This window comes from Kribbella sp. NPDC051586 (assembly GCF_044453965.1).
Classification (GTDB): Bacteria; Actinomycetota; Actinomycetes; order Propionibacteriales; family Kribbellaceae; genus Kribbella.
The window spans coordinates 1,418,941-1,647,834 of the sequence record NZ_JBITDF010000002.1; the positions used below are offsets into that span (position 1 = coordinate 1,418,941).

The window sequence follows — 228,894 nt, forward strand, 5'->3', positions numbered from 1 at the left end:
GAGTCGAACGAGCGCGTTGCGAGCGCAGTACCGGTCTGCCACGCGACCGCGAAGTCGCCGTTGAAGTTGGCCGCCACAGCTGCCTGTGTCTGCTGCCCGGTGGTCGTGGCGTTCGCGACGCGGCGAGAGAGGGTGGCTGCGCCGTTGGTCCGGCCCAGCCGGATCAGTCCGACGTTGTAGTCGCCGTTGGCGTCACCGTCCTCGTCCCAGACCACGACTGCATCACCGGACGCCGACACGGCCACGTCCGGGTTGTGGTGCTGGCCAGTGGTCTGCGAGGCCGTGACCTCCCACGCGCGCGTGGTCGGCCCGGTATAGCCGGCTGCCTTCACAGTGGCCGGCGTACCGGTCTGGATGTCCTCCCAGACCACAGTGAACGCAACCGCTGCAGTGGAGGGTGCGCCATCCGGGTCCACGGCAACCCGCGGATTGATCTGCTGACCGGTGGCACTGGTGTTGGCGTTGCCGGACGCCGCCACGGTGCCCGCGGTGTTCACCACCCGGTACGGGATGTTGTAGTACCCATTCCCGTCCGGGTCGTCCTGCCACACCACGACCGCGTTGCCCTTGTCATCGAGGCCGACGTCCGGGTGCAGGTGCCGCCAGGTGGTGACTCCGCTGTCGCCACCGGCAGACAGCTTCTTCTCGTACACCGAGGTGCCGTTGTGGAACAGCCGCAGGAAGATGTCACTGTGAACGTTGTCGGTCGCGTTGTCGGTGTCGCGGTCGTCCTCCCAGACGACGGCCACGTAACCGTTGCGGTTGATGGCGACGGACGCGTTGTCCTGGTCGCCGGTTGACACACTGTTCGCCGTGACCCACGTCGGCGCGGCAACGTGCGCGTCGGCGGGAGCGGCCGCGAAGGTCAGAGCAGTAACCGCAAGCGCGGTAACAAGTAGCGTCTTCATGAGTCACACCGCCTGCAGTCCGGGCTGGCCCTCTTCGACGACGAACGACTTCACTGTCGCGGCAGCGGCGCCGTGCTCGGACACCTTTGCCACGTTGCGGAAGTCGGCTCGCATCTCGGTCGGGCTGACCGTGGCGCGGACGTAGCCGCGCCGGTTGTTGTAGAACTTCAGCCACGGGTTCGTGCCGACGTCGGGCACGGTCGTGGACCCGTCGCCGTCACCGCTCGAGGTCACCGAACTGGTGACGAGCTCGGTGCCGATGGTGGCCGAGTTCGCGTTGTTGTAGTCGGCCTTGATGTCGTTCGCCCACGCCCGGTGCACATCCCCGGTGAGTACGACGGGGTTGCGGACCGACCGGTCGACCCAGCCCTGCTGGATCCGCGCCCGCGAAGCGCGGTACCCGTCCCAGGAGTCCATGCTGGCGCCGGTCGAGTTGAACCGGCGGGCGAAGAACACCTGCTGGCCGATGATGTCCCACGTACCGAGGTGCTGCCCCAGACCGTCCAGCAGCCAGGTCTCCTGCGGGTTGCCCGGCAGACTGCGGCTGGCCAGATCGGCGTCCGAGCACAGCTTCCAGCCGTCGCCACAGGCCTGGTCGTTGCGGTACTGCCGGGTGTCGAGCATGTGGAAGGTCGCCAGACTCCCCCAGCGCAGGCGCCGGTAGAGCTGGATGCTGTTGCCGCTGTTCACCTGAGCAGGCCGCAGCGGCATGTTCTCGTAGTACGCCTGGTACGCCGCCGATCGCCGCGCGGTCCACTGCGCCGCGGTCAGCGCCGGGGTGTTGTTCTCGCGCACCGTACCGGCGTAGTTGTTCTCCACCTCGTGGTCGTCCGGTACGACGATCCACGGCGCGACCGCGTGCGCGGCCTGCAGGTCCGGGTCCGTCTTGTACTGCGCGTAGCGGCGGCGGTAGTCCGCGAGCGACACGATCTCGCTGCCGAGGTGAAGCCGCGGGCGGCCCGCGGTCGCACCGTACTCGTAGATGTAGTCACCGAGGTGCAGGATGACGCCCGGGTTCTCCTCGGCCATCCGGCGGTAGACAGTGAAGTAGCCCTCCTCGTAGTGCGAGCAGGAGGTGAAGGCCATCACCAGGTCCCGTCCGGTGGCACCGACGGCCGGAGTGGTGCGGGTCCGGCCGACGGGCGAGACGTGGCCCTGGGCACGGAATCGGTAGAAGTAGTCGGAGTCCGGATTCAGGCCGCCGGCGATGGCGTGCACCGAGTGCGCAGCGGCGTATTGGGCGGTGACCGTGCCGAAGGCGACCAGCGTGCTGAAGGTGTCGGTGGTCGACACCTGCCAGTCCACGGGGACGTCGACGTTCGCCATCCCGCCCTGGCCGTCGGCGTTGGTCGGCGACGGGGCCAGGCGGGTCCACAGCACGACGCTGTTCGCATCCGGCTCCCCGGAGGCGATGCCGAGCTGGAACGGGTACGGGACGGCGGCTGTAGCGGTGATCACGGACGACTGGGCGGCTGACGGGATGACCGGCAGGGCGCCGGCACCGGCCGCGGCGAGTCCGCCGAGAACAAGGGTCCTACGACTGATTGGGCTCATGAGCCTCACCTTCACGGGTACTCAGGGCGGCAGGCCCCCGGAACGGTCGAACGACGGGTGACCATTCGGGAACCTTGAGTGTGTGCGGTGTTTCATGCCCATGATTGCGCAGCTCTCGTAACTTTCCTACAGCATGAGGATGAGCAAAACCGCGGCAGGAATGCCTTCCATGAGCGCGTTCAGCCACAGCCGCCGCTCCGACACGACCAGCACGACGGCCATCAGCGTGTGCTGCGCCGCGGTGAAGGTCACCAGCGCCCCGCCCGCCGACTCGTGACCGTTCGCCGCGAGGATCACGCCGATCACCAGGGCGGCCGCGGTCGACAGGTTGTACCAACCCATGTTCACCGTCCACATCCGGACCGCGTCGAGGTCCTCGCGCTTGATCAGGAACAGCCGGTAGAGCTTGGGATTGCGGTACAGCAACGCCTCCATCACGAACACCCAGACGAGCACGACGGCGATGAAGATCGCCAGCACCTGCGCGGCCGTGCTCATGAGAAGACCCGGACGGTGAGGAACTTCGCGGCCGGCGTCAGCACCGTGAAGGTGTTGAGGGTGCCGAGCGGGATGCTGATCGACGAGCCCGGGCCGAGGTCGTATCCCTGGTCGCCTGCCTGGACGAGGATCCGGCCGTGCAGGACGTAGAACGCCTTGCTGCACGGCTCGGTCCGGGGCGGGGCCGGCTCGCCGCGCGGTGCGTCGACCTCGAACAGCTCGTACCGGCCGTCGGTGTGTTCCGTGCCGATCTTCACCGTCACGAGGGCGTCGGAATCGGCGTACTCGACGCCGGTTCCGGGACTGCTCAGATGGATTGATTCACTCATAGCGGCGACGGTAAGAACTGCCTGCCGGTCCCGACATCCCGTCGGAAAGGGCTCCGCGACGCAGCGGAACCCCCACATTTCCGGGATAGGCGGGCCCGGTCCGGCGGCGCATACTGGCCGCATGTGGGAGGGCCGGGCGCGGGCCGCGCGCCGGGACATCGCGGCACTGGCGACGTCAGGGATGGGCGTCGCCGAACTGCACGCGGCCGCGATCGAGGTGGTCGAGGGGGTCGTCGGCAGCGAGCTGACCTGCTGGGCCGGCCTGGATCCGGGCACGCTCGTGATCAGTTCGATGACGAGTGGGCAGGCGCGCATCCCCTCGGAGTACGAGCCGCGGCTGGCCGAGACGGAGTACGCCGGAAGCGTGCCGAACTCGTTCGCCGAGCTGGCCCGCAGCGACCGCCGGGTCGCGCGGATCTCGGACCTGCCGTACCGCGACGTCGTCGGGCACCGCCGGCTGAACGAGGTGTGGCGGCCGCTCGGGATCGAGCACGAGGTGCGGACGACGTTCACCGTCGACGGGGACTGCTGGGGCGCGGCCGGGTTCGTCCGGAGCGGGCCGGACTTCAGCGATCGGGAGCTGGAGTTCCTCGGGTCGGTGGCGCCGGTGATCGGTGCGGCGACCCGGGTCGCCGTACGGACCGATGCGCACGGGTACCGCGGAGGGGTCGGCCCGTCGATCGTCGTCACCGGACCGAACGGCGAACCGCGGGCCATCACCGCGGCCGCCCGGACCTGGCAGGACGAGCTGAACGAGATCGCGCCCGGGCGGTTCGACGTACTGCTGCGGGCGGTCGTCACCGGTGCCCGGGCGGCGTCCGGCGGGACGTTCCAGGCCCGGGTGCAGACGGCGTCCGGTGGATGGGTCGTGTTGCAAGGCAGCCGACTGCTCGGGGACAGCGACGACGAGGTCGTGGTCACGATCGAGCCGGCGTCCGGTCACCACCTCGTCGGCATGCTGCTGGCGGCGTACGGCCTGACCACGCGGGAACGGGAGATCTGCCTGGAGGTCATCTCCGGGCACACCACCACCGACATCGCCGATCGGCTGTCGATCTCGCCGCACACGATCCAGGACCACCTGAAGTCTGCGTTCGCCAAGGTCGGCGTCCGCAGTCGAGGTGAACTCGTTGCGACGCTACGGCCGGAGGATCTGACCGTCAGGCCGGTGTGAGCTGCTTGCGGTACGTCCCCGGCGGTACGCCGAAGTCGCGCTTGAACGCCTTCGCGAACGCGAACTCCGACGTGTAGCCGATCTCCTTCGCCACCGTCGCGAGCGGACGATCGTGATCGCGCAACAGCCGCGCCGCCGTCGTCATCCGCCAACGCGACACGCCGCCGAGCTGGCGAAGCAGCCGGGCGGGGACGTTGCCTACAACAACGTCCCCGCCGGGACGCGCTGCGGATCCTGCTCGGGGCCGGGTTGCCGATCCTTTAGGCCTTCAAAAGGCTGTGCTGTTCGCCGAGGCCGTCGGCCCAGACCCGGAGTTTGTCGCCCGCGCGCAGGAATCTCGGCGGCTTCTGGCCTGCGCCGACGCCGGCGGGCGTGCCGGTGCTGATCACGTCACCGGGGTACAGCGTCATGAACTGCGAGATGTAGTGGACCAGGTGCGCGACGCCGAAGATCATGTTCGCCGTCGAACCGTCCTGCAGGGTCTCGCCGTTCACGTCCAGCCCGAGTCTGATCGCCTGCGGATCTCCCACCTCGTCCGCGGTCAGGATCCACGGGCCGAGCGGGCAGAACGTCGCCGAGTTCTTCCCCTTGTCCCACTGCCCGCCGCGCTCGAGCTGGAAATGCCGCTCGGACACGTCATTGGCGAGCACGTACCCGGCGACGTGATCGAGTGCTTCCGCTTCAGAGCTCAGGTATGCCGCGGTCCGGCCGATCACGACGCCGAGCTCGACCTCCCAGTCGGTCTTCTCGCTGCCACGCGGAATGATGATCGCGTCGCGCGCACCGACCACGGTGTCCGGCGCCTTCATGAACAGGATCGGCTCGGCCGGAGCCTCCTGCCCGCCCTCAGCGGCGTGGTCGGCGTAGTTCAGTCCGACGCACACGATCTTCCCGGGATTCAGCGGCGCCGCGAGGTTCACGGCCTCGAAGTCGATGGCCGACTCCGCCGAGTCCGCCGAGTCCGCGCGTTCACGCCACCGGTCCAGGTCGAACGGCTCAGCGGCGCCCGGCAACGGTCTCACCCGGCCATCGTCGTCGAGTACGGCGTCGCGCAGACCGTCGTCGGTACGGATCCGGAGCAATCTCACTTGTTCCTCCAACCAGAGTTCTTCGCCCAGTTCAGGTATGCGATACCCAATGCGTGCGAGCCTTGCACCGGGACGAGCTGGACGGCGTCGTACACGCGCAGGGACTGCTGATAGACCAGCAGATCCTGCTCGGCGTACGAACCCCATCGTGCGCACTGCACCGCGTTGGCGGGTACGGCGTCGCCCGTCCCGTCGATCCGGTACCACACCTCGGTCGCGGACCGGATGAGCTTCTGCGTGAACGTGTGGGTGAACCGGAGGATGTCCGTGGCCGGTCCACCGTCGATCCCCGCGTCGTACGCCGCATGCACGAACTCGGTGCTGATCGCCGCGTGGCTGAGGTCCTCGATCTGCTTCGCCGCCGGGTACGACGGGGTGTACTCCGAGATCCCTGCGGTCTTCGCGTACCCGGCGTACAGCTCGCTGTACGGCGGCCAGTAGGTCCACACGTACGCCTCGCCGACGAGCCGGAGCGCGGGCTCGTAGGCCTTCAACATCTGCAGCACCCGGGTCCGGTAACGCGGCTGCTTCGTCACCCGGAAAAGCTCGACGAGGACGTGACCGATGCCCTGGCTCTGGTTGTACGGCTGGATCGTCCCGTCGAACGGGATCGGCGCACCCTTCGGCCACACGTAGTCGCCGGTCCCGTCCGGTCGCGAGACCCATTCCGAGTCGTGGAACGCAACGGCAGCGGTGGCCGCGTCGAGAACCTCCCGCGCGAACTTGTGGTGCCGCCCGAGCTTCGCCGAGCCGAGCACCATCCGGGCGTAGCGCGCCAGCGGGAACGCGATCATCCCGGTGTGCACCGCGAAGACGTAGTACTGCGGCTGGAAGGTGATCGTGGCCGCTGCCGGTGCGGGCGCCGCTGTGGGAGTGGCGCGGAGATCGACCGCGGTCCACCGGAGCGCGGCGGTGTAGGCGTTGTTGACCGCTGTCACGACGTACGTCGGCGCGGCGGGATCGAGGCTGACGCCGGGCAGCGTGACGACCGCGGTCGTGGCCGGGTTGCGGAGGATCAGGTCGAAGTTGCTACCGGCAACGTTCGCTACCTCGGCGGTCGACTCGGCCGATCGGGTCCCGGCCCAGCGGACCTGGATCGCCGGCTTGCCGTCCCCGTCAGGGACAACGCCGTGCCCGGCGGTGTAGTTGCCCGCCGTACGCCACACCTTGCCGGACCGGCCGGCGTAGTCCTTCACCTGGCGGGCGTGGTCGGTGGTCTTCATCAGGTGCCGGGCGCGGTCCTCGAACGTACGCAGGTAGCGCTCGTCCTGGTAGGCCTCGTACATCCGCAGGAGGCCGAGCAGGAAGTAGGACTCGCCCCAGGCGTACAGACCGGCCTCGTTGTCCTGGGCGTTGGAGGCGAGGTAGCCGGCCTGCGCGACGTCGAAGGCGGCGGCCGAGTCGTAGACGAGTGGATCAGCGGACGCCGAGAGAGCCGGCAGGCCGGCCCAGGCGGCGATCCCGCCGGCGGTGGCGCCGAGGATGAGTGTGCGGCGATTGAGGGCAGGGTTCAGGGCAGGGTTCACGGGTGGCCTCACAGGTGGACGGAGTGGGCGGCTCAGCCTTTGACTGCACCGCCCATGCTGTTGAGAATGCGTTTCTGCAGCAGGAGGAAGACGATGATCACCGGGACCAGGGAGATCACGGTGCCGGCGGCGAGGCCACGTACGTCGGTGCCGGCGACGCCGCTCAGATAGGCGATCCCGAGTGCGATCGGGAATTTCGACTGGCTGGTCAGTACGACCAGCGGCCAGATGAAGCTGTTCCAGACCGAGACGAAGCCGAGGATCGCCAGTACGGCGAGCGTCGGCGCGACGATCGGCACGCAGATCCGCCAGAAGATCGCGAACTCGTTCGCGCCGTCGACCCGGGCCGCCTCGATGATCTCGTCCGGGATCTGCGAGAACGCCTGACGGAGCAGGAAGATCCCGAGCGAGGACAGGATGGCGGGCAGGATCACCGCCGCGAACGTGTCGGTCAGGCCGAGCTGACTCATCACCAGGAAGCGCGGGATCAGCATCAGCTCGCCGGGCAGGAACATGATCGACAGGAACAGCATGAAGAACACCCCGCGACCGCGGAACGCGATCCTGGCCAGCGGGTACGCCGTCAGCGCGGAGATCACGAGGTAGATCGGGACGGTGATGCCGACGTAGATCACCGAGTTCACCAGGAACCGCGCGTACGGGATCGTCGTCCACGCCTCGCGGAACCAGTCGGCGACCGGCGGCCGCGGGATCAGGTCCGGCGGGAAGCCGAACACGTCCTGGCTGGCCGGCTTGGTCGCCGAACTGAGCAGGATCAGGAACGGCCCGATGAACAACGCCGCCACCGCGATCAGCAGGACGTAGAGACCAACGCGGCGCGCGCTGACCCGGGGCTTGTTCCGGTACAAACGCCGCGCCATCAGACGTCCCTCCGTCGAGTCACCAGGAGGTTGAAGCCGGCCAGCACGAGCATGATCGCCCAGAGCAGCAGGCCGACCGCGCTGGCGTACCCCATGTCGTAGTCCTGGAAGGCTTTCGACCAGATGTAGTAGCCCAGGGTGAGGGTCGAATCGAGCGGCCCGCCGCGGGTCAGCACGTAGACCGACTCGAACGCGCGCATCGCCTCGAGCATGCTGAGCACGAGCGTCACAGCGAACGTCGGCCGCAGCGACGGTACGACGACATGCCGCAGCCGCTGCCACGCGTTCGCGCCGTCGATCGTCGCGGCCTCGACCTGGTCGGACGGCACGGCCTGCAGACCGGCCAGGTAGATCATCATGAACAGGCCGGCGTTCTTCCACGCCTCCAGCAGGACGACGGTCGGCAGCGCCCAGTGCCGGTCGAGGAGGAAGTCGATCGGCCCGGCGCCGAACAGGCCGAGAAGCCAGTTCACGACGCCTTCCCGGTTGAAGACGTACCGCCAGGCGACCGCCACCGCGACCATCGAGGTGACGACCGGCAGGTAGTAGAGCATCCGGAACGCCTGGATCGCGCGGAGCTTCAGGTTCACCAGCATCGCCAGGAACAGTGGCGCGATCACGGTCAGCGGCAGGAACATCAGCACGAAGAGCAGCGAGTTCCGCAGCGCGATCCAGACCCGCGGGTCGTGGCCCAGGGCGACGAAGTTGTCGAGCCCGGTGAAGCGCACCGGATGGACGATGTCGTAGTCGGAGAACGCGAGCTGGATCGCGATCACGGCCGGCCAGGCGAACATCGCGGCGTAGAACAGCAGCCCGGGCAGCATGAACACGTACGGCGTGTACCAGTGCTGACCGACCACGCGACCACGCAGACCCGGCATACCACTCCTCGTGTCTGAAACCCGTCTTTCAGAATCCCGGTTGTCCGGAACCGTAACGCACTCGCGCAGTCGTCGGAAGCGCTAACTCACAGAAATTTCTGGACTCTTCCGTTGACGCGAGCCTATCGATGCCGAACACTGTGGTGTCTGTAAGCCAGGTTTAGGACATTCCGTTCTGAGGAGCCACCGATGGCCCGATCCCTGCTCAGGCACCTTGCGGTGGTTGCCGCACTCGCTCTCGCGCTGACCGGCTGCGTGTCCGGCAGTCCGGCCGGCGGTGACGAACCGAAACAGCAGTCCAGCGACGCGTACTCCGGCGACGTCGAGTGGTGGACGATCAACCTGCAGAAGAACTACGGGCCGGACATCCAGAAGTGGATCGACGCGTACCAGAAGGACCATCCGAAGGTCCACATCAACTGGGTGGACGTGCCCGGGGCGGACATCACCACCAAGCTGCTGGCCGCGATCGCCAGCGGCAAGGTGCCGGACGTCGTCAACTTCACCTCGGCGACCACCGGGCTGTTCGCCGGGTCGATGGCCGATCTGAGCTCGCTGTTCAGCCAGGACGACGTCGCCGCCTACCTGCCCAACCTGGCCGACCCCTTGGTTGTCGACGGCAAGCGCATCGCGATCCCCTGGTACAACGGCGGGACGTCGCTGTCGTTCTACAACAAGGATCTGCTGGCCAAGGCCGGCTTCGACCCGGCCAAGCCGCCGAAGACGTACGACGACGCGCTCACGCTGGCGAAGACGTACCACGACGCGACCGGCAAGTCCGCGACCAACTTCATGGCGTACTCGAGCGTGGTGCAGGCCGACGGCATCAAGCTGCTGTCGGACGACGGGAAGACGGCCGCCTTCAACACGCCGGAGACGCTCGCGCTGCTGGAGAAGTTCAAGCCGCTGTTCGCCTCCGGCGCGATCGCGCCCGGAAGCCTCAGTGAGAACCCGCGGGACCTGCCGCAGTCGCTGGAGAACAAGCTGATCGCGTTCAACCCGGCAGCCGTGTCCAGCTCGCTGCTGAACGTCGAGAAGAACGCGCCGGCGGTCTACTCGTCCATCGTGGTGGGTCCGCCGGTGACTGGAACCGACGGCAAGTACTACATGTCCGGCCAGCAGGTGATGGGGATCCCGGCGAAGTCGGACAACCAGGCCGCGGCCGCGGCGTGGCTCAAGTACGTCGCCGCGCCGGAACAGCAGCTCGCGCTGTGCAAGCTCGTGCCGATCTACCCGTCGTCGGTGAAGGCGCTGGCCGACCCGTTCTTCACCCAGATCTCCGGGAACACCCCGGCCGACCAGGCCCGCAAGATCCTGGTCGACACGTTCAAGACCAGCGTGGACGCGTCGATGGGCTCCGGGAACGACGAGCAGCTGCGACAGCTGTTCGACGACCAGATCCGCGCGTACATGTCGGGTACCAAGTCGGCGAAGCAGGCACTGGACGACGCCGAGAAGGCGTGGAACGACACCTTGGCGAAGGGTAAGTGAGAGTGCGAACGGGAGACAGCGTGCTACGGATCGGGATCGTCGGGGCCGGGATCATGGGGCGGGGCAACGCGTTGTCGTTGTCCGGCCGGGCCGACGCCGAGATCACAGCGGTGACGAGCCGCTCGGCGGACTCGGCCGGTCGACTGGCCGACGAGATCGCCGAGCGGGGTGCGCCCCGCCCGACGATCCACCCCGACCTCGGGGCGCTGCTCGCCGACGAGGCGGTGGATGCCGTCGTACTCACCACTCCGGACCACGTGCACGGCGAGATGATGGTGCGTGCCGCGGAGGCCGGGAAGCACATCCTGGTCGAGAAGCCGATGACCACCTCGGTCGCGGAGGCCGACGCCGCGGTGAAGGCGATCCGCGAGAACGACGTGATCGCGATGTGCCTGTTCAACCACCGCTGGGTCCCGCCGTACGCCCAGGCGTACGAGCTGCTCGCGGATCTCGGCGAGGCCGCGGTCGCGTACGCGCGCAAGGACGACACGATCTTCGTGCCGACCGAGATGCTGTCCTGGGCCGACCGCACGACGTGCGCGTGGTTCCTGTCCAGCCACGACATCGATCTGGTCTCGTGGCTGCTCCGCGATCGGGTGCGCCGGGTCTACGCGACTGCCCGCTGGGGCAAGCTGCGTTCGCTCGGCATCGACACCCCGGACGCGATCCAGATCCAGGCGGAGTACTCGCGCGGCGCGGTCGCGACGTTCGAGTCGGCCTGGATCTATCCGAACACGTTCCCGACCACTGTCGACTCGTATGTCGCGGTGATCACCGACAACGGCGTCGTACAGCTGGACCGGCAGAAGGAGAGCGTCGTACTGGCGCGCCCGGAGGGGTACAGCTACCCGCGGAACATGCTGCAGCGCGTCATGCACGGCATCCCGGCCGGCGCGTACGCCGATGCGATCGCGCACTGGGTCGACTGCTGCCGGACCGGCCGGCAGCCGTTGATCACGATCGAGAGCAGTCGCGACGTCACCGCCGTGCTGGAGGCCGCGCACCTGTCGATCGAGACCCGCCAGCCGGTCGACGTCTCGCCCGGGGTCGCATGAGTACGGGGCCCGAGAAGCCGCGGCACATCGACGGGCGGATCAACCAGATCGGTACGGACGACCTGCTGAAGGCGTTCGGATCTCCGGCGGAGGATCTCGCCGGGCTCCGCGCTTTCGTCGGCTCTCGGCTCCAGCCTCCGGCCTGGCCGTTGCCGGACTCCGACACTCCATCTGATGCCGTGCTCGAGGCCGCAGCGCCGTTGCTCGACGGCGTGGACGTCACCGGACAGGGACTCGGCCGGTCACAGCGGTACGGCTTCCACTACCTCGGCTGGTTGAAGCCTGGCGTCGATGCCTGGTTGCTGACCGGTGATGACCGCTATCTGCAGGCGTTCGAGCGGCATCTGGACGAGTGGGTGTCGCTGCGCGACTCGGTGACCGGTGAGTGGCCGGGGCTCGACGTCATCTGGTACTCCCTGGGGACATGGGCACGCTGCCGGAACCTGCTGCCGACCCTGGAGGTGCTGACCCCGTCACCATTGTCCGACCGGGTCTGGGGCCGCTTGGTCGCCACGCTGGTCGGTGGAGCGCGCTGGGCGTACGACGAGCATGACGTCTTCCGGCACGGGAACTGGCAGCTGGTGTGCGCGACCGAGCTGCTGCATATCAGCGCCGTACTGCCGTCACTCGTGGAGTCGGCGGCGTGGGCATCGCGGGGACGCGATCGGATCCAGGAGCACCTGATGCTCGACGTCTATCCGGACGGCGGACACTACGAGCGGTCGCCCGGGTACCACGGCATGGTGCTCAGCGCGCTGCAGACGGCCGCGCGGGTCGACCCGGCGGTCGCGGGGCATCCACGGTTCGCCGCCATGCACACCTGGTTCCGTGAGCTGGTGTCATCCGGTGGATGGGTGCCGCATCTGCAGGACAGTGGGATCGTCTGGCCTGCTGCGATGCTGCGACGTGGGAGCACCCTGCTTGATCAGGCGGACGACGTGCAGTTGCCCTCAGCAACCGTATTGCCCGAGTCCGGGTACACGATCCTGCGGAGCGACGAGCTCCGGGCGGTGATCAACCACGGGCCGCACATCGAACACGAGCTGGAGTCGCATTCGCATCGCGCCGTCCTGGATCTGGTGCTGGACGGGTGGGGGCAACCGCTGTTGTGGGAGGCGGGTGGTCCGCCGAGCTACGACGATCCGGGGTACCTGACGTGGTACCAGTCGGGTCGCGGGCACAACACGGTCCTCGTGGATGATCTGGAGCTGTCGACGGATCGCGGGGTGTCGGTCGATCCGCTGGTCGACACCGGTCCGGTAGCGGTCTTCTCCGGTCGTCATCACGGCAACGGGCTGGAGCAGGCGCGCACGATCGCGATGGTGCGCGAGGAGCCGGCGTACGTCGTCGTGACGGACACCGCGGACGGACCGCACACCTTTCGCGCGCTGTGGCACGCACTCCACCCCTGGCAGCAAGTCGGGCCGCTCACCTACGACGCCGCCGATGCGGACCGCGGCCTCCTGCTACTCGAGACCGGTGACCCGAGCGTCACCACCGTGCAAACCACCGAGGGCGTCGCTCGCCACCCAGTCCTCGACCAGCAGACGGCTGAGTACGGCCCGCTGCATTCGCTCTCGCTGAGGCGTTCGAGCGGCGACTTCACCACCGTCCTGCTGCCACACACCGGCCCGGCGCCCACAGTCGCCGTCACCAGGACAGACGGCGAATTGGTGATCACCTGCGCATCCACGACCGACCGGATCGGCACCTCCACCTGGACCCGGTCCGTCGACGGACAGTTGTCCTGGGCAACCGGTTGGCGGGTGCGCGCGTTGGCTTCGCTTCTCCGCTCGACCGACAACGTCGACGCCCTGGTCAGGGTCGACGACGACCACCTGCACGTCGAGATCACCTGCTCAGGCCGTTGCGGCCTGTGGGTGCGTACGGCGGGCGAGCTCCGCCTGAACGGGATCATGATCGAGGCAACCGTCCAGGACGAGTGGGCTTACCTGACGCTGCCGTACGCCGGACCTTGGATCGTTGAGGAGGTGCGCGGTGAGTGACGAGGTGACGAGTGGGTGGTTCGACGCTCGGGTGATGACCGGAGCGCATCCGGCCAGTCTGCAGCCCCCGACGGACCGCGACGCGATTGCCGCGCATCTCGACCGGTTCGCGCTGGCCGGTGCGCTGGTCAGTGCGATGGCGTCCTGGCTGCACGATCCGATCGGCGGCAACGCGGAGGCCTCTGCGGTAGCACACAGCCTGGCCGATCGCGGCGTACTCGCCTGCTGGAGTGCGGTCCCGTCGACACCGGGCGAACTCGACTCACTGACAGCATTGGTGGACCGAGCTGTAGACGAAGGCGTCGCGGCCTTCCGCATCTACCCGATGTCGCACGGCTTCTCCCCCGGCCTGCTCGACGAGCTGTACGCCGGCCTGCAGACCAATCAGCTGCCTTTGTGCATCGACGCCGCCGAGATCAGCTGGCCGGACCTCACCACGATCGCGACCCGCTACCCGGAGCTCCCGATCATCCTGTCGAATCTCGGCTACCGGAAGCTCCGCGAGCTGTGGGCGGCACTTGATGGTCACACCAACATCTACGCCGACCTGGTCGACTTCGCCGCGCACCAAGGCGTCGAGTGGCTGGCCGCCAACGACCTCGCCGATCGGCTCCTGTTCGCGACCGCTTTCGGGCTGCGCGATCCGGGTGAGAGCGTCGTGCGGCTGGCGTGGTCCGGCCTCGACGACGCAATGGTCCGCCTGGTCGGTTCGGGTACCGCGAGCCGCCTGTTCCGCAGTACCGCGGGAGTCCGCTCATGATCGGGCGCCGGCCGACGCATCGGATCATCGACGTCCACGCGCATCTCGGCCCGTACTCGCTGTTCTTCATCCCCGAACCCGACGTCGCGACGATGGTCGCGGTGATGGACCGGACCGGCGCCGAGGTCACTGTCCTCTCGTCCAACCGCGCGATCCAGCAGGACGCCCACCTGGGCAACTCGCAATCGCTCGCCGCTGTCGACGCCTATCCGGATCGGATCGCGGCGTACGCGGTGATCAACCCTTGGCAGGATCCGGAGCGCGAGCTCGAGCGGCTCGCGGCCGACGAGCGGTTCGTCGGGATCAAGGTCCACCCGACGCTGCATCGCTACCCGGTCACCGGATCGCGGTACGCCGCGGTCTGGGAGTTCGCGGAGTCGACCGGCTGTCCCGTGCTCAGTCACTCCGAGCACCAGTCGCCGTACGACTCCCCGGCGATGTTCCAGACCGTCGCGGAGCGGTACCCGGGCGGACAGGTGATCCTCGGGCACGCCGGTATCACCCCGGCCGGCGTCGACGAGGCGATCGAGACCGCGAGCCGGTACGAGTCGCTCTGGCTCGAGGTGTGCGGCTCGCAGATGACCGGGCCGATGATCGGCTCGATGGTCGAGCAGGTGGGCAGCGGCCGGGTGCTGTTCGGCTCGGATTTCCCCTTCATCGACCAGCGCATGTCGCTGGGCCGGGTGGTGTGTGCGCCTTTGACCGAGAGTCAACGTCAAGATGTTCTCAGCGGGAACGCCCGCAAGCTGTTCCGGTGGCGACCGCTACCAGGAGAACGAGGGGTTGACGACGCGGATGAGTGACGAGACGCAGCCGGCCGAACCGCAGTCCGGCGAGCGGGTGCCCGCGGTGACTGTCGGGCTGTTCGGGCCACGTCGACTGGTGAAGACGATGGCCGAGGTCGCGCAGGAGGTCACGGAGCGGTCCGCGCACGGCGTACGGTTCCTCACCGGCGGGTACGACGACCAGTCCGACGCCGAGGAGCGGTACCTCCGGCTGCGCGACCGGATCGACTCCGCCGTGTTCCCCGGCCCGTGGGCGTTCGACCTGGCGACAACCGGCCACTGGCTCACCGTCCCGTCGACGCATCTCCCGCTGACCGGTGCCGCGCTGTACGCCGCGCTGCTGCGCGCCTCGCTCACGATCGAAGGCGTCGACCTGAGCCGGGTGAGCATCGACTCGCTCTCACTCGCCGACGTCACCGAGGCCTACGGCGAGATCGGCCTGGACACCGCACAGGTGTACGACGTCCCGTACGAGGGACCCGAGTCGGTCGAAGGCTTCGCTGCGTTCCACCGGAACAAGTGGGAGCGGCAGCACACCACGGTGGCGCTGACGACGATCCTGTCCGTGGAGCGAGAGCTGCGCGCGGACGGCGTACCGGTGATGCGGATCGCGCCGACGCGATCGAGTGTGCGGGATGCGTTGGAGACCGCCGTACTGCTCGGACAGGGCACGCGGATGGGAGCGCATCAGCTCGCCATGATCGCCGTGCAGGTCATCCCGTCAGGTGCGGAGTCCGGTGACTACTGGCAGCAGGAGCTGGCGCTGTCGACCCACCAGAAGCTGCTGTCCGAGGCACGCCAGGTCGGTGCGTCGGTGACGCGCCGGTCCGACACTCTGTTCCTCGTCACCACCACACACGGCGCTCTGGTCCGGCTGACCGAGCAGTTCACCGTTGCACCGTTCCTGAGTGCGCTGACGGCACAGCTCGGCGTACCGGTCGCCGTAGGTGCCGGCACTGGCCAGACCGCCCGTGCCGCTGAGGCAAACGCACTGATGGCTGTCGAGGATTCGGTCGCGGCCGGCGGCAAGGTCGCGGTGTACCTGGACGGTGGCAGCGACCGCCTGGACCTGGAGCCTGGGCCCGCAACAGCCGATGCCGCACCCGTCGAGAGCGCGCCGCTCGACCAGCGGGCGCTGGAGATCGTCACGTCGATCGCCTCCGCCATGAGTGCCACGCCTGGCCGGCAAGTGGTTGTCGACGTCGAGAGCGTCGCCGCCATCATGCAGGTCACCCAGCGCACCGGACGCCGCATGCTCAAAGAGCTGGTCGAGGCCGGCCTCGCGTGGCCGCTGCCGCCGGCCAGGTCGACCGGTGGCGGCCGTCCCCGCCAGCAGTTCCGCTTGCTGACCGAGAAGCTCGACTGAAGCCCTGGAGGCACCTGTGCAAAGGACCCACGACCAAGCCGACCGCCTGTACCAGCGTGCCCAGAAGGTGATCGCCGGCGGAGTTTCGAGCGACGCCCGACGTGCCGACCGGCCGCTGTTCGTGGACCACGCCAGCGGCGCGGAGCTCTGGGATGTCGACGGCAACCGCTACGTGGACTACGTGCTCGGCCAGGGCCCCAACCTGCTCGGCCACGCCGCACCGCTGGTCGCCGACGCAGTCTCCGCCCAGGTACGCCGTGGCGTCGCGTACGCGGCACAGCACGAGCTGGAGGCAGACGTCGCGGAACGCCTGTGTGCCATGGTCCCAGCAGCGGAGCTGGTGCGCTTCAACAGCGTCGGCTCGGAGGCGGTTCACGGCGCGATCCGTCTCGCCCGTGGGCACACCGGGCGGCCGAAGATCGTGAAGTTCGAGGGCAACTACCACGGCTGGCTCGACCCGGTGCTGTACAGCGTGCACCCCGATCTCGCGCTCGCCGGCGACGCCCGGCATCCCACCGCGGTCGGCGGTACGGCGGGCCAGCCGCGCCACGACGCCGACGACCTGATCGTGCTTCCGTACAACGACCTCGCCGCCGTCTCGGAGGTCTTCCTGCACAGCGGTGACGACATCGCCGCCGTCATCCTCGAACCCCTGCTGTGCAACACCGGCTGCATCACGCCTCAACCCGGTTATCTCGAAGCGCTGCGGGAGCTGACCCGGCAGCACGGGTCGTTGCTGATCTTCGACGAGATCATCACCGGCTTCCGCGTCGCTCCCGGCGGTGCGGGTGAGCTGCTGGGCGTCGTACCCGATCTGGCCGCGTTCGGGAAGGCCATGGCCGGCGGGATGCAGGTGTCCGCGCTGGTCGGATCGAACGAGGTGATGGGAACGATTGCCGACGGCAAGGTTGCGCACGCGGGCACGTTCAACTCGCATCCGGTCGGGATGGCGGCCGCCGACGCGGTACTGCGTCATCTCGACGAGCACCGCGCCGACGTCTATCCTCCGCTGATCGCGGCGGGCCAACGGCTGATGGCCGGCCTGCGCGCGGCCGCTTCGAAGCACGGGGTGCCGCTGCTCGTGGACGGTCCGGGTCCGGTCTTCCAGACCTACATCACCGACCAGGCCGAGGTCACCGACTACCGCTCGTTCGCTGCCTGCGACCGGGCCGCGATGGCTCGGTTCCACGCGGGGTTGTTCGCTGCCGGGATCAGCATCGTCCCGCGCGGACTGTGGTTCCTGTCCACCGAGCACACCACGGACCAGGTCGACGAGACTATTGCGGCAGCGGAGTCAGTGCTTTCTTCCCTGTAGGCAACGGGTCGAACGGCTTACGATCCTGGGTACAGGTCGAGCCATCGGCTGGAGCCTTCAACTGGGTCAGGTAGCTGGTGATCATCGCGTCGGCACAGGTGCTCTTGCCGATCGTGGTGTGCCCGTAGCCCTCGACCGTGACCATGCGGGCGTCCGGGTACAGGTCGGCGTACGGACGGGTGGCCTCGTACGGCGTGGCCGGGTCGTGCCGCGTGCCGAAGACGAGGACGGGCTGCTTCACGTTGTTCTTCCACGGGCCGAGGAACGCGTCGTTGTCGCGGATGCCCATGAACTCGCACTGGATCCCGATCCAGGCGCGGTAGCGGCCGAAGTGCGGGGCGCGCTGGTCCGCGGCATCGGCGTACGCCGGGTAGGCCAGCGGCCCGCGGCCGGACTGCTTCGCCTCGACGCACGGCTGCAGAGCACTGCCGATCGAGGTCGTGTAGTCCTCCTTGCGGCGGTTCCACTCGATCAATGCTGTCGGTGCCTTGGCCGCGGCCTTGGTTCGGTTCGTGCTCGACAACTGGGCCCACATCTCGGCGAGCGCGGGGAATCCGGCCGGATCGTACAGGTTCGAGAACGTGATGGCCACCGCGACGGCGTACGTCACCCGCAGCGTGGAGCCGTCCGGCAGCGCGACGTCGACGGGGTGGGTCTTCAGCCGCTCCAGCGTGCCCTCGACAACGGTCTTCGGGTCGCCGAGCTGGTTCAGGGCGCAGTTCGCTGCCGCCTTCTTGCACTCGGACAGGAACTGCTCGTAGGTGTCGTACGCGCCGTCGCCCTGCTTCAGGCGGACACCGACCGGGTCCGGGTCGCCGTTCGAGCCGGAGTACCACTCCGGGCTCAGCGTGCCGTCGAGGACCAGCGCGCGGACGTTGTTCGGGAAGAGCTTGGCGTACGTCGCGCCGAGATACGTGCCGTACGAGTAGCCGACGTACGACAGCTTCTTGTCACCGACCGCCTGGCGCAGCAGGTCCATGTCGCGGGCGACGTTCGCGGTCGAGTAGTGCGCGAGCCGATCCGGTGACGTGGTGCGGCAGCTGATCGCGAGCTTGGCGCTGTCGACGATGAACTGGCGCTCTTCCTTCGCCGTCAGCGGGAACGGCGGGACGCCGGCCAGCGCCTTCGACTCGTCCGCCGCGGTCGGGTAGCAGGTCGCCGGGTCCGAGCGGCTCACGCCCCGCGGGTCGAAGCCGAGGATGTCGAACTTCGCCCGTACCGACGGCGTGTAGATCTGCTGACCGATCTGCTGCACCAGATCGACGCCGGAGCCGCCCGGGCCGCCTGGATTGGTGAACAAGGTGCCGATCTTGTGGGCCGGGTCGGCGGCGGGCAACCGGGTCAACGCGATCGTCGTGGTCGGCCCGTGCGGGCTGTCGTAGTCGGTAGGGACTTCGACCGACGCACACTGGAACGGCTTCAGCTTCGGGTCCGCGCCACAACTCCCCCACGCGATCTTCGGCACGGCGATCTTTGGCACGGTCGCCCTTGGCACGGTGGTTTCTGCTTGGGCTACGGCGGAGGTCATCGGCGTGAGCAGCACCAGAGCCAGACCGGTGACGGACAGTGTTCGAAGGATTCTTCTGGGCGTCATGTCACCGACCGTAGGCGGGTGACGCCTCCGGTCGCGTCCACCACGAGAAGGAGGCCGGAAGTCCGCCGTACAGCGGACCCCGGCCTCCGTTCGCAGTGCTTGTTACGCGCTCTTCTCGCGGCGCTGCTTGCGCTCGATCTGGTCGCGCGGGATCAGCGTCGGGTTCACGTTCTCCAGGACGACCTCGCCGGTGACGACGACCTTGGCGACGTCCTCGCGGCTGGGCACCTCGTACATCACGTTGAGGAGGACTTCCTCCATGATCGCCCGCAGACCACGGGCGCCGGTGCCGCGCAGCAGCGCCTGGTCCGCGATCGCCTCGACCGCGTCGTCGCTGAACTCCAGCTCGACGTTGTCGATCTCGAACAGCCGCCGGTACTGCTTGACCAGCGCGTTCTTCGGCTCGGAGAGGATCTTGATCAGCGCCTCGCGGTCCAGCGGCGACACCGTCGTGATGACCGGGAGCCGGCCGATGAACTCCGGGATCAGACCGAACTTGAGCAGATCCTCCGGCATGACGTCGGCGTACCCGCCGAGCTCCTTCGGCTTCTCCGGCTCGCGGGAGGCGTTGAAGCCGAGGGTCTTCTTGCCGACGCGCTGCTCGACCATGTGGTCCAGGCCGGCGAACGCGCCGCCGACGATGAACAGCACGTTGGTCGTGTCGATCTGGATGAACTCCTGGTGCGGGTGCTTGCGGCCGCCCTGCGGCGGGACACTCGCGGTGGTGCCTTCCAGGATCTTCAGCAGCGCCTGCTGGACGCCCTCGCCGGAGACGTCGCGGGTGATCGACGGGTTCTCGCTCTTGCGGGCGATCTTGTCGACCTCGTCGATGTAGATGATCCCGGTCTCGGCCTTCTTGACGTCGTAGTCGGCCGCCTGGATCAGCTTCAGCAGGATGTTCTCGACGTCCTCACCGACGTACCCGGCCTCGGTCAGCGCCGTCGCGTCCGCGATCGCGAACGGGACGTTCAGCATCCGGGCCAGCGTCTGGGCGAGGTAGGTCTTGCCGCAACCGGTCGGACCGATCAGCAGGATGTTCGACTTGGCCAGCTCGACGGCCTCGTCCTTCGCGTGCCGGCCGGCGCTCGAGGCGCCCTGACCGTCGCGGACCCGTTTGTAGTGGTTGTACACCGCTACGGCGAGCGCCTTCTTCGCCACGTCCTGTCCGACGACGTACGCGTTGAGGAAGTCGTAGATCTCCCGCGGCTTCGGCAGCTCGGTGAGACCGACCTCGGAGCCCTCGTTCAGCTCCTCCTCGATGATCTCGTTGCAGAGATCGATGCATTCGTCGCAGATGTAGACGCCGGGACCGGCGATGAGCTTCTTGACCTGCTTCTGACTCTTGCCGCAGAAAGAGCACTTGAGCAGGTCGCCGCCGTCACCAATGCGTGCCACCGGGACAGATCCCTTCTATGCGCAGTCGGACCGATTTCGACGGTACCCCGTCCACGGCTGAAAAACCGCGCTCGCCACCGGGTTGTGACTACGCCGGTGGCGAACGCGTCTGGCTCTTGACAGCTGGTCAGACCAGCTGCTGCCGTCTCAGACGCCGGCCGGGACCGGCGTCTTGAGGGTCTGCAGGACGTCGTCGATCAGGCCGTACTCGATGGCCTGCTCGGCGGTCAGGAACTTGTCCCGCTCGATGTCGCGCGAAACTTCCTCGCGGGACTTGCCGCTGGAATCGGCCAGCATCGTCTCCAGCAGCGCCCGCAGGCGGAGAATCTCGTTCGCCTGGATCTCGATGTCGGAGGACTGCCCGTAGGTGCCCTCGGTGGCCGGCTGGTGGATGATGATCCGGCTGTTCGGCAGCGCGAGCCGCTTGCCCGGCGTACCGGCCGCGAGCAGCACCGCCGCCGCGGAGGCCGCCTGGCCCAGGCAGACCGTCTGGACGTCCGGCTTGATGTAGCGGACGGTGTCGTAGATCGCGGTCAGCGCCGTGAACGAGCCGCCCGGGGAGTTGATGTAGATGCTGATGTCGCGGTCGGAGTCCATCGACTGCAGGCACAGCAGCTGCGCCATCACCGCGTTCGCGATCTCGTCGGTGATCGGCGTGCCGAGGAAGATGATGCGGTCCTCGAACAGCTTCGTGTAGGGGTCGATCCGGCGCATGCCGTAGGACGTGCGCTCCTCCCACTGCGGGATGAAGTAGTTCATGGTGCGTCCTAACTGGAGTGGGAGATCAGGAGTTCGGGCTGCCCTGGCTCAGCTGGGCGGCGCTGGTCACGACGTGGTCGATGAAGCCGTACTCCTTGGCCGCCTCGGCGGTGAACCAGCGGTCGCGGTCCGCGTCGTTCTCGACCTGCTCGAGCGGCTGGCCGGTGTGCTCGGCGATCAGCTTGAACAGCAGCGCCTTCAGGTGCAGCGACTGCTCGGCCTGGATCTTGATGTCCGAGGCCGTACCACCCATACCGCCGGACGGCTGGTGCATCATGATCCGCGCGTGCGGCAGCGAGTAGCGCTTGCCCTTCGCGCCGGCGCAGAGCAGGAACTGGCCCATCGAGGCCGCCAGACCCATCCCGACGGTGGCGACGTCGTTGGAGATCCACTGCATGGTGTCGTAGATCGCCATGCCGGAGTCCACCGAGCCACCGGGCGAGTTGATGTACAGCCAGATGTCCGCGCTGGGATCCTGAGCGTTCAGCAGCAGCATCTGCGCGATGATCGCGTTCGAGTTGTCGTCGCGAACCTCGGACCCCAGGAAGATGATCCGGTTCTTCCGCAACTCCCGGTAGATGTCGTCGTCTTGTCCGCCGGATCCGTTGCCGCCCGCGGCGGTGGGGCTGGCTGCAAATGTCTCGTTCACGAACCCGACATTACTGGTCGGCGGCGGCAGACCTAAGGCTGGGCCGTAGGTGTTCGCTCACGGCGCATCCTCGTGCCCGCTCTGTCTGCTGTGAGCGAATTCGCCCCGCGTTCACCACCCGCACAGCACAACGGATCCCCGCTCCTCGACCGCTGCCTCGTCAGGTACTTCGCGGAGCTCCGGCTGGTCGGGATCCCGCCGTACCTCCGGCTCCTGCAGCAGCGCGGCCACACCCGTCCCTCTCGCTTGGAAATCGTTTCACCAGCCACGTTAGGCGGTCCAGCCGCCGGTTTCCTCGCAGCCGGTTCGCGAAATGCGAACGGCCCGGAACCCTTGCGGGGCTCCGGGCCGTTACGGGCTCGTCAGGCCTTCGCGGGCTCCGCGACCGGGGCCTCGGCGTCGGCCGCCTCGTCGGCGCCCTCCGCCTCCGGGTCGGCGTACGTGCCGTCAGGCTGCAGGGTCTTCAGCTCGACCGTGTTGCCGGACCCGTCGGTGACCTTCGCGTTCTCGACCAGGTACGCCAGCGCCTTGCCGCGGACGACCTCGGACACCAGGCTCGGGACCAGGTTGTTCTCCACGGCGTGCTGGGCGAACTGGTCCGGGCTGACGCCGGAACGCTGCGCGTGCCGCACGATGTGCTCGGTCAGCTCCTGGTCGTTGACGCTCAGCTCCTGCTGCTCGGCCACCAGATCCAGCACGAACTGCGCCTTGATCGCGTCCTCGGACCGCTTCTTCAGGTCCTCGTCGAACTCTTCCTGGGACTGCTCCTCACCCTCGAGGAACTGCTCCATCGTCATCCCGGAGTACCCGAGCTGCTGCTCCAGGTTCTCCTTGCGGGCGGCGAGCTCGTCGGTCAGCAGACCCTCCGGCACCGGCACGTCGACCAGCGTCAGGATCTTCTCCAGTACGGCGTCCCGCGCCTCGCCGGCCTGCTCGAGCCGCTTGCCGCGCTCCAGCCGGGTCCGGACGTCGGCGGTCAGCTCCTCCGCGGTGTCGAACTCCGAAGCGGTCTGCGCGAACTCGTCGTCGAGCTCCGGCAGCTCCTGCTCCTTGACCGCGGTCACCGTCACCTCGACATCGACGTCGTCGCCCTTCAGGGCGCCGCCGACCAGCTGGGTGACGAACGTCTTCTTCTCGCCCGCGCTCAGGCCGATGACAGCCTCGTCCAGGCCGTCCAGCAGCTGACCGCTGCCCACCTGGTACGACAGGCCGGTCGCCTGCGCCTCCTCGACCTTCTCGCCGTCCTTGCTGGCCGACAGGTCCAGGGTGATGAAGTCCTTGTCCTGCACCGCGCGCTCGACCGGGTTCAGCGAACCGAACCGCTGCCGCAGGCCCTCGATCTGCTCGTCGACCTCGTCGTCGGAGATCGCGAGGTCCTCGACCTCGGCCTCGAGGCCGTCCAGGTCCGGCAGGGTGATCTCCGGGCGGACCTCGACCTCGGCGGAGAACTGCAGGCTCTCCTTGTCGTTGAACTCGGTCACGTCGACCTCGGGCCGGCCGATCGCCTTCACCTGGTTGTCACTCACCGCCTGCGAGTACAGCTTCGGGAGCGCGTCGTTGATCGCCTCCTCGAGCACAGGACCGCGGCCGACGCGCTGGTCGATGACCTGCGGCGGGATCTTGCCCTTGCGGAAGCCCGGCACCTGGATCTGCTGGGCGATGCTCTTGTACGCCGCGTCGAGGCTCGGCTTGAGCTCCTCGAACGGCACCTCGACAATGAGCTTGACCTTCGTCGGGCTCAAGGACTCGACGGTGCTCTTCACGGTGGCGGTTCTCCTTGATTCGATGACATTGCCAGCACGGGCGACAGCCCGGACCGCAGCAGTGCTGCAGGGGGTTTGTCGGGGCGACAGGACTCGAACCTGCGGTCTCCTGCTCCCAAAGCAGGCGCGCTAGCCACTACGCTACGCCCCGCAGTGACCGGAGAAGTCTAGCCGCCCCGAACCACTGCTCGCGCCACCGGGGCTCCGAAACCCATTTTGAGTCCACCCCCCGGTCTGTGGAATCATGTTCCGCAGCACCACGCGGGTGTAGCTCAATGGTAGAGCCCCAGTCTTCCAAACTGACTACGCGAGTTCGATTCTCGTCACCCGCTCGGGCGAAGGGGCGAGGTGTGCCTGCGGATTGCGCAGGCACGCTTCGCCCTCTTCCTTTGTGCGCCGTCGCTTCGCTCGGCGCGGGCGGGGGCTTCGCCACCCGCACCCCCTGCGCCTTCGCTTCGCTCGGCTCCTGGCGCGGGTCTGCGGTCAGCCTTTGCCTTCGCTTCGCTCGGCTCCTGGCGCGGGGTCCGCGGATCGGCGCCTGCCTTCTTCGCTCGGCTGCTGGCGCGGGTTTGCGGTCAGCTCTGCCTTCGCTTCGCTCGGCTGCTGGCGCGGGGTTCGCGGATCGGCGCTTGCCTTCGCTTCGCTCGGCTGCTGGCGCGGGTCTGCGGTCAGCCTCTGCCTTCGCTTCGCTCGGCTGCTGGCACGGGGTCCGCGGATCGGCGCTTGCCTTCGCTTCGCTCGGCTGCTGGCGCGGGTTTGCGGGTCAGCCTCTGCCTTCGCTTCGCTCGGCTCCTGGCGCGGGTGTGTCCGAGGGCGGTGCGCCTTGCGCTGGGGCGGTTGGGGCTGGGGCGGGTGGTGGGACGGGTGGGGCTGGATGGGGTGTGCGGAGGAGGGCGGTGGCGGCTCCTAATAGCCAGAGGGCGAAGGTGGCGGAGGCTATGCCTCCGCTCCAGAAGCCGGACAGGCATAGGACGGCTACTGCGTAGGAGGTCCAGGTTGCCCAGGTTGGTAAGGCAGCTGCCTGGCGGGTGATTCGGGTTGTTACGGCTACTAGGATCCCGCAGCCGATCAGGCCGGTGAGTGCCAGGACCTGGCCGGCCATGCCTAGGGCGCGGACGGTGTTCGGGTCGGCGGTGAATTCGGTCGACCAGGCCGCGAACGCGCTGCCCAGGTCGAGTGAGACACCCGTGATCGTCAGCCCGCCGAACAGCGCGGCGGCCGGCACGATGGCGTGGGCGAGCGGGTCGCCGCCGGACAGCCGGTCAAGCACTCGCCGCAGACCGGTGGCGAACCAGAGCAACGCCGCGACCCCTGCAGCGACCATGGGCGGCGCGATGCCGGCGGCTGCCTGCCGCGCGTCGTTGTTGAGCCTCGCGAGGATGTCTGCGTCCGACATGGTCGGGTCGTCGACGCCGACCAGGTAGCCCAGCGCCACCCCGCCGACCAGCAGCACAACCGCGGCCACGCCCGCCCACGCCGCCATCCGTATTGCTCGCGACTCGTCCATGCCGCCTCCCACGGTCGCGGCGGGCGGGATGCGACTACCAGGATCCGGCCCGCAGCGCGAAGTAGAGCCAGTCCCGAGCATGCACCCACGCCGCACCGCCAACAATGGCCCACCGCTGGATCATGGAGCGCGGAGGAAGGCGATTGCGTCTATCGATGCCGGTGCGGTGCTGGTCGAGATGATCTTCAGGGCGCCGGTTCGGAAGACCGTGGTGGGGAGGTAGGTGACCACTCGGCTGGTGGTGGTTGCGGCCAGGGAGACCGTGCCGATCTTGATGTTGGCGTGGTAGATGTCCACGCGGCCTTGGCCGGGGCCATGGATGGCTACGAGGGCTATACGTTGGCCGGCCTCTGTTGCCTTGGTCAGGTAGGCCCCGTTGGCCTTCAAGATGGATGTGGTGCCCTGGAAGGCCAGCGTGCTCGTGGAGCGAGTGACGGTGCCGGCGGAGGTCAGAGCGCGGTCGTCGTCGGGTGCTACCGAGCAGATCGGCGCGGACCACGCGGACAGGTTCCCCAGGTAGTCACGGGCGCGGACCATGAAGCACTCGTCCCAGCCCAGTCGTGGCGCCCACGTGATCGAGGTGATGCGCGTGTTCTGCCAGACAGCCGGGTAGATCCACTTGCCGAGCGCAACACCGGGTGCGGCGGTCTTGTAGACGACGTCGTACGACGCGATGTCGGTGTCGTCCTTGTACGCCCAGCGAACAGTCGCCGACCCGCTCAGCTGCACGCGGTCGCCGATGCGCCACGTGACGAGCGACGGCGCCGTGCCGTCGACCTCACTGCAGTACGACGCACTCCACGCGCTCAGATTGCCCGCGTAGTCACGCGCTCGGACCTGCCAGCACGTATCCGTGCCGACCGGAGCGGTCAGACTCGCACCGTTCGTCTTCAGGCCCTGCCAAGCCGGCACCTGGTTCCAGGCGCCGTACGGCGCCGTGCGGCTGGGCCGCTGCTGGATGCGAAGGTCGTAGCTGTTGACGCCGGTCGCGGGCGAGTTCGGGTCCTGCGGGTCGTCGTACGCCCACTCGAAGGACAGGCTGGTGTTGTCGCGGACGCGGTCACCGGCGGAGGCACTCTTCAACACCGGCGCCACGGTGTCGGGGTGCTCCTGCGGGTCAGCGGTCAGCCAGCTCAGCGTGATCACGCGGGGTTTGCTGTCCGCGTCGGCGTACACGATCTTCGCCAGACCGGAGCCGTCCGCGCGGAAGCTGGGGCCGGAGGTGCGGATCGGTCCGTAGCGACGCTGCCCCAGAGCCGGATCGTTGAGGTCAGTGACGAGCAGGTCAGTCCCGGACGCCTGTACGGCGAAACCGTTGCCCAACTGGGAGTCCGCTGCCACGGACAGGTTGCGCGGCGGCTGCGGGCCATTGACGTCGACAACCTGGTTGCAGCCGCTCAGAACCGCCCAGCGCCCGTTCACGTCATCCGGCCCGACGGTGCAGGCACTGGCGACCAGCACGGTCTTCACGTCACCGGTGGTCAGGTCCTTGCCGTCCAGATGCCCTGGCGACGTCACCTTCCAGACCGTGTTGCCGGACATGGCGAACGGCGGGGCGAAGTCGGCCAACTTGGTCTTCGTAGCGACGTCGTACACCTCTGCGGTCGGTCCGCTCGGCGCACGGTGCGAGACGAGCTTGCCGCCCTTCCCGAGCACCACCTCGTCCGTAGCGGGGAACGTGAGCCCGCCGACCTTCGCAGTACTGCCGTCGAACGTCAGCAGCGCGGTCCCCTCGACCTGCAGCGGCTTGCCGTCGTTCGAACCGCCGGACGCGGTCCACGTGGTCCCGTTGTTGCTGGTCTCGTAGACGGGGTTCGACACGACCACACGGGCACCGGACATGCCTACGTCGACGGCAGACCGCCCCGGGACCAGCGCCCCCTCCCCCAGGTGCTGCGGCGGATCAGCAGCCATCACCTGCGATGCCGTCAAAGGCAGCAGGACGACAGCACACACAGCTGCCGCCTTGACCCGAAAACTCACCACGAGAGACCCCCCAGTACTCCGAAGACAACGGGCCGCACCCTAGCCAGTAACCACCGGTAACGGAAGCGCCGTGGAAAACAGAGTGACACACCGTGACGCCTAGAGGATGCTGAAGGGCTGACCAAAACACGGAACAGGCACGAAAAGCCGAAAGGAACGAATGCAGGCAGGAATCACGGTATCGGCGGCAGAACTGCCCGAAGTACTGCTGCACGTCGCAGTGGTCCGTCCGGTCTTCCTCTGGGGCGCACCGGGGATCGGGAAGAGCAGCCTGGTCCGTGAATTCGCCGAATCGCTCGGTCTGGAGTGCGTGACGCTCCTGGGCACGCAGCTCGCGCCGGAGGACCTCATCGGCGTACCGCAGATCGTCGACGGCCGCAGCCGGTTCGCACCGCCGGTGGCGATCGCCCGGGACGAGCCGTACTGCCTGTTCCTCGACGAGCTGAACGCATCGTCCGCAGAGGTCCAGAAGGCGTTCTACTCGCTCATCCTGGACCGCCGGATCGGTGAGTACGAGCTGCCTGAGGGCTCCGTGGTCATCGGCGCCGGCAACCGGGCCACCGACAACGCCCTGGCCCGTCCGATGGCCAGCGCGCTGGTCAACCGGCTCGTCCACGTCCACCTGCGTGCGTCCGCGAGCGACTGGCTGCAGTGGGCGGGCACGGCGGGCATCCACCCTTGGGTCCTGGAGTACCTGCGCAACCGCCCCGACCACCTGTGGACCGCCCCGCCGAAGACGGAGGAGCCCTTCTCCACGCCACGCAGCTGGCACATGCTGTCCGACGCCCTGCACTCGTACGGCGACGACGTGTCCGACGAGACGCTCCGGGTGCTTGCCTTCGGCACCTTGTCTGCCGCGCACGCCTCCACGTTCCGCGCGTACGTGAAGACGGTCCGCCACGCCTTCGGACTGGACGCCGTACTCAAGGGCGAGACCGGCTGGCCGGCAGCTCCGGAGGACCGTGACCTGCTGTACTTCCTGGCCGAGACGTTCCGCGCCCGTCTGATCAAGGAGCTGGCCGCCGACAAGACCTCGGCCAACCCTGCGGCCCGTCAGCTCGCGCACCGCGGCAAGGCCCTGCTGGTGGAGCTGGCGGAGATCTCGCTCGAGATCGCGCAACTGGTGATCGCATCCGACGACGACGGCCGTCCGGTGCTGCCGACGTGGTTCCTGGTCGAGGTCAGCCGCGACCTGCCGCGTCTGGTCGCCGCGCGTGCCTAAACGCAAGCAGCGGGACCCGGCCTTGGAGGCGATCCAGGCCGGCTGGACGACGATCGTGCAGCACCCGCTGTTCGCGCCGATGGCCGACTGGGCGCGCAGCCCGGTTCGGGACGACGCCTGTCCGGCCGACGGCTGGGCGACCATCGACTCGAACGGCCAGATCCGTACGCACCGCACCCGCCGGGCCACCCCGGACGAGTGGGCCTGGGTCTTCGCGCACCTGCTGATCCACCTCGGCCTCGGCCACCTGGACCGTCCCGGCCCTGACCAGGCCGCGTGCGCCGCGTACGACGTCGCGGTCAACCGCTTCCTGCAGTCCCTCAAGCTCGGTACGCCGGTCGTCGAGCTGCCGCCGACCTTCCCCGCGATGGAGGAGGACGCGCTGGCACGCCTCTGGCGGCGCGAAGGTGTGCCGGCGGACTATGACGGTCTCGGCGTAGCCGGTCGGACGTCCGACGTCGACCCGGTCCGCTGGAACGGCTGGGGCAAGCCGCCGGAGTGGAGCGAGCTGTTCGCCGCCGGGCTGTCGGCCGCAGCGGCAGCGGCTGTCGAGGTCGCGGGCGGTGCACGCTCGTCGCTGACCGCGGATCGCGGTGGGCGGGACAAATGGGACCTGGCGCTCGGCTGGTTCGTCTCGTCGTACCCACTGCTCGGTGCGATCGCGTCGAGCATGACGATCGTCGCCGAGGCGGAGCTCGCCCGAGGCTGGGACATCCACGTGGCGGCGGTGAACGCGGCAGCCGGCGAGATCTACGTCAATCCGCTCATCAGCATGACGCTGAGCGAGTGGCGGTTCGTGATGGCCCATGAGATGCTCCACGCCGCCCTGCGCCACGGCGAACGCGTCGGCGGCCGCGACCCGTACCTGTGGAACGTGGCCGCCGACCTGGTGATCAACGGCTGGCTCCTGGAGATGGGCGTGGGCAGCATGCCGGACGGAGGGCTGCACGACCCGGTCCTGAAAGGCATGTCCGCTGAAGAGGTCTACGACCGCATCACCACCGACCTGCGTCGCTACCGCAAGCTCGCGACCCTGCGTGGCGTCGGACTGGGTGACGTGCTCGGCCATCCGCTCCCGCACTCTGGAGAGGCCGCACGCGCCGCCGGTCTGGACGACATCTACCGACGGGCCCTGAGCACCGGACTGGCGTACCACGACCCGGCCCGCGGCACGCTGCCCGCCGGACTGGTCGAGGAGATCCGCGCGCTGGACCACCCTCCCCTCGCCTGGGACGCGCAACTGGCCCGATGGTTCGAGGAGCACGTACCGGCTGTCGAGAAGACCCGCACTTACGCCCGCGCGTCCCGGCGCCAGTCCGGTACGCCGGACATCCCGCGTCCGGGCTGGATCCGCCCGGTCGAGCTCGACCGCCTCCCGACGTACGGCGTGGTGCTCGACACCTCGGGCTCCATGGACCGCGAGCTGCTCGGCAAGGCACTTGGCGCGATCGCGTCGTACTCACGCGCTCGCGACGTACCGGCCGCACGGGTCGTGTACTGCGACGCGGCGGCCTACGACGCCGGCTACGTGCCAGTGGACGACATCGCCGGCCGGGTGCAGGTCCGCGGCCGCGGTGGGACGGTGCTGCAGCCCGGTGTCGACCTGCTCGAGCGCGCCGACGACTTCCCCGCGCAGGGACCGATCCTGCTCATCACCGACGGCCAGTGCGATGTCGTCCGGGTACGGCGCGAGCATGCCTGGCTGATCCCCCGCCGCGCCTCACTCCCCTTCATCGCAAGGGGTCCTGTGTTTCGCGTGGAGTGAACAAGCTCTGCTGGCGGCGAACAGCCGTAGTCGCGTGACTCTCCTGAGTGACAGGTTCACAGGTATGGCATGGGTCGTTAACGGCGAGTTCAGGAAGCTGTGGATCGGACAGCTGGTGTCTGCATCCGGCAGTGCGGTCACCACTGTCGCGCTTCCGCTAGTGGCAGTGGTGACCCTGCAGGCATCGGCCGTGCAGATGGGTGCGCTGTCCGCGGTGTCGATCGCGCCCCACCTGCTGTTCGGACTGCTGGCGGGTGTCTGGGTGGACAGGTGGTCGCGACGGCGCGTGCTGATCTGGACCGACATCGGACGCCTCCTACTGCTCGGCTCGGTGCCGGTTGCGGCGGCCCTGCAGTCGCTGCGGATCGAGCAGTTGTACGTCGTCGCCGTACTGACCGGAGTGCTCACGCTGCTGTCCGACACCGCGTCCCAGACGATGATCCCGCTACTGGTTCCACGTAAAGACCTGATCCGCGCGAACAGTGCTGCCCTGCTGAACCTGAACCTTGCCTCGACGGTCGGACCGTCTGTAGCCGGTCTCCTGGTGCAGGTCCTCACAGCCCCGTTCGCGATCGTCCTCGACGCCGCGTCGTACATCGTGTCCGCGGTCGCGGCGTACCTGATCCGCGAGCCGGACCGCCCGCCGCCGCGACCCCGCTCCGAGGTGCAACTGTCGGCAGGTCTGCGAGTGCTGTTCGGTCACCGGATGCTCAGGCCGCTGGTCCTCTCAGCGGGCATTGCGGCCCTGGCCGGATCTCTGCAGGGACCACTGATCGTCCTGTTCCTGATCCGTGAGCTGCACCGCTCGCCCGCGTTCGTAGGACTCACGCTGACCGCCTTCGGTGCCGCTGCGGTAGCGGGGACGCTGGTAGCCGGTCCGTGGTGCCGGCGGGTCGGCATCGGCCGCTCATACCTGTCCGGCTGCATCCTTGCCTCGCTCAACGGCGCCCTGCTCTTCACCGGCCGTACGCCGCTCATCCTCCTCGGCCAGGTGCTCGCGGGCCTCGGGATGTCGCTGTTCGGCGTACCCCAGCGCACGCTGCGCCAGGCGTTGGCCCCCGCCCACCTCCTCGGTCAGGTCACGGCCTCCTGGCGCACCCTGGTCATCGGCGGCCAGGCCGCGGGCGCGGCCGCCTCAGGGGTCCTGGCCACCGCTCTCCACATCCGCCCAACCCTCCTGATTGCCACCGCGGGCATGCTCGCGGGCACACTGGTCGCCGTCTTCTCGCCGCTGCGCGGACTGCGCGATCTGCCCGAAGAGGAAACGGCTGGGCGATCGATGGCCTAGCACTGATTACGAATCGCGATAGGTCCGGACGGGCCTCCCGCGTACGGCCGAGACGGGTTATTGCGTCCGGTGGTTATTCATCGGCGGGGAATGGAATTGGCAGGACAAGCGCTTACCTACTGAGCGATACTGGAAAGTGCGCCGTTTTCAGGTCGCCAAAGCCCCTTGTGAACCGAAGTAGATGGGAAGTGCGCCCGTCCAGATGCCGTCAGAGCACGCTGTCAAAGCGCCGTCGATCGCTGCCCCTACCACCCGTGCCCCCGAACGCAGCCGCAACCTGTGGCGACTGCGTCCTTACTTGAAGCCACACCGCTGGCGCCTCGCGGTGATGTTCTCCACCGCCATGCTGGGCGTCGGAGTCAGCCTTACCGTCCCACTGGTCACCCGAGCCATCATCGACGGTCCGGTGACCCGCCGCGAGCTGAGCGCGCTGGTCCCGCTCGCGCTGCTGGCCCTCGGGCTCAGCATCTCCGAAGTCATCTTGGTGTGGATGCGCCGCTGGGCGCAATCCCGGGCGGTCAGTGACTTGGAGGCAACTCTGAGGCACGACCTGTACGTCCGGCTGCAGTCGCTGCCGATGGAGTTCCACACCCGCTGGCAGAGCGGTCAGCTGCTCTCCCGCGTCACCACCGACCTCTCGACCATCCGCCGGTTCATGGGCTTCGGCCTGCTGTTCCTGGTGATGAACATCCTGCAGCTGATCGTCGTCACCATCCTGCTGCTGCAGCTGTACTGGCCGCTCGGTCTCGTGGTCCTGGTGGCCGCGGTGCCGATCGTCATGGTCTCGCTGAAGTTCGAGAAGAAGTACCTGCGGATCTCCCGCAAGGTGCAGGACCAGCAGGGCGACCTGGCCACCCGGATCGAGGAGTCGGCGCTCGGCTTCCGGGTGATCAAGGCGTTCGGCCGGCGGCCGCACGTCCAGGGCCAGTTCGACGACGAGGCGACCACGCTGTACGACACCGAGGTCGAGAAGGTCCGGCTCGCGTCGCGGTTCTGGAGCTTCCTCGGCGTCATCCCGAACCTGACGCTCGTGATCGTCCTGCTGCTGGGCGCGCTGGCGGTCGGCCGGGAGGCGATCACCCTCGGCACCCTGGTCGCGTTCATCACGCTGATGCTGTCTCTGGTCTGGCCGGTCACCTCGCTCGGCGCGATCCTGGCGATGGCGCAGGAGTCGATGACGGCGGCGGACCGGATCAGCGAGATCCTCGACACCTACTCGGTGATCAAGTCCGGTCCGGAGGAGCTCACCAACTCGCGTGGCCACCTCCGGTTCGAGCATGTCGGATTCCGGTTCTCCGACGACTCCACCGAGGTGCTGCACGACATCAACCTCGACCTGACCCCAGGTACGACGCTCGCACTGGTCGGCGCCACCGGGTCCGGCAAGACCACTCTGACCGCACTGGTCCCCCGGCTGTACGACGTGACCGCCGGACGGATCACCATCGACGGGCACGACATCCGGGACCTGTCCCTGGTGTCACTGCGGACCGCGGTCGCGTCCGCGTTCGACGACCCGACGCTGTTCTCGATGAGCGTCCGGGAGAACCTGACGCTCGGCCGCCCGGACGCCAGCGACGCCGACGTACAGCAGGCTCTGGAGGTTGCCCAGGCGCAGTTCGCCAACGAGCTGCCGTGGGGACTGGAGACCCGTGTCGGTGAGCAGGGCATGTCGCTGTCGGGTGGTCAGCGGCAGCGGCTCGCGCTGGCCCGCGCAGTGCTCGCCAAGCCGGCCGTACTGGTGCTGGACGACACCCTGTCGGCGCTCGACGTACACACCGAGGCCCTGGTCGAGGAGGCGCTGCAGAACGTGCTCTCCGACACCACCGGCATCGTGGTGGCGCATCGCGCGTCGACGGTGATGCTGGCCGACAAGGTCGCGCTGCTGCAGGGCGGCACGATCACCCACGTCGGAACCCACCATGAACTGCTCGCGACGGTCCCGGAGTACCGGCACCTGCTCGCGGCCGAAGAAGAGGAGGTGCACGCATGACGACGACCCAGCAAACACCTCCTCAGGCTTCGGAACCGGCCAAGGACGACCGGCGGCCGGAGGAGGAGCAGAGTTGGCGCGGTCTGTTCGAGGAGGACCCCGACCGGGAGATCTCCCGGGCGACGACCATCCGCCTGAAGGAGGACTCCCGCAAGCTGCTCGGGGAGCTGCTCCGGCCGTACCAGAAGCTGATCTGGCTGCTGGTGGTGATCGTGATCGTCGAGAACGCCGCCCGGCTCGCGGTGCCGTACCTGGTCCACCTGGGCATCGACAACGGCATCCCGCCGATCCTCGCAGGCGAGGGCTCGCGGCAGCTGATCACGATCGTCATCGCGGTGCTGGCGTCGGCGTTGCTGCAGGCGTGGGCGCGCCAGATCTTCCTGATGCGGTCCGGCCGGCTGGGTCAGACGATCCTGCTCGGTCTGCGCAAGCGGGTGTTCGACCACTTCCAGCGCCTCAGCCCGGCGTTCCACGACCGGTTCACCTCTGGGCGGGTCATCTCCCGGCTGACGTCCGACGTACAGGTCATCGACGAGATGCTGGCGAGCGGGTTCGACAGCCTGGTTACCGCGGTGCTGACCCTGGTCGGCACGTCGATCATCCTGCTTACGCTGGACGTGAAGCTCGGTCTGCTCGCACTGCTGTCGTTCCCGGCGCTGCTGGTTCTGACGGCGTGGTTCCGGAAGCGGTCGGCCGTCGTGTACCGGCAGACGCGTGAGGCCGTCGTACTGGTCATCGTGCACTTCGTCGAGTCGATGACCGGCATCCGCGCGGTCCAGGCCTTCCGCCGGGAGCCGCGCAACGAGGAGATCTTCCACGGGGTCAACGACCGCTACCGGAAGGCGAACCTCGAGGCGTTCCGGCTGAACGCGGTCTTCATGCCGGCGATCAAGGGCGTCGGCAACATCACGATCGTCGCGATCCTGGCGTTCGGCGGTTACCAGGCGTACCACGGGCACGTGACGGTCGGAGTGCTGACCGCGTTCCTGCTGTACCTGCGGCAGTTCTTCGAGCCGCTGCAGGACATCACGCAGTTCTACAACACGTTCCTGTCCGCGTCGGCGGCGCTGGAGAAGCTGTCCGGCGTGCTGAACGAGACCCCGGACGTCCCGGAGCCGATCGAGCCGGCCAAGCCGGGCAAGGCGCGCGGCCACCTGGAGCTGCGGAACGTGCGGTTCGAGTACGTCGACGGCGTACCGGTGCTGCCCGGTCTGCAGCTGGACGTGCCGGCCGGTCAGACGCTGGCCCTGGTCGGTACGACGGGCGCAGGCAAGACCACGATCGCCAAACTGGTCGCCCGGTTCTACGACCCGACCGGCGGGCACCTGCTGCTCGACGGCGTGGACCTGCGCGACCTGGCCGAGGACGACCTGCGCGAGCGGGTCGTGATGGTGACCCAGGAGAACTTCCTGTTCACCGGCTCGGTCGCCGACAACATCCGCTTCGGCAAGCCCGGCGCGACGATGCAGGAGGTCGTCGACGCCGCGAAGGTGATCGGCGCGCACGACTTCATCTCGGCATTGCCCCACGGCTACGACACCGCCGTGGAGAAGCGCGGTTCCCGGTTGTCGGCCGGTCAGCGGCAGCTGGTCGCGTTCGCGCGGGCGTTCCTGGCCGACCCGTCCGTACTGATCCTGGACGAGGCGACGTCCAGCCTGGACATCCCGAGCGAACGCCTCATCCAGCGGGCTCTGAAGACGATCCTGGCCGACCGTACGGCGATCGTGATCGCCCACCGGCTGTCCACCGTCGAGACCGCCGACCGGGTGCTCGTGCTCGAGCACGGGCGGATCATCGAGGACGGCGCACCTGATGACCTCGTCACCCGCGACGGCCACTACGCCGGGTTGCACCAGGCCTGGGAAGAGTCCCTGGCCTGACTGTCTGTGATCGCGGGCGCGTGGGTTCATCAACCCACGCGCCCGCTGCGCTCCTCGGATTCACCCCAGCGGGGTGACGTTGCCGTGCCTTCCAGCAGACACCATGTGATGTCCGGCAGTGAAGAACGGCAAGGAGTGCACCATGACCGCCTTTACGGTGTGGAAGTTCGACAGCCCCGACGGAGCCGAGCATGCCGCTGCAGTGCTCAAGGGCTGCGAGCGGGACGGGCTGGTGAAGATCGACGACCACGCGGTCGTCTCGTGGCCCGAAGGCGCCTCGCATCCGACCACCAAGCAGACACACGAAGAGACCTGGCGCGGAACCGGGTGGGGCGCCTTGTGGGGCGTTCTCCTCGGCGCCCTCTTCTTCGTGCCGGTGATCGGCGGCGTGGCCGGCGCCGCGATCGGCGCGATCGCCAAGACGACCGAGGGTGCCGGCATCACCAAGGAGCAACTGCACAAGATCCGCACCGAGGTGACACCAGGAAGCTCGGCACTGTTCGTGGTCACCGAGCAAGGCGATCTCGACCGGGTCGGCGAGCGCTTCCACGGTATGCACGACAAGCTCATCGACACCAACCTCACGCAGGCCGAGCGCGAGGAGCTGTACGAGACCTTCGGCGGCCGGTGACAGCCCGCCGCGGCAACCGCCGATCTTGTTTCTCGAAGGAGTAATACCTATTAGCGTCTAGCGCCTCCGCGAACCGAGCGAGTACGGTCCTGCCACCTTCCGTCGTGAGGAGAGTGGCATGCCGATCAGTCGTCGTACGTTGAATCTCGGGATCGCGGCCGGGGCGGCGGCCGCCGCGTTGCCGGCCGCGGCCCACGCTGCCGGACCGCAAGGTGGTGGTGGACACCGGCAGCCGGCGGCGCCGTTCTTCGCCGAGACGACGTTGTGGGACAACACCGTCGACCCGCTGGCCAGCTACTTCGTCTACGGGCTGATCGCGACGCGCAACGATACCCTCATCGCCTGCTGCGAGGGCCGGCACGAGGTGTGCGACGCCGGACCGCACGATCTACTCGTCCGGCGCAGTACGGACCGCGGACAGACGTGGCTGCCTACGCAGACGGTCGAGGCGTCGGTCAACGGCGAGAGCTGGTCCAACCCGACATTCGTTGCCGACGGCCACACGGGTGAGGTGTTCCTGTTCTACAACCTGTGCGCGCGGCTGCCGGAGAACACCAGTTGCTCCTCCGACACCGGCATCGTGCACTACCGCTCCAGCAGGGACAACGGCGCAACCTGGGGCGAACGGCACAGTTTGGACGGTCTGTTCGACAGCTTCCCGTTCAACTGGCAGATGCACGGTCCTGGACCTGGGCACGGCATCCAGTTGAAGTCCGGCCGCTTGCTGCTCACCGTGTCCCACCGGACGATCATCACCGGCGTACCGACGGCAGACCGTAACTACGGCGCCTCCACTGTCTACAGCGACGACCACGGTCGCACCTGGAAGGCCGGCGGCGAAGTACCGCTCGGGACCGGGCTGCCGACGGTTGGTGAAGCCAGACTGCTTCAGCGCGCGGACGGGTCCATCGTGATGAACAGCCGGCCGGGCTCCGGCAACGACTGGCCGCGTGACTTCCCGATCAGCACCGACGACGGTCTGAGCTGGTCGCGTGCGGCGATGGACTTCAGCGCCGGCCTGTTCAACGGCTGCGACATGGGCTTCCTCAGGTACACGGACGGGCACGACGCGAACCGCGTCCTGCTCAGCCGGCCGGACGCACCGATGCGGTGGAACATGACGGTGTCGGTGAGCTACGACGAGGGCAAGTCGTTCCGCTACGGCCGATCGATCAGCCAGCTCCGCGGGTACTACTCCGACCTCACCCGCCTGTCCGACGGCACGATCGTGCTGCTGTACGGGTGCGACGGCGACATCGACAGCAGTCCGCGCCGCGTGGCGGTCGCACGCTTCAATCTGGAGTGGCTGACCCAGGGACGGGACAGCCTGGCCACCGGGCCGGGGCTCTCCACGACGTCGTACCCGATGAACTACCCGCGGCTCCCAGCGTCCGGTACGGGCGCGTACGTCGACCAAGCGATCCACGTGGACCGCGACGACACGTACGAGCTCTGGCTGCGTTACTACCGCTCGGCTGACGGCGGACTGGTCACGGTGACTGTCGACGGGACCACGCCGCGGGTCAGTGCCCTCGACCTGACGTCGTTCCGCGGCGAGGGGTACGACATGGTACTGCTGGACCGGCGTCGTCTGACCCCTGGTCGGCATTCCATCCGCTTCACGTTGGCAGGGGCCGGCCGAGGCGGCGGTACGGCGGTCGCACTCGAGCAACTCGCGCTGGTCAAGGCGGCCGCGACACCCGACGTCCGCGAGGAGGTCACCGTCGACAACGGCGGGCTGGGCTTCGAGACCGTCGGAACGTGGGCCAGCGGGCGCAGCGTCCTCGGGTACTACGGCTTCAACTACCTGACGCACGCGAAGGGCACCGGCGCCAACCTGGCTCGGTTCCGCCCCGCGATCCCCGGCACGGGTCGCTACGAGGTCCTCACTTCGTACGCCGCCGATCCGAACCGCGCATCCAACGCGCCGTACGTCGTACACCACGCCGACGGGACGACCGCGGTGCCGGTCAACCAGCGTGTTCGCGGCGTACCCGATCCACGCACCGGGGAATGGGTGTCACTCGGCACCTTCACCTTCAACGCCGGCCTGGACGGCTACGTAGAACTGAGCGACAACGCCGACGGCTACGTCATCGCCGACGCCGTCCGCTGGCGCCGCGTGCCGTAGAACTGTCCGGGGACGTCGGTACGTTGGGCGCATGTTGACGACGCTGGCGGTGGAGAACTACCGATCCCTGCGGCGGATCGTCCTGCCGCTCGGCGGGCTGAACGTGGTGACCGGAGCGAACGGGACAGGCAAGTCCAGTCTGTACCGGGCGCTCCGGTTGCTTGCCGACGCCTCGCGCAACGGCGCCATCGCCGCCCTGGCACGCGAAGGCGGACTACAGTCGACGCTGTGGGCCGGGCCGGAGCACGTCCGCAAGAACCGGCCGGTCCAGGGCACTGTCCGGACCGGCCCGGTGACGTTGCGGATGGGGTTCGCGGGCGACGACTACGGCTATCTGATGGACCTCGGGCTGCCGGTGCCCAACGGCTCGCAGTTCGACCTGGATCCGGAGATCAAGCGGGAGGCGTTGTGGGCGGGGCCGTTCCTTCGCCCGGCGGCGCTCCTGGTCGACCGCAGCAATCGCGAGGCCCGGATCCGATCGGCCGGTGGGGAGTGGGAGCGCGCGGGTCATCCGCTCCAGACGTTCGACAGCATGCTGAGCGAGTTCGCGGACCCTGAGCGCGCGCCGGAGCTGATGCTGGTGCGGGACCGACTCCGGGGGTGGCGGTTCTACGATCATTTCCGCACCGACGCCGACGCACCTGCCCGGCGAGTGCAGATCGGGACGCGGACCGCCGTACTCTCCCAGGACGGCTCGGACGTCGCAGCCGCCCTGCAGACCATCCGCGAGCTCGGCCCCAACGGCGCGCTCGACCAGGCCATCGAGCTGGGCTTTCCCGGCAGCTGGGTCGACGTCGTCAACACGGCCGGCCGCTTCGAGATCGCCTTCCGCCAGCACGGGCTGCTCCGGCCGCTCTCCGGCGCCGAGCTATCCGACGGCACGCTCAGATACCTCCTCTGGGTCGCCGCCCTACTCACCCCGAGGCCCCCGGAGCTCCTGGTCCTCAACGAGCCCGAGACCAGCCTCCACCCCGACCTGCTACCCGCCCTGGCAAACCTCGTGGTCACCGCGGCGAAGGACGCGCAGGTCATCGTGGTCACCCACTCGCGCCCGTTCATCTCCGCACTGCAGGCCCTCTCCCCCGAGCTCCAGACCATCGAGCTGGTCAAGGACCACGGCGCGACGACCATCGACGGCCAGGGCCCTCTCGACGAGCCGCCCTGGAAATGGCCGTCGCGCTGAGCTCAGTGCTTGACCGACTCGAAGCGGACCAGGATGACCGATCCGGCCGCGGAGAGGGCGAAGCCGATGATCGCGGCGGGCCACCAGCCGGAGCGAACGGCGTCGTCGAGGACGAAGACGCCTACCGCGGCCGGCGTGATGGTTTGCAGGGCGATCATCGGCGTGGTTGCCAGCGTCACCGAACCGCGCTGCAGGGCGAGCGAGTAGAGGATGAACGCAAGCGCTCCACTGATCGGGAGCGTGTACAGCGTCGGGCTGTGAAACAGCTCGCTGATCGAGCCGTCCTGGAGGAGACGCGCGGACACAGCGACCCCGGCGTACCCGAGACCGGCCAGCATCCCGAGCAGGGCGGTGGAGACGCCGTGCTGCGAGCGGCTGGCGATGGCGCCCAGTACGGCGATCGTGATGAGCCCGACGATGATGCCGATCGTGAGGCCGTGATGCTGGGCGGCCGCGCCGGCGTCTCCGGCCGAGACTGCGAGCAGGCCGAGACCCACGACGACCCCAGCCACCGCCGACCACTCGAGCGCGCTGAGTTGATCCGACATCAGCCGGGTCGCGAGCAGTGCGGTGACGACCAGGCTGACCGCGATGCCGGCCTGCGCAAGGTACAACGGCAGCAGGCGCAGCGCGACGAAGTGCAGGCCGAAGCCGGCCAGGTTGAGCGCCAGCGCGCCGAGGAACGCGGGCTGCCTGAGCAGCGCGACCACGAACCCGCCGAGCCGCCGCGGATCCAGCTCCGACTCCGTCGGCACCTTCCGCGAACCGACCGCCTGCAGGATCGCGCCGACACCGAAAAGCACCGCGGCCCCCAGAGCCGCGCCAAGACCGAGAACCATCTACGCGACAGCCCTACGGCGCCAGGTCAGGTAAAGGCTCAGGACCCCGTAATAGACCAGGTACGACAGCGAGACCCCGACCACGATCGGGTTCGGGTTCGGCATCTGGGCCAGCAGGACGGCGTACGCCGCGAGCCAGACCGCGGTCGTCAGCAGGTTCAGCGAGCGGAACGCCTTGGTCCGCGACGGGTACACGTACTTCACCGGGATGAAGACGAGGATCGAGCACACGACCAGGATGATGCCGGTGGAGACCGGGCTGAGCCCGAGGACCACGACGTAGAAGGCGACCACGTTCCAGTAGCTGGGGAACCCGAGGAAGAAGTGGTCCTCGGTCTTCGCGTCGACTCTGCAGAACTGGTAGCTGGAAGCAAGCAGCGGCAGCGCGCCGAGGATCGCGCCCCAGGTGCCGGACGGCAGGTAGCCGCCGGTCCACAGCAGCACGATCGGGGCGAACGCATACGTGAGGTAGTCGACGATGTTGTCGAGCATCGCGCCGTCGAACCACGGGATCGTTTCCTTCACCCGCAGCCGGCGCGCGAGCATCCCGTCCGTGCCGTCGATCACGAGGGTCGCCAGCCCGAGCCAGAGGGCGCGGACCGCGTCGCCGTCGATGGCGGCGATCACGATCAGCAACGCGAGCACCGTTCCGCTCGCGGTATAGGCATGCAGTGCAAGTCCGGCCAGACGCAACCGCGTCGACCCGACGAACGGTTCCTGCACCGCGTCGTGTGTGGTCAGGACGACTCCCAGAACTCAAGCGACGCAGCGCGCCGGGCCGGATCGAGATGAACCCGGCCTTCGCCAGCGTCTCACAGGCCTGGTCCGGCGACGGTCACCGCCCGTCATCCCACGCCGGATCTTTGCAAGGACTTAGTAGGTCGCCTACTTGACCGGGTCCAGCAGGAAGAGCGGGATCTTCCGGGTGGTCTTGGTCTGGTACTCCGCGTACGGCGGGTAGGCGGCGACGGCGCGCTCCCACCACTGCTCGTACTCGTCGCCCTCGATCTCGCGGGCGACGTACTCGTTGGTCGTCTCGCCGTCCTGCAGCGTGAGCTTCGGCTCGGCCTTCAGGTTGTAGTACCAGACCGGGTGCTTGGGGGCGCCGCCGAGGGATGCGACCGCGGCGTACACGCCGTCGTGCTCGACCCGCATCAGCGGGACCTTCCGGATCTTGCCGGACTTGGCGCCGCGCATGGTCAGCAGCACCACCCGCATCCCCTTGATGTCGACGGCGGCGGTGGTGCCCGCGGCCGTGACCTTCTCTACCTGGTCCCGGACCCAGCCGGTCGGGCTCGGCGCATAGTCGTCATTGCTCGATGTCATGTCACCAATCGTAGGGTGACACGTCACCAACACCAACCGGCGGGTGTCGCGTCAGACCGCGCAGGACTGCAACTGGGTCGCGGTGGCGATGGTGGCTTCGATCCAGCGGCGGCGGAGGAAGTGCGCCTTGGCCAGGCGGTGGACGCCGTCGAGGACGACCAGGCGGCCGCGGTAGGCGACCAGGTTGATCGGGAAGTCGAGGTCCGCGTCCATCACCCGCTGGTAGTGGGCGCGGAAGTTCATCGGGGTCTCCGCGACCTGGTGCGGCGTGACCCGGAACCGCTCGCCGTCCAGCTGCCACAGCGGCAGGTCGAACATCCAGACCAGGTCGGCGATCTCGACCGGCTCGACCTTCAGGTCCAGCTCCCACAGCTTCGCCAGCTGCCAGTGGTACGGCGGGAACACCTCCCGCAACGTCTCCGGCATCATCGCGACCAACTCGTCGAACGACACGTCGGGCGCAACCCGGTCCGCGCCCGAGCCGAAGGTGTCGCCCAGCCCATCGATCGTCACGACGGAGCAGGCTACGCCATCACCGGGCCGAGGGCCTCAGCTGTGTGGCAGACGGTGGATGATGACGATGGCCGAGTCGTCGCCCGGGCCGCCGGCGCTTGCGACCAGGACGGCCGCGCCACCCACGAACCCCTGTGCCACAAGGCGTTCGGCGTGTCCGGTCAGGCGGTCCGTACCGCGGCCGATGTCCCGCCGTGGCGTCTCGACCATGCCGTCGCTGTAGAGGAACAGCGCGTCACCGGGCCGCAGCTGCCCGTGGTTCGCCTTGAACTCCGGCGCCTCCATCAACCCGAGCAACGGCCCGTCGGCGTCCCGCGTCTGCCACCGCCCCGACCACGCGTCGAACTGGATCGCCGGCGGATGCCCGGCCGTACGTACGTCGAAGTCCCCCGTGCGCAGGTCGAGCACGACGTGGACCACGGTCGCGAAGTCGTCGTCCCAGTCCTGCCGGCGGATGTACTGGTTCGCCGACGGCAGGAACTCCTGCTCGGGTACGACGCCGAGCAGTCCGCCGAAGGCACCGGACAGCAGCAGCGCCCGCGTGCCGGCATCGATTCCCTTGCCCGAGACATCGACCAGCGCCACCTCGAGGAAGTCGTCGTGCATCGTCGACACCACGAAGTCGCCGGAGAACGTCGACCCGCCGGCGGACTGGATCGCACTCTCGACCCGCCAGCCGGGCGGCAACGGCGGCATCTCCCCCTGCGCGGTGAGCGTGTCCCGCAGTTCCATCAGCATCGACTCGCTCCGGGTGCCGGCCACGCCGAGCCGGCTGCGCACCTTGGCGCTGGTGATCATGATCCAGCCGACGATCACCAGCACCAGCACGAAGCCGATCCGGGGCAGCGTCATCCCGCGGGACAGCACGACGTACGAGCCGAACGTGGCCGTGATCCCGGTCAGCGCCACCAGCTCGCCGAACCGGAGCAGGACGCCGCCGACCACCAGCGGGACGATCAGCAACGAGGCCGGCACGAAGGTCATCCAGATCAGGCTCGCGATCGAGATCACCAGCTGCATCAGCATCAGGGCGGCGAACGCCAGCCGGTGCGACCGGCGGGCACGACGACCCAGCGCTTCGACCCGGCGGCCGATGCGTCGTGCCAGCGCTGGACCGCCGTTCTTCTTCATGGTGTGAAGAAGATAACGGCACCGATCGGTCCGCGCATCAATTCGAAACACAACTGATGGGTTTCAGCTCTTGCGAGTGAGTCCGGTCCGTTGACATTTGGGGCACCAGAACAAGTTGCGGCCGGCCAGGATCTTGGTCCGGATCACCGACTGGCAGACGAAGCAGTGCTGCCCCTGCCGCCGGTAGACATAGACCTCGCCACCATGATCGTCCTTGCGTGGGTCACGGCCCATCGCCTCCGGTGTGTGGTCGTCGGCAACCGTATCGATCCGGCCGGTTTCGACGCCGTACTTCATCAGCTCGAGCAGGTCGTCCCACATGCCCTGCCACTCTCGCTTCTTGACTGCGTTGCCCGGCGTCATCGGGTTCAGCTTGGCCCGGAACAGCACCTCGGCGCGGTAGACGTTGCCGACCCCACTCAACACGTCCTGGTTCATCAGCAGCTGCCCGATCGGCAGCTTGCTGCGATGGATCCGCTTCCACGCGAGGTCCGGGTCGGCGTCGTCGCGCAGCGGGTCCGGTCCGAGCCGGCCGAGCAGCGTGTCGCGCTCCTCGCCGGTGATGACCTCGCACACGGTCGCGCCGCGCAGATCGGCGTACGACGTCGCGCTCTGGAGCCGGAGCCGCACCTGACCGACCGGCTCGGGTACCGGGGCCGGGCGGATGTCCATCTTGCCGATCAGGCCGAGGTGGATGTGCAGCCAGCCGGCGCCCTCGAAGTCGGCGAGGAAGTGCTTGCCGTGGGCCTCCGTCTGCCGCAGCACGTGGCCGTTGAGCAGTGCGGCGCCGTCGACGAACCGGCCCTGCGGGCTGGACGCCTGGACCAGGCGTCCGCCGAACGCGTCCCAGACGTCGTTCGCCAGGCGGTGCAGGGTGTGACCTTCAGGCATGATTCCTCACATGGGGACGACAGGTGGTTCCAGTGCGGCCAGAGGCGGGCGGACCGCGCCGCCCACTCCGGCCGTGGTCGGCACCGGCCGGTCGATGCGGGCTCGGGACGTGTCCCGGCCGCGTCGAGAAGTAGAACGCCGGCCGGTCCGGCAAAAGTCCGAGGAGGACGGTCAGGGCGGTCAGGACGGTCAGGGCAAGGGCGGGAGCTCACCGGTCGCCTCGTAGTCCGACAGCATGTCGATGCGGCGGGTGTGCCGCTTCTCGCCGGAGTACTCGGTCGCCAGGAACGTGTCGACGAACCCGGCGGCCTCGTCGGCCGAGTGCATCCGCGCGCCGACGCTGACCACGTTGGCGTTGTTGTGCTCGCGGCCCAGGCGTGCGGTGTCGGTGCTCCAGGCCAGCACCGCCCGGACCCCCTTCACCTTGTTCGCGGCGATCTGCTCACCGTTGCCCGAGCCACCGATCACGACGCCCAGACTGCCCGGATCGTCGACCACCGCCACACCGGTCCGCAGGCAGAACGGCGGGTAGTCGTCCACGGCGTCGTACGCCGCCGGACCGTGGTCCACGACGTCGTGCCCGGCAGCAGTCAGGTGCTGCACCAGGTGGTTCTTCAGCTCGAATCCGGCATGGTCGCAGCCGATGTGCACTCGCATGGCCTGCAATCTACTGTCAGCCTGCCTCTGCGCGTACGCCGCCCGGCACTGTCAGCCCTGCGGTCAGCCGGGTCACCGCGGCGTAGGCCTGCTCGTACGGCGTTCCGCTCGGATGCAGCGTGAAGACCGAGACGATGATCCGGTCGTCCACACCGACCGTCCCGGTGGTGTGGAGCGCCTCGCTGACCAGGTCGAGGACGGACTGCGGCTTCGCGCGGTCCGACCGGTAGCCGCTCGACCCCTGGAACCCGGACCAGCCCTGCTTGAGGCTGAAGTCCGGGTCGAACACGGAGGCGATGCCGAAGTACTGGTCGAAGCCGTCGGTGCCGTAGCGGGTCGGCCGGTGCAGCAGGTCCATCACGTACGCCCGGACCGGCTGTGGGGCGCGATCCAGGATGTATCGATAGATCCGGACCGTGTCGGCGGCTGTGATCGCGACGTACCCCCAGAAGCCCGGGTGGGTGGCGGGCGGTCCGGCCGTGTGGGTCAGGCCGAGCCGCTCCACCATCCGCTCCACGATCTGCGCGCCGCCCAGCTCATCCCAGTAGTAGCTGGCCGCGTCGTCGTCGCTGCTGCGCAGCATGACCTCGAGCCGGGCCTGGTCCGCCGGCGGTACGTCGTACTGCGGGCCGCGGTCCCACAGGAAGTCGAGCACGATCAGCAGCTTCACCACGGACGCCGACCGGAACTGGTGATCGGCGTTCGACTGCTGGACGAACTCCCCGGTCTGGCGGTCGAACACCGCGATACCGGCGGTCACATCTGGGGGTACTGCGGTCATCGGGAACCTACTCACCACTTGACGAATTCCTTGGTGAGCAACTTTCACCGCCAGGGGGCCCCGATGACAACCCCTGAATCGTCAGTCGAAGACCGGGCCGCGGTCGCGGGTGCGCTTGATCTCGAAGAAGCCCTCGGTGCCGGCGACGAGGCGCACGCCGTCCCAGAGCTTGCCGGCCGCCTCGCCCTTGGGCGCCGGCGTGACCACCGGGCCGAAGAACGCGGTGCCCTCGACCGCGATGACTGGCGTACCGACATCCATGCCGACCAGGTCCATCCCGGCGTGGTGCGACTTCGTCAGCGCGTCGTCGTACTTGTCGCTGCCGGCCGCCTCCAGCAGCGACGCGGGCAGGCCGACCTCCTCGAGCGCCTCGGCCAGTACCGCGTCGTCCTTGCCGCCACGGCCCTCGTTGTGGATCCGGCGGCCCAGCGCCGTGTAGAGCGGCAGCAGGACCTCGTTGCCGTGCGCCTGCTCGGCGGCGATCAGCACCCGGACGCGTCCGAGCAACCGCAGCCAGTCGGCGTCGTGCTCACGACGGTCCTCGTTCAGGACGGCGAGGCTCATCACGTGCCACGTCGTCTTCACGTCCCGGACCTGCTCGACCTCGAGCATCCAGCGGGACGTCATCCAGGCCCAGGGACAGGCCGGGTCGAACCAGAAATCTGCGGAGGCAGTCATATTCACCATCATACAAAGTTGAAGAACCCGAGGGCCGGGCGTAGGTACCGTCTTGGTATCCAATACCCAATGTCGGGGGGAAACCCTCAGCCACGGCGAGATCCAGGTGCATAGGATGCCGACATGCCTGGAACCAACCTGACGCGCGACGAGGCGCGTTCCCGTGCGGGCGTGGTCAGTGACGTGACCTACGCGATCGAGCTCGACCTGACCGGCGCCCCGAGCGGCGCTCCCACGTTCCCGTCGGTGACCACCGTCACGTTCACCGCCTCGGCCGGCGCGAACACCTTCGCCGACCTGATCGCGGACAAGGTCCGCTCGGTGACGCTGAACGGCGTCGCCCTCGATCCGGACGTGGTGTACGACGGCGCCCGCATCCAGCTCGACGGGCTGGCGGAGCGCAACGAGCTCACCGTGGTCGCCGACTGCCTCTACTCCCGCACCGGCGAAGGGCTGCACCGCTCGGTCGACCCGGCCGACAAGGAGACCTACCTCTACACGCAGTTCGAGGTGCCGGACGCCCGCCGGGTGTTCACCACCTTCGAGCAGCCCGACCTCAAGGCCCCGTTCACCTTCACCGTCTCCGCCCCGGCCCGCTGGGCGGTCATCTCGAACGCACCGACCCCCGAGCCCACGGCGTACCAGGGTGAGAACGGCGAGGAGCTGGCCCGCTGGGAGTTCCCGCCGACGGAGCGGATCTCGACGTACATCACCGCGGTCGTCGCGGGTCCGTACCACGTGGTGACCGACGTCTACGAGGGTCCGAACGGGTCGTATCCGCTGGCGCTGCTGTGCCGTCCGTCGCTGAAGGACGCACTGGACGTCGACGACCTCTTCGAGGTGACCAAGCAGGGCTTCGCGCTGTTCGAGGAGGCGTTCGGGACGCCGTACCCGTTCCACAAGTACGACCAGGCCTTCGTGCCGGAGTACAACATGGGCGCGATGGAGAACGCCGGCTGCGTGACGCTGCGGGACGAGTACCTGTTCCGCAGCCGTACGACACACGCGGAGCTGGAGTCCCGCGCCAACACCGTGCTGCACGAGCTGGCACACATGTGGTTCGGCGACCTGGTCACGATGACCTGGTGGGACGACCTGTGGCTGAACGAGTCGTTCGCCGAGTGGGCCAGCCACTGGGCCCAGGTGGTCGCGACGACGAAGTACTCCGACGCGTGGACGACGTTCTGCAACGCCCGGAAGAACTGGGCGTACCGCCAGGACCAGCTGCCGTCGACGCACCCGATCGCGGCCGACATGATCGACTTCCACGCGGTCGAGGTGAACTTCGACGGCATCACCTACGCCAAGGGCGCCTCGACGCTGCGACAGCTGGTCGCCTTCGTCGGCGAGGAGACGTTCGTCACCGCGCTGAAGGAGTACTTCCACGACCACGCGTTCGGGAACACCGAGCTGACCGACCTGCTCAAGCCGCTGGAGAAGGCGTCCGGGCGCGACCTGGACGACTGGACCGAGCGGTGGCTGCGGACCGCGGGTGTGAACACGCTGCGCGCCGACTTCGCCGTCGACGACCAGGGCGCGTTCACGTCGTTCGCGATCGAGCAGACCGCGACCGAGAAGTTCCCCGTACTGCGCCCGCACCGCCTCGCGGTCGGGCTGTACCGGCGTACCGACGAGGGCCTGGTCCGGACCGAGCGCTTCGAGGTGGACATCGACGGCTCCCGCACCGAACTGCCCGAGCTCACCGGCGCCACGCAGCCGGATCTGGTGCTGCTGAACGACGACGACCTCACGTACGCGAAGATCCGGCTCGACGAGCGCTCCCGCGCCACGCTGGTCGAGTCGATCGACCAGCTGACCGAGTCGTTGCCCAGGGCACTCGCCTGGGGTTCGGCCTGGGACATGACCCGGGACGCCGAGATGCCGGCCAGCCAGTACGTCGGCATCGTCCTGCGCGGGATCCGCGCCGAGACCGACCTCACCGGTGTCCGCTCCCTGCTCGCGCAGGCGAACAGCGCCGTCAACCAGTACGCCGCCCCGCAGAACCGGGCCGCCCTGCGGGCCCAGCTCGAGGAGGCGCTGGCCGGTCTGGTCGCCGACGCGGAGCCGGGCAGCGACCACCAGCTGGCGTTCGTCCGGGCCTACAGCTCGGCGGTGTTCTCGGCGGCCGGCGCGGACCGGATCGCCGGCTGGCTGGACGGCCGCGACCTGCCGGAGCGCCTGGCCGTTGACACCGATCTGCGCTGGACGCTGATCGTGGCACTGTCCCGGCTCGGCCGGATCGGTGCGGACGAGATCGACGACGAGCTCACCCGCGACACCACCATCACCGGTCAGGAGCGGGCTGCGCAGGCCCGCGCCGCCCGGCCGACCGCCGAGGCGAAGGAAGAGGCCTGGCGGATCGCGGTGGAGTCCGAGGACACCCCGAACGAGACACAGTTCCGGACCATCCTCGGCTTCCAGCAGCCCGGCCAGGAGGACCTGCTCCGGCCGTACGTCGACAAGTACCTGAATGCAGCCAAGGACGTGTACACGCGGCTCGGCTCGTCGATGGGCGAGAACGTGCTCGTCTACCTGTCCCCGCGGCACCTGGCGGACCAGGCCGCGCTGGACGCCCTGACCGGCTGGCTTGCCGCGGAGTCGTCTGCTGTGGACGCCCCGACGCTTCGGTACGTCACCGAGGCGCAGGCGGACCTGACCCGCGCGATCGCCGCGCAGGCGAAGGACATCGTCGCCTGATCAGCACTGCGACAGGGCCGGTCTCATCCGAGACCGGCCCTGCTGTCTTTGAACCTCGCTGTGCGGTAAGACTGGTTCGGTGCCCGCCTCCGACCCCGCCTTGGCCGGTGCGGCAGCTGTTGCGCTGACCGGACTCGCAGAGGCGTACCGACCCCGCCCTGTCACTCCCCTGATGCCCTGGCGGTACTCGAACCGTCTGGTGAAGGCGTACATCGTCACCGCGCGCGGACGGCAGTGGGACGACCACATGGTCGACGTTGCTCGCGGCACTGCCACCCGGCAGCTCGAGTTCGACGACGCGATGGGATCTGTCGGCCTCGGCGTCGTCGTACTGCACCTCGGCGACGACGGCATCTACCTGGTGGTGCAGAGCTGGGCCAAGGACTTCCAGTCCCGCTTGAGCATCTTCAGCGGTATGGACGTCGACGACCTCCGCCCGGCCCCCATCGGCGCCGCACCGTGCGTGTGGGAACTGGAAGTCCTCAGCCACGAGCGCGCGTCGTACGTGACCCACATCCTCTCCGCCGATGTGGACGTCGACGCCTGGCTCGAGGACGCCCTCGACACCCGTCCGAAGGCCCGGTACGACGGCATCCCGTCCGGCACCTAGTTCTGGCCGGCTGCGTCCAGGATGTGGCGCTGCTCGGGGGTGAGCTCGAGGTCGGCCGCCGCCAACGTTTCGTCAAGCTGGGCGACCGATGACGCGCCTACCAACGGGATGATCGGGATGTCCGCGTCCATCAGCCACGACAGGACGACCTGGTTTGCTGTGGCCCCGGTCTGCTGGACAACCTCGTCCAGGGCGAGCTTGCGGGCCCTGGTGCCGGCGTGGTCGTAGGACTCGCCCAGGGGCTTGTCGGCTCGGACATAGCCGCCGCTGAGGAGCGGTGAGTACGCCACGAGGGGCAGGTCACGCTCTTCGCGCAGATAGCTCAGCAGTTGCCCGTCGGTGACGCCGATGCTGCCGTCCCGCGAGCGAAGACCGCCCTGGTCGGTCCTCGCCCGGAAGTACGTGTGGTGATGCTGCAACACCTCACACCCCGGTAGACCAGCCGCAGCCGCCAGCGTCCTGGCCCGCTCGATCTGCCAGCTCCAGTGGTTGCTCAGACCGACCAGACCGACCGTCCCGTCGGCAGCCAGCCTCCCGAACGTCTCGACCTGCTCCTCCAGCGGTACGGCGGAATCCGGGACGTGGGCGTAGTACACGTCGACATGGTCGCGGCCGAGGTTGTCCAGGCTGCGGGCCAGCGACTCCTTGACCACCTGCGCCGAGAGACCTTCCAGGTCCTCGCTGAGCGCGTTGGCAGGCCGCGGCGGCCGGCCGCCTACTTTGGTGGCGATGGTGAGCTCGTCCCCCACCCCGCGGCTGCGCAGCCAGCGGCCGAGCAACTGCTCGCTCTCGCCGCCCTGGCTGCCGGTGAGCCAGAAGGCGTAGTTGTTGGCCGTGTCGACGAACGTCCCACCCGCTTCGACGTACCGGTCCAGGATCGCGAACGACGTGGCCTCGTCGGTCGCCGTACCCATGAGCATCGCCCCGAGGGCGATCTGGCTGACCCGGCGCTGCCGCGCGGGGTCACTTCCGATGGTCAGATAACGCATAGCAGGAGCGAATCAGCTTGAGTGCGGTCTAGGTCAAGACATTGCACTGCCGGACCGTCCGACCCCGTTCGGTAAGGGTCAAACGATTGTTCGTCGGCGGATCGTGAGGAGTCGTGCGCGGTCCGCGATTCCCTTGCAGAGAAAGAGATTCTCCCCACCTGAGAGAGGCTCACTTATTCGTTCGTTCGGTTTAAGCTGCACCGGACTGCCCCATCCACGGGGCGATCCCGGGTTTTCTTTGGGGAGGGGCCCTTGCCGTGACACGCGTCGATCACCGGAAGCCGCCCGCTCGGGTTGCGCGCAAACAGCAGAGGACAGCAGCCAGGCGGACCGCGCCGGCCGCGCGGAGTACTCCGGTGGCGCGGCCGCGGAAGGCACAGCGTTCGCACAGCGCCATCGGCGCGGCGGTCGTGGCAGCGGCGGCGATGGTCGCGGTGTTCGCGTTCATCCTCACCCGCGGGACGTCCGATGCCCCACCGGCCGACGGGCTGCGGCTGGGATCCGGCACCGATGCCGGCGCCGCCGCGCCGGCTGTTCCGACCTCGAGTGCGAGCGGGAGCGCCACCAAGGCGGATCGCAACCCGCCTGCGTCGTCAGCGGCGCCCAAGACCGGGGCACCGAAGACCAAGGCCCAGACGACCACGCCCCAGGTCAACACCGGGCCGGTCTCGCCGAAGTTCAAGCGCGGTCAGTGGATCGTCATGATCGACAAGTACCCGACCGACGTCGGCATGCCCGCCGACCAGAGTGCCAAGAACACCGCGGCCACCCTCACCCGGGCCGGGATCCCGGCGAAGGCGATGCTGGTCAACGGACAGTACCCAGGCATCACCAACAGCAGCTCGATGACGCCGGTCATCAACACCTGGATCGTCTACCTCGGCCCGGGCTCCTCGTCGCAGCAGGTCCTCAATCTGTGCCTGGATCCGCGCACCCAGGCGGCCTACCCGAGTCCGGCCTGCCCGACCTACGAGCCGGCGGCATCAGCTGGCTGAGGGGACCACGTCAGTGGCCAGCCGGGCATGCAGGTGCGAGTCGTGCCGCTTGCCGGTCGGCTCGACGTAGTAGTCACGCATCACACCCTCGAGCTGGAAACCGGCCCGCAGTGCAACGTGGCACGACCCCTCGTTGATCAGCGAGTGGTCGAGCGAGATGCGGTGCAGACCGAGCCCGTCGGCTGTGAAGCCCCAGCGCGCAGCCGCATCAAGTGCGCGCGCACCGAGCCTGCGTCCGCGGGCCACCGGGCTGACCCAGTACGCCGCGACAGCCTGATCCGGGACGCGGTGGACGTCGCGGAGCGACACGTTGCCGAGCACCTGGTCCGAGTCGGCGTCCGTGATCGCGAAGATGGCGCTGCCGCGGGTCCAGCCGTCGATACGCGGCTGCAGCCACCTGCGGGCGCGCTGGTCGGCTGGTGCGCGAATGACCGCCGTACCAGCGGTCCAGCGAAGGATGCCCGGATCCCGCAGCGCCTCGGCCACTGCAGCCTCGTCGGATGCGACGAACGGACGCAGTACGACGTCGCCCAGGTCGATGCGATGGGGCTGCAGGGCCGTGGTCACTTGCTACAGCTTGTGCGGCTCGTTGTTGGCGTGCAGCAGCGGCGGCTGGTGAGCGTGCGCCCCCAGCTGCTGTACGCCGGTGACCAGACCACCGGTCAGGTCACCGGTGGCGAACGAAGTCTGCATGGTCAGCGCGGCCAGACCGGCGGCGGTGTCCGACAGCTGCCGCTTGGCCAGCGGGCCGGTGACGATCTCGAGACGACGACCGGCCGGGTCGACGTACACCAGGATGGTGCTGTCCGGGTCGTCCAGCTCGTTCAGCAGCTCGAGGGCGAAGGGGCGGGTCTCGGAGTCCGCGCCGCCGACGTACACGGAGAAGTGCAGGCCGGAGACCTCCTCGGCGTGCCGGACCGCCCTCTCGATGTCGTAGAGCTGGTCAGGGGTGAATGCGTCACCAGCTGGCACTTGCGCCTCCGGTCGTGCGGGCGACGCCGGTGCCGGCCGTCGCGGTGGCACCCGGCGCGCTGGTCAGCTCAGGCAGCTCGGGCAGGTTGGCCGGGTCCGGTTTGGTCGCCGTCGGTCCGTTGATCCAGACCGGCGGGGCCCACCAGGACAGCCCCGGGCGGTACCGCGGCCCGTTCGCGATCGAGGACGCGAACACCAGCAGCGCCAGCACCGCGACAACCAGGACAGGGATCCCGACGAACACCAGCAGGGAGTGCCCGGACAGTTGAGGTATCACGCCCCGAAGCCTAGTACCCGCCGGCCGACGGCCGCCCCAGGGCCTCACCCCGGGGCGGCCGAAGGCCTAGCAGCAGTTCAGCAGCCGCCGCAGTTGTAGTACGTCACGTCCCAGTGGCTGCCCTCGTTCGCGTAGATGTTGCCGGCGCCGGAGCGCCACTGGGGGTAGCCGTCGCCGCGGTCGGCGATGCGGGTGAAGTTGTTGTGGACGTAGTTGGTCACACAGGTCGTGATGGCGATGTCGACCTTGTACCCGTTCCAGTGGCTGTAGGTGCCGCTGGCGTGGCCGGTCTCGGTCCCACCGGTGATCCGGATCGCGCACCCGCTGGCCTGCTTGAGCGTGCGGACGCCGTACACGGTGCTGTCGTTGATCTGGTCGAACGACGTGCAGGTGGAGTTGTTGCGGTTGGAGCAGTTGCCGCTGGACGACCACGTGATCCCGGCGGCCGAGAAGATCGCGGTCGCCTGCGCGTGCGTCATCTTGGTCAGGGCCGACGCCTGCTCGACCGCGACCACGCCGGGCAGCAGGCCGACGAGGACGGCGACGATCGGGACGACGACGCGACGGAGCAATGACTTCATGGGGCACTCCTTGAATATGGGGCGGTTATTCAAGGAGTGCACTTCCCAGGAAAGATATTGGCGAAACGTCAGATTGAATTAGAAATTAACATCCGAGCACTGGTAGAAGGCGTTGCCGGTGTCGGCGATCGTCCAGACCGCGAGGATCAGGTGCCGTCCGGTCCGGCCGGTCGGGATCGTGCCCGGATGGGACACGTCGGTCGCCGGACGCCCGCCGTTCATCGTGACGGTGAGGAACGGATCGAGGTCCAGCGCGGACCTGGTCAGCGGCCGGCTCGGATCCCAGCCCTGCTTGGTCATGTAGTACTTGAAGTCGGTGGTCGAGTGCGCCGCGGTCAGATGCCACGTGAACGTGAACGCCTGACCACCCTGCAACTGGGTGGCCGGCCACGCTCCACCGCGCTGATCGTCGAGCTCGGCGAACTGCGGGAGTCCTGCCGAGCAGAGCGTCCCGTCCGCGGGACCCTCCGGGGAAAGCCCTTCGGACCCTCGAATCTCCTTAACACCATCCGCGCTCCCCACCCCCGCTCCCCCCGCGACACTCCCCCCGCCCGCCATGTAAGGGGTTAACCCCTTACATGGCCCCTTCACCCCCGGCATACAGGCGGCGAACGGGCAATCTCAGGGGTTAACCACGCAAACGGCGGCCAGGGCGACTGCCTGAACTGCCAGGCGGGCTGCGGGCTGCGGGGGGTGGGGGTGGGGGGTGGGGGGTGGGTTCAGATGTTCAAGGCACCGATGAGGCGGCGCAGGCGATGGTTGTTGGGCAGGTCCTCGACCAGGACGGGCTCGCCCTCGGGGCCGCCCAGCGGGATGCGCCAGTTCGGGTACTCGTCGGTGGTGCCTGGCTGGTTCTGGGTACGGCGTTCGCCGACCGCATCCGTCAGCGCGACACCAACCAGCTTCGCCGGCGTGTGCGCGACGTACTGGTGCAGCGCCTCCACGATCCGCTCGACATCGCCATCTGTGTCGCTGAGCAGATGACGATCGCGCAGTGCACCGAGCCACGCGTCGCGGTCCGCCTCGTCGACAGCGAGCTCCTCCGCGACCGGACGAGTCAGCAGACCGAGGCGGTGACGCAGCTCCACATGGTCGCCCGCCAGGTACCCAGCCGTCGGCGGCAGGTCGTGGGTGGTCACAGTGGCCAGGCACAGCTCCCGCCACCGCTCCGGCGCGAGCGGCTTGCCGTCGGCGTCCCGCTCGAACCACAGCACCGACGTACCCAGGATGCCGCGCTCGGTCAGGTAGTCACGCACCCACGGCTCGACCGTCCCGAGGTCCTCGCCGATGACGGTCGCGCCGGCGCGCTGGGCCTCCAGCACGAGGATCCCGACCAGCGCCTCGTGGTCGTACCGCACGTAGGTCCCCTCGGTCGGCCGCTCCGGCGACGTCACCCACCACAGCCGGAACATGCCGAGGATGTGGTCGATCCGCAGTCCGCCGCCGTGCCGCATCACCGCACGCACCAGGTCCCGCCAGGCGGCGTACCCGGTCTCGGCCAGCGCATTGGGCCGCCACGGCGGCTGCGACCAGTCCTGTCCCTGCTGGTTGAACGCGTCCGGCGGCGCACCGACGTGGATGTTCGGCGCCAGCACGCTCTGCAGCGCCCACGCGTCCGCACCGTCCGGGTGCACGCCGACCGCGAGGTCGTGTACGACGCCCAGCGACATCCCTGCCGACTTGGCCCGGGCCTGCGTCCGGGCAAGCTGCTCGTCCAGCTGCCACTGCAGCCAGCAGTGGAACTCGACCGCGTCCGGGTTCTCGTTGCGGAAGGCAACAACAGCCGGTGACGCCGGCTCCTGCAACTCCTCCGGCCACTTGCTCCACTCCGGCCCGTGCACGTCCGCGATCGCGGCCCAGGTAGCGAAGTCGATCAGTCCCTGGCTCTCCCGGTCGCAGTACGCGCCGTACTCCGCGATCCGTCCGACCGACGGCTGGACCCGGAACAGCAGCTGCAGCGCCTCGCGCTTGGCTGCCCACACCGTGTCCCGGTCCAGCGCGGTCACGTCCTCGCTGAGCGCCCGCGCCTGCAGCGCCAGCGTCCGGACCCGGTCCCGCTCGGCCGGCGCGAGGTCGCCGTACTCGTCGATGTCCTCGATCCGCAGGTAGATCGGATTGCTGAACCGCCGCGACGCCGGCAGGTACGGCGAGGGCTCCATGCGTCCGGCCAGCTCTGCCGCGTGCAACGGATTCACCAGCACGAACCCGGCGCCCAGATCGTGCGCGGACCACGCCGCCAGGTCACCCAGGTCGTGCAGGTCACCGACTCCCCAGGACCGCCGCGAGCGAACGGAGTACAGCTGCAGCACCCAGCCCCAGGTACGGCGGAGCTTCTCCGGCTGGAGCTTCCGCGGCGTGACGATCAGCGTGCTGACCGAGATCTCCGGATTGGTCCCGATCCGCGCGCACAGCCGGTGGTACCCGAGCGGCAGGTCCCCTGGCAGCTGGAACGTCGCCTCGCCGACCTGTACGCCGTCGACCCACTCCGGCTCGACCCAGTGGTCCTGCTGCGGGATGTCGCGTCGCTGCCCGCCGTCCTCGAGGTCGACCCATACCTCCGCGGCCGACCCGTGTGGCAGGTGTACCGCGAACCACGGCGTCCACCCCTCCCGCATCACCACAGTGGCCGGCAGAGTACGACGCCAGCGCGCCTCCTGGTGCTCAGCCAGCGCAAGCGCCGCCTTGTCCGGCGTGGATGCGTCCACACCGAGCGCAGCGAGCACGTCGGCCACGACCTCGCTCGAGACGACCACATGCTCGCCCTGCCAGTTCCAGTACTCCGTTGCCACGCCATGGGCAACCGCTAGCTCGACAAGGGCCGCAGTGGGAGCTGTCACCCCAGGGAGTCTGCCGCATCCACCGCACCAACGCGTAACGGCGCGCGCCGCGTTACTCGTTCGAGCGCCGTCTGCTCAGCATCAGCACCGCCAGCAGGAGCACGCCGCTGGCCACGACCAGTCCGATCGCCACACCGGCCATGTTGTCGGTCAGCTGATACAGCGACGTGGGCCAGATGACCAGGAGGATCGCGCAGCCCACCACGGCGTACGCCGAACGCCGGGTGCGACCGTACGCGACCAGCAACGCCGCCGGCCCCGCCGTACCGACCGCCAGCGCCATGATCTCGCCGCGCTCCTGCACCAGCCAGCAGATCGACGAGCTGAACATCGCGGCTCCGGCCAGTGACCAGGACGTCACCTGGTCACGCACCAGGCCGAGCATCGCGAACACGAAGGCGACGACGATGAACCCGGTCCCGGCGATGCCTGCGCTGTTCGCCGCCGAGCCGGTGTCCGGAGTGAGGACATCTGCCGTGATCACCAACACACCGACCGCCAGGATCCCGAACGTTGCCACCAGCAACGACGAGCCGTCCAGCCACCACAACCCGACCACCGCCAGCGCCAGCGCGACCGCCACCCCGACGACCCGGCCGGCCTCGCCTTCGACGGCCACGTACGTCGCGAATCCGGCCACGCAACACCCGAGCGACGCGAGCGCCGAGCTCAGCTGCTCATGGCGGCGCAGCAGCGCGAGCACGACGGCCGCGCCGAGCAGCACGATCGCCGCCGTCGTACCGGTGCTCACCCGGGCCGCGCGACCCATTTCGCCCCAGTTCGCCAAGGTCAGGAGCGCGACCGCGCCGAGCAGCAGCGCACCGCCGATGTAGCCGAGCACTTCGACCAGGGCGTTGGGGTGCGGCTCGACGGGCGGCGCCTTCGGCTTGGCCGGCTCGGGCGCCTTGGCCCCCGATTGCGGAAGGGGGCGGCCGGGGTCGGCCAGCGCCGCGTCGATCTCGGCGTCGGCGGCGTCGCGGATCGAGTCGGCCTGGTACTGGCGCAGCACACCAGCGCTCACGAGCCTGGACAGCTCGTCATCCAGCCGGCTCGACATGCTTTTCCGTCTCCTTGTCAGCCTTACTAAGATCAGGCGGCGAGATGCCTATTCTGACCAGCTACCTTCTGTCCCCGTTCAGTCACCCCCTGTTTTCGCGCTTGTTGTCGCCCCCGGACGCGTTTCCGACGTTCTTCCGCACCGGCAACGACGGCAAACTCGAGGTGACCGACCAGATCGTGGTCGTCCCTGCCCGGATCGCGGGACTGATCATCGGTTTCCTCGTGCTCCGCTGGGTGCTGCACAAGGTCATCCGGCGGTTCGCCCGCCGGACCGGCAACGGCGCGGTGGCGGGCGTGCTGGCCAAGTCCAAGCGCGGCCAGGAGTTCGTCGAGAACACCCTCGCCAACGAACGCCGGGCCCAGCGCGCGGAGACCATCGCGTCGCTGCTGACCAGCACGGTCACGATCGTGCTGACCGCCGTACTCGTGGTGATGGTGCTGGCCGAGCTCGGCTTCAACATCCTGCCGGTGATCGCGTCCGCGAGCATCATCGGCGTGGCGCTCGGCTTCGGCGCGCAGACGCTCGTGAAGGACTTCCTGGCCGGCGTGTTCATGATCTTCGAGGACCAGTACGGCGTCGGCGACCTGATCGACATGGAGAAGGCGACCGGGACCGTGGTCGCGGTCGGCCTGCGGATCACCACCCTGCGCGGCGACGACGGCACCACCTGGTACGTCCGCAACGGCGAGGTGGTCCGGATCGGCAACCTCACCAACCGCGACCCGAACAGCGAAGCCTCCTCCGGCGTCGGCTCCGGCACCGAGAAGGAAGAGGAAGCCACTAAGGCCGACGAAAATGTGGCGAGCGGAACGCAGGACGAAACCCAAGCTTGAGATAGAGCCGCTCCGCGGCCGACCCCTCGACCACCTGCAGCGTGACCCGCCCGCCGGCGGCGTCCCGCCGAGCCTGCGCCAGCAGCGTCGTCGCCAGCCCACGCCCGCGGTACTGCGGTTTGGTCGCGACTGCGTAGACGCCGACGACCGATGCGGCCCGCAACACCAGCGTGCTCGACGCGGGCTCACCATCCACGCGGAGCAGGTAGAGCGACTGGTCGGGCGCGCGGTAGTTCTGCAGGGCTCGCTCGACGAACATCTTCTGCCACCAGTCGTAGTCCGGCTCCCCGACCTGGAGGAAGGCCGCGCTCTGCACCTCGGCGAACCCGGCCGCGTCCGCCTCCGAGTCGATCGCCGCGATCGGATCCCCTTCCACCGACCCGGCCGACGCCTCCATGTGCACCAGGACCTCGGCCGCCTCGAACCCGGCCGCGACCAGCCGCTCCTGCCACCCCGTCCCGCTCCACGGGACCAGCCGGACCGTGGAGGTGTCGACAGGGAGCTCAGCAGTCGACGACAGCGGGATCCACGCGGAGAACTCGTCCGATTCGCCGACTACCTGGATCGACTCGGCGGAGCGGCGTACCTCTCCTCGGTGGGCCGCGAGGAAGGCGAGGTGGTTGTCGAGCAAGGCGAGATCGTCGGGCATGCGAGCAGTCTGCAAGCGACCACCGACAGATTTCGGCTGTTGACGCATCGCGACCGGGGCGTAATGATCGAGCGAACCGTTAGGAAACCTTCCTAACCAAAACAAGCCCAACTCTGACCGCCCCCAGGTTTGGAGCTCGAGATGCGTGCACGATCCGTCCTGCGCCGCTGTCTGGCGGCACTCCTCCCCCTCGTCCTGCTGGGCACCCTCTTCAGTGCCCAGCCGGCCCAGGCCGAGCTGCAGCACCCACGGCAGCAGTTCCTCCGCGAGTCGACCGGCGGCCTGTTCCTCCACTGGGGGATGCGATCCTCCCCCGGCTACACCAGTTGCAGCGCGTGGGAGAACGCCGTCAAGGCCGGCGGCTGGGACCCGGCGTACTGGGTCCGTGAGGCGCAGAAGCTGCACACGCAGTACCTGGTCCTAGCCACCTTCCACAGCCGGCTCGGGTACGCGCGGCCGTGGCCGTCCAAGATCCCGGGCAGCTGCCACACCAACCGCGATCTCCTCCGCGAGACGATCGACGCCGCGAAGGCCCAGGGACTCAAGGTCGTCCTCTACATGACCGACGATCCGCAATGGCACAACGACGGCCTGCCGTCCGGCAAGGACTGGCTCGACTCGGCGGCGTACTCGAAGTACAAGGGCCACAACGTCGATCTGAGCACGCGCGACGGGTTCGGCGAGTTCAGCTACGACAACTTCGTCGAGGTGATGCAGCGGTACCCCGACCTCGGTGGCTTCTGGATCGACAACGACAACGCCTACTGGGAGAGCCACGGGCTGTACGACAAGATCCGCCACGACCGGCCGGACTACACGCTCAGCAACAACAACGAGGACACGCCGATCATGGACATGATCAGCAACGAGCAGAAGACCGGCATGTCCCCGGACTACGACTACCCGCAGGCGGTCTACACCGCGGCGCCGCGGCTGATCGAGGCCGATTTCAAGCTGCCGTCGAAGGGCGCCTGGTGGTACGACGGCTCGAACCCGACCGTGGACACCCGGCTCACCATCGGCCGGTACGTCGCGAACGCCGGATCGTCGATCAAGTCGCTGATGGCCGAGACGGCGATGGTCGACGGCCGGTTCCCGTCCCACCAGGAGGATTTCAACAACCTTTTTGACAAATACCTGCAGCCGATCTGGCCATCGCTCCACGGCACCGAGGGCGGCGGCTACCTGTACGGCGGCCTGAAGCCTGGCGCCTGGAACGACGGCGCGTACGGCGTCACGACCGTCAGCCGGACCGATCCGGACGAGCAGTACATCCACGTGCTCGCGAAGCCGACCACGAGCACTCTGCGGATCCGCGACAACGGCTATCGCATTGGTGCGGTGACCGACCTGCGGACCGGCAAGGCGATCGCCCGCTCGCAGGCCAACGGCATCCTCACCCTCACCGGCCTGACCAGCTGGGACCCGTACGACACAGTCTTCAAGGTCGAGACCGCCGGGCGCGAGGGGATCCTGCCCGCGTCGTCGTACACGATGAGCGCCACTACCGGCACCAACCCGGCTTCGGCGGCTGACGGCAACTACCTGACCTACTGGGACAGCAACAAGACCACGCCGGTCTCGCTGGACTTCGACCTCGGCTCGTCGAAGCCGGTGCGGTTCATCGGCCTGAACCAACGTGAGGACTCGGTCGCGTACGCGCGATCCGCCAGTGAGCAGTCGGCCCGCATCAAGAGCTATCGCGTCTACGTCAGCGCCGATGGGAAGAACTGGGGCTCGCCGATCAAGACCGGCACCCTCCCCAGCCGCCGCGCCGTCGTCTACCTCGACCTGCCCGCGACCACCACCCGCCACGTCCGCCTCGAGGTCGTCAACACCTACGCGGCCTCGAGCGACCCGACGCGCTACAAGCGGCTACGGATCGACGAGGCCTGGATCGGTACGTCGTACGCCCGGCCGGCAACCACCCTGGCTGAGGCTCTCGACGTCAACGTGAAGGACTACGGCGCGAAGGGCGACGGCAAAGCCAACGACAGCTCGGCCATCAACAAGGCGATCGCAGCGGCAGCGCCCGGGAGCACTGTGCGGTTCCCGGCGGGCACGTACAAGAGCGCCAACTCGATCCATCTGAAGGGCCACCTCACGTACCAGCTCGACTCCGGCGCGACGATCCTCGGGGCGAGCAACAACACCTACGACAAGGCCGAACCGAATCCGAACGACAAGTACCAGGACTACGGCCACAGTCACTTCCACGACGCGATGTTGTGGGGCGACCAGCTCACCGGCATCGCGTTCACGGGCTCGGGCACCATCGACGGCGGCGGTCACCTCATCACCGGCAACCCGAAGTCGGGTCAGGCCGACAAGATCATCTCGCTGACGCGCTGCGACGGTCTGCGCGTCGACGGCATCCGGCTGCGCCGCGGCGGCCACTTCGCGATGCTGACCAACGGCTGCGACAACATCAGCTCGGACGGCCTGCGGATCGAGACCGCCGACAACCGCGACGGCTGGAACGTCATCAACGCCAGGAACGTCACGGTCACCCACGCGAACATCGCGGCGAACGACGACGCACTGGTCTTCAAGAGCGACTGGGCGTTGGGCCGGACGATCGACAACGGGCACGTACGGGTCTCCGACAGCCAGCTCTCAGCAGGTTGCTGCAACGCGCTGATGTTCGGCTCGGAGACCTGTGGCGACTTCACCGACTACGCGTTCGAGCGGATCAAGATCACCGGCGCCGGCAAGTCCGGCCTCGGCATCGTCTCGATGGACGGCAGCAACATCTCAGACGTGCACTACCGCGACATCACCATGTCGGGCACCCGCAGTCCGATCATGCAGAAGGTCGGCACCCGCAAACGCTGCGGCGACAGTCCAGGGGTCGGCTCGATCCACGACATCACCTACCAGAACGTCACCGGCACGTACGACGGTGCGAGGGGTACGGCGTACAGCCCGACGCTCTGGGGTGAGGACAAGATCAGCAACATCGGCTTCGACAACGTGCAGCTCACTGTGCCGGGTGGCAGCGCGACGATGGGGACCGGCGTACCGAGCAACGACCCGAAGGACTACAACCCGAACAGCATCGGCACCCGGCCGTCGTACGGCTGGTATCTGCACCAGGTGGATGGCGTTCACTTCACCGACAGCTCGGTCCGCTTCGCCAAGGACGACGGGCGGCCGGCTGTCATCGCCAACGACGCAGCAACCGTCGGACTGAGCGGCTTCACCGCGCAGCGCGGCAGCTCGAGTCCGTACGACCTGGGCTTGCAGTCCGTCAACGGGTACTGCGTGAGCGGTGGTTCGCTGCGGATCAAGGCGACCGACTCGACCAGCAACTGCCGGCTGGACCTCGAGAACGGGCAGGCGCGGACGCCGCCGATGGGCTTCAACAACTGGAACTCGACCAAGTGCACCTCGGCGTTCAACGAGGCGATGATCAAGAGCATCGCGGACCTGTTCGTCAGCCGCGGTCTCAAGGACGCCGGGTACCAGTACGTCAACATCGACGACTGCTGGGCGCTCCCGCAGCGCAACGCACAGGGCAATCTCGTGCCCGACCCGGACCGGTTCCCGCACGGCATCAAGAGCCTCGCGGACTACGTGCACGGCAAGGGGCTGAAGTTCGGGCTCTACACCAGCGCGGGGACCAAGACGTGCGACAAGAACGGCTTTCCCGGTGGACTCGGCCACGAGAAGCAGGACGCCGGCCTGTTCGCGTCGCGGGGTGTCGACTACCTGAAGTACGACAACTGCAACAACCAGGGTGTCGACGCGCAGCAGCGGTACACGGCGATGCGCGACGCACTGCTCGCCGCTGGACGACCGATCACGTACTCCATCTGCGAGTGGGGCCGCACTGGACCGCCGAAGGTCTGGCAATGGGCTGCGGACGTCGGCAACCTGTGGCGCACCACCGGCGACATCAGCGACAACTGGGGCAGCATGATCGGCAAGGCGCAGGCCGACCGCGTGCTGAGCCAGTACGCCGGTCCGGGGCATTGGAACGACCCGGACATGCTGGAGGTCGGCAACGGCGGGATGACGGCAACTGAGTACCGTACGCACTTCAGCCTGTGGGCGATGATGTCGGCGCCATTGCTGATCGGCACCGACCTGCGCAAGGCGTCGGCCGAGACGTTCGACATCCTGACCAACCCGGACGTCATCGCGGTCGACCAGGACCGCCTCGGCCGCCAGGCCACCGTGGTGAGCTCGTCGAACGGTCTGGTCGTCTACGCAAAGACTCTGGCGAACGGGGACCGAGCCGTAGCCCTCTCCAACGAGACTGGGTCGACGGCAACGATCAGCACGACCGCGGAAGCACTCGGCCTCGGTGGATCGGCCTCCTATTCGCTCAAAGACCTGTGGAGCAAGGCAACTCGAGCAACTAGTGGTCAGATCAGCGCTTCGGTGCCGGCGCACGGGACGGTCCTCTATCGAGTGGCGAGAGCAGGTACGACGACGCGCTACGAAGCCGAGGCCGCAACGCTCTCGCCGGGCAGCACAATCGACAAGGACCACTCCGGGTACTCGGGAGCCGGCTTCGTCAACACGCCCAACCAGACCGGCAGCTTCGTCGAGTGGACGGTCGACCGCAACGCCGCTGGACCCGCCACGCTCGTCTTCGACCACGCCAACGGAACGACCGCCAACCGAGCGATCGACGTCGCTGTCAACGGCACAGTGGTCGCGAAGAACGTCGCCATCCCGTCAACCGGCGCATGGACCCTGTGGCGAACAATCCACACCACTGCAAACCTGCGCGCAGGCACCAACACCATCCGCGTCACCGCGACCACAGCCAACGGCGCACCCAACCTGGACTACCTGGACGTCGCCGTGGACCCGGAACCGCTGGCGGCGACGGACTGGTCGGTGCGGATGGCCGACTCGACCATGGCCCGCTACAAGCCCAGCACCATCGGCGGCTGGTCCTACCCGGTCGGGCTGTACCTCTACGGCCAGTATCTGGTCTACCAACGCACCCACGACCCCAAGTACCTGAGCTACCTCAAGTCCTGGGTCGACCGCTTCGTCGACAAGTCCGGGAACATCGACAACAGCTTCAGCAGTCTCGACAGCATACTCGCCGGCCGGCTGCTCGTCGTGCTGCACCACGAGACCGGCGACCACCGCTACGAGGTCGCAGCGACCAAGATCCGCAAACGGCTCAACACCTACCCCCGTACTGCCGACCAGGGCTTCTGGCACGCGACCAGTCGTCAGCATCAGCTCTGGGGTGACGGCGTGTTCATGGTGGACCCCTTCCTCGCGGAGTACGGTCATGAGTTCGGCGACGCGGCGTACACGGACAAGGAGACCGTCAACCAGCTGCTCGTCTACGCCAGCCACCTCCAGCAGCCGAACGGCCTGCTCCGGCACGCGTACGACGAGTCCCGCGCGCAGTCCTGGGCCGATCCCAAGACCGGGCAGTCACCCGAGGTGTGGTGCCGCGCGGAGGGCTGGTTCGGAATGGCGACCATCGACGTGCTGGACGTCGTACCGGCGAATCAGCCGCAGCGGGCCGAGCTGATCGACGTACTGCGGAAGCTGGTGGCGGCGTACGCGCAGTACCAGGACCCGGCCACCGGGAGGTGGTTCCAGGTGGTCGACAAAGGCAGCCGGTCCGACAACTGGACCGAAACCTCCTGCTCGTCGATGTACACGTTCGTCATCTCCCGCGCCGTCGAACGCGGGTACGTCGACAGCTCGTACCAAGCGGTCGCCGCCAAGGGCTACCAAGGCGTCCTGTCCAAGCTCAGCCTCGGCTCTGACGGCCGCACGAACCTGACCGGCATTTCGATCGGGACCAACGTCGGCGACTACAAGTACTACGTCGGCCGTGAGCGGGCCACGAACGACTTCCACGGCCTCGGCGCCTTCCTGATCATGAACGAGCAGCTCAGAAAAACATCGGCCGCGGATATTGACCCTGCCCGCTAATCGATAGGAAACTTTCCTAACTCTTCACCTCCCGCCCCAGGATCGGAGTTTCGAGATGCGTTCACGGATGTTCAAGGCCGCGGCCGCGACGGTCGCCGCCGGCACGTTGGTGCTCGGCGCGGCCCTCGCCGCGCAGGCGAGCACCCAGCAGGTCCAGGCGGACCCGGCCAGCATCGGCGCCGCGCCGTACGAGTACCTCGGCTGGGGTAACCCGCAGAAGCCGGCCGACGTGATGAAGGCCGCCGGCAACAAGTGGTTCACGCTCGCATTCATCCTGTCCGACGGCGGCTGCAACCCGAAGTGGGACGGCGACCGCGCCCTGACCGGCGGCTCGGACCAGACCGCGATCAACAACATCCGGGCCGCGGGCGGCGACATCATCCCGTCGTTCGGCGGCTGGTCGGGCAACAAGCTCGGCGAGAAGTGCACCTCCGCCTCGGCGCTGGCCGGCGCCTACCAGAAGGTGATCGACGCCTACAAGCTCAAGGCGATCGACATCGACATCGAGGACACCGAGTTCCACAGCTCCGCCGCCCGGCAGCGGGTCGTCGACGCGCTCAAGACCGTCAAGTCCAAGAACTCCGGGATCAAGACCTACATCACGATGGGCACCGACCAGACCGGCCCGGACTCCTCAGGTGTCGACCTGATCAACCGGGCCGCGAAGGCGGGGCTGGCCAACGACGGCTGGGTGCTGATGCCGTTCGACTTCGGCGGCGGCTCGACCAACATGGCGACGCTGACCCAGAAGGCCGAGGAGGGCCTCAAGGGCAAGCTGAAGACGGCGTACGGGTACTCCGACGACACGGCGTACCGGCACATGGGTATCTCGTCGATGAACGGCAAGACCGACGACGGCGAGACGGTCCGCCTGCAGGACTTCAAGACGATGCTCGCCTACGCGCAGCAGCACCACCTGGCCCGCTTCACGTTCTGGTCGGTGAACCGGGACCGGAAGTGTGGAGGCAGCAACAACGACGGTGACTCGTGCAGCGGGATCTCGCAGAACGCCTACGACTTCACCAAGGTCGTCGCCCAGTTCCACGGCTGATCGGTTCCACGGCTGAAACGACGGAACGCCCGGCGAGCAACTGGCTCGCCGGGCGTTCCGGTACGTCATGCGGTGAAGGTGACGTCCAGCGTGATCGGGACGGCGGACAGCGCCTGGGAGACCGGGCAGTTCTTCTTCGCGCCCTCGGCGTACTCGGCGAACTCGTCGGCGGTCAGGCCGGGGACGTTGCCGTTGACCGACAGCTTGATGCCGGTGATGCCCTCACCCGGCTGGAAGGTCACGTCGGCCTGGGTGTCGATCGACGCCGGCGGGTGACCCGCACCGGCCAGTGCGTGCGACAGGGCCATCGAGAAGCAGGTGGAGTGCGCGGCGGCGATCAGCTCTTCCGGGCTGGTCCTGCCGTTGGCGTCGTTCGCGCGGGAGGCCCAGGTGACGTCGTAGGTGCCGACACCGGAGGACTCGAGAGCGACCTGGCCGGCCCCCTCCATCAGCGAGCCTTCCCAGTGGGCCTTGGCCGTACGAGTGGTAGCCATGCTCGTGTTGTCTCCTTCTAGAGAGGTTCAGCGGCCGGACACGTCGATCGCGCCCGGGTACTGCGGTTCGTCGGTGTTCACCATGCTGTGCGCGGCCATCACCATGTAGCGCCAGATCTCGTCGTCCCGCTCCTGGGACAGGCCGAGCTCGTCCAGCGCGGCCCGCATGTGGCCGAGCCACCGGTCCCGCGCGCTCGGGGTGACGGCGAACGGAGCGTGGCGCATCCGCAGCCGGGGGTGCCCGCGCTGCTCGGAGTACGTCTTGGGGCCGCCCCAGTACTGCTCCAGGAACATCCGGAAGCGCACCTCGGCCGGGCCGAGGTCCTCCTCCGGGTACATCGCCCGCAGTTCCGGGTCGGCGGCAACACCGCGGTAGAACGCTGCCACCAACCGGTGGAAGGTGTCCGCCCCACCGACGGCGTCATAGAAGCTCTGCTGCTCACTCATATCGGATCTAGTCTCTCAAGTGGTCACAACGTGCTCGAGGAGGGCTGCCCGTTCGGCCTCTCCCAGCCGCCGTTTCGCGTGCGTCTCGCCGTCCACGACGACCAGTACGGACTCCGCCCTGGCGTACACGTCCTCGGACTCGCCGCTGCGGTCCACGATCCGCGACCCGAGCGTGTACGACGACGTACCGACGGAGGCGACCCACACGTCCACGTCGTACGGCGGGTGCCGCAGGTGGATCGGCCGCAGGTAGTCAACCGTCTGGCTGACCAGCACGACCGGGTACTGCGCGAAGTAGTCCCCCGTGGTGCCCATGAGCTGCGCGAGGAACGCGATCCGGGCCTCTTGCAGGTAGTCGAAGTACCGCACGTTGTTCACATGGTCGTACGAGTCGATGTCGGACCAGCGGACCAGAATCTGGTACGTGAACGTCATGCGCCCACCAACTTGGACAGCGCCTCGCGCTCGACCGGAGTGATCCGGCGCAACCGGTTGGCGTTGAAGTCGAACGGGACCAGCCGGGTGCGGGCCTCCACATAGGTACGGCGCTCGGGCTCCGCGTCGAGGATCTCGTAGTCCACCGTGAACGACGCGGCCTTGATCTCGCTGATCCACAGCTCGATCCGGACCGGTTCAGGGCGGAACAACAGCGGCGCCCGGTACTGGACCTCGTGCCGCGCCACCAGCAGCCCGGTCTCGAGGGCGTCCGCTCCGAGCTCCTTGGCCGTGCGGAACAGGAAATCCACCCGGGCGTCCTGGAGGTAGTCGACGTACCGGCCGTTGTTCACGTGGCCGAGCGCGTCCATGTCCCCCCAGCGCAGCGGGCAATGGTAGATGTGGCGGTTTCTCATACTTTCCCCACCCCACCGCCCGGTCTGTGATGATCCACACGGCGATCATCGCATCCGGGGTACTACCGACGTGACACAGCGTGGGTAATGTCATCCCCGGCAGACCAGTGACCGATTGGAGCGGTGAATGAGCGAGCGGGTGGCGATCGTGACCGGGGCGGCCCGGGGAATCGGCGCGGCCGTCGCGCAGCGGCTCGCGAAGGACGGGAACGCCGTCGCCGTCATCGACCTCGACGAGGCCGCCTGCGACGCGACCGTGAAGGCGATCACCGAGGCCGGCGGGAAGGCGATCGGCGTCGGCGCCGACGTCAGCAAGGCCGACCAGGTCGCCGCCGCGGTCGAGCGGGTGGTGGCCGAGCTGGGCGCGCCGACGATTCTGGTCAACAACGCCGGCGTACTGCGGGACAACCTGCTGTTCAAGATGTCCGAGGACGACTGGGACACCGTCATGTCGGTCCACCTCAAGGGCAGCTTCCTGATGTCCAAGGCGGTCCAGTCACACATGGTCGACGCCGCGTACGGGCGGATCGTGTTCCTCTCCTCCACCTCCGCGCTGGGCAACCGCGGCCAGGCCAACTACGCCTCCGCGAAGGCCGGCCTGCAGGGTCTGGCCAAGACGCTGGCGATCGAGCTCGGCAAGTTCGGCGTCACCGCGAACGCGATCGCCCCGGGCTTCATCGAGACCGACATGACCGCGGCCACCGCGGCCCGGGTCGGGATGGACTTCGAGGAGTTCAAGAAGGCGAACGCGGCCGCGATCCCGGTGCAGCGGACCGGCAAGCCGGAGGACATCGCCGCCGCGGCGTCGTTCTTCTGCAGCGAGGAGGCCGGCTTCGTCTCCGGCCAGGTCCTGTACGTCGCCGGCGGACCGCGCAACTAACGGGAACTGAGGGACGGACCGATGCCGCAGACCTACACCGGAGTCGACGAAGTCGTCCACGCGGTCGGCACCCCGCTGGGCGAGACCGAGTGGCTCGAGATCACCCAGGAGCAGGTGGACCGGTTCGCCGAGGCGACCGGTGATCACCAGTGGATCCACGTCGACGTCGAGCGGGCCAAGAAGGGCCCGTACGGCGGGACGATCGCGCACGGCTACCTCACCCTGAGCCTGATCGCCCGCTTCGGCGACGAGCTCTTCAAGGTCGACGGCGTGACCGCCAAGCTCAACTACGGCGTGAACAAGGTCCGCTTCCCGGCTCCGGTCCCGGTCGGTGCGCGCGTCCGCGCCGGCGCCTCGATCTCCAACGCGGTCGAGACCCCGGCCGGCGTCCAGGTCTCCCTCAACTGGGTGATCGAGCTCGAGGGCTCCACCAAGCCCGCCTGCGTCGCCGAAACCGTCGTGTTGCTCGTCCCTTAGAGCGGGCAGATCAGGACCGCGTGGGTGGCGATCCGGTCGTAGCCGAGCCACTCGTTGACCGCGATCATCGGCGCGTTGCCGTCGTAGTTGGCGGTGTACGCCCCCTGGATGCCTGCGTCGGCGGCGCGGTGCAGGGCGGCGCTCTTCACCAGCTTGGCGAGCCCGCGACCACGGAACTCCGGCATCGTCGACGTCATCCTGGACCAGATCTTGGCGCGATCACCGTGGTTGCGGGTGAACGCGATGACCTGACCGTCGTACATCGCGGCCACACTCACCGGGCGGACCAGGTCCGCTGAGTTCCAGATGTCGGCGAGCCAGTCGTCGTACGGGTGGGAGGAGATCTTCGCGTCGCCCGGCTTGGTGCGTTGGGCGACCTCGTCCGCGGCGTGCAGCAGGCGTGGGTCGACCTCGGTGAACGGCACCAGCTTCACCCGGCTCGGGACCTCGGGGAGGTCCTGGGCCTTGCGCGGGTCGATGCCCGCGTAGTGGACCTGCCGCGTCTGCCGGTAGCCGAACCGCGCGGCCCACTGGACGCTGCTCGGGTCGGCGAACACCCGGGCCGACGTCGCCCCGGCGGCACGCAGGTCCGCGTGCGTTGCCTCCAGCAAGCGCGCGCCGATACCGCGACCGCGGTAATCCGGCCGGACCAGCAGCCGCAGCTCGCCGTCCAGCGGGTCCGAACCGTCGATCAACCCACTCGTTGCCCAGCCCACCAGTTCACCGTCGTCGAGCGCCGCGAACGCGCCTCGCCCTGGTGTGGCCGGCGTCGTCAGCCGCCGGGTCAGCGAACTCCGGGTGACCACCAGGTACGGAACGAGGGCGTCGTGCAGCGCGACCACCGCGTCGACATCCCCCGGTCTCGCTGCCCTGATTTCCATCCGATCTCCTTGGGAACTCCAACGACGAAGTCCCCCGGAACGTAACGCCCTTTCAGGTGCATACCGGAAGTAAACCGATTACAGCTCTGTCTCAGAGGGTTGTCCGATACGGCTCCCGGTACCCAGTACCCATCTAGCTGTCCAGGGTGCGCAGCAACGCGAGCTCGGTCTGGACGCGGTGGTAGCCGAGCCAGTTGTTGATGGCAAGCATCGGCCCGTTCTCGTCGTCGTTGGAGGTGTAGGCGGAGGTGATGCCGGCCGCCATGGCCCGCCGGAGCGCCACGGACTTCACCAGCTTCGCCAGGCCGCGACCGCGGTACTCCGGAACCGTGCCGGTCATGCCCGACCACATCCGGTCGCCGTCGGTCTCGACGATCGTGAACGCGGCCATCTCGTCACCGGCCATCGCCGCGACGCTGAGCGACTTGTCCATCGACGGGGCGTTCCAGATCTCGTCGAGCCACCGGTCGTACTCCATCGAGTCCATCGGCGAATCACTCGGCTCGTCCAGCGCCGCGATCGTGTCGGCCGTGTACGCCGCCCGCGGATCGACCTCGTCGAACGACACCAGCTCGATGCCCTCCGGAGTTTCCGGCTGCTCCGGCAACGACCGCAGCTCGACGCCGGCGTAGTGCATCTGCCGCGTGCCGTCGTATCCGCGGTTGCGGGCGAACTCCAGACCGTCCGGGTGGACGAACGTCCGCACGCGAATCGCGCCGACCTCGGTCAGATGCTGGTGCAACCGCTCCGCGAGCTGACTGCCGATGCCCTGCTTGCGATGGTCGGGATGTACGAAGATCGTCAGGTAGCTCTGGCCCGGCTGGCTGGTCCAGACGGTGAGTCCGGCTGCACCCCATGCGACCACCTGGCCGTCGACCTCGGCGACCAGTGGCAGGAAGCGCTCCTCGGGCCTCGCCACGGTGATGGCGTGCCGGGTCGCCGCCACCGACATCGCCTTATAGGAGTAGACCGCCCGTCGCACCGCCGTCACCGCCTCGGCGTCCTCACTCACGGCTTGCCGGATCACCACCCGCGTAGTCATGCCCCGGACCCTAGTCAGCAGCCCTTGCCCACGCCATGCATTAACAACCAGCAACGCGATCGCAACAGCGACGAGAGTCTCGTGATTCGGCTGTGTAGCAGACTCGTACTAGAGTGACGCGGTGCTGTCGGACTGATCGCCCCGACCGCCGGAAGTGCCATCGTGGTTGCACGCGACGGGGTCACCGGCGGCGGGGCGTCCGCGTTTCGCCTTGACCCTGCGTGGATGTCAGGCGTAAACAACAATCATGCAGATTACCGACGGCGCCTCGGCCGCACGCACCTTCGCCGGCCTGATGGTCTCCGACGAGCCTCGCCCGGAGTACGCCGATTCCTTCGAGCCGTTCGCCCCGCTGATCGGCAGCTGGGACCTCGACGTCGCCTGGTACGACGAGACCGGCGCCGTCACGCGCCGGACCAAGGGTGAATGGCATTTCGCCTGGGTGCTCGACGGACGCGCGGTGGCGGACATCTGGATCACGCCGAGCCGCGCCGCCCGGGCCACCGACGGCGACGGCGAGTGGGGCCTGTCGATCCGCATCTTCGATCCCGAACTGCAGGCGTTCCGTTCGACCTGGATGGGCCCGAAGGCGGCGTTCGTGATGCCGTTCATCGCGCACGCCACGGCCGACACGATCACGCTCGAGTCGCAGATCGCGAAGACCCGCTGGATGTTCACCGGCATCACCGCGACCGGCTTCCACTGGCGCAACGAGGACGAAGATGCCGACGGCAACTTCATCCTCCGCCAGACCTTCGTGGCGACCCGTCAGCCGTAGGTCGCGACCGCCGCCTCGGCCAGCCGCAGCATCCGCGTCCTGATGCCGGCCGGCTCGATCACCTCCACATCCCCCGCGAACCCGAGCAACACCCCACACGCGGCCTCCTGCACCCGGAAATGCAGCCGCAGGTGCGGCCAGTCGTCGTCGCTCGGCACGTCACGCACCACCTCCCCCGTGGCCAACATCGGCGTGGCGATCCGGCGCACCATCTCGACCCGTTCCGGCCGCACCCGCACCAGAACGTCGACCCCCACCGGCATCTGCCGCTCGAGCCCCGACCGCAGCCGCTCCCACTCCGCGCGCACGTCGAGCCCGTCGGGCCGATCCGCCAACTCGTCGAGGATGCCCGCCTGCTCGACCCGGGACACCCGATACATCCGCGCCGCCCCACGATGCGCCGCCACCAGGTACCAGCGTCCAGCCTGCTCCACCAGCCCCCACGGATCGACCGTACGGCGCTGCACGCCCTCACTGGCCGACGCGTACCGCAGGCGGACACGTCGACGCTTGACCACCGCCTGCCGCAGTACGGGCAGTGCACCGTGGTCCTCGGCCTCTGCGAACCATCGCCGCCGGTCGACGACGATCGCCCCGGACAGCGCGTCCGCATCCCCCTGCAACTCCACAGGCAGCGTCGCCGACAGCTTCCCCATCGCCGAGTGCAGCGCGTCCTGGAGCCCGAGCTCCTCCGACATCGCCGCGCGCCCCGACCACGCGAACAACGCCTGCGCCTCCCGCGGCGTCAGCTCGCTGACGTCCGCCCGGTACCCGGGCAGCAGCACACATCCCCCGTTGCGACCCCGCTCGCTGTAGACAGGTACGCCGGCAGCCGACAAGGCCTCCATGTCGCGCATGACTGTCCGCGTCGACACCTCGAGCCGCTCGCCCAGATCCCGCGCGCTCAGCCGCTCATGCCGTTGCAGCAACAGGATGATCTGCAACAACCGGTCCGCTCGCATAGCGTCAGAATATGCGACAGAAGATGTCGCATATAGCCCTCGAAGATGGTCGGCATGAACAACTTCGAAGACCCGCGACCGATGTTCGTCCGTTCCCTCGACCAGGCACAGCAACTGATGGAGTCGGTCAGCCCCGAGGAGTTCGGCCTGCCCACGCCGTGCACGGAGTACGACGTCCGCACGCTGCTCGGCCACCTGCTCACCGTGATTGGCCGCATCGACCTCGCGCTGTCAGGTGAGAACATCTTCAGCATCCCGACAGTGACCGAGACCGAGGACCTCGCCGGCGCCTGGAAGGCACGCCGGACCGCTCTGGAAGCGACGCTCGCCGAAGACGGCGTACTGGAGCGGGTCTGCCGGGTCCCGTGGGGCACGGTTTCCGGCGCCGTGGCGCTGAACTCCTATGCCCGCGAGCTCGCGACCCACTCATGGGACCTGGCGAAGGCCACCGGCCGGCTGGACGTGCTCGACGACCGCATCGCGACGTACCTGCTCCCCAAGACCAAGCAGTACCTTCCCGCCCAGCCACGCGGCGGCCAGATCCCGTTCGACGCGGTGGTGCCCGTCGCCGACGACGCCGCGCCGTACGACCAGCTGGTCGCCTGGCAGGGCCGTCAGCCTTAGACGATCCCGCCGTTCAGGGTCCGTCCGCCGTCGATGGTGATGGTCTGGCCGGTGATCCACGACGCCTCGTCGGACAGCAGGAACCACACCAGCGAGGCAACGTCCTCCGGCCGGCCCAGCCGGCCCAACGGGTACGTCGACGCGACCTTGTCCTCACGTCCTTCGTAGAGGGCTCCGGCGAACTTGGTCTTGACCACCGCCGGAGCCACTGCGTTCACCCGGATCTCCGGAGCGAGCTCGACAGCCAGCTCCTGCGTCACGCGGGACACCATCGCCTTGGTCGCGCCGTACCACCCGATGCCCGGTGACGGCGCCAGACCGGCCACCGAGGACAGGTTGACCACCGCTCCGCCATGCGCCCGCATCCACGCGTCGCGACAGGCCTTCACCCACGAGATCGCGGCCAGCACATTCGTGTCGACCATCTTGGCCGCTACCGCCTGGTCGACGTCGAGCAGCTTGCCGTAGATCGGATTGATGCCGGTGTTGTTCACCAGCAGATCCACGGAGCCGTACGTCGCCACCGCCGCGGCAACGACCGCGCCGCGATGTGCACCGTCGGCTGCGTTACCTGCGATCGCCAACGCGTGCTGACGTCCGCCCAGCGTCTTCACAGCCTCGTCGAGTGTTTCCTGGGTCCGGCCGGTGATGACGACCCGCGCACCGTCGGCCACCAGCCGCTGTGCGACCGCCAGCCCGATCCCGCGGGACGCTCCGGTGACGATCGCCGTACGGTTCTCCAGCGTCATCAGCTGAGACGCTCAAGGACGACCGCCATACCCTGACCGCCGCCGACGCACATGGTCTCGAGGCCGAACTGCTTGTCCTCGAACTGCAGCCCGTTCACCAGCGTGGTCATGATCCGCGCACCGGTCGACCCGAACGGGTGGCCGAGCGCGATCGCACCGCCGTGCACGTTGAGCTTGTCCTCGTCGATCCTGAGCTCGCGCGCCGAACCGATCACCTGGACCGCGAACGCCTCGTTGATCTCGACCAGGTCGATGTCGTTGATGCTCATCCCGGCCCGGGCCAGCGCCTGCTTCGACGCCTCGACCGGACCGAGGCCCATGATCTCCGGCGACAGACCGCTCACGCCGGTCGACACGATCCGCGCGAGCGGTGTCAGGCCGAGCTCGCGAGCCTTGGTGTCGCTCATGATCACGACCGCCGCGGCGCCGTCGTTCAACGGGCAGCAGTTGCCGGCCGTGACGGTGCCGTCGGGACGGAACACCGGCTTCAGCCCACTGACACCCTCGAGCGTCGTACCGGCCCGCGGCCCGTCGTCCTTGCTCACGACAGTCCCGTCCGGCAGCGTCACCGGGACGATCTCGCGCTCGAAGAAGCCGTTGCCGATCGCCTTCTCGGCCAGGTTCTGCGAGCGCACGCCGAACACGTCCTGCTCGGCCCGGGTGATACCCCGCAGCGTCGCGACGTTCTCCGCCGTCTGCCCCATCGAGATGTAGATGTCCGGGATCTGCCCGTCCGCGCGCGGGTCGTGCCAGGTGTCGTTGGTCTCGGCGTACTTCTCGGTCCGCTGCACCGCGTCGGTGAAGACCGGGTTGAACGAGCTCGGGTCGCCGACCCCGGCCGACCCGAAGTTCTTGTACCGCGAGACGCACTCGACGCCGGCGCTGACGAAGATGTCGCCCTCACCGGACCTGATCGCGTGGAAGGCCATCCGCGCGGTCTGCGTCGACGACGCGCAGAACCGGTTCACCGTGGTCGCCGGCGTGTTGTCCCACCCGAGCTGCACCGCGACCCGGCGGGCCATGTTGCCGCCGTGCTCGTCGTGCGGCTCGGCGCACCCGAGCGCGAGATCCTCGATCTGGTCCCCGGTCAGCCCGATCTTCTCGGTCGCCGCCTTGATCATCTGTACGGCGAGGTCGTCCGGCCGGATCGTGGTCAGCGATCCCTTGTACGCGCGGCCGATCGGCGAGCGCGCCGTGGACACGATGACTGCTTCAGGCATTTCCGGTCGTCCTTCCTACAGGCCGAGGTCGCGGCCGATGAGTTCCTTCATGATCTCGTTCGAGCCGGCCCAGATCTTCGTCACCCGGGCGTCGCGCCAGGCGCGGGCGACCCGGTACTCGTTCATGTAGCCGTAGCCGCCGTGCAACTGGACGCAGGCGTCCAGCACTTCGTTCTGCACGTGGGCGCTCCACCACTTCGTCTTCGCGGCGTCCACCGCGGACAGCCGGTCCTCGTCGTGCGCGACCACGCCGTTGTCGACGTACGCCTGCGTGACCTCGACCTTGGTGACGAGCTCGGCGATCAGGAACTTGTTGTACTGGAACGAGCCGACGGACTGGCCGAACGCCTTGCGCTGCTTCACGTACTCGATCGTCTCGTCGAGGATCTGGGTCGCGTGGGCGATGTTCGACACGGCGGCGCCGATCCGCTCCTGCGCCAGCCGCTCCATCATGTGGATGAAGCCGCGGTCCAGCTCGCCGAGCACGTTGTCGTCAGCGATGAACAGGTCCTCGAAGAACAGCTCCGACGTACCCGACTCGGTCTGGCCGACCTTGTCCAGCTTGCGGCCGCGGGCGAAGCCCTCCATCCCCTCCTCGACGACGAACAGCGTGATGCCCTTCGCGCCCCTGGACGGGTCGGTGCGGGCGGCGACGATGACCAGATCGGCCATGTCGCCGTTGGTGATGAAGGTCTTGGAGCCGTTCAGCACCCAGCCGCCGTCGGCCTTCTTCGCGGTCGTCTTCAGCGCGGCGAGATCGGAACCGCCCGACGGCTCGGTCATCCCGATCGCGGCGACGTACTCACCGGAGCAGAACTTGGGCAGCCAGCGCTGCTTCTGCTCCTCGGTGCCGAGGTCCACGAAGTACGGCGCGGCGCAGTCGTAGTGGATGCCGAAGCAGCTCGACAGCGACGCCGAGACCTTCGACACCTCCTCGGCGAAGACCTGGTTGAACCGGTAGTCGCCGACGCTGGAACCGCCGTACTCCTCCGGCACGTCCAGGCCGAGGAAGCCCTGCTTGCCGGCCTCCAGCCAGGCAGCCCGGTCGATCGTCTTCTCTTCGAGGAACTGCTCCATCCGCGGCACCAGCGAGCGATCGCAGTACTCCTTCGCACTCGCTCGGAATGCGTGGTGGTCCTCGTTGAAGATGACGCGCTGCATCTAGGCCTCCCCAAGGTGTGAGATGCGTGGCTAAGCGCTTGCTTAGCTTCACGCGTTTGGTGCAAGGTGTCAACGTGTCCGCAGTCACCAGTCCCCTGGTTTGGGAGCATGTCCAGCCGGCCGCCGCGCGCCGGCTGCTGACCGGCGCCGTCGACGCGTTCGCCGAGCGGGGCTACCAGGCCACCACGACCCGCGACATCGCGTCCCGGGCCGGGATGAGCCCGGCCGCGCTGTACGTGCACTACCCGTCGAAGGAGCGCCTGCTCTTCGAGATCAGCCTCTACGGCCACAACGCAGCCCTGGAGGTACTCCGCTCCGCCGACGCCGGCTCGACGCCCGCCGACCGGCTGCGTGCGCTGGTCGCGGCGTTCACGGCCTGGCACGCCGAGCACCACACCATCGCCCGCGTGGTCCAGTACGAGCTGGCCGCCTTGACGCCGGAGCACCTCGCCGAGGTGGCGGTCATCCGCCGAGCGATCTCGACACAGATCGAGCAGGTGCTGGCCGACGGCGTACGTGACGGCTCCTTCGCCGTCGACGACCTCCCCGGTACGACGCTCGCCGTACTCTCGCTGTCGATCGACGTGGCGCGCTGGTACACGCCGCACCGCGGCGACCCAGCGGCTCTGGGCAAGCTGTACGCCGACCTCGCGCACCGGATGGTCCTCAGCTGAGCCGGATGTCCTTCCCCCGCACGGTGACCTGACCTGCGTCGACGAGATGACGCAACGCTCGACTCACAGTGACTCGAGTGAGTCCTAGCTCGTCAGCCAAACCAGACTGGCCGTTTGGGAGCCGCGCGCTTCCGGTGTGGTCCGCCAGCAGCTTCAGACGTTGCAGCACGCGTTGTGGCGCGCTGTCCGTCGCCGCAGTCAGATAGTCGGTCCGCACTCGGTTGGCCTGCGTCGCGAGGTGGAGTGCGGTCTGCAGCGCGACTGATGCCTCGGTCTGGAACAGCTCGACGAAGATCTCCCGTGGCAGGTACCGAATCACCGCGTCCTCGATCACCGTCCAGGTGAACAGCTGATTGGTTGCGGCGATCGCAGTCGCCTTGTCGATCACCACCGGCGCCGTGTCGGTGCGTACGTGCGCCTGCCGCCCGGACTCCGCATGACGGTACGCAGCAACCTGACCCGCGTGGACGACGAAGAGCTGCTCGACCGGTGCGCCCTCGACCGCCAGCACCGTGCCGCGGGTGACGCGCTGGATTCTCGTCCGGAGTTCGAGGTCACGGCAGACGTCCGCGCCGAGACCCGCGAAGACGGGCACGTCCATCAGCCGATAGTCGTCCACAGCAACCATTGTGATGTATCAACTGATACGGACGGCCGGCGCCGAGGTTCTTAGGGTGCTCGACGTGGAGCATTCACTGGCGCTGATCGCCCTCGTGCTGCTGGTGGCTGCGAGTCTGCAGTCGAGCACCGGATTCGGCTTCGGTCTACTGAGCGCACCGGTCTTGTCGGCGTTCCTCGGTCCGGTGCCCGCGGTGACTACAGTCACCATCGTCGGGGCGGTCGTGGACTCCCTGACGTTGTTCGGCAACCGCACTCGGCCACGACCGTCGCTGCCCGATGTCCGGATCGTTTCCTTGGCCGCCGTACCCGGCATCGCCATCGGGACACTGCTGCTCGCAAGGCTGCCGAGCCGCATCCTCCAGCTCGCCATTGCGGCCAGCGTGGTTGTGGCGGTCATACTCAGGCTCAGGCCTCGCAGGCTGGCCGAGATACGTCACTGGTGGTTCGGACCGGTCACCGGATTGGCGTGGGGTGCGCTGAGCGCAGCGACTACCGCCGGCGGACCACCGCTGCTGATCTACCTGATGCATCGCTTCAAGGATCCGCGGACGATCCGGGACACGATCGTCACCACCAACCTGGTCCGGTTGCCGCTCTCGTTGGTCTTGCTCGCCCTGACCGGCGCCTGGCGTCCGCCCTCGGGCCTGCCGCTCCTGATCGGCGCCGGCGTCTGCGGCTGGGCGCTCGGCAAGTTCGTCTTCCGAGCCCTGACCCCACAGCGCTACGAGCGTGCGCTGCTGATCCTGCTGATGGTGACGGCCGCCTTGACGGCCTTCGCCGCCTTCCGATGAAAGGGAACCCGATGTGGTGGCACACCGGCGCGATCTACCAGATCTACCCACGCTCCTTCGCCGACAGCAACGGCGACGGCATCGGGGACCTGGCCGGTATCACCGCCCACCTCGGCTACCTGGCCGACCTGGGCGTCGCCGCGATCTGGCTCTCGCCGTTCTACCCGTCCCCGATGGACGACTTCGGGTACGACGTGACCGACCACACCGGCGTCGATCCGATCTTCGGGACCGTGGCCGACGCCGTGACTCTGATCGAGACAGCCCATCGCTACGGCCTTCGCGTGCTCGTCGACTTCATCCCGAACCACACCTCGTACCGGCATCCCTGGTTCGACGCATCACGCGCGCGGACCGATCACACCGATTGGTACTACTGGCGCGATCCTGCGCCCGACGGCGGTCCGCCGAACAACTGGCTGTCCCTGTTCGGCGGTTCGGCGTGGACCTTCGAGGCGGGACGTGGCCAGTACTACTACCACGCGTACCTGCCCGAGCAGCCCGACCTCAACTGGCGCAATCCGCAGGTACGCGAGGCGCAGTACGACGTACTCTGCGCCTGGCTCGAACGCGGCGTCGACGGCTTCCGGATCGACGCCTTCCGCCAACTGCTGATGGATCCGCAGTGGCGGGACAACCCACCCAATCCTGACTGGCAGCCCGGCGACGATCCGTACCTGTCGCTGCTACCGATCCACTCCACCGACCAGCCCGACATCACCGAGGTCATCGCGGAACTGCGATCGGTCGTCGGCCCCGAAACGGTGCTGACCGCGGAGCTGTACCTGCCACTCGACAAGCTCATGCGCTACCACCCGGGCATCGACCTGCCGTCCAACACCCACCTGCTGTCTGGCCCGTGGACTCCAGCCGCTGTCGCCGCGATCGCCGACGAGTACGAGCGAGTCCTACCGCCCGGCGCCTGGCCGAATTGGACGACCGGCAACCACGACCGTACGCGGATCGCCAGCCGCGTCGGCTCCGCACAGGCCCGCGTCGCCGCCATGCTCCTGCTCACGCTCCGCGGCACGCCGATCCTCTACTACGGCGAAGAGCTCGGGATGTCCGACATCCCCGTTGTACAACCGAGCGACCCCGTCGGAAGGGATCCGGAGCGGACACCGATGCGCTGGACAGCCGAACGCCACGTGGGCTTCTGTCCGGACGACGTGACTCCTTGGCTCCCCACACAGCCGCATCCGCCCGCCATCGACGTCACCACCGAGCACGAGGCGGATGACTCGATGCTGTCCCTCTACCGCACGTCGCTGCGACTGCGGCAGACCTCGGCGGCACTCCGCTCGGGCTCCTACCGAACGGTGCTCGCCTCAGACGACGTGCTCGTCTACGAGCGCCGTACCGCCGAATCGGCCGTCTGGATCGCGCTGAACTTCTCCGACCACGTGCAGCCTCTCGAGCTACCAGGAGCCCGGGGGTTGTTGTCGACATACGGCGACGCACAGCTGGGGAGACTGCGTCCCAACGAAGGGATTGTTGTGGACATGCCAACGGGCCGGTGATCTCTCACCGGCCCGTTCGAGCAGATCAGGCCTGCAGCGCAGCCTGGACGTCGAGGTGGATGTCCACCTTGTCACCGATCAGCAGCTTGCCGCCCTCGAGCGGCACGTTGAAGTCGATGCCCCACTCCTTGCGGCTGATCGAGGTGGAGGCCTCGAAGCCGATGATGGTCTGGCCGTAGGCGTTCTGGTCGACGCCGAGGAACTCGACGGCCAGCTCGATCGGCTTGGTGACGTTCTTGATGGTCAGCTCGCCGGCCAGGACGTAGTCGTCGCCCTCGGGCTTGATGGCGGTGCTGACGAAGGTCATCTTCGGGCTGTTCTCGGCGTCGAAGAAGTCGCCGGAGCGCAGGTGCCCGTCGCGCTGCTCGCTGCGGGTGTGCACGGAGCCCAGGTCGACCGAGACATTCGTCACGGAGTCCTCGATGGTGTCCTTGACGTGGATCTCGCCGCTGAACTCCTGGAACGTGCCGCGGACCTTGGTCATCAGGTGGCGGACGGTGAAGCCGATCTCGCTGTGGGCGGCGTCGAGGGAGTACGTGCCGGCGACCAGACCGGGGATGGTGCTGGTCAGGGTGCCGGTGGTGGTGTCGCTCATGGGGTCCTCTCGGGAAGGTGTGCGTACTGGTCGGGGGCGACGCAGCCGGGTCTATAGTTAAAACTTCAACCGTTGGCTACGACAGTAGGCAGTAACGGTTTAAAAGTCAACTACATTCCCGGTACACTGTTCCCGTGACGACGATGGAGACTGGGACTCGGTGGCTCAGCCCCGAGCAGCAGGTGGCGTGGCGTGCGTACCTGCTGGGCACCGCACGCCTGATGGCCAAGCTCGACGACGACCTGCGCCGGTTCGGTCTCGGCATCAACGACTACGAGATCCTGGTCCGGCTCTCCGAGTCGCCCGAACGGCGGCTCCGGATGGCCGATCTGGCCGACCGGCTGCACCAGAGCCGGTCGCGCCTGACCCACACGGTCGGCCGCCTCGAGGCCGCCGACCTGGTGCGCCGGACGTCGTGCACCAGCGACAAGCGGGGCGTCTGGGCCGAGCTGACCGAGTCGGGCTTCGCCCTGCTCGAGCAGGCCGCGCCGTACCACGTCGAGGGCGTCCGGGAGAACCTGGTCGACCTCGCCAGCTCCGAGGACTTCGCCGCCGTCGGGCGCGTGTTCGACTCGGTCTCGGAGCACATCGGGCAGCGCTGAGGAGCATTCATCATCAGGCCGCCGGGCCGGGCGTGATCTCCAGGGTCAGCTCGTCCCGGTCGGCGCCGCGGTAGGCCATCATCGAGTCGCGCATCCGCCGCTTGACCGGCGGCAGGTGGTTCACCGTGCGCATCGCCGTACGCATGCCGGCCAGCGCGACGCGCCCCACCACCGGCTTGTGCACCGGGTCGGCCGACGTCATCTGCGCCCGCGACTTGATCACGGCGTCGAATCCGTACTCGATCATCTTGGTCTCGTACTCGTTGACGGCCGGGATCAGCTCCTGCCGGCCGTCGCGTACGTCGATCAACTTGCGGCACAGGTTGACGGCGTCGCGGAGCGCGGTGTTCGCGCCCACGCCGCGGCCCGGCGTCATGGTGTGGATCGCGTCGCCGAGCAGCGTCACGTTCGTGGTCTTCCACGGGTCGAGCGGGACCGAGGTCCAGATGTTCACCGGGAAGCAGGTGCCCGGATCGGTCAGCTCGAACAGCCGGCGCAGGTTCGGGTGCCAGCCCGGGGTGGCCTCCAGCGCGACCTTGACGAGCTCCTCGCCGCTCATCTTCATGATGTTCGCCGGCAGCTTGTCCATGGTCGCGGACAGACCCCAGTTGATGTAGTCGCGGGTGTTGTCGAACTGCAGACCCGGCCAGCGCCGGATGAGCTCCTCGGTGCTTCCGCCGATCCCGCTCTTCACGCGACCGTCGCGGTCCCACTGGAACTCCATCACGTGCAGGATGCACGCGAACCCGCGTGGCGCGGTGACGATCGAGATGCCCTCGAACACCTTCGGCGACACCAACGCGGCGCTCTCCGCGGTGATCGGCAGCTTGCCCGCGATCGCGACGATCCCGGTCTCCTCGGTCTTCGCCTGCGGCAGGTACTGACGGCGCACCCGCGATCCTGACCCGTCGGCGGCGACGAGCAGATCGCCGGTGGCACTCGTACCGTCGGCGAAGTACGCCGTCACCTGGTCGCCGTGCTGCTCGAACCGGGTGAACTCCTTGCCGAACTCGACGACGTCGTCCAACCCGGTCAGCAGCACCTGGCGAAGCGTCATCCGGCTGATCGACTTCTCACTCTCGACCGGGTCCGTCGACGCCGGGATCTCCATCGAGAGGACCTCCTTGAGGTCCTCGGTCAGCATGTTGAAGTACTTCGGATCGCGCGCCTTCGTCGCCACGAACGTGTCGTACAGCTCCTTCGGCAGCAGCGCATGCAGCGCACGGCTGCCGTCCGGGTCGATGCCGACCCGGTATCCGTGCAGACCGTCGGTCCGGAGCACGTCGCGCTCGAACACGGTCACGCCGATGCCGGCCCGCGTCAGGCCGTGCGCCAGCGCGAGTCCGCCGGTCCCGCCACCGATCACCAATACCTTCATTTTGTCTCGTCCCTTCAAGTATCTTGGTAATCCGAGTATCTTGGAGATCCGAGAGAAATGCAAGCCCTATGCTGAGGCGGACCATGACCAGTACTCGTGAAGAGCTCACCGGCGAGATCCAGGGGCGCCTGATCCGATTCATCGCCGAAGCGGTGCTGTACAACCACGCCGTGTCGGCCAAGGTCGGCCTCGGCGCGAGCGACTCGCAGTTCATGACGTTGCTGCAGACGTACGGCCCGCTGACGCCGCGGCAGCTCGCCGAGCGCACCGGCCTGACCTCAGGCACGGTCACCGGCGTGATCGACCGGCTCGAGTCTCACGGCTTCGTCAGCCGCAAGCCCGATCCGGGCGACCGCCGCAAGGTGGTCGTCACGCCGTCGTTCGAGGCGATCCAGGACAAGCTCGTCCCGCTGTACGCCGACCAGGGCAAGCGGATGCACGGCGTACTCGCGAGCCGCAGCGTCGAGGAGCTCAGGACGATCTCCGCGTTCCTCGCCGACTCGATCGCTGAAGCCGGGAGCTAAAGCGTTTGAGCCTGCCGGCTGGTTTCGGGAACCTTTTCCGCGTGACGGATTCTCACCAAGACGGCCGGGCCGGCATCGACGCGACGCTGGTACGGCGACTGATCGAGCAGCAGTTCCCGCAGTGGGCCGACCTTCCGGTGACTCCGGTCAAGGTCGACGGCTGGGACAACCGGACGTACCGCCTGGGCACCGACCTGACCGCGCGTCTCCCCACGGCGTCCGCCTATGTGGCCGCGGTGGACAAGGAGCACACTTGGCTGCCAGTTCTCGCGCCGCTGCTGCCGGTGGAGATCCCGACAGCCGTAGCCAAGGGCGCGCCGGGCTTCGGTTATCCACATCCCTGGGCCATCCGGCGATGGATCTCAGGTGAGACAGCGTCGTCCGACACCGTTGGCGATCTGGATGAATTCGCCCGGTCGATCGCGGACTTCATCCTGGCGCTGCAGAGCGTCGACGCCACCGGCGGACCGCTGGCCGGCGAGCACAGCTTCTACCGCGGCGCATCACTGCAGCACTACCACGACGAGACGATCGAGGCCCTCGCTGTACTGAAGGGCCGCATCGACGCGGACCTCGCGGGTGAGGTGTGGGATGCAGCTCTGGCCTCAGTGTGGGACCGGCCGCCGGTGTGGTTCCACGGCGACATCGCGAGCGGCAATCTGCTCGTCCAGGACGGTCGCCTGTCCGCCGTCATCGACTTCGGCACATCCGGCGTCGGCGATCCGGCGTGCGACCTGGTCATCGCCTACACGTTCTTCTCCGGCACCTCCCGCGCGGCCTTCCGCGAGGCGGTGGCTCAGGACTCCGCCATGTGGGCCCGAGCCCGCGGATGGGCCCTCTGGAAGGCCCTGATCACCTCAGACCTCCCGGTCGTGCAGACCGTCCTGGACGACTACGTGGCACAAAAGCACTAACGCACGGCCGTCAGGACGCGAGCTTCATCGGATCTCGCCCTCGGCGACTGCGGCCAGCTGCTTCAAGACCGTGCCCCAGCCGTCCGCGAACCCCAGCTCCTGGTGCTGTGCTCGGGCAGCCGAGGTCCCATGGCGCACGATGATCCGGTAGTCCGTGCCGTCCGGATGCTCCGCCAGCGTCACCTCAGCGGTCATGAGAAACGGCTCCGGGCTGGCCGGGCGCCAATGGCTGTCGATCGCGTTCGTGAACACCAGCCGCTCGATCTCGTCGACCACAAGGAAGCTCGCATCGAGATGCGGCACGAACTGCGTCCCGTCCTCACTCAACTGCGTCACCATCGCCCCACCAGGACGAACCTCGAGCCGCTCGACCCGGCACACCGCGGGAGCCGGCACCCACCACTGCGCGAACCTGGCCGGATCGGTCCAGGCCCTCCAGACGGTCTCCCGTGGCGCGCGGATCACGCGCTCGACGGTCAGATCAAGCTCGGGATCGATCATGACTCTTCCTCCAGGGGTTCGGTGACGAGGCGTTCCAGCCGATCGGTGCGGTCCGTCCAGATCCGGCGCTGCTCGGCCAGCCAGTCGTCGACGAGCGCCAGCCGCTCGCGATTCAGCACGCAGGTCCGCACCCGGCCGACCTTGACCGTGCGGATCAGCCCGTTCGACTCCAGCGTCCGGACGTGCTTCATGAACGACGGCAGCGTGATCGGGAACTCCGCCGCGAGCTCACCCACACTCGTCGGTCCGCGCCCGAGCCGCCGGATCACCCGGCGTCGGGTCGGGTCGGCGAGCGCGACGAACACACCGTCGACCTCGGCTGAATACTGTGCCATGAGGCTAAGTATTGCTCGTGGCCAACACTTAGCGCAAGGGCTAACTGTTGCCATCCACGAAGGGCCCCGCTTCCGTGCATGGAAGCGGGGCCCTTCGGTGGTTTGTCAGGTGGCTTGCTCAGTCGCGGGTGAGCTTGCGGTGGGTGACGCGGTGCGGGCGGGCCGCCTCCGGGCCGAGCCGCTCGACCTTGTTCGCCTCGTACGACGCGAAGTTGCCCTCGAACCAGAACCACTTGGCCGGGTCGTCGTCGGTGCCTTCCCAGGCGAGGATGTGTGTCGCCACGCGGTCCAGGAACCACCGGTCGTGGGACACGACCACCGCACAGCCCGGGAACTCCAGTAGCGCATCCTCCAGCGACTGCAGAGTCTCGACGTCCAGGTCGTTGGTCGGCTCGTCGAGCAGCAGCAGGTTGCCGCCCATCTTCAGCGTGAGCGCAAGGTTCAGCCGGTTCCGCTCACCGCCGGACAGGACGCCGGTGGGCTTCTGCTGGTCCGGGCCCTTGAACCCGAACGACGCGACGTACGCCCGGCTCGGCATCTCGAAGTTCGCGACCTTGATGAAGTCGAGCTCGTCGGACACCATCTGCCAGACCGTCTTCTTCGGGTCCAGATTGCCGCGCCCCTGGTCGACGTACGAGATCTTGACCGTCTCACCGAGCTTCAGGCTGCCCTTGTCCGGCTGCTCCTCGCCGATGATCATCCGGAACAGCGTCGACTTGCCGACGCCGTTCGGACCGACGACGCCGACGATGCCGGCCCGGGGCAGGGAGAAGCTCAGACCGTCGATCAGCGTCCGGCCGCCGAAGCCCTTCTCCAGCTTGCTGACCTCGAGGACCGTGCTGCCCAGACGCGGACCCGGCGGGATGTTGATCTCGTCGATGTCCAGCTTCTTGGCCCGCTCGGCCTCGGCCGCCAGCTCCTCGTACCGCTGGAGGCGCGCCTTGCTCTTGGACTGCCGGCCCTTCGCGTTCGACCGGACCCACTCGAGCTCGCGCTCCAGGATCTTCTGCCGCTTGGCGTCCTTCTGGCCCTCGACGACCAGACGCGCCTTCTTGGTCTCCAGGTACTTCGAGTAGTTGCCCTCGTAGCCGTACGTCCGGCCGCGGTCGAGCTCGAGGATCCACTCGGCGACGTTGTCGAGGAAGTACCGGTCGTGGGTGATCGCCATGACGGCGCCCGGGTACTTCTGCAGGTGCTGCTCCAGCCACTGCACCGACTCGGCGTCCAGGTGGTTGGTGGGCTCGTCGAGGAGCAACAGGTCGGGCTGCTGCAGCAGAAGCTTGCACAGCGCGACCCGGCGGCGCTCACCACCGGACAGCTTGTCGACGATCGCTTCCGGCGGCGGACAGCGCAGCGCGTCCATCGCCTGCTCCAACTGGGCGTCGATGTCCCAGGCGTTGCGGTGGTCGAGCTCGGTCTGCAGGTCGCCCATCTCGGCCAGCAGGGTGTCGTAGTCGGCGTCCGGGTCGGCCAGCTCGGCGGAGATCTCGTTGAAGCGGTCGAGCTTCTGCTTGGTGTCGCCGACCCCTTCCTGAACGTTCTCCAGCACGGTCTTGCCCTCGGTCAGCGGCGGCTCCTGCAGCAGGATCCCCACCGTCGCGCCATCGGCCAGCCGCGCCTCGCCGTTGGAGGGCTGGTCGAGCCCCGCCATGATCTTGAACAGCGAGGACTTGCCGGTGCCGTTCGGCCCGACCACGCCGATCTTCGCGCCGGTGAGGAAGTTCAGCGTGACGTTGTCGAGAACGACCTTGTCACCGTGCGCCTTCCGGACGTTGCGAAGCGTGTAGATGAATTCCGCCATGCCTAGAGCCTATGTGTTTTCTCCACAGCCACGAATTCGGGCGTCCGATCGAGGCGCGACCGGTGCATCTTCTCCGTCGACAGGACATCCGCACGGAAGGCGAACCCTCGATGAGCATCAACGAAATCCACCTGACCGTGGTCGGCCGGATCGGCAGCGAACCCGACTTGAAGGCGATAGGCCAGGTCCCCCACCTCTCGTTCCGCCTCGCCTCCACCCCGAGGCAGTTCGACAAGATCCTCGGCAGGTTCGTCGACAAGACCACGTCGTGGCTTCCGGTGGAGTGCTGGCGCGTCCTCGCCCAGAACGCGTTCGACTCGATGCGCGTCGGTCAGCCGGTGATCGTCACCGGCAAGCTCCGCACGCACGAGTGGACCGACGACCAAGGCGAGCAGCGCAGCCGCCTGATCCTGGAAGCCTCGTCGATCGGCCACGACCTCAACCGAGGCACGGCGACGTTCTCCAAGTCCGCTCCGCGCGGTGAGCACACCGTTCCTGAGGTGACGGTCGCGCCGTTCCCCGCCGACGAGTACGTTGCCACGCCCCTGCCACCGCAGTCGGAGGCAGCATGATTACCTCAGCCTTGACTTATATAAGCCCGGCCCGGCATTCTGAGGTCCATCCCAGCAGCCGAGCAGGAGAGGGAACTACCTGTGATCGACATCCTCGAGCACATCAATGCGGTCCAACGCGAAGTCAGCCGTACCGGCGAGACCGTGACGGTGCTGATGCGCCGCTCGTACCAGGCCGAGCCGGCAGAGGTGTGGGACGCCCTCACGGACCCGGGGCGGATGAAGCGCTGGTTCATGCCGGTCTCCGGCGATCTGAAGGTCGGCGGCGCGTTCCAGCTGGAGGGCAACGCCGGCGGCGAGATCCTGGAGTGCGAGCCGCCCAAGCGGTTCAAGGTGACCTTCGGCGGTCCGAACAGCCTTCTCGAGCTGCGTCTGCTGCCCGGCGCGGACGCGTCCACCGAGCTGGAGCTCGAGCACTCGATGAGCGAGGCGCCGGCTCCCGGCGGCGCGGGCGCGCTCTGGGTCGGTCCCGGATGGGACGGCGGACTGCTCGGCCTCGCGCTCTACGTCACCGGCGAGCTCCCGGAGGACGCCGACCCGGCCGCGATGGCCAACTCCGCCGAGGTGATCAGCTACAACGAGCAGTCCCTGCGGGCCTGGATCGAAGCGATCCGCGCTTCGGGCACGACCACCGAGGACGACCTGATGTCCGCGGCCAGGATCTCCCTGTCGCAGTACGCGCCCGACGCCGAGCTCTGACGACTGGCACCCGGTCCCGGGGCGCGCGCGAGATCCTGCGCGCGCCCCGGTTGTCGGGTCTGCTGTCTGGTCGGGGACGCCTAGCCGCGGGCGGTGGCGAGGCTGTCCCGGCAGGTCGTGTACGCGGTGAGCTCGTCGCGAGCCGGCGCAACAACGTGGCTGTCGGCAACTTTCTCCAGTTCGCCCCGCAGCGCCTGCGCCACCTGACGGGACCGCCGCAGCGCTCCGCTGGTCGCGAACACCCGGCAGACGAAGGAGAGCGCCAGCCCCAGGACGGCACCACCGACCAGCATGACCCATGCGTACGGGATGCCGTTCCACTCGGGCAGCGGCGGGTCGTCCAGATCGGCGATCCGTGCCACGAGGACGGCGATCAGCCACGCGGCGCCGCCGAGCGTGACCAGGAACAGCAGCCACTGCACGACTCGCGCGAAACTCCACCAGCCCGGATTGTTGGTGGCACCAAGGTCTGTGCGCGCGACCGCCTGGTCCAGCTCGTCACCGAGCGACTCCTCGCGGCGCCGGATCGCCGAGCGCACCGAATCGGCCCACGGACGGGACAGCCCTTCCGCGGCCTTGTTCGTGATCGTGCGGACCGCGGCGTCCATCCGCGCGCGCTGCACAGGAGTTGCCGCAGGCAACGAAGAGCGGGCGATCGCCACTTCGCTCGACGCCGACTTGCGCAGCGCCTTGCCCTGCTCGCGCGATACCTGGTCGCCGTGCAGCCGACGCAACGGATCCGGCCGGAACCGTCCGAGCCACTTGGTCAGCGGCCAGCCCGTCGCAGCCCGAGCACGCTGCAGGTAGGAGCGCCGCACGGCGTCCGAGACGACCGACAGGCCACTCGCGTCCGACAGCGCGTCGACCAGCTCGGTGATGTCCGCCTCGGCGATCTCAGGTGTCTTCGCAGTGCCGCACTGGCTGGCCATCCGGTCCGAGACCCGGTCGACGTCGGCGGAGAGGCGCTCGCGCGCGGAGCGCTTGTTGCTGACCCGCTTGACCAGCAGCCCGCGCACCTCCTCCAGACCGTCACCGCTGACGGCCGACGTCGCGACAACCGTCGGCGACTTGAGCCCGTCGATCTTGAGCAGTCGGTCCAGGTCCTCGAGGCAGCTCTTCCGCTGGTCCGGCGTCAGCTTGTCGATGTGATTCAGCGCGAACACCATCACCCCGGAATGCGAGGCGAACGGTTTGATGTACCGGTTGTGCAGCGCCGCATCGGCGTACTTCTGCGGATCCACCACCCACACGAGCATGTCGACCAGCTCCACGAGCCGGTCGACGATCAGGCGGTGCTCGACCTCGGTCGAGTCGTGGTCCGGAAGGTCCAGCAGGACGAGGCCGTCCAGGTCCTCGGAGTGGGCTTCCTCGAGCGAGCTGCGGTGCTGCACCTGGTGCCGGCGCGGGATCCCCAGCCAGCTGAGCACCTCACCGGCCGGCTCGTCACCCCAGACGCAGGCCAGCGGCATCGAGCTCGTCGGCCGGCGCGTCCCGATCGCGGCCAGGTCGAGCCCGGTCAGCGCGTTGAACAGCGACGACTTCCCCGAGCCGGTCGCACCTGCCAGCGCGACCACGGTCAGGTCGCCTGACATGCGTAGGCGCTGTCCGGCCCTGTCCACGATCTGCGTCGCCTCGGTGAGCACGACCGGATCGAGCCGACCGTCACCCGCCTTGGCGGCGACGTCGAGGGCGTCGATCTTCTTCAGGACATCGGTCGCGCCCCGCGTGGGGGTCTCGACCGTATCCACTGTTTCCGTCACGTGCAGTCCTCCACCGCGCGCGCGGCCTCCGTCAGTAGCCTGGCCGTCTCGGCGTCGACCGGATGCTGGTCAAGGACAGCCAGATAGCGGGCGAATTCGGCATCCATCAGGGCATGAACCTTACCGTCAAGGTCCTCCCTTGCCTTATCAACCATGCCCTGAACTGCCTTGTCGCCGAAAACCGCCTCCAGCAGTCGCTGCCCGACAACCGCGCTGCCTGCGCCGGCGCTCGCCTCGGCGCCCTTCGGAATCCCTGTTCCCCGGGCGAAAACCACCACCATGAGCGAGAGTCCGAGCCCGTTCACGCCGTACTCCAGGATGCGTGCCGTCGACTTCTTGGCGCCGCCTTCCTTGCGGATCACGTCGAGGACGAACGCCTGCCACTCCCGGACGGCACGAGCCGCAGCATCCGGGAAGTCCGGGGACAACGCCCCGAGCGAGCCGCCGTCACCGACGTTCGCGAGCTCGGCGTCGCCTGCGGCCAGCAGTTGCCGGCCCGGGGCTGTTGCCTGCCACACCTTCTCGGCACGTTCCGCGGCGGCTGTCGCGTGCTCACGTAGCAGCGACTCCAGGCCGGACTGGATCGCGTCACTGACGTCGCGGGTCTCAGCAGGCTTGTTGCCGAGCGAGTTCTTCAGCCGGTCGCGCAGCCGGCCCGCGTTGGACTGCAGCCCCTTCAGGAGTTCGCCAGTGCCGACGAACTCCTGCCACCGGGCCAGCACCTCGCCGCGCAGCATCGTCCCGTCCTGGCACGCCTTCGCAATGTCCTTCACGCCCTGGTCGTACGCCGCCTCGACCGACGACCGCAGCTCGATGGCCGTGTCCGCCTGCGCCTTCACAGCCTCCGCGAAGGGCGGCGTCTTCTTCACCATCGCGCTGACCGCGCCCTGCAGGGTGCGGCGGACCACGGCCGCGCGCGCCTCCGCGTCGGCAGCCAGGTCGACCAGCCAGTCCTTGATCGAGGCAACCGATGACTGCGGCAACATTCCGTTGCCATCGACAACGGTCTCCTGGATCGAGAACAGCGGCGAGTCACCGAGACCACGCTCGAGCAGCATCTGGGCGAGGTGGCCGGTGATGTCGTCGATCGTCTCGCTCGGAGCCCGGTCGAGCACGACCGCGACCGCCGTACTGCGATCCGATGCGCTCTGCAGGAAGTCCCACGGGACAGCGTCGGAGTACCGCGCCGCCGTGGTGACGAACAGCCACAGGTCGGCCGCCGCGAGCAGCTGGGTCGCCAGGTCACGGTTCGCCTCGACGACGGAGTCGATGTCCGGCGCGTCCAGAATCGCGAGCCCGCGCGGAACGGTGTCAGCGGCAACCAACCGCAGCTGCCCCGCGTCCTCCATGCCACCCGGCTCTTCCGAACTCGTCCGCGCCATCCCCGGAAGCACCCGGTCGCCTACGAACCAGTCCGCATCGGCCGGGTGATGAATCAGCACCGGCGACCGAGTAGTCGGCCGCAGCACGCCCGGCTCACTGACCACCTTGCCGATCACGGTGTTGACCAGCGTCGACTTCCCAGCCCCAGTAGACCCACCAACCACCGCGAGAACGGGCGCCTCCAGCTGCACCAACCGAGGCAGCAGGTAGTCGTCCAGCTGATCCAGCATCGCCTTCTGCTGCTGCCGAGCCTCGTCAGCCCCCACAACCTCCAGCGGCAACCGACTCCCGGCAAACACCCCCCGCAACTTCATCAAAGCAGTAATCAAAGCCATCGCAGCCTGCTCAGCCGCCAACCGCTCCGCCAACTGCTCCGCAGTCAGCTCTTCCCCGGCCTCGGCCTCATCCGCCGCCGAGCCATCAGCACCGTCAGCACCGTCCCCAGAGGTGCCGTCAGCGTCGTCCGCCGACACATCACCGGCAGCATCCGCCGAACCATCGGAAACACCATCAGCAGCCTCATCAGCCGCCGCTCCGTCGACAGCCCCATCCGCCGCCTGCGCGGCAGACTCTCCCGCCGCCGCACCGTCTACAGCCCCGGCGTCCCCAGCAGCACCGTCCACGCCCTCATCCACCGCGCCGGCACCAGCCTCACCCGCCGCAGCACCATCCGCCTCACCCACGGCGTCGCTTGCACCGCCAGCAGCACCATCCACCTCGCGTGCAGACTCGTCCGGCCCCTCACCCGAGCCGCCGCTCTCCGCCTCATCCCCGCCGTCCGACGCCCCATCCCCGCCATCACCAGCACCGTCGCCGTCACCGCCAGCAGCACCGCCAGCAGCGTCATCAACCGCGCCGCCTGCCGCACCAACCTCCGCCACGCCGGCAGACTCGCCTGCTGCCTCGCCCGAGCGGTCGTCGCCCGCCTCGTCCCCGTCGTCGTTTCCTGCCTCGTGCACCTCGTCCGACGCCTCATCCGCGGCGTCACTTGCGCCGTCAGCAGCGCCGTCAGCACCGCCGTGAGCACCGCCGGCACCGCTGTCGGCACCGTCGGCACCTCCGTCCGCCTCGCGGGCGGACTCGTCCGGCGACTTACCCGAGCTGTCGTTCCCAGCCTCATGGACGGCGTCCGACGCACCCTCCGCGGCGTCACCAGCCGATCCATCGTCCGCCGGCCCGTCAGCCGCGTGCCGTCCCGCGGTACCGGCCGACGCGCCAGCCGCCTCATCCACAGACTCGCCCGACACACCGTCCGCCGCGCCATCGCCTACTGCACCGTGTGAGGCAGCATCACCCGCGCCGCCGTCTGATGCCGCCGCGGCCGCACCATCCCCCGCCTGGTCTGTGGCCGCGTCCGCAGACCCAGCCGAGCCACCGACCGCCTCGCCGTCGCCTGCCGCGTCAGCTGAGCCGCCATCAACCGCGCCGTCGCCTTCCGCCCCGGCACCGCCACCGTCTTCCGCTCTGGCACCGCCACCGTCTTCCGCCTCGGCACCGCCATCGCCTTCCGCCTCGGCACCGCCATCACCTTCCGAGACGGCACCGGCGTGGTCGGGCGCACCGGCGGGAGCCGTCGACTCGTCCGCGCTCTGGTCCTTCGCCTCGTCGGCATTGCCCGACTGCTCAGCCGCGGCGGCCACCGATTCGTCGGTGACGTCGCTCTCGTCGTGCGTGCCGTCTGACGATCCGTCCGGGGACGCATCTCCTGAGTCGTCAGCGGGCTCATCCGTCGTCGCGTCCGTGGTCTCGTCAGCCGTATCGGGTGAGGCATCGTCGGCGGCCTGGGTGGAGGTCTCGGGCTGCTTCGGGAGGCCGATGATGATGTTGCCGTACTCGAGGGGAAAGCCGTCCGGTGACTCATCCGGCTCGTACACGACACCCACGGTCGACCGCGGCTGCTCTTCTGGCGCCCCATCCGGCACTGCGGTGTCCGCATCCCGTACGTCGTCGCCCCCACCAGCCTGCGCTGCACCGCCCTCAGCAACCTCCGACGGGCGCTCCTCAGCAACCTGCGCCGGGCCGCCCTCGCCAGCCTGTGCCGCGCCGTCCTCAGTCCCGGGTGCGGCGGTGCCCTCGGCCTCACCCGCGGCCTCGGAAGACTGCGCGGCTGCGTCGTCGGTAGACGGACCGCCGGTGTCGGTTGAGGCGGAGGAGCTCGACGGCTGATTGGCCCCGGGTGTCGAATCCGTGGAGCTGCCTTCGCCGGTTGCCGCGTCGTCCGAGGTGTCCGCTGCCGGGTCGGTGGACGGCGTGCCTGGCGACTGGGCGTCCGAGGCGGACTTCACCGCGGCGCTGTCCGTTGGGTCCTGTGCGGACTTGGATGGCGCGTCGGAGCTGCCTTCGGCGGGTTCAGCAGAGGCGTCGGCTGTGGCCTCGTTCGAGGAGGCGTCCTGGGTCACCGCGCCTGCGGAGTCGGATGCGGCCGCACCGTTTGATGCCGGAGCATCCGCCGTCGTACCCGCGCTGGACTGGCCCGAGGTGGTTGCGTCGGGCTGTGCCGAACCATTCCCAGCAGACTGTGCCGCACCATCGGCGCCGGACGATGCCGCAGTGGGCTGGGTCGAGCCGTCAGGTGTGGGTTCGGGGTCCGGGGTGGACTTGCGGCGACGGCGCCGCCAGAAGCCTCGGGGTTTGGGGGTGGACTGGGCGATGAGGTTCGCCAGCTCCTGGGCAGGCTGATCCTGGTTCGGAACCCGCGGTTCCGAACCTTCACCAGCTGCTGACCTGGTGTCAGCCACGTTGTCCGCCCACGAGCACAGAGTGCCCGGTCGGACAGCGCAGAAGCAAAGTCATCGTCATCCCCGTTTGGCGGCGTGGACGGGTGGCAGTCACTGCGAGGGTGGATACGGACCGTATCCTCCCGGCGGTCCTTGTTGACCGGGGGGTCCCGGTGGGTAACCGGACTGACCGGCTGGGTAACCGGGTTGCCCCGGCGGATACCCCGGCTGAGCGGGAGGATAACCGTCTTGCGGCCGCGGGTATGCGCCTTCCCCCGCGCCCCCTCCCGGAGCCCCAGGACCTGGCCCCACCGGCCCGCCCGGGCCCCCTGGACCCATCGGAGCAGCAGTACCCATCGGACCACCGGTACCCATCGGCACGCCAGGACCCATCTGCCCGGGCGGCCCCATCGGCATTCCCGGACCTGGACCACCCGGCTGGAACCCGCCGGCGTACTGCGGAGCAGCTTGAGCGAACGCCGGCATCGGGGGGAACGGCACGCTCGGCCGCCGCTCCCGAAGCTCGTCCAGCAACTGCTTCTCCGTGTGCAGGGCGTCCGGCCCGATCACCTGGCGGACGATCTTGTCCCGCAGGTACGCCAACTCGGTCGCGTTGTGCTGGAACGCCTTCGCAGCTGCTTCCGCCTGGGACCCGTACCGCCGCGCGTTCTGCCGGAGCGCCTTGCGCCCCCGCAGCGTGGCTATCAGTGGTACGTCCTGTGGAACCAGCCACCCGAACCGCACATAGTCGTACAGCCGGGACGCGATCATCTGCCCTTCCCGGGACCGCATCACCAGCGCGAAGACGACCAGGCAGATGAACAGCGGCACCATCAGGCACAGGTACGCCACGATGAAGCCCCCGCCACCGGCCCAGCTCGCAGAGGCGTTCCAGGAAGCATGCGCCAGCACCGCCGCCAGATATCCGACGACGGGCGCGAGGAATCGGACGACGGTACTTCGGTGCCGTATCGCGACGCCGATCCCGATCGCGGTGAACGACGTGAAGAGTGGATGCGCGAACGGCGAGATCACGCCGCGGATGATGAACAGCGCGAACGCACCGCGCAGACCCGCGTCGCTGCCGGCCTCCTCGGAAAGCGTGTTGAAGACGCGGCCGTAGTACAGGATGTTCTCGGTGAAGGCGAAGCCCACGCCGACCATCCCGGCGTACACCAGGCCGTCGATGATGCCGTCGAACTCCTTGCGCCGCACCAACGCCAGCAGCAGGATCACGGACCCCTTGGCGAACTCCTCCACCGGCGGGGCCACGAAGACCGCGGACCGGTCGCCGCCGACGCCGGTCTCGGCCAGCCGGTGCGACACCTCGGTGTTGATGAAGATCGCGGCCAGCGTGGCGATGAAGGCGCCCCAGCAGAGCGCGAAGACGATGTACTTGGTCGGCTCCGGCTCGTACCGGTCCAGCCAGAGGTAGAGCGCGATGACCGGGATGACCGGTACGAACGCGAAGATCAGGCCCCAGGTGAAGCCGCCGGCGCCGGTCGACTTGGCCACGATGCCGAAGATCACCAGGCCCGCGATCGCGAACACCACCGCGATCACGATGCCGATCAGGACGCCCTGGTTGCGGCGCTGGCCGGGGACCGGATGGCTGCCGAGCACGTTCGGCTGCGGGTACGGTCCGCCGGGCGAGTACGCCGACCCCGCCGCGGGTTGCGGCGTGCCTGCCGGGCCTGGTGAGGGGTGACTCATGCCCCGAAGCCTAGTTGGGGTGCCGATCAAGCGGCAGGACCACCCACTCAGCGTTACCGGGATGGAACGACAACCCTGTACTTCGCTCCCGCTCGAACCGCGCCGAATCAGAACCCAGAGGCGAGATCACCCGCCGATCTGAGAGACTCTTCCGTGCCGTACGCCCCCGTAGCTCAGCTGGATAGAGCGTCGGACTTCTAATCCGTTGGTCGCAGGTTCGAGTCCTGCCGGGGGCGCTTTGCTGGTGAACGATCGTTTTCCTCAGTGAGTTCCTACGGTCTTCTCAGCGTTCTCTCGGGGCCGGCGTGTGGGCTTGTTCGTCATACCTGTACTGGCAGGTGACGGAAAGGCGGACGTCGTGGCTTCGGGACTGGTAGGCGTACTTCATTCGGGTGGACTGCGTGAACTGCGGTACGCCGCGGGCGCCGTGGTGATCCTGGCGGGGATCCCAGGAGCCGGGAAGACCACTCTGCTGCGGCGGCTGTACCCGGTCGGCCAGGACCACGGCGGCGTGCGGGTCTTCGACAGCGAGCGGCTCCGGGGCCGGTGGATGCGCGTGCTCGGTCGGGTGCCGTATGCGTGGTGGCGTCCGCTGCTGCACCTCGCGTACTACGTTCGCGTGCTGCTGGCGATGCGGCCGGGTGGTGGCCCGCTCGTCGTGCATGACTGCGCTACCCGGCCGTGGGTGCGGCAGCTGATCGGCCGGCGAGCCAGGCGGAGCGGCTTACCGGTACACCTTGTTCTGCTTGACGTGCCGGACGACGTGGCACGTTCAGGGCAGTGGGAGCGCGGACGGGTCGTGCGGCCCGGGAGCATGTTGACCCACTGCCGCAGATGGCCACAGCTCCTGGCGAGGGCGGCCGACGATCCGGGGTACGTCCTACCGGGGGCTCTGTCGGCGCAGATACTCACCCGGGGTCAGGCGGACAGGGTGGCGCGCATCTGCTTCAGCTGAGGCGCAGGCGGCACCCGAGGTCGTCCAGATGCTGTCGTGGTCGGCCCGGCCGGTGCCGGATCCGCCCCAACCGATCATCCATGAACCCGGAGGTCCCGCTTGGACAGGAATTGTCGGCGGCGGGTGATTGAGTGAGGGACGCGAGGGAGGAGATCGGATGAAGGTTCGAGTCGGGCGTGAGGTTCTGGCCGAGGCGGTTGGATGGGTGGCGCGCGGGTTGCCCAGTCGGCCGAGTGTGCCGATTCTGGCCGGGATGGTGGTCGAGGCGGCCGACGGGCAGGTGACGTTGTCCGGGTTCGACTACGAGAGCTCGGCGCGGGTCAGTGTGCCGGCGGAGGTGGCCGACGAGGGGCGGGTGCTCGTGTCGGGGCGGCTGTTGTCGGACATCTGCCGGAGCATGCCGCGGGATTCGGTGGATCTGAGCGGTGAGGCGGCTCGGGTTCAGGTGAGCAGCGGCGCGGCTCGGTTCGTGTTGCACACGCTGCCGCTCGATGAGTATCCGCCGCTGCCGGAGATCCCCCAGGCGAGTGGAGTGGTCGACGGGGACGTCTTCGCGCGCGCCGTCTCACAGGTCGTGAGCGCGGCCGGCCGCGACGACACGCTGCCGGTGTTCACCGGGATCCGCCTGGAGATCCGTGGGTCGACGATCTCGTTGCTGGCCACCGACCGGTACAGGTTGGCCTTGCGGTCGTTCCCCTGGGAGCCGGTCGATGCCGGCGCCGAGGCCAATGCGCTCGTTCCGGCCAAACTGCTCGCCGATGTCGCGAAGGCGATGGCCGGTCATGAGCTGACCCTTGCGCTCGGTTCGACCCGCACAGGGGACGGGTTGATCGGATTCGAGGGCGGTGGCCGGCATGCGACCAGCCGCCTGATCGACGGCGAGTTCCCGAAGGTCCGCAGTCTGATCCCCGCCGAGGGTGCGATCACCAGCACGGTGACCGTCGACACCGCCGCGCTCGTCGAGGCGGTCAAGCGGGTCGCGCTGGTGGCCGAGCGCTCGGCGCCGGTGCGGCTGACGTTCGCGGACGGCGCGGCGACGCTCGACGCGGGCAACGGCGAGGAGGCCCAGGCCTCGGAGTCCGTCGAGATCACCCTGACCGGCGACCCGGTGGTGACCGGCTTCAACGCCGGCTACCTGCTCGACGGACTGGCCTCACTCGGTACGCCGATCGCGCACTTCGCCTTCACCCAGACGACCAAACCCGCCAACCTGACCGGCCTGCGCGCTCCGGACGAGACTCCCTCGACAGACGCCGCCTACATCCTGATGCCCATGCGCCTGCCCACCTGATCCCGATCGGCGCTGCGGGCCCCGACTCATCCGTAGGTCGGACGAGTGAATCGTGCCGTGGGCTGACGATCGCGCCTGCCCGCTGCGATGTAGTGGAGCCGGCAAGCGTCACCCAGGGAAAGGATGGCTTGTGGAACCCTCACGGGGACGGCTCCACGAGATCGACCTGTTGCGGATCTTCGCGGCGTTGTCGGTGATGGCGTACCACTACCTGTTCTCCTCGTACGCCGATGGCACGTCCGCGATGCATTTCCCGCACGTGGACCTCGTCGCGCGGTACGGGTACCTCGGGGTGGATCTGTTCTTCACGATCAGCGGGTTCGTCGTCCTGCTCAGCGCGTGGGATCGCAGCCCGCGGTCGTTCGTCAGCTCCCGCGCGGTCCGCCTGTACCCGGCGTACTGGATCGCGGTCACCCTGACGGCGTTCGTCGCTGTCGCGTTCAGCCAAGGACGGTTCCCCGTCTCGCTCCCGCAGTACCTGGCGAACCTGACGATGTTCAACTCGCTGCCGAACATCGAGAACGTCGACGTCGTCTACTGGACCCTGTGGGCCGAGATCCGGTTCTACGCGATGATCCTGATCCTGACCTGGATCGGCGTCACCGCTCGTCGAGTCACGATCTTCTGCTGGGCCTGGCTCGCCGCGACGTTCGTCTTCCAGGCCGGGCTGTTGCCGCACGCAACCGATCTGGTGCTCAACACCCAGTTCTCGCACTACTTCATCGCCGGTATGGCGCTCTGCCTGATCCACCGGTACGGCGCCACGCGACAGACCATCGCCATCGTCGCGATCGCGCTCGGCAACGCGATCTACCGCGGTATCGGCTTCGCGGACCGGGTCGGCCTGCGGTACCACAGCGAGATCCACCGAACCGCCGTCGTCACCATCATCGTCGCGATCTTCGCGATCATGCTGGCGGTCGCGCTCAAACTCACGCCCCGCTTCGGCCGGCCGTGGTTCGCCGTCCTGGGCGCACTCACCTACCCGCTCTACCTGGTGCACGCGCATATCGGCTTCATCATCTTCGAGCGCCTCGGCGACCAGGTGAACCACATCCTCCTGGTCGCCACCACGATGCTGCTGATGATCGGCGTCGCAGCCGCACTGCACTACGGCGTCGAGCAGCCGCTCGCCCCACGCCTCAAACGCCTACTGGACCGGGTCCTGCCCGGCCGGCCGGTTCACGCACTCAGGAAGTAGCCCGTCAGCACTCGGGCCATCGTCTCCGGCGGCAGCGTGTGGAACGTCCCGTCGTGACCCTCCAGAGTCCCGTGCGGGAGCGCCTCGGCCACCTGCCGCGCCGCTTCCTTCATCCAGTCAGCACTGGCGTTGCTGAACATCGCCAGCGTCGGTACGTCGATCGACGCCAGCAACTCACGCGGTACTGCGTTGTCGCCCAACTGCAGACCGTCGTACACCAGCGTGTGCGCGATGGCCTCCATCCCGGCCCACATCGGCGTCTGCCGGATCTGGTCGACCACCTCCTTCGGCTGCCCCACTGCCTCGACCATGAACAGCTCAGCCGCTCCACCCGGGTTCCCGGCGTCGACGAACTCCTGCAGCCGCTCGAGGTACCGGTCCGGTGCCGGCGGCGCCCCTTCGACCCGGAACGGCGGCTCCATCACCGCCTGCTTCTCGAACGGCAGCCTGGACTGCAGCAGCACCATGGACCCGGACGAGTAGGCGCAGGCGTACTGCGCACCGGTCGCCGAGCGGATCGCCTCGAGGTCCTCCCACTCACGCTCGACGGCGTACGGCAGGGTGTCGCCGGAGTCACCGCGGCCGCGCCGGTCGTAGTTGACCACGGTGAACGCCGACGACAGCGCCTTGGCGTCATCGACGTACCGCGAGCGCTCGGTGAATCCGCCTGCGACCAGCACCAGGACCGGACCGCTGCCGTACGTGTCGTAGGCGAGCTCGGTGCCGTCCTTCGAAACCACCTTCTGCATCACAGCTCCTTTGCCAGAGAGATCTCTGCCCATCCGTCGAACAGCTTCGCCCCGGACAGACACCCTGTGATCCACATCACATCACGCCGAGATCTTCCAGGCGAGGGCACACCTCACTACAGTTGGATTATGTATACAGGCGACTGCACACCATCCCGGGTTCGTTGATGCTGCTCCGCCAGTTGGAGTACCTCGTCGCCCTCGCCCGCGAGAAGCATTTCGCTCGGGCGGCGGAAGCCTGTTACGTCTCCCAGCCGTCACTGTCGGCGGCGATCCGCAAGCTCGAGCAGGAGCTCGACGTGCCGATCGTGCGTCGCGGCCGCCGGTTCGAGGGCCTGACGCCCGAGGGTGAGCGGGTGCTGCTCTGGGCCCAGCGCATTCTCGCCGAGCAGGACGCGCTCCGGCACGAGTTGTCGGTGATGCGCGGCGGCCTCAACGGCACCCTCCGGCTCGGCGCGATCCCGACCGCGATGCCGGTGGTTTCGTTGCTCACGACACCGTTCTGCGCGCGGCACACCAACGCGAGGGTCACCCTCGAGTCGCTGTCGTCCCGCGACATCACCCAGAAGCTCGCCGAGTTCGATCTCGACGTCGCGATGACGTACCTGGACGACGACACCCTCGGCCAGGTGCGCAAGACTCCGCTGTACGAAGAGCGCTACCTGCTGCTGACGCCCACGCACAGCAAGCTGGCCGACCAGCCGGTCGCCACCTGGGCGGAGGTCGCCGAGCTGCCGCTCTGCCTGCTCTCCCCCGACATGCGCAACCGCAGGATCATGAACAGCTACTTCACCGACGACGGCGTGACCGCGACGCCGGCGATCGAGAGCGACACCGTCTCCGGGTTGTACAGCCATCTGCACGGCAGTCATTGGTCGACCGTGATCTCGCACGCCTGGCTGCACATGTTCGGCGTACCGGACGGGATGCGCGTCGTACCGCTGAAGCGGCCGGCACACGGGCCACGAGTCGGACTGGTGATCGCCGCGCGCAGTCCCGAGCCTGTCCTCGCGCGCGCACTGCTCGACGTCGCGCGGCAGGCCGGCGTACACAAGGCCCTCGACGATCTGCTCGACGTACATCTGATGGATTCGGGCTATCTCGACATAGCGAGCAAGTCTTTGACCGTCGGATCGTGAGACCGCGATGGTGGAAATCCTTTCAGAACAAGGAGATTCCCACCATGGCGAAGATTGTCTGTGTCTTGTACGACGACCCGGCGACGGGCTACCCGACGTCGTACCCGCGGGACGACATCCCGACCATCGACGGCTACCCCGGCGGTCAGCCGGCGCCGTCGCCGAAGGCCGTCGACTTCACGCCGGGCGCGCTGCTCGGCAGCGTCTCCGGTGAGCTCGGGCTGCGCGAGTTCCTCGAGAGCCAGGGCCACACGTTGGCCGTCACCTCGGACAAGGAGGGCGCCGGCTCGGTGCTCGATCGCGAGCTCCCCGATGCGGACGTGGTGATCTCGCAACCGTTCTGGCCGGCGTACCTGACCGCCGAGCGGATCGCCAAGGCGCCGAACCTGAAGCTGGCGATCACGGCCGGCATCGGCTCCGACCACGTCGACCTGGACGCGGCGATCGAGCACGGCATGACCGTTGCCGAGGTCACCTATTCGAACAGCATCAGCGTCGCCGAGCACGTGGTGATGATGATCCTCGGACTCGTCCGCAACTACCTCCCGTCGCACCAGGTCGTCCTCGACGGCGGGTGGAACGTCGCGGACTGCGTGGCACGCTCGTACGACCTCGAAGGCATGCACGTCGGTACGGTCGCCGCCGGACGAATCGGGACCGCCGTACTGCGCCGGCTCGCGCCGTTCGACGTGAAGCTGCACTACACCGACCGGCACCGGCTGCCGGAGTCGGTCGAGCGGGAGCTCGGGCTGACTTTCCACCCGAGCGCGGCCGACATGGTGCCGCACTGCGACGTGGTGACGATCAACGCGCCGCTGCATCCCGAGACCGAGGGGCTGTTCGGCGAGAAGCTGCTCGGCACGATGAAGCGCGGCACGTACCTGATCAACACCGCCCGCGCTCGCATCACCGACCCCGACGCGATCGTCCGGGCCTTGGAGAGCGGGCAGCTGGCCGGGTATGCCGGCGACGTCTGGTACCCGCAGCCCGCACCGGCCGACCACCCGTGGCGGACCATGCCCCACCACGGGATGACGCCGCACATCTCCGGCTCGTCGCTGTCCGCGCAGACCCGGTACGCCGCCGGCACCCGGGAGATCCTGGAGTCGTGGCTGGCCGGTACGCCGATCCGCGACGAATACCTGATCGTGGACAGCGGGCAGCTGGCGGGAGCGGGCGCGCACAGCTACTCGACCCAGAAGTGATCACACGTCGATCCGGACTCTCCTGCTCGAGGGTCCGGATCGGCTGGTGTCACGCGGGTGCGTCGTCGAAGGTAGGGATCACGCCGATCTGCTGGAGAAGGCGGAGCTCGTCGATGACATGCCAGTGTTCGGCCAGGCGGCCGGATTCGATCCGGTAGACATCGATGCCGGCGATCTGGAACGAGCGGCCGGTCGGCGAGATGCCCGCGAATTCGCCGACATGTGTGCCGGTGTTCGTCCAGCGGACGACCACCCGGTCGCCTTCGGCCACCAGGTCCTGGATCTCGAACCGCGGCGCGAACGCGGAAGTGAGCAGGCGAACGCGGTCGGCAAGTCCGGCCAGGCCATCGCCTTGACCCGGCACCGGATCGTGCTCGGCGTAGTCCTGGGTCGCCAGCTCCACGAGGGATCCGGTGCGTTGCTGATTGAGCACCTCGTCGTACAGCCGCTGGACGAGTAGCTTGTTGTTGTCGGTGGACATCGTTGCCTCCCCGGACTCGATCTGGACGTTCTCAGCCTGGCCCGGCGCAGGCGGCTCGACCATGACGACTGACCCACCGACTTACCGACCGGCTGGTCGGTGACGGGGAGGGGGTACGGCGATGGCCGAAGGGGATCTGGCCGCCGGACTGCGACGTCTCCGATCGCTGGCGGGCCTGACGCAGGAGGAGCTGGCCGAGCAAGCAGGAATCAGCGTCCGCGCCGTGAGCGACATCGAACGTGGGGCACGGCGCCGGATCTATCCGGCCACGGCCAGGCAGCTCGCAACGGCGTTGGGATTGCAGGCCTCCGACCGCAGCACGTTCGAGCGGATTGCTCGCGGGCTTTCACCGGTCGTGCCGCCGACGGGCACCGACCGTGATCTCCCGGTGCTGAGGACCTCGTTGTTCGGGCGGCAGCGGGAGCTCGCCGACTTGGGCGCGTTCCTCGCCGCCGACCCGCCGGTCCTGATCACCGTCACCGGGCCGGGTGGCGTCGGGAAGACTCGCGTGGCGCTGGAGGCCACACGAGCTCTTGCCCCGACGTTCTCCGAGGTCCACTGGGTGCAACTCGGCCAACTCGTGGATCACACCCTGGTGCTCCACGAGATCGCGAGATCCGTCGGCGCGATCGCGATCGCCACGGACGTACTCGGCGGCCTGGCGCGGGCAATCGGCGTACGACGCTCCTTGCTGGTCGTGGATACGTTCGAGCATCTCCTGCCCGCTGCGCCTGATCTGTCCGAGCTGCTCGACCGCTGTCCTGGATTGACCATGCTGGTGACGAGCCGGGCTCGGCTGCGGCTGACGGGTGAGCGGGAGTTCGTCCTCGGGCCCATGCCGGTTCCGGCCGACTTGTCGACAACGACGGAATCGACCGAGCTCTTCATCGATCGCGCGGTCACAGCCAATCGTCAGGTGACCATCGAGCCAGCGCTGGTCGCAGACATCTGCCGGCGGCTGGACGGCGTACCGCTCGCCATCGAACTGGCCGCGGCGAGGACGCGCCACTTGTCCTTGACCGATCTGGCCCGGCAGCTCGAGCGCGGGACCGGCGTACTCGCGCACGGACCGCAGGACCTGCCGCGACGCCAGGAGTCGATGCAGGCAACTGTTGCCTGGAGCTACGACCTGCTGGATCTGGACGCGCAGGTCCTGATGCGGCGGCTGTCGGTCTTCGCGGGCTGGACGCTCGAGGCGGTCGATGCCGTGTGCATGGAGGACATCGGGACGGATTCGCTCGAGGTGCTGTCGACATTGCTCGACCACAACCTCGTGACGGCGTCACCGCACGAGGTCTGCGGGACGCGGTACCAGATGCTGGATGTGGTCCGCGAGTACGCCGCACAGCAGGCGACACCATCCGAGACGGCCACGCTGCAGTCCCGGCACGCGGGCTACTTCGTGGAGCTGGTCCAGGGCCTCGAACCGCTGCTGCGGGCAACAGGGCAGAGCGCCGCACACCTACGCCTCGACGCCGAGCTACCGAACTTGCGCCGCGCTCATCGCCTGCTGCTCGACAACGACCCGCCACGGGCGCTTGCCCTCGCCGCGTCGCTCTGGATGTTCTGGTTGTGGCGAGGTGGTCTGCCGGAGGGCCGTCGGTGGCTGACCGAAGCGCTGTACGCCGACGACGGCGGCGCCCCGTACGACCGGGCGAAGGCTCTTTGGGGCGCCGGATGGCTCGCGTTCCACCAGGGCGATGTCGAGCAGACGAAAAGGTACGGCGAGGAGTTGCTGCGACTGGCCGGCAGCACGCGGAGCGCAGTGCAGCTCCGTAACGCGTTGACGCTTCGTGGCATGACGGAGATGGCAGCGGGAGCCTTCTATGCCGCGCGGTCGTCATTCATCGCGGCTCAAGATGCCCTGCTCGGAACTGATGAGCGATGGCTGACTGCCACCTCAGTGCTGAACCGTGGCATGGCGGAACTGCACGCCGGTGACATCGCCACGGCTGAGCACCTGTTCGTCGACGCCGCACGCCGCTACGCCGAGCTGGGCGACGAGACCTATCTGAATCGCGCGAACCGCCACCTCGGGGCCGCAGCCCTCCTGAACGGCCAGTTGGAGCGCGCGGAGCAGTTGTTCGCCGCCGAGCTCGTCCAGAACGAGACCGGAACCGAGTGGGGAGCGGCCGAAAGCCTGGAAGGTCTCAGCTGGGTCGCTGCCGTCCGCGGTGATGCCGAGCGCACAACAGAGCTCGCCCACGACGCTGCCGACCTCCGGGCCCGCCTCGGCGTACAGCTCCATCCCTTCGACGCGCAGCTGGCCGGTCACTTCCGCGGCGCGGTGAGAGCGGGATCACGCCGTACGTAAGCCGGATCACATGAGACGCGGGCATAACCGGTCAGTACGCCTGGTTGAATGTATACAGAAGCCAGAATTCAAGGAAGGGTTGAAATGATCTTCACACGTAGGTTCGGCGCTCTGGCGGCTCGCCCGCGGTTCCCGGATGCTCCGGAGCTGCAGCAGGAGCTGAACACCCCGGTCGACCTGGACGCGGAGCTCGCGAAGCTGACCGCCGACGGCGCCGCTCACGAAGACCAGCGGCGCGCCGACGAGTCGGCCGCCTGAGGCAGCGTCTATATGTCAGGGCATGGCACTTGGTAGACTGTCTACCAAGTGCCATGCTGCTTTCGGGAAGGGACCTCATGACGACGATCAGCGCAGGGCCAGGGGCGGGTGCGGAACCGGCCGGGGTGCGGCACGTCAAGCGGCCGACACCGTTGCGGGAGTCGGTGTACGAGGCCCTGACCGAGATGATCATCGACGGCACCCTCGAGCGCGGCCGGCACCTGGTCGAGGTCGAGCTGGCCGGTCTGCTGGGCGTCTCCCGGCAGCCGGTGCGCGAGGCCCTGCAGCGGCTGAACAACGAGGGCTGGGTGGACCTGCGCCCCGGGTTCGGCGCGATGGTGCACGTCCCCGCCGAGGACGAGGTGGACCAGCTTCTCGCGGCCCGCGCGGCGCTCGAGTCCGAGTCCGCCCGCCTGGCCGCCCGGCACGCCACGAAGGACGACGTCGCCCGGTTGCGCGAGCTCTGCAAGGTCGGCACGGCGTACCAGGAGTCCGGCGACATCGACGGCACGGTCCGCACCAACGGCGAACTCCACAGCCTCATCACCGAGATGTCCGGCAACCGGTTCCTGGTCGACTTCGCCGCCCAGGTCGACCGCCGCGTCCGCTGGTACTACACCCCCGTGGCCCCCGTCCGCGGCGCCGCCTCCTGGCGCGAGCACAACCGCCTGGTCAAGGCCATCAGCGAAGGCGACGAGGACAAAGCCGCCCAAACCATGCGCGAACACACCGAACACACCCGCAAGGCCTACCACGACCTCCAGGCCGCCGCTGAGCCCACCGCGCCCGCGGAAGAACCCACCAAACGCCGCCGCCGCACCACCTGATCCGCCCTGCTCCGACTACATGCCGGGTACCACAGACGACCCGCCGCCGGGCACACCCGCGAGCTGCGCCCACACCCCGCTTACAAGATGGGTTAACCATTCTTGTTGCTCCTTCTTCCCTCGTATGAAGACAGAGAAGGAGCAAGAGGAGGGGTTATCCCTTTGCGCAGTCATGTCCACCCACTCCAGCCCCCGGGGGCGCCACCACAGTCCCCCGCCACGCCCCCTCACCGAAGGCACAACAGACAGCCTCCGCGAAGCGGTGTCCTTTCGTGGGTGGCGCCGTTCCACAGGTACAAACGCTGTCGCCCGCAACCGGTGGGTTGCGGGCGACTTTCAGGCGGTGCGTTTGGTGCGGGCGCGGCCTCGGCCCGCGGCGGCCTTGCGGGCCTCCAGGGACGCGGCCAGGTGGGCGTACTGTTCGACCATCCGGCGCGCGTACTGGTTGCGGTCGAGGATGTGGGGCCACCAGTGCCGGCCCAGTTGTTCGTGCATCCAGAGGAAGCCGATCGCGAACCCCATGCTCACCAGTGCCCGGAAGGCGAGGAACTTCCCCACCTCCGGCGGCAGTCCCGGCGTACCGGTAACCACCCACGCGGTCACGATCGCATGCACCAGCAGCGACAGCGGGAACGCGACCGCCCAATAGACCGCCGCCGGCCCGAACACCCCGGCGGGGACTTTGCCCAGCGCAACGAGTGCGGCGTACCCGGCGCCGAACAGGATCAGTGGTACGCCGAGCCCGAGCCCGGTCACCACCGCCCAGCCGGCGGGCTGGCCCACGAACGCGCCCAGCCCTCCGGCCATCAGCCCGGCGGCGGCGCCGACCGCCGCCGCCGGGACGGCGAACTCCGCCAACTGCTTCAGCTCGGCTCTGTGAGTCATGGTCAACCCACTGCCACGCCGAAGCGGACCAGGCAGTAGAACAGCATCCCGAGATAGAAGACCGCCCCGAACCCGATGATCACGTTCCGCACCGGACCGGGCCGGATCTTCTTGGGCAGCAGCATGTTGTTGGTCAGCAGCAACACGATGCAGTACGCACCCATCGCGAACGTGGACAGGAACGCGAGCGTGTCCAGGATCCCGGCCGGGCCGTCGGCCGGACCGAACAGCAGGATCAGGATGCCGAACAGGATCACGCCCCACAGGAACCCGGCGTACAGCCGAGACATCGAGAACCGTTTGGCGCCCGGCACGAAGTAGTACGTCATGTCCGCCTGACCGCGGGAGAACGAGTCGAACAGACCGAGGGTCGCGTTCAGACCGATCAGCGCGATGAAGGCGAAGAACAACGTCCCGAGGATCGGCGAGCCGGCGGAGGCGAACGCGTCGGACATCGCCTTCAGCGCGGCCTCCCGGTCACCGCCCTCGATCAGTTGCGCCACGTTCGGGTTCTCCCGGGCCGCCGACATGGCCAGCACGGTGAACGAGATCGTGACCAGCATCGTGATGCCCCAGAAGAGCAGGATCGCGTCGAACGTGACCCACTTGCGCCAGCCCTTCCACTTCGCCATCTCGGCCGGATCCTCGGTGTCGAACATGAACCCGCGCGACGGCATCGACTCCGCCTCGTCCGCGGCCCGCAGGCCCCGGATCTTGGGGATGTGCGCACCCATGCCGGCGCCGCTGTCCCGCAGTTGCAGCGTGTACCACATCTGCTGCATGCCGGACGGGCCCGCGAACGCGATCGAACCGACCACGACCGGGAACCAGGCCGACGTCATCGCGTCGTGCGGGAAGTACCCGAAGGCGAACATCCCGGACAGCGTCCGGCCCAGATCGTCCCAGTTGCCGACGATCGCCGCGATCACCGACGTACCCACGACCAGCAGGCCGATCAGCAGACCGAGCAGTTTCTCGAGGAAGTTGTAGATCACCGACAAGAGACTGAACAGCACACCGACGAACACCAGAGCCACGCACGCGGTGACCTGCCAGGGTATGCCGGTGATCTCCTCGAACGCGGCCGCGCCGGCGGACAGATGGCCCGGCCACATGTAGATCAGGATCGCCGCCGCGTAGAAGAACCACATCAGCGGTTTGAAGATCCGGGCCGCGCCGAAGAAGATGCTCTCCCCGGTGGCCATCGCGTACCGCGCCATCTCCAGCAGCACGAACGCCTGCAGCGTGACGCCGACCATGAACAGCCAGCGGATGTCCGGCCCGAACACCAGGACGAGCCGGGGCCACATGTACGACTCCCCCATCCCCACACCCAGTGCGACCAGGAAGACGGTCGGACCGAGGATGTGCATGGAGGGTGGTGCGTCCGGAAGTTTCCGGATCGGCATCGGTTCGAGCCGGCCGGCCTTCCAGACCTTCTCGGTGACAGTGGCCGCCGGCTCTTCGGGAACTTCTGAGGTCTTGCTCGTGACGTCCAAGGCGGTCTCCTTAGATTGACGCCAACTAGCGGAATGAACGCTCCCCCGCGACTCCTTCCTCCAATCAGCCGAGCGGCCCGGCGTTACGGGCCCAGCGGTATTTCGCACCGAGGACCTGGACGGGCGTCTCGGTGGTGTACGGGTAGGCGACCACACCGTGGTCGAACAGGTACTGCGAGGCTTCCTCGACCTCGACGTCGCCGGACAGCGAGGAGACCACCGGCTTGTCGATGCCCTTGGCCCGGAACTCCTCGACCACCTCGGCGACCAGCTTCGCGAACACCATCGGCGGCGTCACGATCGTGTGCCAGTAGCCCAGGATCAGGGCGTGGATGCGCTCGTCGGACAGCCCGAGCGCGACCGTGTTCCGGTACGTCGACGGCGGCTCGCCGCCGGTGATGTCGACCGGGTTGCCGGCCGCGCCGAACGGCGGGATGAACTTGCGGAACGCCGCGTCCAGGTCGTCCGGAATCTCCATCAGCGTCAGCCCGTTGTCCACGCAGGCGTCCGACAGCAGTACGCCGGAACCGCCCGCGCCGGTGATGATGACGACGTTCTCGCCCTTCGGCGTCGGCAGCAGCGGGATCCCGCGGGCGTACTGGAGCATCTCGTTCAGCCCCGGCGCCCGGACCACCCCGCTCTGCCGCAGGATGTCGTCGTACACCTTGTCGTTGCCGGCCAGGGCGCCGGTGTGCGAGCTGGCCGCCCGCGCGCCCATGGAGGTACGGCCGGCCTTCAGCACGACGACCGGCTTCTTCTTGGACACCCGGGCCGCCGTCTCGGCGAACGCCCGGCCGTCCTTCAAATCCTCAAGATGCATGGCGATCAGGTTGGTGTTGTCATCGCTCTCGAAGAAGGTCAGGAGGTCATCCTCGTCGATGTCGGCCTTGTTGCCTACCCCAACGATCGCGGAGACCCCCATCCGGCTGGACCGGCTGAAGCCGAGGATGGCCATGCCGATCCCACCCGACTGCGACGACAGGGCAACGGATCCGCGGACGTCGTACGGCGTACAGAAGGTCGCGCACAGACTCTCGGGCAGATAGTAGTAGCCGTAGATGTTCGGTCCCAGGATTCGAACATTGTGTTCACGGGCGATCGCGACGACCTCGTCCTGGAGCTCCTGCTCGCCGGTCTCGGCGAACCCGGACGGGATCAGGATCGCGCCCGCGACGCCCTTCTGCCCGCACTGCTCGAGCGCCCCGGCGACGAACTTGGCCGGTACGGCGAACACCGCGACGTCGACGTCTCCCGGGATCTCCAGGATGCTGGGGAACGCCTTCCGCCCGAGGACCTCGCCGCCCTTGGGGTTGACCGGGTAGATGTCCCCGGCATACCCGCCGTTGACCAGGTTCTTCATCACCGAGTTGCCGATCTTGCCGTCCTCGTTGGACGCCCCGATCACCGCGACCGCGCGCGGCCGCATGATCCGGGTCATCGCGGTCAGGATCTCCTCCTGGCTGAACCGCTCGACCGGCTTGCCGGCCTCGGCGTCCACGATGATCCGGAAGTCCACCGCGGTGGCACCGTCCGGCCCGGCCAGCACCGGGTTCAGGTCCACCTCGGCGAACTGCGGGAAGTCCGTGACCAGGTCCGACAACCGCTTGATCAGGTCGCCGACAGCCTCCTTGTCGACCGGCTGCGCACCGCGGACACCCTCGAGCATCTCGTGCGCACCGATCCCGTCGACCATCGCCCGCGCTTCGCCGGACGTCAGCGGAGCGAGCCGGAAGGTCACGTCTTTCAGTACCTCGACGAGTACCCCGCCCAGCCCGAACGCGACCACCTTGCCGAACGTCGGGTCGGTGACCGCGCCGACGATGACCTCCTGCACGTCACCGCCGGTGACCAGCATCTTCTGGACCTGGACGCCGGTGATCTCGGCGTCGGCCTTGTAGGCGCGGGCGTTGGCGAGGATCTTGTCGAACGCGTCGCGCGCCGCGTCCTCGCTGTCCACGCCGACCACCACGCCGCCGGCGTCGGTCTTGTGCAGGATGTCCGGCGAGACGATCTTCAGTACGACAGGGAAGCCGATCTGTCCGGCCAGACCGGCGGCTCCCTCGGCAGTCGTGGCCAGCCCCTCGCCCGGCGTGGGGATGCCGTACGCGTCGGCGACCAGCTTGGCCTCGGGCGCGCTCAGCGAGGTGCGGCCGTCCGCCAGAGCCTGGTCGAGGATGGTCCGGACTGCTGCCTTGTCATAGGTCTTTGCGGGGGTCATTGCAGGGATCTCCATTCAGATGACGCCGGCGGCCTTGAGTTCGGAGAGCTCGGCCGTGTCGATGCCGAGCGCGCCGTAGACGGCGGAGTTGTGCTCGCCGAGACCGGGTGAGGTCTCCACCTCGACCGGCGAGTCGGACAGCTTGATCGGGCAGCCCACGGTCTTGAACGTGCCGCGCTGCGGGTGCTCCACCTCGACCACCGCGCCGAGGTCGGCCAGTGTCTCGTCCGCGATCAGCTCGGAGGTGGACATGATCGGCCCGCACGGCACGTTCAGCGCGTTGAGCTTGTCCATCACCTCGAACTTGGTGTGCTGCTCGGTCCACTGCTCGATCAGCGCGAACATCTTGTCGAGCTTGTCCAGCCGCGCGGCCGGGGTGGACCAGTCGGGGTCCTCGGCCAGCTCCGGCTTGCCGATCAGGTTGGCGATCGGCGCCCACCCGGGCGGCTGCACGATCACGTAGATGTAGTCGTTCGGGCCGCCCGGGGCACACCGCAGCGCCCAGCCGGGCTGACCGCCGCCGGACGCGTTCCCGGACCGCGGCACCTCGGTGCCGAAGTTGTCGTTCGGGTACTCGCGCAGCGGTCCGTGCGTCAGGCGCTGCTGGTCACGCAGCTTGACCCGCGTCAGGTTGAGCACTGCCTCCTGCATGGCCACGGTCACCCGCTGGCCCTTGCCCGAGTGTGTGCGCTGGAAGAGCGCGGCGAGGATGCCGGCGACCAGGTGGATCCCCGTACCGGAGTCGCCGATCTGCGCACCGGTCGCGGTCGGCGGCCCGTCCTCGAACCCCGTCGTACTCATCGCGCCGCCCATCGCCTGGGCGACCACCTCGTAGGCCTTGAAGTTCTCGTAGCGGCCGGGGCCGAAGCCCTTGATCGAGGCGAAGATCAAACCCGGGTTGAGCAGTTGCAGCCGCTCCCAGGTGAAGCCCATCCGGTCGATCGCGCCCGGCGCGAAGTTCTCCACCAGGATGTCGGCGTTCTTCACCAGGTCGGTGAAGATCTCCTTGCCCCGGTCGGACTTCATGTTCAGCGTGATGCTGCGCTTGTTGCAGTTGAGCATCGTGAAGTAGAGGCTGTCGACGTCCGGGACGTCGCGCAGCTGCTGGCGGGTGATGTCGCCGGTCGGTGCCTCGAGCTTGACCACGTCGGCGCCGAGCCAGGCGAGGATCTGGGTGCAGGACGGTCCGGACTGCACGTGGGTCATGTCGAGAACGCGGACACCTGCGAGGGCCTTCGTCATGCTGGGTCCCCTTTACTTGTACATGGTCTGGTTCATGGTTCCGGGCGCGTACGCGTCTGGGTCGACCCAGACGTTGATCAGCGACGGCAGTCCGGATTCGCGGGCGCGCTGCATGGCCGGCCCGATGTCCTTGGGGTCGCGAACCTCTTCGCCGTACCCGCCGAGCATCCGGGCGAACTCGTCGTACTTGACGTCGCCGAGGGTGTTGCCGATCCGGCCGCGGTCGTGGCCGTACTTCGCCTCCTGGCCGTAGCGGATCTGGTTCATCGAGGAGTTGTTGCCGACGACACCGACGAACGGCAGGTTGAAGCGGACGAGCGTCTCGAAGTCCCAACCGGTCAAGGAGAAAGCGCCGTCGCCGAACAGCGCGACAACTTCCTTGTCCGGTCGCGCGTACTTCGCCGCGAGGACGAACGGGATGCCGACGCCGAGCGTGCCGAGCGGGCCCGGGTCCATCCAGTGGCCGGGCGACTTGGGCTGTACGACGCCGCCGGAGAACGTGACGATGTCGCCGCCGTCGCCGATGTAGATCGAGTCCTCGGTGAGGAACTCGTTGATCTCGTGCGCGAGCCGCAACGGGTGGATCGGGTTCGCGTCGGACAGCTGCCGCGGGAGCCGCTTCTGGTACGCCGCGTCCTCCTCGGAGCGGAGCTCGGCGAACCAGGCCTTGCGATCGGTCTTGTGCAGCCGGCCCGACGCCGCCTGGGTGACCGCGGACAGGATCGCGCCCGGATCGCCGACCAGGCCGAGGTCGATGTCGCGGTTCTTGCCGACGGTGCGGTAGTCCATGTCGATCTGTACGACGGTCGCGCCCTTCGGCAGCCGGCGCCCGTACCCCATCCGGAAGTCGAACGGCGTGCCGACGATCAGGATCAGGTCGGCGTTGTTGAACCCGTACCGCCGGGACAGGTGGAAGTGGTGCGGGTCGCCGGGCGGCAGCGTGCCGCGGGCGGCGCCGTTCATGAAGGCCGGTACGTCGAGGGTCCGGACGAACTCGGTCGCCGCGTCGCTCCCGCGGGCGGTCCACACCTGCGTGCCGAGCAGTACGACGGGCTTCTCGGCCCGGACCAGCAGATCGGCCAGCGCCTCGATGCTCGCCGGGTCGCCGATGCTCTTCGTCGACGCGCGGTAGTGGCCGGCCTCGGGAACCGTCGCTGACTCGACCGGGACCGAGTTGTCCAGGATGTCGCGCGGGATCTCCAGGAAGGACGGGCCGGGTGCGCCGTTGTAGCACTCGCGGAACGCCATCGACACCATGTCGGCGGCCCGCGCGGTGTGCGGCACGGTCGCGGCGAACTTGGTGATCGGCGTCATCATGTCGACGTGCGGTAGGTCCTGCAGGGACCCCATCTTGTGCTGGTTCAGCGCGCCCTGGCCGCCGATCAGCAGCATCGGGCTCTCGGCCCGGAACGCGTTCGCGACACCGGTAACGGCGTCCGTCGTCCCCGGGCCGGCGGTCACGACCGCGCAGCCGGGCTTGCCGGTCACCCGCGCGTATCCGTCCGCGGCGTGCGCGGCGACCTGCTCGTGCCGGACGTCGACCACCGCGATGCCCTCGTCGACGCAGCCGTCGTAGATGTCGATGATGTGCCCGCCACAGAGCGTGAAGATCACGTCGATCCCCTCGGCCTTCAGGGCCTTCGCGACGAGGTGACCACCGGAGATCGTCTCCGGCTCGTTCACCTGGGCGACGGGCTGGGTCTCCGACACTGTCTGCGCCATCTGCAGTCCTCTCCTCGGAAGGGGCCGAGCTTCGATCGGCTTGAGTGTAGATTGCATACCGTATGGTGTAGTCGTAGTCTTATCCCACGCTGCGGTAGTTGTCCAGAGTTCGCGCCGAGGAGGCTGTGATGACGATTTCCGAGGAGCTCGACCGGACCCGCACCGCTCTCCTCGCACTGGAGAAATCCCTTATGGCGTTGAGAAATCGGATCGGCCCGCATCTCGACGTACTGCGGCTGCTGGACGATCTCGAGCGCTGTACGGCGGACCTGCGCCGGCTCGAGCAACAGGTCCGCGCACCGCGCCAGGGCGAGCTCGTGGCGATCCCGGACGGCGACTACGACCCGGACTTCTGGGCCGACGCCGAGCACGAGGGTCTGGGCTGAGCCGCGAGGCAAAGCTTCAGGAGGCTCTTGAGTCGTACGTCGTTCGCCGTCCTCGCCGCGACCGCCACCGCCTCGGCCGCATGTTCCGTCGCGACGAAAGTGCGGTAGAAGGCCTCGCTCCTATGACCCAGAACCGGCAACCACCAGCGGGCCGACCCCGCAGGGCGTTCCTCGGTACCGAGCAGGTGCAGCGCGGTCTGATGCGCAGCGCCCAGACGCCTCCGCTCATCGCCGGCGAGTTCACCGCCGGCCAGCGCGGTGGACACACACAGCGCGACCAGGCGGGCAGACGATTCAAAGCCTGGGCCGGCAGTGTCGAGAAACAGCGGAGCGAGTGGGAGCAGCTCCCGGCGACCGGCGGAGCTGCTGTGGTCATGGACCGCCCGCGCCACTGCACTCAGTACTGGGTGTACGCAGGCAGGACGGTCCGTCCAGGGCTCTCGCGCCAGGCGGGACACCAACTCCATCACGCACGGCTCCGGCCGGTGGGCCACTCCGTATCCGTTCACTCGCCCGCCACCGGCGTGCCGAGATGCTGACGGACCGACAGCGCCGGCCGACCGGGTTGTTTGAGCAGTCGCACGCTCAGCGCGGTCAGGATGCCGAGCAGGCCGGCGGCCAGGAACAGCGGTCGATAGCCCACCACTGCGACCAGCGATGCTGCAAGTCCGATGCCGAGAAGGCCACCGACGGCTTTCGCGGAGTACAGGATCGCCTGGTTCTGCAGCAGGCTGTTCTCGCCGAAGAACTCCAGCACGAGGTTGGCCATGATCGCGTAGAACGCGCCGCCACCCAGTCCGGCGAACATCGCGCAGACCACGAAGGCCCAGCCACTGCCGGCGATCACGAGACCGACGTGCGCGAAGCCTTCGATCATCAGTACGGCGGCCAGCACTCTCCTGCGGCCGAACCGATCCGACAGATGACCCGCCGACGATCGTCCGAGACCGTTGACAGCGGCAAGCATTCCGGCGGCCGCGCCGGCGATCGCCAGCCCGAAGCCGGTGCTGACCGCATAGCTCGCGACCAGGCCGATGCCGAACAGCGACAACGCGGTACTGATTGCCAAGAGCAACCACATCAACGGGAGCGCGCCGGTCTTCATCGCCTCCGCGGGACGGTAGTGCCGGACCGCGGGCGCGTTGTTCGGGATGCTGCGGTTCAGCTTGCGGTCGATCGCCCACGCCTGTGCGTCGAGGTCCGCGGGCCACCAGTACCTCGGGGGATCCTTCAGCAGGCCGCCCGCGACCAGCACGATCAGCAGCGCGACCAGCGCGGTCACATCGAAAACGATCCGTTGACTCGACTCGAAGATCGTCAGCAGCGCGATACTCGGTACAGCACCGACGGCGAAGCCACCGGTCACGAACCCGATCGTCGCGGTACGGCGGTCCGGGAACCAGCGCGCCGACGTGGTGATACAGGCGGAGTACACCAGACCGGCGCCGACGCCGCCGAGGACCGCGTAGCCGATGACCGCCGCGGCGTAGCTGTGCGCGTGGGCGAGGGTTGCGAGACCGATCGCGGCCAGCACACCGCCTAGTACGACGAGCTGTGTCGGCGTTGCCCGCCGTACGCGCTGGATCCAGGCGGCCGGGATCGCGACCACGGCCTGGCAGGCGACGAAGATCGCCAGCAGCCACAGGGTTTGCGTCGCACCCCAGCCGCGGTCGAAGCCGAGCGCGGCGGTGCCGAACGAGTACTGCAACGGGCTGATCGCGACCATGCAGGCCCACGCCGCCCAGAGTTGCCAGCGCCTGGAGTGCCCGGTCAACTCACGGGCATCCTCGCCGATCCGGTATCGCCGGCCGTAGACATCACGCACATCGTGGGGCGTCACGTGATCCATCTCGCCTCCTGACAGTGTTATGCCGCGCTCCGCGCGGTCGTCATCGGGCCTGGATTCCCGGCCTTCCCTCGTCGCTCCGGTCGCTTCGCTCCCTGCGCTCCTCAGTCCAGGCCGGGGGTCCGATGACTACTGCATACCGTATGAAGTCTGTGGTACTCCCCCGACACCGCAGCTGTCCAGACCTGGGGTGTTGCGACCTGGCTCTTGTGACCAGATTGCATACCGCATACAGTCGTCCGCACACATTGAGGAGGCGACGTGGACCTGATGGAGTACCAAGCCAAGGAACTCTTCGCCCGGCACGGCGTCCCGGTGACGCTCGGCCGGGTCATCGAGGATCCGGCCGACGCGGCGGAGGCAGCCGCGGAGCTCGGCGGCCGGGTGGTGGTGAAGGCCCAGGTGAAGACCGGCGGCCGCGGCAAGGCGGGCGGCGTGAAGCTCGCCGCCACACCTGAAGACGCGCGGAAGCTGGCGGGCGAGATCCTCGGGATGGACATCAAGGGGCACACCGTGCACCGCGTCCTGCTCGCGCCCGCCGCGGACATCGCCGACGAGTACTACTTGTCCTTCCTGGTCGACCGCGCCAACCGCGAGTACCTGTGCATCGCGAGCACCGAGGGCGGCGTGGAGATCGAGGAGGTCGCGCACGCGAACCCGGACGCGATCGCGAAGGTGTCGATCGATCCGGCGGTCGGGGTCGACGAGGCGAAGGCGGCGGAGATCGTCGCGGCCGCCGGGTTCCCGGCCGGCGCACAGGACGTAGTACGGAAGTTGTGGGACGTGTTCGTCGCCGAGGACGCGTCGCTGGTCGAGGTGAACCCGCTGGTGAGGCTGGGCGACGGCTCGCTGGAAGCGCTCGACGGCAAGGTGACGCTCGACGACAACGCGGCGTACCGGCACGCGGATCATGCCGGCCTCGAGGACCACGCCTCGGCCGATCCGCTGGAGGCCGCGGCGCTCGAGAAGGGCCTGAACTACGTCAAGCTCGACGGCTCGGTCGGCATCATCGGCAACGGCGCCGGCCTGGTCATGTCCACGCTCGACGTGGTCGCGTACGCGGGTTCGCGGTACGGCGTGAAGCCGGCGAACTTTCTCGACATCGGTGGCGGTGCGAGTGCCGAGGTCATGGCGAACGGACTAGGGATCATCCTGTCCGACCGGCAGGTCCGCAGTGTGTTCGTGAACGTGTTCGGCGGGATCACCGCCTGCGACGCGGTCTCCAACGGCATCGTGCGGGCGCTCGAACTGCTCGGCGGCCAGGCCGACAAGCCGCTGGTCGTCCGGCTGGACGGCAACAACGTCGACGAGGGCCGAAAGATCCTTGCCAAGGCCAACCATCCGCTGGTGACCGTGGTGGACACGATGGACGACGCGGCGGCCCGGGCTGCCGAGCTGGCCGCCGAGAAGGGATTGTAGAGATGGCGATCTTCCTGACCGAGAAGAGCCGGGTCGTCGTACAGGGCATGACCGGGTCCGAGGGACAGAAGCACACCAGCCGGATGCTTGCTGCCGGCACCAATGTGGTCGGCGGCGTGACCCCGGGCAAGGGCGGCCTGTCGGTCGACTTCGCGAAGCGGTCGATCCCGGTCTACGGATCGTGCGCCGACGCGGTGAAGGCAACAGACGCGGACGTGTCGGTGGTGTTCGTGCCGCCACGCTTCACCAAAGGCGCTGTGATCGAGGCTGTCGACGCCGGCGTACCGCTGGTCGTGGTCATCACCGAAGGCGTGCCGGTACAGGACACCGCCGCGTTCTTCGCGCATGCGCAGGCCAACGGGACGCGCGTCATCGGCCCGAACTGTCCGGGGATCATCAGCCCGGGCCGCGCGAACGCCGGGATCATTCCCGCGGACATCGCGGGACCGGGCCGGATCGGTCTGGTGTCGAAGTCGGGCACGCTGACCTACCAGATGATGTACGAGCTGCGGGACTTCGGGTTCTCGTCGGCGATCGGGATCGGCGGCGACCCGATCATCGGGACCACGCATATCGATGCGTTGCAGGCGTTCCAGGACGACCCGGACACCGACGCGATCGTGATGATCGGTGAGATCGGTGGCGACGCCGAGGAGCGGGCGGCCGCGTTCATCAAGGAGAACGTGACCAAGCCGGTCGTCGGTTACGTGGCCGGCTTCACCGCGCCGGAGGGCAAGACGATGGGCCACGCGGGCGCCATCGTGTCCGGCTCGTCCGGGACGGCGGCCGCGAAGAAGGAGGCCCTCGAAGCCGCCGGCGTACGCGTCGGCAAAACCCCGACCGAAACCGCAGACCTGATGCGCTCTGTACTAGTCGCCGTTTGAGCGACGCGGCGCCGCGGTGCTTCTGCGGATGACGAGCTCGGTGGGGACCGCGACCGGGGCGTGATGGTGCTCGCCGGAGTGGATCTCGGCGATCAGGGCGTCGACGCTCTGGCGGCCTACCTCGGTGAAGGTCTGGCGGACGGTGGTGAGAGGCGGCCAGAAGTGGGCCGCCTCTTCCATGTCGTCGAAGCCGACCACGCTGACGTCGTCGGGCACCGCGCGACCCCGCTCGTACAGCGCGCGCAGCAGGCCGAGGGCCATCTGGTCGTTGGCCACGAAGACCGCCGTCACCCCGTCGTCCTCCGCGAGGCGGCGGCCGGCCTCATATCCGGACGTGGCCGACCAGTCCCCGTCGAGCACCGGCGGCACCTCCCGGCCGTGGTCGATCAGCGTCTGCTCCCACGAGCGACGACGCCGGTCCGCCGCGAACGATGTCGGCGGACCACCGAGATGCCAGACCGTCTTGTGCCCCAGGTCGAGCAAGTGCTCGGTCGCGAGCCGAGCGCCCTGCCGCTGGTCGGTGTCGACGATCGGGTAGTCGTAGTGGGCGCTCGAGTCGACGACCACGACCGACAACCCTTCCGGCAGCCGTACGCCGGCCGCGTCCAGGGTGTGCGCCTCGATCAGGATGATCACGCCGTCGACGGCTTGCTCCCCGAGCCGCCCGAACGCGTTCGTCACCGCGCTCTGGGTGACGTCCAGGACGGGGACCAGGTTGATCGAGTACCCGCGGATCGTCGCCGCGGTGGCGATCGCGTCGAGCGTGCGCGTCGTACCGAAGCTGTGCAGCTCGAAGACGATCACCCCGATGCTGCGGTACTCGCCGTTCCGCAGCGCGCGGGCCGCACTGTTCGGCCGGTAGCCGAGCTGGTTCATCGCGGCCCGGACCCGGTCGCGGGTCTCCGCGTCGACGTTGTGGCGATCGTTCGCGACCCTCGAGACGGTCTGCCCGGAGACGCCGGCCAGCCGGGCGACGTCCGCCATCGACGGACCGCGCCGCCGCTTCCCCGGTGATACCTCCGCTGACATCCCCGCCTCCTCGGTCGTGTCCGCAGTGTAGACATGTTGACGTAAACACGTTACCGTCGCCGCGTCGATGTTGACGTCAACATGCGCGCGTCGCAGGACGTCCGAGGGCGAGAGGAGGTCGACGGACATGGCAGAGTCCATGGCCCAGGAGTCGGCCCGGCAGGTGCGGCCGGTGTCCGCGGCGGGCCGGAGACGGCGGCGGGCGTCGCAGGACGGCAAGGGATGGATCTTCGTCGGCCCGTTCCTGGCGGTGTTCGCGCTGACCTTCCTGGCGCCGATCGGGTACGCGATCTACCTCAGCCTGTACCGCAACCAGGCCTTCTTCGGCGGCAAGGTGTTCGTCGGGATCGACAACTACACCGAGGCGCTGCGGGACCCGAAATTCTGGGAGGCGTTCGGCCGGGTCGCCGCGTTCCTGGTGGTTCAGGTGCCGATCATGCTCATCCTGGCCCTGCTCGCCGCGCTCGCGATCGACAGCGCCCGGCTGCACGCGTCCGGCTTCTTCCGGATCGTGATCTTCCTGCCGTACGCCGTGCCGGGCGTGGTCGCCGTCCTGATGTGGGGCTACATCTACGGCGACAACTTCGGGCTGGCGGCGAACCTGAACGACCTGTTCGGCACGACCGCGATCCAGCCGCTCAGCAGCAGCTGGATGCTGCCGTCGATCGCCAACATCGTCACCTGGGAGTTCGTCGGCTACAACATGCTGATCTTCTACTCGGCGCTGCGCACGGTGCCGGGTGAGCTGTACGAGGCGGCGGCGATCGACGGGGCCGGCACGTTCCGGACCATCCGGGCCGTGAAGCTGCCGGCGCTGCGCGGGGCGATCGTGATCGCGACGATCTTCTCGATCATCGGCAGCTTCCAGCTGTTCAACGAGCCGAACATCCTGCGCACGCTCGCGCCGAACGTGATCACGACGTACTACACGCCCAACATGTACGCCTACAACCTGTCCTTCGCCGGCCAGCAGTTCAACTACTCGGCCACCATCGCGATCGTGATGGGCGTCATCACCGCGATCATCGCGTACGTCGTCCAGCTCCGCGGCTCCCGGGAGTCCCTCTGATGAGTGCACTGACCTCTCCCCTGCGCCAGAAGCGGTCCAAGCTGCTGACCGGCGTGATGGTCCTTTACCTGCTCTACACGATCCTTCCGCTGCTCTGGCTGTTGCTGAGTGCAACCAAGACGCAGGACGACCTGCTGTCGACGCCGGGGCTGTGGTTCGGCAAGAGCTTCGCGTTCTTCAGCAACATCAAGGACACGCTGACCTACAACGACGGCATCTTCCTGCGCTGGCTCGGCAACACTGTTCTTTATGTGGTCGTCGGCGCGGGCGGCGCGACGCTGCTCGCGACAGCGGCCGGCTACGGATTGGCGAAGTACAAGTTCGCCGGCCGGCGCGCGGTCTTCGCCGTACTGCTCGGAGCGGTCGCGGTCCCCGGTACCGCGCTCGCCGTACCGACGTTCCTGATGTTCTCGAACCTCGGACTGACCAACACCGTGTGGGCGATCATCATCCCGTCGCTGGTGAGCCCGTTCGGGCTGTACCTGATGTGGGTCTACGCGACCGACGCCGTTCCTCATGAGCTGCTCGAGGCGGCGCGGATCGACGGCGCCGGCGAGGTGCGGACGTTCTTCACCGTGGCCTTGCGACTGCTTGCCCCGGGCATCGTCACGACGCTGCTGTTCGCGGTGGTGTCGACCTGGAACAACTACTTCCTGCCGCTGATCATGCTCAGCAAACCCAACCTCTACCCGCTCACGGTCGGCCTCACCCAGTGGAGCAACCAAGCGACCGGCGTCGGGGCCCGCCCCATCTACAACCTGGTGATCACGGGGTCGTTGCTGACCATCGTGCCTCTGGTGATCGCCTTCCTTCTACTCCAGCGGTTCTGGCAGTCCGGCCTGTCCGCGGGCTCCGTCAAGTGAAAGGCAACAAGATGAAGGTACATCGGCGCGGCATCCGGCGGCTGGTGGTCGCCGGGGCTGCAGTCATCGCCCTCGCGGCCGTGGCGGCCTGCGGCGGCGGGTCGTCCAACGACAGCGCGAGCGGCGGCGCGACCACGGGCTCGTCCGACGCCGTCGACGCGGCGCTCAAGGCCGGCGGCGAGATCACGTACTGGAGCTGGACGCCGTCGGCGGAGGCCCAGGTCAAGGCGTTCATGGCGCAGTACCCGAGCGTCAAGGTGAACTACGTCAACGCCGGGACCGGCAACGACCACTACACCAAGCTGCAGAATGCGATCAAGGCCGGCTCCGGCGCACCGGACGTGGCCCAGGTCGAGTACCAGGCGCTCCCCCAGTTCGCGCTGCCCGGGTCGCTGGTGGACCTGAACCAGTACGGCTTCAGCCAGTACGAGTCGGCGTACACCGCCTCCACCTGGGCGGCCGTCCACGCCGGCAGCGGTCTGTACGGTCTGCCGCAGGACTCGGGTCCGATGGCGCTGTTCTACAACAAGGAGGTCTTCGACAAGTACGGCCTCGCCGTGCCGAAGACCTGGGACGAGTACGTCGCGGCCGCAAAGAAGCTGCACGCTGCGAACCCCAAGGCCTACATCACCAACGACTCCGGTGACGCGGGCTTCACCACCAGCATGATCTGGCAGGCCGGCGGCCAGCCGTTCAAGACCGACGGCAAGAACATCAGCATCAACCTGGCCGACGACGGCTCCAAGAAGTGGACCGGCACCTGGAACCAGCTCGTCGAGGGCGGTCTGGTGTCGCAGATCCCGGGCTGGACCGACGAGTGGTTCAAGGCGCTTGGCGACGGCACGATCGCGACGCTGCCGACCGGTGCGTGGATGCCCGGCGTGATGGAGTCCTCGGTCAAGGCCGGCGCCGGCAAGTGGCGCGTCGCCCCGATGCCGACGTACGACGGCCAGCCGGCGACCGCGGAGAACGGCGGTAGCACCGAGTCCGTGCTCAAGCAGAGCAAGAACCCGGCCCTCGCGGCGGCGTTCGTCCGCTGGCTGAACCACGACGAGGGCGTGAAGCCGTTCCTCGCCAGCGGTGGCTTCCCGGCGACCACGAAGGACCTGAAGGACACTGCGTTCGTGGACAAGGCGAGCGCGTACTTCGGCGGCCAGAAGATCAACCAGGTGCTGACCGGTGCAGCCGACAACGTCGTGAAGGGCTGGAGCTACCTGCCCTACGAGCTGTACGCCAACAGCATCTACGGCGACACCGTCGGCAAGGCGTACCAGTCGAAGTCCGACCTGAACGCCGGACTGAAGGCCTGGCAGGACGCGCTGGTCAGCTACGGCAACCAGCAGGGCTTCCAGGTCAACGGCTGACACATGCTCGAGATTGGTGAGTCCGACTTCTTGCTCGACGGCCGGCCCTTCCGGATCCTGTCCGGTGCACTGCACTACTTCCGCGTGCACCCGGACAGCTGGGCCGACCGGATCGAGAAGGCCCGCCTGATGGGGCTCAACACCATCGAGACGTACGTGCCGTGGAACGCGCACAGCCCGCGGCCGGGCACCTTCGACACTGCCGGGATGCTCGACCTCGAGCGCTTCCTGCGGGAGGTGGCCGCCGCCGGCCTGTACGCGATCGTCCGCCCCGGCCCGTACATCTGCGCGGAGTGGGACAACGGCGGCCTCCCTGCCTGGCTCTTCCGGGAGCCAGGTCTGGGGGTCCGCCGGTACGAGCCTCACTTCATGGCCGCAGTCCAGGAGTACCTGCAGAACGTCCTGCGGATCGTCGAACCGTTGCAGGTCTCTGCCGGCGGGCCTGTGCTGCTGGTGCAGGTCGAGAACGAGTACGGCGCGTTCGGCGACGACCCGACGTACCTGAAGGCCGTGGCCGAGATCATCCGGGGCGCTGGGATCACCGTGCCGCTGGTGACCGTGGACCAGCCCGTCGACGCGATGCTCGCGGCCGGTGGGCTGGACGGCGTACTGCGGACCGGGTCGTTCGGATCGCGCGTTGCCGAGCGACTGGAAACACTGCGGCGGCACCAGCCGACCGGACCGTTGATGTGTATGGAGTTCTGGGACGGGTGGTTCGATCACTGGGGCGGACCGCACCACACGACCAGCGTGGCGGAGGCGGCGGCCGAGCTCGACGCGCTGCTGGCGGCCGGTGCCTCGGTGAACATCTACATGCTTCACGGCGGTACGAACTTCGGTCTGACCAGTGGCGCCAACGACAAGGGCGTCTACCGTCCGACCATCACGTCGTACGACTATGACGCTCCGTTGGACGAGGCGGGGCATCCGACGCTGAAGTACCACGCGTTTCGGGAGGTGATCTCCCGCTACGCGACCGTCCCTGACGATGTGCCGGCGGCGGGGGCGGCCGCGCCGGAGACATCTGCCGCGTTGGCCGACCCGCGGCGGTTGCTGGCCGATCCGTGGGGGTCGTGGAGTGAGCACGTGGCGCTGCCGACGCTGGATGAGCTGGACGCTCGGCTGGTGCTGTTCCGGACCGAGGTTCCGTCCCAGGACCCGGTGTTGCTGAGCGTTGGCGAGGTACGGGACCGCGCGTACGTGTTCCTGGACGGCGCTCCGGTCGGAGTGCTGGACCGGGAGCGGCACGACCGGGCGCTGATGCTGCCGCACGGCGGGCACCTCGAGATCCTGGTCGAGGACCAGGGGCGGGTGAACTACGGGCAGCGGATCGGCGAGCCGAAGGGGCTGATCGGCCCCGTCCGGCTCGGTGCGCACGAGCTCGCCGACTGGTCGGCCTGCGTCATCGACCTGGACGGCGTACCGAAGCTGTGGGACGACGTGGACCTGACCCCGGATGCCCCTGGCGTCGGGCCGACGGCGTGGCGGGCGTCGTTCGAGGTCGGCGAACCGGTCGACCACTTCCTCTCGACCGTTGCTTGGGGCAAGGGATTCGCCTGGGTGAACGGCTTCAACCTCGGCCGCTACTGGCGCCGCGGACCACAGCACACCTTGTACGTACCCGGTCCACTGCTCCACCCCGGCCGCAACGACCTCGTCGTACTCGAACTCGACGTGATGGCCGATCCGGTCGCCCACTTCGTCGCAGGCCCATCACTGGGACCACTCGAGCTCTAGTTGGAACAGGTGGGTCCGGCGTCGCTGTTGGCCGGACCCACCTGGCTCTACTTTTGGCCGGGCCTTCGGCACCGGCGTGGTCGTGGGGCCTCGACGCTCATGAGGGGAGGCCGACTTTGGTGGCGAGCAGGTCGGCTACCGCGTGTACGGCGCGCAGGGTGGGGGCCTTGACGCCGGTGAGGTCGGCGAGCTCGACGACCGCGGCCAGGATGACGTCCAGCTCGAGTGGCTTGTCCTTCTCGAGGTCCTGCAGCATCGACGTCTTGTGCTCCCCGACGCGTTCGGCGCCGTCGAGGCGCTTCTCGACGGAGATGTCCGGGTGACAGCCCAGGGCGCCGGCGATCTCCAGCGACTCCTCCATCATCATCCGCACCATCTGCCGCGTGCCCTGGTGCGTGGCGATCTCCACCATCGTCGCCCGGGCCAGCGCGCTGATCGGGTTGAACGCCGCGTTGCCGAGCAGCTTGATCCAGATGTCGTTGCGGATGTCGGCCTCGACCGGACACTTCAGTCCGCCGGCGACCATCGCCGTACTGAACTCCTCACATCGTTGCGACGAGCCGCCCGCGGGTTCGCCGATCGAGAAGCGAGTGCCTTCAAGGTGCTGTACGAGGCCCGGTCCGGCCAGCTCGGTGGAGCAGTAGACGACACAGCCGACCGCTCGGTCGAGGTCGAGCACCTGGGTGACCGAGCCGCCCGGGTCGACCGATTCGATCCGGCGGCCCTCGTACGGTCCCTTCAGGCCGTGGAAGTACCACCAGGGGATGCCGTTCTGCGCGGCGACGACGACCGTGCGGTCGTGCAGCAGCGGCTGGAGCAAGGGCCCGGCGGCCGCGTACGAGTTCGCCTTGAGCCCGAGAAAGACGTAGTCGACCGGCCCGATCTCGGCCGGGTCGTCGGTGGCCGGCGTCCGGGCCTCGAAGTCACCGCGTGGACTGAGCACCTGCACACCGCGCGAACGGATCGCTTCCAGGTGCGCACCGCGGGCCACCAGGTGGACCTCGGTCCCACCGCGGTGCAGCGCCGCGCCGACGTACGCACCGATCGCGCCGGCGCCGAGAACCGCAACTCTCATAGGGGTCCCTGCCTTCCGGTTTGTATACGGCATACAGTAGGCCGGGCCCGGAATGCGGTCAAGATCACATCTGGCGGCAAGCGCTCGCCAAAAAAGTTCGGCACGGACCGATGAATCGGCGACGGCCCGGCGGTAAGTACTGGCACAACCACTCGAACAAGGAGCAGGAACCATGGGCCACGTCATCGTCACCGGATTCATCAGCCTCGACGGCATCGTCACCGACCCCGACGGCTCCGGCGGCACGCCGGGCGGCGGCTGGGCGTTCCGGCACGGTCCCGAGACGCACGGCGGAGACAAGTTCCGGCTCGGCGAGCTGATGGACACCGGCGTACTGCTGCTCGGCAAGAACACCTGGCAGCTGTTCAGCAAGCTCTGGCCGAACCGCACCGACGAGTTCTCCACCCGGATGAACAAGATGGCCAAGGTCGTCGCGTCCCACACGCTGACCGACGTGTCGGCCTTCCCCAACTCGACCCTGATGGAGGGCTCGCTGGCCGACTACGTGCGGTCCGAGCCGCGGACGATGGCGGTCACCGGCAGCGTGAGCGTGATCCGCGCCCTGCAGGCGGCGGACCTCGTCGACGAGTACCGGCTGATGACCTTGCCGTCGATCGTCGGCTCCGGCGAGAAGATGTTCGGTCCGTCCGACCACCCCGTCCACCTGCGGCTCGAGTCGGTCGTACCGGCCGGCGCGGCCTCGCTGGCGACGTACGTGCGTTGACCCTGGGCTTGGCAGGATGGCCGGGTGATGGTGTGGATCGGTGGCGCCCCAGGCGCAGGGAAGTCGACGATTGCTCGAGGGCTTGCGCGGCGGGGCGACCTGCCGCTGCACCCGATCGACCTGTGGACCTACGCGCATCTGGACCGGATGCCGCCGCTCCGGCCGCTGGCAGAGGACCTGGCCGAGGGACCGGAGTACGCCGCGGATGCCTTCGTACGGATCGCACGGCTACGGCTGGAGCTGGTGGCCGCGGATGTGCAGGAGCGGTCGCTCGGCGACGTACCTGCGCTGGTCGAGGGCCCGCAGCTGTTCCCGTCGATGGCTGACGGCGTCGCGGCAGCAGTCTGGTTGCTGCCGGACGCCGAGCAGACCCGGCGCGTCCGGGAGGAGCGGCTGGCCCGGGCGAACGATCCAGCCGGCCGAGCCCGGTTGGAGGGTCTGCTGGCGCGTGACGCCGTACTGGCCGACCGGGTACGGCGGGAGGCGGCCGAGCGCGGGCGGGCCGTCATCGAGGTCCCGGCCGAGCCGGACTGGGCGGCGATCACGCAGGCGGTCGAGGATGCGCTGGGGCCGCTGCCGGGCCTGCAGCCTGGTGAGGAGCTGAGCCGTCAGCGTCGGTACGAGAACCTGGCGGCGTGCGTGCAGGGGCGGCTGTGGCAGGCGGACGCCGGGCTGGCCGAGCTGCCGCCGTACCCCTTCGCGTGCGAGTGCGGGTCGTCCGGTTGCACGGCCACCTGGTCCGCGACTCCGGACGAGTACGACGCGCGTCGAGATCAGGGATGGCTGATGACTCACTCAGCGTGCTAGGGTCTATCCGGTTGATGTTTTGCAGTTCCACGTTCGTTTCGAAGCGCCCGCGGATTTGTGATCCGCCGGGCGTTTTGTCGTATCAGGAGAAAATCATGGCTTTGGGAACAGTGAAGTGGTTCAACGGCGAGAAGGGCTTCGGCTTCATCTCCCAGGAGGACGGCGGCGCTGACGTGTTCGTCCACTACTCGGCGATCCAGACGCAGGGCTTCCGCTCGCTGGACGAGAACCAGAAGGTCGAGTTCGAGATCGCCCAGGGCCCGAAGGGCCTGCAGGCGGAGAACGTTCGCCCGATCTGAAACGCTTGACGGCAGGCCCGGGCGACCGGGCCTGCCGTCACGTGCTCCACAGGTCCTCGCCGTCTTCCACCACATCGGTGCGGGCGAGACCTACGGCCGCTGCCACAGCGGCTGACGCAGTGTGATCCGGATGGACGTGCGCGATGATCCGGTCGACATTCTGTGCTCGCAGCCAGGTGACGAGTCCCTGGGCTGCCTCTTTCGCGAAGCCCCGGCCCTGCCACGCGGTGCCGATGACCCACGCGATCTCCGCCGTACCTCCAGTGATCGTCGCCTGCACGTAGCCGATCAGGTCGTCGTCGTGCTGGATGACCCAGTTGAGCCACTGCTCGTCTTCGCGGTCCGGACCGGTGATCTGACGGCGGTACCGAGCCTCCAGCTCGTCGACAGCCGGCGGCTCGCCACCTGTGAACGTGTAGAGGCCGGGGTCGGCAAGGACCTCCGCCATCGCCCCGGCGTACTCGACCTCGAGCGGCAGCATGGTCAGGCGGTCGGTCGCGATCATCGCGCCACCGTAGCGCCATTTGCCGATCCGGCAACATGAGGTGGGATGCGCCCGGTAGTGGGACCAGACTGTCGGCATGATCGAGATCGATTGGGCTGAAGAGGCCGGGCGGCTGCGGGCGTCGGCCGAGGGCGAAGGCGACTGGAACGCGACGGTCGCCCGCAGTCTGGTGCGGGACGGCGACAAGGTCCTCGCCGACATCGGCTGCGGTGGCGGCGGGATGGCCAAGGCGCTGGCGGAGGCTCTGCCCAGCGCGACCGTGGTGGCCGTCGACGCGGATCCCGACGTACTGGAGCAGGCGCGGGAGCACACCGCTGGACTGGTCCGGTGTGAGCTGGCGTCGATGGACGACGGCGCGGAGCCGTTGCGTCGGGCAATCGACGCGCCGGCCGACCTGATCTGGGCGTCGGCCTCCGTGCATCACGCTGCCGACCAGCAGGCCGCTGTGGACGCACTGGCCTCGCTGCTCGCGCCGGGCGGACGGCTGGCGCTCGCCGAGGGCGGACTGCCGGCGCGGCACCTGCCGTGGGACCTGGGGGTCGGAGAGCCCGGGCTGGAGCTTCGGCTGGATCTGGCACAGGACCGGTGGTTCAAGGTGATGCGGGAGTCGCTGCCGGGTTCGGTGCCGATGCCGTACGGGTGGACCGAGGCGCTGACCCAGGCCGGGCTGATCGACGCCACCACGCGAAGCGTGCTGACCGAGACGCCGGCGCCGCTGTCGCCGGAACGGCTGGACGAGCTCGTGCAGCAGTTCCGGACCCGGATCGCGCGGATGACCGGCCAGGGGCACGGGCATGGAGACGGACAGGCGCACGGACACGGACATGGCCACGGGCACGGACATGGCCAGGTCGTCCCCGATGAGGAATGGCTCGATGCGGAGGACGTGGCGGTCTGGAAACAGCTGCTGGACCCCGACGGACCGTACTACCTCGGACGGCGCCGCGACCTCGCCGTACTGTCCGTCCGCAGCGTCCACCTGGGGCACGCGCCGCGCTGACATGGCACGCCGCCGCAGGAGTGTCGGCGGCTCGCCGTAAGGTGGGTGCCCATGAACGACCGGCTGGTGTGGATCGACTGCGAGATGACCGGCCTCGACCTGGTGAACGACGCCCTGATCGAGGTCGCAGTACTCGTCACCGACTACGAACTGAACGTGCTCGGTGACGGCATCGACGTGGTGATCGCTCCACCACCGGCCGCACTCGAGCAGATGGGCGACTTCGTCCGCGACATGCACACCGCGTCCGGGCTGCTCGAAGAGCTCGCCGGCGGCACCACGCTCGCCGACGCCGAACAACAGGTCCTCGACTTCATCACGTCGTACGTGAAGGAGCCGCGCAAGGCCGCCCTCGCCGGCAACTCGGTCGGCACCGACCGGACGTTCCTCGTCCGCGACATGCCCCGGGTCGAGTCGCACCTGCACTACCGCAACGTCGACGTCAGCTCGATCAAAGAACTGGTCCGCCGGTGGTACCCGCGGGTGTACTACGCGACCCCGGCCAAGAACGGCAACCACCGCGCCCTCGCCGACATCACCGAGAGCATCGACGAACTGCGCTACTACCGCCAGACCGTGTTCGTGCCCCAGCCCGGACCCGACTCCAACGCCGCCCGAGCGGCCGCAAGTCTCATCGCAGCACCCGTCGCCGACACCCAGACCGGGTCCTGACAGGCTCGATTTCTGGTCCTGACTGTTCATCGCTATGATTGCTCAGCCGTCGCGGTTCGGACGGCAATGGTGGGTGTAGCTCAGCTGGTAGAGCACCTGGTTGTGGTCCAGGTGGTCGCGGGTTCGAGTCCCGTCACTCACCCGATGGCCGGCCATGCCCGCGGATTGCGCGGGCTTGGTCGGCTTCGTCATTTTGTGCGGCTGCGCTTCGCTTGCCGCAGGCGGGGGCTCCGCCACCCGCACCCCCTGCGCCTTCGCTTCGCTCGGCGGCTTCGGCTGGGTTGGGCGGTTGGCTCGGCGGCTTCGGCTGGGTTGGGCGGTTGGCTCGGCTGCTTGGGTTGGGTTGGGTTGGGTTGCTGGCTGGGCGGCTTGGGTTGGGTTGGGCGGTTGGCTTGGCTTGGCGCTGGTGGGTGGGAGGATGTGGGGGTGAAGGGGTCCGGGAGTATGTGGTTCGGGTATGGGGTTGTCGTGCTGGTGACCTTTGGGGTGGGGTTTTTGGCGTTTGCGGTTTGGGTGCTCGCCAAAGTGTTTTGATCTGGGGTGTGATCTGCTCCGGGGGTTGATGCGTCTTCTCGTTTGAGGCATCGACGAGAGGGTGTGGATGAGATCGACTGAGGAGTTTGAGGAGTTCGCGCGGGCTCGGATACCGCAGTTGTATCGGACGGCCTGGCTGCTTACGGGGGATCGGCATCATGCCGAGGATCTGGTGCAGGACACGCTGGCGAACGTGTTGAAGGCCTGGCATCGGGTTGATACGCCGGGGGCTTATGCGCGGACCGCGCTGGTTCGTACTTACATCTCTCAGCGGCGGCGGCGCAGTTGGTCGGAGCGGCCTACGGGGGACGTGCCTGAGGTGGTTGAGCAGGCCGGGGACCCGGAGTTGCGGATGGCGTTGCAGAGCGCACTGGGTCAGTTGGCGCCGCTGGATCGCGCTGTGCTGGTGCTGCGGTTCTTCGAAGATCGCAGCGTCGAGCAGGTGGCGCTTGATCTTGGCAAGAACACCAGTGCGATCACTACCCGCACCGCCCGGGCCCTGGACCGCCTTCGTGCCGTCCTCGGCGACGGCGCCGCCCAGCTGATCGCGCTCTGAACCCGAGGAGAACCATGAACACCCAACTGACAGACTTGATGAACCGGGCCACCGAGAACCTCGAACCGGTTACCTCCGACCTGCTCGAGCGCTCCGTTACGCAGGGGCTGCGGAAGCGGCGCCGGCGTACGGTGTTGCTCAGCGCGAGCGGTGCGGGCGCCGTACTTGCTACTGCTGGGCTCATTGGTGGCGGGATCCAGCTGCTGAGCTCCCCCGCTGACGCTGGGGTCGCCGGGACCGCGGCGCCGCTCACCAAGCCGTCCGTAAAGCCGTCCGTAAAGCCGTCCGTGAAGCCGTCCACCAAGACTCAGCCCGCGTCGGTCACGCCGAAGCAGACACTGGTCACGCTGCGGTCGCTGCTCACGGCATCTGGGCTGACGCTCAGCAAGCCGGAGACCTGGGGCGGTGGCGACTTCGCCGGCGCGGCGTACGTGGCCGACGACGGCAAGGGGGGTGCCCGCGTCGACGTGATGGTGTCCGGTGGCGGCGAGGCGAACCCGTGCGTACCAGTCCGCTCGGGCTGCACCACGCTGGCCGACGGCTCGGTGCTCTACGCCTCACCCGTGTTCCCGGAGTACAGCGACGGCCGCCAAGCGCAGTACGGCGTCGTGAGCCGCTCCGTCACGCTCTACCGCCCGGACGGCCGCAACATCAGCCTGACCAGCTACAACGGCCCGGCAGAGAAGGGGCAGCGTCACACCCGGCAGAATCCCATCCTGTCCTCGGCCGAGCTGTCGACCCTGGCCAAGAGCAAGTCCTGGAAGCTCCCGCCCGTCAACACGGTCAAGCCGTCCGGCAAGGTCAAGACGAAGTAGCCCGCGGGATCAGGTGCTCTTCCAGCGGAGCAACGAGGTCCGTCAGGTGGCGGACCTCGTCTGCTGTGCAGGGGGCGAGCGGCGGCGCGCAGTGGGGTGGGCACAGGCCGCGGGTGTTCAGCAGCGCCTTGACCGTCGGTACGCCGGGACGCACCGTGTGGATCTTCGCCAGCGCGGTGGACAGCTCCTGTAGACGACCGAGATCCGCGCCCGGGGCAACCATCTGCAGTGCGAGCCCCGGAGCGAGATTCGCGATGCCTGGCGTGATGCCGTGCGCACCTGCGCGTACGGCGTCCGCCAGGCCTTGTTCGTCGCCCTGGCTGACCTCGATTCCCAGCGACAGCAGGTAGCGCAGCATCTCCGGGTCGCCGGAAGAGTCCTTGACGCCGGCCAGAAGGGGCTGCAACGCCCGAGCGGTCTCCTGGGTCAGCAACGTCGAGCGAGGCGAGTTGTAGAGAATGACGGGCAGACCGCGCCGACCCAGTGCCTCGAAGTGGGCGACCACCTCGTCGGCGCGGTGCTTGAAGAACGTCGGCGGGCTCGAGACGATCGCATCCGCGCCCGCCGCGGCAGCGTCATCGGTCCGCCGCTCCGCCTCCGCCGTACCAGGGGCTGTGACGTTGACCAGGATCGTCCCTTCGGGCACGAGGTCCCGCCATCGCTTCACCACGCCGGCCGTGAACTCCCCGGCCAGCTCAGCCGGGATCAACGGGCCTTCCCCGTTGCTCCCGAGCAGCATCAACCGGCGTACTCCGACCGAAGCCATTGCCGTCAGCAACTTCTCTGCGGCGTCCGCGGACGGCACGCCCGGCGCGGACATCGGCGTCACCAACGGAACGACCACACCGCTCAGCAGACTCATCCCCCGCCACCTCTCGTCGTTGAACAGCGCGACCTCGCCCCGCTCCATCAGCACGATCAGGCTGAGCAGCGCGCCCCAGGTCTGGAACGGTTCGCTGTTCGGCTTGTCGCAGGCGGCGCCGTGCACGCTCGAGTAGTTCTCGTGGATGTGCCGGTGCTCCCTCCACTCCTTCAGCACCAGCCGCTCACTGCCCTCGGCCAGCCAGGAGGCCGCGTCCTTCTCCCCCGCCCGCAGCAACCCCAGGTAGACGAGGAAGTTCACCGGCGGCCAGGCGCGCAACTCCCAGTACGACGTGTCCTTCAGCTCGATCTTCTCGTTCCGCGGCGACGTCGGCAGGATCCACTCGCCGCCGAACCCGTCCTCGGCCAGCAGGTGGTCCGCGAGCATCCGACCGGTCCGCCGCCCGTCTCCGACACCGGCCACGAGCGGGTAGAAGCTCATCGTCGACAGTCGCGCGGTCAGCCGGCCGGTGTCGGTTCGCCGGCTCCGGTAGATGCCGGCGTTCTCGTCCCACAACGTCTCCATCGCTGCGACGACGCTGTCGTGCCGCCCACGCAGTTCGACCGCGGCGTCCGTCTCGCCGAGGATGTCCGCGATCTCCGCTAGCGCCTCGCAGTCGACGGCGTACAAGCTGTTGAGACCGACGTCGTGCGCCGCGAGCAGGCTCTTGTTCTGGTCGAACGGCACGTCGTCGAACACCGGGTGCCCGTCCCATCCGCTCTCGCACGTCGCGCCGAAGTGCTGATGGATCCGCGGGATGTCCTGCGGCGACGGGTACTCCGGGTCGAAGTACGTCGACCCCGCGCAGAGCAACTCGCCGTCGCGGCGGACGCGCCACCACCACCGGTTCCAGGACAGCAGCGTCCCGAAGCACTCCTCGAGGAACCAGCGCTCGCTGAACTGCCGGTACAGCTCGAGGACCGTCATCGATCCGATCGGCGGCTGCGAGCCGTCGTACGTCTTGCGGCCGGTGCCCTGCTCGACGTTCGGGACGAAGCCTTCCGGGGTGCGGGCGCGAAGCATCTCGACAACGTTGAGATAGGCAACGGCCTTGCTGTTCGGCGAGGCGAGCAGGGCGTTGAAGAACGCGTCCCAGCAGAACAGGGCATAGCCGCCGCGCTTGCCGACGTTCCACAGGCGGCTGACGCCGGTGATGACGCGCGACTTCGACGGCTCGTAGATGGTGTTCCAGGAGATCGAGTCGCGGACGATCTCCTGATGCTCCGCGACCTCGGTGCCGGCGGCCGCAGTGACGATCAGCTCGGCGATCTCGGCAAGGGAGCGCGGGCGGCCTGTGCTGATGCCGACAGCCTGTGCGAGGTCAAGGGCGAAGTACGGGCCGTCGAGGTCGCAGTACGGATCGTCGACATGCGGCGTGGTCGCGAAGACCTCGACCACGCTGTCTGACGTGGCGCGGATGCGGTCTGCCTCGCGGACGACCGTGCCGGGGCGGTTCCACAGGTAGCTGACGCCGACTGTCAGCAGCGCGCTCTTCGGCTGGTTCGCCATCGGCGTCACCAGCGCGACCAGATCCTCGCCGGCGTGTGCGGTCTGGACGCGGATCGTGATGCCGGCCCAGGTGAGCGTGGTCTCGGTGTAGCTGCCGTCGTACGCGTGCGGGCCGAGCGTCACGGTCTCCGCGCCCTCGGTCCGTCGGCCGATCTGCGCCGTACGCAACGACGTACCGCGGTAGTACTCCTTCAATCCGAAGGAGAGGCCGAGCGCGGCCGGAAGCAGGACCTGGGTGAGCACACTGCGGGTGTCCCAGGTGTTCCAGCCACGCGCTACTTCGTCCTGGAGCCGGTCGTACTCGATCGTCATGTCACCAGCTTTGCATCGAAAACGATGCTAATGCGAATTACTTCACGGCGAGTACGCCGTGGGTGACGAGCTCGACGCCGATCGCGAGGGTGAGGAAGCCGATGATCCGGCTGAGCGCGCCCAGTCCCGTCGGGCCGAGCTTGTCGACCAGCGGAGTACCGAAGCGGAGCAGAACCGCCACGAGACCGGCCACGACGACGCCCGCGACGATCACGCTCACGCGGTTGGTGATCCCGGGGTGGCGCGCGGTCAATGCGATCACCACGCCGATCGCCCCCGGCCCGGCGATCAACGGCAGCGCCATCGGCGAGAACGAGACATCCGGCTTCGCCACCCCGTGCGTCTTCTCGTCGTCGGTCAGCGTCGCGCGCGAGACGATCATCCCGAAGCCGGAGTGCGCGACCACCAGCCCGCCGGCGATCTGCAGCGCGGGCAGTCCGATCCCGAGCCCTTCCAGCACGAGCGTGCCGAGCAGCGCGAACACGGCCAGGATCCCGAGCACGTAGACACCGGTCATGATCGCCTGCCGCTTCATCGCGGCGCGGTCCACGCCCTCTGTCAGACCTGCGAAGGTGGCCAGCGCGCCGATCGGATTCGTGATCGGCAACAATGCAGCCAACGCTGAAATCGCAACGTGTACGGGCTCCACGGCCGGGAGCGTACACCCGCCGCGTTCTACTTCGGTTCGACGTACCAGCGTGGGAGTTGATCCGGCTGGAGGTTCGTGGCGTCGCCGGGGCGGGAGAGCGTGAGGATCGCCTGCTGGATCTCCGTGCGGGCGTTGAGCGCGTCCTCGATCGCGTAGAGGCGGGCCGCGACCTCGGACTCGACATCGTTGCCGACGACGTCGACCGCGGCGACGAGGAAGATCCGGTCGGCACCGACCCACTCCATGTGCAGGAACGTGACCCGCTCGATGTCCTTGTGCTCGAGCAGGGCGCGCAGCACCCGGTTGCGCCCGAGCGGCGTCACCGCCTCGCCGGTCAGGAAGTCCATGTTCCGGCTGATCAGGAACAGCGCGACCACGCCGAGCAGGATGCCGACCACGATCGACCCGAGCGCGTCCCAGGCCGCGTTGCCGGTCAGCTGGTGCATCATGATCGCGAGCGCGGCGATGATGATGCCGATCAGCGCGGACAGGTCCTCGACGAACACGGCCCGCAGTACCGGGTTCGACGTGAGGCGGACGTACCGCCACGGTCGCAGCATCCGCTCGAGCGCGCCGGCCTTGGTCTGCCGCATCGCCTGCGTGAACGAGATCCCCTCGAGCACGAACGAGACCCCGAGCACGGCGTACGCCCAGCCGTACGACGTGCCGTCCGCCTCGCCGTGCTGCAGCGACTGGATGCCGTGCCACACCGAGACCGCGGCGCCGACCGTGAACAGGCCGAACGCCGCGAACATCGACCAGATGTAGCCGACCCGCCCGTACCCGAGCGGATGCGTCCGGTCTGCCGGCTTCTGCGCCCGCCGCTCCCCGACCAGCAGGAAGATCTCGTTGCCGGTATCGGCCCACGAGTGCGCCGCCTCGGCCGCCATCGACGCGGACCCGGTGATCACGGCGACCACCGTCTTCGCGGCCGCGATCAAGAGGTTCGCGCACAGCGCGACCAGCACTGTCAGGAGGCTCTCGCTCCCGCCCGCCTCGTCCTCGGTGCTCACACCACGACACTAATGCCCCGCCTGCGGTCTATCCGACGGCCGTGACGACCTCGAACAGGAGCGGCGCGCTCGGGAACTCGGCCCACTCGGGCCGGGTGACGACGCGGCGGAACTCGTCGGTGCCGTGCGCCGCGCGGAAGTCCGCCTCCGACTCCCAGTTGGCGACGTTGACCCAGCGGTACTCGGCGTCGGCCGAGACCGCACGGTGCAGACGTAGCGAGACGAAGCCGGGCTGCGCCATGAAGTACTTGCTGGTCTCGGTCCACAGCGCCCGGAACGCCTCGTCCCGCTCGGGCCGCACCGCGAACCGATTCATCAGCGTGACCGGCCCGTCCACGGTGTGGTCCCCCGCGGGCGCGATCCGCTGCTCGGCCGAAATCTGAGTCATGTCCGTTCCTCCCCTTAATTGCACTGGTGTGCAATGACTGCACTCAGGTATACTCACGGCAGCTGCAGGACGTCAAGGGGAATCGAGGAAATGGTGAGTGACGCCGCACCGAGTGACGCTGCCCCGGAGCCGGGGCGGGTTCGCCAGCGGCGCCGGACCCGGGCCGCCATCGTCAACGCCGCCGCGGAGCTGCTCGGCCAAGGGCGGACGACGCCCGGGGTGAACGAGATCGCCGAAGCCGCAGACGTGTCGCGACGCACGATCTACCAGTACTTCCCGACCTTGGACCAACTGTTGCTGGACGCAACACTCGGGTTGCTCACGCAGACGGACGTCGACGCCGCGATCGAGACCGCCTCCGGAGCCGCCGGCGCGGCCGGGCAAGATGCGGCGGCACGTGTCGAGGCGATGATCCGGGCGCTGGGCGACGCAGCCGCGTCCTCACTGCCGCTCGGGCGCTCGCTGATCCGGCTGACCGTCGATGCGCCCGCGGACGATGCACCCCAGCCGAAGCGTGGCTACCGACGGATCGCCTGGATCGAACGTGCCCTCGACCCGCTGCGCGCGGAGTTGGACGACGACCTGTTCGAGCAACTCGTCTCCGGGATCGCTATGGTCGTCGGCTGGGAAGCTCTCATCGTGCTGCAGGATCTCCGCGGTCTCGATCCGGAGGCCCAGATCGAGGTCTCCACCTGGTCCGCGCGGGCCCTGATCCAGTCCACCTTGGACGAGCAGCGCCGCAGAACCACTTCGACGTCACTCCCCTCGGCCAAGACATCGAGACGGTAGGTCGAACCACCGCAACTGGTCGAACTCCGTATTCACCTGGCCCTCCATCGCGGGGCTGAGCTCCTGACAGCTCGACAGCAGGTCCCGGGCTTCGGCGAGGTAGTCGTCCAGGGCGGACTCGGGAGCGGTGTGGTCGTGGCGCGGGTACCTCAGCTTGCCGTCGGCGTCGTACCCGACCTGGGACAGGCGCATCGGCGGCTCGACCGGGCCGCGATGGTGCCGCCACAGACCGTTGGTCGGGTTGAAGCGGTAGTCGCCGAGCAGCCGCCAGCCGTCGCGGGCGACGAGCTTGACCGCCTCGACGACGTACGTGAAGACCGCCTCGGAGATGAAGTAGTTGAAGTTGACCCGCACCCACCCCGGCTTGATCCCCTCGCACCCGTGCAGGATCTCCTCCTCGAACAGGTGCGAGCGGTCGATGTCGATGCCGAGCAGCGTGTGACCGTACGGACCGGCGCACGAGCAGCCACCGCGCGACTGGATGCCGAAGAGGTCGTTGAGCAGCGCGACCACGAAGTTGTGGTGCAGATACCGCCCGGACGGCGCCTTGACCACGAACGACACGATCGACAGGCGCTCGGAGTCCAGGTTGCCGAGGATCTGCAGACTCGGCTCGGCCTTCCACGCCTCGACCGCACGCCGCAGGTACGCGTCCTCGTGCGCGCGGATCACGTCGATCCCGACGGCCTGCTTCAGCTGGAACGCCAGCCCGGCCCGGATCGAACCGATGATCGCCGGCGTCCCGCCCTCCTCACGGTGCACCGGGTCGTCGAGGTACCGATGCTCGAGCGGATTCACGTACGCGACCGTGCCGCCACCCGGCACATCCGGCACGCGGTTGTGGAGCAACTCCCGTCGCGCGACCAGGACGCCAGGGGTGCCCGGCCCGCCGATCAGCTTGTGCGGGCTGAGGAAGATCGCGTCCTTGTACTCCAATGGGCCATCGCCGTACATGTCGATCTCGACGTACGGCGCCGCGGCGGCGCAGTCCCAGAACGACAGAGCGCCGTACCGATGCAGCAGGGCCGACACCCGCCGGGTGTTGCTGACGATGCCGGTGACGTTGCTGGCCGCGGAGAAGGAGCCGATCTTCAGCGGACGCTCGGCGTACTCCTGCAGTCGTGCCTCGAGTTGGTCGATGTCGATGTGACCGTCCGTGTCCTGGCTGATCACGACCACGTCGGCGATCGACTCGCGCCAGGGCAGCTCGTTGGAATGGTGTTCGTACGGCCCGATGAAGACGACCGGACGCTGGTCGCGCGGTATCTGATCGGTCAGGTGGTAGGTGTCGTCGAGCTCGGCCGGGATCCGCAGCCCCATGATCCCGATCAGCTTGTCGATCGCGCCGGTCGCGCCGGACCCGCAGAAGATGACCGCGGTCTGGTCGTCGCCGCCGACGCTGTTGTGAATGATCCGGCGGGCGTCCTCGCGCAGGCGCGTGGTCTGCAGACCCGTGCCGCTCGACTCGGTGTGCGTGTTCGCATACCGCGGCAGGACCTCGTCCCGGATGAAGTCCTCGAGGAAGGTCAGCGCGCGGCCGGAGGCGGTGTAGTCGGCGTACGTCACCCGACGGGGACCGTACGGCCCAGGCATCACCTGGTCGTCACCGATCACCGAGGCGCGGATCCGCCGCAGCAGCGGCGTGTCCGGCGGCATTTCCCCCTCGGTACTCATGCCTCAGAGTAAGGCGGCAGAGTGACGTTCGTCTCGGACCGGCGCCGCGTCCTGTGGATAAGGTCGGTCCCAGTCGACGGCGAGGAGCGAGGATGACGTTTTCCGGCGAGCTGTGGGACCGCGGTGCCGCTTCTGTGTACGACGAGATCGTCCGGCACCCGTTCATCACCGGGCTGACCGACGGGACTCTCGACCACGACGCGTTCCGGTATTTCATCGTCCAGGACAGCCACTACCTCCGCGCGTACTCACGGGCGCTCAGCCTGGTCGCCGGGCGAGCTCCGGACGAGGACGCGGTCAGTATGTTCGCGCTGCACGCGGCCAACGCGATCGCCGTGGAGCGCTCGTTGCACGACTCGCTGCTGCACTCGCTGGGGGTCACCGCCGCGGACGTCAACGCAGCCGGCTCCGGCCCGACGACCACGGCGTACATGTCCTATCTGACGGCGGTGTGCGCCGCAGGCACGTACGCCGAGGCCGTGGCCGCCGTACTGCCCTGCTACTGGATCTACCGCGACGTCGGCCGGGAGCTGCTGAAGCGGTCCTCACCGGACCCGCTGTACGGGCAGTGGATCGAGACGTACGGCTCGGAGGAGTTCGACGCGGTCGTCGAGGAGGTGCTCGCCGTCACGGACAGACTGGACGTCGGAGCCGCAGAGCGGGAACGTTGTCACCAGCACTTCGCTACGACGTGCCGCTACGAATGGATGTTCTGGGACGCCGCTTACCACAAGCTTGATTGGCCGGTGGGATGAAGGATTTCTACGACGTCGTCATAGTCGGCGGTGGGCACAACGGTCTGGTCGCCGCCACGTATCTGGCCCAGTCCGGGCTCTCCACCCTGATCCTGGAGCAGCAGGCCCACACCGGCGGCGCAGCGGTCAGTGAGCGCGTGTTCCCCGGGGTAGACGCCCGCCTGTCCCGGTACTCGTACCTGGTCAGCCTGCTGCCGGACAAGGTCGTCGCGGACCTGGGCCTCGGGCTGGACCTCCGGTCCCGCGCGGTCGCGTCGTACACCCCGGTACGCCGCTCTGGACGCGACGTCGGCCTGATGGTCGAGCGACCGGAGGGGGCTGTCACTCGTGAGTCGTTCCGGGCGCTGACTGGTAGCGACACGGAGTACGGGGCGTGGAGTGACTTCTACAGCTCCGTGAGCTCGCTGGCCGAGGCCATTGCTCCCACACTCCTCGAGCCGCTCCAGTCCGCCGCGGACCTGCGTGCCCGCGTCGACGGAGCGCTCTGGCAGGAATTGGTGGAGCGCCCGCTCGGCGAGACCATCGAACGACGGTTCACAGACGACACCGTCCGCGGAGTCGTGGCGACAGACGCCGTCATCGGCACCTTCGCCGGACTGCACGACGAGTCCCTCATCCAGAACCGGTGCTTCCTTTACCACCTCATCGGCAACGGCACTGGCGAGTGGCGGGTGCCGGTCGGCGGCATGGGCGCTGTCACGGATGCGCTGGCGGCCGCTGCCCGACGTGCCGGCGCCGCACTGGTCACCAACGCGTCAGTCACGTCCGTCGAGGCTGACGGGGTCCGCGGATCGGTCACCTGGCTCGGTGGTGACGGTGAGCGTTCCGTGGACTGCTCCTGGGTGCTGTCGAACGTCGCACCGTCCACGCTGGCTGCGCTACGTGGCGAGACTGGCGTGGAGAAGCCGGAGGGATCGCAGCTGAAGATCAACGTCCTGCTGCGCCGTCTACCTGCCCTGAAGACCGGCGACGACCCGGCGCGGGCGTTCGCCGGCACGTTCCATATCGACGAGGACTACACCCAGCTGGAGTCGGCGTACCAGTCCGCCCTGAGTGGTGAGCTGCCGGCGGTGCCGCCGTCCGAGGTGTACTGCCACTCGCTCACCGATCCGTCGATCCTCTCGCCTTCGCTGGTTGCCTCCGGCCACCAGACGCTGACCGTGTTCGGCGTGCACTTCCCCGCCCGATTGTTTGCCTCCGACAACGATTCGGTCCGCGCCGAGTCCGTTCGGCGGGTGCTGGCCGGCCTCGACTCGTACCTGGCCGAACCGCTCGAGGACTGCATCGCCCGCGACGCCGACGGAAACCTCTGCATCGAGGCCAAGACGCCGTACGACATCGAGGAATCCGTCGGCATGCCCGGCGGCCACATCTTCCACGGCGACCTCCAATGGCCCTGGGCCACCGACCCCGCCGACGCCGGCCGCTGGGGCACCGAAACCGACGTCGCCAACCTCCTGATCTGCGGCTCCGGCGCCCGCCGCGGCGGCGCCGTCTCCGGCCTCGGCGGCCACAACGCCGCCATGACCATCCTCACCACCTAACCGATTTCGCATCTCCCCGATCCCCCTGCTACGATCCTCTTCGTTCGCGCCGCTAGCTCAATTGGCAGAGCAGCTGACTCTTAATCAGCGGGTTCGGGGTTCGAGTCCCTGGCGGCGCACCAAAAGCCCAGGTCACGAAGGTGGCCTGGGCCTCTTCATGTCTGGCGCGCACCACTTACCCGGGTCTCCGCATCGACCTAGCCGGAACACACTCCACCAAGACGTCGACGGCAACCTCCGTCTGACCGTGACTGTGCGTCACATCACATCGCTTCGCATCGCTACCGATCTCCCAGGTTCGGCGCTCCGCACGGCGTTGAGCAGCCAACCATCAACACGGTTGGAGGCATGAGATGGCGAGGCCACCACTGTCCATCGGAACCTGGGGCAACAGCTCGACCTGGGTCGCGCAGACCGACGACAAAGGCAAGCCGGCCAAGCACAAATCCCAGGCCAGGTTCCGCGACCACGACGGACACGTCCGCCCGGTCTCCGCCTTCGGCACAACCAAGACCGCCGCCGAGCGCGCCCTCATGAAGAAGCTCCAGGACCGCGCCAGGACCAACCAGTCCGGCGAGCTCACCGCGATGCGCAAGATCCCCCACCTCATTCTCCACGAACATCGCGGTCTGACTGGCGACCTTCGATGAGCGTAGAGGTTCCTCAACGGGTTTTCGAACATCTGGCAAATGGGCGCTACACCCGTTTCGTTGAGACCGCGGCTGCTTCGCCCGCAGGTGCGTCCGTCGGTATCCGAATTGCATGTCGTTGCAGTCGTAGCCTCCTCCGGTCGTTCTTTGCTCCTCCGAGCTTCGAAAGTCCGGTGGCCCGTTCGCCGCCGGATGTCCGCCCACGGGAGGTAACTGATGAAGGCCAGAAAGACGGCATTGGCTGTTCTGGCAGCCGTGTTGACGTCGGCGTCGTTCGCGACATCGGCGGTCGCTAGGCCCACGAAGACAGACTCGCCTGCAGCAGACCAACTGCCGGCGAGCTGCTCTGCGGAGGCGCAGGCGGCCGGTGAGTGCATCGGCTGGACCGGCGGGAAGGGCGCAGATCCGTTCGCGGCAGCGATCGCCAGCTCACTGCGTCTCGGCAAGGTCGAGGTAGCCCGGAAGTTCTTCAGCAACCATCGGTCGAAGATGACCACCAGCGCGGACAGCTTGATCAGTCAGGCGTTCACGGTCGCGGCGAAGGATGGTGGCGACGCGGCCGCCGATGTCCTCCAACCGCTGGTGTTCCCCGTCGAAGGGCAGCCCGCCACCGGCGCCGTTGCTGTTCCACGGAGTCCTCAGGCGTCCCAGATCGACAACGGCGAGCCGAAAGCAAGCGGCTACTACTACTGGGTCCTCCACGGGTCGACCACGACCCTGATCTATTACGGGTATGTGGACAGCTCCGGCGCGCACACGCTGGGCGCCATGACGTCCGATCTGGAGGCACACACCTACTTCGAGCGCGACGGCGCCCACATCTACGAGTACATCCGGCGCTCAACTGGGCCCACGAACTATATGTCCAGCGCCTCGGTGAAGATCTACCAGGACGTCACCCTCGGCTCGGACCCGCTGAAGTCCACAGTGTCGGGCTGTACGGCGTCCGGCTATACCCTGGACTGCAATCAATACAGCCACCCCTCAATGACCACGGGGAACTGGTACTACTTCCGGATCAACTGGACCAACAACCCCGCCGGCGGCTACCCCACCTCCAAGGTCCAGGTCGAAACACGCCGCTGGAAGGTGGTAACGGCCTCGAACTGGCAGTTCCTGGCCTACCAGAACGGCGGCTGATCATCGCCGATCCGACTCACCGAACGGGACACAATGACTGACTCCGAGGAGATCGCAAAGGCCGAGCGAATCCGCCTGCAGCTCCTCGACGCGATCTCGGTGGGAGTACAGAACCGTGCCAGGATCCTGGAGATCGCCAGCGACTCCGACACACCAGACGACGCGGCGCGAGCGATCGAACGCGCCTTTGGACTGTCCGCCGAACATGCACGGGCTGTGCTCGAGCTGCAGTTCGCCAGGATGACGCGATCGAATGTGGCACGCATCGAGGAGGACCGAGAGCAGATCCGCAGGCTTCTGGGGTGAACCCCTGACAGATGCGCCCGGCCGCACGTGGCCGGGCGCATCTCTGTGGAACCTTCAACGGGCCTCGGCTGTCTACAATGTGGAGGTATGGACGACCAGCACAGCAATCCGCCCGCCGACAAGACCGACCCGGACTGGCGGACCGAAGGGCTGGGCTGGGCAGGAACCGCCGGCGCCGATGTGATCGCGGCGACGGTCCACAGCGCACTGCTCTCGGATCGTTCTCGCGATGCGCGCGAGTTCGCCGAGCATCACGCAGCGGAGACATCACCGGCCACCCGAGCTCTGATTGCCGAAGCCTTCGCCGTTGAAGAAACGCAAGGTGCCGAGGCCGCCGCCCGCGTGCTGGCACCTCTGGTCTATCCAGATCCATCGCCAGGTACGGCGGCGCCGGCCTGAGCAGCACGGCCCAGACCAGGTCGGTTCGGGCCCAGTTCGGCCGCACCCGGCAGGTAGGCAGCGGGGATGCCCACGCCGTACAGATCGACCTGGGCCGTGACTTCTTGCCAGGCAGTGCACGCCGGCGCCGGCGTGATCTAACGGCGTCCCCACGTGGCGTGACACGTAGCTTGTCTTGGAGAAGATCTTCACAGACTGCGACGCGGCAACATTGCTCGCGGCCTCGACATGAATGATCGAGCAACGGAGCACCGCGTTCCTCAGCAGTCGGCTCGTCAGATCGGGGCCAGATGATCATCACTCCCAGCCTCGTCCCGCTATGCCATAGCTCGGCAGCACGAGATCATGCGGTGCACTCAGCGCACCTCTTTACGCACCTCAATCAGCGCGAGAGGATGGTTGCCGATGAGAACTTACACACAACCAGCGGCCACGGAATCCGTTACCTGTAAGGGATTCCGAGCATCATTGAACAATGATGATCAATCTCAGCCGGAATTCAGCGGGTTCGGAGTTCGAGTCCCTGGCGGCGCACAAAAGCCCAGGTCACGCGAGTGGCCTGGGCTACTTCGTGTCCGGCGCGCATTCCTTACGCACTCAATTGGTTGTCGAGCTAACGGCGGTGGCGTACCTCGGGGTCACAGCGTCCTGCCGCTGGCCATGACTGTGCGTCAAGTCACAGCGGTTCGCATCGTTCCTCGGATCTCGGGTTGTCTTCTGTCCGCTACCGTGCCGCGTTCTGGCGGGCGACGGCGCCGATACCCAAGACGATCATGTCCACCCCGAGGCGGTAGTAGTCATCGACGCTGTGACGACCGGTCAACGCTTCAGCCGCGTCCCGGATGTTGGGGTAGCGATCAGCAGCGAGGTCCGCGAGTTCGTCACGCTCGGCGTCATACTGGTACTGGTCTTTTCCCTTGGCGCGAGGTTCGTGGTCGACGAGCGCTACCGCGGCTTGCGTTGCCAACTGGACCAGCATCGCGCTTTCGGCCGGTCCTAGACCGGCTTGACGCGTGCAGTCCAGCATAGTTTCGAGTGCCGCCATGAACCTGGGCAATGGGACCAGCCTCTCGATCACCAGTCGGCCCATCCACGGATGAGCGCGCTGTTGCGCGATCAACGTCTGTAGCACCTGTCGGAGTTGGTCGTCCCAGGAGCGTTGATCCCCCGACATATCTCCGAACTCGCCTACCGCGATCACCGACTCGGTCATGGCGTCAAGCAGGCTGTCCTTATCGCGGAAGTGCCAGTAGATCCCCATCTGGCTGACCGCCAGCTCACGCCCCAACCGACGCATGGATACCGCAGAGAGTCCCTCGCGATCTGCGAGCGATACCGCAACCTGCAGGATCTGCTCCGGCGACAGGGCAGGCTTCGAAATCTCTTCCACACGGCTCAGGATACGGCATCCATCGGATGTTACCATTACGCCGTAAAGTGTCGAGAGGATCGATAATGCACCGGCCTTCCGTTGGGGAAATGCGCTCAAGCTGGCGTAGCCGCACATTAAGCGAGCTTCGCGGGGACGTGTTGGATGTCGGAGCGGGAGACGGCGCCGCGTTGCCATACTTGCGCGGCAACACCCGGGTGACCTGCTTGGAGCCACATCCGGGCTCGGCGCGTTGGCTGCGAAGCTTGGAGACCGGTGCGGAGGTGCTGGAGGCGCGCGCCGAGGACATTCCGCTCGACGACGCGACAATGGACTTTGCCGTTTGTTCGGCAGTGCTCTGCTCGGTTTCCGATCAGACGTCCGCGCTACGCGAGATACATCGGGTACTGCGGCCCGGCGGTCAAGTCTTGCTGCTCGAGCACGTGGCGGCGCCGCGCGGTTGGCTGCTACGTGGCCAGCGGTTCGTCGCGCCGGTGAGCCGGTTGCTGGACCGGGGCTGCGATCCGGCTCGAGAAACCGAACTCGCGATCCGTTGTTCCGGGTTCAGCATCGTCGACCTCTGTCGCCTCGTCGCCCTCGGGCCGTGGGGAATACCGATCCCCCATCTGTCCGGAGTGCTGTCACGTCCGGCATCTGGCCGGCCGGACTTCTCGGTCGAAGAAGATCATCGAAAGGAACTACCGCATGAATGACCGTCTTGGCCTCCTGTTCGCTGGTGTCACACTCGCGGCCTCGGCGTTCGTCGTACCGTCAGACTCGACAGAGGAGAGCCAGAAAGCTCGCCCCCAAGATCACTCCGGTGATCTCGGGGGCCTTCTTCAGTCGACAGTCGGCTGGACGGTGTAAGTCACATTCAGCAGTTGACCATGGCGTTCGAAGGCGGTGAGTTGAAGGCGGTCAGCCTCCAGGCGCCGCGGCAGTAGTGGCGTCCCACCGGTGAGTGCTACCGGTGCAATGCCCAGGGTGATCTCGTCCAAGGCGCCGGCATCTAGCAGCTGACCGGCGAGCTCACCGCCGCTGGAGATCGCGACGTCATCGCCGCCGGCCGCCGCTCGGATGGTTTCGAGGTGGTCGGCGACCGGACCCTGGACGAAGCGGACGTCGGCGCCAGCGGGGACGGGGAGAGCACGGGTTGTGAAGACGAACATCGGCCGGGTTCCGTAGTAGGTCTGCCAGGTTGCGGGCTCGGCAAGCATGTTCGCCGACTGCAGGAGCCATTCGTAGGTCGTCGAACCAGTCACAAGTGCACCTACGCCGTCCAGCAGGCTCGGCGGCGGCCCGTCACCACGGTCCACACTGAACAACCACTCAATCGAGTTGTTCTCATCGGCGATATATCCATTGAACGACGTCGCCGCACGGTAAACAAACTTGGCCATCCCCGAACTTTACACCGTAAAGAGGTATGCCGCGACTCTTGATCAGGCTCATCGAATCTCTGTACGCCTCGCCCCCAGACTTCTCGGCCCCATCTGTCTGGCCCGCCCGCTCGGCGCGCCTGTTCAAGCGTGTCGGCCGCCTCGCCTCCAGCGGTGGGTTTCCCGAGTCGTACTGGCTGGCGTCAGGGCGAGAATCTGGGCGAACTGTCGCTCGGCGTCCGTCGGATCTAAGTCCACCGCAGCGATCGCGCCGCTGGCATGGGTGCGATCCTCGTCGGTCAGTACTCCTCCGAACAGCCATGGTTGGCCGTCTGCGTTGGAGTAGGCCAGTCGCAGACGGTCGATGTCCACGTCACCCAACGGCGTCGGTGCCCAATCGACGCGCAGGAGCGCCGAAGCGTGCTCGCGCTTCGGCGCGGGCCTGTCCCACATTGTGCCTTCAAGACATTCGATGAGTGGGGTGACCGACACGCTCGAGAGCCAGCCCGAGATCGCGTAGGGCTCCTGGAAGGCGAAGTCTTGCGCCGTCCTGAGGTGATCGACGTCGAGAACGTGAATGCAACCCGTGTGCACAATGCCGTCGCTGGACAGCGTCGGGCCCCTGGCCACCAGTTGTGCCGACCAGTTGTCCATGTAGTCCTGATGGTCACCGTGGATCTCGTGGTCTGCCTGCCGGAACTCGGCACTGTCGACGCCCCGGACCAGAAACTGCATGATGATTCTCCTTCTCAAGCTGTCGAGTGACAGAACATGCGCCATACAGCCGCAGAGGCTGCTCACCGGCCGCGCCCCCGCCAGGATGGGCGTCAGCACAGAATTTCGGCGAACTGCCCGACGGATGCAGGTCGCTTTACACAGTAAAGTGATGTTAACATGCAACAGCGGCGTGCGTGGCACACTGGCGCATCCTTAGGTCGCACGCGAGCAAGTCCTGAAAACCTGCTCGTATTGCTTTACGATGTAAAGGGAGGTGTCGTCGGGCCGCTGCGCCCACGCTCAGGGGTACGAGAACGGTCGGTTCGCTTCGGGTGGAGTCGAAGTGTTTGAGGTGATGGGGCGTCTGTCCGAGCATTCGCCTGGCGGTTCGGCCACAGCTACGTCAAGACCACGGTGAAACCGGGGACGGGAGAAGTACATGAAGATCGCAACATTGCTTTGTGTTGTGCTGGCTGCGGCGGGGGTCGCAACACCCGCGCAAGCGTCCACCGTCGGACAGGCACCTGCGGGTGCCGCAACGTTCGCGGTGCAGGCGAAAGCGGCGGGTTACAGTCCGAAGCAGGCCTCGGAACTGCAGGCCCAGGTCGATACCTACCTTCACCAGTTCGGCGGGCGGCAGGTCGCGATCAACAAGATCGTGTTCGACGGTGGCGAGGTGCTCCTGCCATTGCCGGGCGAAGCAAGAGCACGCGAGCTCGGGACCTCGCCCACTGCGGCGCAGAAGGTGGTGCCGGCGTCTAGTTCGGCCGGCCTGCATTGCCCGTACCAGTACCTGTGCATCTTCCACGACCGCAACTACACCGGGCCGGAAGTCAAGATGTACAAGTGTGGCCCTGCGGGCGAGGTTCGTGTCATCTGGGCCGGGATCGGCTCATATGCGGACAACGAAACGCCATACACGTACGCACACTTCCACGACGGCCACGGCACCGACTACGAAGTAGCCACCGGCGGTGATGTCAACCCGGCGTTGAACTGGTGGTACGTCCACGACGTCTGGGCCTGCTGACGTCATGCCAGGACGAGGACCTTCAATGCATCGACGTCGTCCACTGATCGTGGCAGCACTGGCGGCGTTGTCGACCATCGCAGGGGTGGTGACCGCACAAGCCGGCCCTCCTGAAGTCGCCGCGTCTGCCGCGCCATCCAACAACCCACCTCCACGTCATAGCTCGTCTCGCCTCACGAACCCAGCAACTGTGCTGTCCAAGTCCTGGCGGACTTCAGACGACCGGATGCTGACCACCGAAGGTGACGCGGCCGGCTTTCACATCCTGGTAGCCGACGAGAAAGACGGTTACGCCTGGCGGACAGCCGCGACTCTCCGCGAGCCTGGTGTGGACGCGGATCAGTGGGTCGGCCAGGCATGCATGACCGAATCGACTCGTCGTGCGGTGGTCGTCTACGCACCGCGCGGCTTCGCCAACGACCCTGTGCTGTCGTTGCGCGGCGCGTTCGCTGCAGTCGTCGACCTCGACTCGGGCCAGGTTCGCAGACTACCGACGCGCACGAGCCTCGCCTACTTCAACCCGGGCTGCGGATCGGGAGAGTCCGCGGTCCTCACCCAGGAAGGCGACGACAGCCTCCCTGGCACCCGTCTCACGCGCGTCGACGCGACGACCGGACGGCTCGCCAAGCCGGTTCTCGCGTCGATCCAGGTCTCGTCGGCGGTGCCGACAGCCAGTGGAATCGTCGGCGCTGCCAGCAACGCGCTGGTCTCGGTCGCGAACACCGGCAAGGTGCGAGGCATCGTCCGTGCAGCCGGGACGCCGTTCGACCTGACCGTGGACGCGAACGGCGCGGTCGTGCACTCGGACCATGTGGGTACGACGGTGCGGGTACGACGTACCTCGGGACGCCTCACCGACACCGTGGGGACAGGACCATTGCAAGCCGTGAATGTGCAACGCGGTGGACACGGCACGGTGTATGTCACCGGGAAGGTCACAACCGCGAAGGGTGCCGCGAAGCTGGTCACTCTGCTGCCTGACGTCACCCCGATCGAAGGCCTCTCATCCGCCGGCCACCTCGTCCTGTCGCCGCAGGCCAAGGCGCCTGCGACAAGCAGTACGACGCCGTCCGCGACCGTCGAGCTCGCCGGTCGGGTACCTGCGACAGGGCGTAGCGTCAACTTCACCGTGCCGATACAGGCCGAGTCGGCGGCCGTGGCTCCGATGGACGATCCTGTCGACGACGGCCACACCTGCGCGATCCCGCGCAACGACGTTAACCAGCTCGTTTACCAGCCCACGCCTCGACAGGCCGAGTGGGCAGTGGACCAAGCGGTCAGGCATGCCCTCACCGTCAGCCGCCCGTTCGACTGGCATCACGACGGCATCGGTGGCTACACCCCGCAAGGCCTGTTCCCCGCACCTGGCCTCTCCGGCGGCGGCTTCATCCCAGCGCAGATCATGCTAGGTATCACCGCCCAGGAGTCGAACATGTCGCAGGCCAGCTGGCACGCGATGTCCGGCGAATACGGGAACCCGCTCGTCGGCGACTACTACGGAAACAAGTCACAGAGCTGGGGCATCGACTTCTCGAAGGCCGACTGCGGATACGGCATCTCGCAGGTCACCGACGGCATGCGACTAGCCGACACCAAGCTCACGAGCATGCAGAAGACCGCAGTCGCGCTCGACTATGCAACCAACATCGCGGCCGGTGTTCAGATCCTCGAGCAGAAGTGGAATGAGCTCTACTCCCACGGCATGCTCGTGAACGGCGGCGACCCACAATGGATCGAGAACTGGTACCTCGCTCTGTGGGCCTACAACTCCGGCTACCACCCCCTCGGCGACCCGAAGACCGACGGGACCGTGTCCGGCCTGGGCTGGCTGAACAATCCGGCCAACCCCCGCTATCCACAGGACCGGCTCCCCTTCCTCGAATACACCTACAGCGACGCCGCGCACCCACAGAACTGGCCGTACCAGGAGAAGGTCATCGGCTGGGCCGGGCATCCGATCGACACGCTGGACGGGACCGGCTATCGCCCTGCGTGGTGGCTGACTGTGGATGACCGCCGCGCTGCCCAGCCTCCGCCCAAGGTGCTGTGCACCGAGGTCAACGAGTGCACGTACGGCGCCACCTTCCCTCCCAACGACCCGGATGTGGTCGGAGAGCCGGCTGGTCCGTGCCACCACAAGAGCCCGGCAGGTCTCTACAACCTGCAGTGCTATTGGCACACCTCGGTCAGCTGGCGAGACTGTGCATCCGGCTGCGGGCACGAAGTGGAGAGATTCGACCCAGGCCAATACCCCGAGCAGCCGGCCGGCACCCACTACCCACCGGCATTTCAATGCGGTACCGGACCTCTGCCGGCGAACACGATCATCGTCGATGATCTGCCGTCGTCCGTCCCCAGCCTGAGTTGTCCATCGAAGCCGCCGAGCGCAGGAACATTCAGCATGACCTTCGGTACCGGCGCCGAAGGCCAGCACCCAAGCAAGATCGACCTTCACCAACTCGGCGGAGGCCTGGGCGGACACTTCTGGTTCGCACATACCTGGGCGGGCAGTCCGGCGATGCAGGTGACGGGCACCTGGACACCAACCACGCGACTGTCCGGATGGACCCGGGTTCTTGTACACGTCCCTGACCACGGCGCGATGACCCAACAGGCGCACTACGTCATCCACCTAGGTAACGGAGGCACCGAGAACCGATACATCCCTACCGACATCGAGGCGAACACCTGGGTGAACCTCGGGGTCTTCAACTTCGTCTCGGGCAGTGACACGCCGCGGCTGGTCCTCGACAACGTGTCGCCCGACGGAGACGGATCGTCCGACGTCGCATGGGACGCGGCAGCGTTCTCCAAACTGCCAGGCAAGCCCCGCGACATCGTCGTACAGCTCGGCGACTCCTACTCCTCAGGCCAAGGCGTCGGAGCATACGAGGACGTCTCCAACCGAGGGCTCCCGACTGCGGGCAATGGCGCCGACACCGGCACCCCGAGCTGGAACGCCTGCCGACGCAGCCGCTCCTCCTGGGCGCGCAAGGCCGTACTGCCGGGCAGCGCATCGACGGTCGGCAGCCGCACCGATACCAACGACCCGAGCCTGGACTACCACAGCGTCGCCTGCTCGGCGGCGCTGACATACAACATCGATCCGGATCTCGGGCGTGAAGAGCCGGGCCATCTCGGGCAGCATCACGAAGTGCCGCAACTGGAATCCGGATTTCTGGACAGCAATACCACGCTCGTCGCTCTGACGATCGGCGGCAACGACATCGGATTCACTCAGGTCCTCGAGAGCTGCAGCATCGCTGCACCAGGCAACTGTCCGGCCTACGAGGACCTCCTGCCGACCATCGACAAGCTCGCCGGCCCACTGACAGCCGTACTCGACGCCATCCGGATCAAGGCACCCAATGCTCAGATCGTGCTGTTGGGTTATCCGAGGCTGTTCGCTCCTCAGACGCCCGACGACTGCTCGACCGTCGTCGGCACCCAGGACGAGAGACACCGGCTGAACCAGTGGGCCGATTATCTGTCGACCGTCGAGGAGCACACCGTGGCCGCCTACAACCTGAATCGTCCAAGCGGGAGCCCAGCGGCCAAATACCACTTCCCTGGACCCGAATTCTCGGGTCACGAACTGTGCAACCCGCAACCAACCACGCAGTACGCACTCAATGACCTTGTAGCGGCCCCGCACGGAGGACCAAGCGACTTCACCTGCCCAGGCAATCCGATCTGCGCAAGTATGGAGTCGTTCCACCCCAACGATCTCGGCAGCACGCTCTACGCGCAGGCCTTCCAGAACGCACTCACATCCTGATAGCCACCTTGTCGCACAGACGAAACGGCCCCGCGCTCAGGCGCGGGGCCGTTCGGCCACCGACCAGATTCGTCAGATCGCTTGGACAGGGTGGTGGATTTATGCCGCTGACGGGTCGGGCCAGGTGTTGTTGTCTTGCAGGACCTCGCGTTTCAAGGTGGCGTTGAATGCTTCGGCGAGGCTGTTGTCGGCGCTCGTGCCCACGGCACCCATGGACTGGGTGAGGCTCAGTTCGTGGCAGTGCCGGGCGTAGTCCTTGGATGACCGATCCGTGGTCGCTGCGGAAGACCGCTCCGGCGAGGCTGCCGCGGGTGGCCTGTGCGGCTTGAGTGCGTCGGTGACGAGTTCGGTGCGCATGTGGTCGGAGAGCGCCCAGCTGGCCAGGCGGCGGGAGTGACAGTCGATCACCGTTGCCAGATGGAGGTTGTTGCCATCAGCAACAGAAAGGTAGGTGATGTCGCCGACGTTTGAGGTTCGGGGCTTCGGCGGCGTAGCCCGGGCGGATCGGCCCGGGCGACCGGCTGGTGTGCGTCGACGTACCCGGCTAGCAACAGATCCGGGCACCGCGGGCCAGAACGTTGCCTGTGCGGCTGCCGAAGATGGTCGGCGCGTCCGCGACTGCGAATCGGTAGACCATGTCGATGGTGGGTTTCACGGTGAGTACGACGTCGCCGTTGCTGTTGGCCGTGAGTGCCGTACCAGTCGTGAAGGGCGGTTCGCCACGATACGGCGACGTGTGGAACTCGAGGGTGCCAGTTGCCCCTGCCCAGGGGATGGTGGTGTTCGTTGCTGGGTTGTAACGGGTGACGTGGAACGTGATCTTCGTCGTTCCGTCGACCGCGTTCCACACACCCGCACCGGTGGCCACAGATTTGAGCCGCACGTCGGTAACCGGCTCGTTGAAGACGACGTCCGGTCGGTCGCCCGGGTCCGTGACCTTCCAGGTCCAGGTTCCCATCGGGTCGTCGCTGTAGACGTCGCCGACACCCGTGGTCCGCTGCAGGAACCACGCATCACTGGTCAGAACGGTGCCGGCGCTGGCAGTCCAGGTGATCTCCGGTGGAGCGTCTCCGGTGCAGGAGCGGGTTACGCTGAACTGCTGGTACGGCTTGTCGATCGTGAGCTGGGCGGGCGCGGTCAAGGTGCAGCTGGGTGATTCGGCGCTCGCCCTGCCAATGCCCGCCGTGCCTGCCGCGGCTGCCAGCGCGGCGGCGAGGGCCAGGGCGAGGAGGACCCGCAGGCGCTTCGGTCGGTTCAGAACTCGGGTTGCCATGAGGCGATCCATTTCATCCGGTCGTCTACGTACTCAAGTCGGTAGTCGGTGCTGGAGCCCTCGAACGCGGCCACTGTGGCCGAGATCAGTCCCGTCAGCGTGCCGTCGGGCCATGCCGGACTGGCCGGTTCCTCCGGCGTTACCCACCAGACCTTGCCGACAGCTTCGGTGTCGGCTGTGAGGAAGGCACCGGTACCGTCGCCGGCGAACGGGAATGCCTCGATGCCGGTACGACGGCACCACACAACCGGCGACCGTCCCTCGGCTGCGACAACGCTCAGCGGCAGCCACTCCCACCATGGCGGGAAAACGAAGAATCCTCGGTGGCCGGGTCCTTCGGGATGCGTTCCGTCGTGCATCCGGTAGAGCGGGGTGAGCGCATCGGGAGTCGCGACCCCGAGCTGCAGGGCGGTTGCGGCGAGCAGGTCGTCTGGAGCCGCGGCCCGTAGCTCGCCGGCCGCCAGGGGTTGCCGAAGAAGTATGGTGTCCAGCTCGGCCAGCAGCTTGTCGATTGTCACTGCTCCTCCTCGGCGCACTCCGGCGGTTCCGGCGGTGGCTCCGGAAAGACTGGACCGTCGTACACGTCGACCTGGTACTGATCTTTGGCCAAGACTCTGTCCTTGATCAACCACAAGCCCATCCAGCAACCCGATCGCCTGTTGTCACTGCTGTTGATGTACCTGACCGAGAAGTTGTAGTTCGGGAGCGGTGGCGCCAGCGATCCCTCGAGGGTACTCGCGAACGGATACTCGTCGCAGTCGGTGTTAGCTGGTTTCTCCGGTTCAGCTGCTACGCACGCCGCCCTCGACGCGGCGCGTTGATTGGCGTTCAGTTGCGCGTCCCAGTGCCGGGTGATCTTGCTCGGAATCGTCTTGGTCCCGTTTGCGGGAGGCGTCGGATCCGTCGAGTTCGGGTCCTGCTGCGCCTGCCGGATGTGCTGCGCAGACTCGGTGATTCCGGCATCGTTGATGTTCAGGGTCAGGTGCGGGAGGGTCGGGAAGACGCAGGCCTCCTTCTTGAATTCCTTCCGCGTCAGCTGTGCGGAGTCGCACCGCCAGCTCATGCTGAACTCCTGGATGCCGCCGGTGATTTGGTCAGTCTGTTGTCCGTTGGGCGGCGACGTGAAGTAGTACGGGAAGCTGACCTGGCCGGTGTCCAGGCTGATCGGATTCTTCGTGGTCGCTGCTTGCGGGGACCGGAACGAGAACGTCAGCCCGACTGCTTCTAGCTCCGCCACGCTGACCGTCTGCCGGTTCGACGGAGTCATCGAGCAGGTTGCCGGCGCATCGTCGGCCGAGCAACTGGGCGTCATCGAGATCTGTGCGACATCGGCCAGCAGCGCGCGACGGTGGGGCGCCTGAACCTCGTCCGCGCGGAAGGTAACCTCGATCGTCCGCCCGTCCTCGGACGCCCTCGCCATCATCGTCAACCGGAATGCGATCGTGCCCAGCGGATAGAGCTGGCCTGCGGACCACAGAGTGATCGCGTGCTGCTTCCAGGCACAGCGCTGGAAGTGGTTGACGATCCGCCCGCCACCGGTGGAGTTCGTTATGTCCGCCCCGGTTCCAGGCTTGCGGCAGTCGTCGGCGGTCCAGTAAGTGAAATCGTCGTACGGCCGCGGTCTGTCCTCTGCAGCTAGCGATCGCGGCTGGCTCTGGCCGGCTGTGCTCGGGGTTGGTTCTGGGGTCACAGCAGGACCGCCGGCATCAGCCTGCTGTGCGGCCGTGGCAGTGAATCCTAACGCGAGCAGAAGAGATAACAGGGCGAACAGTTTGAGACGCCTCACCGGACATCCCCCCAGGATGGTGTCGGAACGCCGACCGATCGGACGGGCGCATTCGCCTCATCGACAGGTGAGCAGGATCCGTTACGGTCGTTGCAGGAACCTGCAGCCGCGTTGCCCCGCAGATGCACAGGTGGTACCTCGGGGCCGACAGCCCACTCATCCGACCCCAGCCGGCGTCGTCGATCCAGACCTGTCTTCAGCGCCGACATCACGACCGCCATCAGCCTCTCGATACTCGTCGCCGCGGACCGGTTGCGGGAACACTCAGCCCTGTCTCCGGCCCGGCGACCGAGCCAGCAGAGCGACTGGCTCATAGACCTTCCGTCCCCGGTTGGTCACCTCTCCGCCTCAGCATCGGGACGTGAGGTCCCATCTCGGCTTGTCCGTCCGACCTGGCAGGTCGATCGCTCCATGACGGGTTCGTGTGCCGGGCTGGCGGCGGCAGCCCGCAGGACGGTGGCGTCAAGCAGCTCGGCCTTGCTGTGGAAGGTGAAGTACACGGTCTGTACGGCGACACAGGCGACGTGGGCGACATGGCCGTACCGGCATAGCCACGCGAGCAGAACGAGTCGTACGCCGCCGCCGCGAGGATCCGCTGCCAAGTGGCCGCGGCGCGTTGCTTGCGGGGCGATGGCGGTTTCCGTCGCTCGCTCGGTCGTGAGCCTTCGTATTCTTTGCCAGGAGCAAGGAAACCGATGCCGGGCCGACCGCGTTGTCCAGCGTCTTCGGGGTTTCGTCGGTACTGATCGGACTGGGACTGATCTGGCTCGGCATCGGCACGATCAGATCCCGCGGCTGGGACGGATGGCGCCGCCACGCTCCACTGGCCTGGGGATGGGGAGCCTCGCCTTCATCCCGCTGACCTTCGGGAGCCGCTTCTTTGTCGGCCTCGCCACCTGGTACGCGGTCGGCCGCCTGCTCTGGGCCCGGCGCAAGCACACCCATAGCGAGGCGTGCCAGCGGCCAGGGAACGCTTCACATAGGTTGACGAATCACGTACGACGCCGTCGACCCGGCACGCTGCTCCTTGAGGCGAAGCGGGTGTGACAGAGCGTCTTTACCTGGAGTGTTGTCGACGCACTCGAGGCCAATGGCCAGCCTGCTTGGGGCTGACGACACAATGGGCCGGGTGACAGCGTCGTGGTGGTCGGTAGCGGCAGGCGCTGCAGGTGGCGTCTTGCTGTTATGGACAGCTTTGATCGTCGCGCTGTGGCTCGTCCTGCCGGACGAGTTGCGGATCCGGGACGCACTGCGGCTGCTACCCGACCTGGTACGGCTCCTGCATCGTCTGGCGATCGGACGCTGCCTCGTGGGGTGCGGATCCGGCTGTGGCTCCTGCTGGCGTACCCGCCTTGCCATTCGACCTCGTCCCGGACTTCATTCCGGTGATCGGCTATGCCGACGACGCGGTGATCGTCGCCTTCGCCCTCCGATCGGTCACCCGCAGCGCGGGCCCCGCAGCGCTCGATCGGCACTGGCCCGGGTCATCCGAGGGTCTCGCGGCCGTCCGACGCCTCGCCGGACTCCCACCGGCCTCCTAAGACATGCTCACCGATTCGTTGCCCATCCTGCTGGTCGCCTCCGCGGCGGCCTTCGGGCTCGCCATGTTGTCGGCGGTCGCCGGATTCGGCGGCGGAGTGCTGCTGCTGCCCGTATTCACGGCCCTGTTCGGTTTGCGCGTGGCCGTACCGATGCTGACCCTGACCCAACTGTCCAGCAACGGTTCCCGAGCCTGGCTGAATCGGCGCGAACTCCGCTGGCCGCTGATCGGCTGGTTCGCCCTCGGCGCGGTGCCCTGCGCCGTCGCCGGCGGAGTCCTGCTCACCCACGCGCCGCTATCCCCGCTGAAGCGGCTGCTCGGGGTGTTCCTGATCGGCGTGGTGCTCTGGCGACGCCTCAAGCCGTACCCCCGCAAACCCACTGACCCAGTCTTTGCCGCGGTCGGCGCAGCATCAGGCCTCGGCTCGGCACTGCTCGGCTCCGTCGGGCCACTCACCGCGCCATTCTTCTTGGCCTACGGCCTCACCCGCGCCGCCTACATCGGCACCGAAGCGGTCAGTGCCCTGACCATGCACCTCACCAAGATCGCAACCTACGGCGCCGGCGACCTGCTCACCCGCCAGGTCGTGCTCTACGGCATCGCGCTCACCCCCGCGACCCTGCTCGGCGCCTGGTCCGGCACGAAGATCATCGGCCGCATCAGCGACCACCTCTTCGTCCTGCTCGTCGAACTCGGTCTTCTCGCCGCCGGTGCACTCTTCCTCATCGGCCTCTGATCACTCCAACACCAAACCGCCCCCGCCGCTACGTCGGTTACACAGTCGGGCAGCTCGCCAGCGCCCCAGTGCGTGCCGCATGCCGTCCTATTCCCGGACGTCCTCGATGACCTCGGACCTCCCGCCAGGCTAGCGGTACCGCGTGAACGCCAATCTAGCCCGGCCAGGGGCAACGCTCGGACGCCGTCGCAAACACCCAATAGGAGCAACCGATAGCGCGTCACGACCCAGTCGGTCTGCCGGTCAAGCTCATCGTGGCTACGTCGGCGGAATGAGGGCATCAGAAGTGCGTAGCCGCAGCTCCGCAGCACCAAACCGATGCATTCAACGGCGGCTCCGCGGGGGATTCGACACCCTGGGGTGTCGCTACCCGGAGTAGCCGGGAGCAGGGGGCAGGGCCAAAGCGTAGCCAAACGATTGATTAACGCTTGGTAGCGAAAAGGTGGCGTCTGCGCGGCACGAAACGGTTACGAGGGCTTCCGCGTGGGAGTAGAACGTTCCAGAATGACGAATATAGCTACACACGGTCATCAGCGGAGGGGGCGAAGATGACCAAGATTCTGGTGATCGACGACGAGCCGGATCTGATCCGCTTCGTGCGGCGAGCACTCGAGGCCGAGGGATACCAGGTACTCAGCTCGACCGATGGTCTAGGGGGACTTCGGCTCGCGCTGGAGCAGCGACCGGCGTTGATCGTGCTCGACCTGGTGATGCCTGGGATGCACGGCGAGGCCGTGCTTTCTGCACTTCTCGCGCAGGATCCGGGCTATCGGATCCTGGTCCTGTCGGCGACGGCGGACGTTCAGCTCCGGATCAGCTGCCTCGAGCAAGGCGCGGTCGACTTCCTGGCGAAGCCGTTCGCGATCCGTGAGCTGATCGCCCGGGTCCGCGGCAGGCTGGGTGAGGACGCCACGAACCGGCGGAAGAACAAGCTGCGCGTCGGCGACATGGTGCTCGACCTGGAGGCCCGTCAGTTGCTCGTCGACGGATCGCCCACGGTCTTGTCGAAACGGGAGTTCCTGCTGTTGCGCCACCTCATGCGTAACCCCGACGTCGTCTGTTCCCGGCAGGAGCTGCTGTCGGAGGTCTGGGGTTACGACTTCGATCCGTCGACGAACGTCGTCGACGTCTGTGTCGGCAGGCTACGGTCGAAGCTTCGGCCGGATCTCATCGTGACGGTGCGAAATGTCGGTTATCAGCTCCAGAGCGCCTGACATCGTGTCCAGCCGCTTGGCCGAACTTCGGCCGCGGCGGCAGCTGGACGTCGCGATCGACATCGCTGTCGCGATGTTCGTGGTCGGCATGATGGGGCTGATGTTCGCCCGGCCCGGCCATGAGGCCGGTCCGTTCCACATCATGTTCCTGGCCGTCGCGATCGCCTATGGATACCGGATCTGGCCGGTGGTCCCGACAATCTCCGCGACCGTGGCGATCACTCTGCTGGGCGGCTGGTTGATGGTTGCCCACGCCTCGGAGGGACGGCTGGCAAGTCCCGAGCTGGCCGAGATCCCGCTGATGCCGCTGGTGTTGCTGGTGATGGTCTGGCACGCCCGCCGGCGGATGGCCGCGGTCGAGCAGCTGAAAGCGATGGCCGGGCGGCAGCTCGACGCGGTCGATCGCGAGCGTGAGTTCTTCCGGGACGCGTCCCACGCGATCCGGACTCCGGTGACCATCGCTCGTGGACACCTGGAGCTCGTCGAGACCGCGGATCTGGAGGAAGAAGCTCGGGCGGACCTCTCGGTGGCGATGCTGCAGCTCGAGCGGATGTCGGCTCTGTCCAACCGGCTGCTGGCTGTGGCGCGTCTGGACTCAGGCGGTGCCCTGTCGAAGCAGCCTACGGATCTGGGTGATCTGATCGACGAAATCGCAGCCAACTGGTCCGCGAATTCGGATCGGATCTGGCGCATCCGCACCTTCCCCACCGGCGTGATCACGGCAGATCCGGAGTGGATCGAGATGACGCTGGACGCCCTGATCGAGAATGCCGTGAACTTCACGCCGCCCGGTGGCGCGATCAGCCTGCGCAGCGTCCGGGTCGATGATCGCTGCATCGTCGAGGTCGGCGACTCGGGTCCGGGCATCGAACCCGAGGACCTGCCCCATGTCTTCGATCGGTTCTGGCACCGGAAGCCGCCGTACGGCGCGATGGGAACCGGCCTCGGACTGTCGATGGCGAGGTCCGCCGCGATCGCTCACGGCGGCGCGCTCTCCGTTCGCAACGATCCCCCGGGCGGCGCCGTCTTCACGCTCGAGCTGCCGGCCACCTGACCACTCGATGACGGCGACGTCATGTTCCTTGCCCCGCCCGACAACCGCAAGCCACCCTGCTTGGGGGGAACATGCTGCGTACGTCGACGACTGGCTCGGTTGCGCCCCACACGCACCGGGCGCCGTGCCGACTGCGGTCAACGACACCCCCCTCGTCGTGACCGCTCCCCAAGATCGGCCGGCCCCCGACGTACGCAGCCCGTTCTCATCCGCATGGATCGCAGGTTTACGTCGAATGCGCGATGCGGTCGGACACCCGCCCGGCCACGCTGAAGGCATGAAGCTCCTGGCGAGGGCAGCGGGCATCATGGTGCTCTCAGCTGCCGCACTGGCCTGTCCGCTCGTCGCACGAGCTGCGACGACGGCTCTGTACGTCGACAAGACCGCCAATGGCTGCTCCGACGCAGGGCCCGGCACGGCCACCGCGCCGTACTGCACCATCGTCAAAGGTGTCAGCAAACTCGCTGCCGGCTACACGCTCTATATCGGCAACGGAACGTACAGCGAGACGATCAAGCCGGCGGTGTCGGGTACGGCGGCCGCGCCGATCACGATCACGGCCTGGCCCGGCCGGCACGCGATTCTCACACCGGCCAACTACGGCGCGAATATCTCCTCCCGCTCGTACATCACACTGTCCGGACTCACCTTCACGGGCACCCGCTACGACGGTGTCTACGTGTCCGGCAGCCATGACATCACCGTCACCGGCAACACCGTCAGCGGCGCGGGCCAGCAGGCCTCGGGCAAGACGGCGTACGGGATCAGCGTCCGCGGATCCAGCGCATCGGTTGTCAGCGGCAACGATGTGCACCGCAACAACGGCACCGGCATCCTGGTCAGCTCCGGCTCCACCGGAATCCTGGTCGCCGGGAACTCTGCCAGCTTCAACGCCGAAGGATTCCGCCGCAATGCCAACGGAATCAACGTGATCAGCCCCGGCAACATAGTCCTGCGCAACGTCACGCACGACAACGAGGACTCGGGTATTCAGTTCTACACAGGCGGCAACGACAACCTGGCGGCGCTGAACGTCACCTACAACAACGGCGATCACGGCATCGACGACCTGAACGTCACCGGCGGCCGGATCATCGGCAACACGGTCTATCGCAACTGCACGACCGGCATCAACGTCGAGGGCACGTCCGGCAACTACCAGGTGATGAACAACGTTGCCGTCGACAACGCGGTCTATCCCGCCTACAACGGCATCTCCTGCTCCCGGCGGGCGGGCAACATCGGGATCTGGGACTCGGCTCCGTCGTCGACGACGGTGGATCACAACCTCGTCTGGCTGACCAAGGCCGGCAAGATGTACGCGTTCGGGACGACGTACACCTCGCTCGCCGCGATGCAGGCGGCCACGCACCAGGAAGCACACGGCGTGCAGGCCGATCCGCGCTTCGTCGCGGCCGGCTCCTGGAACCTGCGGCCGGCGGCCGGTTCCCCGGCCATCGACCGAGGCAACTCAGGCGTCTCCGGAGAGCAGTCGACCGACATCGAAGGACAGAGCCGCGTCGACGATCCGGCGAGCAGCAACGCGTTCGCGGAGGGTCCGCGGCGGTACGACGATCTCGGCGCCTACGAATTTCAGCCCTGATCACAGTCGGTCATCCATCGACGGCCGGTTCGGCTGACCCGAAGATGACGTGAAGATGACCGAATCATGACGTATGGGCCGCACCCCTGCCTCTTTTACCTGGTCGCGGCCTCTACTGGAGCCTGGGACCGAGATGCGTGCGCCTGGGGGGCTCGAACGGGGATACTGCGGCGGTATGACCGTCCGTGGTCGTCGGAGGGCTGGGCGAACGTGAGGCCGCGGTGGGCGGCCGGGCTCGGTGGGGACCTGAGGGGGGTCACCGATGAGTGCTGTCGACGCGTCGCCGGCGATGGGTGAGTTGGGCACCGGATCGCAGCAGCTTTCGCGTTTGTGCCACGATCTGCGGCAGTACGTCGCGGCAGGTCTGGCCCTGTCCGAGCTGTCGGCGGACCGGATCGACGACGACGCCGGCCTGGACCGGCTGAGTCTGATCCACCAGCAGTTCGCGGCCATCGCCGAGCTGCTGGAGGTCGAACAGGGACCCGCGCAGCGGATCGGCGGAGTCAATCTGACCCAGCTCGCGGGCGAATGCGCCGAGGTGGTCCGCGTGACCTACCGCGCGCCCGTCATCTTCGAGCGGGCCGCACGAATTGTCGTAGCCGGAGACAAGACCTTGTTGCGCAGGGCCATCGGCAATCTGCTCGACAACGCATGCCGCGCAGCCGGCAGCTCGGGACATGTGCTGATCCGCGTCGGCTCGACGGACGAGGACGCGTACGTCGAGGTGACAGACGACGGTCCCGGATTCGGTGGCGTCACATCTGGAACGGGACACGGTTTGTACGTGGTGGCCGCGGCAGCACGTGCCTGTGACGGTCGGCTCGAGATCACCAGCGCGCCGACGGCCGGCACCACGGTCCGGCTCTGCTTCGCAACCGGATATCGCGCGGTGAGGTCGGCATGAGGCTGGCGGTCTGTGCACAGCAGTGGCTGTTCGCATCGGTGCTCGCCGCTGCCTTCGACGGCCAGGGGTACGACGTCGTCCTCACCACCGACGATCCGGGGGAACTCGTCGACGGCGCGGACCTGCTGGATCCCGACCTGTGCGTCGTCGACGCCCCGCCGGGGACGGCCCGGTCGTTGCACGACCGCGCCCCGAGGACTGCCATCGTCCTGGTGGCCGACGCACAGGACGAATCGGCCTGGGATGCGTACGACGCCGGTATCGCGAACGCTGTCGTCAGCAAGACGTGCGGCCTCGGGACTGTATCGGCGGCAGTCGACAAGGTTGCCCTGGGCAATCGGGTCGCGGAAGGGCGGCCGGCGGCGGATCGCCGGACACAGCAGGTTGTGGATCCGTTGACGACCAGGGAGCTCGAGGTACTCCGCCTCGTCGTGCGCGGTCTCTCCACCGAACAGATCGCAGCAGAGCTCTGCGTGAGCAGACACACCGTCCGGACACATGTTCAGCAAGTACTGCGGAAACTCGGTGTGCACGGCCGCGGCAAGATCGCTCGCGCGGCCGCTACCGCCGGTCTGGTCGACGTCCACGAACTCTCCGAGGGCGGGATTCGGTGAGGGGCGGAGTCGCTGTCCTCCTCGTGGACGATCACCGGGTCTTCGCCGAAGCACTCGCGGGGCTCCTCATGGCCGAGCCGGGAATCGATCGGGTCAGCACGGCCTCGACCCTCGATGCTGCTCGCACGCTGATCGGAGCCGAGCGGCCGAATGTGGTGCTGCTGGATCTCGGGCTGGCCGAGGAGTCCGGCTACGACCTGCTCGCCGACCTGGCAGCCATGCCGAATGCGCCTGAGACGATCATGCTGTCCGGCAGCACCGAGCCGCGGCTGATCGTGCAGGCACTGGAAGCGGGGGCCCGTGGCTGGCTGACGAAGACAACTCAGCTGGGCGCCCTGGTCAGTGCCCTCTGGCAGGTTCTGGACGGCCATCTGTATCTGGCGCCCGCGATGCTGCAACCGGTCCTCGATCACCTCATGAACGATCTCCGGCGGCAGCAAGCCGCAGTGGGATTCGCCGATCAGCTGACCCCACGGGAACTCGAGGTCCTGCGCTGCCTGGTCGCCGGGATGAACAGGGCCGAAGTCGCCGAGCACCTCTTCGTGTCGACGAATACCGTGCGAACGCACATCCAGAGTCTCCTGCGCCGCACCGGACAGCACTCCGCGCTCGCACTGGTCGCCTTCGCGCGGCTACACGGTGTGGCAGGCATCGACGAGACCGAGACGTCCGCGATCGCCGAGCGATCCGAATCATCTTCTTGACGTAGGCGTTCTCGTCCCGTCGTCGGGCGCGGGCCGCGATCACGGGCCGTAGCGTCGAGGGAAATCAGGGGCTCTGAGGGGGGCATCGGGATGACGACCCGAATCAACGCTGTGCCGCGCGCTGCACGAGCAGACGATCTCGCCGTACCGTTCGCGGACTGTCACATCACCGAGGAAGCACAAGCGGCCGCACTGCGCGTCCTGCAGTCCGGCTGGGTGACCACCGGTCGCGAGGTCGCGACCTTCGAGGCCGCGTTCGCGACGGTCGTCGGCGCGGAGCACGGCGTCGGGGTTTCGTCGTGCACACACGGGATCGAGCTCGCACTGCGATCCCTCCAACTGCCGCCCGGCTCGTTGGTCCTGAGCTCGACGATGACGTTCTGCGGCGCCGTCCAGGCGATCATTCACGCCGGACACCAGCCGGTTCTCGTCGACGTCGATCCGAAGACCGGGATGCCGACGCCGGCAACCGTGCGAACCGCTGTCCGTGAGTTCGGCCGGCCCGCTGCCCTCACCGTCGTGCACTGGGCCGGCGACGTAGCCGATGTACCCGCGCTGGCAGCAGCCGCAGAGGTGCCGCTGGACCGGGTAGTCGTCGATGCCGCCCACGCCATCGGAACCTACACCGGCAGCACTCCGATCGGATCGGGTTGTGCCGCGACGTGTTTCAGCTTCTACGCCACGAAGAACCTGCCCCTCGGCGAAGGCGGCATGATCACGACCGACGACCCGACCCGCGCGGAATGGTTGCGCAGGGCCCGCTTGCACGGCATGACGGCCGACGCATGGCGGCGCTACCTGCCTGGCGGGAGCTGGCGCTACAACGTCGCCGATGCAGGCATCAAGGCCAACATGACCGACATCCAGGCCGCGATGGGTCGGGCCCAGCTCGCGCATCTCCCGTCCTGGCAGCGCCGCCGCGCGCAGATCGCCGCGCGGTACGACGACCAGCTCGACGACCTGCCCGGAATTCGGCTACCACACCGCCCCGCAGCCCGGGACGGCAAGCACGCATGGCACCTGTACCCCATCCGGTTGCAACTCCACGGCGGGATCGATCGGGACGAGGTCATCGCCGCGCTCTCCGAGCGCGCGATCGGCACCTCGGTGCACTTCATCCCGGTCCATCGACTCGCCTACTTCAGCCAGGCAGCACTGATCCCGTCGATCGGGCTGCTCGGGGCGGACACGCTGTTCGACCAACTGCTGTCCCTGCCGATCTACCCCCGGCTGACCGACGACCAGGTCGACGCCGTCTGCACGGCGCTCGCCGACATCGCTCACCAGGGCATCACCGGAAAGGGAACGGAATGAGCCAGCCTGTGCTGCTACACGACAACGAGAAGAGCCTGTTGCGGACCATCGTGGTCGGAGCCGGTGAGGCCGGCATCGCACTGGCCCGCGACCTGCACCGAGTCAGCTCGTTCGGGCTGGAGCCCGTCGGATTCCTCGACGACGACACGACCAAGCTGGGCCGCAGGTACGGCGGACGTCGCGTCCTGGGCACCCTGGCCGAACTCGAGGAGGTGCTCGAGCACAACCGGGTCGATGTGGTCGTGGTCGCCATACCCTCGATGCCGTCGCACGAGGTGAGGGAGCTAGGACTCCGCGCCGCCGCCCTGGGCGCGACCGTTCTGCACCTGCCGCCGTTCCTTTCCGCGCTCCAGCGCCAGATCGCCGGCACCGACATGCGCGCCCTGCAGGTCGGTCCACTGATCGGGCGGCCCGAGATGCACGTGGTCAGCCGCAACGCGCGGCAGGCCATCGCCGGCAAGCGGGTTCTGGTCACCGGCGCCGGCGGCTCCATCGGCAGCGAACTGTGCCGTCAGGTGTACGGGTTCGGACCCGAGCAGCTCATCATGCTGGACCACGACGAGTCCAACCTGCATCGCACCCAGCTCGAGCTGTGGGGCGAGGCACTGCTGGACACCGAGAACACCGTGGTCGCCGACATCCGCGACACCGAGCGGATCTTCCAGCTCTTCCGCGACTACCGGCCGCAGATCGTGTTCCACGCCGCGGCGCTGAAACACCTGCCGGTCCTCGAACGCCATCCCTGCGAGGGCGTGAAGTCCAACGTTCGCGGCACCCAGAACCTCGTCGAGGCAGCTGTCGCCCACGACGTCGAGCGGTTCGTGCTGATCTCGACCGACAAGGCCGCGAACCCGACTTCTGTGCTCGGGGCAACCAAACGTCTGGCCGAGCTGGTCCTGGACTCGCAGCAGTCCGACTCCACCGTGCTGACCGCGGTGCGGTTCGGCAACGTGCTGGGCAGCCGCGGCTCGCTGCTGCACGTGGTCCGGGACCAGCTGGCCAGCGGCTCGCCGGTCACGGTCACCCATCCCGACGTCAGCCGGTTCTTCATGACGATCGAGGAGGCGGTCGGTCTGGTTCTGGAGGCCGTCCGGATGTCCGACGGCTCCGCGACGTACGTGCTCGACATGGGCGAGCCGGTCCGGATCGTCGATCTGGTCCACAACTTCGCCAACCTGCTGAACATCCGCGAGGTCGACTTCAAATACACGGGACTACGCCCGGGCGAGAAGCTCCACGAGGAACTCTTCGGCGCAGGCGAAGAGGCGTTGCCGACCGATCACCCCCGGATCTCGATGACCCGGCCACCACGGGCTGCCGCAGGCTTCCGGGCCGGGCTGCGCGAGCTGTACGACGCCGCCGGGCACAACCGCCCGGACGAGGTGTTCCGGCACCTTCGCCGGCTGGTGCCGGAGTACACCCCGGCGCCGGGGCTGGTCTCTGCCGGATCGCCGTACCCCGATGACTTCTGACCACCATCTCTTCGACGACTGCGAGTACAAGCATGACCACTGAGGCTCGGCCACCATTGGACGTCCGCGTCCTCGACGGCACCGTCACACCATTCCCGACGGTCTTCGATGACAACAAACTGCTCCCCGCAGACCGAGTGACCATCTCCGCGCTCGGACATCGCGTCGAGGGCGCGGACCTGGCTGCTCCACCGGTCGTGCTGCCAGATTTCCATCACAAGTCCAAGATGGAGCTGCCGTCGAGCGTCGCGGTCGCCACCAACGGCACGATCCGCCCGGATCTGACCAGCTCGTCGGTGAACTGCGGCATGGCGCTGATCGCCGTCGACTCCGAAGTACCGGACGACAAGGCCGTTGACGTCTTCATGCGCGCGGTCCGCGAGCGCTACCCGTATCCGACCCGCGGGACTGCCGAGCTGAGCCGTCAGGAGGTCGTCAAGGCGGTCCGGGACGGCTCCGAGTTCAGCGTCGACCGCTGGGGCGCGCCGTCAGAGGATCTCGAGCGGATCGAGGAGGGCGGCCGGATCGACCTGGAGCGGTACGGCGGGATGGACCGACTGCGGTCCGAACTGCCAGGGATCGCCTTCCAGCTGGCCCGCTACCGCTTCGGCACCATTGGGCCGTCCAATCACTTCGTCGAACTCCAGCGGGTCGAGGAGATTCTCGACCCGGAACGGGCCGGCAAGCTCGGCGTCCGCGAGGGGCAACTGACGATCCAGTACCACGGCGGCGGCGGTGTCTTCACCGGTGAGATCGGCCGGTTGTTCTTCCGCCGCAAGGACTATCCAGCGCAGATCAAGGCCGTGAACGCCGCGCTGAAGCCATGGTTCCACCTTCGCTCCGCGCGATCCTTCGCCCAGCTCAGGGCACGGCTCGCCCTCTACTTCACCGCCGGCTGCACTCCCCTGTCACTTGCCAGCGACGAAGGTCAACGGCTGATGCTCGCGACCGCGGCTGCAATGAACTACGGGTTCGCCTTCCGCACCGCGACGTACGCCGCGCTCCGCCGGATCGCCGCCGATTCGTTCGGCGGCGCCACCGGCCGGCTCGTCGTGGACTCGCCGCACAACAGCATCTACGAGGAGCCCGTCGGCAACCGGACCGGCGTCGTCCACCGGCACAACTCGTGCCGAGCCTTCCCGGCCTCCATGATGACGCCGGGGACGACGTTCGCCGACACCGGACAGGCCGTCCTGCTTCCCGGCACGCATCGAACCTCCAGCTATCTGGCCGTGGCCGGTGACAGGGCGGCCACCAGCCTCTACTCAGCCTGTCACGGCGCCGGCACCGTGGTCTCCGACCTGGTCGCGCGCGGTGTCTCCGGCGACGACCCGCTGAAGCGGAAGACCCGTCGCTACCGGTACGACGACGGCGCTCCCACCGACGCCCATCACTTCGACGACCGCGGCGTCAACGCGGCCCTCGACGTCCTCGTCCGCAACGGCCTGGTCACGCCGGTCGCGCGGATGCGGCCCATCGCGGTTCTGCACTGAGTTTCCGGACTGATGATTCGACGAGCGGGAGAGATCATGAACAAGCGGCTACGGAGCCTGGCGGCCTGGACGGTCATGGTCATGACCGCTCCCCTGCTGCTGGTCGTCACCAGCAGCCCGGCGGCAGCCGCCGGTACCGGCTACTGGGTCAACAACACGGTCACCTGCAGCGACACCGGCGCCGGCACGCAGGCCGCGCCGTTCTGCACGATCACCCAGGGCACCAAGAAGGCGATCAACCCGGGTGACACCGTGCACGTTGCTCCCGGCACCTATCGCGAGCAGGTCACCGTGAACGCGTCCGGGACCGCAACCGATCCGATCACTGTGACCGGCGACGCGCCGGGCGTCGTCGTGCTCGGCACCCGCGCGCTGAGCGGCGCCGCGCTGTGGACCGCGACGAGTACGTCCGCCTGGAGCACGCCGTACGCGCCACCGTCGGCGCCACGCCAGGTCTTCGTCGACGGTAACCGCCTGGCTGCCGCGGCATCCGCCACCACGACCACGCCGAACAGCTGGTTCTACGACCCGACCGCCAAGGTGCTGTACGTCGACACCGGCGGCGCCAACCCCGGTGCCGGGCACGAGGTCGAGGCCGGCGCGCAGTCGTTCGGTATCACCACGACGAGCCGGCAGAACGTTGTCATCAGCAACATGCAGTTCGTCCGTGCGAACCTGGCCGGCGTCCGCCTGCTGACCTCGTCCGCGATCACCGTCGACCACGTGACCGCGTCGCAATCCGCGAGCAACGGCGTACTGGTCGACACCTGTCCGAACAGCGCGATCGCGATCCGCTCCGCCACGGTCGACAACTCGCTGTCCATCGGCATCCGGCTGTCGGCGTCGAGCGGCGTCACCGTGTCCGGATCGACCAGCCACGACAACGGCCTGCACGGTATCGGTCTGGCCAACGCCTCCAACAACGTGATCACCGGGAACACGACGTACGCCAATGTCTCGGTGAACCCGAACGCGACCGCCAACGGTGTCGACGTGGACACTAGTTCACCGGACAACACGGTCAGCGGCAACGTCGCGTACCAGAACCAGGACAGCGGCTTCCAGGTCTACAGCGGCAGCCACCGCGCCCTGGTCGTCCGCAACATCTCCTACGGCAACGGCGACCACGGTTTCGACACCCTGACCTCTACCGGCGTCCAGTACCTGAACAACACTGCGTACGGCAACCGCCGGGACGGCATCTCGATCGAGGGCAACTCGACCGGTGCCACCGTTGCCAACAACCTCCTGGTCGACAACGGCACGACCGCAGTCGAGTACGACCTGTACGTCGACGCCGGCTCGTACTCCGGCCTCGTGGCGGACTACGACACCGCTTACAACCACGTCAGCGCGTCCTCCACGAAGGTCAACGGGATCATCTACAAGACCCTGGGGGCCTTCGCGACCGCGACCGGCCAGGAGAACCACGGACAGTCTGTGGATCCCGACTTCGCCGACGCAGGCTCCGCGAACTTCCGGCTCACCGGCGGATCTCCGGCCGTCGACTCCGCCAACGCCGGCGTCACCGGCTTCCTCGGCACCGACCAGGCGGGCAACTCGCTCGCCGACGACCCGATCATTCCCGACACCGGCACCGGCACCCCGACGTACGCCGACCGTGGCGCGCTGGAGTTCCAGCCGGTCGCGGGCGTGACCGATTACGCCCCGCACGCCGCCGTCAGCCTCAACCCAGCTGCGGTGAGCTTCCCGCCGGCGGCTCCGGTGACGGCCGATGCGAGCGGCTCCAGCGACAACGACACGGCCGGGATCGCGTCGTACACGTTCGACTTCGGCGACGGCACGGTCGTCGGGCCGCAGCCCGCGGCGACCGCGACGCACACGTACGCCGCGGCGGGAACGTACGCCGTGACCGTGACCGTCCAGGACAGCGATGGAATGACCGACACCGCCACCGCCCAGGAGGTCGTCAGCACCCGCACCCTGCAGAGCTACTCCGTCGAGCAGACCAACCCGGCCTGCAGCGACACCGGAGCCGGCACCACCGCGGCACCGTTCTGCACGATCGGCGCGGCGACCAAGAAGGCACTCGCCGGTGACACGATCCTCGTCGGACCTGGTCAGTACCGCGAGCAGGTCCAGATCACTGCCAGCGGGCAGCCCGGCGCTCCGATCACCCTGCGCGCCACCTCGCCGTCCGCGGTCATCGTCGGCTCCGACGACGTCTCCGACACGGCCGGCTGGTCCGCGACGACCACGACCGCCTGGAAGCACGCCTTCACGCCGGTCCCGGCGCAGGTCTTCCTCGACGGCCAACCGTTGGCCAAGGCAACCAGCGCAACCACGACCAGCAGCGGCACCTGGTTCTACGACGTCCCGACAGCCACCCTGTACGTCGACACCGGCGGTACGAACCCGGCGGCGGGACACACCGTCGCGGCCGGCGCACGCAGCTTCGGCATTCTGCTCCGCCAGGTCAGTGACGTCACGGTGACCGGCTTCGCAGTCCGCCAGACCAACCTCAGCGGCATCTACCTGGACCGGATCCAGCGCGTCGCGCTGAGCACCCTGGACGTCGCCCAGTCCGGTGCGCAAGGTGTCACGGTCGACGGGTCGGCCAACGCCACTCTCGACGGCATCACGGCCGCGTCGAACCTGTCGATCGGCGTCCGGTTCTTCAGCTCGACCGACAGCCAGTTGAGCGCCTCGGTCACCCACGACAACAACTTCCATGGCGTCAGCGTCCAGGGCAGCACCCGGGTCGCGGTCACCGGCGTCACGACGTACCGGAACAAGCGGCTCGGCAGCCGGGTCGCGACCGGTATCGACGTCTCCTCGGCGTCCCAGCAGGTCGTCGTGGACGGCAACCTTGCCTACGGCAACGACGACTCCGGCATCGAGGCCTACACCGGTTCGACCGGTACGACGATCCGCCGCAACGTGATCTACGACAACGGCGACCACGGCATCGACAACTCCGCCGCACCGGGATCGATCGTGGTCTCGAACACCGTCGTCGGCAACGCCACCGCCGGAATCAACTTCGAGGGCGGCTCCAGCGGAGCGACCAGCCGTAACAACGTTGCCATGGACAACGCGGTCGGCAGCACCCGGACGATCGGCGAGATCCGCGTCGACGAGACGTCCAGCCCGGGCATCACGATGGACAGGGACCTGGTGTTCCAGACCGCTGTGAACGGCCCGCTGTTCGAGTGGGCGTCGAAGCCGTACACCACGCTGGCCTCGTTCCAGACCGTCAGCAGCCAGGAGCCGGCCGGCAAGTCGGCCAACCCACGCTTCGTGGCGTTGACCACTCGCGACCTGCACCTGACCAGCACCTCACCCGCGATCGACGCGGCCGACACCGCGACCGCGGGCTGGACCGCGGTCAACCGGGACGGCACCGCGCCGGCAGACCACCCGGCGGTCGCCAACACCGGCATCGGTCCGATCACCTTCGCCGACCTCGGAGCGTTCGAGTACGCCGGCCCGGCGATCGCGGTGACGGCTACACCGACCGGCGGGTTCGCCCCGCTGGACGTGACGATCGACGCGTCCCACAGCGCCGGTCTGGGCGCCCCGCTGACGACGTACCGGATCACCTGTGGCAACGGCACAGTACTGAACCAGTCCAGCGGCGTCTGCCACTACACGGCGGCCGGGACCGTCACGCCGAGCGCGACCGTGACGGACTCGTCCGGACTCAGCGACACCTGGACCGGTACACCGATCGTCGTGAAGGCGAACGGCAAGCCGACCGCACGGATCACAGCAACTCCGTCGCAGGCCTACCGCCCGCAGCAAGTGGTGCTGAACGCATCGACCTCCTCCGACGCCGACGGCCGCCCGCTGGCCAGCTACAACTTCGACTGCGGCAACGGGCACACGACCGGTGCGATCACCTCATCCACGACAACCTGTGACTACCCGAACGCCGGCACATTCACCGCAGCGGTCACGGTCACAGACAGCGGCGGCCTGACCAGCAAGGCCACGGTGACGGTCAAGATCCTGGCCGATGTCGCGCCGACCGCGAAGCTGACGATCTCCAAGACGGGGATCCGGCGCGGCCAGTCGATCACCGCGGACGCGTCCGGTTCGACCAGCGTCGACAAGTCGCCGATCGCGAAGTACCAGTTCAGCTGCGGCACGGGTGCGGCCAAGCCGCCGCAGACAACTCCAACCACCACCTGCACCTACAGCTCGATCGGTCTGTACACCGTCAAGGTGACCGTGACCGACACCGTCGGACTGTCCAGCTCTGCCACCCGAACACTGCTGGTCACGCTGTGATGCACAGCAACGGACGAAGGGCGCATCCATGACGATCGAAGAGATGTTCCGCCGGATCGTGCGAGCCCACCTGGGGATCATCCTGGTGTGCATGCTGCTACCGGTCGCCGGTGCGGCGATGCTGGCCGCGCGCCGGCCGGATCCGACCATTGCCTCCATCCGCCTGCAGGTCGTCGCCGGCTCACCGAAGTCGGCGACCGAGGCCGAGGGCATGAACAGCCGGGTACTGGCCGTCGCGACCACCCCCAGCCTGCTCGATGCGGCGCTGATGGCGGCCAAGGCACAGCGTGACGTCGAAACCTACGCGACGACCAACATCTCCGCGCAGCGCCTCGGTGAATCCTCGATCGTCGAGCTCAGCGTCACCGACGACGATCCGCTCGCCGCCGGGCCGATCGCGACCCAGCTCGCGATCCGGGTCGCCCTGTTCATGAACCAAGGCGACCAGGAATCGTTCAACGACACTCTCACCGACCTGTCGAACCAGATCGCGACCGCCAGTGTCCAACGCGACAAGCTGGTGACACAGCTCCGCGGCATCGCCGACATCACCGCACGCGCGGATCTCAACGTGCAGATCCAGTCCGCCAACGAACTGCTCAGCCAGCTGAGCAGCCAGCGTGCGACCCTCGTGGCGGACGCGGCGACGCGCGACCACGTGGTGATGGTCAGCAACAAGCCCGAGGTACGGCAGGTCAAGACGTCGATGCTGCCGCAACTGGCGCTGGCTCTGCTGCTCGGACTCGTCCTCGGTCTGACGCTCGCCACGGTCATCGAGACGTTCCGTCCGCGGGTGAACAGCCTTCGCGCGCTGGCCCGGCTGTTGCAGGCGCCCGTGCTCGGCAAGGCGACGGAGGACGTCCAGTCGCTCCACAACACGATGGCACTGGCGGCCCGACGGCAGGGTGTCGACGCCGTCGTCCTGATGGGCGCCGACGATGGCGATGCCGAGACGGTGAGCAAACTGCTGTTCGAGTTGGCGGGTCGGGCGCACGCTCCGCAGCGGCTGAAGAAGCCTGCCGGTGTCGACAACGACGACAGGGCGTTCGACCTCGAGGAGTCCGGTCTCGGCGGGTTCGCCGACATCCGCTTCACCGGCTTGTCTGCCGTAACACCGGAGGACGAGATGACGGCCGGCGTGATCGTGGTCTCTTCCGGCTCGGTGATGCTGCGCCGGCTCGACGATCTCGACGACGTGCTGAAGGCGGTTCGCTGGCCGGTGCTGGGCATCGTCCAGGGACCTGCCAAGCGGCGGTTCGGCAGGCTCATGTGAGTACGAGTACTGCGCACCTGCACACGGCCGGCCAGCGGGTAGCTGTCCACGGCGCGGACACCGCCGTAGAAGCTCTTGTCGCCATGGCCGGCGGACCTGAGCGAGCCGGTCTGGCAACGGCGGAACTGCCGAACGTGATCTTGTCGGTCGAGGACACGCGCCGGCCGTTCAATACCCACGGGGCGGCGGTCGTCACTCGAGGCGCGTGGGCCGTCGACACCCACGAGGTCGTACTGGAGAGCGTCGGCGGGTCCGGCTACGACCAGCGATGGACGATCGACGAGGACGGCCTCCACGTCACCAGCCGCTGGCGGCCGTCGTACCAGGAATCCGTCGCAGCCAAACTGCTCCCGGCCAGGCACAGGGCGTTGAGCAGCCAGGTGTTGCTGCACTACCCGGCACTCTGGTTCGCGGCGCTTCAAGGCTTCGCGCCGTTGCACGTATCGGTCGTCGAGGTCGGCGGGGTCGCCGTTCTGCTGGCCGGTCCAGGAGGCGTCGGCAAGTCGACGTTGGTTGCACGCGCATTGGCCGACGGCGCCCGGGCCACGTGCGACAACCTCGCGGTGTGCGACGGTTCGACGGCCTACGGACTCGCCGAGCCACTTCGGCTGCTCGCGAAGACCGGGGCACGCGCGGCCCACGGCCGGCGCGAGCAGGCCTGGGCGCACCGGGTTCGCTCCCTTCCGCCAGAGCTGATCGTCGTACTGCGCCGTGGAACGCAAGCGGCACCCGAGCTCCGGGAGCTGCGCCCGGCCCAAGCCGCCCGTGGAATCGCCGCGGGCACGTATGCCGCCGGCGAACTCCGCCGGTTCTGGTCGATCGCCGCGACCCTCGCGTCGGCGACCGGCTGCGGTCCGGTCCATGCACCGATCGAGGACGTCGCCGCGCGCCTGGCGAACCGCCTGCCCTGCCTGGAGCTTCGCCTCGCCAACCAGCCGGGCGCCGGCCTCACCGAACTGCTCAGGCGTCCACTGGCCGCGGTCCGCACCGGCAGGGTCGGCTGATGGCCGGCGACGGGCGGATCGAGGTCGCCCAGATCGTCACCCGGTTCATCGCCGGCGCGGGCGGGGTCGCACTGCGGGGAGTGCTGCCGCTCGATCCCGCGCGTTACCGGATCACGATTGTCACCGGGCAAGGTGGACCGTTGACCGACCGAGCAGCGGCCGCCGGCATGCGCGTCGTGATCGAGCCGTCGCTGGTGTCACCGCTCGCACCGAACGACGACCGGCACGCGCTGCGCCGACTGATCGAGCTCTGCCGGGAAGACCGGTACGACGTCGTACACACCCACAGCGCGAAGGCCGGTGCTCTCGGCCGACTGGCCGCGCATCGGGCCGGAGTTCCGCGCATCGTTCACACCTACCACGGCTTCCCTTTCCACGAATTCCAGAATCCGCTCCGCCGGGCGGCGTACGTCGCCATCGAACAACGCCTCGCCCGGATCACCGACAGCGTGCTGGCGATCGGCAGCGGTGTTGCCACCGAGGCGCTGCGGCGAGGGCTGGCCACTCCGAGCACCCTGCGGACCATCACGCCGGTCGTCGAGTCCGTCACCGTGCCGCGCACCGACAGCTCACGAGCAGCTGCCCGCGCCGGACTCGGACTCGGCCCGGAGTTGCCGTTGATCGGCACCGTCGGGCGGATCGACTACCAGAAAGCGCCCGAACACTTCATCGCGGCCATTGCCGCGCTCCGCCATACCGCGGCCGTCGCCGTGTGGATCGGCTCCGGCCCCGGCGAGCGCGAGGCGAAGGAGCTGGTGCGGCGGGCCGGCCTGTCGGACCGCTTCGTCTTCGCCGGCGAACGATCCGACGTGCCGCACCTCCTGCCGGCCTTCGACGTGTTCGCGATGGCGAGCCGGTACGAAGGGCTCCCCTGCGCTGTCGTCGAGGCGATGCGCTGCGGCATCCCGGTGGTGGCCACCGCCGTCAACTCCGTACCTGACTTGGTCATCCCCGGCGAGAGCGGCGTCCTGGTTCCGCCGGGACGCCCACGCCTACTGGCCGAAGCCATCGACGACTTGCTCGACGACCGCCCGAAGGCCGACCGGATGGCGCGCCTGGGTCAGCAAGGCGCAGGCAGCACGTACGACGCCGAAAGTCTGGCCGAGGTCCTCGACCAGGTGTATTCCGCACCCCGGTCCGCACACCTGGTTGCCTCGTGAGCAGCGCCGAGCCCGTCGGCCGGCTCCGGCGACCCACCTCACCCTGGTTGCAGCTCTGTCCTCCAGGAACGGTCGAGATCGACATCCGATCCACACCTGTCGACGAACAACAGCTGTCCGCCGACCATCCCGTCGTGCTGATGGACCAGCGGCCGCTCTGCAGGCGGCGCCTCCGGCAAGTAGCGCGTGAGCTCGGCGTCGTTCTGGAGCGGGAGTTCGTCGTTCTGCCCACCCTCGACCGGCCGATGGTCGTCATCGACGACGTCGAGGAAGCAATCCGGTACTTCTGGACCGCGGTGGCGACCGTGCCACCCGGCCTGGCGTTCACCGCCTTGCCCGCATCGGCGCTGCTCGGCGTGGCCCGCCGTACGCCGTGGCGCTGGACAGGCGCCTTCGCACCGGCCCGCGTCGTCATCGGGAGGCGACCATGACCGAAGTTCCCAAGGCCTTTCACCCGCACCCCAGGTCGGTGCACGAGCTGCTGTTCGCACCGGGCAGCCGAGGCGTACTGATCGCGACGTCGCGCGATCCGGACGCGAAGCGGACGTTCATCGTCACGCCACCCCCCGGCACCTATGTGGACGGTCCCGCCGGTCCGGTGGCCATCAAGATCCCGGTCACGGTCGCGGCCGCCAGTGCGATCTCGCGGGAGACCCGGATGCTGATGGCCCTCGGCGAGGCGAAGCTCGGTGGGCTCGAGCCCACCGTGCCGCGCTATCTCGAAACCCTCGACAGCGATGGGCTACCGGCCGTCGTGACGACCGTCGTCAAGGGCGCTCCGATGAGCGTCGCGTACCACCGATGGATGCACACCTCGCGTCCGCAAGCAGTTGCGATGGACTTCGCACTGGCTGGTGGGTGGCTTCGCCACTTCCAGCTCGCGACCGCCGGTGACCGCGGCCGAATCACCTGGGCGAGCGAGGTCGCGGACTACGTCCGCACGCGCTGGCCCGGACACCCGAAACTCGAGGCCGCGCAGGTTCGGCTCGCCGCCGCGGACCGCCGGCTGAAGAGTCACCGGATCGCCAGGACGATGGTCCACGGCGACTACTGGTTCGGGAACCTGCTCGTCGACGACGGCCGCATCAGCGGAGTCGTGGACTGGGAGGCCGGCGTCCGTTCGGGATGGCCGCTGCGCGACCTCGTCCGTTTCGCGCTCAGCTATTGCCTCTACCTCGACCGGCACACCAGGCCGGGACATCCGGTGCGCGGACATCGCGGCCTGCGGCGAACGGGATTCGGAGCAGGGATCCGGTACGGCCTGCTCGAGGCCGGCTGGCTGCCCGACCTCGTCCGGCTCTACCTGCGCACCGGCGTTGACAATCTCGGCCTGCCCTCCGCCCTGTGGTACCCGGCTGCGCTCGCAGGCCTCGGCGAGATCGCCGCGACCGCCAACGACGACGAGTTCGCCGCGCACCACCTCGAACTGCTCGCCGACCTTCCGTACTGGCCGCTGGCCGACGACCTGCCCGGGAGCTGATGCTCGATGACGACGACGGTTCCTGCACCCACCGGAGGCATTGCCGGCTGGCCGGCCCTGCCCCGCGGCGACGTACTCGCGGCGATGATGGGGCTCACCACCTGCCTGTTGCCGTTCCTGGTCCCGGCCGGCCCTGGCAACACCGCACCCGCCGATGCCGGGATCCTGCTGTGCATCGTGCTCGCGCTGATGTGGGCGGTTCGTGAGCATCTGCCGATCAAACTGCCGTACGCGACCGGGGTCGCAGGCCTCGTGCTCGGTGGCGCGTTCGCGGCGTACCTGACGGTCGCGCCGGTTGCCACCGCGCTGGTGCTGATCCAGGACCTGCTCTTGTTCGCGTGGGGCGCGGCGCTGGCGCTGGGCCGCCACAACCCGGCGATCGTCGGTGCGGTCACGGTTGCCTGGAGCCGCACGGCCACGATCTATTCCGGTGTGATGTCGGTGGCCTACCTGGTCGGGATCAACGCCCTCACCGGCGTCTCGGCGAAGGACGGGGTCCGGGCGTCGTACACGTTCGGCGACCCGAATCTGGCCGGCAACTACCTGGTCGTCTCGCTGTTCGTGATGGCCGCCTGCAAGCACCCGCGCTCCCCCGGCGTCCGGCGGATCGCGTACATCCTGGTGCTCACCGCGATCGGTTTCACCGGTTCGAACGGCGCGATGCTGACCTTGATCGTCGGCCTGGTCCTCGCCTTCGCGGTGACCAGGTACCGCCGCCAGGGCGCCGTCGCAGGGGCAGCCGCCCTCGCGGCGACAGCCCTCGTCGGCGGGCTCATGGTGGGGTTCGTGATGCCTCGGGTCGACCTCGGCCAGATCCGTGAACGCGCGGCCGGCAGCGTGCCGTTGCTCCGCGATTCGTTCGGACGCAGTGCGAACTCCAGCAGCGAGCGGGCGACGATCGTCAAGGAAGGCGCGAGCCTGTTCCTGGAGGGCGACGCCGCCGGCTTCGGTCCCGCACGGACGAAAGCGACCCTCGCGGCCACCCAGGCGCCGTATGTGAAGGAAGCCCATAACGACTACCTCGCGACGTTGCTCGAGCGCGGGGTGATCGGCGGCATCGGGCTGCTCCTGTTCGGCGTCGCTCTCTTCGCGCGCTGCCTGCGGCTGGTCTTCGGCACCTTGCCCAAGGCATACGCCGAACTCGTGCCCAGACCCTGGCTGCTCGCGGTCATCGGTCCGGTGATGGCAACGGCCGCGGGCTTCTACGAAGTCCTCCACTTCCGGCACCTCTGGACCTGGCTGGGCCTCATCGCGGCGCTCGTCCTCGCGATGCAGGATCAGCCGGAGGAGACGTCATGATCCGATCCCGACTCCACCCCGGGGAGCTCCTGCGCACCGTGCTCGCCAACTGTTCGGCCCGCCTGCTGGCGATTCTCGGGCTGACGCTCGCGACCGTTCTCGTCGCCCGGACCGGCGGCCCGTCCGCCGTCGGCGAGTACGCGCTGCTGCGGATGATGCCCGGCCTGATCGGCGTCCTGTGCGTGCTCGGCCTGCCCGGCGCGCTGGCATTCTTCCTGGCCGAACCGCGTCGGGATATGCCGCGGCTGTGGCCGACGTTGATGGCGATCGGCTTCGCCGGAGCTCTGACTGGTACGGCGCTGTGGGTGGCGGCCGCGCCGCTGATCGCAAAGGTCTTCTTCCCGCACGAACCGCCGTGGCTGATCGCGGTCGCGGGCGCCACGGTCGCGTCGCAGTTGGTCCTCACGCTCGGCAAGACAGCCCTGCAGGGTCTGGAGGACCGACGTGGCGGCGACGCCGTCATCGCCGCCGAGGAGCTTGCCTTCCTGCCGTGCTTCGTCGTCCCCCTGATCGCCGGAATCCACGGCATCGCCGCGATCATCATCGGCCTCGGTCTCGCGGACCTGGTCGTCGCGGTCGACGCCTGGCGCCGGGTCAGCCGCCGGCTCGGCTGGCGCCGGTTCGGCCTGGCGGGAAATGGCCACGGCTGGTGGGGGCGGCCGGACCGTGTGCTCGGCAAACAGGTGGCGTCGTACGGCCTGCGTGGTCAGGTCGGTGGGCTCATCACACTGCTCAACCTCCGGCTCGACGTCGCGATCCTCGGAGCCATCGCCGGCCCGGCGATCCTGGGTGGCTACGCGGTCGCGTCGAAGTATGCCGAGCTGCTCAGGCTGCCGGGCACCGCGCTGACCTGGGTCTTCTACCCTCGGCTGGCAAAACTCGAGCAGAGCCAAGCGGCCGGAATCGCCCGGCGGATGATCCGGCCGACACTGGCAGGCATTATGGTCGCCGCGGTTCCGGTCGCGTTGCTCGCGTCGCCCGTGATGCGGTTGCTCTACGGCTCTTCGTTCGGATCGGCGGTCACGCCGGCGCGGGTTCTGGTGGCGGGCATGATCCTCGCCGGCGCTTCCGGAGTCGCCAGTGCCTACCTCTACGGCCGCGGGACGCCCGGTCTCAACTCCATCATCCTCGGTGTCGGACTGGCCATCACCGTCGTGCTCGACGTGACGCTGATCCCGCGGTACGGCGCTCTCGGCGCGGCGGTCGCATCGACGGCGGCGTACCTGACGACGGATGCCTTGCTCATCGGACTCCTACTGCGGCTGAGCGGCACGCAGCCACGCCACCGCGCAGCCGTTGCCGTCGGCGAGGGAACACCATGAAAACAATCGTTGTCACCACCGCTGTGCTGATGCTTGTCGTCGGATGCTCCGGGAAGGCGGCGGTCGGCAATCCAGCGGACACGCCAAGTCCCGTCTCGGCCACTCCGACTTCCCAGCCGGTAAGTCCCTCCAGCGCACCCACAACCGGCAGCGTGCCGGTGGATCTGTCCGGCGACCGGTACGTCGCCCTCGCGAACGCGCTGCATCGACGCGGCGTCGCTGTCTGGTGGGAGACCGACCTCGTAGCCAAGTGGCTGGAAGGACCGGCGGCGTTCGACCAGGCGATCGTCCGCCTCGGCCAACTGGCGAAGGTCCCGGGGACCGCCGGCTTCAAGATCTCCGACGAGATCGGCTACGGCGACGGGCTGACGTCGACGGCCCAGGCCACCGACTTCCTGACCCAGACCCGGACCCGGTTGGCGCAGGTTGCCCCCGGCAAACAAATCTTGGTCGACGCGGTGGTACCAGAGCTCGGCTGCCTGCCATGGCGCGGCGGCAACCAGGAAGGCTGCGCACAGCGTGTCCGGCAGAAGTACCCGGCAGCGACAGCCGCGGCCGTCGAGAGCTATCTGCGAGCCCACCTGATCGACCGGCTCGACCTCAGCACCGGGCTGCTCGACGAAAGCACCTACGCACGGTGGGGATTGGATCGGCAGACCGCGCAGACCGACATCTGGAACCGGATCCGTGCGCAAGGCTGGGCCTCGCTCACGACGCTTCAGTCCCGCAAGGCCCTCGCTGACGCGAACGGCTATCAGGGCAATGCCGACCAGGCGAGAACCGACGCGGCCACCTACATCGACGTACCGGTCGCCGCAGGCGCACAGGCCGTCGACATCTGGACCTGGCGGCAGCGCTACCAGGGCCAGATCGTCAGCCTCCTGGCCTCGGATCTGCAGCCCAACCCGCTCTGGACCGCGATGGTACGACGGCGGCAGCAGGGCGTGCGGCTGATCACCCACATGACGCCGTCGACGTTGCCCACGGACTCGGCAAGTTACAACCACGAATGCGATCTCGCCGCACAAGCCTTCACCGCGATCTTCGTCGCCGCTGGCACCGGTCAGTAGAGGAGCAATCATGTCATCGAACCGTCACGTCGCCACGATCAGTCCGGCCCGGCGCCTCTTGGACGTGCTGGTTGGCGGGCTGCTGCTGGTCCTCGCATCGCCTCTGCTGGCTGTCGTCGCCGTGCTGCTTCTCCTCACGAGCGGCCGGCCGGTGCTGTTCCGGCAATCGCGGGTCGGCGAGAGCGGACAGCCGTTCACGCTGTGCAAGTTCCGGACCATGCGATTGGTTGCCTCTGGCCCTGAAGTCACCGCGGCCAAGGACGCGCGGATCACCCGGATCGGCGGGTTCCTCCGGCGGACCGCGATCGATGAACTGCCCCAACTGTGGCACGTGGTTCGTGGGCAGATGACGCTGGTGGGTCCGCGGCCGGAGAGTGCGGCCCTGGCGGCCGGATACCCCGAAGCATGCCGCCCTGTGCTGCAGGCCCGGCCCGGTCTGACCGGTCCGGCGCAACTGCAATACCGCGAGCGCTCCGCCGTACCACCTGACGGACGGACCGACGTGGAGCGTTGGTACCTCGAGGTTCTCGTTCCGCTGCGGGTAGCCGCCGACCGCGAGTACCTTGATCGGCCGACCGTCCGGCGGACGCTGTACTACCTGCTGGTGACCGCCTTGTTCGTGGTCGGACTCGCGGACCTGCAGCAGTCGGTCGGTGCTCAGACCGCCTCTTCCTCGTAGGTCTCGGCGGGCTTCACCGACTTGACGAGGATCGGGTCACAGCGGGCGTTGAGGCAGCTGCCGCTGTTCAGGTCGAACTCGAAATTGTGGCCGAGGCAGCGCAGCACACCGTTCACCACAACGCCGGTCTCGGCCAGATCCTCGCCGGCGTGCGGGCAGTAGCGGCTCACCTGGATCTGCCGACCTGCGACAGCGAACTCCGTCGTCTCCTCAGGATCACGCGCGGCCTCGAACTCCTCGACCGCACGCAGAGCCGCACGATCGGCATGCTTCAGCAGACCTACCAGGTAGTCGTTGTACCGGTCCGGCTGCCGGCGCGCGGTGAAGCGGAGCGAGAGCAGAAGTTCCTCCCAACGGGTGCGGCCCGAGACGACACCGTCGAGCCAGCGGCCGTCCATCGTCAGCCGGTAATCGGCGTGCCCCTCGCCACCATCGAGCTCGACGACCACGTGGTCCGGACCGATGTGCGCGTCCCACACCCCGCCGTACGGCCCCGAGACATTGAACCGCAAGGTCATGCCGATCCGGGCCAGGAAGTACTCCGAGAGGGTGCCGAGCGACTCCAGGTGGGACTTGAAGCGTTCGGCCAATCCGGGCTGCGGCACAGGGTTCGCGGCCCAGGCGGCGTCGATCGCGGGCCGGCGGCGAGCGGCGTACTCCTTCAGATAGCGCCGCCGCTCCTCGGGTCCGGCGTCCAGCGCGAATCCGGCCCAGTGTGGATCGCGTACGACGGACAGGTCATCCAGCCGGATCCGGTCCCCGGGCAGAAGACAGGCCCCCGCCTGGCTCGGGATCCGGTCCGCGAGCCACGCCAGCGCCTCACCCTGGTCGGGGAAGATGCCGCCCGGGTGCAGGCCGCTGTTCAACTCGAACAGATCGTCGTCGAGGAAGCACGGCGGACCGGCGTACGGCATCACCAGGCGCGGTTCGACTTGCCGGACCAGTCTCGTGACGGCCTTGAACTTGCCGATCCGCTTGATCGTCGAGATCCGCTCGCGCTCGACCTCGTCGTACTCGTAACGGACCGGATGCCAGCTCGCGCCGGACATCTGCACACCCATCACGTCCAGCGGTCCCCCGACCTCGGTCATCGCCCGCCGCGCCTGGCTGAGTGAGATCCGCGCGTCGTTGGTGTGCAGCACGCTCCGCTCCCCGATCTTCAGCAGGACGGCGGAGTCGTGGCTCATCGGGCACTGTTCGGGAATGACCGTCAGCCAGTCGTGGTCGCTCAGTGGATATCGCTGCCACGCCTCGAGAACGACGATCCGGGTCCGCCCGATCGCGCGCAGCCGGCGCTGCATGATCGTCGAGGGGTACTTCGGCACCACGATCGGCACGGACTGCGGCAGTCCCGCGAGCAGGTCGAGGTCCAGATGGTCGAGGTGCTCGTGCGAGACCACGACCAGGTCGACGTCGAGCAGCTCGGGCGTCAGCAGGTGCGAGTTGTCCGGGAACGGGAACCACGAGCCGAGGAACGCGCCACCGGGCGACAGCCACGGGTCGGCAAGGATGCGGAAGCCCGCTCCGTCGATCCGCAATCCGGCATGCCCCAGCGCAGTGACCATCGGCTCACTCATGCCACCAGGCTCCCGGGGCCGCCCGGCGTGAACATCCCCTGTCCGCACGAGAATCTCTACGTCAATACCCGTAGGTGAACGCTAAGCGCCGTAGAGGCCGGTGCCGACCACGATCGCCCAGGTCAGGCCGGCGATCAACAGAACGCGGTCGCGGAAGATCTCGTGTTCGGGTTGCTCGCCGCGGCCGGTGGATACCAGGAGGCCGTAGCGCAGGAGGCCCGTGAAGAACGGCAGGAACGACAGGGCGAGGAGTTCGCGGTAGGTGTCGTCGCCGAGGTACTGGAAGGCCCACATGCCGTACGACATGGCCGAACCCAGCAGCGCCACTGTCATGACCTGGTCCAGCCAGGACGCGGGGTACGCCGCGAGCACCGGCCGGCTGACCGCGTTGCCGGCCAGGAGGTGCTCGGCCTTGCGCTTACCGGTGACCAGGAACATCGCACCGAAGAGCGAGACGAGCAAGAACCAGTGCGACACCGGAAGGCCCGTCGCCGTACCGCCGGCCGCGGCACGCAGTACGAAACCCGAGGCGACGATGATCAGGTCGACCACAGCCACGTGCTTGAGGCCGACGACGTACATCGCTTGTGCCACCAGATAGGCGAGCGCAAGTCCCAGCGTGGGCCAGCCCAGGACGCTCGTGGTCGCCAGGCCGAGCAGAGCTGTGGTCAGACCGAAGACGGCGGCGATGGCCGGGCTGAGAGCGCCGGAGGCGATCGGTCGCAACTGCTTTCGCGGATGCCGTCGGTCGTCCGGCGCATCACGGATGTCGTTGAAGGCATAGATCGCGATCGAGAGCAGCGTGAAGCCAACTGCGGCGACAGCGGCTCGCGCGACGAGGATCGGGGACTCCAGCGCTCCGGCCGCCGCCGGGGCGGCGAAAAGCATGAGGGCTTTGTGCCATTGCTGCGGTCTGCTCAACCGCAGCAGGGACCGCACCGGCGATTCTTTCGGTGCGACGGCTGTCTGCAGGTCGGTCATCTGACGGTCACATAGAAGAAGTCGCGCTGGTCGTCGACCAGGTAACGATCGGACGGGGAGTTCATCGAGTTGAGCAAACGCTCGCCCGAGACTGTGCCGCGCGGTCCGGGTCGTTCGATGTCGAAGCTGACCATGGCAGCGTGGATATCGAGCTCCATACCCTGGACGATCCCGGCCTGATGCATCGCCGCGGCCAGCGTTGCCAGCGTCATCTTGTTGCCAGCGACATAGATGAGGTTGCCGTAGGCATCGGTTCCGAGTCCGGATCGCCAGGTGTACTGGAACTGGCTGCGCACAGTCCCCCACCGCCCGTTGGCGTTCGTCGCCAATCCGTCGGCAATAGTGCCGTCGACGATCACCGGATCCAGGTTCTCCCGGACGGCGACGATGTCGGGTGTCATCCGGAGTGTTCGGTTCCAGGTGCCGATCCGCGCCGAACCGTCGCGGAGAATGGCAACCGCAGCGCGTCCGTCGACCAACGGCACGGCCGCGTTGCCGGCCGTCCACCACCCGCCGTGCGAGTCCTTCATCTTGAACCCGGCGTTGAACGTCGCCTCCAAAGCGGCGCGGTCGGCGGTGGGGACCGAGAAGCCCGTCGGTGAGGTCATCCCGACCACGGGCTCTCGCGTGCCGGGCATCAGGTGCAGCCGATACGAATTCAGCGGCAGCAGGGCGGCCGCAGCCGTGACGGGGAGGTGCGCAGGGTCTACGCGGAACCAGGTCGTCCAGAGCAGCGGCGTACGTGACTTGGATTGTCGGGCGACGGACCAGTTGCCTTCGTGCGGGAGTGGCGTGACGCCAGGCAACAGCTGGACTGCCGGCAAGCCGGTCGCGCTCGGACGCATACTCGGCCGCCCGACACTCGGAGCAGGAACGATGCTGGGACCGGTGGTGTCGATCGGTTCGCCGGTGGCGGGCGGCTGCTGGTGGGAGTACTTCCAGGTCTCGATGGTGTCGATGACTTTCCCGCCGCCATGGTCGCGGAACCACTCGACCGTGCGGACGGAGAAGCTCGCGCTCCCCGGGTAGAGCAACGCCTGCACATAGGACACAGACGGCACGACCAGCAACAGGGCGCAGACCAGTGCGATCCAGCGCTTGCGCACCCGGCGCTTCCACGGCCGTCTCATCGCCAGGCCGCCGGAAGAAGTCGGCGCGGAACCACAGCGAGAACTCTCACCGCGAGCCCCATCCTGCGCGGTACCCAAACGACCGTCCTGCCGCCCTCCAGCGCTGCCGCGACCCGCCGCGCCACTCGCTCCGCACTGGTCGCGAGCGGCGGAACCGGCAGGTCCGCCGTCATCCGGGTCGACACGAACCCCGGACGGACAACTAGCACCCGCACTCCGGTCTCCGCCGCCTGCCGGGCCAGCAACACGGCCGTCGAGTCAGCGAGCTGTTTGCCGAGCGAGTAGGCCGCGATCGACGACCGCGGTCGTACGGCGGCCGCCGATGACAGCAGCACGAGCTGAGTCGGCTTATGTTGCACCAAAGCACGAAGAAGCAACGAGACCCCGAAGCCGTTGACCGCCAGGCTTTCCGCGAACGTCTCCGCCGACATCGACCCGACCGCAACGATCGCGAGTTCGAGAGGGCCTTCTGCACAGGCGTGCCTGAGCATCCCGTCGATCTCGTCGACGCTGAGGCCCGCGTCGTACTGCGTGGTGCACACGTCGTATCCGGCGTCGCGGAGCTTCTCGGCGTTCCACCACAGCTCTCCGCTCGGCCGCCCCGCGAGAACGACCCGCCGCGGCGCTGCGCCGAGAAGTTGAAGGAGTACCGCGAAGCCGATCTCCGACGATCCACCGACAAGAAGCGCCGTGCCCGGACTCACGTCAGCAGCCCCAGACGCTCGGCCAGTCCGGACGACCAGCGCTGACTCGGATCGAGTCGTCGCTGCGTGCGTTGCCAGCTCGCGAGCCGCGGATACATCACAGGTATCAATTCCGGATCGGTCACCGCATCCTTGGCGAGGTACACGCGGCCGCCGGCTCCGGCGACGAGCTTGTCGACGGGGCGCAAGGTGCCGTGCACCCAACGCGCCGGCAGATCGACAGCCAGCGTCCAGCCCGGGATCGGGAACGAGAGTGGCGCCGCGGAGTCGAAGCCGAAAGTCTTCAGGGTTGCCAGCGCAGGCGTCATGCCATGCGTGCCGAGGAACACCAGCACCGCCCGCACGACATCCAACTCGTCGGGTGGCAGCGCGAACTGGTACTGGATCAGGCCCCTGCGACCGAACGCCGCCGGCCAGGAGTCGGCGCGATCCAGCGGACACAAGGCGGATCGCAACGTCGCCAGCTGTGAGTTGGCGGATCTGCTCAGATGCCAGCGCGCCGCCGAGGCGGCAGCGATCGTTGCTCTCGACACCAAACCTGGTCCCGGCAAGGATCGTCGATTGCGTGCGGCCGCTGTCCGCGCCTCGGGGTAGGGCGCGACCGATCCGGGCAGATCAAGTGTCGACGCGCCGTAGAACTCGTCAACGATGCCGCGGCCGAGGCTCGCTCCAGGTGCATGCGCATCCAGCCACGCGATGACATGCCGCTCCGGATCGAGCTCCTGCCGGGCCGCAAGGGACTGCATCGCCTCAAGGGTCTCGTCGAGTGAGCGGGTCCGCCGGCGATTGCGGACGACCCAGCCGGTGTCCACCCGTTGCAACTGGATCGCGGCGTGCAGAATGACGCCGGTCAGCCCCATGCCACCGATCGTTGCCCAGAAAGCATCTGCGTCCTGACCTGCCGACAGCTGGACGATGTTCCCGTCGGATCGGAGCAATGCGAGCCACCGGACATGCCGACCGAACGATCCGGCGCCGGGATGGTTCTTGCCATGGACATCGGAGGCGATAGCGCCACCGATCGTGATGCGCTCCGTTCCGGGCACCACCGGGAGTTTCCAGCCCAGCGAGAGGGTCTGGTCGATCACATCCCGCAGCAGCGCGCCCGACTCGACGATCAGAACTCCCTCGCGCTGGTCGAACGACAGGATCCGGTTGCGCGACGTCATGTCCAGCACGATGCCGCCATTCGGCAGCGCGGCATCTCCGTAACTCTTCCCGGCGCCTCGCACCGTGATCCTCGGTTCTGCCAGGACAGCCTCGACCAGACCGCCGTCGAACGTCGGCCGTCGGACCGGCGAGGAACGATGGACCGACCGCCCCCAGCCGGACAACGCGTGCGTGCTGGGATGTTCGAGGGTCATAACGGCGACGCTAAGGACCAAGCACTGAGAGCGTGCTGAGTCGGCGGCGTACGCTCAGCACCCGTCAGCCAGCACGCCCCGGTCGCGCTCAGCTTGCTCTCAGCAACCACCCCCGACACTGGAATCATGCGGGTACTGATCGTCGAGGACGAGATCCCCCTGGCCGAGACGGTTCGGCACGGGCTGACCGAGGACGGCTTCGTGGTGGAGGTCGTTCACAATGGAGAAGACGCCGTGTGGGCAGCCACGGAGAGCACCTACGACGTCATCGTCCTGGACATCATGCTGCCCAAGCTGAACGGCTACAAGGTGCTTGAGGAGATCCGGGAGCGTGGCGTCTGGGCGCCGGTGCTGATGCTGACTGCCAAGGACGGTGAGTACGACCAGACCGACGCCTTCGACCTCGGAGCGGACGACTACCTCACCAAGCCGTTCAGTTTCCTGATCCTGGTCGCCCGCCTCCGCGCACTGATCCGGCGCGGCGCCCCCGAACGACCGGTCGTCATGACAGCCGGCGACCTCGTCCTGGACCCGGTCAAGCGGCGGGTGGAGCGGGCCGGCCAGGAGGTCACGCTGACGCCCCGGGAATACGGTCTGCTCGCGTACTTGATGCGTCACCGGGGCGAGACGGTCAGCAAGACCCAGATCCTGGAGAGCGTTTGGGACCCGGCATTCGACGGTGACCCGAACGTCGTGGAGGTCTACATCCGCTACCTCCGCCTGAAACTGGACGCCCCGTTCGGCCGGAACGCGTTCGAGACCATCCGCGGCATGGGCTACCGCCTCGATGCCAATGGCGGCTGAGCGTCGCCCACTCCAGTGCGCCGGCGCGGCCAGGGTCGTCGTCTGTGAAGACGACCGCGCACTGCGGGGAGTACTCCGCCGAGCCCTGGAAGCTGACGGCCACTCGGTCATCGCCGCGGGGACCGGCGCCGAACTCCTGGAACGGCTCGACCCCGAACCGCAGGTCGTCGTACTCGACCTCGGTCTACCGGACGCCGACGGACGAGATGTTTGCCTCGCGTTGCGGGCGCTGGGAGTGGATGCCCCGGTGCTTATGCTCACGGCGTTGGGCGGCATGCATCACAAGGTCAGCGGATTCGAGGCCGGCGCCGACGACTATCTGACCAAGCCGTTCGACATCCCCGAACTGCTGGTCCGGATTCGTGCGCTGTTGCGCCGGACCACGGTCGCTGTCACCGCCGACGCGGTGGTGCTCGACCCGACCCGCCACGAGGTACGCCGAGGCGACGCCGGCGCCGCCCTCACGCCGACCGAGTTCCGGTTGCTCGGCCGGCTGATCTCCGCACCCGGGGACGTCGTACGCCGCCACGCGCTCGTCGCCGCCGGCTGGCCGCACGGAGCCCACGTGAGCGAGAACACCCTCGACTCGTACCTCCGCCGACTCCGCGTCAAGCTGGATCGGCTGGGCATCGCCGACCGCGTCGCGACCGTGCGTGGGGTCGGGTACCGATGGGACTGACCGGCTTCCGCGGCCGGATCGTCTCGCTCGCGGTGCTGACGGCGACGCTCGTCGTCGCCGTACTCGTCGTACTCAGCCACGTCCTGCTCAGCCGCGCCACGGACGCCGACACCCGCACGCTGGCGCGCACTCGGGCCGATGCTGTCGCCGCCACTGTCGAGTTCCAGAACGGGCAGATCCGGCTCGTCGAAGGCACTGGTGACGCCTTCGACACCGTCGCCTGGGTCTACGCAGACGGGCGCCTGGTGGACGGCGTACTGCACCCCGCCACCGCTGCGATCGTCGACCGGCTGGGCAAGTCCGGCGGGGCCGACATCGTGACGACGAGCCGCTACCTGCTCTACGCCGACCCGCTACCGATCCAAGGCCACCGGGTCATTGTGGTCGTGACGGTCGACCTCGCGCCGTACGAGAGCTCGGAGCGGCACAGTCTGGTGATGTCGCTCGTGCTCGGCGCACTGGCCATCGCGCTCGCCGGAGCAGTCACCTACCTCGGAGTCAGCCGGGCCCTGCAGGTCGTCCGTCGGATGTCCGCTCTGGCCGATGAGTGGGGCGATCACGACCCCGGGCGGCGCTTCGGGCCAGGCCCCCCACGCGACGAGTTCGGCGAGCTGGCCCAGACATTTGACCGGCTGCTCGACCGGGTTTCGGCCACGATCGCCGACGAGCGCCGGCTGACCGACGAGATTGCGCACGAACTGCGGACGCCGATGTCTGTCTTGCGCGGCGAGGCGCAGCTTGCCGAGCGCTCCGGAACTGACGTCGCGCCGCAACTCGTGCTCACCGAGACCGACCGGCTCAACGCCGCCGTCAGCACGATCCTCGACGCCGCCCGCTCCCGGACGCAGCGCGACGCGACGTGCAGGCTGGCAGCCGTCATGCGGCAGGTCTGCGCGGGCCGTGCCGTTCGCCTCGACGCTCCAAGCCACATCGAGGTGGGCGTACCGGCCGAGGTCGCTGTCAGCGTACTGACGCCATTGCTCGACAATGCCGCCCGCCACGCCCGAACGGCCGTCACCTTGCGGGCCGAGCCGACCGGGGATGGTGTCTTCGTCCATGTCCTGGATGACGGGCCGGGCTTCCGGCCGGACGAGCTGGACCGTGTCTTCGCGCCCGGTCACAGCGGCGGCAGCGGGCATGGGCTGGGCCTCGCCGTCGTCCGGCGGATCGCGACCGCAACCGGCGTCGGCGTACGAGCCGTTGCCGGAAGCAACGGTCATGTGGAGGTCCGCTTCCCATGCGCCGGGCGAGTGTAGTCAGGTTGTGTGCAGGTCTGCTGCGCAAGGCTGGCGCGTATGACTACCGATACCGCGTCCCGGACGACCGTCCCCAGGGTGCTGCTGAACAAGGTGCCCGAGGTCACCATCTGGTTCTGGCTGATCAAGATCCTCTGTACGACGGTCGGCGAGAGCTTCGCCGACTGGATCAACATGCAGCTCGGAGTCGGCCTCGTCGCCACCGCGATCATCTTCACCGTCGTCTTCGCCGCAGTCCTGATCTGGCAGTTCAGGACGTCCCGTTACCGGCCGGCTGCATACTGGCTCACCGTCGTGGTCGTGAGTGTGACGGGCACGCTCTACACCGACATCCTCACCGACCAACTCGGCGTACCGTTGTGGATCAGCACGTCCGTATTCGCCGTTGGCCTTGCCGCCGTGTTCGGGATCTGGTGGACCCGCGAGCGCACGCTCTCGATCCACAGCATCGTCAGCCGTCCCCGCGAGGGCTTCTACTGGCTGGCGGTCCTGGTCACCTTTGCGCTCGGGACGGCTGCAGGCGACTGGACCCTCGAGCTGACCGGCTGGAGCCCTGGCGTCTCGGTCCTGCTTCCGCTCGCGCTGATCGCGATCATCGTCGGCTGCTGGCGGATGGGCGCGAACCCCGTGCTCGCCTTCTGGCTCGCCTACATCCTCACCCGGCCGCTGGGCGCCAACCTCGGCGACTGGCTCGCCTCCCCCAAGGTCCCCGACCAGGGCCTGGGCCTCGGGACGCTCGTCACCAGCGTGATCTTCCTCGGCGCGATCCTCGCGACCGTCGTCTATCTCACCCTTACCAAGGCCGACGTCATCGAGCAGCACGAACACCGCGAGCGCACACCGAAGTACTACCGTCCGCACCGCGAACTGCCCCTCGTCGGCGTCATGGCCGCAGCCGCCGTCGCGGCCGGCATCTTGCTCAACTGGGCCTCCGCGCAACCGCACGCCAATGCGGCCGCGGAGGAGGAGGGGCCGAACCCCGCCGCGTCCAAGGTTCATCTGACCTCGCAGCAGGCGACGGCGCACTTCCCGGCGAGCGACGTGGCGCAGTTCCGCAACCTGGTCCAGGGAATGAACACCGCTCTCGCCAAGGGCGACCCAGCGAGCGTGAACAACGGAGTGGACGCCTACGAGAAGGCCTGGGACGACGACGAGGACAAGCTCAAGCCACTCGACCAGACGGCCTGGAACTACATCGACAGCCAGAACGACGCGCTCTTCACCTCGGTCCGCAAGACCAAGGACCCGGCTGCCGAGAAGCAGGCGGTGCAGGCTCTCCTGGCAACACTCGGCTGACGTCGTGACGTAGTACCGCGGTACGACCTGCGCAGGCGAAGTCAGGCCGCGGTACTACGGGTGGGGGTCCGGCGCTTCCTAGGTTGGGTTCGAGGAGACCGGGAGGGCCGGCTCCCGGAGGCGAGGGTCACCGATGATCGAGGCAGGACAGCTCACCAAACGGTACGGCGAGACGACGGCGGTCGACGGGTTGGAGTTCACCGTGCGACCGGGCGCCGTCACGGGGTTCCTCGGGCCGAACGGTGCGGGCAAGTCGACGACGATGCGGATGATCATCGGGCTCGACACGCCCACGAGCGGCTCGGTCACGGTCAACGGCAAGCACTACCGGGATCACGCGGCTCCGCTGCAGGAGGTCGGCGCCCTGCTCGAGGCGAAGGCTGCCCACCCGGGACGGTCTGCCTTCAACCACCTGCTGGCACAGGCCCAGACCCACGGCATCCCACGCCGACGGGTCCACGAGGTGATCGAGCTGGCAGGCCTGCAATCGGTGGCCGGCAAGCGTTCCGGCCAGTTCTCACTCGGCATGGGGCAGCGCCTCGGCATCGCCACTGCCCTGCTCGGTGACCCGGCGACGGTGATGCTCGACGAACCGGTGAACGGGCTGGACCCGGAGGGTGTGTTGTGGATCCGCAACCTGCTCACCAGACTCGCTGCCGAAGGCCGGACCGTGTTCGTCTCGTCCCACCTGATGAGCGAGATGGCGCTGGTCGCGGATCGGTTGATCATCGTCGGCCGCGGTCGGCTCCTCGCCGACACGAGTGTTGACGAACTGGTTCACCGGGCCGGCGGAGACATCGTCCGGGTAGCAACCGCCGATCCGTCGAAGTTGCGCGAGGCGCTGGCCGCTCCCGGCGTCGAGATCGTCTGGCAGGCAGGCTCCGAAGAGCTCGAGGTCACCGGTCTGTCTGCGCGCTCCGTCGGTACCACGGCCGCTGAGCACGGCATCGCGCTGTACGAACTGACGACGAAGAAAGTGTCCCTCGAGCAGGCCTTCATGGATCTCACGCGGGACACGGTCGTCTACCACGGAACTACGGAACTCGGGGAGCGTGCGGCATGACGACGGTCACTCCCCCTCCCCCGGCGCCGACAGCGGTGAAGCGGACCTACCGGGTCACCGGTCGGCACGTTCTCCGCTCGGAGTCGACGAAGCTGCGGTCGCTCCGGTCGACCTGGATCACGCTCGGACTGGGCCTGCTCTTCGTGGTTGCCTTCGGCACCATCGCGGCCCTTCGGTACCGCTCCAGCATCACCTCCGGACGGCAACTCGACCCTGACTTCGCCGACGCGACAACGCTGAGCCTGTCGTTGTTCGGCGTACCCCTTTCGCAACTGGCCATCGGAGTACTCGGCGTCCTCGTCACGGCGGGCGAGTACTCGACGGGATCCATCCGTTCGACGCTCGCCGCCGTGCCGCGGCGACTCCCCGTCCTCTGGTCCAAGGCGGCCGTGTACGGCGTCGTCGCACTGGCCATCGCACTCGTCGGGGTGTTCGCGACCTTCTTCGTAGCCAGCGGCATTCTGCACCACACGCCCGCTGCACTCACGATCTCCAGCAGTGGCGTCGTCCGAAGTTTGCTCGGCGCAACCGTCTATCTGGGTCTGATCGGTGTGATGGGCGTCGCCTTGGGCACGCTCCTCAGATCCGTCGCGGGAGCCATCTCGACGCTGGTCGCAGTACTGATGCTCGTGCCGGGGCTGGTCTCGTTGCTGCCAGGTCCTGGCACAACGCCATCCAGCCCTACCTACCTAGCGGGGCCGGCCAGTCGATGTACTCGTTGCACCATGAGGCCCACACTCTCTCACCGGGTCCAGGATTCCTGGTCTTCGTAGCGTGGACGGCGCTGGCCCTTGCCGCGGCCGCATGGCGCCTCACCCACAGCGACGCCTGACGGTCACGTAGTACTGCGGTACTACGCTCTCGTCCTAGATGACATCGACGGCAACAATGGAGAGGTGGCTACGGTGTCTGGCGAGACCTCCTCGCCGGAGAGTTCGTATGTCGCCGATGATTCGGACCCGTTGTGGCGGCACCCTTGGGTGCTTCTTCTCGGCGGGGCCGGTCGGCGGCTGCGCCGGGCTGACCACAGACGACCGTGGGTGCTCGACACGGTTGTGGTTCTCGGCGTGCTCGTCGTCTTCTGCCTGCCGGAGCTGCTGCGCCGCAACGATCCGCGGGAGCTCGACGACCTGTTCGCGCACCCGCCACTCTGGGCGATGATCGCGCTGCAGGCGGGGTTGATACTTCCTCTCCTGGTACGCCGGCGACAACCGACGATCGCCTTCGTCCTGACCGCGGCGACGTTCACCGTGCAGTGGTCGATGCTGGTCTTCCTCCGGGCGGACGTCGCCTTGCTCATCGCGCTCTACAGCCTGACACTGCACAGCTCTCTGCGTCGGCTCCTCTGGGCCTGCCTCATCACGGTCGCCGCGCTGACACTCGTCGTCGTACGGGTCGCCTCGATCGCATCCGTCGCCGAGGCAGCCTTCTTCCTCGTTACTGCGATGACTGCGGCGATCGCGCTCGGTCTGGTCGTGCGGATCAGGCGGTCGCAACTCGCCGGATTGCGGGACCGCGCGGCCAGGCTCGAGATCGAGCGCGACCAGCGCACTCTGCTCGCGGTCGCCGGCGAACGGGCTCGAGTGGCCCGCGAGATGCACGACATCCTCGGGCACAACCTCTCGGTGATGATCCGGCTGGCGGACGGTGGAGCGTATGCCTCGCGCGTCAACGTCGAGCGGACCACCGAGGCGCTCGAGCTGATCGGTGAGACCGGCCGGGAGGCGCTCAATGACCTCCGGCGCACGCTCAGCGCCTTGCGCGACGACGCCGCCGCACCAGAACTCAGCCCGCAGCCGGGAATCGCCGATGTGGAGGCGTTGTGCGAACGGATCCGAGCCGCGGGTCCCCGCGTGAGCTACCGGGCCGTCGGCGAGATTCCCAGCGATCGCGGTCTCCAGCTCGCTGCCTACCGGATCGTGCAGGAAGCCCTCACCAACGCCCTCAAACACGCCGGGCCCGACACCGAAGTGCGGGCTTCGCTCGAGGCCGATGACCACCGGTTGCGCATCCAGGTCGAGGACACAGGCCCATCCACTGGCCCGGCGCGGGTCGCAGGGTCCGCAGCGGGCCAGGGCTTGATCGGCATGCGCGAGCGGGCCGCGCTGTACGGCGGAGTCATCCGGACCGGCGAAACCCAGACCGGCGGCTGGAGTGTCCAGACCGAACTAGAGGTGTCTCCCGCCCGCGAGAGGAAGCCATGACGACCGTCCTGATCGTGGACGACCAGCCCCTGCACCGGCTCGGTCTGCGAATCCTCCTCGAATCCGTGCCGGACACGCAGGTGGCCGGCGAGGCCGGCAGCGGATCCGAAGCCGTCCGCCGAGCCGCCGAGCTCCACCCCGACGTGGTCCTGATGGACATCCGGATGCCGGGTATGGACGGCATCGAGGCGACCCGCCGCATAGTTGCCAGCGGCAACCGCTCTCGAGTGCTGGTGCTGACGACGTTCGACCTCGACGAGTACGCGCATGCCGCATTGCGGGCCGGAGCCAGCGGCTTCCTCCTGAAGGACGCGCGGCCGGAGGAACTGCTCGGCGGGATCCGCGCGGTCGCGGCCGGAGACGCGATCATCGCTCCCGGCCTGACCCGCAGGCTGCTCGACACCTACTCCCACCATCTCCCCCGCGCCACCAGGGAAGCCAACGACGGCAAGCTCCAGACACTCACCGACCGCGAACAGGAGATCCTGGCCGCCATCGCCCACGGCTGGACCAACCCGGAGATCGCCGGCCGGCTGCACCTGTCGGAGTCGACGGTGAAGACCCACGTAGGTCGCGTCCTCGCCAAGATCGGCGCCCGCGACCGGGAACAGGCGGTCATCTTTGCCTACGACATCGGTCTGGCCCACCCGAATCCGGCCTGACGAACCCGGGCAGCTCTCTCGCTACGTCGCCGTTGCGACGCCACTGGTCAGGACGACCAGCAGAACGACGCCCAGCAGGACCCGGTAGAACGCGAAGATCTCGATCGAATGCTTGGTGACGTAGCGCAGGAGCCATGCGACCGAGGCGTACGCGACCGCGAAACTCACGACGGTCCCGAGGATCAGCGCCGCGGTGCCGGTCCCGCCGTTGAGGGCGTCCTTCAACTCGTACAGACCGGCTCCGACCAACGCGGGAATGCCGAGGAGGAAGGCGATGCGGGTCGCCGCGACGCGGTCCAGATCGCGGAACAGCCCGGCGGAGATCGTCGCGCCGGAGCGCGACACCCCGGGTATCAGCGCCAGGCACTGCACGATCCCCATCACGACCGCGTCCGTCATTCTCATCCGGGTCAGCGGGCGGATCCTCTTGCCGAACCGCTCGGCGGCAACCATCACGAACGACCAGACGATCAGTGAACCCGCGACCCACCACAGACTCCGCAGCGGCCCCGCGATGATGTCCTTGGCAAGAAAACCGACGATCCCGATCGGCAACGAGCCGACGATCACATACCAGCCCATCTGATAGTCGAAGTCCGTCCGATCCTCCTTGTTCACCAGACCACGCACCCAGGCGGCCACGATGCGGCGGATGTCACTCCAGAAGTACAGGACCACCGCGGCGATCGCCCCGACCTGGATGACCGCTGTGTACCCGGTCACCGCCGGGTCGTCGATCTCCAGACCGAGCAGCTTCGACGCGATGGTCAGGTGCCCGGTGCTGGACACAGGCAAGAACTCCGTCAAACCCTCGACGATCCCGAGGACAAGTGAGTCCCAGACCGTCACCCCGTGCGTCACAGTTCTCCCCCTGATCTCTGCGAATCTCCACGGGAGATTACCCGCATGTTCCTGAGCAGCAACTGAGAAGCGATGCACCGCCGGTTTCAGATCGTGCCGGGAAGATCATGCTCAGGTAGTACGCGTCGCGTAGTACGCACTGTGTACTATAACCGTCATGAGGAGACTGCTGAGACGTCGATGGTTGCGTGCTGTTGTGATCGGTCTGACCAGCGTGGCGGTGTTACTTGTCTGGTACGTCGTGGCGATGGCGCTGATGAGCTCGCGCGAGGTCGCCCTGCCCGCGCTGAGTGGGAAGTATCAGGTCGGCAGGCAAAGTTTCGAGTGGGTTGATACAGGCAGGACCGATCCGCTCGACCCCAACGGCGGGCCACGCAAGCTGTCCGTCTGGCTGTGGTACCCCGCTCCGGCGGCGGCCGAAGGTGCGCGACTGCCCTACACACCCGGTCTCTGGTCGAAGCTGGCCTTCGGACCGCCGGTCCGCTGGTTCGAGACCGATTTCGGCAAGATCCGGGTGCATGCCATCGACGGGGCCGCAGTCGCGGACGGGCACTTCCCGGTCGTTGTTCTCGAGCCCGGGATGGGGTTTGCGGCACCGCAGTACAGCGCCCTGGCCGAGAGTCTGGCCAGCCGGGGGTACGTCGTCGCGGGCCTGACGCCGACGTACAGCGCGAACGTGACCGTGCTCGGCGGTCAGGTCGTCGGAAGCACGGAGCAGGGCAACCCACCCGAGCTAGGTGGCCACGACGGCGAGCCTCAGCGGACCGGCGACCAACTGGCGAGTGAATGGGGAGCGGATGCTCGGTTTGTAGCCGGCCAGGTGATTTCTCTCGGTCGAACGGGACAGTTCGGCGGGAAGATCCAGCCCACCGTCGCGTACGTCGGTCATTCGTTCGGTGGCGCTTCGTCTCTTGAGGTCTGCCGGACCGATGTACGGTGCGCGGGCGCCGTCGATCTCGACGGGACGCAATTCGGCCAGGTCGTGCAGTCCGGACTCGCGAAGCCGTTCATGATCATCGGCTCCGAGGACTCATGCGTCACCGGAACGTGCGGACCGAAGGCGACCGACCCGGGCGGCGAGCGTGACGCGGCCGCAAGCTTGCTGAAGGCAAGCACCGGACCGCGCTGGCTGGTCACCGTGTCCGGAGCTCATCACCTCAACTTCACCGACTACAGCCTCTACTTCCTCGGCCCACCTCTGCGCAGCTTGATAGGCCTCGGCAGCATCGACGGCCGGCGAGCGCTGGCCATCCAGAACGACTACGTCGCGGCGTTCCTGAGCCACGCGGTAGAGAAGGCTCCCACTACGGCTATCGACGCACTGAGGACCAAGTACCCGGAGGCGACGCTCGTCGCTCCGCACTAGCCATCCGTCAACTGGTCCGCACCTCGCCCAGGTCACGGACTGTCCCGTTGACTGCCGATGCCAGCGCGAGCACCGTCACACCGCCGATCGCGCCCGCAAGCCGATCCCCGTTGCCGGCGAGGGCCGGCATCAGGATCGTGAGTCCGCTCCCCGCCAGCCCGGCGGCGACTACCCACAGCCCGAGGCGCAGCCGACGTGGGCCCGGCACCGCCACGACCGCGAGATCAACGTCGGCGACGGTGCGAACAACCTGCCCCGCGACGAGCACCAGCGCCAACCACCAACCAGCCACCACGACCCATCGCATCACGACGTCGAAGGCGGCATCCCGATTGACGACGACCACGACACCGGCTCCGAGCGCAGCCGGGCCGGCAATTCGGCGTACCGCGACGCGCGCCAAGTGGACGAAGGACCTCCGGCGCAGCCGTGGCGTCGGGATCGCCAGCAGAAAGCCGAGGAATGTCGTCGCGTCGCAGGCCGTCAGGATCCACGAGTGCGCGAGCGCCCGCGGAACCGCTCCGGTCAACTCCAGGACGGCGTGCGCCGCGAGCCAGCCTGCGGCCGTGACGACGACGGCCAGTGCTGCTACTCGTCGTCGTCGCTCGAGGGTCGAATCGGCCGGCCAGATCGCCGGGTGCAGCCACGCCGCGGCGATCGCCCAGGCAAGCTGCGGCGTACCCCGCAAACCGCCTCGCTCGGCCTCGCCGGCGAGTTCCTCGCCCCACCGGTCGCGGAACGGCTGTGGATACAGCCGGACCAGGGCGCGCGCCGCCCTCATGTGAGACGTACTCCGAGGCTGCGGAGGCCTGCGTTCGCCACCCTGGCCATGGCTCGCAATTCCTTCTCGAGGACCTCACGCCCTGTCGTGGTGAGCTGCACCGGCCGCTGGCGGCCTTGCTCCTCGAGCGTCTCGATCAGGCCCTTCGCCTCGAGGCGGGACAGCGCGCCGTACAGGCTGCCCGCACCGAGCCGTTGCCCGGTCAGCTCCTCGATCGCGTTGTTGATCGCGTAGCCGTGCTTCGGGCCGTCCGCCAGCACCGACAGCACCAGCGTCTGGGAATCGTTCGCCTGCACCTCGCCAGAGTACTACGCGATGCGTACCAGCTGGCGTCAAGCTGTCGAAGCCAGGTCCTGCCGGGTGAGAACACGCCGAGTCGAATAGGCTGCCAGGTGCTGGGCGACTACGTTCTTCCAAGTCATCGCCGGATCGGTGTGCCGGTTGAATGCCTGGATCCGGGACAGCTCGGCCCGGTCGTCCAGCAGGACGGCTGCGGTCGCCGCCATCTCGGCGTCGCTGTGCACCAGATAGCCCTCGACCCCCGGACGGACGAACTCTCCGACACCACCGGACGCCATCGCGACGACCGCCAGACCTGCGCACCGCGCTTCGAGCGCTGCAACGCCGAACGACTCGAGCCCCGCGGGTGCAAGGTACACGTCTGCCGAGGCGTAGAGCTGCTGGATCTCGAAGCGGGTGAGGCGCCCAGGCAGGTCGACCCATCCGCTGAGACCACGCCGCCGTACGGCTCGTGCGGTTGCGGCTGTCTGTGGTCCGTCACCGACGACAACGGCGCGAAGCTCAACAGCAGACGGCACTGCCGCGCGGATCTCTTCCAGGATCCGCAGGGTTGCCAACGGGCGCTTGCGGCGCACCAGTCTCATGGTGCTCACGATCGTCAGGGTGTGGTCTGTCCGGCGGCCTTGGCGCCACAGCACCGGATCGACGCCGTTGTGCAGTACGCCGATCGGTCGGCCGGGAAGCAGGTCCCTCAGCACGTCCGCGACGGTCTCGCTGACGGCGGTCCATCGCACGCTGCCGACGTACCGGTCGATGCGCGCGAGCGGCCAGGGCGTCGAGGCGCTCGGCAGCGAATGCAGCGTGAGGAATGGGTTGTCGGCCAAGCGCGCAGCTCGCCAGGCCAGTGGCGACACCAACGAACTATGGCAGTGCACCACATCGAAGCGCGGCAACAAGGTCCGCAGCCGATCGATCGCGGCCGGGAGCGGTACGCCGCCGAGGGCGGGCAACCGTACGACCGGGACGTCTCCCGACGACGGTCCGTCGGTGATCGTGAAGACGGTCACCTCGTGGCCATCGCGGATCAGCTGCACGGCGAGGTCGTGTACCTGGAGTTCGATCCCGCCGAGCCGCGGAAGGTAGCAGTCACTGACGAGCGCGATCCTCATCCGGCCACCGCCTCGAGCGGTTCCGGGCCGGTACGACGCCCGAGCCATGACCAAATGGCCAGCATCACACCACCGACCGGGATCTCCATGAGGTAGGTGAATCCGCGGAACAACAACATCCCTGCCGCAACACCGGCCGGATCGCCACCGAGCGCAACCAGCGCGGCGGTCGTTCCGACCTCGACAACACCGGCGCTGCCCGGTGTGATCGGCACCAAGGTCAGTAGGCGTTCCACCGCGAGCGCAGTGAAGAGAACAGGTACACCGAGAGGGACGTGCAACGTCTGGAAGCAGAGCCAGAGCAGGGCGAGCTGCAGGGCCAAGTAAGCCAGCATGCCAACGGTCATGGGTTGCCATCCGGTGCGTACCAGCCGGAGTATCAAGCGTCGTAGTGCCGGCAGCCGCTCCTCCAGATGTGTCCGCCGGAATGTGCTGACCGCCTTGTCGAGAAGGCCGCCGACGACAACCGCCGCTCGCTCGTCGGCAAGGATCCAGATACCAGCGGCAACGACGATCGGCACCGGCACGAACAACAGGCTCGCCGAGCCGAAGGCCGAGCCACTGTGCAGGATCGGTACGAGTCCCAGCGCCAGCGCAATCACGCCGAGCTTCGAGGCGACGTTCAGCAACGTGGTCACCGCAAGAAACCCGCCGAAAGAACTCGAGCTGAAACCCCATCGCCGGACCATCGTGAAGTTCAGCGCCGTACCCGCCGCACCGCCGAGGGGCAACACGTTCGCCACCGCGCTTCCGGTCAAGCTCAGCGTCAGCCCACGCCGTTTCGTCAGTCCTGGCAGCGACGCGGCCAGCACGAACGAATGGGCCCACAATCCGGCAATCCACACAACCGTCAGCAAGACCAACGATCTCGGCGAGACACTGCCGATCACGGCTCCGACCTCACTCCAGGTCGCGCCGACCGCGCGTGGCAACAAGACCACCAAGGCGGCTGTGATCAACCCACTCAGTGCGGAGGTCACCAGCCTCCGGCGTCGCGTGCGGTCCATCATCACTCCAGGCCGCTGTTCGATGTGCCTCATCGGACCTAGCGTGGTGGCCCAGCGCTGAGAGGGTGCTGAGAGCAACTAGCCCGAACACGATCGACGTGTCACCCTCGTACCGTGGCCGGACCCTTCACTCTCGTGGCCTTCCACGCTCACCCGGACGACGAGGCGCTGTTGATGGGCGGGACCCTGGCGCGGCTCGCGGCGGAAGGACATCGCGTCGTGCTCGCGGTTGCTACCGACGGCGAGGCCGGTGCGGCCGCCGAGGGATATCGAGCAGGTAGCGGACTGGCGGCGAACCGGCGCAGCGAACTGGATCGGTCAGCCGCTGCGCTGGGATGTGCGCGGGTGGTGCGCTTCGGGTTCAAGGACTCCGGATCTTCCGATGTGCCGATCGCCGGCGGCTTCAGCACGCTCACCATCGAGGATGCGGCGGCGCCGTTGATCGAGCTACTGCGCGAAGAAGACGCCGACGCCCTGACCATCTACGATCCGGCCGGTGGGTACGGTCACCCCGATCATCGCCAGGTCCACACCGTGGGTACATATGCAGCTGGCCGGGCCGGCACCCAGTTGGTGCTTGAGGCAACGATCGACCGCCGCTTGATCCGTCGACTGATCCGAGTTGTCGAAGCGATCCCCGGCGTACTGCCTGAGGTCTCCGCGGCCGCGTACGACCACGCCTACTCCCCCGGCGCGGCGATCACGCATCGGGTCGACGTACGTCGCTATCTACGCCAGAAACGCGCGTCGTTCGAGGCTCACGCCAGCCAGGCGAGCTCCGACGAGGGAGCACGCACCCTGGCGCTGTTGCTGAGGTTGCCGCAGTGGATGTTCGCGCACATGCTCGGTCGCGAGTGGTACGTCGAACACGGGCGCCGGCCCGGCCGGCCACTGGACGACCTGTTCGCGTCGCTGCGTTGAACCGATAGTTTCTCAGCCGCCGCTCAGCAACGCTTCACCACACTGGAGCGCAACCGCGTCCGACGCCGCGCGGCATTCCCCTGCGACGATAGTCGGAACGGAGGAACGGACCAGTCAAGGACGGAGGTCGAGTTGGCAGTGCTGCGCAACGCGATCTCCAGACTGCGGCGCGCCAGTGTGCGGAGTAGATCGACCGCGGCCGCGGTCGTCGTCGTTGCGGTCGCAATGGCCCTCGGCGCCGGCCTGCTTCTGCTCCTGCTGCAGCGAGCCCTCATCACCACGGTCTCCGACGCCGCGGACGGACGCGCAGCCGACGTTGCCGCCCAGGTCTCGGAAGAAGGTATCGCGGCGCTGAGCACAGATCTCGCCAAGACGACCAGGGCGAGTCAGATCGTGCAGGTGCTGGACAGCTCCGCGCAGGTCGTGGCCGCGTCCTCGACCAGGGCCGAATCGTCGGCGCTTACACAACTGAGACCCGCTGCTGACACCATCCAGCGTGCCGAGGTCGGCGAGATGCCTCTGCTCGACGACGACCACGACTTCCTCATCGTCGCGCGCGGCGTGGAGTACGGCGGACAGACCTACACGGTCGTGGTCGCGTCGTCGGTCCAAACGCAGCGGGCCACGGTTGCCACCGTGACGCAGTACCTGGCGGTCGGCTTCCCGGTACTCCTCATCGTGATCGGCGCGGCGGGCTGGATGCTCACCGGCCGCGCGTTGGATCCCGTCGAGCGGATCCGCACGCGCGTGCAGGGCATCGAATCCAGCGACCTGACCGAACGTGTGCCGGTGCCGCAGACAGACGACGAGATCGCCCGGCTGGCCGCGACCATGAACGCGATGCTCGATCGGCTACAGGCCGGCCAGGCGACCCAGCGCGCCTTCGTCGCCGATGCCAGCCACGAACTCAGGTCCCCACTCGCAACGGTGGCCGCGGGTCTGGATGTCATCGAGCCCTCGGCGCGGGGACAGGCCTGGGAGGAGTTGCATCATTTGATGAAGGGCGAGGCGGAGCGGATGCGGCGGCTCGTCGAGAACCTGCTCCTGCTCGCGAAAGCCGATGACGCGGCGCTGCCGATGCACCGCACCGACGTCGATCTGGACGACCTGGTCGGCACGGAGATCCTGCGACTGCGGGAAGCGAAGCGGCTCAAGGTACTTGCCGACGTACAGCCGGTCCGGGTCGTCGGCGATCCGCTGCGGCTAGGTCAGGTGATCCGCAACTTGGTGGAGAACGCTGCGACGGCTGCGCACAGCACGGTGCGACTCAGCACGAGCGAACGCGACGGCACAGCGGTTGTCACCGTTGAGGACGACGGCGACGGCATCCCCGCGGACGATCGCCTACGGGTCTTCGAGCGCTTCGTTCGGCTGGACTCCAGCCGTGCCCGCGCGAGCGGAGGCTCGGGGCTCGGCCTGTCGATCGTCCAGGAGATCATCAAGGCCCACCAAGGCACCGTCACCTTGAGCCCAGCCACCACCGGCGGCACGACGGCCACCGTCACGCTGCCATTGCCATGAGCCCCGAAGGCTGTGAGTCAAAATGTCACGACGAGTGATTCTCGGTCTGCTGGTGTCCGTCCTCGGGACGATTGCTTTCGCAGTACAGGCCGATGCCGCAGTCGAAGGTGACGGGCTCGCGGCGTTCGACCCTCAACTGACCCAGAACTTCATCGCCCACCGCACCACATTCCTGAGCCACGTCGCCCAGACAATCACCTTCATCGGTTCGGTGCCTGTACTCACCGCGCTCACCATCGTCGCCGCCACCATGCTGAGGATCCTGACCCGACGCTGGAGGCCGGCCATCATCATCACGGTCGGCATGGCCGGCGCTGCGAGCCTCACCTACATACTCAAGATCCTGATCGGTCGCCACCGGCCCGATTCGAGCCTTGTCATCGGCACCGTCGACCACGGCTTCTCGTTCCCGTCCGGCCACACCCTCAGCTCCACGGTGTTCTTCCTGCTCCTCGCCGCGCTGCTGTGGTACTCCAACTCCTCCCGAAAGATCAAGATCGCCGGCGCGATCGCAGCGGCAGCGCTGAGCATCGCAATGGGACTCAGCCGCGTCTACCTCGGCTACCACTGGGCAACCGACGTCCTCGCCGGCTGGACGGTGGCACTGACCTGGCTCTGCCTGATCGCAACCGCGGTCCACGTAATCGAAACCCGCCGACACCCGACCTCGAACTGAACCGCTCGAGCAAGCAGCTGCGAGTCCACTCTCCACAGCGGGACCGCCCGTCGGTGCCCCGGCTTCTCCGCACCGGCCCTCCCGGGACCACCCGCCCCAACCGCTGGCGAGCCGACCAGCTTCCGCGTCCCCTGACGCGACTAGTTCGTTCGGGTCGGTCTTCCACCGGTCGCCTGTGCCTGCGACTTGTGCGTCTGGCGATGTCGCTCTACTGTTTTACTATGGTCATAGGTAAACAGTATGACGGTGAAGGCGACAGTCGGCTGTCGCCGATCACGTTCACGCTGGACCCGGGGTCGGGCGTTCCGACGTACCTGCAGCTGGTGCAGCAGGTCGAGCATGCGCTGCGGCTCGGTTATCTCAAGCAGGGCGACCAGCTTCCGAAGGTTCGGGAGGTCGTGGCGGACCTCGCGATCAACCCGAACACGGTGATGAAGGCGTATCGGGACCTGGAGGGCAAGGGACTGACTGCCGGGCGGCCGGGCCAGGGAACGTTCATCGAAGGCAGCCTGGATCAGATCGACTTCGCCGGCCTGGCCGGACTGCGCAAGTCGTTGCTGACGTGGCTGGCCGAGGCCGACGGGGCCGGGCTCGACCAGGACGGGATCGTTGCCCTGTTCACCAGCGCGCTGCGGGATTTTGCTGATCGCCGCGGGACCGACACCCGCGGCGTGGATCAACCTGGGCGTCGCGCCGAAGGTGGGGTGGCATGAACATCATCGAGACCCGCGCGCTGGGCAAGCGGTACGGGCAGGTCACCGCGTTGCGGGACTGCACCCTCGCGATCCCGCAGGGCCAGCTCGTCGCCCTGGTCGGGCCCAACGGGGCAGGCAAGAGCACGCTCCTCAACCTGGTTGTCGGATTGGCTGCGCCCACCAGCGGCGAGGTCACGGTTCTGGGCGGAGCGCGGGCCGGGTCTTTGGCCTCGCTGGACGGGGTCGCGTTCGTCGCCCAGGACACGCCCTTGTACCGAAACCTGTCGGCCACGGACATGATCCACATGACGCGCAACCTCAATCGGCAGTTCGACGAGGCCTATGCACGACGCCGACTCCTCGACCTCGACATCGCCCCGCAACGCACCACAGCAAAGCTGTCCGGCGGTCAGCGAGCACAGCTCGCCCTCACCCTGGCGCTGGCACGACACCCACGCCTATTGGTGCTCGACGAGCCCACTGCCGCCCTCGACCCGCTGGCACGCCACGACTTCATGGCCACGGTGATGACCGGAATGGCAGAGGACGGGGTGTCGGTCCTGTTGTCCTCGCACGTGCTGGCCGAACTCGAGCGTGTCACCGACTACCTCGTGCTCATCTCCCACGGTCGCGTGCGGATCGACGGAGCGGTCGAAGACCTGCTCGGCAGCCACCGCCTGCTCACCGGTCCGAAGGGCCAACGACCGGATCCGCACTGGCGAACCATCCAGGTCACCGGCGCCGGTGTCCAACGGCACCTGCTCGTCGAAACCACAGCCGGCGGCCCGGTTCTCGCACCTGGGTGGGAGGACCGGCCGGTCAGTCTGGAAGAACTGACCATGGCCTACCTGCGCGAAGACCGCCGGACCGCACGGCTCGCACCCCTGGAGACCATCCAATGACTACCGCAAACCTCGCCGTGGTCCCGCCCGGATCGGTGCGCCCCGTGCCCTGGCACCGTCTCGGCTGGGTCGTCTGGCGGCGGTACCGTCCCACCATTCTCGCCACCCTGGCCGTGCTGGGTCTCGTCGGCGTGTACCTGATCACCACCGGGCTCCAGATCCGGTCGGCATGGCACGCGGTCCAGGCCTGTACCCCGCAGCAATCGAGCGCGTGCAACTTCGCCTGGACCAGCTTCAAGAACAGCCATTCCAACCCCGGGATCATCAGCGCACTGTTCCTCTTCGCCCCGCTGCTCGTCGGTGCCTTCACCGGCGGCCCGCTGCTCGGACGCGAACTCGAGACCGGAACCTTCCGCTATGCCTGGACCCAAGGTGTGGGCCGCGCGCGCTGGGCGATCGCCATGGTCCTCAGCGGAGCCTTGGTGGTGGCCGTCCTTGCCGGCGGCTTCGGCGGCCTGATCGCCTGGCACGACCGCCCCTTGTGGCAGGCCGACATAACTCCCCGACTGCAAGCCAGCGAGTTCCCGTCCACGGGAGTCGCCGTCATTGGCTGGGCCCTCGCCGCCTACGCCATCGGTCTGATCGCGGGGCTTCTTCTACGCCGTGCCCTGCCCGCATTCGGCGTTGCCTTGCTCGCCACGTTCGGGCTCGCCTTCGCTGCGTCCAAGCTGCGACTCCACTACCTGCCGGCGCTCAGGACCAGCAGCCTCGACTACATTTCCGGGTCCCAGACCCTCTCCCAATGGTGGGAGAAGGCCGGCAACACAATCAGCACAACGCAACTCAACGCAGTACTTCGAACCGCAGGTCTCCAGCAAATCGAGACCGGTGGTGGGTCCGAGGGCGTCAGCCCGGGCAACGGCGCCGACCCGACGACATTCCTGCTCCACCACGGATACACCCAATGGACCAGCTATCAACCCGACCACCGCTACTGGACCTTCCAATGGATCGAGTTCGGCTGGCTCACGGTCCTCGCCGTACTCCTACTCGCAGCCACCCTGCTACTCCTGCGCCACCGCGACGCGTAGACGAGCTGCACCGACGTCCAGCCCCGACGACAGCTAGCACTGATCCGCGCCAAGCTCAAATGTACCCTTGTGGTTACGTAGCTAGTTGGGTACATTCGGTCTATGGATGTGGTGCTGCAGGCGTTGGCAGATCAGAGTCGGCGGACGGTGCTGGGGATCCTGCGGGATCACCCGGCGACGGCCGGTGAGTTGGCCGGTGCGTTGCCGATCGCGCGGCCGGGGGTGTCGCGGCATCTGCGGGTACTGCGGGAGGCCGGGCTGGTCGACGTACGGCAGGAGGCGCAGCGGAGGATCTACAGCCTGCGACCGGAGGCACTCGTCGAGGTGGACGAGTGGCTCGAGGGATACCGGGCCCTGTGGAAGAACCGCCTCGACGCGCTGCACACTGAGATCGCACGAGGAAAGAAGGAACGCCAGTGAAGACCATCGGGACCGTGCGAGCGCTCGACGAGCGCCGTGGGGCGGTGCGCGTCGAGGATGTCTACGACACCGGCATCGACGACCTCTGGCAGGCGTGTACGACGCCGCAGCGACTCGGCCGCTGGATCGCCCAGGTGACGGGCGAACTGCACGAAGGCGGCCTGATCCATGCCGTCTTCACGAGCACCTGGAGCGGGCCGGCCAGGATCGAGGTGTGCGAGGCGCCGCGCCATTTGCTGCTCACGACGGAGCCGGGCGGCGAGGACGAGTCCCAGCTGGAGGCCTGGCTCACGGCAGAAGGATCGCAGACCAAGCTCGTGGTCGAGGAACGCGGCCTACCGCTCGGCTCGCTGCACTTCTACGGGGCCGGGTGGCAGGTGCACCTCGAGGACCTCGCCCGCTTACTGACGACCGACGGTCCAGTGCATCCCGACGGCTGGACGGCCCAGACCCCGGCTCCAACCTGGAAAGCCCGCTGGACCGAACTGACCTCCGTCTATCAGAACTTGCCGGTCAACTGATGTCCGATCGCATCAGACTGGACGGCGTCACGGTGAACGCACCCGACGCGCTCGCCCTCGCAGAGTTCTACGCCGAGATCACCGGCGGCGCCGCGACGGGTACGTCGCATTGGGCCGTCGTCTCGGGGCCGAACGGCTCCATCGCCTTCCAACAGGTCGAGGACTTCCGGCCGCCGGTCTGGCCTGGGAACGACGTACCTATGCAGCTGCATCTCGACTTCCTGGTCGACGACCTCGACGCGACCGGAGCGCGCGTCCTGGCCGCGGGCGCCATACTGCTCGACTACCAGCCGAACTCCGACCACTGCTACGTCTACTCGGACCCAGCAGGCCACCCCTTCTGCCTGTCGACCTGGGACATCGCCGCAGCAACAACCGATAGCTGACGACCGCTCGCTCCAGCTCGGTCAGTGGCCCACCAATTCCGCATGGTCCGCCGGTGCTGTTCGTCATCCCGTGATCGGGACGTGTCGGCTTCGCAACTGGTGAGCGCCTGGGCGCCTGAGGGGCGCTGGTTAGGAGTCGTCGTTCGATGGTTCGGTCCTACCTGCGCGAGTCTCCTTTCGGTTGTCGGCAGCTCGGCCGGTGGCATCGTGGCAGATGAATTTGCTGGGGTCTCCGGCGGCGCGGGCACCGGCTTGGAGCCATGCCTCGAGTTGTTGGGGCGCTCGGCGTTCGAGCTCGTCGAGATAGATTTGCCGACGGGCGACGATTCGGAGTCGCGCGGTGACGGTGCATGCTTTTTGTAAGGTCACGTAGCTGTGGCGCCATTGCCTGCACAGTTCGGAGTCGCCGAGCGCACCCACGGCTGGTTCGTCCCGAGCGAGGCCGGCAGAGCTGGTGAGGTCTGGCAGATCCGTGCGGTTGCCGCCGTCGGCTGACGCCGTGGTGCACTGCTCGTCGGCGGGCACAACCGGCGTGGAACGCTCTTCATCTTCGGCGGAGCCAAGCGGGGAGAGGAAAACGCGCGCAGCGGCGGGTGGCGATGTCGCCGCGACTACAGCCACCAGCGCGAGGGTCGCGAAACCGGCAGAGGCGCTGTAGCCGGCCAGCGAGACCACCGCCAGACCACTCCCTAGAGACAACGGGATAGTGCAGCGAATCGCGGCACCAGTGGATCCGGCTACCGGCGAACTGCCGCCCGCCACGTATCCGGCGCTGCCACCGGTGGTGTTGCCTACGTCGACGCTGAACTTGAGGCAGCCGGCCACCAGCGCGGTCATCACGAACAGGACCGCGTCGACGGCCGGCGGCAACAAGATCAACGCCATGCCGCAGCCCAGCACCAGCAACACCCCGGTCGTTGCCTTCCACATCGTTCGATATGTCCTCATCGGTTCACCTCCCAGGTGGGGACCAGTTGGCGGATCAGGAGCCCTTCACTTCGGAGTGGATGTCCTCCAGGGAGCGGTGCCGGGTCTCGTTGGGAGTTCGCCCAGCATCGGATCTCACTCCCTGGCGGCTTCTGGGGGCGAAGGCACGATGGTGATGCCTTCCCGAGCTGCTGCCTCGCGGACCTTTTGGACGGGGCGCTGCAGTTTCAAAGCGATCATCACGGGCGGAAGTCCGGTCGCGGCGAGCCGCCGCAGCCAGGCGAGCTCGGCGACTGTCCAGGGGCGGGCGTCGATGCTGCCGGCCAGGTGCCGGGTCGTTGTCATGATGGGGTGTCCCTTCCGCTGGAGTCGTTGCCGAGGGCATGGTCTGCTGGGTCTGCGTGGCGGTCGATGCGGACCGAGGTGCCGGTGGACGGCATTCCGCTCTGCGCGCGGTCGCCGACTGTGAAGTGGGTGAAGCCGGCGGGGATCAGGATGTTGGGATGGTCCATAACCTGGAAGTGCAGGTGTGGCTCCGTAGAGTTGCCAGAGTTGCCACAGGCCCCAATGACGTCCCCCGCTGCAACGGTGTCGCCGCGCTTAACGGTCGCCGAGCGGCGTTGGAGATGGGCGACGAGAGCGTAGGTTCCGTTGTCCAGTTCGATGATGACGTGGTTGCCGAGCACCTTGTTCGGGCCCAGGAACTCCCGGACGCTCTCGACGAGCAGGTAGATCAGGCCGGGGAACGATGTCCGGCTCCAGTGGTCGCGCTCGGAGTCGTGGACGCGGGCCACGACACCGGCGGCCGGGGCATAAACGGGTCGGCCGAACCCGGGAAATTCCGCGGGGCGGCGAGCCAGCGGCCACCAGCCCATGCCGGGTCGGGTCTGATCGGCGGGTGCGTAGACCAAGTCGATCGCGTAGGTCTGGCCGTAGGCGTGCAGGCCGTGGCTGGGTGTCTTGCTGGCGGGGCTGTTCATCGCCAGCCACTGGCCGGTCACCGGCGCTGCGACGTTCAAAGGTGCTCTGCGCAGAGTGCCGACTCGGAAGTAGAGCGCCAATCCGATGACCAGCAATGCGGTGCCGATCCAGGCGAGCCAGGTGCTGAGCGATCCCTCAAGTGCCCATCGGCCGAGGACGATGCAGAGCAGCCCGGCGGCGCAGGTCGGGATCCGCAGCCGCGCACAGACGACTGCGAACTCGGGGCCTCGGACCTGTCGATGCCGAGATGTGCCGGCGGTCTCGAGAGTGTCTTGACCGATCGGGGTTCGCGTCACGCGATCGCTTCTCCTTCGATGTCAGCGGACTCGGAACGGCTCCGCGGCCGATGGTCTCCAGGTCAGGCCGTGGCCCGGGGCGGCGTTGAAGCGGATCGCTCCGCCGGCTGGGTCCGCCGTGCCGTCGAACACGAGTTGCTCGATCCGGACGTGGTCGTGGAACCACTCCAGGTGCCGCAGATTCGGTACGGCGGCGAGCGCGGCCACGTGCTGGTGCGGTGCACAGTGGCCCGACACCTGCAGCCCCCGGGCGGCGGCGAGGGCGGCAATGCGCAGCAGCTCGGTGATGCCGCCGCAGCGGGTCACGTCAACCTGGACACAGTCGACGGCCTCGGCGCGGCACATCCTGTCGAAGTAGACCAGGTCGTAGCCGTACTCGCCGGCCGTTACGTCGCAGCTCAGCCGCGATCGGACGTGCCGCAGGCCGTCTAGGTCGTCGCTGGAGACGGGTTCTTCGAACCAGGTGACGCCGAGCTCGTCGAACTGCTCCCCGATGCGTACCGCTTGCCCGACGGTGTAGCCGCCGTTGGCGTCGACGTACAGCTCGGTAGCCGGGCCGATGATCTCGCGAGCCTTCTTGATCCGATGCAGGTCCCGGTCGGTGCAGGTACCGCGGCTTTCACCGATCTTGATCTTGACCCGCGGGATGCGCTGGTCGACGACCCAGCCGTTGAGCTGGTGGGACAGCTGGGCGTCGTCATAGCTGGTGAAGCCGCCGCTGCCATAGACCGGTACCTGGTCGTGCACCGCACCGAGCAGGAGGTGCAGCGGCAGATCGAGCAGGCGGGCCTTGAGGTCCCACAGCGCACAGTCCACCGCCGACAGCGCCATGCCGGCCACACCGGGCCGGCCGATGTTGCGCAGCGCAACAACCATCGCAGTCCAGGATCCGGCGACGTCCATGGCATCGCGGCCACACACCACCGAGGCGAGGTCGTGGTCGACGACCGCCGCGCAAGCCACCGAGCCGTACGTCCAGCCGGTCCCGGTGCAGCCGGCCGCCTGGACCTGCACGAACACCAGCGTGGTGGAGTCCCAGGCGAACGTGCCGTCGGCCTCGGCGGCGTCGGTCGGAATCGTGTACGCCGATGCCACGACCTGCTCGACAGGGATCGGCCCAACAGTGTCGGCAGGAGTGGGGTTATGACTTGTTGCGGTCACGACGTGCTGTCTTCTTCCTTGGTGCCGGGCAGGAATTCCTGGATCTTGGACTTCACGCCTTCCTTGATCACGTCGACCCGGTCGGAGTCGCCGCGCACGATCGACTCCAGCGCCTTCTCCAGCTGGTCCCACGTCGCGTGCGGCGGGATCGGCGGTACGGCGGGGTCGGTGAGGAACTCCACGACACAAGGCCGATCGGCTTGCAGCGCCTGCTCCCAGGCCGGCGCGACCTCGTCGGGCTTGGCGGCCAGCACCCCGCCGAGTCCGAGGCTGCGGGCGTAGTCGGCGTACGGGAAGTCCGGCAGGTGCTGCGAGGGCAGGAACTGCGGTGAGCCGCCCATCGCGCGCAGTTCCCAGGTGACCTGGTTGAGGTCGTTGTTGTGCAAGACGGCGATGACCATGCGCGGATCGGCCCAGTCCTGCCAGTACTTCGAGATCGTGATGAGCTCGTTGATGCCGTTCATCTGCATCGCGCCGTCGCCGACGATCGCGACGCAAGGCCGGTCCGGATGGCCGAACTTCGCGCCGATCACATAAGGCACGCCCGGTCCCATCGTGGCCAGCGTCCCGGACAGCGAGCCGCGCATGTCGCCGCGGAACTTGAGGTGCCGCGCGTACCAGTTCGCCGACGACCCCGAGTCCGACGCGACGATCGCGTCGTCGGGAAGCCGCGGCGACAGCTCATGCAGCACGAGTTCGGGGTTGATCGGATCGGCCGACGTGGTGGCGCGGCGCTGCATCACCTCCCACCACCGCTGCACCTTGGCTTCGATGTCGTCGCGCCACGACCGATCGTCGCGGCGGGTCAGCATCGGGACGAGGCGGCGCAGTGTCGCGGCGGCGTCACCGACGAGGTTCACCTCGAACGGGTAGCGCAGTCCGACCATGGTGGGGTCGATGTCGATCTGGACGGCGCGGGCCTGGCCGAACTTCGGCAGGAACTGGGAGTAAGGGAAGTTCGAGCCGACCACGAGCAGGGTGTCGCAGTCCATCATCATCTCGTACGACGGCCTGGTGCCGAGCAGCCCGATCGCGCCGGTCACCCAGGGCAGCTCGTCGGACAGCACATCCTTGCCCAGCAGCGCCTTCGCCGCTCCGGCGCCGAGCAGGTCGGCGATCTCGGTGACTTCGGCGGCCGCGGACCGGGCGCCTTGCCCCACGAGAATCGCGGTTTTCTGGCCGGAGTTGAGCACCTCCGCTGCGCGCTGCAGGTCGTGGTCGGCCGGGACCGGTGCGGCCCAGGTCAGATCGAGGCTGGAGGGCACCATCTTGAACGCGTGCCCTGGCGCGGCGTACTCCAGCTCCTGTACGTCGGAAGGGACGATGACCGCGGTCACGGTACGGCGGCTGGCCGCGATCCGCATCGCGCGGTCCAGCACGTTCGGCAGCTGCTCCGGGACGGTGACCATCTGGCAGTAGTCGGAGGCCACGTCTTTGTAGAGCGTGGTGAGGTCGACTTCTTGCTGGTAGTTGCCGCCCATCGCGCTGCGCGCCGTCTGACCGACGATCGCCACGACCGGGACGTGGTCGAGTTTGGCGTCGTACAGGCCGTTGAGCAGGTGGATCGCACCGGGGCCGCTGGTCGCGGTACAGACCCCGACCCGGCCGGTGAACTTGGCGTAGCCGACGGCCTCGAACGCAGCCATCTCCTCGTGGCGCGCCTGCACGAAACGCGGCTCGTCGCCGGCGCGTTGCCAGGCGGCGAGCAGGCCGTTGATGCCGTCGCCGGCGTAGCCGAACACGTGCGTGACGTCCCAGCTGCGCAGTCGGTCCAAGATCTGGTCGGCGACCGTGGTCGTCATGAAACCTCCTCGGATGAATGCTGCGCCAGGCCGGCGGCAGCGATGGTGTGTTCTGGATAGGAGCCGAGCCGGCCGCCGCGGCCGCTGTGGCCGCGTAGGCCGGCGGCCAGGAGCTCGGCCAGGTGGACCGCGGTGCGGCCCGTGCTGCCTTGTTCGATCTGGGTCCGGCAGCTGAACCCGTCGGCCAGGATCACCGTCTCGCGGGCGGCGTCGCGGACGCGCGGCAGCAAGACCCGCTCGCCCGCGGCCAGCGACACGTCGTAGTGGCCGGCCTCGAAGCCGAAGTTCCCGGCCAGGCCACAACACCCCGACTGGAGTTGCTCGGCCTCGATGCCGGCGCGTTTCATCAGCTCCGCGTCGCTGTCGGCACCGAGAACTGCGTGCTGGTGGCAATGGGTCTGCACGAGCGCATCCACGTCGATGTGTGGCGGTTGCCAGCCGGGCGCGCGGGTCTGCAGCAGCTCCGCGAGGGTGAGAGCCTGTTTCGACAGTCGGCGGATGTCGTCGTCACCGGGGAGCAGTTCCGGCGCATCCGAGCGGAACACCGACGTACACGACGGCTCCAGGCCGACCAGCGGCACGCCGGCGCGGATGGGTTCTTGCAGGACCCGGATCGTACGGCGCAAGGCTCGTTCGGCGATGCCCAGCTGACCGGTAGAGATCCAGGTCAGCCCACAGCACACCGGTGCGGCCGGCACCTCGACGGCGAAGCCGGCTGCTTCCAGTACCGCGACGGCGCTTCGCGCGATCGAGGGGTGGAAGAAGTTGGTGAACGTGTCCGGCCAGATCATCACCCGTCCCCGGGTCGCTGACGTCGGCATCCGGGAACTGGGCCGGGAGCGCCACCAGTCGGTGAACGACTGCTCGGCGAACCGCGGGATGTCGCGCGGCGGGGCGATGCCGCCGGCCTTCTTCAGTACCGCGGCCAGGCCTGGTGCCCGGGTGGCGGCGTTCACGACCCGTGGGGCGTGCCGGGCCAGCTGGGCCCACAGCGGCAGCCAGCCCATCGAGTAGTGCGACAGCGGTCGTAGCCGGTGGGCGTAGTGGTGCGACAAGAACTCGGCCTTGTAGGTGGCGACATCGACGTTGACCGGGCAGTCGACCTTGCAGCCCTTGCACGCCAGGCACAGATCCAGCGCGTCGCGAACCTCCGGCGAGCGCCAACCGTCCGGGATGACGTCACCGCGCACCATCTCGAACAGCAACCGGGACCGGCCGCGCGGGGAATGCTCCTCCTCCCGGGTCACCATGTACGACGGGCACATCACCTGGCCCTCGCCCTCAGACGTGGACCGCCGGCACTTGCCGACGCCGACGCAGCGCATGGCGGCCTTGCTGAACGTGCCCTCGTCCTCGGGGAACGAGAAGTGGGTCCGAAACGGGATCGGAGCGAAGTCGGTGCCCAGGCGCAGGTGGGAGTCCAGCGGGTTGGGGTCCACGATCTTGCCGGGGTTCATCAAGTTGCCGGGATCGAAGATGCCTTTGAGGTCGCCGAACGCGCGCAGCAGGTCGGGCCCGAACATCTTCACCAACAGTTCGCCGCGCGACTGACCGTCGCCGTGCTCACCGGACAGTGAGCCACCGTAGCGAACCACCAGGTCGGCGGCACATTCGACGAACTGCCGGTAATGGGCGATGCCGTCGGCCGAGCGCAGCTCGAACGGGATCCTGGTGTGCACACAGCCCTGCCCGAAGTGCCCGTACAGCGCCGTCTCGGACTCGTCATAGCCGAACTCGTTCAGCAGATCACGGAACTCGCGCAGGTACTCGCCGAGATCGTGGGGACTGACCGCGGCGTCCTCCCAGCCTTCCCAGGTCTCATGCTTGGCGGTCGGGTGCGCGGTGGCCCCGAGCCCGGCCTCGCGGACCTCGATCAGCTCGGCCTCGCGGTCCGGGTCGTCGATGTACTCGACGGCGGGCTCCGGCACCTTGCCCTCTGCGGCCTTGGCCTTCAGGTCGTCGATCATCCGACGGGCAGCGTGTTCGGCCTCGTCGGCGGTGTCGCCGGCGAACTGGACCATCAACCAGCCCCGGCTGCGCGGAAGTTGCCGGATCGCGGTATCGGCCAGCCGACTCGCCTTCTCGAGCTGGACCAAGACGTCGTCCATGCCCTCGAGCTGCCACGGCTGGTGCGGCAGGATCTGTTCGACCGCACGGCCCGCGGTCTGAATGTCGGGGTAACCCAAGACGACCATCGTCTTGTGGCCCGGCACCTTCTCCAGGCTCAGCTCGGCGTGCAGCACCGTCACCAGGGTTCCTTCGCTGCCGGTGAGCGCTTTGGCGACGTTGAAGCCCGCCTCCGGCAGCAGCGAGTCCAGGTTGTACCCCGACACCCGCCGCGGAATATCCGGGAAACCGAGCCGGATCTCCTTCAGATACGTGTCCCGCAGCGAACGCAGCGCCTGGTAGATCTCGGCCCGGCGCCCACCGGCCGACACGATCGCGGCGTACTCGTCGTCGCTGGTCGGACCGACCCACATCCGCTCACCATCGACGGTCAACACCTCCAGCCGAACCAGGTTGTCGACCGTCTTCCCGTACGCCTGCGCCGTCGCCCCGCACGAGTTGTTGCCGACCATTCCCCCGATCGTGCAGCTCTGGTGCGTCGACGGCCGCGGCCCGAACATCAACCCGTCGGCTGCCAGCACCTCGTTGAGATCGTCCAGCGCGATCCCCGGCTCCACCACACACGTCGCCGCGTCCGCGTCGACCGACACGACGTGGTGGCAGTACTTCGTCCAGTCGATCACCACCGCCGCGTTGGTCGTCTGCCCAGCCAGGCTCGTACCACCGCCGCGGGACACCACCGGAACTCCGATCCGGCGGCACGCCTGCACCGCCGCGACCGCGGCGTCGACGGTGTGCGGGACCACGACGCCGAGCGGGATCTGCCGGTAGTTCGAGGAGTCGCACGAGTACGCCGCCAGGGACCCTGAATCGAACCGGACCTCACCATCGACCGAGTCCCGCAGAGCCTGCTCGACCCGCTGCAACCGCCCGTCTTCATCGGCTACTGCGGCGTGGGATCGGCGCGAGGCTGGGGTGCTGGTGCGGCCGGCCGCACGATTCATGAGGATCCTCCTGTGACCTGCGGGTCGTGAACACGGTCCGCAACGAAACGGTTCGACGACGAAACGGCGCCATCACGCACACCGCCGCTCGGGTCGGGTGCTCCACGGCTCTCCGGTGCCCCGGAAGATGGACGACACGCCGATCAGCAGTTAGCGTGATGTAACTGTTGTCATTCAACAACTACCATGATGATGTGACAGAGACAAAGGATCGAAGCGCGACTGCTGCTCCACGCCGGCGGCGGCCGCGATACGATCCTGGGATGTCCGAGGTCACCTCCCCAGCGTCCGATGCCGCGGCTGTCGAGCAGGCGTCGATGGCGCTGTTCGAGCTCACCTTGAAGGCTCTGTCGGCATCGAGTCAGCTGTCGGTGCTGCAGTTGCGGACCCTGCTGGCCGTCGAGCAGCACGGCCCGCTGAGACTCGCCGACCTTGCGAACCTGCTCGATCTCTCCAGACCGTCCGCGAGCCGGTTGATCGGCCGGCTGGCCGACGACGGGTTCGTACTGCGCAGCACGCCGAACCACGACCGTCGCGAGATCCAGCTGGCCGTCTCGGCCAAGGGCCGCCGGCTGCTCGACAGCCTGCGGAGCCGCCGTCAGCGCGAGATCAGCACGGTCCTGGACACAATGCCCTCCGCCGGACGAAACGCGTTGATCCGCGGCCTATCGGCGTTCGCTGCCGCGGCCAGCGCCACTCCCCCGGACCACCGCTGATTCTGCGACGCTGCTAGTCATTCTCTGGGCCCGCCGGGACGCCGGTTTCCCCACGCTCGAGGGGGGTACCCCGAGGGCATCACGGCATACAGTTGCTGTAGGTACATTGTTATCATCTAGCAACTAATTGCCTTGGCGTCGACAGCTGGAGGCGAGGATGACATCCAGGCAACGGCAGACCGTGGTCGTGACAGGAGCCAGCGGCGGCATCGGACGCGCGAGCGCCGTCGCGTTCAGAGCCCGTGGCGCCCAGATCGCCTTGCTGGCACGCGGCGAGAAGGCCAATGTGCACGCCACCATGGTCCAGATGCCGGCCGTCAACACCCCGCAATTCTCCTGGGTGCTGTCCCGCCTGCCCAAGCATCTGGGACTTCTGCGCGTGGGAGCCGCTGTTGCCACGACCACTGTTGCGGCCGTGCGGTCGGGGCGCAGGTGACGGGTCGATGCCGCTGCAACTGGAGGATTACGCGCTGATCGGCGACACCCACACTGCGGCGCTCGTCGGCTACGACGGCTCGATCGACTGGCTTTGCGTACCACGTTTCGACTCCAGCGCCTGTTTCGCGGCGCTGCTCGGCGATCCGGGGCATGGGCGCTGGCTGCTCGCGCCCGCCGGGGGCTACCGCGCCACCGACCGCCGGTACCGCGAGGACTCGCTCGTCGTGGAAACCGACTTCACCACCGCCGACGGCGCCGTCCGCGTCATCGACTGCATGCCGATCCGCGGCGACCAACCTGATGTGTACCGCCGCGTCGAGTGCCTGTCCGGACGCGTCGCGATGCGAAGCGAGGTGGCCGTGCGGCCGGAGTACGGCAAGGTCACACCGTGGATCCGCGACACCGGCCGGCGCAGTACCGCCATAGCCGGCCCCGACACTCTGACCCTGGACTCCGATGTCGAGCACCGCCGAGAGCACAGCGACCTGGTCGCCGACTTCGAACTCGCCGAAGGCCACCACGCCGAGTTCCGGCTGACCTGGTCGAAACCACACGACCCTCCGCCGCGGCACGTGGACGTGGGCAAAGCCATCACCCGCACCGACAAATGGTGGCGCGACTGGGCGTCCAAATGCAGCTACGACGGCCCGTACCGCGACGCCGTCGTACGCTCGCTCATCACCCTCAAAGCCATGACCTACCAGCCCAGCGGCGGCATCGTCGCCGCCCCGACGACCTCGTTGCCCGAACAGCTCGGCGGGGTCCGCAACTGGGACTACCGATTCTGCTGGATCCGCGACGCCACCTTCACCCTGCTCGCGCTCCTCGACGCCGGCTACGAAACCGAGGCGAGCGCCTGGCGCGAATGGCTGCTGCGGGCCCTGGCCGGGCAACCCGAACAGATGCAACTCATGTACGGCGTCGAAGGCGAACGACGTCTCACCGAGCACGAACTCGATTGGCTTCCCGGCTACGCCAACTCCCAGCCGGTACGGATCGGCAACGCCGCCTCCGAACAGTTCCAGCTCGACGTCTTCGGCGAACTCATGGACGCTCTGCACCAGGCCCGCGTCCACGGCATACCGCCGGACGAGACCGCGTGGGACGTGCAGCGGGCGCTGATGGACTTCCTCGAAGGCCACTGGCGTGAGCCCGACAATGGCATCTGGGAAATGCGCGGCGACCCCCGGCACTTCGTCCACTCCAAAATGATGGCCTGGGCGGCCGTCGACCGGGCCGTGCGCGGCGTCGAAGAGTTCAAGCTGCCCGGACCCGTCGACGAATGGAAACAGCTGCGCGACGACATCCATCGTGAGGTGTGCGACCGCGGCTACGACGCCGACCGCAACACCTTCACCCAGTACTACGGCTCCCGCAGCCTCGACGCCTCGGTACTCCTGATGGCCTCCATCGGATTCTTGCGCGGGTCGGACAAGCGGTTGCGCGGCACGATCGGCGCGATCGCCGACGAGCTGTGCCACGACGGATTCGTGAGCCGCTACAGCACGACCAAGAAATCCGAAGGGATCGACGGGCTGCCACCCGGCGATGCGGCGTTCCTGCCCTGCACACTGTGGCTGGCCGACAGCTACCTGCTCACCGGCCGCAAGGACCAGGGGCGGCAAGTATTCGAGCGAGTCCTCGGGCTCAGCAACGACCTCGGCCTGCTGTCGGAGGAGTACGACACCACCCAGCGACGTCTCGTCGGCAACTTCCCTCAAGCCCTCACCCACCTCGCCCTGGTCAACACCGCCATCGACCTGCACTCCGGCCACGGCCCCAGCCGCCGCCGATCCCACACCGGACGCAAGTCATGAACAACCAACCACCGGCGACGGCCCCAGCCGCCGGTCGACGCTCAAACCCGTCGGCCTGGCGACACCGGATCCCCGTCATCGTCCTGGCACTGGTCGGTCTGGCGATCGCCACCACCTTGACGTTGTTCCAGACTGGAGTCCTGGACTCGGTGTGGGAGCCGTTCTTCGGCGACGGCAGCCGCCAAGTCCTGCACTCCTCGATATCCGAAGCGCTACCGATCCCCGATGCGTCGCTCGGAGCAGCCGCCTACCTGCTCGAGGCGATCCTCGAATCGATCGGAAGCACTAACCGCTGGCGCGAACGCCCCTGGGTCCCGGCAGCCGCCGGACTAGTCGCTGCCGGCCTGGGCGTCGCCGCGCTCGGCCTCGTCGCCGTCCAGATCTGGCTCGTCGGCGCGTTCTGCACCCTCTGCCTGTGCTCCGCCGCCATCTCCCTGACCGTCGCCGCACTGGCTGCACCCGAGACACTCGCCGCCGGCCGCGTCCTGTGGACTCAGCACCTCGCCCGGGAGAAGGCCCGCTGATCCAACCCGCGTCCTGCACGACAACACCGACCAGGAACCTTGACCCTTGCAGCCGTCGCACACGCGACTGCCGGTCGCCGACGGGCCGACGCGAGCTCTTGACTGCGTCGCGAGGGCGGGCTCTAATCGCTGGGCATCGAACTGTTTACGTAAACATTCCCGGTCTGAGGATAGATCCATGACGCCCTCCACCATGCGCAGGAGCCGGAGACGTGCTCTGCTCGGCATCCTGTGCGCCATGCTCGGCTCCACCCTCCTCGCGTCCCCGGCAAGCTCGTCGCCCCCGCAACCGGCGTACAGCTCGTTCCGGCCCGGATCGCCCTGGCTGGACACCAGCGGCAAGGTCATCCAGGCTCACGGTGGCCAGGTCGTGCCGGTCACGGACCACCGTGGCCGCCGCATCTACTACTGGTACGGCGAAGACCGCAGCAACGGCTACTACAACAGTCCGGGCGTGCACCTGTACTCCTCGTACGACCTCTACAACTGGAAGGACGAAGGGCTCGCACTTCGCGCGATGAGCTCCCCCGACCAGTTCGAGAACGACAAGTACTTCGCCAAGCTGTACAAGCACTACACGCCCACCCAGAAGGACACCGTCTGGCGTGACCTCTCGACCAACAACGTCCGCACCGACGGATGGGCGACGTCGTCGATCCTCGAGCGCCCGAAAGTCATCTACAACAAGGCCACCCGCAAATGGGTCATGTGGGTGCACTCCGACGGGCCGTCGGACCCGGCCAGTACGTCGAACTACGCCCGGGCCGAAGCCGGCGTCGCAATCGCGGACTCCCCCAAGGGGCCGTTCCGCTGGATCGACTCCTACCGGCTGGACCACGTACCGAGCGACTCCGTCCCATGGTGCGGCAGCGGACCATCGTTCGACCCCGCCGGCGGCATGGCGCGCGACATGAACCTGTTCGTGGACGACGACGGCACGGCGTACATCATCTACTCCTCCGAGGAGAACCGGACGATGTACATCTCCAAGCTGAACAAGTCCTACACCTACCTGTCCGCCTCGCCCGACCAAGCCGTGCAGGGCAAGGACTTCACCCGGACGCTGGTTTGCAACCAGCGCGAAGCCCCCGCAATGTTCAAATCCGAAGGCACCTACTACCTCCTTACCTCCGGCGCCACCGGCTGGGACCCCAACCCCGCGCACTACGCGACCTCGCAGAACATCCTCGGCCAGTTCACCGATCGCGGCGTCCCGATCACCGGCGACGGCGCGGCCACGACGTACCAGTCCCAGAGCACGAACGTCGTCCCGGTCGACGAGAAGCACAACAAGTTCATCTTCATGGCGGACCGCTGGACACCGGACGATCTCGCCAACGCGCCGTACGTCTGGATGCCGATGAAGTTCGGCGAAGGCGGCAGCCTCACCGTCGGACCGGACACCGAGTGGACACTGAAGGACTTAACGCCGTACACGCGCTGGACCGTCACCAGCACGATCCCGGACCACGTCTGGCTCGGTGACCCGAGCACACTGCCGACCACCGTCACGGTGACGACCGCACGCGGCTCTCAGCAACTGCCGGTGACCTGGGATCCGTCCACCATTTCCCAGCCTGGGCCCGCAACCCTGCGCGGCACCTTGTCGGACGGCCGGACGTTCACGCGCGCGGTCATGGTCATGCCGCATGGTCTTCGGTACGCCGTGAACGCGGGCGGGACCGCAACGGCGGACTGGACACGCCTCACCCAGGACGCCGCAACCGAACACCCGCTGCTCAACTCGGCCCCCGAACAGCCGCTCGGCACCGACCCGGCCACCGGGACCACCTGGGGCTACACGGGTGCGAGCGCCCCAGCGGGCAGTGGCGATCTCTACACCACGCTCCGCTACGCGAAGAACCACGAGCCACTTGTCTACACCTTCGGCAATCTCGAACCCGGCACCTACACGGTCCACGCCGGGTACTACGACCCGTGGCCGTGGGCCAACCGCGCCGCGCAGGTGACGATCAACGGGTCCGTCGTGGACCAGCAGCGCCTGTTCACCGCAACCGGTGTCGCCGCGTCGTACGGCGGAATTCTGGTCGGCACCGACGGCACGATCACCGTATCGATAGCACCGACCAGGTCACCCGACATCCAGGTCAGCTGGCTGATGGTTGCCCGAAGCAATTAGCACACCCGGCAACTGTCAGATCACGACGCATCCACGGCTGCCGTGAACGCAGGCACCAACGGCGGACCATTGCAGGTCCGCCAAGGCGGACGCATCGGCGCCCCTTCCGAGGGTCTGTGTCAGTGGGTGCGGTGCATGCGGTTCATTCCGAACGACAGAGCGCCCAGGCCCAGCAGTACTGCGATGGCGCCGGCGACGACGTTGCTCCAGATCGTCCGAGTGGTTGCGACGTCGCCGCTGACCACCCAGGGGGCAATGATCGTCCAGACGCCGATCAGCGGTGCGACCCAGGCCATGCCGTGCGTCCGGCCGTACGCCGAGGCGAACCCGACGGCGAGCAGCGCCAACGCGATGCCCACGATCAGGTTGTTACCGGTCAGGCTTGTGAAGCCGGTGAACCCGACCACCCATGGCGAGATCGCCAGATACAGACCGGTCAGGAACGTGAGCCCGTCAACGGCTTGCGCGGTGCTCGTTTCCGCGGCCGCGTCGTACTTGGCCCGCAATTCCGCGATGTCCGGGTGCATCCTCATGGACTCGGTAGCCATTGCAGCCACCACCTTCTCAGACGGCGAGTGTTGCCCTTCGAGGGAGCGAGACTCGAGCTCGCTCATGTATCATGCCGTGATATTATCATCCCAGGAGTTAAGAGCCAATGGTGTCAGTGCGCAAACACCTCGACGAACCGGAATACGCCAGGTTGCTCGCGTTCCGGGTCGGCCTGCGCCGCTTCCTCCGATGGAGCGAGCAACAGGCTGCCACGGTCGGTCTGACCGCAGCGCAACACCAACTCCTGCTGGCGATCCGGGGCCACACCGATCCGCGGGGGCCGAAGGTCGGCGAACTGGCGGAGTACCTGTGCACCCGTCATCACAGTGCCGTTCAGCTCATCGATCGCACCGAACAGCTCGGCCTCATCCAGCGCAGCCGCGAAGACGATGAGGACCGCCGGGTCGTGCGCCTCAGCCTGACGTCGGCAGGCGATCAGAAGCTCGCCGATCTCAGCACGACCCACTTGGAGGAGCTGCACCGTCTGGCCCCCCTCATCGACCAACTGACCGAACCGGAACCAACCTCCGCAACACCGTGAAGCACCCGGCACCGGTCGTCACCGGCCCGATTCGAGCCTTGTCATCGGTACCGTCGACCACGGCTTCTCGTTCCCGTACTACTCGTGCTGGAGGTCCGCAGCGATGTGCAGAGCGGTGATCGCGTGCTGCAGGTCTTCCAGTACGAGTTGACGCTCGCGGCCTCGCTCGGCGTACAGGCACTGAACCAGGCGGCCGTCGCTTGTCCGTCCGGCAGTCTCGATCATGCCCTTGTCGTTCTCGAGCAGTCTCCAGCCGGCCTCATCGAGCTGCTCAAGGGCATGCGCCCGGTCGGCGGTCTGCAACGACAGACCGCCGGTGCGCCCGTACTGTCCACCGCCGGGCCACGCGACCTCGAGGAACCAGTCATCTGGCGCAGCCACGTCCGAGCCGGGGAGTGGTGCCACAAGCAGGCCAGTTCCCGTTGACGGTTCCAGATACGCAACGTGCGCAGCGAACTCGGCCACCGTCAGAACGGTTGCCCCTGGGGCTCCGTCGAAGAACACATGCACCGTACGTCGGCGTCCGACAACCCGCGGACCACCACTCGCTGCAGCCTCGGTGGCCAGATTTCGTCGGTAGTAGTACGTGAGCGCGGAGAGCGGAATCCTGCACGTCGACAGACTGTGGGCGCTGTCCGCCATCACGATCCTTCCGTTCGGGACTGCCTCCACCCTCACCATCAGGCTTTGAGAATGCGCGGTCACGCTCTTTACGATCTGATGACGCCTCGCCGACGAGTTGCCCTAGGCAATTGAGACTTGTTGACGTTTCTTCGCTGCCGCACCGTCCGGCTGGAGACCGGGCGCTTTCTGGTCTAGCGTCACATTCAGGTCCGGCAGATCAGGCGCAAGCTCGGGCCGAGTGGATGCCGGTGCGGCGGGTGTTCGAGGGAAAGCCGTCGCCGGCATCCACCACGATCAATGGGTGTCAGCATTCCCTGTGGTCGATCGCAATCTCGGTGAGGTTGAGCCTCTGGCACCATCCTCCCGGCTCCTGCTGCCGTACCTGTGAGCTGGACCTCGGTCGGACCTGCGGCAGCAGCTGAACCACGCCCGCGTGAGGGCGCATTCTTACCAGAGGTATTTGAATGCTGCGGGGCAACGGACCGACGCCAGCTGGACGTCGGACAACGCAAGATCCGGGTGACCATCGCCGATCTGGACCACCGGACGAACGAGAATGGCAACTCGACCCCCGAGCACATCGTTCTTCGCACTCGCCTGGGCAGGCCTCGCAGAAACGGGCAAGGCGCGGGCGGCGCTCGACTGGCTGCTGTCCAAACGCAACATCCTCGGCGAGCTCCCCGAACTCGTCGACGGCGACGGCAACCCGGCCTCCACCGTGCCGTTGGCCTGGACCGGCTCCCTGCTGGTGCTGACCATCAGCCAGCTCCAAACCCACAGCATCGAAACACCGCCCCCAGCCCACTGAAGCAATGAGACGGTTAGGAACAGCGACTCTGCAGAGTCGTGGTCGGCGATGAACCGGAACGCATCCGTCGCCGGCCCAGGACTCTGGCGGCGATCGCCGGACGCAGCAACGCGGTCGGCGGGTCCAGCAGGTTCGTTACCCGGCTGAACGCCACCGATACCACCTCGTCGTGCTCGGCGGTGGCGTACAGCCGGTCGAGGTAGCGGTTCACCAGCCGTGTCCGGGTGTCGCGCGGTCCGTCGACCCCGGGCAGGGCGGTATCACCGCCTACCGCGATCTGCCACGGGATGTCGATGACGGGCCGCACTGCACGGAAGAACCGCAGCGCGTCGAAACCGTCCACACCATCGCGTTGCAGTGCTTCACCGAGGCGCAGCGCCTGCACGGCCGCCACCGACATACCCTGCCCGTACATCGGGTTGAACGAGCACATCGCGTCCCCGACGACGACCAAACCCTTGGGAAATCGCTGCAGCAGGTCGTAGCGATGCCGAACGCTGGCCGGGTACCGGAACTTCACCGGATCGTCGAGCGGCTTCGACCGCTCGATGACGTCGGCCACGTACGGCAGCGGCAACCCGCGGGCGTACGCCCGGTACCCCGGATCGTCGAGCGGAGCGTGGTCCCCGAGGATGCCGAACAACGTGACGACCGCCCGGCCGGCCTCCTGCAGCATGACGGCTCCCCCACGCGGAGCGACCGCGGACGGCCCGATGACGATGGCGATATCACCCTCGAGTGCCTCCGGGTCGACCTCGTAGTGCCGCGACACGTACGCGAGGTCGAGCTGGACCTTCTCCTCCGGCGGGCGCCCGTAGTCCAGCTCGGTCAGCCATCGCGGCGTCCGCGACCCACGGCCGGTCGCGTCGACGACCAGGTCTGCCGGAACGCCTTCGAGTCCGGCCGCGTCGCGACGCTGCACGAACGCCCCGATCACTCGCTTGGTCTCGGGATCAGCGTCGATCCCGACGATGTCCGTGCTCGCGCGCAGCTCGATACCCGGCATCGCGAGGACTTTCGCCCGCACATAGTTCTCGAGGTACGGCCGGCTGAACGAGAGCGCGGTCATGCCGATCGGCACTTGTCGCAGCCGGTGCCCGTTGGTGCAGAACCGGACGTTTCCCAGGACGTCACCACTCGGCACACCAGCTGCGATCAGCTCATCGGTCGCGCCTGGGAACAGCTGTTCGACGACATCGAGCCCGGCGGTCAGCATTCCGTGCGGATGCCTGCCCTGCGGTACGCCGCGCCGTACCTCGCGCTCTCGTGGATCCGCCACCGGATCACCGGCCCACTCCCCGCTCAGGTGGTCACGCTCCACGATGGTCACTCGCTCGAAGTGCTCTGCGAGCACCCGCGCGACGAGCAGACCCGCCATACTTCCCCCGAGCACTACGGCTCGATGACAATTCTCCGTCGAGGATCGGTACGGCGAAGGTTGCCTGCGGCTACTCATTGCCGACGGCAACATAGTCCCTGGCGTTCTGGTGCTCTCGAAACTGTCTGATCGCCGGTATCAGCAGCAGAACGAGTGCAGCCACCCAAGCGACCACACTGAGCGGAGCCTGCGGCGAGGGCTGCCAGCCGCGCTCGGTGAATCCGAACAGACCCACTGTGCGCGACAGCGTGAACCCGCCGAGACCGCTCAGACACAGTCCGGCGGCGAGGATCCGGAGTACGCCGGCATTGCCGACCAGAAGGAGTACGGCCACTGCCATCGAGGCTGCGGCATCCCAGTGGAACGACGGCCCGATCGTCGGGATGAAGTGGTAGCTGCGGACGTACAGCTGCGCGTGGATGTAGCCGCTGATGGCGAGGCAGATGGACAGCGGGAGGGCCTCGAGCGTACGGCGGGGAACCTTCATGCCAGTTTCACGTCCTTGATCGCGAGCCGGTCGGTGCCTTCGAGGTACTGGACCTCGCGGATACCCAGCGCGTCCTTCAGCTTTCCGGCCGGCAAGGTCACCGGCGTCGGTGCCGCCGCCTCGCCGGGGTGGGGCAGCGGGTAGGCGGTGGTGGTCGCACTGTGGAAGGTGACGTTGCCTTCGGTCTTGGTGAACAGCTGGTGGATGTGGCCGTTGAGGCAGGTCACCGACGAGAACCGTTTGAGGTAGCTGAGTGCTTGCGTGGCATCGTTGGTTCCCCAGCCCCACTTGGGATAGAGCGCGAACAGCGGGATGTGGCTGAAGACGACGATCGGGGTGTCCGACGACAGGTTCGCGACGTCCTTCTGGACGAACGCGAGCTGCTCTGTGCCGAGGTGACCGAGCGACTCCAGCCCCAGCGTGTTCACCAGCGAGATGAAGTGCACCCCGTGCAGGTCGAAGCTGTACCAGCCGTCGCCGGCGGTGCCCTTTCCGAAGGCGGCCCGGTACTTCTGGCCGTGATCGTCGATCGAGTCGTGCTCACCCGGGACCGTGAACACACGTCCGGTGTTCAGGCCGCTCATCAGCTGCTTGACCTGGTCGAACTGTGCGGGCGTCGACAGATGGGTCAGGTCTCCGGTGTGTACGACGAAGTCCGCCCGGTACGGCAACGCGTTGATCTGGTCGATCGCCTCGGTGAACGACTGTTCGACGGCGGTGTTCGCGGTGCCCTTGAAGCCCAGGTGGCTGTCGCTGATCTGGATGAACCGCAACGCGTTCGGATCCTTGGCGAGCGCGGCGGGCGCCTCGCCGGGGCCGGTGACCTGGCTGATCACCTCGCCACCCGTCACCGTCAGCACCACGGCCGCACCGAACCACGCGGTGTGACGCATCAACTGACGACGCGTCATGCCTTCCGGGCTGTGATCGTCCTCGACGCTCATGCGGTGACCACCACCGTGCCGGTCATGAAGGGGTGGATCGTGCACAGGTAGTCGAAGGTGCCGGCCTTGGTGAACGTGTACTGGAACTTGTCACCGTTCTGCAGCGTCTTCGACTTCAACGGGCCGGTGCCGTTCTGGCTGGTCACCGTGTGCGGGTCCTGGTCGTCGTTGGTCCACGTCACCGTGGCGCCGACCTTGACCTTGATGCTCAGAGGGCCGAAGGCGAACCCCTTGATGGCCACCGAGGTGGACGCGACCGGCGCACCGGCCGCGGGCGCCGGTGACATGGACATACCGGGCATCTCCGAGTCGACAGGAGACGGTTGGGAAGAGGCGGCGGACGACGCCGCACCGGACTGATTATCGGTGCTTCCGCAAGCGGCGAGGGCTATCAGACAACCGGTCGCCGCGAGCGCAACGACGGCGGGTCGGCTTGAACGAATGCTTGTCATGCCGATGAATAGGCAGCCTGGTTACACCTGGTGTCGAGTTGCTTCCTGCGACACGCCGACCAGCCAGGATGGTCGATCAGGCTTGGCGGGGCGGGACGAAGACCTGAACCACGCCGTCGGATTCGCGCACCATCAGCTTTGGCAAGGGCGGCAGCGCGATCGGGAGCCGGTGCTGCAGCACCGCGCCGTCGACGCCGAACGTGGCACTGTGACAAGGGCACTTCAATCGGCGCGCAGGACCGTCCAGGGCAAGCTTGCACCCCAGGTGAGTGCAGACGCCGGACACGGCGTTCAGCTCGTCACCGGAGCGATGCACGAAGCCGACAATGCTCCCCGCGTCGAACGGCCGCACGGCACCGTCCGGCAGGTCCTTGACCGCGACGATCCCGCGCCATTCCCCGTTGTCGGGCGTGACCGTCGCGTCGGCGGGCTCCGCCGTCACCGCTCCCCCGGAGCCGCTCAGGGCCATCTCGGCGCCGACACCGACCGCGGCTGATGCCGCGGAAGCCGCAGCGATCGACAGCACGAACCGGCGACGGCTGCCGCGCACGTCCCGCACCGGCGGCGCATCGTCCAGCTCGGTCCGCAAGCGCTCGCGCAAGGAGCTGACGAACTCATCGCTCGGCTCGGTGTCAGGACCAGCGGCGCGCAGGGCGATCGCGGTCCGAATCTGAGACTCGTCTGCCGCGTCGGCAGCAAAAGGCTTCGTCCGACGCCGGCTCAGTAGATCTTCGACGAATCGGCGTACACCGCGCATGGTCACACCTCCATTCTCTCTGCCACAACCGCGGCCTGCCGAAGCGCCCGGTGCTGCAGGACCTTCGCGTTACCCACGGTCACTCCCAGCTCCGTCGCGGCCTCCTTCAACGAACACGAGCCGATGAACCGCAACTGGAGAATGCGGCGGTACCGCTCGGGTAGCTCCGCCAGGATCGCCTCCGCCCGGGCGGCCGCGCCGCTGTCGCCGGCGTCGGTCACCGACTCGGTCAGCGCCCAGTCCTCGTCGAGCCTGGTGATCTCACGGCCCAGCGTTCGCCGCCAGTAGGCTGCCAGCACCGTGCGCACGGTCGCGGACAGATAAGCCCGGACCTCGCCGACGCTCGCTGACAGCTGCAACGGCCGCAACGCCGTCACGAACACCTCGGCGGTGAGATCCTCCGCGTCGGGACGGTTGCCCACCTTGGCGAACATCATCCGGTAGACGCGGTCCACATTGTCGTTGTAGACAGCCTCCCAGTCGGCATAGCTGTCCTCGGTCACCACGTGAAGACGAACCGGTGAGGCCGCGGGAACCGACTCCGATTTCGGTCCCTCGTCGAGCCTCCGCCGCCCCCACACATTTCGTCCCGCCACCCGTCACCGTCCACTTCGCACGTCAGGACCGCCACAACACCACACCTGTAATAGGCACCGGGGTTACACGAGTCCCCGCCTGTAACCCGTCCGGCTATCCCTTGACGTCCATCGAATCTTCTCCGTGGAGTCATCGTGACCTCTCCAGTCTCACGTCGCGGCCTACTGATCGCCGGTGGCACGACTGCCGCGGCCGTAGCCGTCGGAGCAACAAACACCACCTTCGCTGCTGCTCAGACGGCTGCCCGCGTCCCGTCGCTCGAAGTGACCAGACAAGCCCGGACGGGTGCTGACGTTGTGATCGCCTGGAACCAGGCACTGCTCGAGATCGTCCGCACGCCAGGTCTGCAGCCGCCCACCGTTCACCCGACCCGCAGCTTCGCACTTCTGCACGCGGCGATCCATAACGCTGTGGTCGCCACCACCGGGAAGGGTACGCCGTACCTCTTCGCAGTGCACGCGGCGTCCGCAGCATCGCCGATCGCCGCAGCAGCCCAAGCAGGGCATGACATTCTCGTCGCGCTGTATCCGGCGGAGGCCGTCGATCTGGGCCACCGGCTCACCGACGAACTGCGCGCCCTCGGCCACGCGCCTGGTCGCGAAGCAGGCATCGCCGCGGGCCGGCTCACCGCTCGGCTCCTGCTCGATCTACGCGCTGACGACGGCTCAGCGGTCGTCCCGCCGCCGCTGGCTCCCGGCACCCGACCCGGTCAGTACCGGCCGACACCGCCCGCCGGTTCGCCTGCTGTGTTCACGCACTGGTCAGCCGTCAGGCCGTTCCTGATCAAGCGGGCCGACCGATTCCGCCCGGAAGCGTATCCAGACCTCGGCGGCCGGCGGTACGCCGCGGCGATCAACGAGGTCCAGCGGCTCGGCCAGGACACGAGCGGTGGCCGCAGCGAGGACCAGACCGAACAGGGCAACTTCTGGGCAGCACCGATCTGGAACTACTGGAACGAGATCACCCAGACCGCTATCAGTGCCGAAGGCAACGACCTTGTGCGTGCGGCCCGGGTGTTCGCGCACCTCAACCTGGCGCTGGCCGATGCGGTCATCGCGTTCTACGACGCCAAGTACCACTTCCGGATCTGGCGACCTGTCACTGCGATCCGGCTCGCGGATCAGGACGGCAACCCCGCCACCAGGGCGAATCCGAGCTGGAACCCCCTGGCCACGACACCGGCCGACCCGTCGTACCCCGGCGCGCACAGTGTGGTCTCGCAGACCGCCGCGACCCTGCTGAGTCAGGAGTTCGATCCGCGGTTGCGGCTC

The 228,894-nt window shown here is 67.8% G+C and carries 213 protein-coding genes and 5 tRNA genes (2 of these 218 cut by a window edge); 117 read left to right on the plus strand and 101 right to left on the minus strand.

What is annotated here, in order from left to right; genetic code table 11:
* From ACIA58_RS17115 to ACIA58_RS17130, 4 genes are all read right to left on the minus strand, one after another.
* A protein-coding gene (locus tag ACIA58_RS17115; RefSeq protein WP_396404611.1) for a hypothetical protein crosses the window boundary here: on the minus strand, positions 1-908 show its 5' portion. The gene continues 331 nt to the left of window position 1, outside the view; the window shows 908 of its 1,239 coding nt (coding positions 1-908); the start codon lies at positions 906-908; its stop codon lies beyond the left edge, outside the window.
* Positions 909-911: 3 nt separating this feature from the next.
* Positions 912-2,462: an alkaline phosphatase D family protein gene (locus ACIA58_RS17120; RefSeq protein ID WP_396404612.1), complete on the minus strand. Its 1,551-nt coding sequence runs from the start codon at positions 2,460-2,462 to the stop codon at positions 912-914.
* 126 nt (positions 2,463-2,588) lie between these two features.
* Entirely contained in the window at positions 2,589-2,960 is a 372-nt protein-coding gene (locus ACIA58_RS17125; RefSeq protein ID WP_396404613.1) for a DUF1304 family protein, read from the minus strand.
* Positions 2,957-3,289: a hypothetical protein gene (locus tag ACIA58_RS17130; protein ID WP_396404614.1), complete on the minus strand. Its 333-nt coding sequence runs from the start codon at positions 3,287-3,289 to the stop codon at positions 2,957-2,959. The genes ACIA58_RS17125 and ACIA58_RS17130 overlap by 4 nt, the downstream gene beginning before the upstream one ends.
* 121 nt (positions 3,290-3,410) lie before the next feature.
* Between ACIA58_RS17130 and ACIA58_RS17135 the strand changes: the two genes are divergently transcribed.
* Positions 3,411-4,463 (plus strand): helix-turn-helix transcriptional regulator, encoded by a 1,053-nt coding sequence (locus ACIA58_RS17135; protein WP_396404615.1) that lies wholly within the window; start codon positions 3,411-3,413, stop codon positions 4,461-4,463.
* On the opposite strand, the gene ACIA58_RS17140 is transcribed toward ACIA58_RS17135, so the two are convergent.
* The 5 genes from ACIA58_RS17140 to ACIA58_RS17160 all read right to left on the minus strand — a co-directional run bounded on the left by ACIA58_RS17140 (position 4,450) and on the right by ACIA58_RS17160 (position 8,839).
* The gene (locus tag ACIA58_RS17140) at positions 4,450-4,608 is read right to left on the minus strand and encodes a helix-turn-helix domain-containing protein (protein ID WP_396404616.1); all 159 of its coding nucleotides are present in this window, start codon (positions 4,606-4,608) and stop codon (positions 4,450-4,452) included. The two genes, ACIA58_RS17135 and ACIA58_RS17140, sit on opposite strands and share 14 nt — an antisense overlap.
* Positions 4,609-4,723: 115 nt before the next feature.
* Positions 4,724-5,551 carry a fumarylacetoacetate hydrolase family protein gene (locus ACIA58_RS17145; RefSeq protein ID WP_396404617.1) on the minus strand — a complete coding sequence of 276 codons (828 nt, stop codon included), beginning with the start codon at positions 5,549-5,551 and terminating at the stop codon, positions 4,724-4,726.
* Complete coding sequence (locus tag ACIA58_RS17150) at positions 5,548-7,077, minus strand: hypothetical protein (protein WP_396404618.1); 1,530 nt, start codon at positions 7,075-7,077, stop codon at positions 5,548-5,550. Before ACIA58_RS17150 ends, ACIA58_RS17145 begins: the two co-directional genes overlap by 4 nt.
* Positions 7,078-7,109: 32 nt before the next feature.
* Positions 7,110-7,958, minus strand: coding sequence for a carbohydrate ABC transporter permease (locus tag ACIA58_RS17155; protein ID WP_396404619.1), 849 nt, complete (start codon positions 7,956-7,958; stop codon positions 7,110-7,112).
* Positions 7,958-8,839: a carbohydrate ABC transporter permease gene (locus ACIA58_RS17160; RefSeq protein ID WP_396404620.1), complete on the minus strand. Its 882-nt coding sequence runs from the start codon at positions 8,837-8,839 to the stop codon at positions 7,958-7,960. The genes ACIA58_RS17155 and ACIA58_RS17160 overlap by 1 nt, the downstream gene beginning before the upstream one ends.
* A gap of 189 nt (positions 8,840-9,028) precedes the next feature.
* Here ACIA58_RS17160 and ACIA58_RS17165 point away from each other — a divergent pair, with 189 nt between their 5' ends.
* From ACIA58_RS17165 to ACIA58_RS17195, 7 genes are read left to right on the plus strand one after another with little or no spacing between them, the layout of a single operon-like run.
* A complete protein-coding gene (locus ACIA58_RS17165; protein WP_396404621.1) occupies positions 9,029-10,330 on the plus strand; it encodes an ABC transporter substrate-binding protein in 1,302 nt (433 codons plus the stop codon).
* 20 nt (positions 10,331-10,350) lie between these two features.
* The gene (locus tag ACIA58_RS17170) at positions 10,351-11,385 is read left to right on the plus strand and encodes a Gfo/Idh/MocA family protein (RefSeq protein WP_396404622.1); all 1,035 of its coding nucleotides are present in this window, start codon (positions 10,351-10,353) and stop codon (positions 11,383-11,385) included.
* The gene (locus tag ACIA58_RS17175; protein ID WP_396404623.1) at positions 11,382-13,391 is read left to right on the plus strand and encodes a heparinase II/III family protein; all 2,010 of its coding nucleotides are present in this window, start codon (positions 11,382-11,384) and stop codon (positions 13,389-13,391) included. The genes ACIA58_RS17170 and ACIA58_RS17175 overlap by 4 nt, the downstream gene beginning before the upstream one ends.
* The gene (locus tag ACIA58_RS17180) at positions 13,384-14,151 is read left to right on the plus strand and encodes an amidohydrolase family protein (protein WP_396404624.1); all 768 of its coding nucleotides are present in this window, start codon (positions 13,384-13,386) and stop codon (positions 14,149-14,151) included. Before ACIA58_RS17175 ends, ACIA58_RS17180 begins: the two co-directional genes overlap by 8 nt.
* Complete coding sequence (locus tag ACIA58_RS17185) at positions 14,148-14,954, plus strand: amidohydrolase family protein (RefSeq protein WP_396404625.1); 807 nt, start codon at positions 14,148-14,150, stop codon at positions 14,952-14,954. Before ACIA58_RS17180 ends, ACIA58_RS17185 begins: the two co-directional genes overlap by 4 nt.
* Positions 14,947-16,302 (plus strand): hypothetical protein, encoded by a 1,356-nt coding sequence (locus tag ACIA58_RS17190; protein WP_396404626.1) that lies wholly within the window; start codon positions 14,947-14,949, stop codon positions 16,300-16,302. Before ACIA58_RS17185 ends, ACIA58_RS17190 begins: the two co-directional genes overlap by 8 nt.
* A gap of 16 nt (positions 16,303-16,318) precedes the next feature.
* Positions 16,319-17,617 carry an aspartate aminotransferase family protein gene (locus ACIA58_RS17195; protein WP_396404627.1) on the plus strand — a complete coding sequence of 433 codons (1,299 nt, stop codon included), beginning with the start codon at positions 16,319-16,321 and terminating at the stop codon, positions 17,615-17,617.
* Here the strand turns inward: ACIA58_RS17195 and ACIA58_RS17200 are convergent.
* The 6 genes from ACIA58_RS17200 to ACIA58_RS17225 all read right to left on the minus strand — a co-directional run bounded on the left by ACIA58_RS17200 (position 17,580) and on the right by ACIA58_RS17225 (position 23,928).
* Positions 17,580-19,211 (minus strand): alpha/beta hydrolase, encoded by a 1,632-nt coding sequence (locus ACIA58_RS17200; RefSeq protein WP_396404628.1) that lies wholly within the window; start codon positions 19,209-19,211, stop codon positions 17,580-17,582. The two genes, ACIA58_RS17195 and ACIA58_RS17200, sit on opposite strands and share 38 nt — an antisense overlap.
* 102 nt (positions 19,212-19,313) lie before the next feature.
* Entirely contained in the window at positions 19,314-20,606 is a 1,293-nt protein-coding gene (gene clpX, locus ACIA58_RS17205) for an ATP-dependent Clp protease ATP-binding subunit ClpX (protein ID WP_396404629.1), read from the minus strand.
* 147 nt (positions 20,607-20,753) lie between these two features.
* On the minus strand, positions 20,754-21,365 hold the full coding sequence (locus ACIA58_RS17210) for an ATP-dependent Clp protease proteolytic subunit (RefSeq protein WP_130438828.1): 612 nt from the start codon (positions 21,363-21,365) through the stop codon (positions 20,754-20,756).
* A gap of 25 nt (positions 21,366-21,390) precedes the next feature.
* Positions 21,391-22,014, minus strand: coding sequence for a ClpP family protease (locus ACIA58_RS17215; RefSeq protein ID WP_134097004.1), 624 nt, complete (start codon positions 22,012-22,014; stop codon positions 21,391-21,393).
* A gap of 362 nt (positions 22,015-22,376) precedes the next feature.
* A complete protein-coding gene (gene tig / locus ACIA58_RS17220; RefSeq protein ID WP_396404630.1) occupies positions 22,377-23,777 on the minus strand; it encodes a trigger factor in 1,401 nt (466 codons plus the stop codon).
* Between the two features lie 78 nt (positions 23,778-23,855).
* Positions 23,856-23,928 (minus strand) — tRNA-Pro (locus ACIA58_RS17225).
* 110 nt (positions 23,929-24,038) lie between these two features.
* Between ACIA58_RS17225 and ACIA58_RS17230 the strand changes: the two genes are divergently transcribed.
* Positions 24,039-24,109, plus strand: a tRNA-Gly gene (locus ACIA58_RS17230).
* A 431-nt stretch (positions 24,110-24,540) separates the two neighbouring features.
* Here the strand turns inward: ACIA58_RS17230 and ACIA58_RS17235 are convergent.
* Positions 24,541-25,284, minus strand: a complete 744-nt coding sequence (locus tag ACIA58_RS17235) for a hypothetical protein (protein WP_396404631.1) — start codon at positions 25,282-25,284, stop codon at positions 24,541-24,543.
* 120 nt (positions 25,285-25,404) lie between these two features.
* Positions 25,405-27,267, minus strand: a complete 1,863-nt coding sequence (locus ACIA58_RS17240; protein ID WP_396404632.1) for a hypothetical protein — start codon at positions 27,265-27,267, stop codon at positions 25,405-25,407.
* A 163-nt stretch (positions 27,268-27,430) separates the two neighbouring features.
* Between ACIA58_RS17240 and ACIA58_RS17245 the strand changes: the two genes are divergently transcribed.
* From ACIA58_RS17245 to ACIA58_RS17280, 8 genes are all read left to right on the plus strand, one after another.
* Positions 27,431-28,492: an AAA family ATPase gene (locus ACIA58_RS17245; RefSeq protein ID WP_396404633.1), complete on the plus strand. Its 1,062-nt coding sequence runs from the start codon at positions 27,431-27,433 to the stop codon at positions 28,490-28,492.
* Positions 28,485-30,257, plus strand: a complete 1,773-nt coding sequence (locus ACIA58_RS17250; RefSeq protein ID WP_396404634.1) for a hypothetical protein — start codon at positions 28,485-28,487, stop codon at positions 30,255-30,257. Before ACIA58_RS17245 ends, ACIA58_RS17250 begins: the two co-directional genes overlap by 8 nt.
* A gap of 64 nt (positions 30,258-30,321) precedes the next feature.
* Entirely contained in the window at positions 30,322-31,545 is a 1,224-nt protein-coding gene (locus ACIA58_RS17255; RefSeq protein ID WP_396404635.1) for an MFS transporter, read from the plus strand.
* A 298-nt stretch (positions 31,546-31,843) separates the two neighbouring features.
* Positions 31,844-33,538, plus strand: a complete 1,695-nt coding sequence (locus tag ACIA58_RS17260; protein WP_396404636.1) for an ABC transporter ATP-binding protein — start codon at positions 31,844-31,846, stop codon at positions 33,536-33,538.
* Positions 33,535-35,418, plus strand: a complete 1,884-nt coding sequence (locus tag ACIA58_RS17265; protein ID WP_396404637.1) for an ABC transporter ATP-binding protein — start codon at positions 33,535-33,537, stop codon at positions 35,416-35,418. The genes ACIA58_RS17260 and ACIA58_RS17265 overlap by 4 nt, the downstream gene beginning before the upstream one ends.
* A 142-nt stretch (positions 35,419-35,560) precedes the next feature.
* Complete coding sequence (locus tag ACIA58_RS17270) at positions 35,561-36,049, plus strand: DUF1269 domain-containing protein (RefSeq protein ID WP_396404638.1); 489 nt, start codon at positions 35,561-35,563, stop codon at positions 36,047-36,049.
* Positions 36,050-36,167: 118 nt separating this feature from the next.
* Complete coding sequence (locus tag ACIA58_RS17275) at positions 36,168-38,180, plus strand: exo-alpha-sialidase (RefSeq protein ID WP_396404639.1); 2,013 nt, start codon at positions 36,168-36,170, stop codon at positions 38,178-38,180.
* 31 nt (positions 38,181-38,211) lie between these two features.
* The gene (locus ACIA58_RS17280; RefSeq protein WP_396404640.1) at positions 38,212-39,363 is read left to right on the plus strand and encodes an AAA family ATPase; all 1,152 of its coding nucleotides are present in this window, start codon (positions 38,212-38,214) and stop codon (positions 39,361-39,363) included.
* A 2-nt stretch (positions 39,364-39,365) separates the two neighbouring features.
* Here the strand turns inward: ACIA58_RS17280 and ACIA58_RS17285 are convergent, their stop codons facing one another.
* The 9 genes from ACIA58_RS17285 to ACIA58_RS17325 form a co-directional block, all read right to left on the minus strand.
* On the minus strand, positions 39,366-40,202 hold the full coding sequence (locus ACIA58_RS17285) for a hypothetical protein (protein ID WP_396404641.1): 837 nt from the start codon (positions 40,200-40,202) through the stop codon (positions 39,366-39,368).
* Positions 40,203-40,925: a CDP-alcohol phosphatidyltransferase family protein gene (locus ACIA58_RS17290; RefSeq protein WP_396404642.1), complete on the minus strand. Its 723-nt coding sequence runs from the start codon at positions 40,923-40,925 to the stop codon at positions 40,203-40,205. It abuts the gene before it with no gap.
* Positions 40,926-41,087: 162 nt separating this feature from the next.
* Positions 41,088-41,528 (minus strand): nitroreductase family deazaflavin-dependent oxidoreductase, encoded by a 441-nt coding sequence (locus tag ACIA58_RS17295; protein WP_396404643.1) that lies wholly within the window; start codon positions 41,526-41,528, stop codon positions 41,088-41,090.
* A gap of 51 nt (positions 41,529-41,579) precedes the next feature.
* Positions 41,580-42,041, minus strand: coding sequence for a hypothetical protein (locus ACIA58_RS17300; protein ID WP_396404644.1), 462 nt, complete (start codon positions 42,039-42,041; stop codon positions 41,580-41,582).
* A gap of 36 nt (positions 42,042-42,077) precedes the next feature.
* Positions 42,078-43,172, minus strand: coding sequence for a PP2C family protein-serine/threonine phosphatase (locus ACIA58_RS17305; RefSeq protein ID WP_396404645.1), 1,095 nt, complete (start codon positions 43,170-43,172; stop codon positions 42,078-42,080).
* Between the two features lie 63 nt (positions 43,173-43,235).
* Positions 43,236-44,063: an Fpg/Nei family DNA glycosylase gene (locus ACIA58_RS17310; RefSeq protein ID WP_396404646.1), complete on the minus strand. Its 828-nt coding sequence runs from the start codon at positions 44,061-44,063 to the stop codon at positions 43,236-43,238.
* Between the two features lie 189 nt (positions 44,064-44,252).
* Positions 44,253-44,720, minus strand: coding sequence for a ribose-5-phosphate isomerase (locus tag ACIA58_RS17315; RefSeq protein ID WP_396404647.1), 468 nt, complete (start codon positions 44,718-44,720; stop codon positions 44,253-44,255).
* A gap of 16 nt (positions 44,721-44,736) precedes the next feature.
* Entirely contained in the window at positions 44,737-45,501 is a 765-nt protein-coding gene (locus ACIA58_RS17320) for a hypothetical protein (RefSeq protein WP_396404648.1), read from the minus strand.
* 81 nt (positions 45,502-45,582) lie between these two features.
* Positions 45,583-46,179, minus strand: coding sequence for a DsbA family protein (locus tag ACIA58_RS17325; protein WP_396404649.1), 597 nt, complete (start codon positions 46,177-46,179; stop codon positions 45,583-45,585).
* A gap of 123 nt (positions 46,180-46,302) precedes the next feature.
* Between ACIA58_RS17325 and pepN the strand changes: the two genes are divergently transcribed.
* Positions 46,303-48,876: an aminopeptidase N gene (pepN, locus tag ACIA58_RS17330; RefSeq protein ID WP_396404650.1), complete on the plus strand. Its 2,574-nt coding sequence runs from the start codon at positions 46,303-46,305 to the stop codon at positions 48,874-48,876.
* 79 nt (positions 48,877-48,955) lie between these two features.
* Positions 48,956-49,486 carry a hypothetical protein gene (locus ACIA58_RS17335; protein WP_396404651.1) on the plus strand — a complete coding sequence of 177 codons (531 nt, stop codon included), beginning with the start codon at positions 48,956-48,958 and terminating at the stop codon, positions 49,484-49,486.
* Here ACIA58_RS17335 and ACIA58_RS17340 read toward each other — a convergent pair.
* A complete protein-coding gene (locus ACIA58_RS17340) occupies positions 49,483-50,475 on the minus strand; it encodes an aldo/keto reductase (protein WP_396404652.1) in 993 nt (330 codons plus the stop codon). The genes ACIA58_RS17335 and ACIA58_RS17340 overlap by 4 nt on opposite strands.
* Before the next feature lie 356 nt (positions 50,476-50,831).
* On the opposite strand from ACIA58_RS17340, the gene ACIA58_RS17345 reads away from it, so the two are divergent.
* Entirely contained in the window at positions 50,832-51,470 is a 639-nt protein-coding gene (locus ACIA58_RS17345) for a hypothetical protein (RefSeq protein ID WP_396404653.1), read from the plus strand.
* Here ACIA58_RS17345 and ACIA58_RS17350 read toward each other — a convergent pair.
* The 7 genes from ACIA58_RS17350 to ACIA58_RS17380 all read right to left on the minus strand — a co-directional run bounded on the left by ACIA58_RS17350 (position 51,459) and on the right by ACIA58_RS17380 (position 57,194).
* The gene (locus ACIA58_RS17350) at positions 51,459-52,037 is read right to left on the minus strand and encodes a GNAT family N-acetyltransferase (RefSeq protein ID WP_396404654.1); all 579 of its coding nucleotides are present in this window, start codon (positions 52,035-52,037) and stop codon (positions 51,459-51,461) included. The two genes, ACIA58_RS17345 and ACIA58_RS17350, sit on opposite strands and share 12 nt — an antisense overlap.
* Before the next feature lie 3 nt (positions 52,038-52,040).
* Positions 52,041-52,442 carry a DUF5130 family protein gene (locus ACIA58_RS17355; RefSeq protein ID WP_396404655.1) on the minus strand — a complete coding sequence of 134 codons (402 nt, stop codon included), beginning with the start codon at positions 52,440-52,442 and terminating at the stop codon, positions 52,041-52,043.
* Positions 52,429-52,719, minus strand: coding sequence for a hypothetical protein (locus ACIA58_RS17360; protein ID WP_328998045.1), 291 nt, complete (start codon positions 52,717-52,719; stop codon positions 52,429-52,431). The genes ACIA58_RS17355 and ACIA58_RS17360 overlap by 14 nt, the downstream gene beginning before the upstream one ends.
* A 77-nt stretch (positions 52,720-52,796) precedes the next feature.
* Complete coding sequence (locus ACIA58_RS17365) at positions 52,797-53,300, minus strand: hypothetical protein (RefSeq protein ID WP_396404656.1); 504 nt, start codon at positions 53,298-53,300, stop codon at positions 52,797-52,799.
* Positions 53,301-53,378: 78 nt separating this feature from the next.
* Positions 53,379-53,822 (minus strand): lytic polysaccharide monooxygenase, encoded by a 444-nt coding sequence (locus ACIA58_RS17370; RefSeq protein WP_396404657.1) that lies wholly within the window; start codon positions 53,820-53,822, stop codon positions 53,379-53,381.
* Between the two features lie 197 nt (positions 53,823-54,019).
* Positions 54,020-56,137: a 4-alpha-glucanotransferase gene (gene malQ / locus ACIA58_RS17375; RefSeq protein ID WP_396404658.1), complete on the minus strand. Its 2,118-nt coding sequence runs from the start codon at positions 56,135-56,137 to the stop codon at positions 54,020-54,022.
* A gap of 52 nt (positions 56,138-56,189) precedes the next feature.
* Positions 56,190-57,194 (minus strand): hypothetical protein, encoded by a 1,005-nt coding sequence (locus ACIA58_RS17380; RefSeq protein ID WP_396404659.1) that lies wholly within the window; start codon positions 57,192-57,194, stop codon positions 56,190-56,192.
* Between the two features lie 44 nt (positions 57,195-57,238).
* Between ACIA58_RS17380 and ACIA58_RS17385 the strand changes: the two genes are divergently transcribed.
* Positions 57,239-58,030: a mechanosensitive ion channel family protein gene (locus ACIA58_RS17385; protein WP_396404660.1), complete on the plus strand. Its 792-nt coding sequence runs from the start codon at positions 57,239-57,241 to the stop codon at positions 58,028-58,030.
* Here ACIA58_RS17385 and ACIA58_RS17390 read toward each other — a convergent pair.
* Complete coding sequence (locus ACIA58_RS17390; RefSeq protein WP_396404661.1) at positions 57,978-58,679, minus strand: GNAT family N-acetyltransferase; 702 nt, start codon at positions 58,677-58,679, stop codon at positions 57,978-57,980. The genes ACIA58_RS17385 and ACIA58_RS17390 overlap by 53 nt on opposite strands.
* A gap of 141 nt (positions 58,680-58,820) precedes the next feature.
* Here ACIA58_RS17390 and ACIA58_RS17395 point away from each other — a divergent pair, with 141 nt between their 5' ends.
* Together ACIA58_RS17395 and ACIA58_RS17400 are read left to right on the plus strand one after the other, a co-directional pair.
* On the plus strand, positions 58,821-64,598 hold the full coding sequence (locus ACIA58_RS17395; protein WP_396404662.1) for a glycoside hydrolase family 88 protein: 5,778 nt from the start codon (positions 58,821-58,823) through the stop codon (positions 64,596-64,598).
* A gap of 55 nt (positions 64,599-64,653) precedes the next feature.
* Positions 64,654-65,649, plus strand: coding sequence for a chitinase (locus ACIA58_RS17400; protein WP_396404663.1), 996 nt, complete (start codon positions 64,654-64,656; stop codon positions 65,647-65,649).
* 65 nt (positions 65,650-65,714) lie between these two features.
* Here the strand turns inward: ACIA58_RS17400 and ACIA58_RS17405 are convergent, their stop codons facing one another.
* From ACIA58_RS17405 to ACIA58_RS17420, 4 genes are read right to left on the minus strand one after another with little or no spacing between them, the layout of a single operon-like run.
* Positions 65,715-66,143 (minus strand): OsmC family protein, encoded by a 429-nt coding sequence (locus ACIA58_RS17405; RefSeq protein WP_396404664.1) that lies wholly within the window; start codon positions 66,141-66,143, stop codon positions 65,715-65,717.
* Between the two features lie 27 nt (positions 66,144-66,170).
* Positions 66,171-66,590: a globin gene (locus ACIA58_RS17410; RefSeq protein WP_360156713.1), complete on the minus strand. Its 420-nt coding sequence runs from the start codon at positions 66,588-66,590 to the stop codon at positions 66,171-66,173.
* A gap of 15 nt (positions 66,591-66,605) precedes the next feature.
* Positions 66,606-67,025, minus strand: coding sequence for an acyl-CoA thioesterase (locus ACIA58_RS17415; RefSeq protein WP_396404665.1), 420 nt, complete (start codon positions 67,023-67,025; stop codon positions 66,606-66,608).
* Entirely contained in the window at positions 67,022-67,441 is a 420-nt protein-coding gene (locus ACIA58_RS17420; RefSeq protein ID WP_396404666.1) for an acyl-CoA thioesterase, read from the minus strand. Before ACIA58_RS17420 ends, ACIA58_RS17415 begins: the two co-directional genes overlap by 4 nt.
* A gap of 127 nt (positions 67,442-67,568) precedes the next feature.
* Here ACIA58_RS17420 and fabG point away from each other — a divergent pair, with 127 nt between their 5' ends.
* Together fabG and ACIA58_RS17430 are read left to right on the plus strand one after the other, a co-directional pair.
* Positions 67,569-68,321 carry a 3-oxoacyl-ACP reductase FabG gene (gene fabG / locus ACIA58_RS17425; protein ID WP_396404667.1) on the plus strand — a complete coding sequence of 251 codons (753 nt, stop codon included), beginning with the start codon at positions 67,569-67,571 and terminating at the stop codon, positions 68,319-68,321.
* Positions 68,322-68,342: 21 nt separating this feature from the next.
* The gene (locus ACIA58_RS17430; protein WP_396404668.1) at positions 68,343-68,798 is read left to right on the plus strand and encodes a MaoC family dehydratase; all 456 of its coding nucleotides are present in this window, start codon (positions 68,343-68,345) and stop codon (positions 68,796-68,798) included.
* Here the strand turns inward: ACIA58_RS17430 and ACIA58_RS17435 are convergent.
* Together ACIA58_RS17435 and ACIA58_RS17440 are read right to left on the minus strand one after the other, a co-directional pair.
* The gene (locus ACIA58_RS17435) at positions 68,795-69,679 is read right to left on the minus strand and encodes a GNAT family N-acetyltransferase (RefSeq protein ID WP_396404669.1); all 885 of its coding nucleotides are present in this window, start codon (positions 69,677-69,679) and stop codon (positions 68,795-68,797) included. The genes ACIA58_RS17430 and ACIA58_RS17435 overlap by 4 nt on opposite strands.
* 133 nt (positions 69,680-69,812) lie before the next feature.
* Positions 69,813-70,721, minus strand: a complete 909-nt coding sequence (locus ACIA58_RS17440) for a GNAT family N-acetyltransferase (RefSeq protein WP_396404670.1) — start codon at positions 70,719-70,721, stop codon at positions 69,813-69,815.
* Positions 70,722-70,968: 247 nt separating this feature from the next.
* Here ACIA58_RS17440 and ACIA58_RS17445 point away from each other — a divergent pair, with 247 nt between their 5' ends.
* Entirely contained in the window at positions 70,969-71,499 is a 531-nt protein-coding gene (locus ACIA58_RS17445) for a hypothetical protein (protein ID WP_396404671.1), read from the plus strand.
* Here the strand turns inward: ACIA58_RS17445 and ACIA58_RS17450 are convergent.
* Entirely contained in the window at positions 71,490-72,461 is a 972-nt protein-coding gene (locus tag ACIA58_RS17450) for a helix-turn-helix transcriptional regulator (RefSeq protein WP_396404672.1), read from the minus strand. The genes ACIA58_RS17445 and ACIA58_RS17450 overlap by 10 nt on opposite strands.
* A gap of 54 nt (positions 72,462-72,515) precedes the next feature.
* Here ACIA58_RS17450 and ACIA58_RS17455 point away from each other — a divergent pair, with 54 nt between their 5' ends.
* Positions 72,516-73,085, plus strand: a complete 570-nt coding sequence (locus tag ACIA58_RS17455) for a TIGR03086 family metal-binding protein (RefSeq protein WP_396404673.1) — start codon at positions 72,516-72,518, stop codon at positions 73,083-73,085.
* On the opposite strand, the gene ACIA58_RS17460 is transcribed toward ACIA58_RS17455, so the two are convergent.
* From ACIA58_RS17460 to ACIA58_RS17470, 3 genes are read right to left on the minus strand one after another with little or no spacing between them, the layout of a single operon-like run.
* Entirely contained in the window at positions 73,082-73,834 is a 753-nt protein-coding gene (locus ACIA58_RS17460) for an SDR family oxidoreductase (protein ID WP_396404674.1), read from the minus strand. The genes ACIA58_RS17455 and ACIA58_RS17460 overlap by 4 nt on opposite strands.
* Entirely contained in the window at positions 73,834-75,054 is a 1,221-nt protein-coding gene (locus ACIA58_RS17465; protein ID WP_396404675.1) for an acetyl-CoA C-acetyltransferase, read from the minus strand. Before ACIA58_RS17465 ends, ACIA58_RS17460 begins: the two co-directional genes overlap by 1 nt.
* A gap of 15 nt (positions 75,055-75,069) precedes the next feature.
* A complete protein-coding gene (locus ACIA58_RS17470; protein ID WP_396404676.1) occupies positions 75,070-76,215 on the minus strand; it encodes an acyl-CoA dehydrogenase family protein in 1,146 nt (381 codons plus the stop codon).
* Positions 76,216-76,289: 74 nt separating this feature from the next.
* On the opposite strand from ACIA58_RS17470, the gene ACIA58_RS17475 reads away from it, so the two are divergent.
* A complete protein-coding gene (locus ACIA58_RS17475) occupies positions 76,290-76,889 on the plus strand; it encodes a TetR/AcrR family transcriptional regulator (RefSeq protein ID WP_396404677.1) in 600 nt (199 codons plus the stop codon).
* On the opposite strand, the gene ACIA58_RS17480 is transcribed toward ACIA58_RS17475, so the two are convergent.
* Positions 76,882-77,508 (minus strand): Crp/Fnr family transcriptional regulator, encoded by a 627-nt coding sequence (locus ACIA58_RS17480; protein ID WP_396404678.1) that lies wholly within the window; start codon positions 77,506-77,508, stop codon positions 76,882-76,884. The two genes, ACIA58_RS17475 and ACIA58_RS17480, sit on opposite strands and share 8 nt — an antisense overlap.
* Before the next feature lie 64 nt (positions 77,509-77,572).
* Here ACIA58_RS17480 and ACIA58_RS17485 point away from each other — a divergent pair, with 64 nt between their 5' ends.
* Both ACIA58_RS17485 and ACIA58_RS17490 read left to right on the plus strand, forming a co-directional pair.
* A complete protein-coding gene (locus tag ACIA58_RS17485) occupies positions 77,573-78,301 on the plus strand; it encodes a sulfite exporter TauE/SafE family protein (protein WP_396404679.1) in 729 nt (242 codons plus the stop codon).
* An 11-nt stretch (positions 78,302-78,312) separates the two neighbouring features.
* The gene (locus ACIA58_RS17490; RefSeq protein WP_396404680.1) at positions 78,313-79,821 is read left to right on the plus strand and encodes an alpha-amylase family glycosyl hydrolase; all 1,509 of its coding nucleotides are present in this window, start codon (positions 78,313-78,315) and stop codon (positions 79,819-79,821) included.
* A 25-nt stretch (positions 79,822-79,846) separates the two neighbouring features.
* Here ACIA58_RS17490 and ACIA58_RS17495 read toward each other — a convergent pair whose 3' ends face one another.
* Entirely contained in the window at positions 79,847-80,416 is a 570-nt protein-coding gene (locus ACIA58_RS17495) for a YceI family protein (protein ID WP_396404681.1), read from the minus strand.
* Positions 80,417-80,559: 143 nt separating this feature from the next.
* On the opposite strand from ACIA58_RS17495, the gene ACIA58_RS17500 reads away from it, so the two are divergent.
* The gene (locus ACIA58_RS17500) at positions 80,560-81,018 is read left to right on the plus strand and encodes a MarR family winged helix-turn-helix transcriptional regulator (protein ID WP_396404992.1); all 459 of its coding nucleotides are present in this window, start codon (positions 80,560-80,562) and stop codon (positions 81,016-81,018) included.
* A gap of 13 nt (positions 81,019-81,031) precedes the next feature.
* Here the strand turns inward: ACIA58_RS17500 and ACIA58_RS17505 are convergent, their stop codons facing one another.
* Positions 81,032-82,396, minus strand: a complete 1,365-nt coding sequence (locus ACIA58_RS17505; RefSeq protein WP_396404682.1) for an FAD-dependent oxidoreductase — start codon at positions 82,394-82,396, stop codon at positions 81,032-81,034.
* A gap of 83 nt (positions 82,397-82,479) precedes the next feature.
* Here ACIA58_RS17505 and ACIA58_RS17510 point away from each other — a divergent pair, with 83 nt between their 5' ends.
* Both ACIA58_RS17510 and ACIA58_RS17515 read left to right on the plus strand, forming a co-directional pair.
* Positions 82,480-82,920: a MarR family winged helix-turn-helix transcriptional regulator gene (locus tag ACIA58_RS17510; protein ID WP_396404683.1), complete on the plus strand. Its 441-nt coding sequence runs from the start codon at positions 82,480-82,482 to the stop codon at positions 82,918-82,920.
* 41 nt (positions 82,921-82,961) lie between these two features.
* On the plus strand, positions 82,962-83,834 hold the full coding sequence (locus ACIA58_RS17515; RefSeq protein WP_396404684.1) for an aminoglycoside phosphotransferase family protein: 873 nt from the start codon (positions 82,962-82,964) through the stop codon (positions 83,832-83,834).
* A 24-nt stretch (positions 83,835-83,858) separates the two neighbouring features.
* Here ACIA58_RS17515 and ACIA58_RS17520 read toward each other — a convergent pair whose 3' ends face one another.
* The 3 genes from ACIA58_RS17520 to ettA all read right to left on the minus strand — a co-directional run bounded on the left by ACIA58_RS17520 (position 83,859) and on the right by ettA (position 86,471).
* Positions 83,859-84,335, minus strand: coding sequence for an SRPBCC domain-containing protein (locus tag ACIA58_RS17520; protein ID WP_396404685.1), 477 nt, complete (start codon positions 84,333-84,335; stop codon positions 83,859-83,861).
* Positions 84,332-84,670: an ArsR/SmtB family transcription factor gene (locus ACIA58_RS17525; protein WP_396404686.1), complete on the minus strand. Its 339-nt coding sequence runs from the start codon at positions 84,668-84,670 to the stop codon at positions 84,332-84,334. The genes ACIA58_RS17520 and ACIA58_RS17525 overlap by 4 nt, the downstream gene beginning before the upstream one ends.
* A 118-nt stretch (positions 84,671-84,788) precedes the next feature.
* A complete protein-coding gene (gene ettA, locus ACIA58_RS17530; RefSeq protein WP_396404687.1) occupies positions 84,789-86,471 on the minus strand; it encodes an energy-dependent translational throttle protein EttA in 1,683 nt (560 codons plus the stop codon).
* Between the two features lie 110 nt (positions 86,472-86,581).
* Between ettA and ACIA58_RS17535 the strand changes: the two genes are divergently transcribed.
* Positions 86,582-87,043, plus strand: a complete 462-nt coding sequence (locus ACIA58_RS17535; RefSeq protein WP_396404688.1) for a single-stranded DNA-binding protein — start codon at positions 86,582-86,584, stop codon at positions 87,041-87,043.
* 81 nt (positions 87,044-87,124) lie between these two features.
* Positions 87,125-87,742: an SRPBCC family protein gene (locus ACIA58_RS17540; RefSeq protein ID WP_396404689.1), complete on the plus strand. Its 618-nt coding sequence runs from the start codon at positions 87,125-87,127 to the stop codon at positions 87,740-87,742.
* A gap of 80 nt (positions 87,743-87,822) precedes the next feature.
* Here ACIA58_RS17540 and ACIA58_RS17545 read toward each other — a convergent pair whose 3' ends face one another.
* From ACIA58_RS17545 to ACIA58_RS17555, 3 genes are all read right to left on the minus strand, one after another.
* On the minus strand, positions 87,823-89,502 hold the full coding sequence (locus tag ACIA58_RS17545; protein ID WP_396404690.1) for a GTPase: 1,680 nt from the start codon (positions 89,500-89,502) through the stop codon (positions 87,823-87,825).
* Entirely contained in the window at positions 89,499-93,623 is a 4,125-nt protein-coding gene (locus ACIA58_RS17550; RefSeq protein WP_396404691.1) for an AAA family ATPase, read from the minus strand. The genes ACIA58_RS17545 and ACIA58_RS17550 overlap by 4 nt, the downstream gene beginning before the upstream one ends.
* A gap of 90 nt (positions 93,624-93,713) precedes the next feature.
* The gene (locus ACIA58_RS17555; RefSeq protein WP_396404692.1) at positions 93,714-95,315 is read right to left on the minus strand and encodes a PrsW family intramembrane metalloprotease; all 1,602 of its coding nucleotides are present in this window, start codon (positions 95,313-95,315) and stop codon (positions 93,714-93,716) included.
* Positions 95,316-95,477: 162 nt separating this feature from the next.
* Between ACIA58_RS17555 and ACIA58_RS17560 the strand changes: the two genes are divergently transcribed.
* The 4 genes from ACIA58_RS17560 (at position 95,478) to ACIA58_RS17575 (ending at position 98,762) form a co-directional block, all read left to right on the plus strand.
* Positions 95,478-95,551 (plus strand) — tRNA-Arg (locus ACIA58_RS17560).
* A gap of 122 nt (positions 95,552-95,673) precedes the next feature.
* Positions 95,674-96,270 carry an AAA family ATPase gene (locus tag ACIA58_RS17565; protein ID WP_396404693.1) on the plus strand — a complete coding sequence of 199 codons (597 nt, stop codon included), beginning with the start codon at positions 95,674-95,676 and terminating at the stop codon, positions 96,268-96,270.
* 157 nt (positions 96,271-96,427) lie between these two features.
* Entirely contained in the window at positions 96,428-97,561 is a 1,134-nt protein-coding gene (dnaN, locus tag ACIA58_RS17570; RefSeq protein ID WP_396404694.1) for a DNA polymerase III subunit beta, read from the plus strand.
* Between the two features lie 130 nt (positions 97,562-97,691).
* Positions 97,692-98,762 carry an acyltransferase family protein gene (locus ACIA58_RS17575; protein WP_396404695.1) on the plus strand — a complete coding sequence of 357 codons (1,071 nt, stop codon included), beginning with the start codon at positions 97,692-97,694 and terminating at the stop codon, positions 98,760-98,762.
* On the opposite strand, the gene ACIA58_RS17580 is transcribed toward ACIA58_RS17575, so the two are convergent.
* Positions 98,744-99,511, minus strand: coding sequence for an alpha/beta fold hydrolase (locus ACIA58_RS17580; protein WP_396404696.1), 768 nt, complete (start codon positions 99,509-99,511; stop codon positions 98,744-98,746). The two genes, ACIA58_RS17575 and ACIA58_RS17580, sit on opposite strands and share 19 nt — an antisense overlap.
* A gap of 167 nt (positions 99,512-99,678) precedes the next feature.
* Here ACIA58_RS17580 and ACIA58_RS17585 point away from each other — a divergent pair, with 167 nt between their 5' ends.
* The gene (locus ACIA58_RS17585) at positions 99,679-100,650 is read left to right on the plus strand and encodes a LysR substrate-binding domain-containing protein (RefSeq protein WP_396404697.1); all 972 of its coding nucleotides are present in this window, start codon (positions 99,679-99,681) and stop codon (positions 100,648-100,650) included.
* 44 nt (positions 100,651-100,694) lie between these two features.
* Entirely contained in the window at positions 100,695-101,855 is a 1,161-nt protein-coding gene (locus ACIA58_RS17590) for an NAD-dependent formate dehydrogenase (RefSeq protein WP_396404698.1), read from the plus strand.
* Positions 101,856-101,904: 49 nt separating this feature from the next.
* On the opposite strand, the gene ACIA58_RS17595 is transcribed toward ACIA58_RS17590, so the two are convergent.
* Positions 101,905-102,399, minus strand: a complete 495-nt coding sequence (locus ACIA58_RS17595) for an ester cyclase (RefSeq protein ID WP_396404699.1) — start codon at positions 102,397-102,399, stop codon at positions 101,905-101,907.
* 58 nt (positions 102,400-102,457) lie between these two features.
* On the opposite strand from ACIA58_RS17595, the gene ACIA58_RS17600 reads away from it, so the two are divergent.
* The 3 genes from ACIA58_RS17600 to ACIA58_RS17610 all read left to right on the plus strand — a co-directional run bounded on the left by ACIA58_RS17600 (position 102,458) and on the right by ACIA58_RS17610 (position 105,735).
* Positions 102,458-104,650 carry an ATP-binding protein gene (locus ACIA58_RS17600; RefSeq protein ID WP_396404700.1) on the plus strand — a complete coding sequence of 731 codons (2,193 nt, stop codon included), beginning with the start codon at positions 102,458-102,460 and terminating at the stop codon, positions 104,648-104,650.
* An 84-nt stretch (positions 104,651-104,734) separates the two neighbouring features.
* Positions 104,735-104,908, plus strand: coding sequence for a hypothetical protein (locus tag ACIA58_RS17605; protein WP_396404701.1), 174 nt, complete (start codon positions 104,735-104,737; stop codon positions 104,906-104,908).
* A 77-nt stretch (positions 104,909-104,985) separates the two neighbouring features.
* A complete protein-coding gene (locus ACIA58_RS17610; protein WP_396404702.1) occupies positions 104,986-105,735 on the plus strand; it encodes a GntR family transcriptional regulator in 750 nt (249 codons plus the stop codon).
* 336 nt (positions 105,736-106,071) lie between these two features.
* Here ACIA58_RS17610 and ACIA58_RS17615 read toward each other — a convergent pair whose 3' ends face one another.
* The 5 genes from ACIA58_RS17615 to ACIA58_RS17635 form a co-directional block, all read right to left on the minus strand.
* Entirely contained in the window at positions 106,072-106,620 is a 549-nt protein-coding gene (locus ACIA58_RS17615) for a hypothetical protein (protein WP_396404703.1), read from the minus strand.
* A gap of 2 nt (positions 106,621-106,622) precedes the next feature.
* A complete protein-coding gene (locus ACIA58_RS17620; RefSeq protein WP_396404704.1) occupies positions 106,623-108,119 on the minus strand; it encodes an Nramp family divalent metal transporter in 1,497 nt (498 codons plus the stop codon).
* A 64-nt stretch (positions 108,120-108,183) separates the two neighbouring features.
* Positions 108,184-110,337, minus strand: a complete 2,154-nt coding sequence (locus tag ACIA58_RS17625) for an acetate--CoA ligase family protein (RefSeq protein WP_396404705.1) — start codon at positions 110,335-110,337, stop codon at positions 108,184-108,186.
* A gap of 15 nt (positions 110,338-110,352) precedes the next feature.
* Positions 110,353-111,579, minus strand: coding sequence for a formyl-CoA transferase (gene frc, locus ACIA58_RS17630; RefSeq protein ID WP_396404706.1), 1,227 nt, complete (start codon positions 111,577-111,579; stop codon positions 110,353-110,355).
* Positions 111,580-111,591: 12 nt separating this feature from the next.
* Positions 111,592-113,301, minus strand: coding sequence for a thiamine pyrophosphate-binding protein (locus ACIA58_RS17635; RefSeq protein WP_396404707.1), 1,710 nt, complete (start codon positions 113,299-113,301; stop codon positions 111,592-111,594).
* A gap of 128 nt (positions 113,302-113,429) precedes the next feature.
* Between ACIA58_RS17635 and ACIA58_RS17640 the strand changes: the two genes are divergently transcribed.
* Complete coding sequence (locus ACIA58_RS17640; protein ID WP_396404708.1) at positions 113,430-113,687, plus strand: hypothetical protein; 258 nt, start codon at positions 113,430-113,432, stop codon at positions 113,685-113,687.
* A gap of 505 nt (positions 113,688-114,192) precedes the next feature.
* Here the strand turns inward: ACIA58_RS17640 and ACIA58_RS17645 are convergent.
* The gene (locus ACIA58_RS17645) at positions 114,193-115,536 is read right to left on the minus strand and encodes an OFA family MFS transporter (protein ID WP_396404709.1); all 1,344 of its coding nucleotides are present in this window, start codon (positions 115,534-115,536) and stop codon (positions 114,193-114,195) included.
* Positions 115,537-115,794: 258 nt separating this feature from the next.
* Here ACIA58_RS17645 and sucC point away from each other — a divergent pair, with 258 nt between their 5' ends.
* Together sucC and sucD are read left to right on the plus strand one after the other, a co-directional pair.
* A complete protein-coding gene (sucC, locus tag ACIA58_RS17650) occupies positions 115,795-116,952 on the plus strand; it encodes an ADP-forming succinate--CoA ligase subunit beta (protein ID WP_396404710.1) in 1,158 nt (385 codons plus the stop codon).
* Between the two features lie 2 nt (positions 116,953-116,954).
* Positions 116,955-117,836 (plus strand): succinate--CoA ligase subunit alpha, encoded by an 882-nt coding sequence (sucD, locus tag ACIA58_RS17655; protein ID WP_396404711.1) that lies wholly within the window; start codon positions 116,955-116,957, stop codon positions 117,834-117,836.
* On the opposite strand, the gene ACIA58_RS17660 is transcribed toward sucD, so the two are convergent.
* On the minus strand, positions 117,822-118,865 hold the full coding sequence (locus ACIA58_RS17660; protein WP_396404712.1) for a LacI family DNA-binding transcriptional regulator: 1,044 nt from the start codon (positions 118,863-118,865) through the stop codon (positions 117,822-117,824). The genes sucD and ACIA58_RS17660 overlap by 15 nt on opposite strands.
* Before the next feature lie 127 nt (positions 118,866-118,992).
* Between ACIA58_RS17660 and ACIA58_RS17665 the strand changes: the two genes are divergently transcribed.
* From ACIA58_RS17665 to ACIA58_RS17680, 4 genes are read left to right on the plus strand one after another with little or no spacing between them, the layout of a single operon-like run.
* Positions 118,993-119,934, plus strand: coding sequence for a carbohydrate ABC transporter permease (locus tag ACIA58_RS17665; protein WP_396404713.1), 942 nt, complete (start codon positions 118,993-118,995; stop codon positions 119,932-119,934).
* Positions 119,934-120,797: a carbohydrate ABC transporter permease gene (locus tag ACIA58_RS17670; protein WP_396404714.1), complete on the plus strand. Its 864-nt coding sequence runs from the start codon at positions 119,934-119,936 to the stop codon at positions 120,795-120,797. The genes ACIA58_RS17665 and ACIA58_RS17670 overlap by 1 nt, the downstream gene beginning before the upstream one ends.
* 11 nt (positions 120,798-120,808) lie before the next feature.
* The gene (locus tag ACIA58_RS17675; protein WP_396404715.1) at positions 120,809-122,161 is read left to right on the plus strand and encodes an ABC transporter substrate-binding protein; all 1,353 of its coding nucleotides are present in this window, start codon (positions 120,809-120,811) and stop codon (positions 122,159-122,161) included.
* Positions 122,162-122,164: 3 nt separating this feature from the next.
* A complete protein-coding gene (locus tag ACIA58_RS17680) occupies positions 122,165-123,898 on the plus strand; it encodes a beta-galactosidase family protein (RefSeq protein ID WP_396404716.1) in 1,734 nt (577 codons plus the stop codon).
* A 97-nt stretch (positions 123,899-123,995) separates the two neighbouring features.
* Here ACIA58_RS17680 and ACIA58_RS17685 read toward each other — a convergent pair whose 3' ends face one another.
* The gene (locus ACIA58_RS17685) at positions 123,996-124,973 is read right to left on the minus strand and encodes a 2-dehydropantoate 2-reductase (RefSeq protein WP_396404717.1); all 978 of its coding nucleotides are present in this window, start codon (positions 124,971-124,973) and stop codon (positions 123,996-123,998) included.
* A 172-nt stretch (positions 124,974-125,145) separates the two neighbouring features.
* Between ACIA58_RS17685 and ACIA58_RS17690 the strand changes: the two genes are divergently transcribed.
* The 3 genes from ACIA58_RS17690 (at position 125,146) to ACIA58_RS17700 (ending at position 126,803) form a co-directional block, all read left to right on the plus strand.
* Positions 125,146-125,697, plus strand: coding sequence for a dihydrofolate reductase family protein (locus tag ACIA58_RS17690; protein WP_396404718.1), 552 nt, complete (start codon positions 125,146-125,148; stop codon positions 125,695-125,697).
* A gap of 27 nt (positions 125,698-125,724) precedes the next feature.
* Complete coding sequence (locus tag ACIA58_RS17695) at positions 125,725-126,504, plus strand: hypothetical protein (protein WP_396404993.1); 780 nt, start codon at positions 125,725-125,727, stop codon at positions 126,502-126,504.
* A 95-nt stretch (positions 126,505-126,599) separates the two neighbouring features.
* Positions 126,600-126,803, plus strand: a complete 204-nt coding sequence (locus tag ACIA58_RS17700) for a cold-shock protein (protein ID WP_134096839.1) — start codon at positions 126,600-126,602, stop codon at positions 126,801-126,803.
* Positions 126,804-126,840: 37 nt separating this feature from the next.
* Here the strand turns inward: ACIA58_RS17700 and ACIA58_RS17705 are convergent, their stop codons facing one another.
* Positions 126,841-127,308 carry a GNAT family N-acetyltransferase gene (locus ACIA58_RS17705; protein ID WP_396404719.1) on the minus strand — a complete coding sequence of 156 codons (468 nt, stop codon included), beginning with the start codon at positions 127,306-127,308 and terminating at the stop codon, positions 126,841-126,843.
* Positions 127,309-127,384: 76 nt separating this feature from the next.
* Here ACIA58_RS17705 and ACIA58_RS17710 point away from each other — a divergent pair, with 76 nt between their 5' ends.
* From ACIA58_RS17710 to ACIA58_RS17730, 5 genes are all read left to right on the plus strand, one after another.
* Positions 127,385-128,308, plus strand: a complete 924-nt coding sequence (locus ACIA58_RS17710; RefSeq protein WP_396404720.1) for a class I SAM-dependent methyltransferase — start codon at positions 127,385-127,387, stop codon at positions 128,306-128,308.
* 51 nt (positions 128,309-128,359) lie between these two features.
* Entirely contained in the window at positions 128,360-128,980 is a 621-nt protein-coding gene (gene orn, locus ACIA58_RS17715; RefSeq protein ID WP_396404721.1) for an oligoribonuclease, read from the plus strand.
* Between the two features lie 69 nt (positions 128,981-129,049).
* Positions 129,050-129,122, plus strand: a tRNA-His gene (locus ACIA58_RS17720).
* A gap of 459 nt (positions 129,123-129,581) precedes the next feature.
* Positions 129,582-130,070 (plus strand): SigE family RNA polymerase sigma factor, encoded by a 489-nt coding sequence (locus ACIA58_RS17725; RefSeq protein ID WP_396404722.1) that lies wholly within the window; start codon positions 129,582-129,584, stop codon positions 130,068-130,070.
* Between the two features lie 14 nt (positions 130,071-130,084).
* Positions 130,085-130,885 carry a hypothetical protein gene (locus ACIA58_RS17730; protein WP_396404723.1) on the plus strand — a complete coding sequence of 267 codons (801 nt, stop codon included), beginning with the start codon at positions 130,085-130,087 and terminating at the stop codon, positions 130,883-130,885.
* Here ACIA58_RS17730 and ACIA58_RS17735 read toward each other — a convergent pair.
* From ACIA58_RS17735 to ACIA58_RS17750, 4 genes are read right to left on the minus strand one after another with little or no spacing between them, the layout of a single operon-like run.
* On the minus strand, positions 130,872-133,568 hold the full coding sequence (locus ACIA58_RS17735) for a dihydrodipicolinate synthase family protein (RefSeq protein ID WP_396404724.1): 2,697 nt from the start codon (positions 133,566-133,568) through the stop codon (positions 130,872-130,874). The two genes, ACIA58_RS17730 and ACIA58_RS17735, sit on opposite strands and share 14 nt — an antisense overlap.
* Positions 133,569-133,605: 37 nt before the next feature.
* Positions 133,606-134,217 (minus strand): MarC family protein, encoded by a 612-nt coding sequence (locus ACIA58_RS17740; protein WP_396404725.1) that lies wholly within the window; start codon positions 134,215-134,217, stop codon positions 133,606-133,608.
* A gap of 26 nt (positions 134,218-134,243) precedes the next feature.
* The gene (locus ACIA58_RS17745) at positions 134,244-135,230 is read right to left on the minus strand and encodes a cation diffusion facilitator family transporter (RefSeq protein ID WP_396404726.1); all 987 of its coding nucleotides are present in this window, start codon (positions 135,228-135,230) and stop codon (positions 134,244-134,246) included.
* Between the two features lie 28 nt (positions 135,231-135,258).
* On the minus strand, positions 135,259-135,618 hold the full coding sequence (locus tag ACIA58_RS17750; RefSeq protein ID WP_396404727.1) for an antibiotic biosynthesis monooxygenase family protein: 360 nt from the start codon (positions 135,616-135,618) through the stop codon (positions 135,259-135,261).
* Positions 135,619-135,711: 93 nt separating this feature from the next.
* On the opposite strand from ACIA58_RS17750, the gene ACIA58_RS17755 reads away from it, so the two are divergent.
* Positions 135,712-136,407 carry a helix-turn-helix domain-containing protein gene (locus tag ACIA58_RS17755; protein ID WP_396404728.1) on the plus strand — a complete coding sequence of 232 codons (696 nt, stop codon included), beginning with the start codon at positions 135,712-135,714 and terminating at the stop codon, positions 136,405-136,407.
* On the opposite strand, the gene ACIA58_RS17760 is transcribed toward ACIA58_RS17755, so the two are convergent.
* The gene (locus ACIA58_RS17760; RefSeq protein ID WP_396404729.1) at positions 136,375-138,081 is read right to left on the minus strand and encodes an aminotransferase class V-fold PLP-dependent enzyme; all 1,707 of its coding nucleotides are present in this window, start codon (positions 138,079-138,081) and stop codon (positions 136,375-136,377) included. The genes ACIA58_RS17755 and ACIA58_RS17760 overlap by 33 nt on opposite strands.
* A gap of 92 nt (positions 138,082-138,173) precedes the next feature.
* Between ACIA58_RS17760 and tenA the strand changes: the two genes are divergently transcribed.
* From tenA to ACIA58_RS17795, 7 genes are all read left to right on the plus strand, one after another.
* Positions 138,174-138,836: a thiaminase II gene (tenA, locus tag ACIA58_RS17765; protein ID WP_396404730.1), complete on the plus strand. Its 663-nt coding sequence runs from the start codon at positions 138,174-138,176 to the stop codon at positions 138,834-138,836.
* Positions 138,833-140,380: a phytoene desaturase family protein gene (locus ACIA58_RS17770; protein ID WP_396404731.1), complete on the plus strand. Its 1,548-nt coding sequence runs from the start codon at positions 138,833-138,835 to the stop codon at positions 140,378-140,380. The genes tenA and ACIA58_RS17770 overlap by 4 nt, the downstream gene beginning before the upstream one ends.
* A 46-nt stretch (positions 140,381-140,426) precedes the next feature.
* Positions 140,427-140,502: transfer RNA gene (locus ACIA58_RS17775), tRNA-Lys, on the plus strand.
* Positions 140,503-140,733: 231 nt separating this feature from the next.
* The gene (locus ACIA58_RS17780) at positions 140,734-141,030 is read left to right on the plus strand and encodes a hypothetical protein (protein ID WP_396404732.1); all 297 of its coding nucleotides are present in this window, start codon (positions 140,734-140,736) and stop codon (positions 141,028-141,030) included.
* A 216-nt stretch (positions 141,031-141,246) separates the two neighbouring features.
* A complete protein-coding gene (locus tag ACIA58_RS17785) occupies positions 141,247-142,170 on the plus strand; it encodes a hypothetical protein (protein ID WP_396404733.1) in 924 nt (307 codons plus the stop codon).
* Between the two features lie 33 nt (positions 142,171-142,203).
* Positions 142,204-142,476, plus strand: coding sequence for a hypothetical protein (locus tag ACIA58_RS17790; RefSeq protein ID WP_396404734.1), 273 nt, complete (start codon positions 142,204-142,206; stop codon positions 142,474-142,476).
* 87 nt (positions 142,477-142,563) lie between these two features.
* Positions 142,564-142,875, plus strand: a complete 312-nt coding sequence (locus ACIA58_RS17795; RefSeq protein ID WP_396404735.1) for a hypothetical protein — start codon at positions 142,564-142,566, stop codon at positions 142,873-142,875.
* 724 nt (positions 142,876-143,599) lie between these two features.
* On the opposite strand, the gene ACIA58_RS17800 is transcribed toward ACIA58_RS17795, so the two are convergent.
* The gene (locus ACIA58_RS17800) at positions 143,600-144,265 is read right to left on the minus strand and encodes a TetR/AcrR family transcriptional regulator (protein ID WP_396404736.1); all 666 of its coding nucleotides are present in this window, start codon (positions 144,263-144,265) and stop codon (positions 143,600-143,602) included.
* 89 nt (positions 144,266-144,354) lie between these two features.
* Here ACIA58_RS17800 and ACIA58_RS17805 point away from each other — a divergent pair, with 89 nt between their 5' ends.
* The gene (locus ACIA58_RS17805; protein ID WP_396404737.1) at positions 144,355-144,957 is read left to right on the plus strand and encodes a class I SAM-dependent methyltransferase; all 603 of its coding nucleotides are present in this window, start codon (positions 144,355-144,357) and stop codon (positions 144,955-144,957) included.
* A gap of 126 nt (positions 144,958-145,083) precedes the next feature.
* Here the strand turns inward: ACIA58_RS17805 and ACIA58_RS17810 are convergent, their stop codons facing one another.
* Both ACIA58_RS17810 and ACIA58_RS17815 read right to left on the minus strand, forming a co-directional pair.
* Positions 145,084-145,644 carry a dihydrofolate reductase family protein gene (locus ACIA58_RS17810; protein WP_396404738.1) on the minus strand — a complete coding sequence of 187 codons (561 nt, stop codon included), beginning with the start codon at positions 145,642-145,644 and terminating at the stop codon, positions 145,084-145,086.
* 123 nt (positions 145,645-145,767) lie between these two features.
* Entirely contained in the window at positions 145,768-146,358 is a 591-nt protein-coding gene (locus ACIA58_RS17815; protein WP_396404739.1) for a YciI family protein, read from the minus strand.
* Between the two features lie 421 nt (positions 146,359-146,779).
* Between ACIA58_RS17815 and ACIA58_RS17820 the strand changes: the two genes are divergently transcribed.
* Positions 146,780-147,370 carry a hypothetical protein gene (locus tag ACIA58_RS17820; protein ID WP_396404740.1) on the plus strand — a complete coding sequence of 197 codons (591 nt, stop codon included), beginning with the start codon at positions 146,780-146,782 and terminating at the stop codon, positions 147,368-147,370.
* Between the two features lie 226 nt (positions 147,371-147,596).
* Positions 147,597-151,148 carry an SGNH/GDSL hydrolase family protein gene (locus tag ACIA58_RS17825; RefSeq protein WP_396404741.1) on the plus strand — a complete coding sequence of 1,184 codons (3,552 nt, stop codon included), beginning with the start codon at positions 147,597-147,599 and terminating at the stop codon, positions 151,146-151,148.
* Between the two features lie 99 nt (positions 151,149-151,247).
* Here the strand turns inward: ACIA58_RS17825 and ACIA58_RS17830 are convergent, their stop codons facing one another.
* Genes ACIA58_RS17830 through ACIA58_RS17845 form a run of 4 tightly spaced genes read right to left on the minus strand, consistent with a single transcriptional unit; the run spans position 151,248 to position 154,111 of the window.
* Positions 151,248-151,712: a transposase gene (locus ACIA58_RS17830; RefSeq protein WP_396404742.1), complete on the minus strand. Its 465-nt coding sequence runs from the start codon at positions 151,710-151,712 to the stop codon at positions 151,248-151,250.
* A complete protein-coding gene (locus tag ACIA58_RS17835) occupies positions 151,693-152,421 on the minus strand; it encodes a hypothetical protein (protein ID WP_396404743.1) in 729 nt (242 codons plus the stop codon). The genes ACIA58_RS17830 and ACIA58_RS17835 overlap by 20 nt, the downstream gene beginning before the upstream one ends.
* Positions 152,403-152,939: a hypothetical protein gene (locus tag ACIA58_RS17840; protein WP_396404744.1), complete on the minus strand. Its 537-nt coding sequence runs from the start codon at positions 152,937-152,939 to the stop codon at positions 152,403-152,405. The genes ACIA58_RS17835 and ACIA58_RS17840 overlap by 19 nt, the downstream gene beginning before the upstream one ends.
* A complete protein-coding gene (locus tag ACIA58_RS17845; RefSeq protein ID WP_396404745.1) occupies positions 152,936-154,111 on the minus strand; it encodes a hypothetical protein in 1,176 nt (391 codons plus the stop codon). Before ACIA58_RS17845 ends, ACIA58_RS17840 begins: the two co-directional genes overlap by 4 nt.
* 1,424 nt (positions 154,112-155,535) lie before the next feature.
* Between ACIA58_RS17845 and ACIA58_RS17850 the strand changes: the two genes are divergently transcribed.
* The 21 genes from ACIA58_RS17850 to ACIA58_RS17950 all read left to right on the plus strand — a co-directional run bounded on the left by ACIA58_RS17850 (position 155,536) and on the right by ACIA58_RS17950 (position 180,396).
* Positions 155,536-155,748: a YkvA family protein gene (locus tag ACIA58_RS17850; protein ID WP_396404746.1), complete on the plus strand. Its 213-nt coding sequence runs from the start codon at positions 155,536-155,538 to the stop codon at positions 155,746-155,748.
* Positions 155,749-155,751: 3 nt separating this feature from the next.
* Positions 155,752-156,483: a sulfite exporter TauE/SafE family protein gene (locus ACIA58_RS17855; protein WP_396404747.1), complete on the plus strand. Its 732-nt coding sequence runs from the start codon at positions 155,752-155,754 to the stop codon at positions 156,481-156,483.
* Positions 156,484-157,031: 548 nt separating this feature from the next.
* Positions 157,032-157,697, plus strand: a complete 666-nt coding sequence (locus ACIA58_RS17860) for a response regulator transcription factor (protein WP_396404748.1) — start codon at positions 157,032-157,034, stop codon at positions 157,695-157,697.
* Positions 157,698-157,701: 4 nt separating this feature from the next.
* Positions 157,702-158,751, plus strand: a complete 1,050-nt coding sequence (locus ACIA58_RS17865; RefSeq protein ID WP_396404749.1) for a sensor histidine kinase — start codon at positions 157,702-157,704, stop codon at positions 158,749-158,751.
* 277 nt (positions 158,752-159,028) lie between these two features.
* Complete coding sequence (locus ACIA58_RS17870; protein WP_396404750.1) at positions 159,029-160,354, plus strand: right-handed parallel beta-helix repeat-containing protein; 1,326 nt, start codon at positions 159,029-159,031, stop codon at positions 160,352-160,354.
* A gap of 262 nt (positions 160,355-160,616) precedes the next feature.
* Positions 160,617-161,258: a sensor histidine kinase gene (locus ACIA58_RS17875; RefSeq protein ID WP_396404751.1), complete on the plus strand. Its 642-nt coding sequence runs from the start codon at positions 160,617-160,619 to the stop codon at positions 161,256-161,258.
* Positions 161,255-161,872: a LuxR C-terminal-related transcriptional regulator gene (locus tag ACIA58_RS17880; RefSeq protein WP_396404752.1), complete on the plus strand. Its 618-nt coding sequence runs from the start codon at positions 161,255-161,257 to the stop codon at positions 161,870-161,872. The genes ACIA58_RS17875 and ACIA58_RS17880 overlap by 4 nt, the downstream gene beginning before the upstream one ends.
* On the plus strand, positions 161,869-162,576 hold the full coding sequence (locus ACIA58_RS17885) for a response regulator transcription factor (protein ID WP_396404753.1): 708 nt from the start codon (positions 161,869-161,871) through the stop codon (positions 162,574-162,576). The genes ACIA58_RS17880 and ACIA58_RS17885 overlap by 4 nt, the downstream gene beginning before the upstream one ends.
* A 90-nt stretch (positions 162,577-162,666) precedes the next feature.
* Positions 162,667-163,890 carry a DegT/DnrJ/EryC1/StrS family aminotransferase gene (locus ACIA58_RS17890; protein WP_396404754.1) on the plus strand — a complete coding sequence of 408 codons (1,224 nt, stop codon included), beginning with the start codon at positions 162,667-162,669 and terminating at the stop codon, positions 163,888-163,890.
* Positions 163,887-165,362, plus strand: a complete 1,476-nt coding sequence (locus tag ACIA58_RS17895) for a polysaccharide biosynthesis protein (RefSeq protein ID WP_396404755.1) — start codon at positions 163,887-163,889, stop codon at positions 165,360-165,362. The genes ACIA58_RS17890 and ACIA58_RS17895 overlap by 4 nt, the downstream gene beginning before the upstream one ends.
* A gap of 32 nt (positions 165,363-165,394) precedes the next feature.
* Positions 165,395-166,855 carry an RtcB family protein gene (locus ACIA58_RS17900; protein ID WP_396404756.1) on the plus strand — a complete coding sequence of 487 codons (1,461 nt, stop codon included), beginning with the start codon at positions 165,395-165,397 and terminating at the stop codon, positions 166,853-166,855.
* Between the two features lie 36 nt (positions 166,856-166,891).
* Positions 166,892-171,109, plus strand: coding sequence for a right-handed parallel beta-helix repeat-containing protein (locus tag ACIA58_RS17905; protein WP_396404757.1), 4,218 nt, complete (start codon positions 166,892-166,894; stop codon positions 171,107-171,109).
* 28 nt (positions 171,110-171,137) lie between these two features.
* The gene (locus tag ACIA58_RS17910; RefSeq protein ID WP_396404758.1) at positions 171,138-172,382 is read left to right on the plus strand and encodes a hypothetical protein; all 1,245 of its coding nucleotides are present in this window, start codon (positions 171,138-171,140) and stop codon (positions 172,380-172,382) included.
* Positions 172,379-173,386, plus strand: a complete 1,008-nt coding sequence (locus tag ACIA58_RS17915; RefSeq protein WP_396404759.1) for a hypothetical protein — start codon at positions 172,379-172,381, stop codon at positions 173,384-173,386. Before ACIA58_RS17910 ends, ACIA58_RS17915 begins: the two co-directional genes overlap by 4 nt.
* Positions 173,386-174,546, plus strand: a complete 1,161-nt coding sequence (locus ACIA58_RS17920) for a glycosyltransferase (protein ID WP_396404760.1) — start codon at positions 173,386-173,388, stop codon at positions 174,544-174,546. The genes ACIA58_RS17915 and ACIA58_RS17920 overlap by 1 nt, the downstream gene beginning before the upstream one ends.
* Positions 174,543-174,977 (plus strand): hypothetical protein, encoded by a 435-nt coding sequence (locus ACIA58_RS17925; protein WP_396404761.1) that lies wholly within the window; start codon positions 174,543-174,545, stop codon positions 174,975-174,977. The genes ACIA58_RS17920 and ACIA58_RS17925 overlap by 4 nt, the downstream gene beginning before the upstream one ends.
* Positions 174,974-176,026 carry an aminoglycoside phosphotransferase family protein gene (locus ACIA58_RS17930; RefSeq protein WP_396404762.1) on the plus strand — a complete coding sequence of 351 codons (1,053 nt, stop codon included), beginning with the start codon at positions 174,974-174,976 and terminating at the stop codon, positions 176,024-176,026. The genes ACIA58_RS17925 and ACIA58_RS17930 overlap by 4 nt, the downstream gene beginning before the upstream one ends.
* A 6-nt stretch (positions 176,027-176,032) precedes the next feature.
* The gene (locus ACIA58_RS17935; RefSeq protein ID WP_396404763.1) at positions 176,033-177,325 is read left to right on the plus strand and encodes an O-antigen ligase family protein; all 1,293 of its coding nucleotides are present in this window, start codon (positions 176,033-176,035) and stop codon (positions 177,323-177,325) included.
* The gene (locus ACIA58_RS17940; protein WP_396404764.1) at positions 177,322-178,647 is read left to right on the plus strand and encodes a polysaccharide biosynthesis C-terminal domain-containing protein; all 1,326 of its coding nucleotides are present in this window, start codon (positions 177,322-177,324) and stop codon (positions 178,645-178,647) included. The genes ACIA58_RS17935 and ACIA58_RS17940 overlap by 4 nt, the downstream gene beginning before the upstream one ends.
* Before the next feature lie 152 nt (positions 178,648-178,799).
* Complete coding sequence (locus ACIA58_RS17945; protein ID WP_396404765.1) at positions 178,800-179,717, plus strand: hypothetical protein; 918 nt, start codon at positions 178,800-178,802, stop codon at positions 179,715-179,717.
* A gap of 10 nt (positions 179,718-179,727) precedes the next feature.
* Positions 179,728-180,396, plus strand: coding sequence for a sugar transferase (locus ACIA58_RS17950; RefSeq protein WP_396404766.1), 669 nt, complete (start codon positions 179,728-179,730; stop codon positions 180,394-180,396).
* On the opposite strand, the gene ACIA58_RS17955 is transcribed toward ACIA58_RS17950, so the two are convergent.
* From ACIA58_RS17955 to ACIA58_RS17975, 5 genes are all read right to left on the minus strand, one after another.
* Positions 180,375-181,973: an MBL fold metallo-hydrolase gene (locus ACIA58_RS17955; RefSeq protein ID WP_396404767.1), complete on the minus strand. Its 1,599-nt coding sequence runs from the start codon at positions 181,971-181,973 to the stop codon at positions 180,375-180,377. The two genes, ACIA58_RS17950 and ACIA58_RS17955, sit on opposite strands and share 22 nt — an antisense overlap.
* An 81-nt stretch (positions 181,974-182,054) precedes the next feature.
* Entirely contained in the window at positions 182,055-182,954 is a 900-nt protein-coding gene (locus tag ACIA58_RS17960) for a decaprenyl-phosphate phosphoribosyltransferase (protein ID WP_396404768.1), read from the minus strand.
* Positions 182,951-184,084 carry a phosphodiester glycosidase family protein gene (locus ACIA58_RS17965; RefSeq protein WP_396404769.1) on the minus strand — a complete coding sequence of 378 codons (1,134 nt, stop codon included), beginning with the start codon at positions 184,082-184,084 and terminating at the stop codon, positions 182,951-182,953. The genes ACIA58_RS17960 and ACIA58_RS17965 overlap by 4 nt, the downstream gene beginning before the upstream one ends.
* A complete protein-coding gene (locus ACIA58_RS17970) occupies positions 184,081-184,788 on the minus strand; it encodes an SDR family NAD(P)-dependent oxidoreductase (protein ID WP_396404770.1) in 708 nt (235 codons plus the stop codon). The genes ACIA58_RS17965 and ACIA58_RS17970 overlap by 4 nt, the downstream gene beginning before the upstream one ends.
* Positions 184,785-186,152: an FAD-dependent oxidoreductase gene (locus tag ACIA58_RS17975; protein ID WP_396404771.1), complete on the minus strand. Its 1,368-nt coding sequence runs from the start codon at positions 186,150-186,152 to the stop codon at positions 184,785-184,787. The genes ACIA58_RS17970 and ACIA58_RS17975 overlap by 4 nt, the downstream gene beginning before the upstream one ends.
* A 126-nt stretch (positions 186,153-186,278) precedes the next feature.
* Between ACIA58_RS17975 and ACIA58_RS17980 the strand changes: the two genes are divergently transcribed.
* From ACIA58_RS17980 to ACIA58_RS18015, 8 genes are all read left to right on the plus strand, one after another.
* Positions 186,279-186,956, plus strand: a complete 678-nt coding sequence (locus tag ACIA58_RS17980; protein WP_396404772.1) for a response regulator transcription factor — start codon at positions 186,279-186,281, stop codon at positions 186,954-186,956.
* Positions 186,946-187,635 (plus strand): response regulator transcription factor, encoded by a 690-nt coding sequence (locus ACIA58_RS17985; RefSeq protein ID WP_396404773.1) that lies wholly within the window; start codon positions 186,946-186,948, stop codon positions 187,633-187,635. The genes ACIA58_RS17980 and ACIA58_RS17985 overlap by 11 nt, the downstream gene beginning before the upstream one ends.
* Positions 187,626-188,891: a sensor histidine kinase gene (locus tag ACIA58_RS17990; protein WP_396404774.1), complete on the plus strand. Its 1,266-nt coding sequence runs from the start codon at positions 187,626-187,628 to the stop codon at positions 188,889-188,891. Before ACIA58_RS17985 ends, ACIA58_RS17990 begins: the two co-directional genes overlap by 10 nt.
* 39 nt (positions 188,892-188,930) lie before the next feature.
* On the plus strand, positions 188,931-190,187 hold the full coding sequence (locus ACIA58_RS17995; protein WP_396404775.1) for a hypothetical protein: 1,257 nt from the start codon (positions 188,931-188,933) through the stop codon (positions 190,185-190,187).
* Positions 190,188-190,320: 133 nt separating this feature from the next.
* Complete coding sequence (locus tag ACIA58_RS18000) at positions 190,321-191,250, plus strand: ABC transporter ATP-binding protein (RefSeq protein WP_396404776.1); 930 nt, start codon at positions 190,321-190,323, stop codon at positions 191,248-191,250.
* On the plus strand, positions 191,247-192,023 hold the full coding sequence (locus tag ACIA58_RS18005) for a hypothetical protein (protein ID WP_396404777.1): 777 nt from the start codon (positions 191,247-191,249) through the stop codon (positions 192,021-192,023). The genes ACIA58_RS18000 and ACIA58_RS18005 overlap by 4 nt, the downstream gene beginning before the upstream one ends.
* Before the next feature lie 267 nt (positions 192,024-192,290).
* Positions 192,291-193,454 (plus strand): sensor histidine kinase, encoded by a 1,164-nt coding sequence (locus ACIA58_RS18010; RefSeq protein ID WP_396404778.1) that lies wholly within the window; start codon positions 192,291-192,293, stop codon positions 193,452-193,454.
* Positions 193,451-194,116 carry a response regulator gene (locus ACIA58_RS18015; protein WP_396404779.1) on the plus strand — a complete coding sequence of 222 codons (666 nt, stop codon included), beginning with the start codon at positions 193,451-193,453 and terminating at the stop codon, positions 194,114-194,116. The genes ACIA58_RS18010 and ACIA58_RS18015 overlap by 4 nt, the downstream gene beginning before the upstream one ends.
* 21 nt (positions 194,117-194,137) lie before the next feature.
* Here the strand turns inward: ACIA58_RS18015 and ACIA58_RS18020 are convergent, their stop codons facing one another.
* Complete coding sequence (locus tag ACIA58_RS18020) at positions 194,138-194,965, minus strand: undecaprenyl-diphosphate phosphatase (protein WP_396404994.1); 828 nt, start codon at positions 194,963-194,965, stop codon at positions 194,138-194,140.
* 169 nt (positions 194,966-195,134) lie between these two features.
* On the opposite strand from ACIA58_RS18020, the gene ACIA58_RS18025 reads away from it, so the two are divergent.
* A complete protein-coding gene (locus tag ACIA58_RS18025; protein ID WP_396404780.1) occupies positions 195,135-196,343 on the plus strand; it encodes an alpha/beta hydrolase family protein in 1,209 nt (402 codons plus the stop codon).
* A gap of 7 nt (positions 196,344-196,350) precedes the next feature.
* On the opposite strand, the gene ACIA58_RS18030 is transcribed toward ACIA58_RS18025, so the two are convergent.
* The 4 genes from ACIA58_RS18030 to ACIA58_RS18045 are packed head-to-tail and all read right to left on the minus strand — an operon-like array spanning position 196,351 to position 199,573.
* Positions 196,351-197,124 (minus strand): hypothetical protein, encoded by a 774-nt coding sequence (locus ACIA58_RS18030; protein ID WP_396404781.1) that lies wholly within the window; start codon positions 197,122-197,124, stop codon positions 196,351-196,353.
* The gene (locus tag ACIA58_RS18035) at positions 197,121-197,420 is read right to left on the minus strand and encodes a PadR family transcriptional regulator (RefSeq protein WP_396404782.1); all 300 of its coding nucleotides are present in this window, start codon (positions 197,418-197,420) and stop codon (positions 197,121-197,123) included. Before ACIA58_RS18035 ends, ACIA58_RS18030 begins: the two co-directional genes overlap by 4 nt.
* Positions 197,421-197,456: 36 nt before the next feature.
* On the minus strand, positions 197,457-198,533 hold the full coding sequence (locus ACIA58_RS18040) for a glycosyltransferase family 4 protein (RefSeq protein ID WP_396404783.1): 1,077 nt from the start codon (positions 198,531-198,533) through the stop codon (positions 197,457-197,459).
* Positions 198,530-199,573: a YbhN family protein gene (locus ACIA58_RS18045; RefSeq protein WP_396404784.1), complete on the minus strand. Its 1,044-nt coding sequence runs from the start codon at positions 199,571-199,573 to the stop codon at positions 198,530-198,532. The genes ACIA58_RS18040 and ACIA58_RS18045 overlap by 4 nt, the downstream gene beginning before the upstream one ends.
* An 81-nt stretch (positions 199,574-199,654) precedes the next feature.
* On the opposite strand from ACIA58_RS18045, the gene ACIA58_RS18050 reads away from it, so the two are divergent.
* The 9 genes from ACIA58_RS18050 to ACIA58_RS18090 all read left to right on the plus strand — a co-directional run bounded on the left by ACIA58_RS18050 (position 199,655) and on the right by ACIA58_RS18090 (position 206,613).
* Positions 199,655-200,461 carry a PIG-L deacetylase family protein gene (locus ACIA58_RS18050; RefSeq protein WP_396404785.1) on the plus strand — a complete coding sequence of 269 codons (807 nt, stop codon included), beginning with the start codon at positions 199,655-199,657 and terminating at the stop codon, positions 200,459-200,461.
* A gap of 138 nt (positions 200,462-200,599) precedes the next feature.
* Positions 200,600-201,982: an ATP-binding protein gene (locus tag ACIA58_RS18055; protein WP_396404995.1), complete on the plus strand. Its 1,383-nt coding sequence runs from the start codon at positions 200,600-200,602 to the stop codon at positions 201,980-201,982.
* Between the two features lie 22 nt (positions 201,983-202,004).
* Positions 202,005-202,658: a phosphatase PAP2 family protein gene (locus ACIA58_RS18060; protein ID WP_396404786.1), complete on the plus strand. Its 654-nt coding sequence runs from the start codon at positions 202,005-202,007 to the stop codon at positions 202,656-202,658.
* 221 nt (positions 202,659-202,879) lie between these two features.
* Positions 202,880-203,371: a GntR family transcriptional regulator gene (locus ACIA58_RS18065; RefSeq protein ID WP_396404787.1), complete on the plus strand. Its 492-nt coding sequence runs from the start codon at positions 202,880-202,882 to the stop codon at positions 203,369-203,371.
* Positions 203,368-204,255 carry an ABC transporter ATP-binding protein gene (locus ACIA58_RS18070; protein WP_396404788.1) on the plus strand — a complete coding sequence of 296 codons (888 nt, stop codon included), beginning with the start codon at positions 203,368-203,370 and terminating at the stop codon, positions 204,253-204,255. The genes ACIA58_RS18065 and ACIA58_RS18070 overlap by 4 nt, the downstream gene beginning before the upstream one ends.
* On the plus strand, positions 204,252-205,286 hold the full coding sequence (locus ACIA58_RS18075; protein ID WP_396404789.1) for a hypothetical protein: 1,035 nt from the start codon (positions 204,252-204,254) through the stop codon (positions 205,284-205,286). The genes ACIA58_RS18070 and ACIA58_RS18075 overlap by 4 nt, the downstream gene beginning before the upstream one ends.
* Before the next feature lie 102 nt (positions 205,287-205,388).
* Complete coding sequence (locus tag ACIA58_RS18080; protein ID WP_396404790.1) at positions 205,389-205,706, plus strand: ArsR/SmtB family transcription factor; 318 nt, start codon at positions 205,389-205,391, stop codon at positions 205,704-205,706.
* Positions 205,703-206,227 (plus strand): SRPBCC domain-containing protein, encoded by a 525-nt coding sequence (locus ACIA58_RS18085; RefSeq protein ID WP_396404791.1) that lies wholly within the window; start codon positions 205,703-205,705, stop codon positions 206,225-206,227. The genes ACIA58_RS18080 and ACIA58_RS18085 overlap by 4 nt, the downstream gene beginning before the upstream one ends.
* On the plus strand, positions 206,227-206,613 hold the full coding sequence (locus ACIA58_RS18090) for a VOC family protein (protein ID WP_396404792.1): 387 nt from the start codon (positions 206,227-206,229) through the stop codon (positions 206,611-206,613). Before ACIA58_RS18085 ends, ACIA58_RS18090 begins: the two co-directional genes overlap by 1 nt.
* A 129-nt stretch (positions 206,614-206,742) precedes the next feature.
* On the opposite strand, the gene ACIA58_RS18095 is transcribed toward ACIA58_RS18090, so the two are convergent.
* The 6 genes from ACIA58_RS18095 to ACIA58_RS18120 form a co-directional block, all read right to left on the minus strand.
* Positions 206,743-207,561 (minus strand): hypothetical protein, encoded by an 819-nt coding sequence (locus tag ACIA58_RS18095; RefSeq protein WP_396404793.1) that lies wholly within the window; start codon positions 207,559-207,561, stop codon positions 206,743-206,745.
* Positions 207,562-207,675: 114 nt separating this feature from the next.
* Positions 207,676-207,885 (minus strand): hypothetical protein, encoded by a 210-nt coding sequence (locus tag ACIA58_RS18100; RefSeq protein ID WP_396404794.1) that lies wholly within the window; start codon positions 207,883-207,885, stop codon positions 207,676-207,678.
* The gene (locus ACIA58_RS18105) at positions 207,882-208,817 is read right to left on the minus strand and encodes a M23 family metallopeptidase (RefSeq protein ID WP_396404795.1); all 936 of its coding nucleotides are present in this window, start codon (positions 208,815-208,817) and stop codon (positions 207,882-207,884) included. Before ACIA58_RS18105 ends, ACIA58_RS18100 begins: the two co-directional genes overlap by 4 nt.
* Before the next feature lie 21 nt (positions 208,818-208,838).
* The gene (locus tag ACIA58_RS18110) at positions 208,839-209,912 is read right to left on the minus strand and encodes an enolase C-terminal domain-like protein (protein ID WP_396404796.1); all 1,074 of its coding nucleotides are present in this window, start codon (positions 209,910-209,912) and stop codon (positions 208,839-208,841) included.
* A 62-nt stretch (positions 209,913-209,974) separates the two neighbouring features.
* Positions 209,975-211,780: a thiamine pyrophosphate-requiring protein gene (locus ACIA58_RS18115; protein WP_396404798.1), complete on the minus strand. Its 1,806-nt coding sequence runs from the start codon at positions 211,778-211,780 to the stop codon at positions 209,975-209,977.
* Positions 211,777-214,851, minus strand: coding sequence for an FAD-binding and (Fe-S)-binding domain-containing protein (locus ACIA58_RS18120; RefSeq protein WP_396404799.1), 3,075 nt, complete (start codon positions 214,849-214,851; stop codon positions 211,777-211,779). The genes ACIA58_RS18115 and ACIA58_RS18120 overlap by 4 nt, the downstream gene beginning before the upstream one ends.
* 263 nt (positions 214,852-215,114) lie before the next feature.
* Here ACIA58_RS18120 and ACIA58_RS18125 point away from each other — a divergent pair, with 263 nt between their 5' ends.
* The 5 genes from ACIA58_RS18125 (at position 215,115) to ACIA58_RS18145 (ending at position 220,486) form a co-directional block, all read left to right on the plus strand.
* Entirely contained in the window at positions 215,115-215,567 is a 453-nt protein-coding gene (locus ACIA58_RS18125; RefSeq protein ID WP_396404800.1) for a MarR family winged helix-turn-helix transcriptional regulator, read from the plus strand.
* Positions 215,568-215,724: 157 nt separating this feature from the next.
* Positions 215,725-216,003 carry an SDR family NAD(P)-dependent oxidoreductase gene (locus ACIA58_RS18130; protein ID WP_396404801.1) on the plus strand — a complete coding sequence of 93 codons (279 nt, stop codon included), beginning with the start codon at positions 215,725-215,727 and terminating at the stop codon, positions 216,001-216,003.
* Between the two features lie 7 nt (positions 216,004-216,010).
* The gene (locus tag ACIA58_RS18135) at positions 216,011-217,822 is read left to right on the plus strand and encodes a glycoside hydrolase family 15 protein (protein ID WP_396404802.1); all 1,812 of its coding nucleotides are present in this window, start codon (positions 216,011-216,013) and stop codon (positions 217,820-217,822) included.
* Positions 217,819-218,346 (plus strand): vitamin K epoxide reductase family protein, encoded by a 528-nt coding sequence (locus ACIA58_RS18140; RefSeq protein ID WP_396404803.1) that lies wholly within the window; start codon positions 217,819-217,821, stop codon positions 218,344-218,346. The genes ACIA58_RS18135 and ACIA58_RS18140 overlap by 4 nt, the downstream gene beginning before the upstream one ends.
* A 178-nt stretch (positions 218,347-218,524) precedes the next feature.
* On the plus strand, positions 218,525-220,486 hold the full coding sequence (locus tag ACIA58_RS18145; protein WP_396404804.1) for a glycoside hydrolase family 43 protein: 1,962 nt from the start codon (positions 218,525-218,527) through the stop codon (positions 220,484-220,486).
* Between the two features lie 119 nt (positions 220,487-220,605).
* Here ACIA58_RS18145 and ACIA58_RS18150 read toward each other — a convergent pair whose 3' ends face one another.
* Positions 220,606-221,034: an SPW repeat protein gene (locus tag ACIA58_RS18150; RefSeq protein WP_396404805.1), complete on the minus strand. Its 429-nt coding sequence runs from the start codon at positions 221,032-221,034 to the stop codon at positions 220,606-220,608.
* Between the two features lie 116 nt (positions 221,035-221,150).
* Between ACIA58_RS18150 and ACIA58_RS18155 the strand changes: the two genes are divergently transcribed.
* The gene (locus ACIA58_RS18155; protein ID WP_396404807.1) at positions 221,151-221,576 is read left to right on the plus strand and encodes a MarR family winged helix-turn-helix transcriptional regulator; all 426 of its coding nucleotides are present in this window, start codon (positions 221,151-221,153) and stop codon (positions 221,574-221,576) included.
* 78 nt (positions 221,577-221,654) lie between these two features.
* Here the strand turns inward: ACIA58_RS18155 and ACIA58_RS18160 are convergent, their stop codons facing one another.
* Positions 221,655-221,957 carry a hypothetical protein gene (locus tag ACIA58_RS18160; protein WP_396404809.1) on the minus strand — a complete coding sequence of 101 codons (303 nt, stop codon included), beginning with the start codon at positions 221,955-221,957 and terminating at the stop codon, positions 221,655-221,657.
* A 799-nt stretch (positions 221,958-222,756) separates the two neighbouring features.
* Between ACIA58_RS18160 and ACIA58_RS18165 the strand changes: the two genes are divergently transcribed.
* The gene (locus ACIA58_RS18165; RefSeq protein WP_396404810.1) at positions 222,757-223,008 is read left to right on the plus strand and encodes a hypothetical protein; all 252 of its coding nucleotides are present in this window, start codon (positions 222,757-222,759) and stop codon (positions 223,006-223,008) included.
* 13 nt (positions 223,009-223,021) lie between these two features.
* Here the strand turns inward: ACIA58_RS18165 and ACIA58_RS18170 are convergent, their stop codons facing one another.
* The 6 genes from ACIA58_RS18170 to ACIA58_RS18195 form a co-directional block, all read right to left on the minus strand.
* A complete protein-coding gene (locus tag ACIA58_RS18170; protein WP_396404811.1) occupies positions 223,022-224,386 on the minus strand; it encodes an FAD-dependent oxidoreductase in 1,365 nt (454 codons plus the stop codon).
* Between the two features lie 70 nt (positions 224,387-224,456).
* Positions 224,457-224,873 (minus strand): hypothetical protein, encoded by a 417-nt coding sequence (locus tag ACIA58_RS18175; protein WP_396404812.1) that lies wholly within the window; start codon positions 224,871-224,873, stop codon positions 224,457-224,459.
* Positions 224,870-225,817: a metallophosphoesterase family protein gene (locus ACIA58_RS18180; protein ID WP_396404813.1), complete on the minus strand. Its 948-nt coding sequence runs from the start codon at positions 225,815-225,817 to the stop codon at positions 224,870-224,872. Before ACIA58_RS18180 ends, ACIA58_RS18175 begins: the two co-directional genes overlap by 4 nt.
* A complete protein-coding gene (locus ACIA58_RS18185; protein ID WP_396404814.1) occupies positions 225,814-226,110 on the minus strand; it encodes a cupredoxin family copper-binding protein in 297 nt (98 codons plus the stop codon). The genes ACIA58_RS18180 and ACIA58_RS18185 overlap by 4 nt, the downstream gene beginning before the upstream one ends.
* A 235-nt stretch (positions 226,111-226,345) precedes the next feature.
* On the minus strand, positions 226,346-227,026 hold the full coding sequence (locus tag ACIA58_RS18190; protein ID WP_396404996.1) for a Rieske (2Fe-2S) protein: 681 nt from the start codon (positions 227,024-227,026) through the stop codon (positions 226,346-226,348).
* A 2-nt stretch (positions 227,027-227,028) separates the two neighbouring features.
* On the minus strand, positions 227,029-227,529 hold the full coding sequence (locus ACIA58_RS18195) for an RNA polymerase sigma factor (protein WP_396404815.1): 501 nt from the start codon (positions 227,527-227,529) through the stop codon (positions 227,029-227,031).
* Positions 227,530-227,757: 228 nt separating this feature from the next.
* Between ACIA58_RS18195 and ACIA58_RS18200 the strand changes: the two genes are divergently transcribed.
* Positions 227,758-228,894 carry the 5' portion of a vanadium-dependent haloperoxidase gene (locus ACIA58_RS18200; protein ID WP_396404816.1) on the plus strand. It continues 186 nt past the right edge of the window, so the window shows 1,137 of its 1,323 coding nt (coding positions 1-1,137); it begins with the start codon at positions 227,758-227,760; the stop codon falls past the right edge of the window.

Bases quoted from the DNA above. Each gene is read 5' to 3' on its own strand.
- ACIA58_RS17760 (WP_396404729.1), bottom strand. From the start codon at position 138,081: ATGAGTACCGAGGGGGAAATGCCGCCGGACACGCCGCTGCTGCGGCGG.
- ACIA58_RS18090 (WP_396404792.1), top strand. From the start codon at position 206,227: ATGTCCGATCGCATCAGACTGGACGGCGTCACGGTGAACGCACCCGAC.
- ACIA58_RS17795 (WP_396404735.1), top strand. From the start codon at position 142,564: ATGGACGACCAGCACAGCAATCCGCCCGCCGACAAGACCGACCCGGAC.
- ACIA58_RS17730 (WP_396404723.1), top strand. From the start codon at position 130,085: ATGAACACCCAACTGACAGACTTGATGAACCGGGCCACCGAGAACCTC.
- ACIA58_RS18005 (WP_396404777.1), top strand. From the start codon at position 191,247: ATGACGACGGTCACTCCCCCTCCCCCGGCGCCGACAGCGGTGAAGCGG.
- ACIA58_RS18000 (WP_396404776.1), top strand. From the start codon at position 190,321: ATGATCGAGGCAGGACAGCTCACCAAACGGTACGGCGAGACGACGGCG.
- ettA (WP_396404687.1), bottom strand. From the start codon at position 86,471: ATGGCGGAATTCATCTACACGCTTCGCAACGTCCGGAAGGCGCACGGT.
- ACIA58_RS17810 (WP_396404738.1), bottom strand. From the start codon at position 145,644: ATGGCCAAGTTTGTTTACCGTGCGGCGACGTCGTTCAATGGATATATC.
- ACIA58_RS17415 (WP_396404665.1), bottom strand. From the start codon at position 67,025: ATGACGTTCACGTACCAGATTCTGGTCCGCTGGTCCGACATCGACTCG.
- ACIA58_RS17640 (WP_396404708.1), top strand. From the start codon at position 113,430: ATGACGATTTCCGAGGAGCTCGACCGGACCCGCACCGCTCTCCTCGCA.
- ACIA58_RS17635 (WP_396404707.1), bottom strand. From the start codon at position 113,301: ATGGCGCAGACAGTGTCGGAGACCCAGCCCGTCGCCCAGGTGAACGAG.
- ACIA58_RS18190 (WP_396404996.1), bottom strand. From the start codon at position 227,026: ATGCGCGGTGTACGCCGATTCGTCGAAGATCTACTGAGCCGGCGTCGG.
- ACIA58_RS17185 (WP_396404625.1), top strand. From the start codon at position 14,148: ATGATCGGGCGCCGGCCGACGCATCGGATCATCGACGTCCACGCGCAT.
- ACIA58_RS17285 (WP_396404641.1), bottom strand. From the start codon at position 40,202: ATGGTTCTCGGTCTTGGCGCGGCTCTGGGGGCCGCGGTGCTTTTCGGT.
- dnaN (WP_396404694.1), top strand. From the start codon at position 96,428: ATGAAGGTTCGAGTCGGGCGTGAGGTTCTGGCCGAGGCGGTTGGATGG.
- ACIA58_RS17555 (WP_396404692.1), bottom strand. From the start codon at position 95,315: ATGAGTCACCCCTCACCAGGCCCGGCAGGCACGCCGCAACCCGCGGCG.
- frc (WP_396404706.1), bottom strand. From the start codon at position 111,579: ATGACGAAGGCCCTCGCAGGTGTCCGCGTTCTCGACATGACCCACGTG.
- ACIA58_RS18135 (WP_396404802.1), top strand. From the start codon at position 216,011: ATGCCGCTGCAACTGGAGGATTACGCGCTGATCGGCGACACCCACACT.
- ACIA58_RS18165 (WP_396404810.1), top strand. From the start codon at position 222,757: ATGGCAACTCGACCCCCGAGCACATCGTTCTTCGCACTCGCCTGGGCA.
- ACIA58_RS17410 (WP_360156713.1), bottom strand. From the start codon at position 66,590: ATGAGTGAGCAGCAGAGCTTCTATGACGCCGTCGGTGGGGCGGACACC.
- ACIA58_RS18100 (WP_396404794.1), bottom strand. From the start codon at position 207,885: ATGACAACGACCCGGCACCTGGCCGGCAGCATCGACGCCCGCCCCTGG.
- ACIA58_RS17135 (WP_396404615.1), top strand. From the start codon at position 3,411: ATGTGGGAGGGCCGGGCGCGGGCCGCGCGCCGGGACATCGCGGCACTG.
- ACIA58_RS17675 (WP_396404715.1), top strand. From the start codon at position 120,809: ATGAAGGTACATCGGCGCGGCATCCGGCGGCTGGTGGTCGCCGGGGCT.
- ACIA58_RS17965 (WP_396404769.1), bottom strand. From the start codon at position 184,084: ATGAGACGGCCGTGGAAGCGCCGGGTGCGCAAGCGCTGGATCGCACTG.
- ACIA58_RS18170 (WP_396404811.1), bottom strand. From the start codon at position 224,386: ATGGCGGGTCTGCTCGTCGCGCGGGTGCTCGCAGAGCACTTCGAGCGA.
- ACIA58_RS17200 (WP_396404628.1), bottom strand. From the start codon at position 19,211: ATGACGCCCAGAAGAATCCTTCGAACACTGTCCGTCACCGGTCTGGCT.
- ACIA58_RS17585 (WP_396404697.1), top strand. From the start codon at position 99,679: ATGCTGCTCCGCCAGTTGGAGTACCTCGTCGCCCTCGCCCGCGAGAAG.
- ACIA58_RS18080 (WP_396404790.1), top strand. From the start codon at position 205,389: ATGGATGTGGTGCTGCAGGCGTTGGCAGATCAGAGTCGGCGGACGGTG.
- ACIA58_RS17440 (WP_396404670.1), bottom strand. From the start codon at position 70,721: ATGACTACGCGGGTGGTGATCCGGCAAGCCGTGAGTGAGGACGCCGAG.
- ACIA58_RS17270 (WP_396404638.1), top strand. From the start codon at position 35,561: ATGACCGCCTTTACGGTGTGGAAGTTCGACAGCCCCGACGGAGCCGAG.
- ACIA58_RS17930 (WP_396404762.1), top strand. From the start codon at position 174,974: ATGACCGAAGTTCCCAAGGCCTTTCACCCGCACCCCAGGTCGGTGCAC.
- ACIA58_RS17505 (WP_396404682.1), bottom strand. From the start codon at position 82,396: ATGAAGGTATTGGTGATCGGTGGCGGGACCGGCGGACTCGCGCTGGCG.
- ACIA58_RS17960 (WP_396404768.1), bottom strand. From the start codon at position 182,954: ATGACCGACCTGCAGACAGCCGTCGCACCGAAAGAATCGCCGGTGCGG.
- ACIA58_RS18095 (WP_396404793.1), bottom strand. From the start codon at position 207,561: ATGAGGACATATCGAACGATGTGGAAGGCAACGACCGGGGTGTTGCTG.
- ACIA58_RS17725 (WP_396404722.1), top strand. From the start codon at position 129,582: ATGAGATCGACTGAGGAGTTTGAGGAGTTCGCGCGGGCTCGGATACCG.
- ACIA58_RS17520 (WP_396404685.1), bottom strand. From the start codon at position 84,335: ATGATCGATCCCGAGCTTGATCTGACCGTCGAGCGCGTGATCCGCGCG.
- ACIA58_RS17120 (WP_396404612.1), bottom strand. From the start codon at position 2,462: ATGAGCCCAATCAGTCGTAGGACCCTTGTTCTCGGCGGACTCGCCGCG.
- ACIA58_RS17695 (WP_396404993.1), top strand. From the start codon at position 125,725: ATGGTGTGGATCGGTGGCGCCCCAGGCGCAGGGAAGTCGACGATTGCT.
- ACIA58_RS17165 (WP_396404621.1), top strand. From the start codon at position 9,029: ATGGCCCGATCCCTGCTCAGGCACCTTGCGGTGGTTGCCGCACTCGCT.
- ACIA58_RS17825 (WP_396404741.1), top strand. From the start codon at position 147,597: ATGCTGACCACCGAAGGTGACGCGGCCGGCTTTCACATCCTGGTAGCC.
- ACIA58_RS17255 (WP_396404635.1), top strand. From the start codon at position 30,322: ATGGCATGGGTCGTTAACGGCGAGTTCAGGAAGCTGTGGATCGGACAG.
- ACIA58_RS17430 (WP_396404668.1), top strand. From the start codon at position 68,343: ATGCCGCAGACCTACACCGGAGTCGACGAAGTCGTCCACGCGGTCGGC.
- ACIA58_RS17380 (WP_396404659.1), bottom strand. From the start codon at position 57,194: ATGTCGAGCCGGCTGGATGACGAGCTGTCCAGGCTCGTGAGCGCTGGT.
- ACIA58_RS17130 (WP_396404614.1), bottom strand. From the start codon at position 3,289: ATGAGTGAATCAATCCATCTGAGCAGTCCCGGAACCGGCGTCGAGTAC.
- ACIA58_RS17125 (WP_396404613.1), bottom strand. From the start codon at position 2,960: ATGAGCACGGCCGCGCAGGTGCTGGCGATCTTCATCGCCGTCGTGCTC.
- ACIA58_RS17700 (WP_134096839.1), top strand. From the start codon at position 126,600: ATGGCTTTGGGAACAGTGAAGTGGTTCAACGGCGAGAAGGGCTTCGGC.
- ACIA58_RS17340 (WP_396404652.1), bottom strand. From the start codon at position 50,475: ATGCGTTATCTGACCATCGGAAGTGACCCCGCGCGGCAGCGCCGGGTC.
- ACIA58_RS17835 (WP_396404743.1), bottom strand. From the start codon at position 152,421: ATGGCAACCCGAGTTCTGAACCGACCGAAGCGCCTGCGGGTCCTCCTC.
- ACIA58_RS17470 (WP_396404676.1), bottom strand. From the start codon at position 76,215: ATGCAGCGCGTCATCTTCAACGAGGACCACCACGCATTCCGAGCGAGT.
- ACIA58_RS17905 (WP_396404757.1), top strand. From the start codon at position 166,892: ATGAACAAGCGGCTACGGAGCCTGGCGGCCTGGACGGTCATGGTCATG.
- ACIA58_RS17750 (WP_396404727.1), bottom strand. From the start codon at position 135,618: ATGACTCAGATTTCGGCCGAGCAGCGGATCGCGCCCGCGGGGGACCAC.
- ACIA58_RS17615 (WP_396404703.1), bottom strand. From the start codon at position 106,620: ATGACTCACAGAGCCGAGCTGAAGCAGTTGGCGGAGTTCGCCGTCCCG.
- ACIA58_RS17705 (WP_396404719.1), bottom strand. From the start codon at position 127,308: ATGATCGCGACCGACCGCCTGACCATGCTGCCGCTCGAGGTCGAGTAC.
- ACIA58_RS17210 (WP_130438828.1), bottom strand. From the start codon at position 21,365: ATGAACTACTTCATCCCGCAGTGGGAGGAGCGCACGTCCTACGGCATG.
- ACIA58_RS17460 (WP_396404674.1), bottom strand. From the start codon at position 73,834: ATGACGCTGGAGAACCGTACGGCGATCGTCACCGGAGCGTCCCGCGGG.
- ACIA58_RS17405 (WP_396404664.1), bottom strand. From the start codon at position 66,143: ATGGCTACCACTCGTACGGCCAAGGCCCACTGGGAAGGCTCGCTGATG.
- ACIA58_RS17310 (WP_396404646.1), bottom strand. From the start codon at position 44,063: ATGCCTGAAGGTCACACCCTGCACCGCCTGGCGAACGACGTCTGGGAC.
- ACIA58_RS17535 (WP_396404688.1), top strand. From the start codon at position 86,582: ATGAGCATCAACGAAATCCACCTGACCGTGGTCGGCCGGATCGGCAGC.
- ACIA58_RS17890 (WP_396404754.1), top strand. From the start codon at position 162,667: ATGACGACCCGAATCAACGCTGTGCCGCGCGCTGCACGAGCAGACGAT.
- ACIA58_RS17315 (WP_396404647.1), bottom strand. From the start codon at position 44,720: ATGCGAGTGCACATCGGCTGCGACCATGCCGGATTCGAGCTGAAGAAC.
- ACIA58_RS18180 (WP_396404813.1), bottom strand. From the start codon at position 225,817: ATGAGCGTCGAGGACGATCACAGCCCGGAAGGCATGACGCGTCGTCAG.
- ACIA58_RS17500 (WP_396404992.1), top strand. From the start codon at position 80,560: ATGGAGACTGGGACTCGGTGGCTCAGCCCCGAGCAGCAGGTGGCGTGG.
- ACIA58_RS17985 (WP_396404773.1), top strand. From the start codon at position 186,946: ATGGCGGCTGAGCGTCGCCCACTCCAGTGCGCCGGCGCGGCCAGGGTC.
- ACIA58_RS17910 (WP_396404758.1), top strand. From the start codon at position 171,138: ATGACGATCGAAGAGATGTTCCGCCGGATCGTGCGAGCCCACCTGGGG.
- ACIA58_RS17785 (WP_396404733.1), top strand. From the start codon at position 141,247: ATGAAGGCCAGAAAGACGGCATTGGCTGTTCTGGCAGCCGTGTTGACG.
- ACIA58_RS17975 (WP_396404771.1), bottom strand. From the start codon at position 186,152: ATGACCCTCGAACATCCCAGCACGCACGCGTTGTCCGGCTGGGGGCGG.
- ACIA58_RS17305 (WP_396404645.1), bottom strand. From the start codon at position 43,172: ATGAAGAAGAACGGCGGTCCAGCGCTGGCACGACGCATCGGCCGCCGG.
- ACIA58_RS17735 (WP_396404724.1), bottom strand. From the start codon at position 133,568: ATGACGATCGAGTACGACCGGCTCCAGGACGAAGTAGCGCGTGGCTGG.
- ACIA58_RS18045 (WP_396404784.1), bottom strand. From the start codon at position 199,573: ATGAGGCACATCGAACAGCGGCCTGGAGTGATGATGGACCGCACGCGA.
- ACIA58_RS17670 (WP_396404714.1), top strand. From the start codon at position 119,934: ATGAGTGCACTGACCTCTCCCCTGCGCCAGAAGCGGTCCAAGCTGCTG.
- ACIA58_RS17820 (WP_396404740.1), top strand. From the start codon at position 146,780: ATGAAGATCGCAACATTGCTTTGTGTTGTGCTGGCTGCGGCGGGGGTC.
- ACIA58_RS17595 (WP_396404699.1), bottom strand. From the start codon at position 102,399: ATGGTCGAGCCGCCTGCGCCGGGCCAGGCTGAGAACGTCCAGATCGAG.
- ACIA58_RS17955 (WP_396404767.1), bottom strand. From the start codon at position 181,973: ATGAGTGAGCCGATGGTCACTGCGCTGGGGCATGCCGGATTGCGGATC.
- ACIA58_RS17365 (WP_396404656.1), bottom strand. From the start codon at position 53,300: ATGAAGTCATTGCTCCGTCGCGTCGTCGTCCCGATCGTCGCCGTCCTC.
- tenA (WP_396404730.1), top strand. From the start codon at position 138,174: ATGACGTTTTCCGGCGAGCTGTGGGACCGCGGTGCCGCTTCTGTGTAC.
- ACIA58_RS17320 (WP_396404648.1), bottom strand. From the start codon at position 45,501: ATGACCGCAGTACCCCCAGATGTGACCGCCGGTATCGCGGTGTTCGAC.
- pepN (WP_396404650.1), top strand. From the start codon at position 46,303: ATGCCTGGAACCAACCTGACGCGCGACGAGGCGCGTTCCCGTGCGGGC.
- ACIA58_RS17140 (WP_396404616.1), bottom strand. From the start codon at position 4,608: ATGACGACGGCGGCGCGGCTGTTGCGCGATCACGATCGTCCGCTCGCG.
- ACIA58_RS17155 (WP_396404619.1), bottom strand. From the start codon at position 7,958: ATGGCGCGGCGTTTGTACCGGAACAAGCCCCGGGTCAGCGCGCGCCGC.
- ACIA58_RS18185 (WP_396404814.1), bottom strand. From the start codon at position 226,110: ATGTCCATGTCACCGGCGCCCGCGGCCGGTGCGCCGGTCGCGTCCACC.
- ACIA58_RS17275 (WP_396404639.1), top strand. From the start codon at position 36,168: ATGCCGATCAGTCGTCGTACGTTGAATCTCGGGATCGCGGCCGGGGCG.
- ACIA58_RS17940 (WP_396404764.1), top strand. From the start codon at position 177,322: ATGATCCGATCCCGACTCCACCCCGGGGAGCTCCTGCGCACCGTGCTC.
- ACIA58_RS17880 (WP_396404752.1), top strand. From the start codon at position 161,255: ATGAGGCTGGCGGTCTGTGCACAGCAGTGGCTGTTCGCATCGGTGCTC.
- ACIA58_RS17690 (WP_396404718.1), top strand. From the start codon at position 125,146: ATGGGCCACGTCATCGTCACCGGATTCATCAGCCTCGACGGCATCGTC.
- ACIA58_RS17790 (WP_396404734.1), top strand. From the start codon at position 142,204: ATGACTGACTCCGAGGAGATCGCAAAGGCCGAGCGAATCCGCCTGCAG.
- ACIA58_RS17920 (WP_396404760.1), top strand. From the start codon at position 173,386: ATGGCCGGCGACGGGCGGATCGAGGTCGCCCAGATCGTCACCCGGTTC.
- ACIA58_RS18120 (WP_396404799.1), bottom strand. From the start codon at position 214,851: ATGAATCGTGCGGCCGGCCGCACCAGCACCCCAGCCTCGCGCCGATCC.
- ACIA58_RS18065 (WP_396404787.1), top strand. From the start codon at position 202,880: ATGGTCATAGGTAAACAGTATGACGGTGAAGGCGACAGTCGGCTGTCG.
- ACIA58_RS17685 (WP_396404717.1), bottom strand. From the start codon at position 124,973: ATGAGAGTTGCGGTTCTCGGCGCCGGCGCGATCGGTGCGTACGTCGGC.
- ACIA58_RS17495 (WP_396404681.1), bottom strand. From the start codon at position 80,416: ATGAGCGACACCACCACCGGCACCCTGACCAGCACCATCCCCGGTCTG.
- ACIA58_RS17390 (WP_396404661.1), bottom strand. From the start codon at position 58,679: ATGCCCGACGATCTCGCCTTGCTCGACAACCACCTCGCCTTCCTCGCG.
- ACIA58_RS18025 (WP_396404780.1), top strand. From the start codon at position 195,135: ATGAGGAGACTGCTGAGACGTCGATGGTTGCGTGCTGTTGTGATCGGT.
- ACIA58_RS17525 (WP_396404686.1), bottom strand. From the start codon at position 84,670: ATGGCACAGTATTCAGCCGAGGTCGACGGTGTGTTCGTCGCGCTCGCC.
- ACIA58_RS17665 (WP_396404713.1), top strand. From the start codon at position 118,993: ATGGCAGAGTCCATGGCCCAGGAGTCGGCCCGGCAGGTGCGGCCGGTG.
- ACIA58_RS17280 (WP_396404640.1), top strand. From the start codon at position 38,212: ATGTTGACGACGCTGGCGGTGGAGAACTACCGATCCCTGCGGCGGATC.
- ACIA58_RS17610 (WP_396404702.1), top strand. From the start codon at position 104,986: ATGACGACGATCAGCGCAGGGCCAGGGGCGGGTGCGGAACCGGCCGGG.
- ACIA58_RS17710 (WP_396404720.1), top strand. From the start codon at position 127,385: ATGATCGAGATCGATTGGGCTGAAGAGGCCGGGCGGCTGCGGGCGTCG.
- ACIA58_RS17235 (WP_396404631.1), bottom strand. From the start codon at position 25,284: ATGGACGAGTCGCGAGCAATACGGATGGCGGCGTGGGCGGGCGTGGCC.
- ACIA58_RS18030 (WP_396404781.1), bottom strand. From the start codon at position 197,124: ATGAGGGCGGCGCGCGCCCTGGTCCGGCTGTATCCACAGCCGTTCCGC.
- ACIA58_RS18015 (WP_396404779.1), top strand. From the start codon at position 193,451: ATGACGACCGTCCTGATCGTGGACGACCAGCCCCTGCACCGGCTCGGT.
- ACIA58_RS17590 (WP_396404698.1), top strand. From the start codon at position 100,695: ATGGCGAAGATTGTCTGTGTCTTGTACGACGACCCGGCGACGGGCTAC.
- ACIA58_RS18070 (WP_396404788.1), top strand. From the start codon at position 203,368: ATGAACATCATCGAGACCCGCGCGCTGGGCAAGCGGTACGGGCAGGTC.
- ACIA58_RS17455 (WP_396404673.1), top strand. From the start codon at position 72,516: ATGAACAACTTCGAAGACCCGCGACCGATGTTCGTCCGTTCCCTCGAC.
- ACIA58_RS17990 (WP_396404774.1), top strand. From the start codon at position 187,626: ATGGGACTGACCGGCTTCCGCGGCCGGATCGTCTCGCTCGCGGTGCTG.
- ACIA58_RS17895 (WP_396404755.1), top strand. From the start codon at position 163,887: ATGAGCCAGCCTGTGCTGCTACACGACAACGAGAAGAGCCTGTTGCGG.
- ACIA58_RS17980 (WP_396404772.1), top strand. From the start codon at position 186,279: ATGCGGGTACTGATCGTCGAGGACGAGATCCCCCTGGCCGAGACGGTT.
- ACIA58_RS18125 (WP_396404800.1), top strand. From the start codon at position 215,115: ATGTCCGAGGTCACCTCCCCAGCGTCCGATGCCGCGGCTGTCGAGCAG.
- ACIA58_RS17935 (WP_396404763.1), top strand. From the start codon at position 176,033: ATGACGACGACGGTTCCTGCACCCACCGGAGGCATTGCCGGCTGGCCG.
- ACIA58_RS17875 (WP_396404751.1), top strand. From the start codon at position 160,617: ATGAGTGCTGTCGACGCGTCGCCGGCGATGGGTGAGTTGGGCACCGGA.
- ACIA58_RS17680 (WP_396404716.1), top strand. From the start codon at position 122,165: ATGCTCGAGATTGGTGAGTCCGACTTCTTGCTCGACGGCCGGCCCTTC.
- ACIA58_RS17295 (WP_396404643.1), bottom strand. From the start codon at position 41,528: ATGACATCGAGCAATGACGACTATGCGCCGAGCCCGACCGGCTGGGTC.
- ACIA58_RS17660 (WP_396404712.1), bottom strand. From the start codon at position 118,865: ATGTCAGCGGAGGTATCACCGGGGAAGCGGCGGCGCGGTCCGTCGATG.
- ACIA58_RS17510 (WP_396404683.1), top strand. From the start codon at position 82,480: ATGACCAGTACTCGTGAAGAGCTCACCGGCGAGATCCAGGGGCGCCTG.
- ACIA58_RS17175 (WP_396404623.1), top strand. From the start codon at position 11,382: ATGAGTACGGGGCCCGAGAAGCCGCGGCACATCGACGGGCGGATCAAC.
- ACIA58_RS17600 (WP_396404700.1), top strand. From the start codon at position 102,458: ATGGCCGAAGGGGATCTGGCCGCCGGACTGCGACGTCTCCGATCGCTG.
- ACIA58_RS17190 (WP_396404626.1), top strand. From the start codon at position 14,947: ATGAGTGACGAGACGCAGCCGGCCGAACCGCAGTCCGGCGAGCGGGTG.
- ACIA58_RS17770 (WP_396404731.1), top strand. From the start codon at position 138,833: ATGAAGGATTTCTACGACGTCGTCATAGTCGGCGGTGGGCACAACGGT.
- fabG (WP_396404667.1), top strand. From the start codon at position 67,569: ATGAGCGAGCGGGTGGCGATCGTGACCGGGGCGGCCCGGGGAATCGGC.
- ACIA58_RS17870 (WP_396404750.1), top strand. From the start codon at position 159,029: ATGAAGCTCCTGGCGAGGGCAGCGGGCATCATGGTGCTCTCAGCTGCC.
- ACIA58_RS17950 (WP_396404766.1), top strand. From the start codon at position 179,728: ATGTCATCGAACCGTCACGTCGCCACGATCAGTCCGGCCCGGCGCCTC.
- ACIA58_RS17780 (WP_396404732.1), top strand. From the start codon at position 140,734: ATGGCGAGGCCACCACTGTCCATCGGAACCTGGGGCAACAGCTCGACC.
- ACIA58_RS17385 (WP_396404660.1), top strand. From the start codon at position 57,239: ATGCCTATTCTGACCAGCTACCTTCTGTCCCCGTTCAGTCACCCCCTG.
- ACIA58_RS17645 (WP_396404709.1), bottom strand. From the start codon at position 115,536: ATGGATCACGTGACGCCCCACGATGTGCGTGATGTCTACGGCCGGCGA.
- ACIA58_RS17855 (WP_396404747.1), top strand. From the start codon at position 155,752: ATGCTCACCGATTCGTTGCCCATCCTGCTGGTCGCCTCCGCGGCGGCC.
- ACIA58_RS18150 (WP_396404805.1), bottom strand. From the start codon at position 221,034: ATGGCTACCGAGTCCATGAGGATGCACCCGGACATCGCGGAATTGCGG.
- ACIA58_RS17490 (WP_396404680.1), top strand. From the start codon at position 78,313: ATGTGGTGGCACACCGGCGCGATCTACCAGATCTACCCACGCTCCTTC.
- sucD (WP_396404711.1), top strand. From the start codon at position 116,955: ATGGCGATCTTCCTGACCGAGAAGAGCCGGGTCGTCGTACAGGGCATG.
- ACIA58_RS18040 (WP_396404783.1), bottom strand. From the start codon at position 198,533: ATGAGGATCGCGCTCGTCAGTGACTGCTACCTTCCGCGGCTCGGCGGG.
- ACIA58_RS18075 (WP_396404789.1), top strand. From the start codon at position 204,252: ATGACTACCGCAAACCTCGCCGTGGTCCCGCCCGGATCGGTGCGCCCC.
- ACIA58_RS18060 (WP_396404786.1), top strand. From the start codon at position 202,005: ATGTCACGACGAGTGATTCTCGGTCTGCTGGTGTCCGTCCTCGGGACG.
- ACIA58_RS17160 (WP_396404620.1), bottom strand. From the start codon at position 8,839: ATGCCGGGTCTGCGTGGTCGCGTGGTCGGTCAGCACTGGTACACGCCG.
- orn (WP_396404721.1), top strand. From the start codon at position 128,360: ATGAACGACCGGCTGGTGTGGATCGACTGCGAGATGACCGGCCTCGAC.
- ACIA58_RS17860 (WP_396404748.1), top strand. From the start codon at position 157,032: ATGACCAAGATTCTGGTGATCGACGACGAGCCGGATCTGATCCGCTTC.
- ACIA58_RS17400 (WP_396404663.1), top strand. From the start codon at position 64,654: ATGCGTTCACGGATGTTCAAGGCCGCGGCCGCGACGGTCGCCGCCGGC.
- ACIA58_RS17445 (WP_396404671.1), top strand. From the start codon at position 70,969: ATGCAGATTACCGACGGCGCCTCGGCCGCACGCACCTTCGCCGGCCTG.
- ACIA58_RS17605 (WP_396404701.1), top strand. From the start codon at position 104,735: ATGATCTTCACACGTAGGTTCGGCGCTCTGGCGGCTCGCCCGCGGTTC.
- ACIA58_RS17580 (WP_396404696.1), bottom strand. From the start codon at position 99,511: ATGCAGAAGGTGGTTTCGAAGGACGGCACCGAGCTCGCCTACGACACG.
- ACIA58_RS17465 (WP_396404675.1), bottom strand. From the start codon at position 75,054: ATGCCTGAAGCAGTCATCGTGTCCACGGCGCGCTCGCCGATCGGCCGC.
- ACIA58_RS17265 (WP_396404637.1), top strand. From the start codon at position 33,535: ATGACGACGACCCAGCAAACACCTCCTCAGGCTTCGGAACCGGCCAAG.
- ACIA58_RS17900 (WP_396404756.1), top strand. From the start codon at position 165,395: ATGACCACTGAGGCTCGGCCACCATTGGACGTCCGCGTCCTCGACGGC.
- ACIA58_RS17995 (WP_396404775.1), top strand. From the start codon at position 188,931: ATGACTACCGATACCGCGTCCCGGACGACCGTCCCCAGGGTGCTGCTG.
- ACIA58_RS18115 (WP_396404798.1), bottom strand. From the start codon at position 211,780: ATGACGACCACGGTCGCCGACCAGATCTTGGACCGACTGCGCAGCTGG.
- ACIA58_RS17450 (WP_396404672.1), bottom strand. From the start codon at position 72,461: ATGCGAGCGGACCGGTTGTTGCAGATCATCCTGTTGCTGCAACGGCAT.
- ACIA58_RS17805 (WP_396404737.1), top strand. From the start codon at position 144,355: ATGCGCTCAAGCTGGCGTAGCCGCACATTAAGCGAGCTTCGCGGGGAC.
- ACIA58_RS18145 (WP_396404804.1), top strand. From the start codon at position 218,525: ATGACGCCCTCCACCATGCGCAGGAGCCGGAGACGTGCTCTGCTCGGC.
- ACIA58_RS18130 (WP_396404801.1), top strand. From the start codon at position 215,725: ATGACATCCAGGCAACGGCAGACCGTGGTCGTGACAGGAGCCAGCGGC.
- ACIA58_RS17435 (WP_396404669.1), bottom strand. From the start codon at position 69,679: ATGGAAATCAGGGCAGCGAGACCGGGGGATGTCGACGCGGTGGTCGCG.
- ACIA58_RS17325 (WP_396404649.1), bottom strand. From the start codon at position 46,179: ATGACTGCCTCCGCAGATTTCTGGTTCGACCCGGCCTGTCCCTGGGCC.
- ACIA58_RS17420 (WP_396404666.1), bottom strand. From the start codon at position 67,441: ATGAGAAACCGCCACATCTACCATTGCCCGCTGCGCTGGGGGGACATG.
- ACIA58_RS17815 (WP_396404739.1), bottom strand. From the start codon at position 146,358: ATGCAGTTTCTGGTCCGGGGCGTCGACAGTGCCGAGTTCCGGCAGGCA.
- ACIA58_RS18140 (WP_396404803.1), top strand. From the start codon at position 217,819: ATGAACAACCAACCACCGGCGACGGCCCCAGCCGCCGGTCGACGCTCA.
- ACIA58_RS17245 (WP_396404633.1), top strand. From the start codon at position 27,431: ATGCAGGCAGGAATCACGGTATCGGCGGCAGAACTGCCCGAAGTACTG.
- ACIA58_RS18175 (WP_396404812.1), bottom strand. From the start codon at position 224,873: ATGAAGGTTCCCCGCCGTACGCTCGAGGCCCTCCCGCTGTCCATCTGC.
- ACIA58_RS17625 (WP_396404705.1), bottom strand. From the start codon at position 110,337: ATGACCCCCGCAAAGACCTATGACAAGGCAGCAGTCCGGACCATCCTC.
- ACIA58_RS17395 (WP_396404662.1), top strand. From the start codon at position 58,821: ATGCGTGCACGATCCGTCCTGCGCCGCTGTCTGGCGGCACTCCTCCCC.